Consider the following 207,966-nt stretch of genomic DNA (forward strand, 5'->3'; position numbering starts at 1 on the left):
CTCCACAAGCACCCACACGAATTGCTTGATTCAGTTGTTAAAGAGCGGTTGGTTAAGATCTTTCGTCTCAACCGAGGCGCGCATTCTACAGCAGCCTCATTTGCTGTCAAGTGATTATTTTCAGAAGTTTTCAAGGAATCCTTAACAACTTCAACCACTTGCGCTTCAGATCTCTCATCAGCGGGAGGCGAATTCTACAGCGTTACACGCTGCTGTCAACACCTCTTTTTCAACTTCCTTTTGGCTTCGATGACCTGAAGCAACCCGCTGTCGAAAACTGCGTAACTCGTTGTTTACCAAGGAGTTTTCCGTTTCGACTGCACCGGAAGTGGGGCGAATTATAGACACCTGAGATCTGCCGTCAACCACTATTTACGCCTTTTTGGCAGAAGAGCCCTTTTTACTCACTAAACGCGGGATTCGACGGGCTAACGGCGGTAGCCGCAGCGCTAATAGCAACGCGCCTATAGATGCATAGATCGCCCACTCCTTCAGATCGGCGCGCACAATCCAGAGCATATGCAGCAACCCAAGCCCGAGAACGACATAAGCCAGGCGATGGAGCTTCTTCCAGCGCACACCCAAACGACGCTGGCTGTATCGATTGGACGTCACCGCCAATGCCAACAAACACAGAAAGCCCAGCGCGCCGACAATGATGTACGGACGCTTGCGCAACTCGACACCCAACTGCGACCAATCAAAACCCAGGATGAATGCCAAGTAGGCACTCAAGTGCAGAACGACATAAGCAAAACACCAAAGACCCAATTGCCTCCGGACAGCAATCCACCCCGCCCACCCCGTGAGCTTCTGCAGCGGCGTCATGCTCAATGTAATGAGCAAAAGCACAAGCGTGCCCAACCCCAATCGATCAACCAACACCTTGCCCGGATCCGGTCCAAGAACATCCGCCCAAGCCTGACACAACCACAACAGTGGCCAGATCGACGCAGCAACGAAAACACCCACGCGCCAAAACGGATATCGCATCAGTAGTTCTTCCGCAGATCAAGCCCTGCATATAAAGAAGCGACTTCATCCGCATAGCCATTGAACATTTGCGTGTCACGCACATTCGGCTTGAACAGACCACTTGGTAGTCGTCGCTCGCGGGCCTGGGTCCAGCGAGGATGGTCAACCGTAGGGTTTACGTTCGCGTAGAAGCCGTACTCGTCCGAGGCAATACTTTGCCAAGTGGTTTTTGGCTGCTCGCTGACCAGACTTATCCGCACGATGGACTTGATGCTTTTGAACCCGTATTTCCATGGCACTACCAAACGCAGCGGCGCCCCGTTCTGATTCGGCAACTCACGCCCATACATCCCCACCGCCAGAATCGCCAAAGGATTCATCGCTTCATCCAATCGCAGCCCTTCTATGTAAGGCCAGTCGATCAAGGCAAAACCAGAGCGCTGCCCCGGCATGCTCTTGGGATCCTGCAGGGTTTCGAAGCGAATGAATTTGGCCTTTGAGGTTGGTTCGACCTGATTGAGCAAAGCCGAAATGGGGAAGCCTATCCATGGAATAGCCATCGACCACGCCTCCACACAGCGAAGACGGTAGATCCGCTCTTCCAACTGATAAGGCTTCATGAAGTCTTCCAGCGCGTATCGCCCTGGCTTCCCCACCTCCCCATCCACGACCACAGTCCATGGCTCGGTCTTCAGCGCACCAGCGTTGGCAGCCGGGTCACCTTTGTCAGTACCGAACTCATAGAAGTTGTTGTAGTGGGTCGCATCCTTGAAGGGTGTGATCGCCTCATCTTTAACGTTAACCACCCCCCATTGGGTGGAAGGAAGCTTTTCGCTGAACCAGGAAGGCGCCTTGCCAGGTACGACATCCGGATAACGCGCCGTTTCATCGGCCACCGCCCATCGAGGCAGACCGCTCACGGCCAATCCGGCAACGGCAGCACCCAATATATTGCGTCGAGAAAGATAGAAGGATTCAGGCGTGACGTCCGACTCTAGGCAGTCGGACGCTTTTGGGACTTTGATCAGCATGGCTACTCCGCAGCATTGGAGAACAGATGCACCAACAGACTGCGGAGTATGAGGGAAATTACATCACTCGACGCTTTTGCGCCGACGAAGATGTAACAAGTACTGCACCGGACCGGAAGCTGCATAAGCGAGGAACACCAACAGCAGAATACGCGGCGGATCACTGAACACCACTGCGAACACCAGGACCACCGCAAGGATCGCCACGAACGGCACGCGTCCTTTCAGGTCCAGCTCTTTGAAGCTGTTGTACTTGATGTTGCTGACCATCAGCATGCCTGCGGCGGCAACCATCAGCGCCACCAGGAAGGACATCTTGGAGCCCTGGATGCCGTAGTCGCTAAACGCCCAGACAATCCCGGCCACAACACCAGCGGCAGCCGGGCTGGCCAGACCGATGAAGTAGCGCTTGTCGGCAGTGCCGACCTGGGTGTTGAAGCGCGCCAGACGCAGCGCCGCGCCCGCAACATAAATGAAGGCAACCATCCAGCCGACCTTGCCCATGTCACCCAATGCCCAGCCAAATGCCAGCAACGCCGGCGCAACACCGAAGGCGACCATGTCCGACAGCGAGTCGTACTCGGCACCGAAGGCGCTCTGGGTATTGGTCATGCGGGCAACGCGACCGTCGAGACCGTCGAGCACCATGGCGACGAAAATCGCGATGGCGGCGAAAGCAAAATACTTGCTCGCACCAATCGAATCACCGGCACTCAAGGCACTCTGGGCGCTCATGGAGTTGATGATGGAATAGAACCCTGCGAACAGGTTCGCAGTGGTAAACAGATTCGGCAGAAGATAGATGCCACGATGCCGGACTTTACGGCCTTCAGCGTCATGCCCTTCTTCGACATGCTCATCGATGGGCAGCAGGCTTTCGGCGTCAGAGGCCTGCTTTGGCTCTTCGGGACGTTCGCTCATGGACAATACCTTGCAACGGGGTGGAAAGTTTCGACAGATGTCTGCGACGCCGGTTCGCATCGCAAACGATGCAGCTTTATACCAGAACAGACCGTCCAAACGAAAAAACGCGGCCTAAGCCGCGTTTTTCGTACAAGTGTCAGACTTAGTTTTTGGCTTTGTCGACGATCTTGTTGGCACCGATCCACGGCATCATGGAGCGCAGTTGCTCGCCGATGATTTCGATACCGTGAGCGGCGTTGTTACGACGCTTGGCGGTCATCGAAGGATAGCCGGTAGCGCCTTCGCTGATGAACATCTTGGCGTACTCGCCGTCCTGAATACGTTTCAGGGCGTTGCGCATGGCCTGACGGGATTCGGCGTTGATGACTTCCGGGCCGGTCACGTACTCGCCGTATTCGGCGTTGTTGGAGATCGAGTAGTTCATGTTGGCGATACCGCCTTCGTACATGAGGTCAACGATCAGTTTCAGTTCGTGCAGGCACTCGAAGTAGGCCATTTCCGGCGCGTAGCCAGCTTCAACCAGAGTTTCGAAACCGGCCTTAACCAGTTCAACGGTACCGCCGCACAGAACGGCTTGTTCGCCGAACAGGTCGGTTTCAGTCTCGTCCTTGAAGGTGGTTTCGATGATGCCGGTACGACCGCCACCAACGCCGGCAGCGTAGGACAGTGCAACGTTTTTGGCGTTGCCGGAAGCGTCCTGGTAGATAGCGATCAGGTCAGGGATACCGCCGCCCTTCACGAATTCGGAACGTACGGTGTGACCTGGAGCTTTCGGCGCGATCATGATCACGTCGAGGTCAGCGCGTGGCACTACCTGGTTGTAGTGGATCGCGAAGCCGTGGGAGAAGGCCAGAGTGGCGCCTTTCTTGATGTTCGGCTCGATTTCGTTCTTGTACAGGGAGGACTGGAACTCGTCCGGGGTCAGGATCATGACCAGGTCGGCAGCCGCAACAGCGGAAGCAACGTCGGTCACTTTCAGGCCGTGGGCTTCGGCTTTGGCAACAGTAGCCGAACCTTTACGCAGGCCAACGGTCACGTCAACACCGGAGTCTTTCAGGTTGCACGCTTGAGCGTGGCCCTGGGAACCGTAACCGATGATGGCAACTTTCTTGCCCTGGATGATCGACAGGTCGCAGTCTTTTTCGTAATAAACTTTCATGAAATTCCCCTATATCCAGGCCGTTCGGGCCGTTCGCTAATTTGGTTTAGATGCTGAGTACTTTGTCGCCGCGTGCAATACCGGTTACGCCGCTACGGACGGTTTCCAGAATCGAGGCGGTGCCGATGGACTGAATGAAGCTGTCGAGCTTGTCGCTGGTACCGGTCAGTTGAACGGTATACACGCTGGCGCTGACATCGACGATCTGTCCACGGTAAATATCGGTAGTGCGCTTGATCTCGGCGCGCTGGGCGCCGGTGGCCTTGACCTTGACCAGCATCAGTTCGCGCTCGATGTGAGCACTTTCCGACAGGTCGACCAGTTTTACCACTTCGATCAGCTTGTTCAGGTTCTTGGTGATCTGCTCGATGACTTCATCGTGCCCCACGGTGGTCAGCGTCAGACGCGACAGTGTAGGGTCTTCGGTTGGCGCCACGGTCAGGCTTTCGATGTTGTAGTTGCGCTGCGAGAACAGGCCAACCACACGAGACAGAGCGCCAGGTTCGTTTTCCAGAAGCAAGGAAATAATGTGCCGCATGATTAGGTACGCTCCGTCTTGCTCAGCCACATATCGCGCATGGAGCCGTCTTTGATCTGCATCGGGTAGACGTGCTCGCTGGTGTCGACCGAAATATCGATCACCACCAGGCGATCTTTCATGGCGAACGCTTCTTCCATCTTCGACTTCAAATCTTTCGAGTCGGTGATGCGCATACCAACGTGACCATAAGCCTCCGCCAGCTTGACGAAATCGGGCAGCGATTCCATGTAGGAATGAGAGTGACGGCTGCCGTAGCTCATGTCCTGCCACTGGCGAACCATGCCCAACACACCGTTGTTCAGAATGACGATTTTTACCGGCAAACCATATTGCAGGCAGGTCGAAAGTTCCTGAATGTTCATCTGGATGCTGCCCTCGCCCGTTACGCAGGCGACGTCGTCATCCGGGAAGTTCAACTTGATGCCCATGGCCGCCGGGAAACCGAAGCCCATGGTGCCCAGGCCACCGGAGTTGATCCAGCGGTTCGGCTTGTTGAACTTGTAGTACTGCGCCGCGAACATCTGGTGCTGGCCCACGTCGGAAGCAACAAAGGCATCGCCCTTGGTCACTTCGCACAGAGTTTCGATCACAGCCTGCGGCTTGATGACACTGCCGTCGCCCTTGTCGTAAGGGAACAGGCCGCGATCACCCTTCCACTCGTCGATCTGCTTCCACCAGCTCGCAACGGACTCTTTGTTCGGCGTCTCGCCGATTTCCTTGAGGATCGCGACCATTTCGGTCAGGACGCTCTCGACCGGACCCACGATAGGCACGTCGGCCTTGATGGTCTTGGAAATCGAAGCCGGGTCGATGTCGATGTGAATGATCTTGGCGTTCGGGCAGAACTTCGAGGCACCGTTGATAACACGGTCATCAAAGCGCGCACCGACGGCCAGGATCACGTCAGCATGGTGCATCGCCAGGTTGGCTGTGTAGCTGCCATGCATGCCGAGCATGCCGATGAACTGACGATCGGTACCAGGGAAACCGCCCAGGCCCATCAGGGTATTGGTCACTGGTAAGTTGAGCATTTTCGCCAACTCGGTCAGCGGCGCGGAGCCACCACCCAGAATGACGCCGCCGCCCGAATACATCACGGGACGCTTGGCCGCCAGGAGCATTTCTGCCGCTTTGCGGATTTGCCCGGAGTGACCGCGAACGGCTGGGCTGTAGGAGCGCAACTTGGCTTTTTTCGGGAAGACGTATTCGTACTTCTCGGCCGGGTTGGTCATGTCTTTCGGGATATCGACAACGACTGGACCAGGACGACCGGATTGCGCCAGGTAGAAAGCTTTCTTCATGACTTCCGGGATTTCCGACGCGTGCTTGATCATGAAGCTGTGTTTCACGATCGGCCGGGAGATACCGATCATGTCGGTTTCCTGGAATGCGTCGGTGCCGACCATGGTGCTTGGCACCTGGCCGGAAATCACCACCATCGGAATGGAGTCCATGTAGGCCGTAGCGATACCGGTAATAGCGTTTGTTGCGCCAGGACCGGAAGTCACCAGTACCACGCCGGCTTTACCGGTAGCACGGGCGTAGCCGTCAGCCATATGGGTAGCCGCTTGTTCGTGACGAACCAGAATGTGGGTCACTTCCGGTTCTTTGAACAGGGCATCGTAAACATGAAGAAGAGCACCACCCGGGTACCCGTAGATATATTTGACGCCTTCGTCACGCAAAAAGCGGACGAGCATCTCACCGCCAGATAAAAGCTCCACGTTGCTCACCTCTAAAACGCCAGAATACCGCCCACAAAAATGGGACGGGTCTTAATAGGTTTACTTCTCAGCAGAGCATGAGCGACGGTGGTCGCCGACTACGTCAGCACTGACTGAGCAAGTATTGGGATCGTCCCAAGTGTTGCGGGCCTTTCCCACCCAGCGCGAGGTAACGCGTTGCGGGTGTAACAGGTCGGCGCTGGTGTGCGCCTCATGATCTGCTGAGAGGGTCTGCTTCTGGCAGTCCCTGTACAGCGGACTTTGGATTCTTCTGTTTCGCCCCTCGCAAGTCAAGCCGTCAATGTGCTTTATTCTAGTAACCACATGAGAACGCAAGAAAAAACCCATAAATCCCATGTGTGTTAGCTTCAATTGCGCAACTTTTGACAAGGAATTGGCATGCGTACGCACTTCTTCATCGCCGGCCTGATGGTCGCCCTCAGCCCGTTGTCCATGGCCGCGCAGATTTACAAGTGGGTCGACGCCCAAGGCGTTACCCATTTCGATGCACAGCCGCCGCAAGGCCAGCAAGCCACTGTAGTGGTAACGCCCTCTTCACCTGCCAGCAAGCCACCCACAACCACCAACAGCGGTGTGATTGGCGATCAACGGGCCATCGACAACAGCGTAAAGAAGCAGGTCGCCGAGCAGCAGGCAGAATTGAAGGTGTTTTGTGATCAGGCGCGAACCAACCTGGCGCAGCTGCAGAACAATCCGCGGCTCAGGGAGGAAGTGGAAGGAGAATTGCGCCGCCTGGATGACGCACAGCGGCAAGAGCGCATAAGCGAAACGCAGAAGCAGATTGCGGATAACTGCATGTAGGAGCTGAGCTTGCTCGCGATAGCGATGTACCAGTCAATGCATCTGCTGAATGTCAAACCGCTATCGCCGGAACGCCGCCCGGACCAAGCTCGGCTCCTACAAAAGTCCGGGATTCAACGGGAAGCGGTGATCAGCAGATCAAACTCTTTGAGCAGCACTTGAAGCTGTCGATCCTTGCCTCGAACATTGCGCCCAGCGAAGACCATTTCGGCCATTTCCTGAATGCCCGAAGCGTTCGGCAACGGGAGATCCTGCTCTAGGATTGCCTTCATGCGCGGAAGGAAAATCCACTGCAGCCACTGCTCGAAGTCCAGTGTGTCGACCGCAAATGGCTCAACGCTGGAAAGCGCTTCGGCGGATGGCGGAACGTCGTCCCACCAGCCTTGCACTCGCAATTCACGCTCGATCAGCAGCAGCTGATCGACGATTTTAAGAAAACGTGCATCCATTACGACGTAACCTTGGCTTTCTGACGGGCCAATGCGGCGCCAGCGGAATCACCCTGTTTCTCACGCGCCTGGGCGATCAATTCCCACAGACTTGCCTGAAGTGCCGGACGACCATTGGCGAAAGTCAGGCCACGACGCGCAAACTGCTCGGCCTGTGGTGCATCACCCTGGGCCATGCGTACTTGCGCCAGGCGATAAAGCACTTGCGGTTCACGCGGGGCAACACGCTGGGCGCGCTCGAGACTTGAAGAGGCACCATTAAGGTCGCCACCAGCCTGTTGCTGCTGAGCGGTGGTCAACAGTGCCAGGACCGGACCGTCCAGTTGCTCATCGGCGGACAGGCCACCGGAGCTGGCCGACGGAATCCCGCTCGGCGTCGACGGCATGCTGTAGCTGCCCTGATTGATCGGCGCAGACTGAACCGGCGAAGTATCAATCGGCCCAGGCGTAATCGGACCCGGGGTAATCGGCGTGGTGCTGATCGGCGTCGACGTCGTTGCACCGCCACCCGGCACCATCACGACCACACCGGTATCGCCTTGTGGAATTTCCTGAGCCTGAGATTGCACGGGACGTTTTACCGTCGTCTGACGGTAACCACCGTTCGCAGAAACGCGCTCGCTATTGGAAACCGTGGTGCCGGAGTCCACTACCGGAATCGAGCCACGCTGTACGCTGGAACAACCGCTGAGCAAAGCTACGGCGGCAACCGCTGGAATCAACCACTTGTTCACTTGAAACCCTCTTTGCTTAATTCATCCAGCCTTTGACCCAATCCATCACCGTTTCGCCGGAAGCAGGGCCTTCGCCACCACATGCGGCGCCGGGAGGCGGTTCGCTGCCGCGAATATACGGCATCTGCACGGCACCTGGGCAACCGGCATCAGAGCCTTGTCCGGTCCGTGAATCGACCCAGGCCTGAACGACATTATCCGGTTGCGGCATGTCCAGCGGCAACGGGTCGGCCTTGCGCATGAAACTGGTCCAGACCTGCAACGCGCCGGTAGCACCGGTGAATGGTGTCTTGCCGTTGTCGTCGCGGCCGAGCCAGACCACTGCCAGCAAATCCTGGCTGAAGCCCGCGAACCAACTGTCCCGCGAATCGTTACTGGTGCCGGTCTTGCCGGCCAGGGTCAAGGTTTTCGGCAACACGTTGTAAACAGAACTACCGGTTCCTTCACGCATGACCCGCTGCATGGCGCTCTGGATCAGGTAAATGGATGCCGGATCAAAGCGCTGCTGAATCTGGAACGGATAACGCTTGAGCGGCTCGCCTTCGGCCGTCAGCACGCTACGAATCCCGCGCATCGGTGTATTGAAACCACCGTTGGCCAGGGTCTGATACATGGTCGCCACTTCGATCGGGGTCATACCGCCCGCCCCCAGCAACATCGACGGGAACGCCGGGAATTCGCGGGTCACCCCCAATCGGCCGAGGGTCTTTAGCACATTCGGCACACCCACCGCCAGGCCAAGACGCGCGGTCGACAGGTTGTAGGAATGCGCCAACCCTTGATAAAGGAAAACCGTGCCATGGGAGCGGCGATCATAGTTCTGCGGTTTCCAGACCTGACCGTCCGCACCTTTGACCGAGAAGGATTCGTCTGACAGCCAACTGGTCAATGTGTACTGGCTCGGTTTCTCGAGCGCTGTCAGATAAACCGCCGGCTTGATCAACGAGCCGATCGGTCGCACCGCATCCAGTGCACGGTTGAAACCGGCAAAACTGGCCTGGCGGCTACCGATCATGGCCTGGACTTCGCCGGTTTCCGGATTGGTCACGACCATGGCCGCTTCAACGTCATCGGAACCCTTGCGCCCGGACAGGCGCTTGAAGGTGTCGTTGACCGACGCCTCGGCTTTCATCTGCAAGATCGGGTCGAAGCTGGTGAAGATTCGCAGGCCTTCTTCGGTCAAGTCTTCGTCGCGATAGTCTTCGCGAAGCTGGCGCTTGACCAGATCGAGGAAGCCAGGGAACGAGCTGTCCGCCAATTTGCCTCGCGTTGTCACTCCCAACGGCATTTTCTTCGCGGCAGCGACCTGCTCGGCGGTGGCGACGCCCTGTTGCTCAAGCACATCGAGCACCAGATTGCGCCGCTCGAGTGCGCGCTCAGGATTGCGACGCGGATTGTAGTAAGACGGGCCTTTGACCATGCCCACCAACATCGCGACTTGATGCAGCTTCAGTTCCGACAATGGCTGCCCGAAGAAGAACTGGCTGGCCAGACCGAAACCATGCACCGCGCGCTGACCATCCTGACCGACGAATACTTCATTGAGGTAAGCCTCAAGAATTTCTCGTTTGTCGTAATGCAACTCAAGCAACATCGCCATCATGGCTTCGGTGAGCTTACGGCTCAGGCTGCGTTCACTGGTCAGGTAGAAGTTCTTGACCAGTTGCTGCGTGAGCGTACTGCCGCCCTGGGTCATCTTGCCGCCAGAGGTGTTGACGTAGACGGCTCGTGCAATCGATTTCGGCGACACGCCCCAGTGGCTATAGAAATCCCGGTCTTCCACGGCGACCAGGGTTTCCAGCAAATACGGCGGGACCTGATCGATTTTGATCAGAATGCGGTCTTCGAGGTTCTTCGGATAAATCCCGCCGATCAGCAGCGGCTCCAGGCGCACCACGGACAACTTTGAACCGTTCGTCGCCGAGAGCTCGGCGACATAGTCACCGGAGAAACGCACACGTACCGGCTGAGCACTCTCCATGCCTTCATAGAACTGGAAGCCACGGGTATTCAAGTCGACAGTGTTGCCGTTGACCGCCGCCGCGCCGGGGCCATTGCTCACGCTTTCACGGCGATAGCCCAAGGCATCTAGCTCAGTGAGAAAGTCGTCGCGGCTCAGCTTTTGTCCGACGAACAGCTCAAGCGGACGCGCGTAAACCTTGGCCGGAATCGTCCAGCGCTTGCCGGAGAACTTCTCCTGCACGATGGCATCGAGATAAACGGCGAATCCGGCCAGCACCACAAGGCCGACCAGACTGAGTTTAAGGGCCCAGCCCAGCCAAGGCCGCAGGCCTCGGGAAGGTGGTTTTTTAGGAGTGCGGGGGGATCGAGTACGAGTCATGGCGGCGGATTATACGCACTTTATTCATACTCAACAGGAGCCCTCCGAGTTTGCGTTAGGCTGGCTAGCCGCCATAATGACGACCTGAATTTTCCAGACTCTGAAGGATCACCCTGTGAGCCAGTCCCTGATCGCCGCCCTGCAAAACCCGGCCCTTTATCCGCATCCAGTTGACGGGTTCCAGGTCATCGAGACCCATATTTCCTGGGTGCTGCTCACCGGCCCCTATGCTTATAAAGTGAAGAAACCGGTGAACTTCGGTTTCCTCGATTTCACTACCCTTGAAGCTCGCGAGCATTTTTGCGGCGAAGAGCTGCGTTTGAACCAGCGCCTGACAGATGATTTGTATCTTGAAGTGTTGCCGGTCACTGGCACTGTCGAAGCTCCACAACTGGGCGGTGAAGGCCCGGCCATCGAATACCTGCTGAAAATGCGCCAGTTCCCACAAAGCGGCCTGCTCAGCACCTTGCAGGCCAATGGCGAACTGACCACCGCGCACATCGATGCGATGGCCGCGCAAATTGCCCGGTTCCACCTCAACGCACCGAAAGTACCGGGCGAACACGAAGCCGGCACCCCGGACAGCGTTATGGCACCGGTGCGCCAGAACTTCGATCAGATCCGTCCATTCCTCAGCGACAAGAATGACCTGCTGCAACTCGACGCCCTGCAAGCCTGGGCCGAGAGCAGCTTCGATCGCCTGAAGCCGGTACTCACCCAGCGCAAGGCCGACGGTTTCATCCGTGAATGCCACGGCGACATTCATTTGGGTAACGCGACGGTGATCGACGGTAACGTCGTGATTTTCGACTGCATCGAATTCAACGAACCGTTCCGCTTCACCGATGTGTATGCCGACGCCGGCTTCCTGGCCATGGACCTCGAAGATCGCGGCCTGAAGTGCCTGGCTCGTCGCTTCATCAGCCAGTATCTGGAACTGACCGGCGATTATCAGGGCCTGGAGTTGCTCAACTTCTATAAAGCCTACCGTGCATTGGTTCGCGCCAAGGTCTCGCTGTTCAGCATGCCGGCCGACGCCACCCCGGTGCAGCGCGCCACCACCCTGCGCCAATACCGTACCTATGCGAACCTGGCGGAAAGCTACAGCACCATTCCTTCGCGCTTCATGGCCATTACCCACGGTGTTTCCGCCGTTGGCAAAAGCCACGTTGCGATGCGCCTGGTGGAAGCGTTGGGCGCGATTCGCCTGCGCTCCGATGTCGAGCGCAAGCGCCTGTTCGGCGAGCAAACCGTCGCGAACGACCTGCAGGCCGGCATTTATAGTGCCGACGCCAGCACCGCGACTTACAACCGCCTGCATGAAATTGCCGCCGTCATCCTCCACGCCGGTTTCCCGGTGGTGATCGATGCCACTTACCTCAAGCATGACCAGCGCGCCAGCGCCGCAAAAGTGGCCGAGGCCACGGGCGCGCCGTTCCTGATCCTCGACTGCAATGCACCACAAGCGGTCATCGAGAGCTGGCTGGCCCTGCGCCAGGCAGATAAAGCAGATCCGTCCGACGCCACGCTGGAAGTAATCGCCGCTCAGCAAGCCAGCCGGGAAGCTCTGACGCCAGCAGAAATCCTCTGCAGCAAACGCGTTCAAACCAATGAAAGCGGGACGCTCGACACAGTCGTGGCACAGATTCGCCAACGCCTGCCAGGCCTGTAAAAAACTATTTCAGTCGTGAAGCGTTCACCCGCTTCACGGCTGTCAAATAGTGGCACTATACTGGCGTCATAAAACCATCAGGTGATGCGACATGAGCCAGCCGAAACTTCTCGACACCCCGCTTTACGCCTTGCTGCACAAAGACGACATCACAGGTTTTAACAACGAACGCCCCAAGGATGGGCCTGTCGATATGGTCGGTGGTGACTTCCGGGGTCTGGATCTGCGCGAGTTGAACGCCGACGGCGTCGATTTCACCGATGCGTATTTCCGCTCCGCCGATTTGCGCGGCATCGACTTTCGCAAAGCATCGCTTGAAGGCGCGAGCCTGGCTCATGCGCAGATTTCCGGTGCGTACTTTCCGGCAGAGCTGAGTGCGGACGAGATTCTGATGTCGATGAACTTCGGCACCCGACTGCGTTACCGCACCCGCTGACCGTTAACGCAATCTGACAAGTCCGGTGCCCCCGCTTCGCACTGGACTTCGGGCAGACTTGCCCTGAATCCAGACATCTTCAGCGTCTTTCCCGATCCTTTCGCAGATTTTCATGCATCCGCGAGCGCCTGCCTCTTAGAAGCATTTGCGTCGAAAACGACCAAACAATCACGCTTTTCCTACTGATGGCTACACTCCTCAGAAGCTTGCCCACGCACCATTCGGCCATCGCAAGGAGGCTTGATGAATGATGAACTGCAACACCTGAAAAATCTTGGCAAGACGTCGGCGCAATGGCTGCATGCCGTGGGCATCCACAGCGCCTCGGACTTGCGTCGCCTGGGGGCGGTGGACGCTTATCGGGCCGTGCGCACGCGCGGGTTTCGAGCGTCCAAGGTGTTGTTGTATGCAATCGAAGGCGCCCTGATGGACGTGCACTGGAACGACATTCCTGCCGAACGCAAAGAAGCGCTGAATAAACAACTGGAAGCCATCTCGTCGCGCCACAAGAATTGAACGAGCACCGCTTATCATCCTGGCGCACTAAAAACGACAGACCAATATTCAATGATTACAGCGACTTATCGATAGGGTGCGACACAAATCAGGCTAACGGAAAATCAGCTGTTGACTTGGTAATGAGAATCGCTATGATTATCACAACTGGTCGCGAGACTGGTCGATATTCTGAAAAGCCCTTGGTTCGGACTCTCAGATTATCTCCTCATCAGGCTAATCACGGTTATTTGACCCGGCTCTTGCCGGGTCTTTTTTTGCCTGTGGAAAACTACTGGCTTACGTCAGCGGGAAAGAAACCGTCTGACAGCTTCTTCAGGCTCTCCGGCAGCCGTGGTCCCAACCCACCCACCAGCAAAGTGGGATCAAGTTCGATGACCCGCCCATCCCTGACTGCGCGGGTAGAGGCCAGAATCGGATTTTCCTTGAACAACGCTGCCCGCGCGGCGTCACCCGTCAGCGCTCTGTCGGCAAACACCAGCACATCGGGATCCAGACTCACCAGCGACTCGTTCGAAAAGGGCTTGTACCCGGTGTGAGTTGCCAGATTGTGGCCACCGGCCCGTTGCAGCAACCAATCGGCGGCGGTGTCCTTACCGGCAATCAGCGGTTTGCCGCCAGCGTGCCCGAGCAACAACAGCACACCCGGAGACGGTTGCTTCAATTGCGCTCGGGTAACCCGGACCTTCTGCTGCTCCAGCGCCAGTTGATAAGTAGTCAGCAACTGAGTTGCCCGGTCTTCGGCGCCGAGCAACTTGCCCAAACGCTGAAGGTTACCCTGCAACGTGGACAGATCCGGTTGCGCCGAGAACAATTCGACCTGCACGCCGGCGCTACGAATTTGCGAAAGCACCGGCGGCGGCCCCATTTCTTCGGTGCCGACCAGAATCTGCGGGCGCAAACTCAATACACCTTCCGCTGAAAGCTGCCGTTGATAACCGATACTGGGTAGTGCCTTCAGCGACTCCGGATGTTGACTGGTGGTATCGACGCCCACCAGTTTCGGCTCACCGCCCAATGCACTGACCCACTCCGAAAGCGCGCCACCGGCACTGACCCAGCGCTGCGGCAAGTCTGCCGCGGCGGCGTGATGACTGGCGAGAAGTCCGACACAAAGCACGGCGACGCGGGTACTCAGGCGCATAAACAGCTTCCTTTTAGGGTTTCCCGGGCATCAGGTGGGCAGGCCAAGTATCCTGTGCATCTGGCACCCGCAACCATGGGCAAGTCAGCCATTTGATAATCGCTTGCATTTTCACGTCAAGCTCGGACATACCCGGTCACAACTGCGCGACCTGAGGATAGGCATGAAATTTCTGTGTACTGGCCCTGAGCTGGCCGACGCCAGCAGCCGTGGATTCGAACTCGACGGGCAAAAGCTATTCGCCGTGCGTCGGGCCGGCCAGGTTTATGTCTATATCAATCGTTGCCCGCACCGCGGTGTCGGGCTCGAGTGGACCCCTGACCAGTTTCTCGACCCGAGCAACAGCCTGATCCAGTGCGCCACCCACGGCGCCCTGTTTCTGATCGAGGACGGCGAATGCGTGTCCGGCCCCTGCGCGGGACAATCGCTGACCCGCGTCAATTGCCGCGAAGACGCACAGGGAATCTGGGTCAGCCTTTAACCGCAGAGCAACACTTCCAGGCGTCGATCCACCACCATTTCTTCATGGGTCAGGCGCACGCCATAGGCCAGCACCTCAACTCCGCAAGCCACCGCTTCACGCAAGGCCTGTGCGTAGACCGGATCGATTTCTTCGGCAGGACGCACAGCGTCGACCCCGGTGAGGTTCACGCAGTACAACTGCACCGCACGAATCCCGTCCCGGGCCAGATGCGCCAATTCCCGCAAGTGCTTGGCGCCGCGCTGGGTCACCGCATCGGGAAACGCTGCCACCGCGATTCCGTCAAACCCCAACGTGACACTTTTGACTTCCACGTAGGCTGGGCCGTCGGGGTATTCGAGACGAAAATCAATTCGGCTCTTTTCCTGACCGTAGGCCACTTCGCGCTTGAGTTGGGTAAAGCCGTTCAGTTCGGTGATCACCCCGGCGTGCAGCGCTTCCTCGATCAAAGCGTTGGCCCGACCGGTGTTAACGCAAAAGTGACGGCCGTGCGGGGTCTCGCCGATTTCCCAGGTGCCGGGCAACTTGCGCTTGGGGTCGTTGGAGCGGCTGAACCAGACCTGCCCGCCTTCGACCTGACAGTTGAGCATCGAACCGGTGTTGGGACAGTGAATGGTCAGCAACTCACCGGTAACGGTTTCGATATCGGCGAGAAAACGCTTGTAACGGCGGATCAGGCGACCTTCTTCGAGGGGAGGATGAAAGCGCATCAGCCTTGCCAGCTCCGCAGACCACGCGCGATACGTTCCACCGCTTCCTGCAAGCGTTCGAGGTTTTGCGTGTAGGCAAAACGCACGTGGTGCCCGGCTTGATAACGTCCGAAGTCCAGTCCTGGCGTGAACGCCACGTGCTCGGTTTCGAGGAAGTGCCGGCAAAACGCGAAGGCATCGCCGCCAAACTTGCTGATATCGGCGTACAAGTAGAACGCGCCCTCGGGTTCGACGGCGATCCCGAAGCCCAATTCACGCAGGGCCGGCAACAGGAAATCCCGACGACGACCGAACTCGGCGCGACGTTCTTCGAGAATGCTGATGGTTGCGGGTTCAAAGCAGGCCAGGGCAGCGTGTTGAGCCATGCTCGGGGCACTGATGTAGAGATTCTGCGCGAGTTTCTCCAGTTCACCGACTGCCGCCTCCGGCGCCACCAGCCAGCCGAGTCGCCAGCCGGTCATGCCGAAATACTTGGAAAAACTATTCAGCACAAAGGCGTTGTCATCGACTTCCAGCACGCTGGCCGCATCGGTGCCGTAGGTCAGGCCGTGGTAGATCTCGTCCACCACCAGATGACCGTGGCGTTCCTTGATCGCACGAGACAGCCCGGCCAACTCATCCCGGGTCAGGATCGTCCCCGTCGGATTGGCCGGCGACGCGACCAACGCACCCACGCTGTCGTGGTCCCAATACCGCTCGACCAGATCCGGAGTCAGTTGATAACGCACATCCGGACCAACAGGAACAAGCTGCGCAGCGCCTTCCACCAGCCGCAGGAAATGCCGGTTGCACGGGTAACCTGGATCCGCCAGCAGCCAGTGCTTGCCCGGATCCACCAGTAAGGCGCTGGCCAGCAGCAGCGCGCCGGAACCGCCCGGCGTGATGAGGATGCGTCGCGGGTCAATGTTCAGCCCATAACGCTGCTGATAAAAGCCCGAAATGGCCTCACGCAGCTCGGGAATTCCGCGCGCGGCGGTGTAGCGCGTCTTCCCCGCCGTCAATGCCGCCTGACCGGCACGGATGATCGGTTCGGCGGTGGTGAAGTCCGGCTCGCCGATTTCCAGATGAATCACATCGTGACCGGCGGCCTGTAATTCATTGGCCCGCGCCAGCAACGCCATGACATGAAAAGGTTCGATCGCGCGACTGCGGGCACTGTAGGACTGAGCCATTGGCCTTCCTTCAACGGGGAAAAGAACCGATTCTACCCAAGCGCAGGAACGAGCGAGAACCTAAAGCGGTCAGAGGCCATAAGACCCCGGCCACAAACGACTCGAGCGAGTGCCCAAGGTTTGACTAAAATCATTAATTGAGCAGGGCTCCACCCCCACCAGACAGCGCTTTGCCACCATCTGCGAGCGCCTCAGGCCGCAACCTCGACATCCGGGAGTAGCGCGCTCTGATTTGATCTGGTAAGTTCGCCCGCTTGCAGCCGCAGGGCCGGCAGGTGTCGGTGATGGAGCAATCCTGCGCAGATGGATTACAAGAGTAGAGGCGGTCTATTTCATGTCCACCCAAGCAAAGCAACAGGCAACCCCGTCGATCAGCGGCTTCGAACCCTACAAAGAAGTGAAGGGCGAGGAGTACATGGGCAAGCCCATGCGCGCGCACTTCACCAAGGTCCTGAACAAGTGGAAACAGGACTTGATGCAGGAAGTCGACCGTACGGTTGATCACATGAAGGACGAAGCAGCCAACTTCCCGGACCCGGCCGACCGTGCCAGCCAGGAAGAAGAGTTCGCCCTCGAACTGCGAGCCCGCGATCGTGAGCGCAAGTTGATCAAAAAGATCGACAAGACGCTGCAACTGATCGAAGACGAAGAATATGGCTGGTGCGAGTCCTGCGGCGTCGAAATCGGCGTCAAGCGTCTGGAAGCCCGCCCTACCGCCGACATGTGCGTTGACTGCAAGACCCTGGCGGAAATCAAGGAAAAGCAAGTCGGCAAATAATTGCGACTTGAACGAAGAACGGAGCGTGCGAACGCTCCGTTTTTGTTTCTGATGTTTTTTTGGCTTTAAATGCATTCATGACCGCCATCACCTCCCCCACCTACATCGGGCGCTTCGCCCCTACGCCCAGTGGCCATTTGCATTTCGGTTCGCTGGTCGCCGCATTGGCTTCGTACCTCGACGCGCGCTCGGTGGGCGGCCGCTGGCTGATGCGCATGGAAGACCTTGACCCGCCCCGTGAAGAACCCGGCGCCCAAGCCGCGATCCTCAAGGCACTGGAAAGCTATGGCTTCGAGTGGGATGGCGAAATGGTCCGCCAGAGTGACCGCCATGATGCCTACGCTGAAGTACTCAATCGCCTGTTCAATCACGGCCTGGCCTACGCCTGCACGTGCTCGCGCAAGCAACTGGAACCGTATCACGGCATTTATCCGGGACTCTGCCGCAATGCCGGGCACGGCACAGAAGACGCCGCCATCCGCGTGCGTGTCCCCGAACTGGACTACCACTTCATCGACCGGGTGCAGGGCAAATTCCATCAACACCTGGGCCGGGATGTCGGTGATTTCGTGATTCGCCGCCGCGACGGGCTCTACGCCTATCAACTGGCGGTGGTGCTGGACGATGCCTGGCAAGGCATCACCGACATCGTGCGCGGCGCCGACCTGCTCGACTCCACGCCACGCCAGCTCTACTTGCAGGAGCTGCTTGGCCTGCGGCAACCGCGTTACCTGCACATCCCGCTAATTACCCAGCCCGATGGCAACAAACTCGGCAAGTCCTACCGTTCGCCACCGCTGACCGAAGATCAGGCCACGCCGTTGCTGCTGCGGGCCTTGCGTGCGCTGGGACAAAATCCCGGCGCCGAACTGGCTTACGCCACGCCACGGGAAGTGCTGGATTGGGGGATCGCCCACTGGGACGCCCTGCTGATCCCGCGCACACTCAGCCTGCCCGAGGCGCAGCTACAGTGATCGTGCTTGCAGTGGCGCGCCCATCCGTTACCATCGCCGCACGTTTTCGGGCACGCGCATAAAAAAGAGAGGCCGGGATGTACATCTATCGCTTGGTCCTGCTCCTGGTAGTGGGGATTTATCTGTTTTCCCCGGCCATCATGGATTGGTGGATCGACGCCACTGGCGCCTGGTATCGCCCATATCTGCTCTGGCTGATCCTGATCGTCGTGACCTTCATCCTGCAGAGCCAAAAAGATGCCGATGAGCTTTAGCCTGACCCAGATGATCCTGATCAGTGCCGCGTACCTGGCGGTGCTGTTCGGTGTGGCCTGGATCAGTGAACGGGGCATGATCCCCCGGGCGATCATTCGCCACCCGCTCACCTACACCCTGTCGCTGGGCGTCTATGCCAGTGCCTGGGCGTTTTATGGCACCGTGGGCCTGGCGTATCAGTACGGTTATGGCTTCCTGTCCAGCTATCTCGGTGTGTCCGGCGCATTCCTGCTGGCACCGGTGTTGCTGTATCCGATTTTGAAGATCACTCGCACTTATCAGCTGTCGTCCCTGGCCGACCTGTTCGCGTTTCGCTTCCGCAGCACCTGGGCCGGCGCGCTCACCACAATTTTCATGCTGATCGGCGTGTTGCCGCTTCTGGCGCTGCAGATTCAGGCGGTGGCCGACTCCATCGGCATCCTCACCCGCGAGCCGGTGCAGCATCGCGTGGCCCTGAGTTTCTGCGCCCTGATTACGCTGTTCACGATTTTCTTCGGTTCCCGGCACATCGCTACCCGCGAGAAGCATGAAGGGCTGGTGTTCGCGATTGCCTTCGAATCGGTCATCAAGTTGATCGCCCTCGGCGGCGTCGGCCTCTACGCGCTATACGGCGTGTTCGACGGCCCGCAACAACTGGAACTATGGCTGCTGCAAAACCAGACCGCTCTCGCCGCCCTGCACACGCCATTGCAGGAAGGCCCGTGGCGCACGCTGCTGCTGGTGTTCTTCGCCTCGGCGATCGTGATGCCGCACATGTACCACATGACCTTCACCGAAAACCTCAACCCGCGCTCGCTGGTCAGCGCAAGTTGGGGTTTGCCGCTGTTCCTGCTGCTGATGAGCCTGGCGGTGCCGCTGATTCTCTGGGCGGGACTGAAACTCGGCGCTACCACCAACCCGGAATATTTCACGCTGGGCATCGGCATCGCGGCCAACAGCAAGGCTTTGGCGTTGCTGGCGTATGTCGGCGGATTGTCCGCTGCCAGCGGCCTGATCATCGTCACCACCCTCGCTCTGTCGGGAATGGCGCTCAACCACTTGGTGTTGCCGCTGTATCAGCCTCCGGCGGAAGGCAACATTTACCGCTGGTTGAAATGGACTCGCCGGGCGCTGATCGTCGCGATCATCATGGCGGGCTACGGTTTCTACCTGTTGCTGGGCGCCGAGCAGGACCTGGCCAACCTCGGCATCGTCGCGTTTGTCGCCACGCTGCAGTTTCTGCCGGGCGTGCTGTCGGTTCTGTACTGGCCGACCGCCAACCGCCGCGGCTTCATCGCCGGTTTGCTGGCGGGGATTCTGGTGTGGCTGGTGACCATGTTGTTGCCGCTGGTCGGCAACCTGCAAGGTTTCTACATTCCGCTGTTGAATATGATCTACGTGCTGGACGACACCAGTTGGCACATGGCCGCAATCGCCTCATTGGCCGCCAACGTGCTGATGTTCACCCTGATCTCGCTGTTCACCAATGCCAGCACCGAAGAGGCCAGCGCCGCTGAAGCCTGCGCCGTGGATAACGTGCGTCGCCCGCAGCGCCGCGAACTGCATGCCGCCTCGCCGCAGGAATTCGCCACACAACTGGCCAAACCGTTGGGCGCAAAAGCAGCGCAGAAAGAAGTCGAACAAGCCCTGCGCGACCTTTACCTGCCTTTCGACGAGCGCCGACCGTATGCCTTGCGCCGCTTGCGTGACCGCATCGAAGCCAACCTCTCCGGCCTGATGGGCCCGAGCGTGGCACAAGACATGGTCGAGACGTTCCTGCCGTATAAGGCCGGCGGCGAAAACTATGTCACCGAAGACATCCACTTCATCGAAAGCCGTCTCGAGGACTACCACTCGCGCCTGACCGGCCTGGCTGCTGAACTCGATGCGCTGCGCCGCTATCACCGCCAGACCCTGCAGGAGTTGCCGATGGGCGTTTGCTCACTGGCCAAGGATCAGGAAATCCTCATGTGGAACAAAGCCATGGAGGAGTTGACCGGGATCGCCGCGCAGCGTGTGGTCGGTTCGCGCCTGAGCACCATCGCCGATCCGTGGAAAGAACTGCTGCAAGGCTTCATCAACGTTCCGGACGAACACTTGCACAAGCAGCACCTGGCCCTCGACGGCCAGACCCGCTGGCTGAACCTGCACAAAGCGGCCATCGACGAACCGCTCGCGCCGGGCAACAGCGGCCTGGTGTTGCTGGTGGAAGACCTGACCGAAACGCAGATGCTCGAAGACAAACTGGTGCACTCCGAGCGTCTGGCCAGCATTGGTCGACTGGCCGCCGGTGTGGCCCATGAAATCGGCAACCCGATCACCGGTATCGCCTGTCTCGCGCAGAACCTGCGCGAAGAGCGCGAGGAGGACGGCGAGCTCAAGGAAATCAGCGGGCAGATCCTCGAACAGACCAAACGCGTGTCGCGCATCGTGCAATCGCTGATGAGCTTCGCCCATGCGGGTAGCCACCAACACAGCGACGAGCCCGTCTGTCTGGCTGAGGTCGCCCAGGACGCCATCGGCCTGCTGGCCCTGAACCGACGCAATTTCGAAGTGCAGTTCTACAACCTGTGCGACCCCGAGCATTGGGTCGAAGGCGACCCGCAACGGCTCGCCCAGGTATTGATCAACCTGCTCTCAAACGCCCGCGACGCCTCGCCTCCCGGCAGCGCGGTGCGGGTCAAGAGCGAAGCCGGCGAACACACGGTCGACCTGATCGTGGAAGACGAAGGCAGCGGTATTCCGAAGAACATCATGGATAGATTGTTCGAACCTTTCTTCACCACCAAGGACCCGGGTGAAGGCACCGGTCTGGGCCTTGCACTGGTCTATTCCATCGTTGAAGAGCATTATGGACAAATCACCATCGACAGCCCGGCTGATGTTCAGAGCCAACGCGGCACCCGTATCCGGGTGACATTACCGCGTCATGTCGAAGCGACGTCCGCTGTGAACTGAGACCGTCGAGAGTATCGAATCAATGCCGCACATTTTGATCGTCGAAGACGAAACAATTATCCGCTCCGCCTTGCGCCGCCTGCTGGAACGCAACCAGTACCAGGTCAGCGAAGCCGGTTCAGTGCAGGAAGCACAAGAACGCTTCACCATTCCCACGTTCGACCTGATCGTCAGTGACCTGCGTCTGCCGGGCGCTCCGGGCACCGAGCTGATCAAACTCGGCCAGGGCACTCCGGTGCTGATCATGACCAGTTACGCCAGCCTGCGCTCGGCGGTGGACTCGATGAAGATGGGCGCGGTGGATTACATCGCCAAGCCTTTCGATCACGACGAAATGCTCCAGGCCGTCGCGCGTATCCTGCGTGACCGCCAATCGGCGCAAGCCAGCGGTGAACCGATTGCCGGCAAAGCCAGCAATGGCGCGGCCAAACCGGGCATCGATAACAGCAACGGCGAGATCGGCATCATCGGCTCGTGCCCACCGATGCAGGACCTGTACGGCAAGATCCGCAAGGTTGCACCAACCGACTCCAATGTCCTGATCCAGGGCGAATCCGGCACCGGTAAAGAACTGGTGGCGCGTGCCCTGCACAACCTGTCCAAACGCGCGAAGGCGCCGATGATCTCGGTGAACTGTGCAGCCATTCCGGAAAGCCTGATCGAGTCCGAACTGTTCGGCCACGAAAAAGGGGCGTTCACTGGCGCCAGCGCCGGGCGCGCAGGTCTGGTGGAAGCCGCCGATGGCGGCACTCTGTTCCTCGACGAAATCGGCGAATTGCCGCTGGAAGCCCAGGCTCGTCTGCTGCGTGTGCTTCAGGAAGGCGAGATTCGCCGGGTGGGCTCGGTCCAGTCGCAGAAAGTCGATGTGCGCCTGATTGCCGCGACGCACCGTGACCTCAAGAGCCTGGCGAAAATCGGCCAGTTCCGCGAGGACTTGTACTACCGCCTTCACGTGATCGCCCTGAAGCTGCCGGCCCTGCGCGAGCGCGGTGCCGACGTCAATGAAATCGCCAATGCGTTCCTGGCGCGACAGAGCGCGCGGATCAACCGCACCGACCTGAAATTCGCCCCGGACGCCGAACAAGCCATTCGTCATTACTCATGGCCAGGCAACGTTCGTGAGCTGGAAAACGCCGTCGAGCGCGCCGTGATCCTGTCCGAGAGCGCGGAGATTTCCGCCGAGCTGCTGGGTATCGATATCGAGCTGGGTGATCTGGAAGACGACGAGTTCATCGGCCTGCCCCCGCAACAGGGCAACGGCAACGCCAGTAACAACAACCACGAACCGACCGAAGACCTGTCCCTGGAAGACTACTTCCAGCACTTCGTGCTCGAGCATCAGGACCACATGACCGAAACCGAGCTGGCGCGCAAACTCGGGGTCAGCCGCAAGTGCCTGTGGGAACGCCGCCAACGCCTGGGCATTCCACGGCGCAAGACCGGGGTGGCCAGCGAGAGCTGAACCGCAGCTGTCTGATGTGCGGGTAACACGTGACTTGTTGAAAAAACTGTTACCTCAGCTTTTTCACGTAACAGAAGCCGGGGCTTACGGTAACGAAGCCCCGGCTTTTTTTCGCCTGCACAAACCCCATCAGCACGCCTAACCCCTTGTTTTAATGGGGTTCGCAAAAGTTGGCACGCACCCTGCTATATGTTTGGTACAAGAACAATAACAAGCAATGCACAAGACAATAAAAATAAGACGAATCGACTCACGCACAATAAAAACAAGACGGCGAGAGGCGCAGCTAACTGATTCTTTTGGAGAGGCGTTGTATTTGGGGCTTGCCCCACGACCAGGCCGAGAACAACAAAAAACTGTCTTAAGACAGAGCCTGTACTGGTTGGATCGAAAGATCACTGCAATTCAGCGACCAAAGCAATCCGTTTGCTCTTGGCTCCCGATTGGGAGGGTCATGAAGGAAAGCTTCATGGCGAGGGCACTCAACAAAAACAAGAAGCCCGAAACCAATAACAAAAATAGAGCATGCAACTACTTCTTGGGGAGCTTCGGCTCCCCTTGTAGTTTCTGCGATTTGAGAAACCCCGCAAAAATGCCCGCTTTCAGCCGTAAGCATGCGCCTTACAGCTCATATCTGCTGCGTCCTACACCATCCCCCGACTAAATGCTAGAATCCCCGCCCATCATGCGGTCATTCTTTGTTTTGGCCGAACATTCCTTCAAACAGTGCATCCCATGCTGAAGAAGCTGTTCCAGTCATTCCGTACTCCCCTGCGTCGTACGCAACACATTCGCAGCACGCCTGAAGTGCTCAACAGCGGCCAACATTCGCTGCAAAAGGCTCAATTCAGCCGTTACGCGGTGAACATCGTCGAACGCCTGCAGGGCGCCGGCTACCAGGCCTATCTGGTCGGCGGTTGCGTGCGTGACATGCTGCTCGGCATCACGCCGAAAGACTTCGACGTCGCCACCAGTGCCACACCCGAGCAAGTCCGTGCCGAATTCCGCAACGCGCGGATCATCGGTCGCCGCTTCAAACTGGTGCACATCCACTTCGGCCGCGAAATCATCGAAGTCGCGACCTTCCGCGCCAATCACCCGCAAAACGATGAAGAGGAAGACAACAACCAATCCTCACGCAACGAAAGCGGGCGCATCCTGCGCGATAACGTCTACGGCACTCTGGAAGAAGACGCGCAACGCCGCGACTTCACCATCAACGCCCTGTATTACGATCCGGTCAGCGAGCGCATCCTCGACTACGCCAACGGCGTACACGACATCCGCAATCAACTGATCCGCCTGATCGGCGATCCGAAGCAGCGCTACCAGGAAGACCCGGTCCGGATGCTGCGCGCGGTGCGTTTCGCCGCCAAGCTGAATTTCGGCATCGAAAAGCACAGCGCCCTGCCGATCCGCGACCTGGCAAAGACGCTGCGCGATATCCCGGCGGCCCGTCTGTTCGAAGAAGTGCTCAAGCTGTTCCTCTCCGGCCATGCCGCGGACACCTTCGAGATGCTGGTCGACCTGCAATTGTTCGATCCGTTGTTCCCGGCCAGTGCCGAGGCGCTGGAATACAACCCGACCTACACCCATACCTTGATCAGCGAAGCACTGATCAACACCGATCTGCGGATCAAGCAGAACAAACCGGTGACCCCGGCGTTCCTGTTCGCGGCCCTGCTGTGGCCTGCCCTGCCGGCGCGCGTATTGCGCCTGCAAGAGCGTGGCATGCCGCCGATTCCGGCGATGCAGGAAGCGGCTCACGAGCTGATTGCCGAACAGTGCCAGCGCATTGCGATTCCAAAACGCTTCACCATGCCGATCCGCGAGATCTGGGACATGCAGGAGCGCCTGCCTCGTCGCAGCGGCAAACGTGCCGACCTGTTGCTGGACAACCCGCGATTCCGCGCCGGCTACGACTTCCTGCTGCTGCGTGAAAGCGCGGGCGAACAGACCGATGGCCTGGGCGAATGGTGGACGGATTATCAGGACGCCAACGAAAGTGAACGTCGTGACATGATCCGCGACCTCAGCAACAAGGACGAAGGCACCGGTGCACCGCGCAAACGTCGTCGTAGCGGCGGTTCCAAGCGCAAGCGCACCGCCGGCGTTTCGAGCACCACAGACGAGTAATCCATGGAACGCATCTACATCGGCATGGGCAGCAACCTCGCTGACCCTGCCGAACAATTGCGCAGCGCCGTCGAAGCGCTGGCGCAATTACCGCAATCGGAGCTGGTCGGGGTTTCCGCCTTTTATCAAAGCGACTCGCTGCTCCCCGGCCAACCGCGCTATACCAACGCGGTTGCCGCTATCGACAGCACCCTCGCCCCACTGGACCTGCTCGATGCACTGCAAGCCATCGAAAACGGTCAGGGCCGTGAGCGACTTGAGCGCTGGGGGCCACGCACGCTGGATCTCGACATCCTGCTGTTCGGCGACCGATTGATTGACGAGCCGCGGCTCAAAGTCCCGCATTACCACATGCAGGAGCGCGCCTTTGTGCTGTATCCGCTGGCCGAGCTTGCGCCTGCGGATCTGCGTTTGGCCGATGGTCGCAAGTTGACCGATTTGCTTGCCGCATGCCCGTTCGTCGGCCTCGAACGCCTGACTTCGAGCTAACACCGCCCCCTGTAGGAGCAAAGCTTGCTCGCGATGACGGACTCACATCTGACATCTACATCAGCTGGCACACCGCTTTCGCGAGCAAGCTTTGCTCCAACAGAAATTACCTACGCCGAGCAGCACCACAGCAGCCAGCCTGCTGAATCGCATCAGTCCCCTTCGGTAACACCCCACCCGTAACAATGCGGTAACACACCCGATTGACTTCCCGAGTTCTCCTCACGACTATAGGCGTCCCGCTGCCGCCAACACGGCACACAAGGGCGCAATCCAGGCCTTATAAGCACGACAGAAGACCGTGCGCCTGAGTAGATGACGAATCACGCGCGTTACTCGCAGTAGTTTCCATAGCGCCTGAACGAGGATTTTTTGACATGCCAGCCATCACCCTGACCACGCTCCAGAGCCTCAAGCAGAAAGGTGAAAAAATCACCATGCTGACCTGCTATGACGCGACCTTCGCCCACGCCTGCAACCAGGCTGGCGTCGAAGTGCTGCTGGTGGGCGACTCCCTCGGCATGGTTTTGCAAGGTCACGACAGCACCCTGCCGGTTACCACCGCTGAAATGGCTTACCACGTCGCCGCCGTCAAACGCGGTAACAGCGATGCACTGATTCTCGCCGACCTGCCTTTCATGGCCTACGCCACTACCGAACAAGCCATGGCCAACAGCGCCCTGTTGATGCAGGCCGGCGCGCACATGGTCAAGGTTGAAGGTGCCTTGTGGCTGGCGGACTCGATTCGCCTGCTCGCCGAACGTGGCATCCCGGTGTGCGCGCACATGGGCCTGACACCGCAATCGGTGAACATCCTCGGCGGTTATAAAGTCCAGGGCCGCAACGAAAACCAGGCGCGGCAGATGCGCGCCGATGCGATTTCGCTGGAACAGGCTGGTGCGGCGATGCTGCTGCTCGAATGCGTGCCAAGCGAACTGGCCGAAGAAATCACCCAGGCTGTGGGCATTCCGGTGATCGGTATCGGTGCCGGCAATCGCACCGACGGCCAGGTACTGGTGCTGCACGACATGCTGGGCCTGTCCATCACCGGCCGCGTACCGAAATTCGTGAAGAACTTCATGGCCGGCCAGGAAAGCATTCACGCGGCCCTGAGCGCATACGTCAGCGAAGTCAAAGCAGCGACTTTCCCAGGCATCGAACACGGATTCTCTGCATGAACACCGTAAAAACCGTACGCGAACTGCGCGCCGCCGTGGCCCGCGCCCGCAGCGAAGGCAAGCGCATAGGCTTCGTGCCTACCATGGGCAACCTGCACAGCGGCCATGTCGCGCTGATTACCAAGGCCACCCAACGGGTGGATTTCGTGGTCGCGAGCGTTTTCGTCAACCCGCTGCAATTCGGTGCCGGCGAAGACCTCGACAAATACCCGCGCACCCTCGCGGCCGACCAGGAAAAACTGCTCGAAGCCGGTTGCGACCTGTTGTTCGCGCCCGCCGTGGAAGAGATGTACCCCGACGGCATGGCCGGCCAGACTCGCGTCAGCGTGCCGCAATTGTCCGAAGGCCTGTGCGGCGCCAGCCGTCCGGGGCATTTCGAAGGTGTGGCGACGGTGGTCAGCAAGCTGTTCAACATGGTCCAGCCGGACCTGGCGATTTTCGGCCAGAAGGATTTCCAGCAACTGGCGGTGATCCGCGCGCTGGTCCACGACCTGAACATGCCGATCCAGATCATCGGCGAGCCGACCGTTCGCGCGGCCGATGGCCTGGCGTTGTCGTCGCGCAATGGTTTCCTCAGCGAAGAACAGCGGGCCGTGGCGCCAGTGGTGTATCGCACGCTGAGCGAGATTGCCGAGTCGATCAAGCAGGGTGAGCGGGATTTCCCGGCACTGATCAACGCGCAAATCAAACAGCTCGAAGCGGCTGGTCTGAGCCCGGATTATCTGGAAATTCGCCATGCGCTGACCTTGCGCCCGGCGACGGCGGAAGATCGCGATCTGGTAATTCTGGTCGCGGCATTCCTCGGCACGACCCGGTTGATCGACAACCTGCACCTGAATCTCGATACACCCATCTAAACCCCACCCATCCTCCTGTAGGAGCCGAGCTTGCTCGCGATAGCGGACAGACAGCCAATACAAATATTGAATGTCAGGCCCTCATCGCGAGCAAGCTCAGCTCCTACAGGGTAAAAACACGACCTTGGAAAAACACTCATGCACGCCATCATGCTCAAAGCCAAGCTGCATCGCGCCGAAGTCACCCACGCTGTACTCGATTACGAAGGTTCTTGCGCCATCGACGGTGAATGGCTGGACCTGTCCGGTATCCGTGAGTACGAACAGATCCAGATCTACAACGTCGATAATGGCGAACGCTTCACCACCTACGCCATCCGTGGCGAAGAAGGTTCCCGCATGATCTCGGTCAACGGTGCCGCCGCACACAAGGCCAAGGTCGGCGATCGCGTGATCATCTGCGCTTACGCTCATTACAGCGAAGCCGAACTGCTCAACTTCAAACCCCGCATGCTTTACATGGCGCCGGGCAACGAACTGAGCCACACCAGCAATGCCATTCCGGTCCAGGTCGCCTGATCGAAGCCTGTCTTGCTTCCGTTTGTCGGACTGTTCCTAACCTGGATGTTAAAAAAGTACCGGAAACAGGTCAGACAAAGTCAAGACAGATCATTGCGCGGGGTTTACTGTATTCGCCCTGCGCCATGAATTCGTGTCGACGCAGTTGACCGGGACGCCCATCCATAGCGCTCCGGGATTTTTAGTGTTCAAAAGGCCGTTCAAGTAAAAAGGAAACCCGCAGCGATGGCGTATTACCGCACTCCTCACGACGTGACCGCTCTGCCCGCCTGGCAGGCGTTGAATGACCACCGCCAAGCCATGCAGGATTTCAGCATGCGCGAGGCCTTCAATGCCGACCCGCAGCGCTTTACCCAATTCACCCTCAGCAGCTGCGGCCTGTTTCTCGACTATTCGAAGAACCTGATCAACGCCGAGACCCGCAATCTGCTGGTGGGCCTGGCCAACGAAGTCGACCTCCAGGGCGCGATCAAATCGCTGTTCGACGGCGAGATCGTCAACGCCTCCGAAGGTCGCCCGGCCCTGCACACGGCGTTGCGCCGCCCGGTCGGCGACAAGCTGTCGGTCAATGGCGTCAACGTGATGCCGGAAGTGCACAAGGTGCTGAACCAGATCACCGACCTCGTGGGCCGCATCCACGATGGTCTGTGGCGTGGCTACACCGAGAAGCCGATCACCGACGTGGTGAACATCGGCATCGGTGGCTCGTTCCTCGGCCCTGAGCTGGTGTCCGAAGCACTGCTGTCCTACGCCCAGAAAGGCGTGCGCTGCCATTACCTGGCAAACATCGACGGCAGTGAGTTCCACGAGCTGACCATGAAACTGCGTGCAGAAACCACGCTGTTCATCGTCTCGTCGAAATCCTTCAACACCCTCGAAACCCTGAAAAACGCCCAGGCCGCCCGTGCCTGGTATCTGGCCCAGGGTGGTTCGGAAGCCGAGCTGTATCGTCACTTCATCGCGGTATCGAGCAACAACGCCGCCGCCGTGGCCTTTGGCATCCGTGAAGAAAACATCTTCCCGATGTGGGACTGGGTCGGCGGGCGTTACTCGCTGTGGTCGGCCATCGGGTTGCCGATCGCCCTGGCCATCGGCATGTCGAACTTCAAGGAACTGCTGTCCGGTGCCTACACCATGGACCAGCACTTCCAGAGCGCACCGTTCGAACAGAACATGCCAGTGCTGTTGGCCTTGCTCGGCGTGTGGTACGGCAACTTCTGGGGCGCGCAGAGCCACGCGATCCTGCCGTACGACCACTACCTGCGAAACATCACCAAGCACTTGCAACAGCTGGACATGGAATCCAACGGCAAGAGTGTGCGTCAGGACGGCACCGCGGTGTCCACCGACACCGGCCCAGTGATCTGGGGTGGCGTCGGCTGCAACGGTCAGCACGCCTACCACCAGTTGCTGCACCAAGGCACCCAACTGATCCCGGCCGATTTCATCGTGCCGATCGTCAGCTTCAACCCGGTGTCCGACCATCACCAGTGGCTGTACGCCAACTGCCTGTCGCAGAGCCAGGCGCTGATGCTCGGCAAGACCCTTGCCGAAGCTGAAACCGAGCTGCGTGACAAAGGCATGAGCGAAGCTGAAGTGCATAAACTCGCGCCGCACAAGGTGATCCCGGGCAACCGTCCGAGCAACACCCTGGTGGTCGAGCGCATCAGCCCGCGCCGCCTCGGTGCGCTGGTGGCGATGTACGAACACAAAGTCTTCGTGCAAAGCGTGATCTGGGGCATCAACGCCTTCGATCAGTGGGGCGTGGAGCTGGGCAAGGAGCTGGGCAAAGGCGTCTACAACCGCCTGGTCGGCAGCGAAGAAACTCCGGCTGACGACGCGTCCACCCAAGGCCTGATCAACTACTTCCGTGGTCGTCACCGCGGGTGATAGGCTGAAGGGGCGGTTTGCCCGCCCCTTCAACTTGCAGCATCGACAGTTCTACGGCACCGGGCTTACTGCAAAATCGGTGGCGTGCGCTATCACTGTAGGAGCTGCCGAAGGCTGCGATCTTTTGATCTTCAAAGCAAAGTCAAAAGATCGCAGCCTTCGGCAGCTCCTACGAGGGTCGCGCAGCTCCCCTCTTGTCGCAAAACAAGAATAAGGAACCGTCATGTTCGATATCAGCACGTTCCCCAAAGCCGATGCCGTCCGCCGGGCTGCACAATTGAGTCAAGACGACTACCACCGCCTGTACCGCGAATCCATTGAACACCCCACTACATTCTGGGCCGAACAAGCCACCCGCTTCCTCGACTGGAGCAAGCCGTGGGACACCGTCCAGCGCTATGACCTGAAAACCGGTGAGGCCAGCTGGTTTGCCGGCGGCAAATTGAACGTCAGCTACAACTGCATCGACCGGCACCTGGAAAAACGCGGCGATCAGATCGCGATCATCTGGGAAGGCGACGACCCCGCCGAATCCACCCAGATCACCTACAAAAAACTCCATCACAACGTCTGCCGCCTGGCCAACGTGCTTAAAAGCCGTGGCGTGAAGAAAGGCGACCGCGTGTGCATCTACATGCCGATGATTCCCGAAGCGGCCTACGCCATGCTCGCCTGTACGCGCATCGGTGCGGTGCATTCGGTAGTGTTCGGCGGCTTCTCCCCGGACTCGCTGCGCGACCGGATACTCGACGCCGACTGCCGCACCGTGATCACCGCTGATGAAGGTGTGCGCGGCGGCAAATTCGTGCCGCTGAAACAGAACGTCGACAAAGCGCTGCAAAGCTGTCCGGACGTGAGCACCGTGGTGGTGGTCGAGCGCACCCAGAATCAGGTGAACTGGGTTGAAGGCCGGGACATCTGGTATCACCAGGCGCTGCGTGACGTCGGCGACGACTGCCCGCCCGAACAGATGGATGCTGAAGACCCGCTGTTCATCCTCTACACCTCCGGCAGCACTGGCAAACCCAAAGGGGTGCTGCACACCACCGGCGGTTATCTGCTGCAAGCGGCGATGACCTTCAAGTACGTGCTCGATTACCGCGACGGCGAAGTGTTCTGGTGCACCGCTGATGTCGGCTGGGTCACGGGGCACAGCTACATCGTTTACGGGCCGCTGGCCAACGGCGCCACGACGTTGATCTTCGAAGGCGTGCCGAGTTATCCGAGCACCTCGCGCTTCTGGCAAGTGATCGACAAGCACAAGGTCAACATCTTCTACACCGCTCCCACCGCCCTGCGTGCCTTGATGCGTGAAGGTCCGGAACCGTTGAAGGAAACTTCCCGCGCCAGCGTCAGACTGCTCGGCACCGTCGGTGAGCCGATCAACCCGGAAGCGTGGGAATGGTACTTCCATCAGGTCGGTGAGGAGCGCTGCCCAATCGTCGATACCTGGTGGCAGACCGAAACCGGCGGCATCATGCTCAGCCCGTTGGTGAGCGCACAACGGATCAAACCCGGCTGCGCCACGCAGCCGATGTTCGGCGTGCAACCGGTGCTGCTCGACGAGCAAGGCAAGGAAATCAAAGGCGCCGGCAGCGGCGTACTCGCCATAAAATCAAGCTGGCCGGCGCAGATCCGCAGCGTCTATCGCGATCCGCAACGCATGGTCGACACCTACTTCAAGCCTTACCCCGGCTATTACTTCACCGGTGACGGTGCTCGTCGCGATGAGGACGGTGATTACTGGATCACCGGGCGTATCGACGATGTGATCAACGTTTCCGGGCACCGCATCGGCACCGCCGAAGTGGAAAGCGCGCTGGTGCTGCACGACAGCATCGCCGAGGCCGCCGTGGTGGGTTACCCCCACGACGTCAAGGGTCAGGGCATCTACGCGTTCGTCACGCCCATGAACGGCGTCGAGCCCGGCGACGAACTGAAGAAAGAGCTGCTGGCGATGGTCAGCAAGGAAATCGGCAGCTTCGCCAAGCCGGACCTGATCCAGTGGGCGCCGGCCTTGCCGAAAACCCGTTCAGGCAAGATCATGCGGCGTATCCTGCGCAAGATCGCCTGCAACGAACTGGACAGTCTGGGCGACACCTCGACCCTGGCCGACCCGAGCGTGGTGCAAGGCTTGATCGACAAGCGCCTGAATCAATAATGCACTGCCGTCCGTAGGAGCAAAGCTTGCTCGCGATGAACGATAACGCGGTCTACCGATGAACCGCGTCATCGTTCATCGCGAGCAAGCTTTGCTCCTACAAAAGCATCATAAATTACCGGGACATCATGGAATTCATCCGCACCCGCATTGAAACCCAGATCATGAGCCTGACCGGTCTGTCCCTGGGCAAGCTCGACCTGGAAAACCCCAAGGGCGATCCGGGACTGTTCGGGCCCGACTCCGTGAGCTGGCAGGTGCACGGCGACTTCAGCAGCATGCTCATCGGCGGCATCAGCGCCCTGATGTTGCAGGCCTTGCATCCGTTGGCGCTGGCCGGCGTGTGGGACCATTCGAATTTTCGTGAGGACATGCTCGGCCGGTTGCGTCGCACCGGGCAATTCATCTCCGGCACGACCTTCGGATCAAGACAGGACGCCGACTGGCTGATCGAAAAAGTCCGCACCATTCACCTGCAAGTGACCGGCACCGCGCCGGACGGTCGCCCTTACGCCGCCAGCGATCCCGACCTGTTGACCTGGGTGCATGTGGCCGAAGTCAGTAACTTCCTCGCCGCACATTTGCGCTATCGCAATCCGCATTTGTCCTTGTCCGATCAGGATCGCTATTACGCAGAAATCGCCCTGGTCGCCGAACGTCTGGGCGCGCGGAATGTGCCGCGCTCGCGGCAGGAAATTTCCGATTATCTCGAAAGCATCCGTCCGCAACTGCTGTGCGACGCACGCAGCCGTGACGTGTTGCGGTTGTTGTTGAACGCTCCGTCACCCAGCCGTTTGGCCAGGCCTTTCGGCGGGCTGATGATGCAGGCCGGGATCGACCTGTTGCCGGATTGGGCCAGTGACATGCTTGGCGTCAGCCAGAACCCGCTGCAACGCAAACTGATCCGTGCCAGTGTCAATCGCAGTGCGCCGATGCTGCGCTGGGCGGTGCGCAATGGCTCGGTGCAACGGGCCAAGCGGCGGATGGGGTTGCTAACCTGACTGTCCTTGTAGGAGCAAGGCTTGCCCGCGATAGGTGCGCCTCGGTGAACCTGATGAAACGCGTTATCGTTCATCGCGGGCAAGCCTTGCTCCTACAGGTTCTTCTTCGCCTATAACTGTTAAACTCCCGCGCCAAATTCCCTCCTGCAAGGCGCCCAGCATGTCTTCCTTGAATCAGGCGCTGCGCGCCGCCCTTGAACATCGCCAGGATCTGCTCGCCGAGCTGCACAGCCAAGGCACCGATTGCTATCGCCTGTTCCACGGCAGCCAGGAAGGCGCCGGTGGCCTGACCATCGACCGCTACGGCCCGCAACTGATGGTGCAGAGTTTCCATCAGTCGCTGGAACGCGATGCCTTGCTGCAACTGCACGAAATCGTCAACCAGCACCTCGGTTTTGAAAGCCTGCTGGTCTACAACGACCGCTCCCGTGGCAATTCGCGCATCGACCGCGAAGACACTGTCTACCGCGCCGACGAAGCCGCGCTGCAAGATCTGATCGGCCATGAGTGGAGCCTGAACTATCGGGTGCGTGGACGTCATGCCGGGCAGGACCCACTGCTGTTCCTCGACCTGCGCAACACCCGCGGCTGGGTCAAGGACCACAGCAAAAACAAAAGCGTGCTGAACCTGTTTGCCTACACCTGTGGCGTCGGTCTCAGCGCTGCGGCCGGTGGCGCCAGCGAGGTGTGCAACCTGGACTTCGCCGAAGGCAATCTGGCGGTCGGTCGTGAAAACGGCTTGCTCAATCCACAATTGCCGACCATGGAATTCATCCAGTCCGATTATTTCCCGGCCATCCGCCAACTCGCCGGCCTGCCCATCAGCCAGCGTCGCGGGCAAAAGTTGCCGAGCTATCAGCGTCTGGAACAGCGCCAGTACGATCTGGTGCTGCTCGATCCACCGGCCTGGGCCAAGAGCGCGTTCGGCACCGTCGACCTGCTGCGTGACTACCAAAGCCTGCTCAAACCCGCCCTGCTGACCACCGCCGACAACGGCGTGCTGATCTGCTGCAACAACCTGGCAAAGGTCAGCATGGACGACTGGCGCGAACAGGTTTTGCGTTGCGCAGAGAAAGCCGGGCGGCCGGTACGTGAATGGACGGTGATGAAACCCGGTGCCGATTTCCCGTCGATGGATCAGCAACCACCACTGAAAACCCTGATCCTGCAGCTCTGATTCGTGTCAGATAAATCTGAAAAATCCTGAACAGGCTGTTTGCTTCGGAACCGGAATCGCGTGCCATACTCCAAGGCACTCCGATTCAGACAGATGAAGCCACGCATGTACAAAGGATTGATTCGCGCCATCGGCGCCTTGTTGACTGCTCTGGCGCTCTACAGCTTGCTGGGCTTTCTGATTTTGCCGGGCATCGCCCTGCGCATCGCCAACCAGCAATTAGCCAACTATTCCACGACGCCCGCCACGCTTCAGCGGATCGAACTCAACCCGTTCAGCCTCGAAGTGACCCTTTGGGGCCTGAGCATCGGTGAGCCTGGCAAGGAACAGGTCGGCTTCGAACGCCTGTACGCCAACCTGCAACTCGATAGCCTGTGGACCAAGGCGCTGCATCTGTCGGAAATCGAACTGGACAAGTCCAAAACCGAAATCCTCTTCAGCAAGGACGGCAAACTCAACCTGCTGGGGCTGTTCAAGATACCGGCCAGCGAACCAACTCCCGCCGATCCTGACGCCAAGCCGTTTCCTCTGCGTATAGACAGCATCAAACTTGCCGGTGGCGCCGTGCACTTCGAGGATGCGCGCCCTAGCGAGCCCATCGAATTCCTCTACGACGCCCTCGATTTCGAGCTGAAAAACCTCAGCACCCTGCCCGAAGACAGCGCCGACATGACCCTGGTGGCTGTCGGCCCCAACGGCGGGCAGATTGACTGGACCGGCAACTTCAGCCTGATCCCGATCGCCTCCGAAGGTAAGCTGAAAATCACCGATGGCAAGATGAAAGCCTTCTGGCCCTACGTGCGCGATGCCGTGCCCCTGGACCTTGAAAGCGGCGTCATGAGCATCAGTACTGACTACAAACTCAATCTGTCCAAGGAAACCGAGCTGCTGCTGAGCAATGTCTCGGCCACCATCGCGCCCTTCGCCATCAAGGCACCGGACGGTCGGCCGCTGGTGAAGCTCGAACGACTGGACGTCAGCGAAACCACTGTCGACCTGGCCAAACAGCAAGTGGTGGTCGGCAAGATCCGCAGCCACAAACTGGAAACCTGGGCCGCACTGGAAGCCGATGGCCAACTGGATTGGCAAAAGTTGTTCGCCAGTCAGCCATCCAAACCCGCCGCCAAGGCCAATGCCGAACCGGCCAGCACGCCCGCTGCCGCCGACTCCCCGAAAGCAGAAGCTACCCCAAGCAAGCCTTGGCAGGTATTGCTCAATGACGTGCAACTGCGCGATTACCAAGTGCACCTGGCGGACCGCAAGGCTCAACCCGCCGTGGCACTGGAACTCGGGCCACTGAATCTCGACCTGCAGAAATTCGACAGCCTCAACGGCTCGCCCTTCTTGCTCAAGTTCGATACCGGCGTGGGCAAGCAAGGCAAGCTCATCGCCGAAGGCGAGGTCAATCTGGCGCCGGTCAGCGCCAAGCTGAATGTGCAGAGCAAGGACATCGACCTGCGTGTCGCCCAGTCCTACATCAGCCCGTTCATTCGCCTTGAGCTGCGCAGCGGCATGCTCGGCAGCGATCTGGCGGTCAACCTGAAAAGCACCGAGCCGCTGGCCTTCAGCGTCACAGGCCGCGCCCAGGTTGATCAACTGCACACCCTCGACACCCTGAAAACCCGCGACTTCCTCAAGTGGCAGCAGGTGGTGGTCGAAGGCCTGAACTATCAACACGGCGACAGCCTGTCGATCGACAAGGTCAACCTGCTGCAACCCTATGTACGCTTCATGATCAACGATGACCGCACTACCAACATCGATGACTTGCTGATCCCGCAACCGGCCGACACTGCCTCAAAACCTGCTGTCGCCAAACCTGCCGCGAGCAAGGACAAGCCACTGGGCATCCACATTGGCGGCATCGCCATCAATGACGGCTCGGCCAACTTCGCCGACTTCAGCCTCACGCCGAACTTCGCGACGGCCATCCAGCAACTCAACGGGCAGATCGGCACCATCGACAGCCGTCAGGCGAAACCGGCCAGCGTCGACGTCAAGGGCAAGGTCGACCGCTATGCGCCGGTCACCATCAAGGGCGCGGTCAACCCGTTCGATCCGATGGCCAGCCTCGATATCGCCACCAGCTTCAAACGCGTGGAACTGACCACGCTGACGCCTTACTCCGGCAAGTTCGCCGGTTACCGCATCCGCAAGGGCCGGCTGAATCTGGACCTGCATTACCAGATCACCAAGGGCCAGCTCAAAGCCGAAAACAAAGTGGTGGTCGAGCAGCTGCAACTGGGCGAGAAAGTCGACAGCCCGGATGCCGTGAGCCTGCCGCTGAAATTGGCGATTGCCTTGCTCAAGGACGTCGACGGCAAGATTTCCATCGAGCTGCCGGTGACCGGCGACCTGAACAACCCGCAGTTCAGCGTTATGCCGATTGTCTGGCAGACCCTGCGCAACCTGATCGTCAAGGCTGCGGCCGCGCCGTTCAAACTTATTGGCGGCCTTGTATCTGGCGGCGGTTCGGAAGATTTGGGCAGCGTGTCCTTCGACCCAGGCTCAAGCGACTTGAGCAAGGACGCCGAAGGCGCTTTGGACAAGCTGAGCAAGGCGCTGAAAGAACGCCCTGCCCTGCGCCTGGAAATCGAAGGTACGGCGGCGAAGAGCAGCGACGGTCCGCTGATTGCCGAGCAACGTCTGGAACGGGAATACCAGTACAACTACTACAAGATGCTCCAGCGTCGCGGCGACAAGGTTCCCGCCCAGGCTTCGTTGCTGGACGTTCCGGACAGCGAAAAAGGTCCGCTGCTGGAAGGCATCTACCGCACACGCCTGAAGGTTCAGCCGCCTACGGAATGGAAGGACCTGGGCAAGGAAGATCGCACGGCGAAAATGCGCGAAGGCGTGATCCAGTTCTGGAGTTCCAGCGATGTGTTGCTGCGCCAGTTGGGGCAGGACCGCGCCAGCAGCATCAAGGACTATCTGGTCGACAAAGGCCAACTGGCCGATGACCGTGTGTACTTCATCGATGCGCAGTTGGGCGAAGCGGAGAAGGACGGCAAGGTCGTGACGCCGATGCATCTGGACGCCGAGTGATGGGTAATCGGCTGCTGCTCGCACTGGCGCTGGCAACCGCTGCGAGCCAGGCTTCGGCAGCGGATACCTTGCGTTGTGGCAGTCAATTGATCAGCGTCGGCGACCGGTCGAGCGAGGTGCTGCAGAAATGCGGCGAACCTGCTGGCCGTGATTTGCTGGGCTACAAGCGCAGCGCCAATCGGCGGGAAGAGTTCCAGGTCGAGGAATGGACCTACGGGCCGAATGGCGGGATGTATCAGTACCTGCGGTTCGAGGGGAATCGATTGGTGCAGATCACCAGCAAGCGCGGTAATTAAAAGTCAAAAGATCGCAGCCTTCGGCAGCTCCTACATGGGATGAGTACACCTGTAGGAGCTGCCGAAGGCTGCGATCTTTTGCGTTACAAATAGAACAGGCCCCGACACGAATGCCGGGGCCTGTAATGGCCACATCCTTATGGCCGTTCGCATGAACTCCTGAGATGCGGCAGACGTATGACTTGGCCCGTCTACCGCGCCTTCTCCCGGTCCAGGCGAGAAGCCTTGCCTTACTCGGCTTTCAGGCCGTCAGCGGAGACCGCTTTGACGCCTTTGATTTTCTTGGCAATCGCCACGGCGGTGGTTTTCTGAGCATCAGTTACCGCAGTTGTGGACGACAGAGACACGACGCCTTTGTTGGTTTCAACTTTGATATCGGTACCTGGGATACCTTTTTCGGTGACCAGGTCGGCTTTGACTTTGGTAGTGATCCAGGTATCGGAAGTAGCTTCTTTCGCTTCAGTCATTTCACCGGCGGCCAGCACCATTGGCGACTGGGTAGCCTGGGTGGTTTGGGCGAATGCGCCGTTGGCCATGGTCAGGGTCAGCGCGGTAGCAGCAGCGGCAGTGATAGCGAACTTCTTCATACGAGTAACTCCTGTTTTTCTGGAAAGTCTGCTGGGTTGTTGTCAGCAGGGTTACCAGAGATATTGCGAACGCTGTGCCAAGTTTGAGACAGATAATTAATCGTTATAAATCAATGACTTATTAAAAAGGTTATTTTGCGGATTCGTGCAAATTGCATGAGTTGAACTTTATCTACATGCAAGTTGCGGGTTTTCAACAAGGCCTAAAGCCATGAATTGTTGGAGGTTTTCTCATTTACTCGACATTCTGGACTGCGAGCAAAAAAATACCCCGCCACGGGCGGGGTATCAGGCATGAAAAGCGATGGTTCAAGCTTTCGGAGCAACCCCCGTGCAGCCCTTCGGCGCGTATTCCTGATCCACGGTTGTGGCACAAGTCCAGCCAGTCACCGTACGCGAAAGGGTAATGGTTTTATTCAATACCGGACCCGGCGCATTGAGGATCGTGCAACCAATGGTCCCGGTGCCATCAGCGGCTTTACCCGAGGCCGTGGTGGTGCAGTTGGAAGTGGCTGCCGTGCCGCCAACCTTGGTCAAATCAGGGTCGGTCCCTTGATTGATAATGTCCTCGAATGGCACCTTCAACGCCGAAATCTCCGCCAGCCCCGCCGTCACCTTGGCCCGCGCCTGATACTTGGAATAAGCCGGTATCGCGAACGTCGCGAGAATCCCGATGATCGCCACCACGATCAGCAGCTCGATCAGGGTAAAACCTTTTTGAGTGTTCATAGACAGCCTCCGTGCATGAGTCGAAATCTCATGATCTGAACCTGTCGCAGCACAGCCCATGCCAAGCCCCGTGCGCCGTATAGACGGGGGGCGTGCCGTCTGCGACGCCCTTTCCTACTCCCAGGATCCGCACTATCTGACGCTTTTTGTCACCTCTCTACCGCTGGTTTGGCTCCATTGCTTGACTAGGCTATAAGTCATGAATTGTCTGCGTCCGGTATCCCAATGAATGACATCGCCCTCAGCGGCCTGGCCAAGCAATTGGTCCTGGCCGAGCTGCTCACTGACAAAAGCGCGCAACAGGCGTCCCAGCAAGCCCAACGCAACCGCATCTCCCTGGTCAGCTACCTGGTGCAGAACAAACTGGTAAAAAGCCGCCAGGTCGCCGAGATCGCCTCGGAACACTTCGGCATGGCCTTGCTGGACCTTCATGCCCTGGACAAGGAGATTCAGCCCAAGGGCCTGGTCAGCGAGAAGCTGGTCCGCCAGCACCACGCCCTGCCACTCTGGCGCCGAGGCAACAAATTGTTCGTGGGAATTTCCGACCCGACCAATCACCAGGCCATCAACGATATCCAGTTCAGCACCGGGCTGACGACCGAAGCCATCCTCGTGGAGGACGACAAGCTCAGCGATGCCATCGAGAAGTTCTTCGACAGCCATGGCACCGGCCTGGAGGACATGGCCGACGTTGACCTCGAAGGCCTGGATATCGAGACCATCGATGACAAGCGTCAGGACGCCATCGTCGGCCAGGATGCCGATGACGCGCCGGTGGTGCGCTTCGTCCATAAAATGCTGCTCGACGCGATCAGGAGCGGTTCTTCAGACCTGCATTTCGAGCCCTACGAGAAAATCTATCGCGTGCGGATGCGCACCGACGGCATGCTGCGGGAAGTCGCCAAGCCGCCGATCCAGTTGGCCAATCGAATCGCCGCGCGGCTGAAGGTCATGGCCAGTCTCGACATCTCCGAGCGCCGCAAGCCCCAGGACGGGCGGATCAAGATGCGCTTGTCCAAGAGCAAATCCATCGACTTCCGGGTCAACACCTTGCCGACCCTGTGGGGCGAGAAAGTGGTGATCCGGATTCTTGATCCCTCCAGCGCGCAAATGGGCATCGACGCCCTCGGCTACGAGCCTGAACAGCAAGAGCTGTACATGGCCGCGCTCAGGCAGCCACAGGGCATGATTCTGGTGACCGGCCCCACCGGCTCGGGCAAAACCGTGTCGCTCTACACCGGGCTGAACATCCTCAACACCGTGGACATCAACATTTCCACCGCCGAAGACCCGGTGGAGATCAACATGGAAGGCATCAACCAGGTCAACGTCAATCCGAAGCAAGGGATGGATTTCGCCCAGGCGCTGCGCTCGTTCCTGCGCCAGGACCCGGACGTGATCATGGTCGGCGAAATCCGTGATCTGGAAACCGCCGAAATCGCCATCAAGGCTTCACAGACCGGGCACCTGGTGCTGTCGACCCTGCACACCAACAGTGCCGCACAAACCCTGACTCGCCTGCAGAACATGGGCATCCAGGGCTTCAACATCGCCACGTCCGTCAGCCTGATCATCGCCCAGCGCCTGGCGCGCAAACTGTGCAGCCATTGTCGGGTGCCTCTCGACATTCCCCGCGAAGCGCTGCTCAAGGAAGGCTTCCCCGAGGAACGCATCGGCACATTCACGATCTATGAGCCGGTTGGCTGCGAACAATGCAACGGCGGCTACAAAGGGCGAGTGGGGATTTATGAAGTGGTGAAGAACACAGCGGACTTGCAACGATTGATCATGGCCGAAGGCAACTCACTGGAAATCGACGATCAGATGCGCAAGGACGGCTTCAACGACCTGCGCACCTCGGGCCTGCTCAAAGCCATGCAGGGCATCACCAGCCTTGAAGAAATCAACCGGGTCACCAAGGACTGAACATGGCGGTCAAGGCAGCAAGAATCAGCATTTACGCCTGGGAAGGCACCGACCGCAAAGGCACGAAAGTTACCGGTGAGTTGAGCGGGCAAAACCCGGCGCTGATCAAGGCGCAACTGCGCAAGCAAGGCATCAACCCCGGCAAGGTGCGCAAGAAATCCGTCTCGCTGTTCAACGTCGGCAAGCGCATCAAGGCCCAGGACATTGCCCTGTTCACGCGCCAGATGGCGACCATGATGAAAGCCGGCGTGCCGCTGTTGCAGTCGTTCGACATCATCGGCGAAGGCTTCGATAACCCGGCCATGCGTACGCTGGTGGACGAGGTCAAACAGGAAGTCGCGGCCGGCAACAGCTTCGCCGCGGCCCTGCGCAAAAAACCGCAATACTTCGATGAGCTGTACTGCAATCTGGTGGATGCCGGCGAACAGGCCGGCGCGCTGGACACCCTGCTGGAACGGGTCGCGACCTACAAGGAAAAGAGCGAAAGCCTCAAGGCCAAGATCAAGAAAGCCATGACCTACCCGCTGGTGGTGGTGTTCGTTGCGATCGTTGTCACCGCGATTCTGCTGGTCAAGGTGGTGCCGCAGTTTCAGTCGGTATTCGAAGGGTTTGGCGCCGAGCTGCCCGCCTTCACTGTGATGGTCATTGGTCTGTCGCGGTTCATGCAAGACTGGTGGTGGATGATGCTCGGTGTGCTGATCGTCGCGATCTTCGCGCTGCGTCACGCCTTCAGGACGTCACAGGCCTTTCGCGACCGAATGGACGCTTGGCTACTGAAGCTGCCGCTGGTGGGCACCTTGATGTACAAATCCGCCGTGGCGCGTTTTGCCCGCACGTTGTCGACGACCTTCGCCGCCGGCGTGCCACTGGTGGAAGCCCTGGAATCGGTGGCCAGTGCCACCGGCAACATCGTGTTCAAACGCGCGGTGCTGCGCATCAAGCAGGACGTTTCGACGGGCATGCAGTTGAATTTTTCCATGCGCACCTCGGGCATTTTTCCGAACATGGCGGTGCAGATGACCGCCATTGGCGAAGAGTCCGGCGCACTGGACGACATGCTCGACAAGGTCGCGGGTTTCTACGAGGACGAGGTGGACAATATGGTCGATAACCTCACCAGCCTGATGGAACCGTTCATCATGGTGGTGCTGGGTGTTATTGTCGGCGGCCTGGTGGTTGCGATGTACCTGCCCATCTTCCAACTCGGCTCAGCGATCTGACATGCCCTTGAACGAAATCCTGCTCCAATACCCGCTGGCCTTTGTTGTCATCGCGGCAGTGATCGGCCTGTTGGTGGGCAGCTTCCTCAATGTGCTGGTCTGGCGCCTGCCGAAAATGCTCGAACGCGAGTGGCGCGTGCAGGCCCATGAGATCCTCGGGCTGCCCGGTGAAACGCCGCTGCCGACCTTCAATTTGTTCCTGCCCCACTCCCAGTGCCCGAATTGCGCTCACCGGATTCGTGCCTGGGAAAACATTCCGCTGCTGAGTTTTGCGTTTTTGCGCGGACGCTGCTCCGCTTGCGCCACACCGATCAGCAAACGCTATCCACTGACCGAACTGGCCTGCGGCCTGTTGTCGGCGTTCATTGCCTGGCACTTCGGCTTCGACTGGCAGGCCTGCATGGCGTTGCTGCTGACCTGGGGTCTGTTGGCCATGAGCCTGATCGACGCCGAGCATCAACTGTTGCCGGATATGCTGGTGCTGCCGTTGATGTGGCTGGGGCTGATCGTCAACAGTCTCGACCTGTTCGTGCCGCTGCATGACGCGTTGTGGGGCGCCATTGCCGGTTACATGGCGCTGTGGTCGGTGTTCTGGCTGTTCAAGCTGATGACCGGCAAGGACGGCATGGGCCATGGTGATTTCAAGTTACTGGCGCTGTTTGGCGCCTGGGGCGGCTGGCAGATTCTGCCGCTGACCATCCTCCTTTCATCCCTGGTGGGGGCCGTTATCGGCGTGATTTACCTGCGCCTGCGCAAGGCTAAAACCTCGACCCCGATTCCCTTCGGCCCCTATCTGGCAATTGCCGGCTGGATTGCCTTGCTCTGGGGTGGTCAAATAACCGACTTCTATTGGCAGTTTGTCGGTTTGAAATGAATACCCCTGTGGAAAAACCCTGGATTCTCGGCCTGACCGGCGGCATCGGCAGCGGCAAAAGCGCGGCGGCCCAACATTTCATCGACCTGGGCGTACATGTGGTCGATGCCGACCATGCGGCTCGCTGGGTAGTGGAGCCGGGCCGACCGGCGTTGGCGAAGATCGCCGAGCATTTCGGCCCCGGCGTGTTGCTGGCCGATGGGCAACTGGACCGCGCCGCCCTGCGTAAACTGATCTTCGAAGTGCCGGATGAACGCCGCTGGCTGGAAGCCTTGTTGCACCCGCTGATCGCCGAGGAAATCGCTCATCATCTGGCGCTGGCAAAATCACCTTACGCGATTCTGGTTTCGCCGCTGCTGATCGAGTCCGGCCAGTACGCCATGACTCAACGGGTGCTGGTCATCGATGCCCCGGAACAGCTACAGATCGAACGCACCCTGCAGCGCGACCAGACCAGCGAACAGCAGGTCCAGGCGATCCTCAAGGTCCAGTCCAGCCGCCAGGACCGCGTCAGCCATGCCAACGAAGTGGTGGTCAACGACCGCGACCTCGCCTGGCTGCACAGCGAGGTCGAACGCCTGCATCACTTTTATCTAACTTTGCCTGGAGGCCAGTCATGAGCCAGATTCCAACCGTCGAATGCCCGACCTGCGGCGCCCCTGTCGAATGGAGCCCCGAGAGCAAATTCCGGCCGTTCTGTTCCGACCGTTGCAAACTGATCGACCTGGGTGCGTGGGCGTCGGAAGAGCACAAAATCCCGGTGGCGCCGGATGCCGAGGATGAACTGTTCAGCGGTGATTTCGACCCGCGTCACTGAGCCATTGTGTCGGCGATTTCAGGCATTGATGTCCATCAAGACCTGGGATCGTCGTCCTTCCACGGCGCCGACAGATAGCGCGTGCGGTTGAAGGTTTCCAGCCATTCCGGGCAGAACACCACCAGCGCGCTGACCACCATGCCGTTGATGAACGCCTCGGGAAAAATGATCAGCCACAGGTAACCGATAAAGTCTTCGAGCCAGTACGGCAGGGCGAACAGTTCGTCGTACCACAGCACCGTCAGCGCCAGCACCAGGCACAACAACGCCGAAAGCGCTGCGGCAAAGAACCCGGAAACGAAGATGTAGACGAAGAGATTTCGTGGTTGCGCGCGTTCCACCAGAATCGCACAGCACTCGGTGACCAATACCGGCAACAAAATGAACAGCGCGCCGTTGACCCCCATTGCCACCAGGTCCTGACGCCCCAGCAGCACCAGCCCGGTTTGCGCCACCACACCGCCGACGATCGCCAGCGGCCAGTCCAGCAACAGCGTCACCGCCGTCATGCCGATGAAATGGTAAGACACGCCGGTATCGAAATCCCGTCGCACCAGCCACAGCATGAACAACGCGAACACTGTGCCGAACAGTAGATGCTGACGACGGCTGTCGGTGAACAGCTCGACCCACGGTGCGCGCGCAGCGGCCCAGATCAAAACCGCTCCGTAGATCAGCCACCCCACCGTGAGGGTTTGAGATGACAGCAACTCGGCACCGATCATGGCTGGGCGCGCTCCCTTGTCTTGCCGTAAGCGAACAGGGCTCCAGTCTACCCGCCCCTTTTGATCTCGTGCCAAATGGGCGCTGATTGTTACGTTTTACGCAAGACTGCATCTGGCGTTCGCCCCTTTATCGGACGGTGGCAAAGACTAAAATTCACACATCGAAACCGATCCGGAGTACGCCAGCATGAAAACGTTGATCAGCCTGTTGCTGACCGTCATCGCTACCTCGGCGATGGCCGCTGAAATCGAGCCACCCGCTGTCCAGTACAACCCCGCGCAGCCACTGGACATCGCCAAGGTGGTTTCCGTATCGGACACCGCGACCGCGTGCGGGGTTGTGCCGGCGACGATGGTGTACGTCGATCATCAGGGCCAGACTCGCCGCGTGACGTACGAAGTCATCGGCAATTGCACCAGCAACCTCTGATCAAAGGCTCATAGCAACGTCCACGTGTAGCTGAGGATCAGACGGTTTTCGTCGATGTCGCTGCGGTAATTGGAACGCGCCATCGCATTGCGCACGCGGATACCCAGGCCTTTGAGGCTGCCGCTTTGCAGCACATAGCCGATGTCCAGGTCACGCTCGCGATCCTTGCCTTCATAGCCCTTGCCGGTGTCGACATTGTTGCCGCTGATATAGCGCACGGTACTGGTCAGCCCCGGTACACCGAGTGCCGCGAAATCGTAGTCGTAGCGCGCTTGCCACGAGCGCTCATCGGTGTAGGCGAACTCATAGGTCGGTACTTCGTTGCCCAGTGGCGAGATGTTGGCAAACACCCGTGGAAACGCGCTGTCGCCGAACATGCCCTGATAGCCGATGTAAAACGTATGGCCACCGCGCTTGGCCGACAGCAGCGAAAAGAACGCCTGGTTATCGATGTTGCCCAGCAGCTTTTTGCCATCCTCGCGCGAATCGTAATAACCGAGATTGGCGCCGAGAACCCAGTCGCCCACCGGCTCACTGTGCTTGAGGCCAAGGAAGCGCTGGTTGTAGATATCTTCCAGTTGCCCGTACCACGCGCTGACCGAAGTGCGCTTGTCGTTGAAGGCGTAATCAGCGCCGGCAAAATTGAAGCCGTCACTGCTGACCTGGCGCTGCGGCACGTGGCCGAGCATGGCTTGCATCTTTTCGTCACCGGCCTCGTTGCGCAGACTGGTTGAACTCAAGTGACCGCCCTGCAGCGTCAGGCCGTTGATCTCGTTGGAGCTGATGCTCGCACCCTGGTAACTCGGCGGCAGCAGGCGAATGTCACTGAACGCCAACACCGGCAGATTGGGTTGCAGCTCGCCGACCTTTAGCTCGGTTTTGGAGTAGCGAATCTTCAACGCGCCTTCCAGGCGGCTGTAGTTGTCCGGAGCACGGCCGTCGTCCTGCACCGGCAACAAGCCCGTATTGGTCCGGTCCGGGGCGCTGTCGAGCTTGAGGCCGAGCAGGCCGATGACGTCCACACCAAACCCGACGGTGCCCTGGGTGTAGCCGGATTTCACGTTGAAGATGAAGCCCTGAGCCCACTCTTCAGCCTTCGACTGTTGGTTGGCGCCGACGATGTCGGAAAAGTCGCGGCTGAAGTAGTAATTGCGCGCCTGCAAGGTCGCGGTGGTGTCTTCGATGAAGCCTTTTTCAGCGGCCATGGCACCTGTGGAAAAACTCGAGGCGACAGCCAGGGACAACGCAGAACCGGTTGTTGGGAAAATCTGTTTCATTGTCTTTCTCTTATTGTTATTGATCGACAGGTTGAACAACTTCAGTTGCAGTGGATTCGCGACGGGGAACAGGACGACGGGCGCTTAACAGCACATGGGTGACCATGCCGAAAATCAGCCCCCAAAATGCGGCGGACAATCCAAACAGCGACATGCCCGACGCGCTGACCAGAAAGGTCACCAACGCGGCTTCACGATCGCTCGGCACAGCCATCGCCCCCGCCAAAGCCCCGGCAATCGCGGCGAACAGCGCCAATCCAGCCAGTGCGGCGATCAGCTCTTTGGGGAACGCGGAAAACAGCGAGACCAGCGTGGCGCCGAAGATCCCGAACAGCAGATAACACAGGCCGCCGACAACGCCGGCCACGTAGCGCTTACGCGGATCTTCGTGGGATTCGCGACCGGTACAGATGGCTGCGGTGATCGCCGCCAGGTTCAACCCATGGCAACCGAACGGCGCCAGCAACGCCGTACCCAGCGCGCTGCTGGCGATGATCGGACTCGCCGGCGTCGAGTAACCACTGGCGCGCAGCACCGCCATGCCGGGCACGAACTGCCCGGTTAGCGCCACCATCACCAACGGCAATGCGATGTTGAGGATCGCGCCCAGGCTGAACTCGGGCGTGATCCATACCGGCGTGGCTAGGCCGATCACCAGCGCTTCACGATGCAAATCACCGGTGAACGCCGCAATCGAACAACCCACCAACAGCACCATCAACACCGCATAACGCGGCATCACCCGCTTGCAGATCAGGTACGTGGCAAACATCGCCAGCACCAGCAGCGGCTTGCGTTGCATCGACACGAACAACCCGGTGCCGAAACTGAACAGGATGCCCGCCAGCATCGCCGCCGCAATCGCTGCGGGCAGCTTGCTGATGATCCGGTCAAACGCCCCCGAAATCCCGACCACGAAAATGATCAGGCTGCTGACCAGATAAGCGCCCACCGCCTCTGCCATGGAGATGTCCGGCAGCAGCGCCACCAGCAACGCCGAGCCCGGCGCCGACCAGGCGATGATCACCGGAACGCGGTAGCGCAGGCTCAAACCGATACCCAGCACCGCGCTGCCGATGGAGATCGCCCAGACCCAGGACGACAACACTTCCCGCGAGAGATGGGCCGCTTCGGCCGCCTGAAAAATGATCACCAACGGACCGGCGTAGGAAATTACCGTGGCGATGAATCCAGCCACGGCGGCGGACAACGAAAAGTCCTGAAAGAACGCTTTCATGACTCAGGCACCGGTCGCGGAGAGCGCTGGGCTGACACTGGAGGCGCTGCGTCGGCTGCTGATGGCGAACACGGTCATGGCGAGGGCCGCCACCGCACCGGGCAAGGCAAACGCCATGAAGTTCAGTTGCAGCGGCAGGCTGATCCCGAGCAAGGCACCGCCCAGCAGCGGACCGACGATGGCCCCGTTGCGCCCGATACCCGAAGCCCAGCCCAGCCCGGTGGAACGGATGGTCATGGAATAGAACTGAGCAGCGCAGGCGTACAGCAGAATCTGCGAGCCAATGGTGGTGGCGCCGGCAATGGCGATCAGCAAGTACAACACCGGCATCGGGCTGTTGAAACCCAACAGCGTGATCGACACCGCTGCCATGGCGAAAAACACCGCCAGCACTTTCGGCAGATTGAGTTTGTCGCCCAACACCCCACCGCCGACCGCGCCGAAAATCGCCCCGAAGTTCAACACCAGCAGGAACGACAGGCTCGAACCGAGGCTGTAACCGGCGTTGGCCATCAGTTTCGGCAACCAGGAACTCAGCGCGTACACCATCAACAGACAGCAGAAAAACGCCAGCCACAACATCAGCGTGCGCAGCGCACGGCCCTCACGGAACAACTGCAATACTGGCGTGCCCGTGCCCTTCACTTCGGACATATGCAACTGATCGGAGGTTTGCGCGACGTAGGCCGGATCGATGCGTTGAAGAATGTCGCGTGCTTCTTCATTGCGCCCCTGACGCAACATGAAACCCACTGATTCGGGCAGGAAGTACATGATCAGCGGCAAAAGCAGCAACGGCAGGACCGCCACGTAAAACACCGACTGCCAGCCGAAACTCGGGATCAGCACAATGCCCAGCCCGGCGGACAACATGCCGCCGACCGAATAGCCGCTAAACATGATCGCCACCAGCGTGCTGCGGATTTTCTTCGGTGCGTACTCGTTCATCAGTGCCACCACGTTAGGCATCACACCGCCAATGCCGAGCCCGGCAATGAAACGACACAGACCAAACTCGGTGGGGTTGCGGGCAAAACCGTTGAGCACGGTAAAGCCACTGAACAGCATCACGCAGATCGTGATGGCTTTTTTACGACCGATCTTGTCCGACAGCGGCCCGAAGAACAGTGCGCCGAACATCATGCCGAACAGTGCATAACTGCCCAGTGCGCCGGCTTGCAGAGGGCTGAGCCCCCACTCTTTCATCAGCATCGGCAAAACCACGCCGTAGATCACCAGATCGTAACCGTCGAAAATGATGATCAGGGCACACCAGAACAGCACCATCCAGTGAAAGCGGTTGAAACGAGCGTTGTCGATAACCTCATGTACGTCGATCTTGCGCATGGCATTTTTCTCTTGTTGTTGTTTTTTTAGAGCGTGGGTATCACGGCTTACGTCCGTACAGCCGAGGGTAAAGTCATCAGGCGCGGGTCAATATCCGCATTGCGCAGACCACTATCCGTTTTGTGCAGGGCCCTGAAACGGGCATGGGAACAGAGGGAATTGCCCCTCTCCGATAAACTGTCTTCTTTGCGATCGCATTTGGACGCTAAGCTTGGCCTATGGATGACTCAGATTACTTACGCCTGCTGACCATCGCGGCCGAGCAAGCCAACGCGTTCCTGTCCAATGCCCGCAAATGGGAGCGTGAGCGTTGGGTGTGCCAACGCCTGCTGCAAGGGCTGAACATTCCCTATCGCGCCGACGAATTCGCCCCGGCCGGAGAGCCGCCGGACGTGTTGTTTCGCGACGCCAGTTTCGAGGTGTTCTTCGTGCTCGATGAGGGCCGGCGCCTCAATGATGAATGGCGAGATGAGCTGCAACGTCGACGTAGTGCATTCTCCTTGAGCCAATTGGTACGCCGCGAAGCCAAGCCGCGACGCATCCCCGCCAACGAGTTCTTGCTGCGACTGGCACCGACCTTGCGCAAAAAAGCGCACAACTACAAAGAACGCGGCATGGACCTGGGTGAGCTGGACATCATCGCCTTCGCCAGCCTCAAGCGCGAAGTGCTGGACCTCAACAGCCATTTCCCGCCGCCTACGGAATACCTGCGCCAAGGCTGGCGCTCGCTGTCGCTGGTGGGTCCGACCTTCGCCCGTGTGCTGTTCGCCCATCCTGATGCACCGGACTTCCTGCGCAGCAACCTCGGACGCAGCATCGTTTTCGATGTCGGGATCAGCCTGTGAGTCCGTTGCAGGAATTGATTGCCCATGTCCCGCAAACCGGCCGCGTACGCTGGATCGGCGTGCGCCCGCAGCGTCACGCGCCGATGATCGAACTGGACGCCGTGGAAGCGCGGCTTGAAGCCGGTTTGACCGGTGACCGCGCCCGCCCCGGCGTACGCAACGCGCGGCAGGTAACGCTGATTCAATGGGAACACTTGCCAGTCATCAGTTCGCTGATGGGCCGCCCGGGGGATCAACCGATCCGGCCTGAAGATCTGCGGCGCAATCTCGTTATCAGTGGGATCAACCTGTTCAGCCTCAAGGGTCGGCGCTTCCGGATTGGCCAGGCGATTTTCGAAACCACCGGCTGGTGCCAGCCCTGCGCACGCCTGGAAAACAACCTTGGCAGCGGAACGTTCCAGGCCGTGCGCGGGCATGGCGGAATCACCGCCCGAGTGTTACAAAGTGGCATCATTCGCCTGGAAGATACGGTGAGCGTCGAGCCCTTGCCAGAGAGCGGCTATGCTCCGTTCATCGCGGGATAACGCCCGTTGTAGCTTCATCACATTTAGCAACGTCTACCCCTGACGAGGCCCGATATGACCAGCCGCTTGAACCCTGACGACCAGAAGCATGTCGAAGCGTATCTGCAACTGTCCCAACACCGAGTCGAGCGCCGGCCATTCCGGCCGTGGATGCTCCTGGTGATGGTGCTGGCAGTGACCATTGGTTTGGGCCTGTTGAGCCGACTTATCAGTTACCTGACGCTATGAGCTGCCTTGCGCTCGCTCGGGTAACTGCACCGATTTCTTTTAGCCTTGCGAGTTATCCCCATGTCCCATCGTATTGTCATTGTCGGCGGCGGCGCCGGCGGTCTGGAGTTGGCTACCCGTCTGGGTAAGACTCTGGGCAAGCGCGGCACGGCCAACGTCATGTTGGTCGACGCGAACCTGACCCACATCTGGAAACCGTTGTTGCACGAAGTGGCGGCCGGTTCCCTGAACTCTTCCGAAGATGAACTCAACTATGTTGCCCAGGCGAAATGGAACCACTTCGAGTTCCAGCTGGGGCGCATGAGCGGGCTCGATCGCGCGAACAAGAAAATCCAGCTGGCCGCCACCTATGACGAAGCCGGGCTGGAACTTGTGCCGGCGCGGGAAGTGTCTTACGACTCGCTGGTGATTTCCGTCGGCAGTACCACCAACGACTTCGGCACCCAGGGCGCGGCGCAGCATTGCCTGTTCCTCGACACCCGCAAACAGGCCGAGCGTTTCCATCAGCAATTGCTCAACCACTACCTGCGCGCCCATGCCGGGCAAACCGACGCGGTCGAGCAAATCAGCGTGGCCATCGTCGGCGCCGGTGCCACCGGGGTCGAGTTGGCGGCCGAACTGCACAACGCCGCCCATGAACTGGCGGCCTATGGCCTGGACCGGATCAAACCGGAAAACATGCACATCACCCTGATCGAAGCCGGGCCACGGGTGCTGCCGGCGCTGCCTGAGCGGATCGGCGGACCTGTGCATAAAACCCTGGAGAAACTCGGGGTCAACGTGATGACCAACGCGGCGGTCAGCGAAGTGACGGCCGACAGCCTGATCACCGCCGATGGCAAAGTGATCAACGCCAGCCTGAAAGTCTGGGCGGCGGGGATTCGCGCACCAGGTTTCCTCAAGGACATCGATGGCCTGGAAACCAATCGCATCAACCAGCTGCAAGTGCTGCCGACCCTGCAAACCACCCGCGACGAGAACATTTTCGCCTTCGGTGACTGCGCCGCCTGCCCGCAACCGGGCACCGACCGCAACGTGCCGCCGCGCGCCCAGGCAGCGCATCAACAGGCGTCGTTGCTGGCCAAATCACTGAAGCTGCGCATCGAAGGCAAGGCATTGCCGGAGTACAAGTACACCGACTACGGCTCGCTGATTTCGCTGTCGCGTTTCTCGGCTGTGGGTAACTTGATGGGCAACCTCACCGGCAGCGTGATGCTGGAAGGCTGGCTGGCGCGGATGTTCTACGTGTCGCTGTACCGCATGCACCAGATGGCGCTGTACGGACCGTTCCGCACGGCGATGTTGATGCTGGGGAGCAAGATCGGACGTGGAACCGAGCCACGTCTCAAACTGCACTAACACCCCTATCCCCTGTGGGAGCGAGCTTGCTCGCGATAGTGGTCTGACATTCATTGCATTTGTTGAATGTTCCGCCGTCATCGCGAGCAAGCTCGCTCCCACAGTTTTTTGGGCTTGTCGGAGTTACACCCGAAAACGCCGCACCATCCCCTGCAGCGCATTGGCCAGTCGCGACAACTCATGGCTCGATGCGCTGGTCTGATCGGCCCCAGTGGCGGACCGCACCGACAGGTCGCGAATGTTCACCAGATTACGGTCGACTTCACGCGCCACTTGCGCCTGCTCTTCCGCCGCGCTGGCGATCACCAGGTTTCGCTCGTGGATCTCATGCACGGAAGCCGTGATGGTTTGCAACGCCTCGCCTGCGCGCTCGGCCAGGACCAGCGTGCTGGCAGCACGTGAAGCGCTGGTGTTCATCGCCTCAAGCGCCTGGCTCGACCCATCGCGCATGCCTTGCACCATTTGCTCGATTTCCTGGGTCGATTGCTGTGTGCGATGGGCCAAGGCACGCACTTCATCGGCCACCACAGCAAAACCTCGACCACTCTCCCCCGCCCGCGCCGCTTCAATGGCCGCGTTCAGTGCCAGCAAGTTGGTTTGCTCGGCAATGGCGCGAATCACATCCAGCACCTTGCCGATATCCTGCGACTGATTGGCCAGGGAGCGCACCAGCTCCCCGGTACTTTGCACGTCATGGGCCAGCGAACTGATCGCGCTGGCCGTCTCGCTGACCCGCTCCTGCCCCAGATGCGCCGACTCACTGGACTGGCGAGTGGCATCGGAGGTGGACACGGCGTTGCGTGCAACCTCTTCCACAGCGGAGGTCATTTCATTGACCGCCGTGGCCGCCTGCTCAATTTCGTTGTTCTGTTGTTGCAGGCTCTGATTGCTGTCGAGGGTAACGGCGTTCAATTCATCGGCAGCAGTGGCCAACTGCGTCGCGGAGCCGCTGATGCCTTGCAGGGTTTCCCGCAAATTCTGCTGCATGGTCGCCAATGCCTTGAGCAAGCGGCTGACTTCGTCATTGCCATGGGTTTCGATCGGGCGAGTCAGGTCGCCCTGCGCCACATGTTCCGCTGCGCTCACGGCTTCACTCAGCGGACGCACGATGCTGCGGGTCAGCAACATGGCCAGGGCAACAGTCGCCAACGCCGCGAGGGCGATAAACAGGCTGACGATCGTGCGTGATGTTTCGTAGTGTTCTTTGGACTTCTCGCTCTCTGCCGCGACTTGTCGGCTAAACAGTTCCGCCAGGTCACTGAGTTGCTTGCCGGAGCCGTCGACCACGGTCTTCATATCCACCAGCAGCAGCTTGGTCAGCTCGTCGCGACGGCCTTGTTCGGCCAGGGTGAACGATTGGGCAATACCGGCGCGATAGGCCGTGAAGGTGTTTTTGAATTGGTCGTACAACGCCTTGCCTTCAGCCGTGGTGACCAGTTTGTCGTAGGCAGCGATTTTTTCGCTCAGCTCCTTGTCCCGGGTATCCATCTGGCTGCGGTATTGGGCGATGTTCTTCGGATCCGGGTCCAACGCCATGCGCAAGGAGATGGTGCGAATGCGCAACATGATTTCGCGTATTTCATCACCGCCGCGAATGCTCGGCAGCCATTGTTTCTCCACCGCCACTTCACTCTCGCGAATGCTCGACATCTGCCCCAGCGCAAAAATCCCGAGCAGCGCCACGAGCACCGCGATCAAGGCAAAACCCAGTGCGGCACGGGGGGCAATATTCAACTGACGCAGAAACATAAGGAGTGCCTTTGTTTTTGTTGGCTTGAGTGGAGACGCTGTTGGCGCTCCGGTAGCTCGTTATCGGCAAGTTGTACGATGACTAAAGAGATGGATGCACTTTTTCGAAGGCAAAAAAAATCCCCGTATCTTTCGATACGAGGATTTTTAATATGGTCGGGGTAAGGGGATTCGAACTCCTGACATCCTGCTCCCAAAGCAGGCGCGCTACCGGACTGCGCTATACCCCGGTAAAAAAAAGGCACCTTTGAAAGGCGCCTTCTTCGATCAGTGCTTTTGGCCTCTGATCTTAAGATTCGATTCCAGCGCTAACTGGTTTCAAAAATGGTGGGTCGTGTGGGATTCGAACCTACGACCAATTGGTTAAAAGCCAACTGCTCTACCAACTGAGCTAACGACCCAAAAATGGTCGGGGTAAGGGGATTCGAACTCCTGACATCCTGCTCCCAAAGCAGGCGCGCTACCGGACTGCGCTATACCCCGGTTTGAAATTGGCTCCGTGACCAGGACTCGAACCTGGGACCCAATGATTAACAGTCATTTGCTCTACCGACTGAGCTATCACGGAACTACATATTTCAATTTACAACGGTGAAGCTTTACTGCGTTCTCTTCGACCCGTTCGCATCGCTGCGTTCGTGTGTCTGAGGCGCGCTATTCTACAATCTTAAGCACCTCTGTCAACCCCCTAAATTGCTTTCAAGTTAATGATTTGCAACTTATTTCAGATTCCTGCTTGGGGAGCAGAAACCCTACCGGGTGACTTACTGCGGGGCGCACTTTACAAGCCTTTTCCTTTAAGTTCAACAGCCTGGCGAAAAAAAGGCCTCGCAATGCGAGGCCTCCTTTTTTGTGCTGCCGTTTGGACTCAGTTGAAAACGATTTCGTCGTTTTCCACTGTACCCACAGCAGTGTCTCCCGGCATGAAGCGACCGGACAGAATCAGCTGTGCCAGCGGGTTTTCGATCCAGCGCTGGATCGCCCGTTTCAGTGGCCGCGCGCCGTACACCGGGTCGTAACCGACCGCGATCAGCTTATCCATGGCCTCTGGGCTCAACTCCAGCTTCAACTCGCGTTCAGTCAGACGACTGCGCAGACGACTCAACTGGATCTCGGTAATGCCAGCGATCTGATCCCGCGCCAACGGCTCGAAGATCACCACTTCGTCGACCCGGTTGATGAACTCCGGCCGGAAGTGGCTGGAGATCGCATCCATCACCGCCGCACGCTGCGCTTCACGATCACCGACCAGTTCCTGGATCTGTACCGAGCCCAGGTTGGAGGTCATGACAATCACGGTGTTCTTGAAATCCACCGTGCGGCCATGGCTGTCGGTCAGGCGACCGTCTTCGAGCACTTGCAGCAAGATGTTGAACACATCCGGGTGCGCCTTCTCGACCTCGTCCAGCAGGATCACCGAATAAGGCTTGCGACGCACCGCCTCGGTCAGGTAACCGCCCTCTTCATAGCCTACATAGCCTGGTGGCGCGCCAATCAAGCGAGCCACGGAATGCTTCTCCATGAACTCGGACATATCGATCCGCACCATCGCCTCTTCGGTATCAAAGAGGAATTCGGCCAGCGCCTTGCACAGCTCGGTTTTACCGACACCGGTCGGGCCGAGGAACATGAACGAACCACTCGGACGATTCGGGTCGGACAACCCGGCACGGGAACGCCGCACCGCGTTGGAAACCGCGACCACCGCTTCGTCCTGGCCGATCACACGCTGGTGCAACAGGCTTTCCATCTTCATCAGTTTGTCGCGCTCGCCTTCGAGCATCTTCGACACCGGAATACCGGTCCACTTCGAGACGACTTCGGCGATCTCTTCTTCAGTCACCTTGCTGCGCAGCAACTGGTTTTCGGCTTTGCCGTGCTGATCGACCATTTGCAGGCTGCGCTCCAGGTCCGGGATCACCCCGTACTGCAATTCGGCCATGCGGTTCAGGTCGCCTTTGCGGCGCGCGGCTTCCAGTTCCTGACGGGACTGTTCAATCTTCTGCTGAATCTGCGCAGAACCCTGAACCTCGGCCTTTTCCGAGTTCCAGATTTCTTCGAGATCCGAGTACTCACGCTCAAGACGAACGATTTCCTCCTGGAGTTTCTCCAGACGCTTGATCGCCGCTTCGTCGCTTTCTTTCTTCAGTGCCTGGGATTCCACCTTCAACTGAATCAGGCGACGTTCCAGACGATCCAGCACTTCCGGCTTGGAGTCGATCTCCATGCGGATGCGGCTGGCGGCTTCGTCGATCAGGTCGATGGCCTTGTCCGGCAACTGACGGTCAGTGATGTAGCGATGGCTGAGCTTGGCCGCCGCGATGATCGCACCGTCGGTGATCGCCACCTTGTGGTGAACTTCGTAGCGTTCTTTCAGGCCACGCAGGATCGCGATGGTGTCTTCTTCGCTCGGCTCGTCCACCAGCACTTTCTGGAAGCGTCGCTCAAGCGCCGCATCCTTCTCTATATATTGGCGGTACTCGTTGAGCGTGGTCGCACCGACGCAATGCAGCTCACCGCGAGCCAAGGCAGGCTTGAGCATGTTGCCCGCATCCATCGAGCCTTCGCCTTTACCGGCGCCGACCATGGTGTGCAGTTCGTCGATGAACAGAATGATCTGCCCTTCCTGCTTCGACAGCTCGTTGAGCAGGGATTTCAGGCGCTCTTCGAACTCACCGCGATACTTGGCACCGGCAATCAACGCCCCCATGTCCAGGGACAGCAGGCGCTTGCCCTTGAGGCCGTCCGGCACTTCACCGTTGATGATGCGCTGGGCCAGGCCTTCGGCGATGGCGGTTTTACCGACGCCAGGCTCACCGATCAGCACCGGATTGTTCTTGGTGCGGCGTTGCAGGACCTGGATGGTCCGGCGAATTTCGTCGTCACGGCCGATCACCGGATCGAGCTTGCCGTCTTCGGCGCGCTTGGTCAGGTCGACGGTGTACTTATCCAGCGCCTGGCGTGCTTCCTCGTGGTTCGGGTCGTTGACGGCCTCGCCACCACGCAGGTTGTTGATCGCGTTTTCCAGAGCTTTCTTGCTCACGCCCTGACCGAGCAACAGCTTGCCGAGCTTGCTGTTCTCGTCCATGGCGGCGAGCAGCACCAGTTCGCTGGAAATGAACTGGTCGCCCTTCTGCTGGGCCAGGCGATCAGCCTGATTGAGCAGACGTGCCAGATCCTGCGACATGTTGACGTCGCCGGTGGGATTCTGGATTTTCGGCAGCTGGTCGAGCTCTTTGGTCAGCTCTTTACGCAAGCTGTTGACGTCGAAGCCCACCTGCATCAACAGGGGCTTGATCGAGCCGCCCTGCTGTTCGAGCAAAGCCTGCATCAAGTGCGCCGGCTCGATGGCCGGATGATCGAGACCGACAGCCAGGGATTGGGCATCGGACAACGCTAACTGCAATTTGCTGGTTAAACGGTCTATACGCATGGGTCACCTTCCTTTTGAGCAGGCCGGACCTATAAAACATCCTGAATGAAGAAACCTGCCAGATACCACAATAGATGTGGTCAATTCTGGGAGTTTCAAGCGTCGTGACGTTGATGCAGGTCAGACAAGTCTAGCGTTCGAGCCAGATAAGGGAGGCGAAGCGACCGGTGCGCGGGGCACGGCGATAAGAAAAGAAGCGAGGATCGGTCACGGTGCAGAAACCACCGCCATAGACAGCAGTCACACCGCGAGCCGCCAGACGCAGACGCGCCAGCTTATAGATGTCGGCCATGAACTTGCCGGCATTGACGCTTGGCACAAAGGCTTCAGCCGCTTGCGGCAACTGTTGCACGAAGGTTTCGCGCACTTCCGGGCCGACTTCAAAGGCTTGCGGGCCAATGGCCGGACCAAGCCAGACCAGCACGTCGGCAGGTGGCACAGCCAGACTGTCGAGCGTGGCTTCCAGCACACCGGCCGCCAATCCGCGCCAACCGGCATGGGCCGCCGCAACGCGAGTGCCGGCACGGTCGCAAAACAATGCTGGCAGGCAATCGGCGGTCATTGCTGCGCAAGCGATGCCGGGGGTCGAGGTCCAACTGGCATCAGCGGTGACTACCCGACTCGGGTCGGCATCGGCCACGACAATGCCGTGGACCTGCTGTAGCCAGGCCGGTTGAATAGAGAAGTGATCGGTAAGACGACAGCGGTTCTCGGCGACAGCTTCAGGGCTGTCGTCGACATGATCGCCGAGGTTGAGGCTGTCGAACGGCGCCAGACTGACGCCGCCCGCACGGGTGGTCACACAGGCTTTGACCCCGGCCGGCGCGGGCCAGTCAGGAATCAGCCAGTCACTCATCCGATGAACGCCTCGCGGTCTTGCTTGAGCAGAGTCAGCAACCAGACGAAATCTTCTGGCAACGGCGATTCCCAGCTCATGCGTTGACCGGTGGTCGGGTGATCCAGCTCCAGGAAACGCGCATGCAGCGCCTGACGCGGGAAATTTTTCAGCGACTCGACCATGGTCGGGTTGGCTGCCGGTGGAATTCGGAAACGACCGCCATAGGCAGGATCTCCGACCAACGGGAAGTTGATGTGCGCCATGTGCACGCGAATCTGGTGCGTACGACCGGTTTCCAGCTTCACCCGCACGTGAGTGTGGGAGCGGAAACGCTCGAGCACGCGGTAATGGCTGACGGCTTGCTTGCCACCTTCCATTACAGCCATGCGCTGGCGCTGCTGGCCGTGACGACCGATCGGCGCGTTGATCTTGCCGCCGGCGGTTACCACACCAATCACGATGCATTCATAGATGCGGCTGACACTGCGGCTCTGCAACTGTGTAACCAGCTGCGTCTGCGCCTGAATGGTCTTGGCCACCACCATCAGACCGGTGGTGTCCTTGTCCAGACGATGCACGATACCGGCGCGGGGCACATTGACGATGTCCGGCACGTGGTGCAGCAAGGCGTTGAGCAAGGTGCCGTCGGCGTGACCGGCAGCCGGGTGCACCACCAGGCCCGCAGGCTTGTTGATCACCAGGATTTCGTCGTCTTCGTAGACGATGTCCAGGGCAATGTCTTGAGCGACCCATTCGCCCTGAGCTTCCTGCTCGGCAGTGAGTTCAAGAATGGCGCCACCATGAACGATGTCTCGCGGGCGGATAACCGCCCCATCCACAGTCAGGCGGCCGTCTTTGATCCAGGCGGAAAGGCGCGAGCGCGAGTGCTCAGCGAATAATTGTGCGGCGACTTGATCGAGGCGTTGGCCGCCCAATTCGGACGGCACCTCTGCGCGAAGTTCAATTTTATCGGACATGCTCAGACTAGGCGTCGGCACAGCCTTTGGTTTCGGCTGCGCGCTTGTGGTTAAATACGGCGTCTTTTGCCCCGAGGCTATTCAACGGGGCGCTCATCATAACAGGACGGCCACGCCCAAGACAGCGGCCGTCATAGGGACGCAAGCCGCCATGCAAGTGAAACACCTGCTGCTGATCGCCATCCTCGCATTGACCGCTGCTTGCTCATCGAAGGAAGTCGTAGACGAAAACCTGAGTGAAGTCGAGTTGTACCAACAGGCCCAGGCCGATCTGGACAACAACAGCTACACCAGCGCCACCGCCAAGCTGAAGGCTCTGGAGTCGCGTTATCCGTTCGGTCGTTATGCTGACCAGGCTCAACTCGAACTGATCTACGCCAACTACAAGAACGCCGAACCTGAAGCTGCCAAAGCCGCTGCCGAGCGTTTCATTCGTCTGCACCCACAGCACCCGAACGTCGATTACGCCTACTACCTCAAGGGCCTGACTTCGTTCGACCAGGACGTTGGCCTGCTGTCGCGCTTCCTGCCGCTGGACATGACCAAGCGTGACCCGGGCGCCGCGCGTGACTCCTACAACGAGTTCGCCCAGCTGACCAGCCGCTTCCCGAACAGCCGTTACGCGCCTGACGCCAAGCAGCGCATGATCTACCTGCGCAACCTGCTGGCAGCCTACGAGATCCACGTTGCCGACTATTACCTGACCCGTCAGGCTTATGTCGCTGCCGCGAACCGTGGCCGCTACGTGGTGGAAAACTTCCAGGAAACCCCTTCGGTCGGCGACGGCCTGGCGGTGATGACCGAGGCTTACCAGCGTCTGCACCTGGACGAACTGGCAGCCACCAGTCTCGAAACCCTGAAGCTCAACTACCCGAACCACCCAAGCCTGGTTGACGGTCAGTTCGTGCCGTCGGTTGCCGAAGCCGACAACCGTTCGTGGCTGAGCAAGGCCACTCTGGGCCTGATCGAATCCCGTCCGCCGCTGCCGCCGGGAGAAACCCGCGCCAACCAGGACGTGCAGAAGCAGTTCCAGGACGCGAAAGACGCAATTCCGAGCGATCTCAAGCCTAAAGACGAAAACGGCGATGTGATCGAAGAAGAAGATCACGAAGCGGAAGGCAACAACGATGACCGCTCGTGGTTCAGCTACATGACTTTCGGCGTGTTCGACTGACACGACCGGCGGTACGCAAAGGGAGACTCTTGAGTCTCCCTTTTTTGTTGCCGTTTTTTTGTGTTGAGCAATTGCACTGTGCGCCTGTCATGTCCCCGGCTAAACTGCCGGTTCATCAGCCAATAAAGCAGCTCATCATGCTTCGTTTATTATTCTGGATCGCCGTGATTGCCGCCGCCGTGTGGTTCTGGCGCAAGTACAAAAGCGCGGCTGCCGTACCCAAGTCCCCTGCCGAACTGGAAGCGGCACCGATGGTTCGCTGCGCCCATTGCGGCGTGCACCTGCCCCGCGATCGCGCGCTGAACCTTCAAAAACAGTGGTATTGCAGCCAGGCTCATCTGGAGCAAGGCCCCGGTTCCAGTGATCGCTGAGGCGTCCAGTCACAGCGACAAACAGGCCCAGCGACTGCTGCGCCTTTATCATCTCTACCGTTTAAGCGTCGGCATCATTCTGGTGCTGCTGATCTCCAGCAACATGGACAACCGGTTGCTGACCTCGGCCAATGACGACCTGCTGCGCTCCGGCAGTTGGTTGTACCTGGTGCTGAACATTTTGCTGGTGGTGTTCTTCGAGAACACCCGCCATCCGGCGCAACTGTTCAGCCTGGCGCTACTCGACGTACTGCTGCTGTGCGGTCTGTTCTTCGCTGGCGGCGGCGTGGCCAGCGCCATTGGCAACTTGCTGATCGTTTCGGTGGCCATCAGCAATACGTTGCTGCGAAGGCGCATCGGCCTGTTGATTGCCGCCGTCGGGGCGATCGGCATTGTCGGTTCGAGCTTCCTGTTGAGCGTCAGCCATCAAGCCAATCCCAATGACTATTTACAGGTCGGCACCCTCGGCGCCCTGTGTTTTGCCGCAGCCCTGCTGGTGCAAGGCCTGGCCCGACGGCTGGAAGTCAGCGAAACGCTGGTGGAGCAAAAGGCCAGTGAAGTCGTCGGCCTGGAAACGCTCAATGCGCTGATCCTGCAACGCATGCGCACCGGCATCCTGGTGCTCGACGAGCAGCGGCGCGTGCAATTGGCCAATCACAGTGCCCTGACGCTGCTCGGCTGTGACCGCCTCGAAGGCCAACTGATCGACGACCACCTCCCGGCACTTGTCGATCGCCTGAACCTGTGGCTCAGCAACCCGACCCTGCGCCCTCAAGGCCTGAAAATCGCCAGCAGCGGCGTTGAGCTACAACCCAGCTTCATCGCACTGGACCCCAGCCCGCAACATCAGACGCTGATCTTTCTCGAGGATCTCGCCCACATCGCGCAACAGGCCCAACAACTGAAACTCGCAGCCCTCGGGCGCCTGACCGCCGGCATCGCCCATGAAATCCGCAATCCACTGGGCGCCATCAGTCATGCCGCACAGCTATTGCGCGAATCTGAGGAACTCAACAGCGCGGATCAACGTCTGACCCAGATCATTCAAGATCACTCCCAGCGCATGAATCGAGTCATCGAAAACGTCCTGCAACTGTCCCGCCGCCAGCAAACCGTGCCGCAACGGTTGGATTTGAAGCCGTGGCTGCAACAGTTCGTCACTGAAACCCGCGAGGGCGCGACCGAGCGCCAGCAGATTCATCTGCACATCGCTGCGGGAGACTTCAAGACCTTGATGGACCCGAACCAGTTGAACCAGATTCTCGACAACCTGATTCGCAACGGCTGGCGCCACAGCGCCCAGAACCACGACCAGGCACAGGTATGGCTTGAGTTGTTCATCGACCCCGACAGCCAGTTGCCAATCCTTGAAATCCTCGACGACGGCCCCGGTGTGGCCGGGGACCATCAGGCGCAACTGTTCGAACCTTTCTTCACCACCAGTCACCAAGGCACAGGCCTTGGGCTGTATCTGTCCCGTGAGCTGTGCGAAAGCAACCAGGCCCGCCTAGACTTCAAACCACGCCAAGGCGGCGGCTGCTTTCGCATCACTTTTGCTCACGGACGGAAACAAAGTTGAACATGGGCCCACGGCAAAAAGTCTTGATCGTCGACGACGAACCGGACATCCGCGAACTCCTGGAAATCACCCTGGGACGGATGAAACTCGATACCTACAGTGCGCGCAACGCCGGCGAGGCCCTGGCCCTGCTCAAGCGCGAAACGTTCGATCTGTGCCTGACCGACATGCGCCTGCCGGATGGCACCGGCCTTGAACTGGTGCAACACATCCAGCAACGTTACCCACAAGTTCCGGTGGCGATGATCACTGCTTACGGCAATGTCGACACGGCGATCAACGCGCTCAAGGCCGGCGCCTTCGACTTCCTGAGCAAACCGGTGGACCTCACCCGCTTGCGGGAACTTGTCACCAGCGCCCTGCTCCTGCCCGTCCCCGGCGGCTCCCTTGATCGGCGCTTGCTCGGCGATTCATTGCCCATGCGCAATTTGCGCAAGCAGATCGACAAACTGGCGCGCAGCCAGGCGCCGGTGTACATCAGCGGCGAATCCGGCAGCGGCAAGGAACTGGTGGCGCGGCTGATCCACGATCGGGGGCCTCGCGCCCATCAACCCTTTGTTCCAGTCAACTGCGGAGCAATCCCGTCGGAACTGATGGAAAGCGAGTTTTTCGGCCATCGCAAAGGCAGCTTCAGCGGCGCCATCGAAGACAAACCCGGGCTGTTCCAGGCTGCCCATGGCGGCACGCTGTTCCTCGACGAAGTGGCTGACTTGCCGTTGCCGATGCAGGTCAAACTGCTCCGGGCCATTCAGGAGAAAGCCGTACGCAGCGTCGGCGGGCAACAGGAAGAGGTGGTCGACGTACGTATTCTTTGCGCGACTCACAAAGACCTCGGCGCCGAAGTCGCTGCCGAACGTTTTCGCCAGGATTTGTACTATCGCTTGAACGTGATCGAGTTGCGGGTTCCGCCGCTGCGCGAACGTCGAGACGATATCGAACCGTTGGCCGGCCATGTGCTCAAGCGCCTGGCGGCCGACACCGGCCAGCCGGAAGCAAAGCTTCACCCGCAAGCACTCGATGCGCTGAAAAGTTACCGCTTCCCCGGAAACGTCCGGGAACTGGAGAACATGCTCGAACGCGCACACACGCTTTGCGAAAATAAACAGATTGAAGCGGGCGACCTGCGACTGGCCGAAGGCAACTGTCATCCGGAAGGAGGCGTGCCGGATCTGACGCAGATCGACAATCTGGAAGCATACCTGGAAAACGTCGAACGCCAGCTTCTTCTGCAAGCCCTGGAAGAAACCCGCTGGAACCGCACGGCGGCGGCTCAGCGGTTGAATCTTTCATTCAGGTCGATGCGGTATCGGCTGAAGAAATTCGGGCTGGATTGAAGGCCTTGAATCTGGCTTAGATCCGCCCTGTCGGCGCATACGGTGCCGGATCAATGATCGGTGCCCTGCCCAACATCACATCGGCAAACAACTGACACGACGCCGGCGCCAGCACCAGGCCATTGCGGAAATGCCCGCAGTTCAGCCACAACCCGTCAAACCCTGGCACCCGGCCAATATAGGGAATGCCTTCTGGCGAACCCGGCCGCAGACCGGCCCAATGCCCGACCACTTCGGCGTCGGCCAGTGCCGGAATCAACTCCACTGCCGAGGCCTTGAGGCTTTCAAGAGCCGACTCGGTAGTGGTCTTGTCGTAGCCCTCATACTCCAGCGTACTGCCAATCAGAATGTGCCCGTCGCGTCGGGGAATCGCATAACGCCCCTTCGCCAGCACCATGCTCGGCAAAAAATCCGCCGCACACTTGTAGAGAATCATCTGCCCCTTCACCGGTTCGACCGGCAATTCCAGGTCCAGGCTTTTGAGCAGATCGCCGCTCCAGGCACCAGCCGTCAGCACCACTTGATCGCCATGGATCGCACCTGTGGGGGTCTGCACACCGACCACTTTTTCGCCTTCGCGAATAAATCCGCTGACTTCGCACTGCTCATGAATCGTCACGTTCGGCAGCGCCTGCAACGCAGCCTTGAGCGACTTCACCAAGCGCGGATTGCGAACATTGGCTACATCAGCCATGTAGATGGCGCGGGAAAAACCACCGCCCAGCACCGGCACCGCGTCGTGAGCCGCCGAAATATCCACAGCCCGCAACGGCCGGTTCTCACGTGCGGCCCATGCCAACGCTTCGGCTTCGTCGTCCAGATCCAGCCAGTACAGGCCGGTGGTGTGCACCTCGGGGTCGACTCCGGTGGCGGCAAACAAACGCTCGCCCAGTTGTGGATAAAAATCCTGGGACCAATGGGCCAGTGCAGTGACTGCCGGGTTATAGCGCCACGGGTAGAGCGGCGAAACGATGCCACCGCCTGCCCAGGACGATTCCTGACCGAGGTTCGAACGGTCCAGCAGCACGACGCTCTGCACTTCGGACGCGAGATTGAAAGCCGTCAGCAGACCGATTACCCCACCGCCGACAATCACCACTTGCTGTTGCCTGGTCATATTCTGATCCAACCGATAAATAGACAGAGGACGCAAAAGGCGCCCGAAAAGAAAACTCAGCGACCCCAACAATCCTTGGTGGTCAGGCCGGCCGTGGCGTTGACCATGCTGCGCACGCCGGTATTGGTAATCGTGAAATCACCGCACTTGTCCGTCGCCATGGATGTACCGGCTTTGCGCACCGCCGTCAGCAGAAAAGTCTGATCGGTCAGCGTCGATGTGATGGTGTAGTAGTCATTGCCGGCGCTCAGGCCGGCAGCACCGGTGTAGACATTCTTTTGCGAATAGAAACGCTCGAGAATCTGTGCCTGCTCGGAGAGCAGACCGGCCACTTCGGTACGACGACCCTTCTTTAGGTATTCGGTGAAGCTCGGGGCAGCGATGGTCATGACAATCCCGATGATCGCAATCACGATCATGATTTCGATCAGGGTAAAACCGCGGTTGGATCTGTGCATGCCTCAACTCTCACTTACTGTATTTGTCGCCACATGATGCGACGGCTGCCGCCGCCGGATTTTTCCACCAGCGTGGTGATGCCGCCACTGGAATCGTTCACGACCTTGCGGGTTGCGCCATTGACGACGGCATTCAGGGTCGGGATGCCGCCAGTGAAGATCACGCCGCTGGACACCGTGTCGGTGCTGTCGACCACGCCGTCTCCATTGGTGTCGAGCACCGCGTAGTTGAGCATCTTACCGCTGAACGCATCGAGTTCGACCAGTTTGCCTGTGCCAAAACTTGCGCAAGGGTCCGTGGTGTCGACGCTGGCCGTGGTAAAGATGATCCGCCCGAGTACCAGGTTGGCCTGATTGATCACCCGTTCGCCGGTCAGCGCGTTGTTGTACACCAACGGCAAGTACCAGCCCTTTTCCGCCGGATAGGTCACTTCGTTCTGGCTGGTGGTGATGAACTGGCCGGAGCTCCCCGAGAACACACCCGTCACAGCCTGAGCCTGCAAACTCGACGTGGTGATTTGCCCGGAACCGCCGTCCGCGTCCCACACCGCATAGAACGCCTGCAAATCCTTGTTGGTCTTGTCCGCCGTTTCGTTGAATTTCCCGGTGCCAAAAAATACCACTTTGCCGCCCAGGGAATTGTCCGCAAGCAAGGGCTGCGCGGTGATCGGCTGGGTCGCGCCTCCCGCAGCGGTAAACAACGGCTTGCCGGAAAACGCCACGCCCCAGGTATCCGTGCTCGTAGCGCTCAAATCAAACTTCCACAGCCGTCCCTTCAAGTCGCCGCCATACGCGGCCTGCACCACGTTCTGCGAGTTGACCTTGAGCTTTACCGAAGACAAACCGTTAGTGGTTTCAGTGCTGTCGACGACGATTTTCTTGATCAGCGAGCCATCGCGAATATCCACCACATACAACGCCGCCACGCCGGAGTTGCTGCCGTAGCCATTGGAAATGAACGCGGCCCATCGACCATCGGCCAAGCGTGCCACTTCCGGACGCGCATAAGCATAACCCAGATCATTGAAAGCATTTGCCGTGCTGGCGGTGGCAGGTGCACTGATTTCCCACAACGCCTTGGTCACGTTACCGGCCGAGGCGTCGAACAGTTGCAACGCATAGAAGGTTCGCCCGCCCGCACCGGTTCCGCCGAGCGCGAGGGTTTTCCAGGCACTGTTGAGTTGGGCATCGAACACGCCGACCTGTCCGTCCACCAGAAACTTGTGGCTGACGCCGTTGATGTACGTGGTATCGGCGATGTAGCGCAAGGATGGTAAGACACTGGATGGCATGTAGGCATAGCGCCGGGCGCCGTTTGCCGAATTGATGACGTTTACGAAACCGTCGTTGGCGTTGACCACCAGACTGGCGTTCATGTTGACCGACTTGGTGGCAAGGTAAGTGCTGTAGGTGGTGTCGCCCGCCAAATCGGAAGCGGTTTTGTCTGTCGGGGATGCCAGGGCAAGCGGTGAATTGATGATGTCGCCCAGCAACACGCTACGTACTTTCAGCCCGATCTTGTTGGTGCCCTTGCTCCATTCCACCAGATCGCTGCCGTTGATGCCTGTAGGCAGTCCCTGATTGAGAATGGTTTGCTGGGCAGTGGAAAAGTTGGCGTAGGCCAAGTTTACTGCCATGTTGGTTTGGTTGTTCCAGGACTGATAGGTCGGTGCAGTGGCTGCGGGCACTATGGCCGTGTCAGTGGTCCACAGCACTGCACTGGTATTAACCGCGCCGCTCGCGGTGAAGCCATAGGACTTGATCGTGCCGCGCCAGTCCTTGGGGTCGTAGCTGGTCTGGAAGTAACTGGTGCCGCTGGCGAGAGTCGTTCCGCTGGTGGTGCCGCTACCGCCGGAACCTGCCTTGGACGTGATGTCACTCAGAGCCGAAGACAACGCGGCATTCAATCCGGCGCTGTCAGTGGCCTGGTAGTACTTGCCCTGACCGTAACTGGCGGCGTCCGACAGCATCTGGTTCGCCGCGGTAAAACCCACGGTGTAGGTGTTCATGTTCTGCTTGGGGAAGTCGGTAGCGTTCCAGCTTTTCCCAGCAAGATCCGTCCCGGTGGAACGCATGTCGATGTCAAAGGCGAATTTGGCGATGTCGTCCAGATAGAGGGTGTCACCCTCCCCATCACCGTTGAGGTTGTCACCGTCATTGGCGCTGTTGCCGTCCCAGTTCGGCAAACGAGTACCACCGAGCGGGTCGTTGGTGGGAAAGGTTCGGTCGTAGGTGGGCAAACCGTCGGTGATCACCACACCGTAGTTTTTCTGGCAGCGATACTGGATCGGACTGGTGTAGGTGGCGGGTGTCGAGTTGTAGTACGGCGCCATGCCACGCATGTATCGAGTCACTTCGTAATAGGTTTCGGCAAGCGGGGTGTTGGCCACGGCGCTGAGGCCATTGATCGACGCGATCAACGCGTTGTAGTTGGCATCCACCGACAGATCACTAACCGCGCGGGCAATGTATCCACCGTTGCCCGGGTTGTTATTGACGGGGGGATTGAACGTCGCCAGACCGATACGCAACGAGCGATTGCTGGTGACCAGATTTTTCGAGACATCCTGCGCGACACTGATGCGATAGTCATCGGGGATTGCATTGGCGCCCGTGGTGAAATCGCGGCTGGAACCGTTCGCCAAACCCAGCAGGTACGCCAGATAGTTCGCGGTATAACGCGTGCTTTCGTTGCCGACCGGGTCGGGCAATTTCAGGCAAATCGGAGTCAGCCCGAGAAAGCCTCGATAGAAACCGTACCAATTGCCGTTGGTCGAACACCCGCCCCGATTCAGACTCGACAGGGAAATGTTGGTGTCACTCATGTCCAGGTTCTGCCCGCTGAGACATGAGGTGTTGGAACTGCACATCGCAATCTGCGCGCGGTTGACCGTCGGATCGAAACCCGGCGCCCAGATGATGTTATTCATGCTCCCTGAATCGTCGATCATCAACATCACATTCGGCGCGACTGCGGCAGCACTCAACAACGGCGAGTCCGAAGGCGTAAAGGCATAGGCCGGAGCCCCCAGATACAACGCCAAAACAGCACCACAAAACATCTCCCAAAACCGCGCGCGTGTTTCAGTACTTCGCATAAATACTCTCCACCACACTGCGCGAGTTACCCGCGATGCCCACTGCGGTCACCCGGTACAACGTGGCCGAGGTGTTGCTCGGTACGTTCACGGCTGTGAGGGTGGTGCCAATGTTTTGCACGCCATAAAAACCGCTGCCGGAAGCGATCCAGGTCACTCCAGAAGTGGAATTGAACCCGGCGACCTTGATGGTCGAGGACTCCGCTGGCGGCGCGCACTGGCTGGTGCCGTTGCACACTGCCAATGAATAGCTGTCGAGTTGCACCGCACTTTCACCGACGCGCAACGCCGCTTCGGCGCCCTGGAACGACTGATTGCGCAAGCTCACACTGCCGGCCATTTTTTCCTGCAGGGTGGCGTTCTGCATCGATGAAAGGCCAATCAGCGTCAGCAGCAACAGGAACACCAGGCTGACCAGCAACGCCATGCCACGCTGGCCATGATCAGTGACGGGAGAAAAATTCATCGGCCCTCCCCTCATGGCAGGCGGTTGCGCAGAGCGGCAACCACGTTGAAGGTTTGATTGCTCACTCGATTGTTCGGATCGGTGAGAGTCAGGCTCAAACGCACGCTGCGGATGCGTGCCGGGTCAGAGGGATTACTGCTGTAACTGGAGGCGGCCGAATCGGCGGCGGTGCTGGCAAGGCCGAAGCTGACATTGAAGGCACTGACGTTATCCACCAGCACTTGCTGGGCCGGCGTGCCTCTGCCGATACCCATCGTCAACTGGCCGTTCTTCAGGCTGTAAATCAAACGCCGGATCGGAAACGCCAGTTGTCCTGATGCAGGCGTACGCGAGTCGGAGTAAGCCGTCGCACTGTTTCGACAGTCTGAAATCACTGTCCACGTCGGCGTGCCGCCGCTGCTTCCCACATCCGCAGTCACCAGCGTCAGCTTGAGGTTGGCGTTATCCCAACTGATCGGCGTGACTTGAGCTGCATTGAAATCGCCCGCCGTACTGGCATCGGTGATCGTCCCCAGGCAACCGAACATGCCAACCATGCGAATTTCCTGAATCATTTTGCTCAGCACAAATCGCGCGTCTTCCTGCATGACCGCAGCGGAGTTCTGGCTGACATAGGTGTTTTTCGCTGAAATGAAAACCTGCACCACGCCCAGCACCACGATCAGGCTCAAGGCTAGGGCGATCAGCAGCTCGATCAGGCCGAACCCTCTATGCAAGCGGTTCATGGCGTCGATACCGGGTCGACGGTCGCGCGACTGGTGAGGACGAAGCTGCGACGGGAATTGGCGCTGTTGGCAGCCCGGGAGTCATCCCACGTGATGGTGATGGTGTACACCCGTTGGTTGAGCGCGATGCTGCCGGTGGCGGTGGGGCCACCGAAATTGACGATATTGCTGGTGAAGTCGTAGAGGTCCTGGTCCCGGGCAATGTTCAGATTGCCCGAGGTCGGCGGCGTCACGGTGTAGTCGGAGGCTGAGTTGGCGCGGATGCGGTCCATCATGTCGTAGGCAATGAAACTGGCCTGGCTGGTCATGCGCGCACTGTCGGTGTACTTCAGCGCATTGAGCTGAAACGCCGCCGCACCCAGCAACCCTACGCTCAGAATCAACAACGCCACCAACACTTCGATCAACGTCATGCCATCCTGTGCATGCTTGCTCCATGACCTCATCCGCAACTTCCACCCAATTGAATTCGTCCGTTCAAACACACATTCAGCGTCCTGCTTTGCGTGCCCAGCACATAGTTGATTGCCACCGCTGTGGACGGTGACGACAGCCCGCCCAGATTATTGAAATCGATGGCGGTCACTCCTGAGGTTAGCGTCAGAGTCGCACCGCTGCTCATCGCTGGAACAACCCGCAATACATTGGCCGGAGTGCCAGTACTGTCATAGACCGTCAACTCCCCGGTCCAGACGCTGCCGCCCACCGTGGGTCGAAGCCGGGTCGTCACGCCACGATCGATAGCCTCAAGACGGGCGAAATTCAAACCACGTTGCAGGTCGCCGATTTCGGTATCGGCCCTTGTCGTTTGCGCCGAACGGGTAAACGCCGGAACAGCCAGAGTGATCAGCACCAGAAAGATCCCGAGCGCGATCAGCAACTCGACCAGCGTGAAACCTTTTGAACGATGTTCCATCGGTGCCCTCCGTTGCCGTCGGCTATACCTGCTTACACGCTAGAACATTCGACCGCCAAGACCCGGTTGAATGGCCATTACCCGTGCATGGATCGCACGGCCCGCATCACTCCAGGGAGGGAAACGACATGGATCAGCGAGGCTTCAGCCTGATCGAACTGCTTATGGGACTGACGATTGTCGGGATTGTTCTGCATTTGGTCAGTCCGGCATTCGCGGCCGTCACTGAATCGAACCATCGCGAGCAGGCGGCACAGTCGCTCTACAGTGGCATCCGCATGGCCAGGGCTGAGGCCATCGCCCGTCATCAGAACGTGATGATCCACGCCATCAATGGCGACTGGGGCCAGGGTTGGCGGATCATTCTGGATATCAGCGGCAAGGGGCAGTACGACGCCAGCAACCCGCTGCTGGTCGAACGCCAGAGCGGCACTCGGGTGCCAATCGTGGGAAATAGGCCAGTGAGCAAATTCGTGCGTTTCAACGATCTGGGTGAACCACAGTTCGCCAGGGGAGAGTTTCAGGCAGGGACATTACATATTTGCGCCACTCGCGAACCGGCGAGCCAGTACCAGGTGGTGCTGGCCCCGACCGGTCGCGTCAGCCTGCGCAGCGCAAAGGCTGAGCAGGCATTGTGCGCAGAAGGGAAAAAACTTAAAGCAGGGAACGCACGCGCAGTTCTTTAGGCATGGAGAACGTGATGTTCTCCTCGCGACCGGCCAATTCATCGGCACCGGTAGCGCCCCAGGCCTGCAACTGCTGGATCACCCCACGCACCAGAACTTCCGGTGCAGAAGCGCCAGCGGTAATGCCGATGCGCTCGACACCGTCGAACCAGCTCTTTTGCAGGTCTTCGGCACCGTCGATCAGGTACGCCGGAGTAGCCATGCGTTCGGCGAGTTCACGCAGGCGATTGGAGTTGGAGCTGTTCGGACTGCCAACCACCAGCACCACATCGCATTCATCGGCCAGTTGCTTGACTGCATCCTGACGGTTTTGCGTGGCGTAACAGATGTCGTCCTTGCGTGGACCGCCGATGGCCGGAAAACGCGTACGCAGGGCGTCGATGACGCGACTGGTATCGTCCATGGACAAAGTGGTCTGGGTCACGAACGCCAGTTTTTCAGGGTTGTTCACTTGCAGTTCGGCGACGTCTTTCTCGTCTTCGACGAGGTAGATCGCGCCACCGTTGCTGGCATCGTACTGGCCCATGGTGCCTTCGACTTCCGGGTGCCCGGCGTGGCCGATGAGGATGCACTCACGACCGTCGCGGCTGTAGCGTGCGACTTCGATGTGCACCTTGGTCACCAGCGGGCAAGTGGCATCGAACACTTTCAGGCCACGGCCGGCAGCTTCGGTGCGCACAGCCTGGGAAACACCGTGGGCGCTGAAGATCACGATCACGTCGTCCGGCACTTGATCCAGTTCCTCGACGAAGATTGCGCCACGATTGCGCAGGTCTTCGACGACGAACTTGTTGTGGACCACTTCATGGCGCACATAGATCGGCGGCCCGAAGACTTCCAGGGCGCGGTTGACGATTTCGATCGCCCGGTCCACACCGGCGCAGAAGCCACGGGGGTTGGCGAGTTTGATTTGCATGCTGTGCCTCGTGTCTTGCGCCAGAAATTAGATCGTTACAACCCTGTAGGAGCAAAGCTTGCTCGCGATAGCGGGGGGTCAGTCAACATTGATGTCAACTGAGATTACGCCATCGCGAGCAAGCTATGCTCCTACAGTTGACTGTGTACAGTCAGTTACAGCGCTTTGACGGAAATGATTTCCACGTCAAAGGTCAGTGTCTTGCCTGCCAGCGGATGGTTGAAGTCGATGGTCACTTGCGCGTCATCGAACTCTTTGACCACGCCCGGCAATTCAGTATTGGCCGCATCGTTGAAGATCACCAGCAAACCTGGCGACAGGTCCATGTCCTGGAACTGCGAGCGCGGGATGATCTGCACGTTTTGCGGGTTGGGCTGGCCGAAAGCGTTTTCCGGATCGATGCTCAGCGTACGCTTGTCACCAGCCTTGAAACCGAACAGCGCCGCTTCGAAACCTGGCAACAGGTTGCCGTCACCGACCTTGAAGGTCGCCGGGGCTTTGTCGAAAGTGCTGTCCACTGTGTCGCCGTTCTCCAGGCGCAATGCGAAATGCAAGGTGACTTCCGTGTTCTGGCCGATGCGTTGCTCAGCCAATACCTGTTCAGTCATGAACGGCTTCTCCGGTCTTTTTACTTTTGAACATATCCAGTGCCAGCATCACCGCACCGACAGTGATCGCACTGTCGGCAAAGTTGAACGCCGGGAAGTACCAGCGGTTCTGCCAGTGCACCAGGATGAAATCGATCACATGGCCCAGGGCAATGCGGTCATACAGATTGCCCAGCGCGCCGCCGAGTACCAGTGCCAGCGCAACCGCCAGCCAGGTCTCATTGCGCCCCAGACGCTTGAGCCACACCACCAGCACCGCACTGACCACGATAGCGATCAATGCGAACAACCAGCGCTGCCAACCGGAGCTGTCAGCCAGGAAGCTGAACGCCGCGCCAGTGTTGTAGGCCAGGGTCCAGCTGAAGTAATCGGGGATGATCACAATCTGCTGGTACATCTCGAGCCTGCCTTCGAAGTAGAACTTGCTGGCCTGGTCGATGACCAGAACCAGCAAACTCAACCAGAGCCAGCTCAGTCGCCCAAAGCGACCAACGGCATTAGGCATAGTGACGAACCTCGCCGGCGCCGCTGATGTTGTCGACGCAACGACCGCAGATTTCCGGATGCTCCGGGTTCACGCCGACGTCTTCACGGCAGTGCCAGCAACGGGCGCACTTGGCGAAGGCCGACTTGACGATCTTCAGCTTCAGGCCGCTGACTTCAGTGACCACGGCATCGGCCGGAGCCTGTACGAACGGCGCAACGCTGGCGGTCGAAGTGATCAGTACAAAGCGCAATTCGTTGCTCAGCTTGGCCAGATCGGCGCTCAGGGCGTCTTCGGCGAACAGCGTCACTTCGGCTTGCAGGTTGCCACCGACGGCCTTGGCCGCGCGCTGGATTTCCATTTCCTTGTTGACCGCAACCTTCACGGCCATGATCCGGTCCCAGTACGCACGATCCAGCTCGAAGCCTTCCGGCAGTGCGGTCAGGCCTCCGTACCAGGTGTTGAGCATGACGGACTCGTTACGCTCGCCCGGCAGGTACTGCCACAGTTCGTCGGCGGTAAAGGCCAGGATCGGGGCAATCCAGCGCACCAGCGCTTCGGAGATGTGGAACAGCGCGGTCTGGCACGAACGGCGGGCCTTGCTGTCGGCGCCGGTGGTGTACTGGCGGTCCTTGATGATGTCGAGATAGAAACCACCCAGTTCCTGCACGCAGAAGTTATGGATCTTCGAGTACACGTTCCAGAAGCGGTATTCGCCGTAGTGTTCTTGCAACTCGCGCTGCAGTAACAGAGTGCGATCCACGGCCCAGCGGTCCAGCGCGAGCATTTCTTCGGCCGGCAGCAGGTCGGTGGCCGGGTTGAAACCGGTCAGGTTGGAAAGCAGGAAGCGCGCGGTGTTACGGATACGACGGTAGGCGTCCGCACTGCGTTGCAGGATCTGCTCGGAAACCGCCATTTCACCGGAGTAGTCGGTCGAAGCGACCCACAGACGCATGATGTCGGCGCCCAGGGTGTCGTTGACTTTCTGTGGCGCGATCACGTTGCCCAGGGACTTGGACATTTTGCGGCCGGACTCGTCGACGGTGAAGCCGTGGGTCAGCAGCTCGCGGTACGGCGCGTGGTTGTCGATGGCGCAACCGGTCAACAGCGACGAGTGGAACCAGCCGCGGTGTTGGTCCGAGCCTTCCAGGTACAGGTCGGCGCGTGGACCGGTTTCGTGGCCCATCGGGTGCGAACCGCGCAGCACGTGCCAGTGCGTGGTGCCCGAATCGAACCAGACGTCGAGGGTGTCGCTGATCTTGTCGTACAGCGGGGCCTCATCGCCCAGCAGCTCGGCGGCGTCCAGCTTGAACCAGGCTTCGATGCCCTCGCCTTCAACGCGCTTGGCCACTTCTTCCATCAGTTCGACGGTGCGTGGGTGCAGTTCGCCGCTTTCCTTGTTCAGGAAGAACGGGATCGGCACGCCCCAGTTGCGCTGACGGGAAATGCACCAGTCCGGACGGTTGGCGATCATCGAGTGCAGGCGCGCCTGGCCCCAGGCCGGGACGAACTTGGTGTCTTCGATGGCTTTGAGCGAGCGCACCCGCAGGGTGTCGCCGCTGGTTGGCTCTTTGTCCATGCCGATGAACCACTGCGCGGTGGCGCGGTAGATCAGCGGGGTCTTGTGGCGCCAGCAGTGCATGTAGCTGTGTTCGATGATGGTGGTGTGCAGCAGCGCACCGACTTCGGTCAACTTGTCGACGATGGCCGGGTTGGCCTTCCAGATGAACTGGCCGCCGAAGAATTCCAGCGACGGCACGTACACGCCGTTGCTTTGTACCGGATTGAGGATGTCGTCGTTGACCATGCCGTACTTCTTGCAGGTCACGAAGTCGTCCACGCCGTAGGCCGGAGCGGAGTGAACCACACCGGTGCCAGCGCCCAGTTCAACGTAGTCGGCCAGGTAAACCGGCGACAGACGGTCGTAGAACGGGTGACGGAAGTTGATCAGCTCCAGCTCTTTACCGGTGGTGGTCGCGATGACCGAACCTTCCAGGTTGTAACGAGCCAGGCAGGCTTCGACCAGTTCTTCAGCCAACACCAACAGCTTGTCGCCGACATCGACCAGTGCGTAGTTGAATTCCGGGTGAACGTTCAGCGCCTGGTTCGCCGGGATGGTCCACGGGGTGGTGGTCCAGATCACGATCGACGCAGGCTTGGCCAGCGACGGCAGACCGAAAGCGGCAGCCAGTTTGGCTTCATCGGCAATCGGGAACGCCACGTCGATGGTCGAGGACTTCTTGTTCTCGTACTCGACTTCCGCTTCAGCCAGGGCCGAACCGCAGTCGAAGCACCAGTTCACAGGCTTCAGGCCCTTGAACACGAAACCGCCCTTGACGATTTCAGCCAAGGCGCGGATTTCGCCGGCCTCGTTCTTGAAATCCATGGTCTTGTACGGGTTGGCGAAGTCGCCCAACACACCCAGGCGGATGAACTCGGACTTCTGGCCTTCGATCTGCTCGGTGGCGTAGGCCCGGCACAGTTCGCGGGTCTTGTCGGCGCCCAGGTTCTTGCCGTGAGTCACTTCGACTTTGTGCTCGATCGGCAGACCGTGGCAATCCCAGCCCGGAATATAAGGCGCGTCGAAGCCCGAAAGGGTCTTCGAACGGATGATCATGTCCTTGAGAATCTTGTTCAGTGCGTGACCGATGTGGATCGTGCCGTTGGCGTACGGAGGGCCGTCGTGCAGGACGAACTTCGGACGATCCTTGCCAATCTCGCGCAACTTTCCGTACAGGCCAATACTGTCCCAGCGCTGCAGAATCTGCGGTTCGCGCTGTGGCAGGCCGGCCTTCATTGGGAAGGCGGTGTCCGGAAGGTTTAGCGTGGCTTTATAGTCGGTCATTTAAGGCTCTTCATTAGCGATTGGCGCTAGGTGCGACAGGGCACGGGCGGCGGCGACATCCGCATTGATCGCCGTCTTAAGCGCCTCCAGAGAGGCGAAACGCTGCTCTTCACGCAGCTTTTGGTGGAAAACCACCGTCATACGCCGGTCATACAGATCGCCGGCAAAATCTAAAAGATGGACTTCGAGGTGGGCTTTGCCATCCCCTTGGACCGTAGGCCGCACGCCGATATTGGCGACACCCGGCCAGGTCTTGCCGTCGAGGTCGACGCTGACCAGGTAAACCCCGGTGAACGGCACGCGACGGCGCTTGAGTTGAATGTTGGCAGTGGGCGTACCCAACTGACGCGCCAGTTTCTGACCGTGCAGTACGCGACCCGCGATCCGGTATGGGCGACCGAGCAGGCGTTCGGCCAGTGCAAAATCGGCAGCCGCCAAGGCATTACGCACCTGGGTGCTGCTGACGCGAATGCCATCGAGCTCGACGGTCTGCGCCGCTTCGACGGTAAAGCCCTGCATCACGCCGGCCTGTTGCAGGAAATCGAAATCCCCTACGCGATCACAGCCGAAACGGAAGTCGTCACCTACTTCAAGGTGCTGCACGCCGAGGCCGTCGACCAGAATGGTATCGACGAATTCGCTGGCGCTGAGCTTGCTCAGACGCTGGTTGAATGCCAGGCACAAGACCCGGTCGACGCCTTCGGCAGCCAATAGCTGCAGTTTATCCCGCAGGCGGGCCAGACGGGCAGGCGCCGTGTCCGGAGCGAAAAACTCCCGGGGCTGCGGTTCGAAAATCACCACGCAGCTGGGCACGCCCAACTCCAGCGCACGCTCACGCAGCCGCGCCAGGATAGCCTGGTGGCCACGGTGTACACCGTCAAAGTTGCCAATAGTGGCGACACAGCCCCGATGCTGGGGGCGCAGATTGTGGAGGCCTCGAACCAGCTGCATAACGCGCTTCTTGCTCATAAAGTGGTCGATTATAACCACACCCGGCGGCCGACGACAGGCAACACCGTAACCCAAAGTGATCGAGCCGACAAAAATGCCGGCTCGCCCGTATTTATGGAGGTTTTATCCTCAGCCGAACGCTTTGCGATTGAAGTCGCGCAGGCGGAAGCCCATCAACATTAACATGCCGAAATACGCCACCACACCGGCAACCACCAAGGCACCCAGGCGCAGGAAACGCTCAAGCATCTGCCCCTCGCCCCAGGCCGGCATGAAATGCATGCCGGCCAGCAACACGCCGGACATTACCGTCACCGCGATTACCAGTTTGAAGCCGAACTTCGCCCAACCCGGTTGCGGCTGGTACATCTGCTGTTTGCGCAGCTGATAAAAGAGCAGGCCCGCATTGAGGCAGGCACCGGCACTGATGGCGAGCGCGAGGCCGGCGTGGGCCAGCGGACCGATCAGCAACAGGTTGAACAACTGAGTAACGACCAAGGTGAATATTGCGATTTTTACCGGCGTGCGGATGTTTTGTTGCGCATAAAAGCCAGGCGCCAACACTTTAATCACGATAATCCCGAGCAGACCGACCGAGTACGCGATCAACGCGCGCTGGGTCATGGCCGCATCATGCGCATCGAACTGACCGTACTGGAACAGCGAAACCGTCAGCGGCTCGGCCAGAATCCCCAGCGCCAAGGCGCAAGGCAGTACCAGCACGAAGCACAGGCGCAGACCCCAATCGAGGATGCGCGAGTACTCCTGGCGATCCTTGCTGGCGTAAGTCTTGGCCAGGGTCGGGAGCAGAATCGTGCCCAACGCCACGCCCAGCACGCCGGACGGCAACTCCATCAAGCGGTCGGCGTAGTACATCCATGAAACAGAACCGGCGACCAGGAACGAGGCAAAAATGGTGTTGATGATCAGCGAAATCTGACTCACCGAGACCCCGAGGATCGCCGGCAGCATCTGCTTCACTACGCGCCAGACGCCGGTGTCGCGCAAATTGAGGCGCGGCAGTACCAGCATGCCGATCTTTTTCAGGTGCGGCAGCTGATAAAGCAATTGCGCCAGGCCACCTACCAGAACCGCCCAGCCCAACGCCATTACCGGTGGATCGAAGTACGGTGTCAGGAACAACGCAAAGATGATCATGCTGACGTTGAGCAGCGTCGGCACGAACGCCGGCACCGAGAAACGGTTCCAGGTATTGAGGATCGCCCCCGCCAGCGACGAAAGGGAAATCAGCAATATGTAGGGAAACGTCACTCTCAATAGATCGGACGTGAGCTCGAATTTTTCCGGGGTATCGGTGAAACCCGGCGCCGTCACCCAGATCACCCATGGTGCGGCGAGCATGCCCAGCGCCGTGACCAACGCCAGCACCAACGTCAACAAACCCGAGACGTAGGCAATGAACGTGCGTGTCGCTTCTTCGCCCTGCTGGCTTTTGTATTCCGCAAGAATCGGCACGAAGGCTTGGGAAAAAGCCCCTTCAGCGAAGATCCGGCGCAGCAGATTGGGCAATTTAAAGGCGATAAAGAAGGCGTCGGTCGCCATTCCCGCGCCAAATGTACGCGCAATGAGGGTGTCACGAACAAACCCCAGAATCCGGGAAAGCATCGTGATAGAGCTGACGGCGGCCAACGATTTAAGCAGATTCATTGAAAGAGTTTATGCCTGTCGATAAACAGCAGGCGAACAATGCGCCCACTTGTGCGATACTCCGCGCCGCAACAGCACAGAGCCAAAGCTCGCGAGTTTACAGGTCACACGCCGGAAAGAAATATCCCGTCGCACCACGCCTACCACTTAGCGGAACGTTTCAAGCGCCCTTGACAAGACTTCAACTCATCGGCATGATTCGCGGCCTATTTTGTTTGCTATTTCCTAAAAAGTCTTTCGAGGAGCTCGACGGTGGCCAACTCACCTTCCGCCAAAAAACGTGCAAAACAGGCTGAGAAGCGTCGCAGCCACAACGCCAGCCTGCGTTCCATGGTCCGTACCTACATCAAAAACGTAGTTAAGGCCATCGACGCAAAAGACGCTGCTAAAGCACAAGCTGCTTACGTTCTGGCTGTGCCAGTTATCGACCGTATGGCCGATAAAGGCATCATCCACAAGAACAAGGCTGCTCGCCATAAGAGCCGCCTGAATGGCCACGTAAAGGCCCTGAACGTTGCCGCTGCTGCCTAAGCGACTCGTTCATTAAAAAACCGACCTCAGGGTCGGTTTTTTATTGCCTGCGATTTGATGGACACACAAAAAACTGTAGGAGCGAGCCTGCTCGCGATGGACGTCAAAGATAACACGGGGCACCAGACAGCCCGCGTCGCCCATGCGTCCATCGCGAGCAAGCTCGCTCCTACAGAGTTCGACTTACATCAGCTTATTGAGCGTGCGCCCACGGCAAAATCGGAATCGCCGTCACCGCATTCTGCGGGCTGCCTTCGATCAAGCGATCGCTGTACACCAGATACACCAGCGTATTGCGCTTCTTGTCGAGGAAGCGCACCACCTGCATGGTCTTGAACACCAGCGAGGTGCGCTCCTTAAACACCTCATCGCCATCGTTCAGTTCACCCTTGAAGCTGATGGGGCCGACCTGGCGGCAAGCGATGGAAGCTTCGGCACGATCCTCGGCCAGACCCAGCCCACCCTTCACACCACCGGTCTTGGCGCGCGACAGGTAGCAGGTCACGCCTTCGACCTTCGGATCATCAAATGCCTCGACCACGATCCGGTCATTCGGCCCGACGAACTTGAACACCGTCGAGACCTGACCGATTTCTTCGGCCGAGGCCAGCAGCGGCATCGCCAACAGCAATCCCAACAATCCCAACAATCCTTTTGCCACGCGCATTCAGGTATTCCTTCAGACCAGGATCAGGTTATCGCTGTGAACCAACTGCAACTCAAAAACCATGCCCTCCTCCTCCAAAATACAGAATAGCCATCAAAAAGTTTAGACTACAAACAACTCCTACAAACAATCAAAAAGGATAGACAAACCTCAAAGCCAATAAAAACAAGAAAACCTGAAATACCCCTAAGATATCAGCTAGTTATCAAAAGCAAAGATTGCCCGTCAGATTTACCTGACATACAAAAACCTCAAAAATCCAAACACTCACTAAACACGTCCTACAAAAATTCGGACCACCCTAACATTTAGAAATATTTTCAAACTTGTCGAATCACACAATCAAAAACAAGATAATTCCACCACCCACCTCACGAAGGAAACAGCAACCATGAGCAAGCTAGTAGGTATTGCAGCTATTTTGTTGGGCTCCAGCAATATTGCGCAGGCAGCTATAGTTCAAGCACCAGAGCAGTACCAAGTCACAGCCTCAAATTTCACCGACACCCCCTCCACAAAAAACCCTTTCAGCACCAAATTCGAAGAAACAAAATCAGGACCACTGATTTCCACACTAAAAGACTACTCACCAAATGACAAAGGGCAAAAAAAACTAAACGCCACGTGCAATTAATTTTAGCGGCGGTATATATGCCGCCGCATCTCCGACCTTAAAAAGCGTGGTGAACAATGAACACCTACAACAGCGCAGAAGGATTAATTTTTACTGCCCCCTCAGAAAACACAACTGGAGTAGTCACCCCCTCTACTCTATTCTATTTTTCAGAAGGAAAAACGCATTTAAACGGGCCAAAAAAATGCGTAAAACTCAACGAACAAAGCCTTGAAGCACTGACCATAGGATTAACCGAGTCTGGCAGCTTAATAAAAGGAAGCAGGGACGAAGTATTACAAGTAATAAAACTATTAAATGAGCCAGAATCAAGCAGAACAACGGCTCACTTCCTCACTAATTCACAAAACTGCTCATCCATTATCAACAAAATAGCCGCACTAAAAAATGCGAATATCCTCGTAGTTGGATGCGGAGGAATTGGAAGCACTGCAACTCTCTTACTAGCTGGCGCAGGGGTAAAAAAAATCACCCTAGTAGATCATGACACAATCGAAAGAAGCAACTTAAATAGACAATTGTTTTGGCGACTACAGGATATCGGAAAAGAAAAAACGACCACTCTTAAGATAGCTATTAAAGAACGCTTTGAAAACACCGAAACAACCTGCATCAAACGGCAATTAGATTACGAAGAAATTAAAGCGCTAATGGTTAGCAGCAATTACACATTAGCTATAATAACCGCCGATGCGCCAATCAATCTGGCTTCACAGTGTGGAGAACTAGCTCGAATTACGGGCACCTCCATTATGAGCGGCGGATATCTACATAGTCATTGCTGTGCAAATTTCTTTTCCGCAACCGATCTTCAAAGCGACTATGAAATAGCACCAAATTCGCATAATTGGACCAGACTCCCAGAATCAATTATGCCGAGCTTCGGCCCAACTAACTTCAGTATTGCAGCACTCTTATCTCACGGCGCAATCGAACACATAACAACTAAAGACAAGGGAGAAAGGCATAGCAGTTGCACCCAATGGGACTCATCTGAATTTCCAGTGAGTTTTTTTAACTACTTATGGAAACAATAATGAGCTGCATATTTTGCGATATCTCACAACACAATCAAAAAGCCCACGTGATATGGGAAGACAAGGATCATATATCATTTCTTTCTATATTCCCAAACACTGTAGGCGTAACAGTCGTAATCCCTAAAAAACATTATTCAAGCTATGCATTTGACCAACCAGAAGAAGTCCTCTTCGGCTTGATAGGTGCTACAAAAAAAACGGCTCTACTGTTAGACAAGGCGTTGCCAGGAGTAGCTCGAACAGGGATGGTATTCGAAGGGTATGGAGTTGACCATTTGCATGCAAAACTTTTCCCAATGCACTGTACTGGGAACACTAGCGAATTCAAAAAAATAAATTCAAACAACAAATATTTTTTTGAAAAATATGAAGGATATCTTTCCTCCCATGATGGCAGCCGCGAAAAAGAAGAAACACTTGAGAAACAAGCAAATTTAATAAGGTTATACAATACAGAACTTTAATACAAACCAACACCAAAATATAAAAATGGAAAAAAGATGCCAAAGTTAAAAAATATAGTCATAACCTCAACATTATTCTTTACATGCCTCACCGCCAGTGCAACTGAGCCTGCAAATTCAAACACACCTAAAACGACTCAAGCTAAATCTCTGATGATAATATTTTACCCTCCTCCAGGTCGAGAACTGGAGTTCTTGAATGTCTTTGTAAAAAACCAATCCGAACACATGCAAAAATACACAAACACCAATCCAAGCCCAACAAAGGTAGAAAGCATTAATATTGCCCCAACAAAAAACGGGGAACCACTAATACACCTAATGATTTATCGGGACCAAGATGCATATAACAAAGCAGTAAAAACCTTCTCATCAAGGGAGCAGCTTTTTAGCTACATGAGTAATCACGCCACATTATATGGAGGAGAGAAAATCGAAGCGGACTTCCTGAAGCATTCCAAGATTCATTTCGGAGAAGTAATCAGCGACCCCGTACAGGCCAATTAAAAAAATAAAGTACGCCATGCACTACACAAAGCATGCGACTCGCCTCGCTGTCATGATGATGACACTAATATCATCGCAAGCTAGCGCCGACCAAGAGACTGATTTAATGCTAATAAACTCATGTATTAACTGTCACAACTCCCATGTCACGGCTGGCCACATTCCAAATATAGCCGGGCTTCAACGAGAGCGGATACTGTTCATGCTCACAAATTTCAAAAATCAAACAAGCGCCAGCACGATAATGAACCGAATAATGTCAAGATACGAAAAAAATGAGATAGAACAACTCTCTAATTACTATAGCTCCTTACCACTCTCCAACGAGCCTCTCTCATCTCAACTGACACCTTCAACCGAAAACTAAATAAAAACCCGGAAAAACGACAAAATGAACAGCCGAAGGGACGTACTGAAAGGTTTGATCTTAGGACCAGTTTTTTTTGGAGGTTTATCACACTCAAACGCCAAGGAGAATTATAGATACAACATCGTTATTATTGGGGGTGGATTCGCAGGAGCCACCTTCGCCAAATCAATGCGATTGCTGCAACCATTTATCACTATAAGCCTACTCGAGCCAAATGAGCATTACTATTCATGCCCAATGGGTGCCGAATACTTGGTGGGCAAAAGATCACTAAACTCTCTTAGATTTTCCTATGAGGCCCTAGCAAAACTCTACAACATATCAATATTAAAAGACGAGGCGCTAGCGATAGACTCAATATCAAAAACAATTCACACCCAGCAAAACAATGTAATCCGCTACGACCGCTGTATCGTTGCTTGTGGTGTAGGATTCAAATACAACACTATTTCTGGCTACAGTAGAGTCGACTCAATAAAAAGCCCGCATGCCTGGACTGGTGGCAAGCAACAGAAATTACTTAGAGATAAAATTCTAGGAATCCCAGATGGGGGGGTTTTACTCATGTCTGTACCAGTAGACGACTACAAATGCCCTCCTGGTCCGTATGAAAGAGCAAGCTTGATTGCGGAGTACTTCAAAGCACACAAGCCGAAGTCAAGAATAGTCATCCTCGATGCCAAAAATCGCTTTCCGAAACAGGCTCAGTTCGAATTAGCGTGGAGAAAACTATATCGCTATGAAACAAAAAACCCCATTATCGAATGGATTAGTGAGGCAGATGGCGGCGCAGTAGTTGGATACAATAGCAAAAACATGGAGTTAATGACTACCAAGTACCGATTTGAAGGAAGTGTTATTAATATTATTCCGCCGCAGCAAGCCGCAAGCTTCGCAAGATCTAACAATTTAACTGGCACACAGGATTGGTGCCCAGTCAACACGCAAACCATGGAATCACTTCTTATACCCAACATCCATGTGATTGGAGATTGTGCGTACGCCGAAATGCTTCCAAAGTCCGCTTTCGCTGCGGCGTGCCAAGCACGAGTTTGTGCTATAGCAATTAGTCGGATCATTCAGGATCTGCCGCCCCTAGATCCTGAGTTTGCAAACGTCTGCTACAGCCTCTGTGCCAATGACTATGCGATATCTGTATATATAAAATACCTAAGAAATAGCCACAACAATATTCTTGAAATATCCGACCTGCAAAACACTCCAATTTCATCCAATGACGAGCAATATGTAAAGGAGTTCTCTTCGGCCCATCAGATGTTCTCATCACTGACTCGCGAAGCATTCCTTTAATATCTGAACTGAAGAGTGCTTGATGAAAAACCTACAAAAAACTAGTTACTGATGCGCCCACGGCAAAATCGGAATCGCCGTCACCGCATTCTGCGGGCTGCCTTCGATCAAGCGATCGCTGTACACCAGATACACCAGCGTATTGCGCTTCTTGTCGAGGAAGCGCACCACCTGCATGGTCTTGAAGACCAGGGACGTACGCTCCTTGAACACCTCGTCGCCATCCTTAAGCTCACCCTTGAAGCTGATCGGCCCGACCTGGCGGCAAGCGATGGACGCTTCAGCACGATCCTCGGCCAGACCCAAGCCACCCTTCACGCCACCGGTTTTGGCGCGCGACAGGTAGCAGGTCACGCCGTCGACCTTGGGATCATCAAACGCCTCGACCACGATCCGGTCATTCGGGCCGACGAATTTGAACACCGTCGACACCTGGCCAATCTCCTCGGCCGAAGCTAAAAGCGGCATCGCCAGCACTAACCCCAACAATCCTTTTGCCAAACGCATTCAGGTATTCCTTCAGACCAGAATCAGGTTATCGCGGTGAACCAGTTCCGGTTCCGCCATATACCCCAACAATCCGACAATCGCCTCAGACGACTGACCGATGATTTTTTGTGCTTCCAGCGCGCTGTAGTTGGCCAGGCCACGGGCAATCTCGCGACCGTCCGGCGCCACGCACACCACCATTTCGCCGCGACGGAAGCTGCCCTGCACCAGCTTGACCCCGACCGGCAGCAAACTCTTGTTGCCCTGGGACAGCGCCGTCACCGCGCCCGCGTCCAGCACCAGCGTGCCACGGGTTTGCAGATGACCCGCCAGCCACTGCTTGCGCGCCGCCAGCATGCCGCGTTCGGGCGAAAGCAAGGTGCCGATGCGCTCGCCCGCCTTCAGGCGATCCAGCACACGCTCAATGCGACCGCCAACGATGATGGTATGCGCACCGGAACGCGCCGCCAGCCGCGCAGCGCGCAACTTGGTCTGCATACCGCCACGCCCAAGCGCCCCACCGGTACCACCCGCCACCGCATCGAGCGCCGGATCATCAGCGCGTGCTTCGTAAATCAGCTGGGCATCAGGATTGTTGCGCGGATCGGCATCGAACATGCCGTCGCGATCCGTGAGGATCACCAGCAAGTCAGCCTCGACCAGGTTGGCCACCAGCGCCGCCAACGTATCGTTGTCGCCGAAACGAATTTCATCGGTGACCACAGTGTCGTTCTCGTTGATCACCGGGATGACTTTCAGCTCGACCAACGCGCGCAAGGTACTGCGGGCGTTCAGGTAGCGCTTGCGATCGGACAGGTCGTCGTGGGTCAGGAGAATCTGCGCCGTGTGCCGGCCATGCTCGGCGAAGCTCGATTCCCAGGCTTGCACCAAGCCCATCTGACCGATTGCAGCGGCAGCCTGAAGCTCGTGCATCGCACTGGGTCGAGAGGTCCAGCCCAGACGGCTCATGCCGGCAGCCACCGCCCCGGAGGACACCAGCACCAGCTCAACGCCCGCCTCATGCAGGGCCACCATCTGTTCAACCCAGACACCCATTGCCGCGCGATCCAGGCCTTTGCCGTCCGCCGTCAGCAAAGCGCTGCCGATTTTCACGACCCAACGCTGCGCACCTGTCACCTTGCTCCGCATCATCTTCAACCTTAGCTTGAGGGCAGCGCGACTTGGCACTGCCCGTGACATTATTCGTGGTTATTCGTGACCAACGATCGATTTCCAGATACTAAAACGCCGCTCGATTGAGCGGCGCTTAAGTTTATCGCAACGAATCAGTCACGCACGTAAATGATTTCCGGACCGTCTTCGTCATCCACATCTTCTTCGTCCCAATCGTCGTCACCGATGTCATGGACCGACTTCACGCCGCTGCGACGCAGGGCACGCTGATCATCCAGCGCCTGCAACTGGGCGCGAGCTTCGTCTTCGATGCGCTGATCGAGATCGGCCAGCTCTTCCTTGTAGGCCGGGTCGTTGGCCAGGCGATCGGCACGATCTTCCAGGTAACGCATGATGTCGTGGCACAAGCGCTCGGTGTTCTGCTTGGCAATCGCCGAGATCACATAGACCGGACCAGTCCACTCCAAGCGCTCAACGATCTCTTTGACGCGAGCATCGTGCTCTTCGTCGAGGATCTGGTCGCACTTGTTCAGGATCAACCAGCGATCACGCTCAGCCAGGGACGGGCTGAACTTGGTCAGCTCGTTGACGATGACTTCGGCAGCGTCCGGAGCACTGGTGTCGTCCAGCGGCGCCATGTCGACGAGGTGCAGCAGCAGACGGGTGCGCGACAAGTGCTTGAGGAAACGAATCCCCAGGCCCGCGCCGTCGGAAGCACCTTCAATCAGACCCGGAATGTCCGCGACCACGAAGCTCTTCCAGCGATCGACGCTGACCACACCCAGGTTTGGCACCAGGGTGGTGAACGGGTAGTCGGCGACTTTCGGCTTGGCAGCCGAAACCGAACGGATAAAGGTACTTTTACCGGCGTTCGGCAAGCCCAGCAGACCGACGTCCGCCAGCACTTTCATTTCCAGCTTGAGGTCACGCTGCTCGCCAGGCTTGCCCGGCGTGGTCTGGCGTGGCGCACGGTTGGTACTGGATTTGAAACGGGTGTTGCCCAGACCGTGCCAGCCGCCGTGAGCGACCAGCAACTTCTGGCCAGCTTTGGTCAGGTCGCCGATCACTTCCTGAGTGGCGGAGTCGATCACCGTGGTGCCGACCGGAACGCGCAGCACAAGCTCTTCACCCTTCTTGCCGGTGCAGTCAGTGCTGCCGCCGTTGGCGCCACGCTCGGCATCGAAGTGCCGGGTGTAACGATAGTCGACCAGGGTGTTGAGGTTTTCGTCGGCGATCATGTAGACCGAGCCGCCATCACCACCATCACCGCCGTTCGGGCCACCGTTCTCGATAAATTTTTCCCGACGGAAACTCATGGCGCCATTGCCACCGTCGCCAGCCTTTACTCGGATCGATACTTCATCAACAAACTTCATAACAACACGCCTCTCGCCATACGGACGAGCCGAAAAACACTAAGACATAAGACTCTTGCAAAAATGAGCGCAGCGACCTCAATCAACGACCGCACAGTCCAGCGCGCCGACAGCCCATACAAACAGTTTTGCAAGAGACTCACCCCACAAACGAAAAAGCCCCGTCGCGAGACAGGGCTTTTCCAGCGATCGCGCAATTAAGCGGCGATTACGCTCACGTAACGACGACCGAAGGCGCCTTTTACTTCGAACTTGATCACGCCTTCGACTTTAGCGAAGAGGGTGTGATCTTTACCCATACCAACGCCGTAGCCAGCGTGGAATTGGGTGCCGCGCTGACGCACGATGATGTTGCCCGCTTTGATAGCCTGGCCGCCATACATCTTCACGCCAAGGCGTTTGGCTTCTGAGTCGCGACCGTTACGGGTACTACCACCAGCTTTTTTGTGTGCCATGAGTTCAATTCTCCTAGTGAGGAATTAGGCTGAAATTAAGCCTGAATACCGGTGATTTTGATCTCGGTGTACCACTGGCGGTGGCCCATACGCTTCATGTGGTGCTTACGGCGACGGAACTTGATGATGCGGACTTTATCGTGACGACCTTGGGAGATCACTTCAGCCACAACGGTAGCGCCAGCAACAACTGGAGCGCCGATATTCACGTCGTCGCCATTGGCAACCAACAGAACGCGATCAAAGGTAACGGATTCGCCGGTAGCGATTTCCAGTTTTTCGATCTTCAGGTATTCACCTGGGGCGACTTTGTACTGCTTGCCGCCAGTAACGATTACTGCATAAGACATGGTATTTCTCCGATAATCCTGCTCACCCAGCTCTTTATAAGAAGAGGTATTGGCTGGCATGGCTGCATGGGGCTGGAAGGCCCGCTTGCAATTGCGTAAGGCAGGTGCTGCCCAGGAAGTTCAGGGTGCGCGATTGTACGCAAGGCACGAGCGCCTTGCAAGGGGCCGTCCATCGCGCCTTGACAGGCCCGGACGTGGGTCCTAGCATGCCGCGCAACCCTTCTGGAGCGACTGTCGCTGATGCAACCCCAAGCTTTCTACCGCGCGGTCGCGGACGATTTTAGCGCCGTCGACGGCATCATCAAGAAGCAGCTGACTTCCCGAGTGCCGCTGGTATCTAAAATCGGCGACTACATTACCTCGGCCGGCGGTAAACGCCTGCGTCCTTTATTGGTGCTGCTGTCCGGCAAAGCACTGGGGCGTGAAGGCGATGACCTGCGACTTTTGGCTGCGACCATCGAATTCCTGCACACCGCGACCCTGCTGCATGACGACGTAGTCGACATGTCCGGCATGCGCCGTGGCCGCTCGACCGCCAACGCCATGTGGGGCAATGCACCGAGCGTGCTGGTGGGCGACTTCCTGTATTCGCGCTCCTTCGAAATGATGGTCGAACTGGGCTCCATGCCGGTGATGAAAATCCTTTCGCAAGCGACGCGCATTATCGCCGAAGGTGAAGTGTTGCAGCTGTCGAAGGTCCGTGACGCCAGCACCACCGAAGAAACCTACATGGAAGTCATCCGCGGCAAGACCGCGATGCTCTTCGAAGCCTCGACCCACAGCGCCGCGGCGCTGGCCGGCGCAACACCTGAACAGAGCGAAGCACTGCGCATGTTCGGCGATCACCTGGGCGTGGCATTCCAACTGGTCGACGACCTGCTGGATTACAAAGGCGACGCGGAAACCCTGGGCAAGAACGTCGGTGACGATCTGGCCGAAGGCAAGCCGACCCTGCCGCTGATCTACACCATGCGCGAAGGTACGCCGGAACAGGCTGCCCTGGTGCGCAAGGCTATCCAGAAAGGCGGCATCGAAGACCTGGAGAGCATCCGCGAAGCCGTGGAAGCCTCGGGCTCGCTGGAATACACCGCGCAACTGGCCCGCGATTACGTCGCCCGTGCGATCAAATGCCTCGACGCGCTGCCGCCGAGCGAGTATCGCGATGCACTGGTTGAGCTGAGCGAGTTTTCGGTCGCCCGTACGCACTGATCGTCAAAGCAAGATCAAAAGATCGCAGCCTTCGGCAGCTCCTACACCCACTCTGTAGGAGCTGCCGAAGGCTGCGATCTTTTGCTTTCAACTCCCCGCACCTGGAAAACCCTATACAATGTGCGCTTTTTAATGATCCTGAATCCAAGGAGCCTTAGTGAGCACGTTGCCACCCTGCCCGAAATGCAATTCCGAATACACCTACGAGGACGGCGCCCAGCTGATCTGTCCCGAGTGCGCTCACGAGTGGTCCGCCAGCGGCGAAGCCGACGCGGTGTCCGATGACGCGGTGAAAAAGGATTCGGTCGGTAACGTCCTGCAGGACGGTGACACCATCACCGTGATCAAGGACCTCAAGGTCAAGGGTACGTCGCTGGTGGTCAAGGTCGGCACCAAGGTGAAGAACATCCGCCTGTGCGATGGCGATCACGACATCGACTGCAAGATCGACGGTATCGGCCCGATGAAACTCAAATCCGAGTTCGTCAGAAAAGTCTGAACCTGCTGTATTCCATCCCGCGCCAAGCGTGGGATGGTGCTTCGCCCTCCCCCGCCTCACCCAGCAAATCCTCGCAATAGCTAAAGGCCAGCCGATTTGACCTTACGCAATCTTTACCCAGAAATAGCCGCAATCCGCCAATAGCCTCTTGCTATTTGATGAATAAGAATTATTCTCATTGAACCCAAATCAATGGAGATGAGACATGACTTATTTGATCGATGCCTGGTTGGACCGCCCACACCCTTACCTCAGGATTCTGCATCGGGAAACCGGGGAAGTCTGTGCGGTGCTTGAAGAAGAAGCCTTGAGTGAACTGCAGGATCAAGGTGACCTAGACCTCAATGGCCTGAATTCCAGCGAGCCGGTGGTGCTCAAGGAAGTAGTGCGCAACCTGTTCCTGTTCTGCTATGCCCGGGCATTGCGCCCGTCGCATGAACTGAATCACAAGATTGAAATATGAGCAGCGTCGCAAACCCTGTAGGAGCAGAGCTTGCTCGCGATGCAGGCAACTCGGTTCAGTTTTGAAACCGAAGTGATGCTATCGCGGGCAAGCCTTGCTCCTACAAGATCAAAAGCTTACAGAACGTCGAGCAGCTCGACGTCGAACACCAGTACGCTGTGCGGCGGAATGCTGCCAACGCCTTGAGCGCCGTAAGCCAGTTCGCTCGGCACGTACAGACGCCATTTGCTGCCGGCATTCATCAGTTGCAGGGCTTCGGTCCAGCCAGCGATCACGCCGCCAACCGGGAATTCTGCAGGCTGGCCACGCTCGTAAGAGCTGTCGAACACGGTGCCGTCGATCAGAGTGCCGTGGTAGTGAGTACGCACGGTGTCTTCACGGGATGGCTTGGCGCCTTCACCGGCAGTCAGAACTTCGAACTGCAGGCCGGAAGCCAGGGTGGTGATGCCGTCACGCTTGGCGTTTTCAGCCAGGAAGGCCAGGCCTTCGCCAGCGGCCGCTTCAGCCTTGGCTGCAGCTTCGGCTTGCATGATTTCGCGGATCACTTTGAAGCTGGCGGACATTTCTTCCTGGCCGACGCGGCTTGGCAGACCGGCGAATGCGTCGGTCAGACCTGCCAGGATCGCGTCCAGGTTAACGCCCGGTGGCGGGTTGTCGCGCAGTTGGTCGCCCAGCTGACGGCCAATGCCGTAGCTGACGCGGGTTTCGTCGGTGGACAGATTTACTTCGGACATGACACTGCTCCGCTGTGCGGACGGACCAGGAACTTGCCGTGCATGCACAGCGCGTCCCGGAGCGCCCGAAACCAAAAGGGCCAGCAGACTAGCACAGTTGCCACCGCGTTGATGAGGGGTGTCAGCCCTGTCGTGGAGATCGCTGGTCGATCGGCACCTTCAGGCTTTCGTCAATGCCACCGAGCCCGCACATCTCGTCATGCACCAGGTTGTGCACGAGGTTGAAGTTCAGCTTGGGAAAGGAGTGAAGCACTTCGCGGGCGTGCTCGACCGAACGCAAATGCATCATTTCGCCACGTTTATCACTCAGGGGATACGCCGCGCCATGCATCCGCGCTTCCAGCAGATAAATCCCCCCTTCCATCGAGATCAGGTTCAGCTCGTCGACCTTCCCGGCGACGGCATAGGCATTCAGCTCTTGCAGGTTCATGAACGCACCTCACACAGTGGCGAGCCATTACCTCTACAGGGATAGGCCTCGGCGCCTCAAAGTACAAGCCACAAACGACGCCGCCCGTCTGTTTTGCAACAGACGGGCGGCGGGTACAGCGATGAATGTCGATCAGTGCTTGGTCACTTTATCCAGGTAACCCATGGCAAAGGCCGACACCACGAAGGTCATGTGAATGATCACGTACCACTGCAAATGCTCGGGATCGACGTTCTTGGCGTCCATGAAAATCCGCAGCAAATGGATGGAGGAAATCGCCACGATGGAAGCGGCCACTTTCATCTTCAGGGAAGACGAGTCCATGGTACCCAGCCAGTTGAGCTTTTCCTTGCTGTCGTCGATGTCGAGTTGGGAAACGAAGTTTTCGTAACCGGAAATCATCACCATCACCAGCAAACCGCCCACCAGCGCCATGTCGATCAACGACAGCAGCACGAGAATCAGGTCCGACTCGGCCATCGAAAAAACGTTGGGGATGACGTGGAAGACTTCCTGGAAGAATTTCAGCGCCAGGGCCAGCAACCCGAGGGACAGGCCGAAGTAGATCGGCGCCAGCAACCAGCGGGAGGCGTACATTGCATTTTCGATAAAGCGTTCCATTGAATCTCACAGGTGGTCTGAAAATGGACGCGAGTATAACAGCCGGCTGTTACACCCAGAAACCATCGGGAAATCCGCCACCTGCGCGTGTATATCAAAGTTTTTCTGCTAGTGTCCAAGCCATTGACAGCTCAGTGATATCGGACAGGAAGACTGGAAATGGATGCGCGCTTGCCTTTAACCGGTGCTGGAATCTGCCTGGCGTTGCTGATGAGCGCCTGCTCGCCGAGCGATGAAAAGCGCCAGGTCAGCCTGGAGGAGAAGACTGCGCAGTTCGAAAAGTCGCTGGATGCGATCCAGGACCCGAAACTCAAGGACGCCGTGGCGGAACTCGGTGGCTCGCTATTGCTGCTCGAACGGGCGCAACTCAAGCTCGACAGTAAACCGGTGGAAACCGAGTACGGTGAAGACGCCCTCGCTGTCCTCAAGCACTACCCCTCGCCTCAGACACTGGTCGACACCTACATCAACGGCCTGTTCGTGTTGCATAAAGACTCCAGCTCCGACTACCTCACCGACCTGCAACCCGTGTTTCCTTTCAATTTCAGCATTCCGGCAGCGTTTCTGTTTCCCCATGGCCTGGAATGGCAATCGGTCACGCTGAGCAACAAACGCGTCATCGCCTTCCAGCCGGAATGGTCGGAAACCGATCCCGGCATTCAGTTGAGTCCGTCGAGCTCCAACCTGACCAATTCCGATGACCTGACCGTGGCGTATCCGTTCATCGAAGGCCTGGATGCCGACATCAAGAACCAGCCGCAACCGGTCAGCCTGCAAGGCAAGATCGAAGTCATCGCCCCCCACCGGCTCTACAGCTTCGACCTGACAAAAAAGGATGTCGGCCAGACGCGCACCAACGACAACGTCAGCGTCACCCTGCTGAAGCTGGCCAATAACTACGCAGAATTCGAATTCAGCAATACTGCACCACAAGCCCCGGAGATCGGAGAAACACCGCTCAACCCGCTGATCGTCCAGGCCAAGGATGCCAGCGGGCAATTTCTCTCGCGCTCCGGCTCGATCAATGAAACCGCTGCGCAAATCGCTTTCTACCAGAAGCAGTTGGCGAAAATGCAACAACAGAAATCCTGGAGCGAAGCGTTCGAAAAGCAGCTCGATGAAGAGCACCGCACCTTCGAGAAGCAACAAACCCATCGGTATTCGAAAGTGTATTTCAACGGCCCGATCGAAACCCTCGAAGTGAGCCTGCTGGACTTTTCAGCCGTCACGGTGACCCGCAAGGATCTGGATCTGCCGGTGCGCCGCTTTGACCGCCACACCACGCAGAAAACCATCCAGCCCTTGAACTTGCCGGTGGTGGTGTATGACGACCAGGCGCCGAGCTGGCTCAAGGGCGCGACATTGACCGAGGAACAACTGAAAAAGGGCGTCAAAATCAGTCAGTCGGTGGATGACCCGAGCGCTGCCCGAGTCGAGTTCAGCCACCTCAGAAGTTTCAATGACGAACTGCTCGGCACCTCCTTCAGTCCTGGCGAAAACCCGGTCAGCTTCTTCACCGAGGACAGCCGGGGCAAACGCGATGAACCGATCGAACTGCCGCCGGAGGCGTATGAGGTCGATCCCCTTCGCGGCACCATCACCTATGACCTGAACCTGTTTCCGGAAACGCCCGCTTACGTGGTGGGCTCCGTGCCGCTGTTTCTGGCAACGGTCGGCAAACAGAGCATCGACGCCCATCAACTGCCCAAAGGCCTGGAGCTCAAAGGCAATGCGTTGGTGGTGGACCTGAAAGTGTTTCCTGAGCAGGACTGGCGGTTTTTCGCCAAGGACGACAGCGGCAATTACCTCAAGGAAATTCTTGCGGTCACCCACGATGCGGGCACAGAAGGCCCCGCGCTGTTTGCCGTGCATTACTTCTACGGCCAACCCACGCGCCTGGAAACCTATCAGCGAACTGACCTCACCACCGTGCAATATGGCTACGAGGTCAAACTCGACAAGGCTGATGCATCCAAGCTGGCCCAATAGAACGGATCAATGATCGGGCCGAAACTCAAAGCCACCGACGTTACGGCAACGGCCGCCATTGATCTCGCGCAGCTGTGCTTGCAGATGCAGGCACCAGATTTGCGGATCATCGGCGAGTTCGTAGCCGTGCAGGGTCAGGCTTTCAACAATGGTGTCGAGGATGGATTCAGCCGCGAACGGGCCAGGAAACGGGCCCTGTGCTTTGATGGCTGAAGGTTGTTCGCCGGCCATTCCGGCGGCGAAGAGCAAGGTCCACATACCCGTATCACCCGCCAACGGCTTGATGGCGCATTCGATACGGGTCACAAGACCCAGGCATTGACGAGTGAGGCAGAGGTTGCGCGACATGGCGGCGACCCTCGGTAGATCCGGTATTCAGCCTCCACGGGAAGACTGTTTCGATCCAGTGATTACTGTCCCTGTCCTTGAGCAGAGAATAGAAGAAAAGTGCGGGATGCAGGCCATTCGATACCAGAAGGCGCCGAATGGTCATTGTGTGAATATTGACGCCAGAGTGATGGCGTTTTCGGACTGTATAGATCACCTGTAGGAGCCGAGCTTGTTCGCGATAACGGACGTTCGGTCACCACAGGCGTTGAATGTCAGTCCGTCATCGCGAGCAAGCTCGGCTCCTGCAGGTTATGCATCAAGCAGGCTTGGCCTCGACCAGCGCCTCGACCGCCATCTCCTTCTCAGCCTCTTTCAGATCTTCCTCACTGATCATTTCCGCAATGACCCGCAAGCGCTCCACCACCCGCGCGTTGACGCTGCCTTCAGGGAACTCGCCGTTCTCGTCCGGCTCGCCCGCCGGCTCGCCGACCAGCAGACTCAAGGCCTCATCAGCCTGGCGTACCGCGTAGACATGGAACTGCCCTGCACGCACCGCCGCCAGCACTTTCTCGTCGAGCATCAACGTAGCGACGTTGGCCTGCGGAATGATCGCGCCCTGCTCGCCGGTCAGCCCGCGCGCTTCACAGAGGCGGAAGAAGCCTTCGATCTTCTCGTTGACCCCACCCACGGCCTGCACTTCACCGAACTGGTTGATCGAGCCGGTAATCGCAAAGCACTGCTTGAGCGGGGTTTTCGACAAGGCCGAAATCAGCGTGCACGCCTCGCCCAGAGAGGCGCTGTCGCCATCCACATAACCGTAGGACTGCTCCAGGGCGATACTCGCGGAAATCGCCAACGGGAATTCCTGGGCGTAACGGCTGCCCAGATACCCGGTGAGGATCATCACGCCTTTGGAGTGGATCGGCTGACCGAGGTTGACCTCACGCTCGATGTCGACGATGCCGCTGCCACCCGGGTACACCGTGGCGGAAATCCGCGCCGGTACACCGAAGGCCGAATCGCCGACTTCCAGCACCGTCAAACCGTTGCACTTACCGACCGCCGCACCATCGGTGTCGATCAGGATGATCCCGGCCAGCATGTCATCGAGAATCCGCGCCGACACGCGCCCAGTACGGGTGGCCTTGGCCTTCAGCGCACGTTCGATGTGCCCGGCATCGGTCATCTCGTCACCCGCCAGATGGCGAATGAAGTCCGCCTCGCTGACCAGTTGGAACAGGTCGCCAATCCGCGCCGACAACCGCCCCTGATGCTCGGCCAGACGCGCGCTGTACGTTGCCAGACGTGCCACCGCATCGGCGGTCAACGGCGCCATGCCTTCTTCGGACGTACGGGTTTTGAGCAACTGGGCGAACTGCTCCAGGCTCTCGTCGACCATCGGGATGTCTTCGTCGAAATCCACCAGGACGCGGAACATCTCCTGGAAGTCCGGATCGAGGTCTTGTAGCGTGTAATAGAGCTGACGGGCGCCGATGATCACGACTTTGACCTGCAGCGGAATGTGCTGCGGGTTCAGCGTGACGGTGGCGAAACGACCCATTTCACCGAGCGGCGATTCCATTTTCAGCTTGCGCGATTGCAGGGCGCGTTTCAGCGCGTCCCACACGAACGGCTCGCTGAGCATTTTTTCCGCTTCGAGGATCAGGAAACCGCCGTTGGCGCGGTGCAGCGCACCCGGTCGCAATTGTCGATACGTGGTGTACAGCGCGCCCTGATCGGTGCTGTATTCGATACGGCCGAACAGGTTTTCGTAGGTCGGGTGCGGTTCGAACACCACCGGCGCACCGCCGCTGGCCGAATGACCGACCACCAGGCTCGGCGCGTATTGCTCTTCCAGCAATTTGCGGGCGACGGCGTCGGTCTTGCTGTCGTCCACCAGTTGCTCGACCACGGTCTTGAGCAGATACACCTGCATCGCTTGCAGGTAACCGCACACCGCCGCGTTCTCGGCGTACTTCTCCGACAACGGCGAGAGCAATGGCTGCAAGGCCAGGGTGATGGTTTCTTCGTTGAGGTGGCGCAGTTGATTGCTCGACTCACGCTTCCATTGCGGCAGGCTGGCGAGTTCTTCGTTCAAGCGCTCTTCGAGGGACGAGATGTCCTCATGGAAACGCTCGCGCTCGGCTTCCGGCAACTGGGCGAATTCCGCTTCGTCGAGAGCCTTGCCTTCAAGCATCGGGGTGAACGCGATGTTGCTCGCATCGCGGTACAACGCAACGTCCTTTTCCAGGGCCAGACGCTCGATGATATCCAGAGCCTTGTCGTAGCGCTGGTTGAAGGCGCGGTCGATGGCGCTCTTTTTCTGCTGATAGGACGGGTGCTCGAAAACGGCTGGGAAAGTTGCCAGCAGGTTGTCGATCAAACCGTTGATATCACCAATGAAATTACCGGCGGTACCCGACGGCAGCTCCAGTGCGCGTGGTTCGCGCGGCTCATCGAAATTATTGACGTAGACCCAGTCCGCCGGGGTCTGCAGGCGTTTGCCTTCGGCTTTAAGGTAGCGCTTGACGAACGAAAACCGGCCGGTGCCGGGCTCGCCCATGACGAACACGTTGTAACCGGGGCGTGGCATGGCCACACCGAACTGCAAGGCTTCGACAGCACGTTCCTGGCCAAGCACACCGCGAAAGGGCTCCAGATCATTGGTGGTAGAGAAGCTGAACTGTTCAGCGGAAAACGGACGGGTCAGCGCTTCGGGCGCTAGACGCAAGCTGGCAGCAACAGGATCAGGCATCGGGCTTCCTTAGATCAGGCGGGGCAGATAGCGGCATTCTGGCGCTGCCTGTACCTGACTGGCAAGGAGCGCCTCAGGCCAAAGCATAGACAAGTCATGCCGCCGCTGCGGGCGTGCGCCAAATCACTGTTTCCAGCAAATGTTTTGCAAAAAATCACGGAACCGCGCGATCGTGCCTAAACTCCAAACTGCGCGGCTGGACTAATAACCGGCCCACTGGCACCGGAACGGGCCAGATCCCTTGTCCATTGGTACGCACATAAAGAGAACAAAGCTATGAAACGGATTCTTCTCGGTACTCTCTTCACCGCTGTATCCATCAACGCCATGGCTCAGGCGCCAGGCGGCCCGGATTGCGGTTGGGGCAACATGCTGTTCGAAGGTCAGCGTGGCACCCCGGCTCACTTCCTGGCATCCACCACCAACGGCACTTCCGGCAACGCAACCTTCGGTATGACCTCCGGTACCAACGGTTGCTCGACCAACGCGTCGCTGACCTATGGCGGCAAATCCTGGTTTGCCATGAATGGCATGATGAACGAGCTGTCCGAAGATATGGCCAAAGGTCAGGGCGAAGCGCTGACCACTTACGCCGTGGTACTGGGCGTGGCGCCGGAAGACCGTGCGCACTTCGCCGCCGTCACTCACGAGCACTTCCAGCAGATCTTCAGCAAGGCTGACGTGACTGCCGAAGATGTGCATACCAACACCCTGGCCGTTCTGAAGAACGATCCTCGTCTGGCCAAGTACGCCACTCAGGCATAAGCTCGACCCGCCCCGCTTCTTTCGGGAAGCGGGTTTTGTTTTTTGGACCTGCCCTCGTCGGGAAATGCCAATCAGGCATTAACCGCGCCGGGTCTTTATCTTTTTCCTGTTTAAGTTGCCACTATGCTCAAACGCCTTGCCTGGCTGGCGCTCTGTGTCTGCGCCCCGCTGTCCGCCGCGCCTCACATCGACCCTCAACGTTTGCAGCAACTGGCCAACGACCCTTTCTGGATCTCCCTGGGCCATTACGAAACCGCCAAGCTCGGCGGCTGGCGCAGCTATGTCAGCGACCCGAAATTCTTCCTAGCTACCGATGGCAACGAACATCCCGACCATGAGCTGGCCGCTACCGTGCAGGCCTTGTACGCGCCGGCGAGTGCCGGTGAGCAGCACGCCCAATGCGTTTACCCCGCCCGCACGCGTTGGCTCAAGGCACAATTGAATCTGACCGATTTGCCGACACTGGACTGCGCCGAGTTCAAGCAGTGGTTCAAGGACGTCTCGCCCCACAGCGCGGTGATGATCTTCCCGGCCGCCTATTTGAACAGTCCATCGTCGATGTTCGGCCACACCCTTTTGCGCATCGATCAGGCGGACGTGCAGAGCGACAAGACTTCGCTGCTCAGTTACGCGATCAACTTTGGCGCCTACATCGAAGGCTCGGACAACAGCATCCTTTACGCCTGGAAAGGCTTGATGGGCGGCTATCCGGGGCTGTTCGCGCTGGTGCCGTACCAGGAAAAGCTCTCGGAATACCGCAGCCTGGAAAACCGCGACCTGTGGGAGTACCGGCTGAACCTGACACAAGCAGAAACCGCGCGCATGGTCGAGCACGTCTGGGAGTTGAAGCAGATCAAGTTCGATTACTTCTTCTTCGACGAAAACTGCTCCTATCGCCTGCTGGAACTGCTGCAAGTGGCCCGCCCGAGCCTGCGCCTGACCGAACAATTCCCGCTGACCGCCATCCCGACCGATACCGTCAAAGCCGTGAAAGAGGCCGGGCTGGTGGAATCGATCCAGTACCGCCCTTCCCGTGAGCGGGAATTACTCAGCCGCGCTGAGCCATTGAACCCGGAAGAGCAGCAATGGGTGCTGAAAGTCAGCGCTGACCAAAAGCAATTGCAAACACCGGAATTCAAGGCACTGCCTCGCGACCGTCAGGCGCTGATCATCGATGCGGCCTATCGCCTGGAACGCTACCGCGCCAACGGTCAGGAGCGTGATCCGGCGCGAGCGCAACGCAGCTTCGAACTGCTGCGGGCGATCAACCAGAACCCGGCGCCGGAACTGGATATCCCGCAACCAGGCCTGCCTGAAGATGGTCACGAATCCCGCACGTGGCAGGTCGGTGTCGGCACCCGCGGCGACCGTGCGTTCGGCGAATACGGCCTGCGCATGGCCTATCACGACCTCAACGACAATTCGGAAAGCTTCCCCCTCGGCGCACAGATCGAAATCCTGCAACTGAAGCTGCGCCAATACGAAGGCAATGATTGGCAGGTGCAGCAACTGGACCTGGCAACCATTCGCTCCCTGACCCCGCGCAATGAGTTGCTGCAACCGCTGTCGTGGCAGGTCACCGGTGGCCTGGAGCGAGTGCCGGGCAAGCACGACGACGAAACCCTGGTCAGCCACGTCAACGGCGGCGGCGGTGGAACCTGGCAACTGGCTGACGACATGCTCGGTTTTGCCTTGGGCACTGTGCGTGTGGAGCACAACAATGACTTCGCCGAATTCATTTCACCGGCGGCGGGTTTCAACACAGGTCTGCTGTGGAAAAACCCGCTGGGCAACTTGAGCCTGGAAACCAAAGGCGATTTTTTCACCAATGGCGAAGTGCGCCGGTCGATCAGTTTGAATCAGCAATGGGAGCTGTCACGCAACCTGGGCTTGCGCTTGAGTGCGCAGCGCGAATTCAGCCATTTGGCGACGCCCGAGAACGAAGTGATGCTTGAGGTGAAGTGGTATCACTATTGACCCAAATACACCGCAACCCCTGTAGGAGTGAGCCTGCTCGCGATAGCGCAACTTCAGTCGATATCGCAGTTGGCTGATAAACCGCCATCGCGAGCAGGCTCGCTCCTACAGTAGTTTTGTGGTGTTGAATGGGGACAGACATCCGCCGAAACTAAAAGCCTGCAACCATGGCCCAATTCCTATAACGGGAGAAATCCATGAGTCGGGCATTCGTCAACGAAGATAACGCCGCCGCGCAAGCCGATCAGCCGGTCGAACGGCAGGTCAGTGCGCAACCCAACTACGTCACCCCGCAAGGCCTGAGCCTGTTGCAGGAAAAGGTGGCTGAGCTGCAAGCCTTGCATGCCGAGCAAACAGCCAAGGGCGAACAGGCGGACAAACAACGCCTGGCCGATCTCGAACGGGATCTGCGCTACTTCAAGCAGCGGCTGGGCAGCGCGCAAGTGGTGCCGGTTGCGACGTCTACCGAAAAAGTGCAGATCGGTAGCTGGGTGACTTATGCCGATGAGCACGACAGCGAACGCCGCGTGCAACTGGTAGGTGAAGATCAGGCCGATGCGGCCCATGGCCTGATCAATTGGGGCTCGCCTCTCGGTCGGGCGTTACTCGGCGCACAACTCAATGATGAAGTGCTGTGGCAACGCCCGGCCGGCGATCAGCTGATCGAGATCATCCGCATCGAACCGGCTTAAACCACGCCTTGGGCCAGCATCGCATCGGCGACTTTGACGAAGCCGGCGATGTTCGCGCCTTTGACGTAATTGACTTGACCGTTCTCCTCACCGTAGTGCACACAGGCGTGGTGGATCGACTGCATGATCGCGTGCAGCTTGCTGTCCACTTCACCGCCGGTCCACAGCAAGCGCATGGCGTTCTGCGACATCTCCAGACCGCTTACGGCAACGCCACCGGCGTTGGACGCCTTGCCCGGTGCGAACAAGGTGCCCGCTTCGATGAACAGGTCCACGGCTTCCAGCGTGGTCGGCATGTTCGCGCCCTCGGCCACACAGATGCAGCCGTTGCGCAGCAACGCACGCGCCGCCTCGGCATCCAGTTCGTTTTGCGTGGCACATGGCAGTGCGATATCGCAGCTCAGCCCCCACGGATGTTGACCGGCGCAGAACTCCAGGCCGAAACGCCCGGCCAGTTCACTGATGCGCCCGCGCTGGACGTTTTTCAATTCCAGCACCGCTTGCCATTGCGCTTCGGTCAAACCGCTTTCGCAGTACAGCGTGCCTTCGGAATCCGACAGCGAAATCACTTTGCCACCCAGGTCCATGACCTTACGTGCAGCATATTGCGCGACATTGCCGGAGCCGGAGATCGCTACGCGCTTGCCCTCGACCGTCAGGCCACGACGCTTGAGCATTTCTTCAGCGAAGTACACGCAGCCGAAACCGGTGGCCTCCGGACGAATCAGGCTGCCGCCGTAGCTCGGGCCTTTGCCGGTCAATACGCTGGTGAACTGGTTGCTCAGGCGCTTGTATTGTCCGAACAGGAAACCGATTTCGCGCGCACCGACGCCGATGTCACCGGCGGGCACGTCAACGTCGGCGCCGATGTGACGGTACAACTCACTCATGAAGGCCTGGCAGAAGCGCATGACTTCCGCATCGCTTTTACCTTTCGGATCGAAGTCCGAACCGCCCTTGCCGCCGCCCATTGGCAGCGAAGTCAGCGAGTTTTTGAAAGTCTGCTCGAACGCGAGGAATTTCAATACGCCGAGGTTCACCGAAGGATGGAAGCGCAACCCGCCCTTGTACGGGCCGATGGCGCTGTTCATCTGGATGCGGAAACCGCGATTGACCTGCACCTTGCCGTGATCATCGACCCAGGAAACCCGAAACACGACCGCCCGCTCCGGCTCGCAGATGCGCTCAAGAATGCCCGAGGCCAGGTAGTGCGGATTGGCTTCGAGAAACGGCCATAGGCTGCGCAAGACCTCTTCGACGGCCTGGTGGAATTCAGGTTGATCCGGGTCGCGTTTTTTCAGGCGGGCAAGGAAGGATTCGACGGATTCGATCATGGAAAAGTCTCGGCAAATTTATTGTCGTTGGGAGAGATTGGGCCGGACTTTAACAAACGGGTCGCGCACAAGAACAGAGCAGAATGTCGCATTTGTGAAATTAAATGGTGCACAGGATATAAATTAACCCGGAGTTTTGGACTTTTTGCACCTGAATAGGGAGCGCAGATCCAAGTTATGCACCAACAGTTACACCGTCATCGCTGGCAAGCCAGCTCCCACAGTGTCTGCGGTGATTAAGGGTTCAGGGCATGACACAAATCCTGTGGGAGCTGGCTTGCCAGCGATGAATTCAACTCGGTACTCCTGAAAAAACCGGGCAAAAAAAAACGGAGCCCGAAGGCTCCGCGCTTTATGCAACCAACCCGAAATCAGGCCAGTTTTTTATGCCGTACACGATGCGGCTGGGCAGCTGCTTCGCCGAGACGCTTTTTGCGATCGGCTTCGTATTCGGTGTAGTTGCCTTCGAAGAACACCGCTTGCGAGTCGTCTTCGTACGCCAGGATGTGCGTCGCGACGCGGTCCAGGAACCACCTATCGTGAGAGATCACAATGGCGGCGCCCGGGAAGTCCAGCAGGGCTTCTTCCAGGGAACGCAGGGTTTCAACGTCGAGGTCGTTGGACGGTTCGTCGAGCAGCAAGACGTTACCGCCCTCCTTCAGGGTCAGGGCCAGGTGCAAGCGACCGCGCTCACCACCGGACAGGTCCTTGACGAACTTCTGCTGATCGCCACCCTTGAAGTTGAAGCGACCGACGTAGGTACGCGACGGGATCTCGTAGTTGCCGATGCGGATCTGGTCGGAGCCATCGGAGATCTGCTGGAACACGGTCTTGCTGCCGTCCAGGTCTTCGCGGCTCTGGTCGACGCAGGCCAGTTGCACGGTTTCGCCGACTTCGATGCTGCCCGAATCCGGAGTTTCCTTGCCCATCAGCATGCGGAACAGGGTCGACTTACCGGCACCGTTACCGCCGATCACGCCAACGATGGCGCCTTTCGGCATGGAGAACGACAGGTTGTCGATCAGCACGCGATCGCCATAGCCCTTGGTGACGTTCTTGAATTCGATGACCTTGTCGCCCAGGCGTGGACCGGCCGGGATGTAGATCTCGTTGGTTTCGCTGCGCTTCTGGAATTCCTGCGATTGCATTTCTTCGAAGCGTTGCAGACGAGCCTTGGATTTCGACTGGCGGGCCTTGGCGCCTTTGCGCACCCACTCCAGTTCTTCCTTCATGGCTTTTTCGTGGGCCGACTGCTGCTTGGATTCGGCAGCCAGACGATCGGACTTGGCTTCCAGCCAACCCGAATAGTTGCCCTCGTAAGGAATGCCCGCGCCGCGGTCGAGTTCCAGAATCCAGCCAGCAACGTTGTCCAGGAAATAACGGTCGTGCGTGATCGCTACCACGGTGCCCGGGAAGTCGTGCAGGAAGTGCTCCAGCCAGGCGACGGAATCGGCGTCCAGGTGGTTGGTCGGTTCGTCGAGCAGCAGCATGTCCGGTGCGGACAGCAGCAGACGGCACAGGGCCACACGGCGTTTTTCACCACCGGACAGGACTTCGATCTTGGCATCCCAGGCCGGCAGACGCAGCGCATCGGCGGCGACTTCCAGTTGACGATCGAGGTTGTGACCGTCGCTGGCTTGCAGGATCGCTTCGAGCTTGGCCTGTTCGGCGGCCAGTTTGTCGAAGTCAGCGTCTTCTTCAGCGTAAGCCGCGTAGACCTCGTCCAGGCGCGCTTGGGCGTTCTTGATGACGCTGACCGCTTCCTCGACCACTTCACGCACGGTCTTGGTCGGGTCAAGTTGTGGCTCTTGCGGCAGATAACCGATGTTCAGCTCAGGCATCGGACGGGCTTCGCCTTCGAACTCGGTGTCGACGCCGGCCATGATTTTCAGCAGCGTGGATTTACCCGAACCGTTGAGGCCGAGCACGCCGATCTTGGCGCCCGGGAAGAACGACAAGGAGATGTTTTTCAGGATTTCCCGCTTCGGCGGAACAACTTTGCCCAGCCGATGCATGGTGAATACGTATTGAGCCATGGAGAACCTTGGGTCAGTGACTGATGAATGAATAGAGCGCAGGCGAAGCCCGGGCCAGACCATGCGCGTTGACCGCTTAGTTGGAGACCAAAGCGTGCGCGCTGAAAAAGTCTGAGTTTAGGAGCTGGAACGCTCCCGCGTAACCGGCAAAGCTACCTTAATGACAGAAGGCCGTCCAGCCGAGCGGGGCTGGCACTTTGCCACAACTCAAGGCATGCTAGCCGCCCTTCGGGCGTCCGGCTTATAGTGCACGTCGCGCCAGTCCAGCCAAACCGCAGGATTACAGCTTGTCCAATGTCCCTTCGCCCTTGACCACCCGTGCACCGACAGCGGCGTCCGGTTCGCCCCTGCGCGGAACACTCAAAGGTGCGCTGGCGACCCTGGTGCTGATGCTGCTCGCACTGCTGTTCTGGCAACTGCTGGATCAGCTACGCGAAACCCAGAAAAACCAGCGTCAGCACACCATCGACTACACCGCCAACCTGGCCGCGCAAGTCAGCCAGAACATGGCGCTGAATGCGCAGATCGCCATGAACCTGCTACCGATCGTCGAACAGCCGCAAAGTACCGACGAACAGCAGGAGCTGCTGCGCAAGCTGCAAAAGTCCTTGCCTGACCTGACCAGCCTGGCCCTGCTCAGCCCTTCCGGCACGATCATCACGGACAGCGCGGCGAATAGCGAAGACGCCGACTACCTGAGCGAACTGGTCCGGCGCAGCCGTGCCCAGCCTCACTATTTCAGCAATGCCATCGATGGTTCGATGGTGCATCTGTTGCTGCATCAAGCCAGCGGCAGCACCCGTGGCTATTGGGCTTTGCGTTTCAAACCGACATTTTTTTCGTCCCTGACCAAACTGAACGAAGCCGATGGCCGTCCACAGTGGCTGGTGGAAAACCGCTTCAACCACCAGATCATCAGCCGCGATGAAGCGCTGCCATTGGTCAACCCCGGCACGCTGACCCAGGATGACCTGAGTAACAGCGTGCTGACCGTTCCGCTGAGCGGCAGCGACTGGCAACTGCGCGGGCTGTTCGATCGCCAGCGCGTACTCGAAGAACTGCTGCCGGCCTTCATCGGCAAATGCCTGCTGGGCCTGGCCTTTTCCATGTTGCCGTTCATCGTATTGCTGAACATGCGCCGGCGTCAGCGTCAGTTGCATGAAGGTCGTCGGCGCTATCAGGAGATTTTCGAAGGCACCGGCGTTGCGCTGTGCGTGCTCGACATGTCCGGCCTCAAGAGTGTGTTCGGCAAGGGCCAGATGCAGAGCAACAATCAACTGCAAACGTGGCTGGCAGTTCCGGAGCAGCGCCAACAGTTGTTGCAGGCGCTGCGCATTACCGAGGTCAATCAGGTCGCGTTGCAACTGCTCAACGTCAACACCTCCGATCACGCCTGGAAACTGCTGATCGACGGCAACCCGCTGGACGGCAGCGCTATCGGCAATCAAGTGCTCGAAGCGCTGCTCAACCAGCAGAAAAAGCTTGAACTGGAAATCCGGCTCCAGGACGCCGCCGGCGATGACCAGCACCTGTGGCTGGTGCTGCGCCTGCCGGAAAGCCCTGAAGACTATAAGGCGGTGATCCTGAGCATCACAGACATCACCAGCCGCAAGCTCATCGAGTTGTCGCTGCAAGAGCGTGAAGGATTCTGGTCCGATGTGGTGCGCACCGTGCCCGATCACCTGTATGTGCAGGACGTGATCAGCCAGCGCATGATCTTCAGCAACCACCATCTGGGCCAGACACTCGGTTACAGCCGTACCGAGCTGCACCAGATGGGCGAGTATTTCTGGGAAATCCTGCTGCATCCCGACGATGCCGACTACTACCACCGCTCGCGCCAGAGCCAGCGACAAGGTGGCTACAGCCAATTGATGCAATGCCAGTTGCGCTTCCGTCACCGCGATGGTGAATGGCGCCGTTTCGATATTCGCGAACAGGCCCTGGCGCGGGACAAGAACGATCAGGTGACCCGCATCATCGGCGTGGCCAAGGACGTCACCGAACAGATCGAAGCCAGTGAGTCCCTGCGCGACAGCGAGCAGCGCTACCGGATGCTCGCCGAAAGCATCAGCGACGTGATTTTTTCCACCGACAACCGCATGACGCTCAATTACGTCAGCCCGTCGGTGCAAGCCGTGCTGGGTTACGACGCCGAGTGGATTTTCCAGAACGGCTGGCAATCGACCATCGCCAACCCGCAGCAACTGGCCGGTATCTACACGCTGATGGAGCGGGTCAGCAAAGCGCTGGATCACCCCGAGCAACTGGCACTGTTGCGCAATCAGGTGCAGACCCAGTTGTTCCTGTTCGATTGCTTGCGGGCCGATGGGCGCAAGATTCCGATCGAGCTGCGGCTGGTACTGGTCTGGGACGAGCACGGCGCATTCGAAGGCGTACTCGGGGTCGGTCGCGACATCAGCCAGCAGCGTCGCGCCGAAAAAGATCTGCGCATGGCCGCCACGGTATTCGAACACTCGACCTCGGCGATCCTGATTACTGACCCCGCCGGCTACATCGTCCAGGCCAACGAAGCTTTCAGCCGCGTCAGCGGTTATGCGGTGGAACAGGTGCTCGACCAGTTGCCGAACATGCTGACCGTTGACGAGCAGCAGGAAGCCCATCTGCGCTACGTGCTCAAGCAACTGAACCAGAACAGCACCTGGGAAGGTGAAGTCTGGCTCAAGCGCCGCAATGGCGAACATTACCCGGCCTGGGTCGGCATCACCGCCGTACTGGACGACGAAGGCGATCTGGCCAGTTACGTGTGCTTCTTCAGCGACATCAGCGAGCGCAAGGCCAGTGAGCAACGCATTCACCGCCTCGCCTATTACGACGCGCTGACGCACCTGCCCAACCGCACGCTGTTCCAGGATCGCCTGCACACCGCGTTGCAAGCGGCCGAACGGCAGAAGTCGTGGGTGGTGCTGATGTTCCTCGACCTCGACCGTTTCAAACCGATCAACGACTCCCTGGGCCACGCCGCCGGCGACCGCATGCTCAAGGAAATGGCCACGCGCCTGCTCGGTTGCGTCGACGATGACGACACCGTGGCGCGCATGGGCGGCGACGAATTCACCTTGCTCCTGCAACCACGGGCCAACCGTGAAATTGCCTTGAACCGGGCGATTCACGTGGCCGAACAGATTCTCGCCAGTCTGGTGAAACCGTTCGTGCTCGAAGGCCGCGAGTTCTTTGTCACGGCCAGTATCGGCATCGCCCTGAGCCCCCAGGACGGCAACGAACTCAGCCAGTTGATGAAAAACGCCGACACCGCGATGTACCACGCCAAGGAGCGCGGCAAGAACAACTTCCAGTTCTATCAGGCGGACATGAACGCCAGCGCCCTGGAGCGTCTGGAGCTGGAAAGCGACTTGCGTCACGCGCTGGAGCAGAACGAGTTCGTCCTGTATTACCAGCCGCAATTCAGCGGCGATGGCAAACGTTTGACTGGCGCCGAAGCGCTACTGCGCTGGCGCCACCCGCGTCGCGGCCTGGTGCCGCCGGGGGATTTCATTCCGGTGCTCGAAGAGCTCGGGCTGGTGGTGGATGTCGGTGACTGGGTGATCAGCGAAGCCTGCCGTCAGCTCAAGACCTGGCATCAGGCCAAGGTGCGCGTGCCGAAGGTGTCGGTGAACATTTCCGCGCGGCAGTTCTCCGACGGCCAGCTCGGTACGCGGATCGCCACCATCCTCAAGGAAACCGGTCTGCCGCCGGCGTGCCTGGAGCTGGAACTGACCGAAAGTATCCTGATGCGCGAAGTCAGCGAGGCGATGCAGATTCTCGACGGTTTGAAAAACCTCGGCCTGAGCATTGCGGTCGACGACTTCGGCACAGGCTACTCATCGCTCAACTACCTCAAGCAGTTCCCGATCGACGTGCTGAAAATCGACCGCACCTTCGTCGATGGCCTGCCGTCGGGTGAACAGGATGCGCAAATTGCCCGGGCGATCATTGCCATGGCCCACAGCCTCAACCTGGCGGTGATCGCCGAGGGCGTGGAAACTCAAGAGCAGCTGGATTTCCTCAGGGAACACGGTTGCGATGAGGTTCAGGGGTATCTGTTCGGGCGGCCGATGCCGGCGGACAAGTTCGAAGTGCAGTTCAGCGATGATGCGCTGTTCATGTTTGACTGAAGTATTTCAGCGAGGCAGCTGGCCTCATCGCTGGCAAGCCAGCTCCCACAGTGACTTGCTGTGGACCAATATTTTTGGGGCGAAGCACGGACATTGTGGGAGCTGGCTTGCCAGCGATGGGGCCGGCACAGACACCGCATGTCAGTCATGAAGCCCACTTGTCTGCGACATGATGTCCTTTCATATGCCTTCCAAAACCCGTTGGGGTAGAATGCCCCCCTTTTCTGCCCCCGATCCTTGAGGACCGCCATGTTCAGCCGTGATTTGACTATTGCCAAGTACGACGCCGATCTCTTTGCCGCCATGGAGCAAGAAGCTCAGCGCCAGGAAGAGCACATTGAGCTGATCGCTTCGGAAAACTACACCAGCCCTGCGGTGATGGAAGCTCAAGGCTCGGTACTGACCAACAAGTACGCCGAAGGCTACCCGGGCAAGCGCTACTACGGTGGTTGCGAGTACGTCGACATCGTCGAGCAACTGGCCATCGACCGTGCAAAACAACTGTTCGGCGCTGATTACGCCAACGTTCAGCCGCACGCCGGCTCGCAAGCCAACAGTGCCGTTTACCTGGCCCTGCTGTCGGCAGGCGACACCATCCTGGGCATGAGCCTGGCCCACGGCGGTCACCTGACCCACGGTGCCAGCGTTTCGTCCTCCGGCAAGCTGTACAACGCCGTCCAGTACGGCATCGACGCCAACGGCCTGATCGACTACGACGAAGTCGAGCGCCTGGCGGTCGAGCACAAACCGAAAATGATCGTGGCCGGTTTCTCTGCTTACTCGCAGATTCTGGACTTCCCGCGCTTCCGCGAAATCGCCGACAAGGTTGGCGCTTATCTGTTCGTCGACATGGCCCACGTGGCCGGTCTGGTCGCCGCTGGCGTCTACCCGAACCCGGTTCCATTCGCTGACGTCGTGACCACCACCACCCACAAGACCCTGCGCGGTCCACGTGGCGGCCTGATCCTGGCTCGCGCCAACGCCGACATCGAGAAGAAGCTGAACTCCGCCGTATTCCCGGGCGCCCAGGGTGGCCCGCTGGAGCACGTGATCGCTGCCAAGGCGATCTGCTTCAAGGAAGCACTGCAGCCTGAGTTCAAGACTTACCAGCAACAAGTGGTGAAAAACGCCCAGGCCATGGCCAGCGTATTCATCGAGCGCGGTTTCGACGTGGTTTCCGGCGGTACTGAAAACCACCTGTTCCTGCTGTCGCTGATCAAGCAGGAAATCTCCGGTAAAGATGCCGACGCCGCTCTGGGCAAAGCGTTCATCACCGTGAACAAGAACTCCGTGCCAAACGACCCACGCTCCCCGTTCGTCACCTCCGGCCTGCGCTTCGGCACCCCGGCTGTGACCACTCGCGGCTTCAAGGAAGCAGAGTGCAAGGAACTGGCTGGCTGGATCTGCGACATCCTGGCTGACCTGAACAACGATGCGGTGATCGACGCCGTTCGTGAGAAGGTCAAGGCTATCTGCAAGAAGCTGCCGGTGTACGGCGCTTAATAAGCCCGCTAAACCGTCGTTAAAAAACCGGCACTTGTGCCGGTTTTTTTATGCCCGCTAGTTACACTCACCAAAAACTGAAACTTACTTACAGACAACAATACCTCTAAAGTCTTGCAACACACCAGAAGTTCAACCTTTAAACTTTAATGATAGCCTCACCCCTACAAACAACGAATAACCCGACCCACTAACAATCAATTTTCGGGGTTATTTCAACATCACGGAAGAGACAGACATCATGCAAACCACGGATGAAAACCAATCATTCACCGCTCAACTTTTTGTCAATAACAAGCCAGTTGCCCTAGCCGGCAAGGTCATTCGAAAAATGCTGGAATCCCCTGATTTTTCTGAGAAAGAGAAGGATGTCCTGAAGAAGCAACTCGACCTGTACGCAGATATTCTTCTGAGTTACGCAGAGGACATAACCCCAGAAACGTTCCTCTTCGCTTATCAGGACGATGTCTACACAATCAAGATTGAGGATCGTGACGGCAACTTCAAAAACACTGTAAGTATGGAAGGCGAATTACGTAACCTGTCGGTCTTTGACGGTAATGATCCCACTTACTTTCGCATCATTAACAGCTTGGGCGAGAGTGCGAAACTGGATGACCTGCAAGACGAAGTCAACAAAGTCCGCCTGCATACCGGCCCGCAGCGCCGGGAAGTACTGACCTATGGCCAGTCCCCAAACTTTCCAATTCTCACCGACAAGGAACGACGCGGCAAACTCGTCTTCTTCGATCTAAAAATCATCAATCGCGATGTTTCCCTGTAAGACCATCGATTGAATGCTCTGCGAGAGCATGATCTGAAAAAACCGACCAGCGATGGCCGGTTTTTTTCTGCCCGGGAAAAATTTCCAGCCACCCAAACGCTCAAGGTCGGGGCATTCAACCCAACTGGTAAGACCGGTCATGCCAATCGTGCAATTTTTGCTTGCGATCCTCCGAAAACAGGGCCTAGACTTTGCCTGCACTGGACATACCGGTAAGACCATAATAATTAAGTCCTGAAGCTGATGCACTCTGCGCACGGCAGCCAGGACACCGACCAGGATTCCTCTCATGCTCAGATGGTGCTCGCGTTCAATCTTCCTCCAAGTGGTTCTCGGACTGGTGCTCGGCATCGTCTGCGGGCTGACCCTTCCCGAATACTCCGCTCAGCTCAAACCGCTCGGTGACGGTTTTATCAAGCTGATCAAAATGCTCATCGGCCTGATTGTGTTCTGCGTCGTGGTCAGCGGCATCAGCGGTGCCGGCGACCTGAAGAAGGTTGGCCGCATCGGCCTCAAATCGGTGATCTACTTTGAAATCCTCACCACCATTGCGCTGGTGATCGGTCTGGTGTTCGCCTTCAGCACCGGGATCGGCAGCGGCGCGAACATTCATCTGGAGCAGCTTTCCGCCGCCGACATGGGCGATATCGCCCAGCGCGGCCAGCACATGCACACCACCACGCAGTTCCTGATGGACCTGATTCCGACCTCGGTCATTGGCGCCTTCGCCGACAACAACATCCTGCAAGTCCTGCTGTTTTCGGTGCTGTTCGGCAGTGCGCTGAATCTGGTGGGCGAAGCGGCGTCGGGCATTTCACGGTTGATCAATGAGCTGAGCCACGTGATCTTCCGCATCATGGGCATGATCGTGCGTCTGGCACCGATCGGCGTGTTCGGTGCGATCGCTTTCACCACCAGCAAATATGGCCTGGACTCGCTGCAGCACCTGGGCAGCCTGGTCGGTCTGTTTTACCTGACCTGCATAGCCTTCGTGACGCTGATTCTCGGCCTAGTCATGCGCCTCTCCGGTTTGAAGATGTGGCCGTTGCTCAAGTACCTGCGTGAAGAACTGCTGATCGTCATGGGCACTGCTTCGTCCGACGCCGTGTTGCCACAAATCATGCGCAAGCTTGAGCATCTGGGCATCGGCAGTTCGACGGTCGGGCTGGTGATTCCTACCGGTTACTCGTTCAACCTCGACGGTTTCTCGATCTACCTGACCCTGGCCATCGTGTTTATTGCCAATGCCACCGGCACGCCGCTGGCAATGACGGACCTGCTGACGATTCTGTTGGTGTCGCTGATCACCTCTAAAGGCGCGCACGGTATTCCCGGCTCGGCGCTGGTGATTCTGGCCGCGACACTGACCGCGATCCCGGCGATTCCGGTGGTGGGTCTGGTGTTGGTGCTGGCCGTGGACTGGTTCATGGGCATCGGCCGGGCGCTGACCAACCTGATCGGCAACTGTGTGGCGACCGTGGCCATTGCCCGCTGGGAAAAAGACATCGATGTGCAGCGGGCGAACAAGGTACTTTCCGGCCAGGTGGGTTATACCTTCCAGCCGCGTAAACCGGTGGCCCCGGCGCATCAGCAGGAATTTTGAACAAACGCCGTGCCTGCTCCCGGCAGGCACGGCCAACAAACGTGATGGATGCTCATGGAGCGAACAGTGATTACCTCGTCGACCGTTGTAAATTCAGTCGTGGAAAAACTTCGGGCCGCGCTGGCCCGTGGTCAGTGGCGTTCCGGCGAAATGCTGCCGGGGCAACGTGAGCTGGCCGAACAACTGGGCATCAGCCGCCCGAGCCTGCGTGAAGCGGTCACCGTGCTGGAAACCCTCGGTCTGGTGCGCTCGATGCCGGGCAAAGGCGTGGTGGTGCTCGAAGCCAATCTCGCCGACAGCCAGGCGCATGAAAGCGCAGTGGCCGCGGCGAGCCTGGAAGACGTGCTGCAACTGCGCTACACCCTCGAACCGTTCATCGTTGGCCTGGTGGCGCAATCCATCAGCAGCAAGGAAGTCGGGCAACTGCGCCTGACCCTGATGGACATGCGCGAAGCCCTGGAAGCCAACGACAGTGAAGCCGGCGTGAATGCCTACATCGCCTTCCACGAAGAGCTGTTCACGCTGACGTCGAATCCGATCTTCCAGAGTGTGGTCCAGCAAACCAGCAATGCCCTCAAGCAGAGCGCCGAGGTGTTGCGCAACTCCCCGGAACATCTGGCTGAGCGTCTCGAAGAGAACGAAGCGGTGGTGCGGGCGATCCGCAGCAAGAACAGCGCCCTGGCCAGTGCCGAGATGCGCCGGCACATTCTTCGGGAAGGCCAGCGGATGGGCATCGAGTTGAACATCCCGGAAGACCATTTCGGCAGTTGAACACTTGCAAAGCGGAGACAGGCCATGAATAGCTTAGCCTTGGCGCAATACAGTCGTGAAACACCGGCGGCCCTGCCCTTTTGCCGTGCTCGTCACGACAAGTCCCTGGTGGACGACCTCTATCCACAGGTATTCGATGCGATTCTTGAACAGCGCATTTCAGCGTCCAGTCGCTTCACCGAAGAAAGCCTGGGACAAATGTTCAGCGCTAGCCGCAGCCATGTACGCCGGGTGCTGACACGCCTGTCCCATGAGCAGATCGTTATTTTGCGCCCGAATCATCGTCCACAAATCGCAGCACCGGCCCCCGAACAAACTCGCCAAATACTCCACGCGCGCCGCCTCACTGAAACCACGCTCATCCAGCTCGCCTGCCAGCAACCACGCCCGGCTGCAGTCAAAGCGCTGTATTCCCTGATCGGCAATTACCGGCAAAAGCAGGCTTGCGGCCAGCACGGAGCGGCGATCCGCCTGTCTGGTGAGTTTCACCTGCAACTGGCCGACATGGCGGGAAACGCACCGTTGGCGCACTTCCTTGGCAGCCTGGTGCCGATGACGTCATTGGCGATCGCCCAATGTGATCAACGGATTGTCTGTGACCTCGCCGGGCAAGCGCACATCGCCATTGTCGAAGCCATGGAGCGGGCCGACATCAACGCAGCAGTTCGGCTGGTGACACAGCACCTGGCTGATCTTGAGCAACAGTTACTGGGTTCGACTGCATGAAGGTCAACGCCAGGACATCAGGCACTGTTGGATTGAGCGCACACAACAGTGCCTGACCAACACCTGCCAATCCCAGCATCATTCCGAGTACCGGTACGCTGTCTTGCCCCATGAAATCTTCGTTGAAGAAACTCTCGGCCACTCCAGACAATGCCTGCAAGCTCCGCTCAATACCCAGGCTGTTTCCATCACGACGGTAGAGCGACAGCATGCACAGCAGATTGCCGAAATCACCGTGGCACAGGCTGTAACCGCAACCGAGGCCATGCCGCCAGAGATTGCTTTCGCAGGTGCGAATGTCCTCTTCCACCAACTCCACATGCCCGGCACTCAAAACCCCTTCAAGCGCGTGCTTGAGTTGCAACCTGGAAATCAGGATTCCGGCGTCACCGTGGCACCACTTGGTCATATGCGCGAGCTCCGATGGCTCACGTAAATCCCGCCAGAAACCATGTGCCGTCTGGCGGTTTTCGTCTTCCAGCAGGTCAACCATCAATACAACCAGCGTCGCGTCTTTTGTCACCTCGTATACCTTGGCCAGCGCCTGGAGAACGCCGGAAATCCCATGGGAGAATCCAGTGAGTAGCGGTGTTACGCAGGCCTTGCGCAAAAACCGCCCGTCTTCTTTCACCAGTTCCGCCCGAATGGCTGCGGAGTACCTTTCGATCAATGGGATCAGCCGTTGTCGCGGCTGAAGCTGATAGAGGTTCACCAACAACGTGACGGTCCCGCACCAGCCGTTGAGGAAGTCGAACTCGTCTCCTTGTTGTGGAAAGCCCTCAAGTTTGAGTAGCAACTCATCAATCGTCGTCGCGTGAATATCCCGACCCGTCACCTGCTGGTGATTAACCAGCACATAGAGATACGACGCCAGACCGAAATACGCACTGACCGCCATGTCACTGTCAAAATGCTCGCGGGATCTGGCCATCGAGTCGACAATTTGATCCGCCCTGAGCAGGTGCTCAGTCTGGCCGCTGACTCGGTACAGACTCATGTAAAAAACCGCCAGTCCGCCCATCCCGCTGTACAGACTATTGGTCATCGGCGAGAGATAACTGCGCCGGGTGGTCGGATGGGTGTTGAGGAAAGTCCACGCCACATCCCCTTCTTCGCCATCGATTCTCAACCGCTCGATGGCGTCTGCCACTTTCAAAGCGCCTGCCAGATACGGCGTCGCCTGCATGCCTGGCACGTCTCGACTGACATGCCGTCTATTCATGGGCGAGGCTCCATTGCCCGAAGGAAACAGACACTCCTTCAAGATGAGCAACTGGAATGTTTTGTTGCCTGGGGAAAGCGAGCTCAACTTTCGCCGGCAACTCTCCAAGGGACTCTCGATCTCGAGTGAGGCGACAAAAGCACCATGAGCATTGAACAGGTCGCTCGACGCGATCGGCATGGTGAAACTGGGGATATTGGCGCGCTCCAGATCGATCAACTCATGGCTGGCCACATTTTTTTTAGTGATTCGTTGGGTTCAGACCACAACGTCGCCAGCAGCAGTTGCCGCTGAAGCATGCACTGCGTGAAACGTGGGTGCAGCGTCAGTTCGATGAAATCGATATAGCGCTGGGTATTCTTGATCAACACACGTGTTTTCAACAGCGCGGCGTGCTGATGAATCAGCTCCAGTATCGCCGCCTGATGTTTCATGACCTCATCGTAGGCAAATCCAAAACCCTCAAGAAATTCGCCTTGATAGTTATCCAGTGAATATTGCGCGCCCTCGAAAATCGGCAGGTGTTTGACGAGCGGCGTTTTGTCGACCTTGATCCGTTTCAAATGAAAGAAACCTTGCTCGCGGATCAACTGCCTTGCCGTGGTGGTGAACTGTTTCTGAGCCGTCAGGCCACTGAAATCATTTTCAGAATCGGGAGAGTAGGGAACAAAGCCCGTCGAAAACACTGACTGGCTGTTGAACTTCAGGGTTTTGAACAACGCACCGGTGTTGGGCAAATCGCCCTGCAGATCGATCATCGAGGCGGTCAACAGACACTCAAGGTCGATTAGAACCGGGCTACTCCCACAGGCGATGATATTTTCGTAGTGAAAGTCGATTCCGTTCAGCGCGTGAACAAGCGCGATCTGCGCCCCCATCCGTCGATAGAACAAGGCCAGTTCGGCGTTTTTTTCGCAGGCGTGATTGTCGACTTTTTCGATCCAGCAGTGATCGTCGTGGCTCACCATTGACGGGGTTTTGGCAGAGAAACACTCGTCCGCGGTTTTCCGGTGCAACAGCATCAGTAGCGAACTATAGAGCTGCGCTTCCCGATTACTTCTCGGCTTATAGACCAGCGATGTACCTGCGACCCGGACGGCGCAAACCGTTTCGCCGTCAGCGTGAGGATCGCCCAACCCGAGTTCGATCGAGTCGATTCGACGGTCGGGCAGATCGAACACCTGCATGAGCACATCAGCATCGTCAGCAAAATGGAAGATGATTTTGTACAGGTAAGCCGTTGTGCCTTCCAAATGTCGAATGAGCAAGTCGGCCAGTACCGGATAAGCCTCCAGGATCGGACCTGTTGCGCCGGCATTCAAGTAATGCTCGAAGCTTTCCAGGTCTGTTTCCACGCCCTCTGATATTCGTGTATTGAGACAATGTACAAGTGACTTTTCGGACAGACGTTTGATACTGGTTAAAACATAGGGCCTGAGACTTGAAAGCAACGATCCGGCATCAAAATGATTGCTAGCCTCTACATATCTAGCGTCACTTTTAAACACACACTCAAAGTAACCAAGCAAGGCCTCATAAAAACCTTCAAAGGTTTCACGGCTTGCGCTGCTATTGTTACCAGCCTTAGCCAGTGAACCAATAAGATGAATCTTTCTTTCAAACTCTTCCAGTGTCGAGTATTTACTTTCTCGCTTGGACTGCTTTCCAAACCAATGAATCAAGTCGGATTTACCCAACCCGAAATAGCGCGTAACGGCAAGATCATCCTTATGCAACATATGCAGGGTACTGCACAGAGCATCGACATCGACGTCACGACCTGCACCCGATGCCTCACGCTCTTGAAACGTCAGAATATCAGCCAGCATGCTTTGCCACCTTAACCAGCGTGGCGGGTCGAGAGACCCGCCACATGTTACGAGAGGCTTAGCAGCCGAACGTGCAGCCCAGGCTTTCGCAAGTGATTGCAGTAGTCGCCATCACCTCAAGGCCAGCCATCTTGTTGACACCTGCCTTGATGTAGGCTTCGAACTCGCTGGCGAAATCACCCGACATGTCCATAACTTGATTTTTCATAGATGTCTCCAGATATAAAATTGAGAGGCGCCTTAAGTGGCACCCGACAAAACTAACACCAGAAAACAGAAAGCGACGCACCTGAAAAGCAAACTTAATGTAACGCCACTTAACCCCGCCCCTACAGCACCAACAACCAAAGTCAATCAAACAAAAACATACTGCAATCGTTAAGCACAGATACCAATTCGAGCACCCACTAAATGCTCACTACTAAAAAGTAACAAAACCCTTCCAACTATCGCCCGACATCCATCCACACCTATTTGATGAATGCCGTGCGTCTCAATATTTAACATCTCACTCGGCCGCAACTCGGGCGAACCCTTCACGGATTTTCTCTTCCGGCAAATCATCGGCAATGAACACGATCACGCTCTCGCGTGTTTCACCCTCTGCCCACTCCGTGTCCCAGTCGAAACCGTAAAGCTTCAACACACCCTGAAACACCATGCGCCGTGGCTCGCCGAGGATGTTCAACACACCTTTGTAGCGCAGCAATTGTTTGCCGTGCTCTTCCAGAAGCTCGTTCATGAACTCACTGAGCTTGTCGATATCCAGCGGCTTGTCGGTGCGCAGCACCAGGCTGGAAATGCGGTCAATTGAAGGGGCCTGGCTCACCGGACGCAAACTCACGCCACCACCGAGGTCGGCGTTGAGATTGAAACCACGCACGTCGAGCAGCTCGGCCAGATCAATCTGACCATGGTCGACCACTCGGATTGGTGCGCGACGATTGATTCGGGTCAAGCGCTCGCTCAACGCCGTGAAAGTCGGCTCGTCTACCAGGTCGCGTTTGCTCACCAGCAAGCGGTCGGCGAAACCGATCTGCGCCTGAGCGATGGTTTGGATCAGGTGAGTCTCGGCGTGCGCCGCGTCGACCAAGGTGATGATGCCGTCGAGGATATAGCGCTCGCGCAACTCTTCATCGATGAAGAAGGTTTGCGCCACCGGTGCCGGATCGGCCAAGCCGGTGCATTCGATCACCAGACGGTCGAAGGCGATGTCGCCTTTGTCCAGGCGTTCCAGCAGCAGGTACAAGGCTTTGGTCAGGTCGGTGTGGATGGTGCAGCAGACGCAGCCGTTGGACAGCGTCATCACTTGTACCGGTTCGTCGCCCAACAGTTGGGTGTCGATGCCGGCGTCGCTGAATTCGTTTTCGATCACGGCGATTTTCAGGCCGTGTTCGGCTTTGAGCAGGTGGCGCAGCAGAGTGGTTTTGCCGGCGCCGAGGAAGCCGCTGAGGATTGTGACGGGTATTGGAGTGAGCAAAACAAAATCTCCCAAACGCTAAAAAACTGTAGGAGCACGGCTTGCCGGCGATGGCGTACTAAACATCGCCATCGCCGGAAGCCGTGCTCCTACAGTGGTGTGTCGCCTAGCCAGCGTGCATCAACAGCACTTCGGCCCACCCTTGCCACCGTAACGGGCTTCCTGACGTTCGCGGAAGAACATCTCGTAGCTCATCACCGGTTTGTCCGGGTGCTTGGTTTGCATATGCTCGACGTAGTTGTCGTAGTCGGGCATGCCGACCATCAGGCGTGCGGCCTGACCGAGGTATTTACCGAGGCGACTCAGGTCATTGAACATGCTGCATTCCTCAGGTTACGCATCCGGCAGTGCCTGGAATGGCGATTCTTTATCCGTACGTTCTTTTTTACCCCAGGAGGCAATGCCGACCTTGAGTGCATAGAACAGGATGCTGAACACCACGAACAGGAACAGCGCGGTCAGCGTTGCGTTGGTGTAGGCGTTGAAGATCACGTGTTGCATCTGCGTGATGTCCTTGGCCGGGGCGAGGATCTGACCGTTGGCCAGGGCATCGCTGTACTTCTTGGCCAGCGACAGGAAGCCGATCGCCGGGTTGGCGTCGAACAGCTTGATGAAGCCGGCAGTGGTGGTGCAGATCAGCAGCCACACGGCAGGCAACAGGGTCACCCAGATGTAGCGTTGACGTTTCATTTTGATCAGCACAACGGTGCCGAGCATCAGCGCGATACCGGCCAGCATCTGGTTGGAGATACCGAACAGCGGCCACAAGGTGTTGATGCCACCCAGCGGATCAATCACACCCTGATACAGCAACCAGCCCCACATCGCCACACAACCGGCAGTGGCGATCAGGTTGGCGGTCCAGGATTCGGTGCGTTTCAGCGCCGGAACGAAAGACCCCAGCAGGTCTTGCAACATGAATCGACCGGCACGGGTACCGGCGTCCACAGCGGTCAGGATGAACAGCGCCTCGAACAGAATCGCGAAGTGGTACCAGAACGCCATGGTGTTTTCACCCGGCAGCACACTGTGCAGGATCTGCGCGATACCGACCGCGAGGGTCGGCGCACCGCCGGCACGGGCCAGGATGGTGGTTTCACCGATGTCATGGGCAACCGCTTGCAGCGCTTCCGGGGTAATCGCAAAGCCCCAGCTGCTGACCGCTGTTGCCACCGCCACCACGTCACCGCCGACTACCGCTGCCGGACTGTTCATGGCGAAGTACACCCCAGGCTCGATCACCGAAGCGGCGACCATGGCCATGATCGCCACGAAGGACTCCATCAGCATGCCGCCGTAGCCGATGTAACGGGCGTTGACCTCGTTATCCAGCAACTTCGGCGTGGTGCCGGAAGAAATCAGCGCATGGAAGCCCGATACCGCGCCACAGGCGATGGTGATGAACAGAAACGGGAACAGACCGCCCTTCCATACCGGACCGGTGCCGTCGATGAACTGAGTCAGTGCCGGCATTTTCAGCTCGGGCATGGTGATCAGAATACCGATCGCCAGGGCAACGATGGTGCCGATTTTCAGGAAGGTCGACAGGTAGTCACGCGGCGCCAGGATCAGCCACACCGGCAGTACCGCCGCGACGAAACCGTAACCGATCAGCATCCAGGTGATCTGGATACCGGTGAAGCTGAACGCCTTGGCCCACACCGGATCAGCGGCGATCTGCCCGCCCAGCCAGATCGAACCGAGCAGCAACAGCACGCCGATCACCGAGATCTCACCGATGCGGCCCGGGCGGATGTAGCGCATGTAGATGCCCATGAACATCGCGATCGGGATGGTCGCCATCACCGTGAAAATACCCCACGGACTTTCGGCCAGGGCTTTCACCACGATCAGCGCCAGCACCGCGAGGATGATGATCATGATCAGGAAGCAGCCGAACAGCGCGATGGTGCCGGGGATGCGGCCCATTTCTTCACGGACCATGTCACCCAGGGAGCGACCGTTGCGGCGGGTGGACATGAACAGGACCATGAAGTCCTGAACGGCACCCGCCAGCACCACGCCAGCGATCAGCCAGAGCGTGCCGGGCAGATACCCCATCTGCGCCGCCAATACCGGACCGACCAGCGGCCCCGCGCCGGCGATGGCCGCGAAGTGGTGACCGAAGAGGATATGTTTGTTGGTCGGCACGTAGTCCAGACCATCGTTGTTGAGTACGGCGGGGGTGGCCCGTCGCGGGTCAAGCTGCATCACATTGTTGGCGATGAACAGACTGTAGTAACGGTACGCGACCAGATAAATGGCCACGGCAGCGACCACAATCCACAAGGCATTGATTGCCTCACCTCGGCGCAGTGCCACTACACCCAGGGCGCACGCCCCTACGATTGCCAGCACCAGCCAGGGTAGATGGCGTAGCGGGCTATTATTATTTTTCATTTTATTATTCCAGCCAGAGTGGACAAGAAAGACAGCCACACCGAGTTTAGCTCTCCTGACGGTAAAGGCCATACCCCAACGTTGGTCTAGAGCCGTCCTGGCTGGCAGGTTTTGACAATGCCGGTCTATAGTCAGCGAACATCCAGAGGATAGCGCCATGAGCGAGCACCCCGCCGATCGCCGCCGCTTCAAACGTATTGCGTTCGATGCCAGAACCGAGCTGAGCCAGGGGCAGTTCATCTGGCCGGTGAAGCTGATCGACCTGTCGCTCAAAGGGCTATTGATCGAACGCCCCGAGCCTTGGTTGGGTGATGGCAAGCAGGATTTTTTCGTCGACATTCATCTGAGCGAAGACGCCGATATCGAGATGGATGTGCAGTTGACCCACGAGGATCACGGACAGCTCGGGTTTGTTTGCCGGCATATCAGCCTGGAATCGATCCAGCGGCTACGGCGGTTGATTGAGCTGAACCTCGGAGATCAAGCAGAGTTGGAGCGGGAGCTGGGTGCGCTGATCGAGGTTTGATGCCACACCATCAATCAAATGTGGGAGCGAGCTTGCTCGCGATGAGGGCATGCCATTCTACATAAATGTTGATTGATAGACCGCTATCGCGAGCAAGCTCGCTCCCACAGGGTTTGTGTTTTGCGCGAAATTATTCGAACAAAGCGTCGAGCGCCTGCTCCAGACGCGTTACCGCAATGATCTGCAACCCCGGCGGCGACTCTTTCGGCGCATTGCCCTTGGGCACGATCGCCCGCTTGAAGCCGTGCTTGGCCGCTTCCTTCAGGCGCTCTTGACCACTGGGCACCGGACGCACTTCGCCGGACAAACCGACTTCACCGAACACCAGCAAATCGTGGGGCAACGGCCGGTTGCGCAAACTGGACATCACCGCCGCCATCAACGCCAGGTCGGAAGCCGTTTCCAGTACCTTCACGCCGCCGACCACGTTGAGGAACACGTCCTGATCGTGGGTCGGAATTCCGCCATGGCGGTGCAGCACCGCCAGCAACATCGCCAGACGATTCTGATCCAGCCCCAGCGTTACCCGCCGCGGGTTGGCGAGATGGCTGTCATCCACCAGCGCCTGGACTTCCACCAGCATTGGCCGGGTGCCTTCCCACGTCGCCATGACCACACTGCCCGGGACTTCTTCCTGCGCGCGGGTGAGAAAAATCGCCGACGGGTTGGAAACTTCCTTCAGGCCCTTGTCGGTCATGCCGAACACACCCAACTCGTTGACTGCACCGAAACGGTTCTTCACCGCACGCAGCAAACGCAGTCGGCCATCGGACTCGCCTTCGAAATACAGAACCGTATCGACCATGTGCTCCAGCACGCGTGGACCGGCCAGTGCGCCTTCCTTGGTGACGTGACCGACCAGGAAAATCGCCGTGCCGCTCTGCTTGGCATAGCGCACCAGCAATGCCGCGCTTTCACGCACTTGGGACACGCCACCCGGCGCCGATTGCAACTGCTCGGTGAAAATCGTCTGGATCGAATCGATCACCATGACCTTGGGCTTTTCCTGGCGGGCCGTGGCGATGATGGTTTCGATGCAGGTTTCGGTCATGACCCGCAGCTGGTCCTGCGGCAAGCCCAAACGGCGGGCACGCATAGCCACTTGTTGCTGGGATTCTTCGCCGGTGACGTACAGCGCCGGCATGCTTTTGGCGAGGTTGCACAAGGTTTGCAACAGAATGGTCGACTTGCCGATGCCCGGATCACCGCCGATCAGCACTACCGAACCGTCGACAAGGCCACCGCCCAGAACCCGGTCCAGCTCACTGGAGGCCGTGGAGAAGCGCGGGATCTCTTCGACACTGACTTCGGCCAGGGTCTTGATCTGCGCCTGTTGGCCGGTCCAACCGGTACGCCCGCTGGGCGCCGCCGCCCCGCCGCTTTCCACCATGGTCTCAGTCAGCGTGTTCCAGGCACCGCATTCGCCGCACTGGCCGGCCCACTTCGGGAAGGTTGAACCGCACTCGGTGCAGCCGTACATGCGCTTGGCCTTGGCCATCTGAACTCCCGGCAAAAATCGCGATGATAGCTCAGCTGGGGCGGATCAGTACGTCACGGTTGTCAGGTTGAGTGTCCTCGATCAATTAAAAATTTAAGACAATAAAGGGCGTTGGAACTTCATAGTTCGTCGAGAGCACATATTTCAAATTACTGAAATATACTAACCATGTAAAAACCACTTAAATTTGTCCAAGATTTTTCTGCCATCCCGCTTATCAAGCCCAACAAATCCGAATGAAAAGCTGTACAAGAACTAAAAACAAAAAGTCACACCGTACAAGATACCCACTGCCATAAAAATGACATCAGACCAATTTCCTTAGCGCTCAACTAGCCATACAACAAAAGACACGACTCGAATTTTCAAACGGAAACGGGAACCGCAATACAGGACATCAACAAACCGAGTGTGCCCATTTGCCATCACCCACTCAGGCGAGTGAAAAAGACATGTCGCTTCCGCTTCAAGGTCATCGAAACGGCGATTCCAGAGCGGTTACACCGCGTGGGAGAAAGGACGTTATCTAAACTTTTCAACGCCGTTCCGGTCGATTGCAGGCAAGCAACGTAAGCAGTTGTTTCGGGCAGGATGCACCTTGCTGATTTACACTGCGTTCACCAACCTCATCTGTAACAAGGAAATAACCTATGGGCGTGCTAAACGAGTTCAAGGCCTTCGCGGTCAAAGGCAATGTGATCGACATGGCCGTCGGTATCATCATCGGCGCCGCGTTCGGCAAGATCGTTTCGTCTTTTGTCGGCGATTTGATCATGCCCCCTATCGGGCTGCTGATCGGCGGGGTGGACTTCAGTGACCTGGCCATTACCCTCAAGGCCGCTCAAGGCGACGTTCCGGCGGTGGTCCTGGCGTACGGTAAATTCATCCAGACCCTGATCGACTTCGTCATCGTTGCCTTCGCGATCTTCATGGGCGTCAAGGCCATCAACCGCCTGAAGCGCGAAGAAGCCGTAGCCCCGACCCTGCCGCCGGTTCCGACCAAGGAAGAAGAGTTGCTCGGTGAGATTCGTGATTTGCTGAAGGCCCAGAACAATCGGCCTTGAGCGTTTCAGCGATAAAAGAACGGCGCCTGCAGGGCGCCGTTTTTTTACCAGAAATTCTCCACAGCCACCTGCCCGGGTCGCCGGCTGAGGCTCAAGTGCATGTCGCGCTGTTTGAGCAACTTGCGTGTGTCATCGATCATCTGCGGGTTTCCGCACAACATCACCCGCGAATGTTCAGGCGTCAGCGCCACTCCGGCCGCGCGCTCCAGTTCGCCGTTTTCGATCAGCGTGGTGATCCGCCCGTTCAGGGCGCCGGGATGCTGCTCGCGCGTCACCGTGTTGATCAGTTGCAGCTTGTGTGCGTATTCCGCCAGATATTCACGCTGCGCCAACCCTGCAATCAGTTCCTGATACGCCAGCTCCCGCGATTCGCGCACGCTGTAGACCAGGATAATCCGTTCGAATTTCTCCCACACTTCGAAGTCCTGCAGGATCGACAGAAACGGCGCAATGCCGGTGCCAGTTGATAGCAGCCACAGATCGCGCCCGTCGACAAAACGGTCCAGCGTCAGGTAACCAAAGGCCTGGCGGTCCACCAGCAGCGTATCGCCGACATCCAGCCGACTCAGTTCGCTGGTGAACTCGCCTCCAGGCACCACGATGGAAAAGAACTCGAGAAACTCGTCAAAGGGTGACGACACCATGGAATAGGCGCGCCAAACCGTACTGCCGTCAGCTTTTGTCACGCCCAGCCGGGCAAATTGACCTGCGCGAAAGCGAAAACCGGGATCCCTCGACGCCCGCAGAGTGAACAGGTTCGGGGTCAACGGCCGGACTTCGAGCAAGGTCTGGCGAGTAAATTTCTCTTCACTGGCACTCATGGGGCGCTCCATTCAACAGATGGCCTCAGTGTCTCGCAAAGCGAGCAGCAGAAACACCGGTGATTTGTAGTGTCATTAAGCACGCGCTCTTATTCTCATTTGTATTTGGCATATCTCCCCCATTAACCGCCTGGTTAAAAAATAATGATATTAATACCAACATACAAACTAACTACTACCACATGGCAAAGTTTTAGAACCATAGACCTGTTTAAAAACACTTTAGCAAAGCAAAAAAATCTCAACGGAATATCAGAATCATCCTACACTCCAATTCGCGCCAGTCTTTGGATCCAAGTGCGCCTATTACGTTAGAAACTTAAAACCGGAGCCGATAATGGAAAGGTGGAAGGAACTACAACTCATACAACTATCCAGTACAACGGAAATTGAGAGCGCCTACCGGATCTCGCTCAGTTTTGCGAAAAATATCGGATTTAAATTTTTTGCATTTTCAACAAGTTGCCCAACAAAAAATGAGAATTTTCACACGGTTCGCTTCAACAATTATCCAAAAGACTGGAACGCCGAGTACGAACAAAAGAAGTTTTGCGCAATAGATCCAGTAGTGGCGCACTGCAATCAATCCATGCTGCCTGTTCTATGGAGTGCAGAGCTCTTCAGCAACGCACCATGGTTATGGGATGCACTGGAACACCAGGGGTTGCAGCATGGTTGGTCACAAGCCGTTCATGACGAGGAAAGTGGTCTGTGCAGCATTTTGAGTCTCGCCAGAACCCATTGCCCGGTCAGTGCGTGGGAGCTGTATGAAAACCTCGGTTTCTCTGTGTTTATTGGGCGTCACCTGCATAAATTGATTGCCCAGACAATGCCCATGGCATCTGCACAACCGTCCACACCGCATTTAACACCGCGGGAAATCGATGTGCTGAAACTGGCAGCGGATGGCAAGACCGCCTATGAAAGCGCCAGAATTCTCAATCTTAGCGCACGCACCATCAACTTCCATGTTCAGGAAGCCATCCGCAAACTCGGGGTCAATAACAAGATTTCGGCCGTCATCGCCGCCGTCAAGGCAGGCTATCTGAACAGCAATGCGCTGCGCTGAAGCGAAAACCCGCGGGCAATCCGACACAAAAAAACGTACCATTCGCGGTCCCATCCTGAGTGATGACGTGTGAAATTCTCACGACGCAGTCCACTCGGACGGCCCCGCCCGCCAAGCCCCTGGGCGCGGGATACCCGATGATTACCCAGAGCCCCGCCCCATGCCTTTGCTCGAAACGCCTTTCGCCAGCCTCGACCTGATCCGCCAGCCCGAACAGCAGAACGAACCGCTGCAAGCCTTCGATGCTGCGGACGAGTACCTGCTCAACCATCTGGCTGAACAGCAACTCTCGTCCGAGAAACGGGTTCTGGTGCTGAACGACAGTTTTGGTGCATTGGCCGCCAGTCTGGCCGGTAAGGTCAACGTGACCAGCAGTGGCGATTCGTTCCTGGCGTTACAAGGCCTGGAAAAGAACCTTGCCCGCAATGGCCAGGCGTTTGATGCGCTGCCGTACGTGCCGGCCAGCGAAGCGATCACCGGCCCGTTCGACCGGGTGCTGATCCGGGTACCGAAGACCCTGGCGTTGTTGGAAGAACAACTGATCCGCCTGCAAGGCCAATTGAGTCCCGGCGCCCAAGTGATTGCTGGCGCGATGATCAAACATCTGCCGCGTGCCGCCGGTGACTTGCTGGAACGCTACATCGGCCCGGTGCAAGCGTCGCTAGCGGTGAAGAAAGCCCGTTTGTTGATCGCCACGTTTGAGGCCAAAGCGCCGGTCACGTCGCCCTACCCGACGCGCTATCGTCTCGATGAACCGGCCATCGAATTGCTCAACCACGCCAACGTGTTCTGCCGCGAAGGCCTGGACATCGGTACCCGCGCGTTCCTCCCGCACCTGCCGAAGAACCTTGGCACTGCGCGGGTTGCCGACCTCGGCTGTGGCAACGGCGTGCTGGCCATCGCCAGCGCCCTGCAAAACCCCGAGGCCCATTACACGCTGGTAGACGAGTCGTTCATGGCGGTGCAATCGGCCGCCGAGAACTGGCGCGCAGCGCTGCGCGAGCGCGATGTCATCGTGCGTGCCGGTGACGGCCTGGCCGGACAGGAGCCCCAATCGCTGGACGTGGTGCTGTGCAATCCACCGTTTCACCAGCAACAGGTCGTCGGTGACTTCCTGGCCTGGCGGATGTTCCAGCAAGCCCGGGAGGCGCTGGTGGTGGGTGGTGCGCTGTACATCGTCGGTAACCGTCACCTTGGCTATCACAGCAAACTGGCGCGGTTGTTCCGCGGAGTCGAGCAAGTAGCGGCCACGCCGAAGTTTGTAATTCTCAAGGCACGCAAATAACGAAGCGAAAAAAAACCCTCCGGTCGGAGGGTTATGAATCCGCGCCCGAAGACACGGCACGGGATGTCAGTGAGTGGTCAGGCCGGCGGCGTTCATGAACATCCGCATCAGGCTGGCCGCGATAAACAGGACACCAACGCTGCCGGCCCAGATCAGGGCCAACCAGCCAAGCCGCTGCCAGAGCGGCTTTTTTTCGGCTTCTTCGATGTCGTGCAGGGAATGTTTGTTGTTCATTGCTTCTACCTCTCGTATAGATCGATGGCGCCTGTGACAACGCCATCGCGAGCAAGCTCGGCTCCTACAGGTTCTATGCGACGCCTTAGTGGTAACCGTCTTCGTGGGTGACCTTGCCGCGGAACACGTAGTAGCTCCAGAAGGTGTAGCCCAGGATGAACGGGATGATGAACAGCGTGCCCACCAGCATGAAGCCCTGGCTCTGCGGCGGTGCGGCGGCGTCCCAGATCGAGATCGACGGCGGCACGATGTTCGGCCACAGGCTGATCCCCAAGCCGCTGTAGCCGAGGAAAATCAGCACCAGCGTCAGCAGGAACGGCGTGTAGTGCGCATTGCGCGCCACCGCGCGGATCAGGCCGTAAAGGGTGACCAGCACCAGAATCGGCACCGGCAGGAACCAGAACAGGTTCGGCAAGGTGAACCAGCGCGCAGCGATTTCGGCATGGGCCAGCGGAGTCCAGATGCTGACAACGCCGATCACCGCCAGCAACACGAACGCCAAGGGCCGCGCCAGATCATGCATCTGTTCCTGCAACTTGCCCTCGGTCTTCATGATCAGCCAAGTGCAACCGAGCAACGCATAAGCCACCACCAGCGCCGCACCACAGAACATCGTGAACGGCGTCAGCCAGTCCAGTGAGCCTCCGGCGAACTGCCGATTGACCACCGGCAAGCCATCGATGAATGCGCCTAACGCCACGCCCTGGAAGAACGTAGCGACAATCGAACCGCCGATGAATGCCTTGTCCCACAAGTGGCGCTTGTCGTCCCTGGCCTTGAAGCGGAACTCGAACGCCACGCCACGAAAGATCAGCCCGATCAACATGAAGATCAGCGGCAAGTACAACGCCGAGAGCACCACCGAATAGGCCAGCGGGAAAGCGCCGAATAACGCCGCGCCGCCCAATACCAACCAGGTTTCGTTGCCGTCCCAAACCGGGGCGACGGTGTTCATCATCACGTCACGGTCGGTTTTGCCGGGAATAAACGGAAAGAGAATGCCGATCCCCAGATCGAAACCATCCATGACCACATACATCATGATGCCGAAGATGATGATCACGGCCCAGATCAGCGGAAGATCAATACCCATGATTCAAATCTCCTTGGTCACGGTGTGGTCTGCATCGGCGTGCTCGTCGTCGGCAGCAGACAACGGCCGGGCCGGCGTGCGTTTCTGGCCGGGGCCACCGTCGTTGGTTTCCTTGCCTTCGTCGATCTTCGGCCCTTTGCGCACCAGGCGCATCATGTACCCGAGCCCGGCACCGAACAGCGCGAAATACACCACGACGAACAGGATCAAGGTGATGCTCATCTGCATGAAACTGTGGTTGGAGGACGCATCCGCCGTGCGCATCAGGCCGTAGACCACCCATGGCTGACGACCGATTTCCGTAGTGAACCAGCCGGCGAGAATCGCGATCAGGCCAGAGGGCCCCATCCACAACGCCAGGTACAGGAATGGCCGCGAGGTATACAGCTTGTCGCGCTTGCGCAACCACAGGCTCCACAAACCGGTAAAGATCATCAGGAAGCCCAGGCCAACCATGATCCGGAACGACCAGAACACGATGGTCGAATTCGGCCGGTCTTCGGGCGGAAACTCCTTGAGCGCCGGCACCTGTTTGTCCAGCGAGTGAGTCAGGATCAGGCTGCCCAGATACGGGATCTCGACAGCGTATTTGGTCCTCTCTTCCTTCATGTCCGGCCATCCGAACAGGATCAGCGGCGTCGCTTCGTCACCTTTGTTTTCCCAGTGACCCTCGATCGCGGCGATTTTCGCCGGTTGATGTTCCAGCGTGTTGAGGCCATGGAAGTCACCGATGACCGCCTGTATCGGCGCGACAATCAGCGCCATCCACATCGCCATCGACAACATCTTGCGGATCGCCGGGTTGTCCTTGCCGCGCAGCAAGTGCCAGGCCGCCGAGGAGCCGACGAAGAACGCCGTCGCGACGAATGCCGCCGTGGCCATGTGCATCAGGCGATACGGGAACGACGGGTTGAAAATCACCGCCAGCCAGTCGGTCGGGATCACCTGGCCATTGATGATTTCAAAGCCCTGCGGTGTCTGCATCCAGCTGTTGGACGCGAGAATCCAGAAAGTCGAGATCAACGTGCCGATGGCGACCATGACCGTGGCAAAGAAGTGCAGGCCACGTCCGACCTTGTTCCAGCCAAACAGCATGACGCCGAGGAACCCGGCCTCGAGGAAGAACGCGGTCAGTACTTCATACGTCAGTAACGGCCCGGTCACGGATCCGGCGAAGTCCGAGAATCGGCTCCAGTTGGTGCCGAACTGATAGGCCATCACCAGCCCGGAAACCACGCCCATGCCGAAGTTGACGGCAAAGATCTTCGACCAGAAATGGTAGAGGTCACGATAGGTGTCGTTGTGGGTTTTCAGCCACAAACCTTCGAGGACGGCCAGGTAACTGGCCAGGCCAATGGTGATGGCGGGGAACAGGATGTGGAACGAGATGGTGAACGCGAACTGAATTCGGGCGAGATCAAGTGCCTCTAAACCGAACATAAGTCTTCCTCTGTCAGGTAGTACGGCTGCGGGCTGTAAGCCTGCACCCACGGCCCCCACGGATATGGAGTGTGGCGAATCTCTGTTGTTCTTTTTTTCTACGCATCACAACGCAGGGAGTCTGGCCTTGCGGCCGCCGGATCAAATTCCTTGTGAGGGCTTTGATCTGGATCAAGCAACGATGAAAGAGTAGTCCCATTTTTGGGGATGAACCGCGTGGTCTTTTGCCGCGTGACAAGTTGCCTCATGCACGTCGCCCGGGAGATTCGTTCCAGATCGGTATCTAGCTAACTAAATTTTTCGTCATGGCAACTTCCTGATACAGGTTGGTGATAGTCTCGCCATTCATTCCCTCCAGATTTGCCCGCAGATGCCCAGCCAAGAGCCCTTGCTGTTACGCCATCACCGTCCTTTCCTTGCGTTCTGGCTGGCCCGGGTTTTTACCGCCAGCGGCTTTCAGATGCTCACCGTGGCCATTGGCTGGAACCTCTACCAACTGACCGGCAACGTGCTCGACCTGGGCCTGGTCGGTTTGGTTGAGTTCGCGCCGCGCGTGCTGTTCATGCTGCACACCGGGCATGTCGCCGACCGCTACGACCGGCGCAAGGTCGCGGCCATCTGCCAGTCCCTGCAAGCGCTGATCGCCCTGTCGCTGGCCATTGGCAGCGCTACCGACCATGTCACTCGGGAGATGATCTTCATCCTCGCCTTCCTGCTCGGTGCCGCCCGCTCCTTCGAGATGCCGACCACCCAGGCCTTGCTGCCGAGCATCGTGCCCAGCGCGCTGTTCCCCCGCGCCGTGGCCGCCGCGCAGTCGGCCCAACAATCGGCAACCATCGTCGCCCCGGCCCTTGGCGGTTTGCTCTACGCCTTCGGCAGTGTCTGGGTCTACGGCCCGACGGTGATCCTGTACATCATCGCCTGCTCGCTGATGCTCAACCTGCCCGCGCGGCAAACACCGCTGAACAAAGGCAAGGCCACTCTGGATTCGCTACTGGCGGGCATTCGTTTCATTCGCAGTCGGCCGGACATTCTCGGGGCGATTTCTCTGGACCTGTTCGCCGTCCTGCTGGGTGGTGCAACGGCGCTGTTGCCGGTGTTCGCCAAGGACATTCTGCTGACCGGCCCGTGGGGCCTCGGCCTGTTGCGCTCGGCACCGGCGGTAGGTGCGTTGCTGATGTCGCTGTACCTTGCGCGGTTTGCCGTGGAGCGCAATGTAGGGCGAGTGATGTTCACCGCAGTGGGTATATTCGGCGTGGCGACCATCGCCTTCGGCCTGTCGACCTCCTTCTGGTTCTCGCTGGCCGTGCTGGTGGTTTTGGGCGCAGCCGACATGATCAGCATGGTGATCCGCGCGTCCTTCGTTCAGCTGGAAACCCCGGACGAAATGCGTGGCCGGGTCAGTGCCGTGAACGGCCTGTTCATCGGCGCTTCAAACCAGTTGGGCGAATTCGAATCCGGCCTGACGGCGCATTGGTTCGGCACCGTGCCGGCGGTGGTCATGGGCGGCATCGGCACGCTGGTGGTGACGGGAACCTGGATCAAACTGTTCCCGACCCTGGCCCAACGCGACCGGATGCATGTGCCAAAGGAAGAAGTGAAGGCATGAACCGCTAAACCACCAACTCCGCAGCCACCGCTGTCCACGTGGGTTTGCCACACAATTGCTCCACCAGCGTCAGGGCAAATGCCAATGCGGCACCGGAGCCTTGGGCGGTGATGCAGTTGCCGTCGACCACCACCGGTTGATCGACGAAGTTACAACCCGACAGTTGATGGCTGACCGAAGGCAGGCAAGTCATGCGCCGCTGACGCAATACGCCAAACGTTTGTAGCGCCACGGCAGGGGCTTCGGCGATACCGGCGAACAGCCGACCGGCCGCAGCCTGGTCCTTGATCAATTGCTGAAGGGGTTGGTGTGCGGCCAGATGCTGAGTCCCCACAGCGCCGCCAGGCAGGACGATCAGATCGAAGGGCTGGGCCAGCAAGTCCACCAGCATTGCATCGGAGGTCAGGCGTGTACCGCGTGCACACGTCAGCATGCGTCGCCCTTCGATGCTGGCCACCACCACTTCAACCTTGGCGCGGCGCAGGACATCGATCAGGGTCACTGTTTGCAGGTCGTCAGTGCCCTCGGCGAGGGTAATCAAAGCTCGAAAGGTCATGGGAACAATCCACAGGAGGGTTCTTCAAGCGTAGTCAGCTTTCCTTACCCTTGTTCGTGGCCTGCCGTTACCTGATGTAAAAGCTACTTGATGTAAAGCTGCGTCGACATCGTGTTGCCCGGCGCGTTGATCGAGGTGTTGCTGAAGGTGAACGTACCTTCCTGTTTGCCCGCCAGACTGAAGATGTACAGGTTGCCGACAACCTTGGTCCTCTGGGAACAATCAGTCAGGTTACCGTTTTCGTAAGCACAGACCTGCGTGCGGGTTCCGTTGACCTCGAAACCATCCAGCGTGACATGGGGCTGGCTGCGACCGTAACCCACTTCCAGCACGTAGACCCTGATGTTCGGGCCGCTGTGATTGCAGCGCGTTTGTGTCTGGCCTTCATCAATGGTTTCAAAACCACATTCAGGCGACTCGACCTTGAGCACTTTTACCTGGGTCAACGGCGGTGCCGAGGCTGCCGAGACAGTTTGTGTGCCCAAGACCAGGGCCAGCAAGATCAACAGACGCTTTTTCATGCAAACACCACCCCAAAAAACCAGCGCGCAGTATGGCTGGTTTGGGCCAAACGCAAAACATCGACGACGATCACCGCCATAAGCAGCCATAACCCTGTGCGGCTGGTATGATGCGCGGCTTTTTCCGACCCACAGAAAAATCCCAGGCGCCTGCAGCGGTCTGTGCTTTGCTGTTGAGGTCGATACATTCACGGCGCCGGGCGCGCCACGGGGAGCAGACATGCTGGAAAGGCTGTTTCAACTCAAGGCACACAACACCAACGTACGCACCGAGATTCTGGCGGGCGTTACGACCTTTTTGGCCATGGCCTACATTCTGTTCGTCAACCCGAGCATCCTCGGCGAGACCGGCATGGACAAGGGTGCGGTGTTCGTCGCCACCTGTCTGGCAGCCGCCATCGGCTCGACGGTCATGGGCCTGATCGCCAACTACCCGATCGCCCTCGCACCGGGCATGGGCCTGAACGCCTTCTTCACCTACACCGTGGTCCTGCACATGGGCCACACCTGGCAAGTGGCGCTGGGTGCAGTGTTCATCTCGGCCGTGTGCTTCTTCCTGCTGTCGATCTTCCGCATCCGGGAATGGATCATCAACAGCATCCCGCTGCCGCTGCGTTCGGCGATTGCCGCCGGTATCGGCCTGTTCCTGGCGCTGATCGCCCTGCACAACGCCGGCATCGTGGTCAGCAACCCGGCGACCATGGTTGGCCTTGGTGATTTGAAACAACCGGCGCCGATCCTCGCCACCCTCGGTTTTGCCCTGATCGTCGCCCTTGAAGCCCTCGCCGTGCGCGGTGCGGTGCTGATCGGCATTCTGGTAGTCACCATCATTTCCATCGTGATGGGCTTCACCCCGTTCGGCGGCGTGATGTCGATGCCACCGTCGCTGGCGCCGACCTTCCTGCAACTGGACATCAAAGGCGCACTGGACATCGGTCTGGTCAGCGTGATCTTCGCCTTCCTGTTCGTCGACCTGTTCGACAACTCCGGCACGCTGATTGGCGTGGCCAAGCGTGCTGGTTTGATGGGCAAGGACGGCCACATGCCGAAAATGGGCCGCGCCCTGATCGCCGACAGTACTGCTGCGATGGCCGGTTCCCTGCTGGGCACCTCGACCACCACCAGCTACATCGAATCCGCAGCTGGCGTGAGTGCCGGTGGCCGTACGGGCCTGACCGCCGTCGTCGTGGCGATCCTGTTCCTGCTGGCGCTGTTTTTCTCGCCACTGGCCGCCAGCGTTCCAGCCTTCGCCACCGCGCCGGCCCTGCTGTTCGTCGCCGTGCTGATGACTTCCGGCCTGGCTGAAATAGACTGGGACGACATTACTGTCGCCGCGCCGGTGGTGATCACCGCGCTGGCCATGCCGTTCACTTATTCCATCGCCAACGGCATTGCTTTCGGCTTCATTGCCTGGACCGCCATCAAGCTGATGTCCGGTCGCGGCCGTGAGCTGAACCCGGCGCTGGTGATCCTGTCGATTCTGTTCGTGATCAAGCTGGGTTGGTTTAACGCATGACTTTTGATTCCCAGGACTACGCCGTTCAGCTCGAAGACAAGGTCACGCGCCTGCGTAACCTGCTGGCCCCGTTCGATGCACCGGAGCCGGTCGTTTTCGACTCGCCGTTGCAGAACTTCCGCCTGCGCGCCGAATTCCGCCTGTGGCGCGAAGCCGGCGAGCGTCACTACGCAATGTTTTCCCAGGAAGACAAACGCACGCCGATCCTGATCGAAGAATTCCCGATCGCCAGCCAGCGCATCAATCAACTGATGCCGCAGCTCAAGGCCGCATGGCAAGCCAGTGCGCCCCTGAGCCACAAGCTGTTCCAGGTGGAGTTCCTGACCACTTTGGCCGGCGATGCGATGATCACCCTGTGCTACCACCGTCCGCTGGACGAGCATTGGCACGCGGCGGCCACGAAACTGGCAGCCGACCTGAACGTCAGCATCATCGGCCGCTCCAAGGGCAAGCGCGAAGTCATCGGTCACGATTACGTGGTCGAGAAACTGGAAGTTGGCGGGCGCACCTTCAGCTATCGCCAGCCAGAAGGCGCGTTCACCCAGCCCAACGGCACCGTGAACCAGAAAATGCTCAACTGGGCTTACGACGCTCTCGGCGATCGTTCCGATGATTTGCTGGAGTTGTATTGCGGCAACGGCAACTTCACCCTGCCGCTCGCTACTCGGGTGCGCAAAGTGCTGGCCACCGAAATCAGCAAGACCTCGGTCAACGCAGCGCTGAGCAACCTCAGCGAAAACGCTGTGGATAACGTCACCCTGGTGCGTTTGTCCGCTGAAGAACTGACCGAAGCCCTGAACGAAGTGCGCCCGTTCCGTCGCCTGCACGGCATCGACCTGAAAAGCTACGAATTCGGCAGCGTCTTCGTCGACCCGCCCCGCGCCGGCATGGACCCGGACACCTGCGAGCTGACCCGGCGCTTCGACAACATCCTCTACATCTCCTGCAACCCGGAAACCCTGGCGGCCAACATCGCCCAGTTGCACGACACGCACCGCATTACCCAATGCGCGATGTTCGACCAGTTCCCGTGGACGCATCACATGGAATCCGGGGTGTTGTTGACCCGGCGGTGAGAGCAGATGCCGTAAACAAATCAGCCGTCATCACGACGGCTTTTTTGCGGGTGCTCAAATCACGACATCGACCTTGCGCGGGCGCCCACCTTTCTTGCCATTGGCTCGAGCTGCCTCAGCTTTGGCAGCGCTGCTCTGACGACCATTGCGCGAAGCAATCACCGAAGCCGCCATCGCCATCAATGGCTCGCTGGCCGAGATCAATCCGGCGATAGACAGGTGCAGGTCCTTGCCTTCATGGCAGATCGCAGTGCCGGTGAAACCTACCTCTAAACCGGCAAAGTCTTCGATTTCGAACCCATCGAACTCAGGGTAGTTTCCAACTGGCAGCAGTATCCCGCTGCCATCTTCAAAGCTGACCGCCAGACACGGAGCCTGAAAAGTTACCGCGGTCGCCCGTAACCCGCTGTTTGGGCGCAACTTGCCCCGTTCGATAGCCCGATCAAGGCGAGCCTCTGTCACCGGCCTGTCTACCGGGGCCTTGGCTTTTACCGTCTTCATAGTTCGATCTCCACACACTCCTGCGTACCTATCAGAGATAGCCGCGTCTTGTTCGTTTCAGGCTCATAACAAGCCGAAACGATCATGTTGGTGGTACTGACAATCCTTTTCACCACTACGACCTCGCTGGTTTGCCAATCCCACAATTGATTATCAAGGCAGACCGTTTGCAGTTTTCGCCACCAGATACAGCGAGCCCGCAATAAATGGGCAGGTAGCTTTAGCGATTGGCGCAACCCCTCTAGCACCGAAATCGGTGGCCGACGCGAGAGCGGAACAACCTCCCAGAGCTCGACGCCGTTTTGCCAGAAACTGAATTTGAACCGCGCACTCCACGAACCCGCCTCCACATGTGCATGGGGCGGACAGTGCTCATCGCGCAACATGATGACCACCGAGAGCCCTTTGTAGCTGCATACTTTCATGCTAACCCATCCGTTAGGTTAATGAATCCGGAGACTCGACATTCCCTGAAAAAACCGACCACTGGTGCCCAACACCAAATGGAATTTGCGTGACTGAGACTAGCGCTCAGCCGCGCTTCGGACCGTTGGATAACGCCAAAGAATCGTAAGCAATCCTTTCCCTGCGCCCACAAAAAAGCCGTCACGAGGACGGCTGTTTTGCCTTGCAGCAGAATCACTCCGACGGATTTTTCCGGAACTCAGTCGTGGTAATGCCCTTGTATCCCCAGTTATCGGTGTCGATTTCTTCGATCACGATATGGGTCAGCTCAGGCGGCTTGCCGAGCACGCGTTGCAGGGTCTCGGTGATTTCGGCGATGACCTGGGCTTTTTGCTCACGGGTAACGCCGTCACGGGTGATGCGTACGCTGACGAAAGGCATGCTGCTTCTCCTGCTCGCTGATTAAGAAAGGCTGACTAAAAACAAGCCACTGTATCCCCGTGAAGCCATCTGATAAATACTGGTTCAGACACTTCATTTGATCCTTGGTGTAATCAATCATGCAGCGACAATTCGACGATCTTCAGTTGGGCAGCATCGAGCTGTTTTGCCTGGCCGCCGAGGCCGGCAGTTTCACCGCAGCGGCGTTGGTGGCGGGGGTTACGCCGGCTGCGGTGAGTCGCTCGGTATCGCGCATGGAAGAACGTCTGGGCGTGCGGCTGTTCGCGCGCACCACTCGCAGCGTCAAGCTGACCGACAGCGGCCGACGCTACTACGAAGAATGCCGCCAGGCGTTGGCGCAGTTGGTGGAGGCCCAGCGCGAAGTCATGGGCCAGCAGCAGGTGCCGTCCGGGACTCTGCGCATCAGTATCCCGACCACCTACGCCCATCACCGGATCCTGCCGTTGATGCCGGCCTTCCGTGCGCGGTTTCCGGATGTGAAGGTCGAGTCGCACATCAGCAATCGCAATATCGATTTCGTCGGCGAGGGCTACGACCTGGCCATTCGCGTGCGCGCCATTCCTGATTCAGGCCTGATCGCCCGGCCGCTGGAAGATGCCGAACTGGTGATGATTGCCAGCCCCGATTACCTCAACCGCTGCGGCACACCACAAACCCTCGATGATTTGCAGCAGCACGACTGCATTCAATACGAACTGCCCAGCAGCGGTCGGCGCATCGCTTGGTTGTTCAATGACAGCGGTGCGCAGCGGGAGATTCTGGCCGAGGGCAATTATGTTTGTTCCGATGATGTCCTGGGCGGTGTGACCCTGGCGAAACACAGCGCCGGTCTGTTCCAGACCTATCGCTTTATCGTCGAAAAAGAACTGGCCGATGGCTCACTGGTGGAAGTGCTCAAGCCCTGTGGCGGGCGTTCACGGCCGTTTACCTTGCTCTATCCGCAAAGCCGCCATATGCCTCTGCGATTGCGGGCGTTCATTGATTTTCTGGTGGAACATTTGCCGCGCTGAAAACAAAACCGTCCGATCACCGCACACAAAACGCTGGAGAACCAGCGCTTCAATTGACCAAATTAACCAGCTAGTACAATTTATCTCCACAGGCCGAAACCTCAGGCCAATGCCAAAAATAATAAGTGGAGAAACATCGATGTCCCCGATCATTCTGGTACTCAACGGCCCGAATCTGAACCTGCTCGGCACCCGTGAACCGGCGACCTATGGCCACGAAACCCTCGCTGACATTTCCGCCCTGTGCGGCCGCGCCGCTGAAGAGTTCGGCCTGGCAGTGGAATTTCGCCAGACCAACCATGAAGGCGAATTGCTCGACTGGATTCACGCCGCACGCGGCCGTTGCGCCGGGATCGTGATCAACCCGGCTGCCTGGACCCACACCTCGGTGGCCATTCGCGATGCGTTGGTCGCCAGTGAGCTGCCAGTGATCGAAGTGCACTTGTCGAACGTCCACGCCCGCGAACCCTTTCGTCATCACTCCTTCGTTTCAGCCATCGCCACCGCCGTGATGGCCGGGTTCGGCAGCCACGGCTATCGCCTGGCGCTGGAGCATTTCAGTCAACGTCTGAAAGGGTGAACATCGTGAGCCACAACCAAGCGGTATTGGCCGGACTGATCGGTGCCGGCATCCAGGCTTCGCGCACCCCGGCATTGCATGAACACGAAGGCGATGCCCAGGGTTTGCGTTACCTTTATCGACTGATCGACCTCGATCAACTGCAACTCGACAGCAATGCTTTGCCCGACCTGCTGATGGCCGCCGAACGCATGAGCTTCACCGGGCTGAACATCACCTTCCCGTGCAAGCAGGCGATCATCCCGTTGCTCGACGAGTTGTCGCCAGAAGCACGCGGTATTGGCGCAGTGAATACCGTGGTGTTGAAGGACGGCAAACGCATCGGCCACAACACCGATTGCCTGGGCTTTGCCGAGGGATTTCGCCGGGGCTTGAAGGGCGTTGCAGTTGAGCGTGTCGTACAAATGGGTGCCGGTGGCGCCGGTGCGGCGGTGGCCCACGCGTTGTTGAGCGAAGGCGTACAGCAACTGAGCATTTTCGATGTGGAACTCAGCCGCGCTCAAAGCCTTGCAGACAATCTCAATCAACATTTCGGCAGCGGTCGCGCGGTGGCCGGCCATGATTTGGCGCTGACCCTGGCCGAGGCGGATGGCCTGGTGAACACCACGCCAATGGGCATGAAAAAACTACCGGGTACGCCGGTGCCGGTCGAGTTGCTTCGGGCCGAATTGTGGGTGGCGGAGATTGTTTATTTCCCGCTGGAAACCGAACTGCTGCGCCATGCCCGCGCACTGGGTTGCCGGACGCTGGATGGCGGCAACATGGCGGTGTTTCAGGCAGTAAAGGCATTTGAATTGTTCAGCGGTGTGGCGCCGGATGCCCAGCGGATGCTGGCGCATTTTCAGAGCATGAATGGTTGAGGAGCAAAAGATCGCAGCCTTCGGCAGCTCCTACAGGTTTCGTGCATGCCGGAATTTCCGCATAGACACCGACCTTTGTAGGAACTGCCGCAGACCGCGATCTTTTCAGGCCTGCAAATAACGCAAAACCGACTCGCAAATCATCTCCCGATGACGCTGCTTGATGCTTTCGTCCGGCAGATCAATCTGAAAAATCTCACCAAAGGTATGGCGGTTCGAGACGCGATAGAAGCAGAACGAACTGATCAGCAAATGCACATCCAACGGATCAAGCCCGGTGCGGAACAGCCCTTGCTCGGCGCCGCGACGCAGAATCTCGCCCAGTGAATCGAGGATGGTGTTGTTCATCGCCTTGATCGCATCGGAGCGCTTCACATACTCGGCGTTGTGAATGTTCTCGATGCTGACGATGCGCACGAAATCGACGTTGCGATCATGGTGATCGAAGGTGAATTCCACCAGCCGTCGAATCGCCTCCACCGGCGCCAGCTCCGTCAGGTGCAGGCGATTCTCAGTGTTGCGAATATCGCCGTAGAGCTTTTCCAGAACCTCGACGTAGAGCTGTTCCTTACTGCCGAAGTAGTAATAGATCATGCGCTTTGAGGTGTGGATACGCTCGGCGATGGCATCGACGCGCGCCCCGGAAAGGCCTTGTTGAACGAACTCGACAATCGCCTCTTGGAGGATATTCTCGCGGGTTTTTTCCGGGTTGTTCTTGCGACTCTTGCGCGGCTCGGCAATCGGTTCGTCGGGCGCTGCGGAGAGTTCTGAAGTCATTGTCATTGCGGGCTCACGGCCATCACTGCACAGGCTGGCGATTATGAGCCGCGCCGCACAGTGAAGGAAGCCGTGCGGCAGCGGTTTGTCGGCGTGTTTACGATTTTCCTACAACTTTGCCTGACGTACGGCACCACTTCGGGATTTGGCCATGGCCGCCAGACGAACTGCCACGTTGGCCGCGCCATAACCGGCATAGCCGTTCTTGCGCTGGATGATCTCGAAAAAGAAGCGCCCTTCGAATGGCTCCGTGTACACGTGAAACAGCTCGCCGCCCTGGGCATCACGGTCGTACAGCACGTTGTAATAGGCCAGTTCGCTGAGGAATTCGTCGTCGAAATCGAAGCGCGCCGCCAGGTCATCGTAGTAGTTGAGCGGAATATCCAACAGCGGAACGCCCGCCTCTTTCGCGCGGCTGACCTGGGCAAAGATGTCATCGCAATCAAACGCGATGTGATGCACGCCGGAACCGCGATAACTCGACAGCGCGTGTGAGATCGCGGTGTTGCGGTTCTCGGAAATGTTCAGCGGCAGGCGAATCGAACTGTCTCGACTGCGAAGCGCACGACTCTTCACCAAGCCATAAGGATCGGGCAGGACCACTTCGTCGTCGGCTTCGAAATCCAGCAGGCTCTTGTAGAACAGCACCCAACTGTCGAGGCTGTCGGCGGGCAGCGCGATGGCCATGTGATCGATGCGCTTGAGACCGCCGCTGGCTACCGCGTCGGGCAGCATATTGAAGTCGGTGCCGTAGACGTCGGCGTGCTGGTCCACCAGATAAATCAGGCTGCCGTCCGGCGCACGCACCGCGGCAAGTTCCAGTTCATTGGGGCCGACCAGCCCGCGATAGGGCTGACCTTTATAGGCCACGGCCCGGGCCAGCGCGCTGGCGCTGTCCTTGACCCGCACGGCGGTGGCGCACAGCGACGGCCCGTGGGCTTCGAAAAAACTGTGGCCGAACGAGTACGGTTCCGAGTTGAGGATCAGGTTGATATCGCCCTGGCGCAGCAGGCTGACGCTCTTTGAGCGATGCTGGCCGGCCTTGACGAAACCCAGTCGCTCCAGCCAATGGGAGAGCTTGGCGCCAAGACTTTCGTCGACGGCGAATTCGAGAAACTCGATGCCGTTGTACTCACTGGCCTTGGGCGTTTCGAACAGAATCTCGGTATTGGCGATCGGCTGGGCTTCCTGGGCCAGACGCTCGCGGGTTTTCTCTTCCAGATACAGCAACGAGCGCAAACCGTCTGCGGCGTTGGCCCGTGGCGGCGCGGCGCGGAAACCGTCGTTGAAGATCTCCAGCGACAGCGGCCCGGTGTAGCCACTCTTGATGATCGGCGCGAGGAAGCCCGGCAAATCGAATTCGCCCTGGCCCGGGAAGCAGCGGAAATGCCGGCTCCACTCCAGCACATCCATGGCAAGGATTGGCGCATCGGCCATTTGCACGAAGAAAATCTTGTCGCCGGGGATCTCGGCGATAGCGCTCGGATCGCCCTTGAGCGACAGCGTGTGGAAGCTGTCGAGCAACACACCGAGGCTCGGATGATCGGCCTGTCGGACGATGTTCCACACCTGTTGGTATGTGTTCACGTGCCGGCCCCAGGCCAGCGCTTCATAACCAATGCGCAGTCCGCGCGCACCGGCGTGTTCCGCCAGCAGGCGCAAGTCATCGACTAAAATCTGTTCATCACCGACGGAGTCGACCGAAGCGTTGCTGCACACCAGCACCAGGCCGGTGCCCAGCTCCTGCATCAGGTCGAACTTGCGCTCGGCCCGCTCCAGATTGCGCGCCAGGCGATCGCGGCGGCAGCCTTCGAAGTCGCGGAACGGTTGAAACAGCGTGATGGCGATCCCGAGATCAGCACACATCTGTTTAATTTCCCGGGGGCTGCCGTCGTAGTAGAGAAGGTCGTTCTCGAAAATCTCGACACCGTCAAAACCGGCGGCGGCAATGGCTTCGAGTTTTTCCGGCAGGGTACCGCTCAAGGACACGGTGGCAATGGAACGCTGCATGTTTCGACTCCCGGTGGTGGAGGCAATCTTGTTAGGGACATCGCACGCTGGCTCTGTGTAGGAGCTGCCGCAGGCTGCGATCTTTTGATTTCGCTTTTCCAGATCAAAGGATCGCAGCCTTCGGCAGCTCCTACGGAGATTGCGTTTAGCTTTGAATGAATTATTGGCCGCGAAATTCCACACAGCAATTCAAAGTGTACTACCCAGTTAGTTTTGCGTGCGATTATCGAACACAATGGCTGTTGGCGAATTGACGATTTTTTGTTCACTGCGCAACATCGTCATCACATTGCGTCCTGCCAAGAACCACCGGTCGTAGTGATTAACAAACCGTTCGAAGACCCAGAACACCACATAACAAATTCAAAAACGGGTGGTACACATGATTCCTACTCAAAGCTCTCGCATGGCTCCGGCCATGAGCGCTGCCACTGGTGGCATCGGCGACAAAATCCGCGGCGCCATGGCTGTCGGCAAGACCCGCTGGGGCATGCTGGCGCTGGTGTTCTTCGCCACCACCCTGAACTACATCGACCGCGCCGCCCTCGGCGTCATGCAGCCCATCCTCGCCAAGGAAATGAGCTGGACGGCGATGGACTACGCCAACATCAACTTCTGGTTCCAGGTTGGCTACGCCATCGGCTTCGTGCTGCAAGGCCGCTTGATCGACCGGGTCGGCGTCAAACGCGTGTTCTTCTGCGCCGTGCTGCTCTGGAGCCTGGCGACCGGTGCCCACGGCCTGGCCACTTCGGCGGTCGGCTTCATGGTCTGCCGGTTCATTCTGGGCCTGACCGAAGCCGCCAACTACCCGGCCTGCGTGAAGACCACGCGCCTTTGGTTCCCGGCCGGTGAACGCGCCGTAGCCACCGGCATTTTCAACGCCGGGACCAACGTCGGTGCGATGTTCACGCCGATGCTGCTGCCGCTGATCCTGCACGTATGGGGCTGGCAAGCCGCGTTCCTGTGCATGTCGGCACTGGGCGGGATCTGGCTATTGTTCTGGGGCCTGAAATACTTCAACCCGGAAGATCACCCGAGCGTTAAACAGTCGGAACTGGACTACATCCAGAACGAAGTCGAACCGGAGCAAACCCGCGTACCGTTCTCGAAAATCCTGCGCATGCGTGGCACCTGGGCCTTCGCCCTCGCCTACTCGATCACTGCGCCGGTGTTCTGGTTCTACCTGTACTGGCTGCCGCCGTTTCTCAATCAGCAATACAATCTGGGCATCAACGTCACCCAGATGGGCATTCCGCTGATCATCATCTACCTGACCGCCGACTTCGGCAGTGTCGGCGGCGGGATCCTGTCCTCGTTCCTGATCGGTCGCGGCGTCAACCCGATCAAGGCGCGGCTGATGTCCATGTTCCTGTTCGCCTGCTGCATCATCGGCGTGATCATGGCGGCCGGCTCCAGCAACCTGTGGGTCGCAGTGTTCGCCATCTCCCTGGCCATCGGCGCGCACCAGGCCTGGACCGCCAACATCTGGAGCCTGGTGATGGACTACACGCCCAAGCACATGATGAGTACGGTGTTCGGTTTCGGCGGCATGTGTGCGGCGATCGGCGGGATGTTCATGACTCAGTTGGTCGGCCATATCCTGACCGTCACCAACAACAACTACACCGTGCTGTTCACCCTGATCCCGGCGATGTACTTCATCGCGCTGATCTGGATGTACTTCATGGCACCGCGCAAGATTCCGACCGTCACCGACTAAACTTCGACGCATTACCCCCTGTAGGAGCGAGCATGCTCGCGAAAAACCTGAGGGCGACGCGGGTATCCAGACAACCCGCGTCATCGTTAACGACCATCGCGAGCAGGCTCGCTCCTACAGGTCATTTATCTTTGGGCCTTTACCGACGGCTTTGCTGCCATGCGGCCGCCAACCCACTGCAGCAAATCACGGCAATACCGATCACCGTGGTCACCGTCGGCGTGTGGGAAAACAGCAGCCAACCCAGCAGGCCGGCAAAGATAATCTGGCAATAGCTGAACGGTGCCAGCAGTGCCGGTGCCGCGAGACGGAAAGCCTGGGTCAGGAACAGGTGCGCGGTCATCCCGCAAGCCCCCAACGCCAGCATCATCGCGCCGTGCGCAAGGCTCGGCGTCTGCCAGAAGAACGGCACCAGCGCACTCATCACCAACGTGTTGCACAGCCCGGCGAAAAAGTTGCTGGTGGTCGGGCTGTCGATCTCGGCGAGCTTGCGCGTGAGCAATTGGTAGAAGCAGAAAAACAGCGCAGAACAGAACGGCAGCAACACCGCCGGAGTGAACAAATCACCCCCAGGGTGAACGATGATCAGCACCCCGATGAAACCGAAAATCACCGCCAGCCATTGCCCGCGTGTGACTCGCTCACCCAGCAACGGCACCGACAACGCGGTCACCAGCACCGGTGCGAGAAAGTTGACCGAGGTGGCCTCGGCCAGCGGGATGTACATCAACCCGGTGGTAAAAAACAGGCTGGTGCCCAGCAGGCAAAGCGCCCGGATCAATTGTAGCAACGGCCGCTTCGTGCGCAGAACCCGCAGCCCGGATTGCGGCAGGAAAATCCCGGCCATCAGCAACGTGTGAACCACGTAACGCGCCCAGACCACCATGACGATCGGATAGAAACCGGAGAGGTATTTGGAAAAGGCGTCGTGACTGGAAAACAGGAAGGTTGCGACAACGATCAGCAGGATCCCCTTGAAGGGCTGATTGACGCCGGAGAGCGGGGTGCTGACGGTCATTGGGTTTCCTTACTTAAAGTCAAAAACATCACCGGTAAGCCACGCTCCGCCAAGTCAGCATAGAACCTGTGGGAGCGGGCTTGCCCGCGATAGGTGCGCAGCACCGCTTACATCCGCGCCAACAACTCCCGGGTTTTATCCAAAGCCATCTGCGCCCGGTCCAACCCGCTCACACCCTGCTCCAGCAAATGCACGGTGGGAATCTCCAGGCTCAAGGGAATGTTAGCCGGCAAACACCGCAACAACCCCGGCAGATCGCAGTCGCCGTCGCCGGGAAAACGCCGTTCGTTACGGGCCTGACGCAAGATCTCGGCCATGTCTGCCGGTCGCGGCCCGGCAACGTCGCACAACTGCGCATACCGTAACCGCGAAGGGGCGACGCTGACCAGATCTTCCAGTTGCGACCCGGAACGATCGAAGTGAAACGCGTCCACCAGCACCCCGCCATTTTCCCGCCCGGCGTTCTCGACGATACGCACCGCCTGTTGCAAATTGCTCGCATCGGTCCAGGGCATGAACTCCAGATGCGGATGCAGGTCGTAAGGCGCCGCCAGATCACACAGTCGGGCGAAATTTTCCGTCAGACGTTGCTCGTCGGAATCGTTACCGGCCACCAGCAATTCACTGGCACCAAATTCGGCGCCGACCGCCAGAATTTTCTCGAAGTCGGCGACAACGGTGTCCGGTTTCAGACGGAGGATTTCAACATCCAGCACACGAATGCCGGTGTCGCGCAGACGGGCCAGGGTCTGACGGCGCAAATCGCCATCGGCGACCAAGGCAAAATGGTGTTCCTCGGGGGTTGCCGGCACCAGCCGCAAACCAACATGGCTGTAACCGGCCCACGCCGCGACCTCGACCATCTCGGGCGGCGACAGCTCCAGCACGGTCAGACTGGCGAGAGAAAAGATTCGTTCGCTCATGGTCAGTCCTCGATCAACGACGGTGCGTACGCGCGACCGGTTTCGGCGGCTTCACGGATGGCTTCGATCAGCGCCAACGTTCGGGCAGCATCCGCAGCGCTCACCAGCGGCTCGACCTCCCGACGCGCAACGCGCACGAAGTGCTGTAACTGCAAACGCAGGGCTTCATCGGCGCTGAATGTTTCCTCAGTCGCCTGCAATGGTTGGTGCCAGCCGCCATCGACCTCGTTGTAGTGCCAGCGTTTGAGTTGCGGGATGCTCAGCGCCCCACCGGTCCCGGCCAGCAAATAACACGGCTGATCGGCCTGGCGCGGATACACCGGGTTCTCCCCGGAATCCAGCTCCCAACTCCAGGGCGCCGCCACCGCATCGGAGCCGGTCAAGCTGCCCAGCGCACCGTTGTCGAATTGCAGCAGCACCGCCGCGCAATCCTCGTTGGCAAACCCGCGTATCGCGTTGCTGGTAATGGCCTGCACCTGACGCACTTCACCGCACAAATGCCGCAGCAGGTCGAGGTCGTGGATCAGGTTGGTCAACAACATCCCCGCGCCGGGCTCACGGCGCCACGGCGTCTCGAAATAACTGTCGGGTTTGCGTAATTGCCAGAGCGCCGTGACCGTGGTTAACCGCCCCAGCGCGCCGCTGCGGACAAGTTCATGGGCGCGAACGATCAACGGATTATGACGACGATGATGGCCGACCAGCACCGGAACGCCGCTCGCCTTCGAGGCAGCTACCAGCTCACGGGCTTCATCGAGGTGCACGCCCACCGGTTTTTCCAGCAACACCGGCACGCCGGCAGCCAAGCAATCGAGCGCAGTGCTGACGTGCAAGGTATTGGGGTTGGCGACGATGACCGCGTCTGGCTTCACCTGCTCCAGCATCTGACGGTGATCAGAGAAATACCTCACGCCCCATTCCGCCGCCAGACCGGCGGCTTGCGGCCCGGGATCGGCCACCGCACAGAGGGTCGCTTCCGTGAGGGTTTTCAGATGGTGGTAATGCTGCTGGCCCATGTTGCCAGCGCCGATCAGCGCGATTCGAAGGGGTGAATTCAAGATGCGGTCCTCTTGTGGTTCTTGTTGGAAGAATGACTTCCATTAATTTAGAACCGAGTTCCACAATCTTACACAGACCGATACTGAAAGTGTTCGAATAGCGCACAGCTTCTGAGACACACCACAATTAAAACTGTAGGAGCGAGCCTGCTCGCGATAGCGGTGTGTCATGCAATTCAATGGCGACTGACACACCCTCATCGCGAGCAGGCTCGCTCCTACAGGGAGATTGCGCTGGCCTTAGCTGAACAACTCCGACGCCAGACTCGCCGCACTCAACTCCTCGGTAAACGCCAACAACAACGGCGCCAACTCGTGCAACCGCGCGCCAGGCATCCGTGCACTCGGCCCGGCAATGCTGAGCACGCCAATCACCCGACCATCCCCCGGATGACGCACCACCGCTGCAATCGCCGAGGTGCCCACCGCCGAGCTTTCCTCGACATAGGCGTAACCCTGCTCCCGCGCCAGACGCAGGCGTTCAAGCAGTTCGATGTTGGAACGCGGCGCATTCGGCCCCAGTTCCAGCGGCCGGTCCGCCGCCTGGCGCTCCACCAGCGACAACGCCTCGGCATCGCTCATGCACGCCAGCCAGGCATGGCCCGAAGCGGTGTAGAACAGTGGCGCATCGCGGCCCATGTCCGGGTCGTAACGCAGGCCGGAACGGGCGCCCTGAGACTTGGCGATCCAGGTCTGCCGCTCGCCCTCGATGACGCCCAACCGGACCAACTCGCCGGTTTCCTGAGCCAGTCGATCAAGCACCGGCTGCACGATATCGGCGCCGCTGCTCGACAGATAACGGAACCCCATCGCCACCAGTTTGGTCGACAAGTGATAACGCAGGTTCTCCGGATTCTGCCGCACGTAGCCCAACCGGATCAGCTCGGCGAGCAGTCGGTGTGTGGCACTTTTGGGGATGTCCAATTGCTCCGCCAGCGTCTGCATCGGCAGCCCTCGAGGGTCGCTGGTGAGGCTTTCGAGCACACTGAAAACACGTTCGATCTGACTGCCGGCCATGGGAGTTTCCACGCTAAATTTGCTCGATTCTAGAAGACAACCTGGCAAATGCGAAATCTGGAACTGAGCGTCCGATAACCGCCCGTTTTAAGCGACGCTCGCTTGCCTGCTCCGATGTGCCTCTTATATTTTCTGGAATCAGATTCCACAACAACTAAAACACCGGAGCCCAAACAATGCCTGCCGAAGCGCATTTTCTTCCCGACATTGACTGCGATGTGCTGGTCGTCGGCTCCGGTGCGGCCGGGTTGTCGGCAGCCGTGACCGCCGCGTGGCATGGCCTCAAAGTTATCGTGGTGGAAAAAGACCCGGTATTCGGTGGCGCCACCGCGTGGTCCGGTGGCTGGGCCTGGGTGCCGTGCAATCCTCTGGCACGACGCGCCGGCATCGTCGAAGACGTGGAGCAGCCGCGCACCTACCTCAAACACGAATTGGGCGAACATTACGATCCGGCGATGATCGATGCCTTCCTCGAAGCCGCTCCACGAATGGTCGCGTTTTTCGAACAGCACACCTCGCTGCAATTCGCCGACGGCAATGCGATTGCCGACATTCATGGCGACACGCCAGGCGCCGGCACCGGTGGGCGCTCGGTGATCGCCGCGCCATACAACGCACGAAAAGTCGGCAAACTGCTCAAGCGTCTTCGCAAAACCATGCGCGAAACTTCCTTCATGGGCATGCCGATCATGGCGGGCGCGGACCTCACGGCGTTTCTCAACCTGACCCGTTCACTGTCGGCGGCCTGGCATGTCACTTGGCGATTTACCCGCCATTTATTCGACCTCGTCGTGCATGGCCGGGCGATGCAACTGGTCAACGGCGTGGCATTGGTGGCACGCCTGGCGAAATCCGCCGACGACCTCGGCGTGTTGCTCTGGGACTCGGCGCCCGTTGCGGAACTGTTGCGCGAAAACAATCAGGTTCGCGGTGCCGTGGTCAGCACCGCCAAAGGCTCGGTGCGCATCCATGCACGCAAGGCCGTAGTGCTGGCGGCCGGTGGTTTCGCCAATGACATCGAACGGCGCAAAGCGCTGTTCCCGCGTACGCCCACCGGACATGAGCATTTGGCCCTGCCGCCAGTCGGCGTATCCGGTGACGGCTTGCGACTAGGTGAAAGCGTCGGCGCCCAAATGAGTACGGACATGCAGTCCCCCGTCGCCTGGGCCCCGGTTTCTCAGGTGCCGCACAGCGACGGCAGCATAGGTCATTTCCCGCACATCATCGAACGCGGCAAACCGGGAATCATCGGCGTGCTAAGCAACGGTCAGCGCTTCGTCAACGAAGCGAACGGCTACTACGACTACGTGACGGCCATGGTTGCCGCCGCCCCGCCGGGTGAAGACGTCGCTTCCTGGCTGATTTGCAGCCACCGTTTTCAACGACGTTATGGTTTAGGGATCTCTCGGCCATTTCCCCTATCGGTGTCATCCGTTATCCGCAGCGGCTATCTGAAAACCGGTAATACCCTTGAGGAATTGGCATCGGTCTGCGGCATCGATCCGCTCGGCTTGCGCAGTACCGTATCGGACTACAACCGCCATGCACGCAACGGCGAAGATCCGCAATTCGGACGCGGCTCGACACCCTACAACCGCAAACAGGGTGATGCGCTGCAACAACCCAACCCCTGCGTCGCGCCGATCGAACAAGGCCCGTTTTATGCGGTGAAGGTCCAGCCCGGTTGCTTCGGCACCTTCGCCGGGCTCAAGGTCAACCAACACGCCCAGGTTCTCGACGACTCGGGCCACGCCATCGCCGGGTTGTATGCGGCGGGCGGCGACATGGCCAGCATCATGGGCGGCCATTACCCCGCCGGCGGCATCAATATCGGCCCGGCGCTGACCTTCGGCTACATCGCCGCACGCCACATCGCAGGCGTCACTGCTTATGAAAAGGAGATCGACCATGCAGCACATCGTTAACGCACAGGGTTTGAACATGCCGAAACTCGGCCTCGGCACCTGGCCGATGCTCGGTGAGGAATGCACCCGCGCGGTGGAACAGGCGCTTGCGCTGGGCTATCGGCACATCGACACGGCGGCGGCCTACAACAACGAGGACGCAGTCGGTCAGGCCTTGGTGAACAGTCCGACACCCCGCGAGCAGATCCACGTCACCACCAAGGTCTGGTGGGATCAACTGCAACCCGATGCGATGCGCCATTCCATGGATCGCAGCCTTGAAGCCTTGCGCAGCGATTACGTCGACTTGTTCATGATCCACTGGCCCAGCACCGATTGGGATCTGCCGCGCACGATTGAAACGTTGGTGTCGTTCAAGGAACAAGGCCTGGCACGCAACATCGGCGTGGCGAATTTTCCACTGCCCCTGCTGCGCAAAGTCGTCGAAGAACTGGGTGCGCCGCTGTCAGCAATTCAGGTCGAATACCACGTGCTGCTCGGACAAAACGCACTGCTCGCTTACGCCCGTCAACACGATCTGGCGTTGACGGCCTACACGCCGCTGGCAAGGAACAAGGTTTCGGATATCCCGCAGATCCAGCAGATCGCCGCCAAACACGGGGTATTGCCAACCCAGGTCGCGCTGAAATGGTTGCTCGATCAACCGAACGTAGCAGCGATCCCCAAAGCCAGCAGCGAGGCCAATCAACTCGCGAACCTGGCGGCACTCAAGGTCAATCTCGATGACCAGGATCGCGCCTTGATCGCCAGCCTGTCCAAACGCGAGCGTCAAGTCAGCCCGGACTTTGCGCCGGTGTGGGATGCGTTCGACGCATAACCCGCAGGACCGGCGATCGCCCTCTGGAGAAAAACCCGGGGCCGGACGGAATTCGATGGGTTATCCGCGTTCAATACAAGCCTGAATCGTTCTCGGCAGCCGTCACGGGTTGCCGGGAATAATTGCGTGCGTGGCAAAAGCCGGACGACCGGACTGGCGCCGCTCCCACTTGGCAGCAACACTCATCGCACGGACAACCAGAGGATTCCCACATGCTATGGAAAAAAGGCCGACGCAGCGACAACGTGGTCGATGCCCGTGGCGATGATGTCGGCGGCGGTGGCGGCGGGATGCGCTTTGGTGGCGGCAAGGGTCTGAGCCTGACAGCGATCCTGCTGATCGTCGGGATCGGCTGGATCACTGGCCAGGACCCAATGCAAATCCTCGGGCAACTGACCGGCCAGATGGACCAATCCGCACCCACCACAACCCAGACCCGCAAGGCACCACCGGCCAATGACGAAGGTGCCGAATTCGTCCGCTCGATCCTTGGCGACACCGAAGACACCTGGCGGCAGATTTTCCAGCAGGGCGGCCGCGAGTACAAAGATCCGACGCTGGTGCTGTTCAGCAATCGCGTGAACTCGGCCTGCGGTCTGGCGACCTCGGCGACCGGTCCGTTCTATTGCCCGGCAGACCAGAAGGTTTATCTGGACATGGCGTTCTTCCAGGAGATGTCACAGCGCTTTTCCGCCGCTGGCGACTTCGCCCAGGCCTACGTGATCGCTCACGAAGTCGGACACCATGTGCAGACCTTGCTCGGCGTCTCCGCGAAAATTCAGACAGCCCGCCAGCAAGGCCGGCAGATGGAAGGCGACGGCGGCTTGCTGGTGCGTCAGGAATTGCAGGCCGATTGCCTGGCCGGGGTCTGGGCCAACAATGCGCAGCAGCGATTGAACTGGCTGGAACCGGGGGACATCGAAGAAGCATTGAACGCGGCAAATGCCATCGGCGACGATCGTTTGCAGCAACAGGGTCAGGGCCGCGTGGTGCCGGACTCGTTTACCCATGGTACGTCAGCGCAACGGGTGCGCTGGTTCAAAACCGGATTCGCCCAGGGCCAGGTTGGCCAGTGCGATACCTTTGCGGCGAAAAATCTGTAAATGAAGAAGTGGTTGTTGGTTTTGCTGTTCACTTGCGCAACGTCCCAGGCCCAAGAGCATGGGGTCAAAGAGCTCAGTCCCGGACGCCTGTTGTTGAAATCAGGTGAAATAGCGGTGGGCATCAGCCCCGCTCCGGCAAAAATCGAGCGCGTGTTGATCATCGTCCATGGTCGGTTACGCAATGCGCAAACCTATCTCCACAGCGGCTTACAGGCAGCGCAACTGGCCGGGCAAAGCGACACGACCCTGGTGATCGCCCCGCAATTCCTCAATGAAAACGACGTCGCGCTGCACCCGGTAGCCGACACTGTATTGCGCTGGCAAGGCAACGAGTGGATGGCCGGTGGCGAATCTACCGCGCCGTTTCGCCTGAGTTCCTACGAGGCACTGGACGAAATCATCGCGCGGTTGGGTGATCGTCAGCAGTTTCCGGATGTGAAGCAAATCGTCATCGCCGGGCACTCCGGTGGTGCTCAAGTGGTGCAGCGCTACGCTTTGCTGGGCCACGATCAATCGGCCCTGGAAGCCGCAGGCGTAAAGCTGCGCTACGTGATTGCCAATCCTTCTTCCTATGCGTACTTCGATGAACGCCGGCCGGTGGCTTTCAATCATGCTGCGTGTCCGGACTTCAATCGCTGGAAGTACGGGCTGACAGATTTGCCCGCCTACGCCGAAGGACAAAGCGCCGCGCAGTTGCAGGAAAAGTACCTCAAGCGCGACGTCGTTTATCTACTCGGGCAGCAGGACATCGACCCGAACCATCCGGCGCTGGATAAAAATTGTGAAGCAAAAGCTCAAGGCCCGTATCGATTGGCCCGTGGGCGGTTTTACTTCGATTATCTGAAGCGGCTGCAACCGCCAGGGTTGAATCAGCAACTGATTGAAGTGCCTGGGGTTGGGCATAACGGGGATGGGATGTTTACTTCGCCGGAGGGGCAGAAGGCGTTGTTTCAGTAACCGCAGAAAGATTCGCAGCCTTCGGCAGATCCTACAGGGTGTACTCGATTCCCCTGTAGAAGCTGCCGAAGGCTGCGATCTTTTGACCTTAATAAATCAAGCCGAGAGCATCCGCTGCAACTCGACACAATCCGCCGCATGCCAATCCGTCAGCTCCGGCCACGGATTATCCGGCAGGTTCACCAGCACCGTCCGCGCCCCTGCCGCCCGACCGCAATCCAGATCGAAGCGGTAATCCCCGACCATCACCATCTCGCTCGTCGGCACATTCCAGGCTTCGGCCAGTTTCAACAACCCACCGGGATGCGGCTTTGGCGGTGCTTCATCACGACCGAGCACATCCTCCACGGCGAAGCAGTCCGCCAGGCCGATTGCCTCCAGCGTGACATGCGCCAGTTCACGGGCATTGCGGGTAAGAATGCCCAGGCGATAACCACGCCCAGCCAATTCGCGCACCAGTTCGACGGCGCCCACAGCCGGTTTCGAACCCAGCGCCAGATCCCGCTCATGCTCCAGCAACCACGCATGTTTAGCCGCCGCCTCATCGGCCGGCAGCGCAGCAAGGTGGGTGAGAATGTCGTCTTCAGCCGGGATCGCCAACGCCACGCGAATGGCCGCGAAGTCATGCACGGCGACGGTCAGGGTGCCGTCCATGTCGAACACCCAGTGGCGCACATCGCTCAGGCTCATGCCCAATCCTTGCGGTGACGGATCAGGCCTTCCTGCGTGACCGAAGCCACCAGTTGCCCGGCGCGGTTGAACACGCTGCCACGGTTGAACCCGCGCGAATTGCCGGCCCACGGGCTGTCCATCGCGTACAGCAACCAGTCATCGGCACGCAGGTTGGCGTGGAACCACAGCGCGTGGTCGAGGCTGGCGACCTGCATATCCTTGTGCCAGACCGATTTACCGTGAGGTTGCATCGAGGTCACGAGCAAGCCGAAATCCGAGGCGTACGCCAGCAAGTATTTATGCAGTGCCGGGGAGTCGATCAAGGCACCATCGGCGCGAAACCAGACGTACTTGATCGGGTCGGACGGCAGCGGGTTGTAGGGGTCTTTCTCGGTAATCGGGCGAAACTCGATCGGCTTCGGGCACAGCAGTTTTTCACGCATGTGCTCGGGGATCAGGTGCGCACGCTGCTGGGTGATTTCCAGCTCTGACGGCAGGTTTTCCGGCCCGACCACTTGTGGCATTTCGGTCTGGTGCTCGAAACCTTGTTCGTCGTACTGGAACGAGGCACTGCACGTGAAGATCGGGTGGCCCTTCTGGATCGCGGTCACCCGGCGCGTGCTGAAACTGCCGCCGTCGCGCACGCGGTCAACGGAATACACCACGGGCAACTTGGCGTCGCCGGGACGCAAAAAGTAGCCGTGCATCGAATGCACATGGCGCGCCTCTTCCACTGTCTGACTGGCCGCCGACAACGACTGACCGAGCACCTGGCCACCGAACAGCTGGCGAAATCCCAAGTCCTGGCTGCGGCCACGGAACAGGTTTTCTTCGATAGGTTCCAGGCTCAGCAGGTCGACCAGATCATCCAACACTTGGCTCATTCAGACTCTCCTCACACAACGCAATGCCGCGCAGTCTCGGCTGCGTCGGTCGATTCAATTTCTGGCCCGTGCCATCATGAGGGCCATTGTAAACGTCCGTGCCAGGTTATCCATGCAAGGTTTGCAGCCATTGTTCACGGCTGATGCGGTACAGCACGTGATGACGCAGGGGATGGCCGACGGCGAGCTTCGGGTGCTCGAAGTCATCGGCCGGATCGTGATGCATGCCAATCGCCTGCATGACTTTCTGCGACGGCAAGTTGCTGTCGGCCGTGAATGACACGACTTCGTTCACCGCCAAACGGTCAAACCCGCAGCGCAGAGCGGTCCACGCGGCTTCACTGGCGTAACCCAGGCCCCAGTGCTCACGCGCCAGGCGCCAGCCGATCTCGATGGCCGGCGTGAACGGCGCATCGAAACCGACCACGCCGAGCCCGGTAAAACCGATGAACTGACCGGTGTCCTTGCGCTCCAGCGCCCAGAGACCATAACCGTGCTCGGCAAAATGGCCACGGACTCGCCCGATCAATGAAGCACTCTCCAGTCGGCTCAAGGGCGCCGGAAAATAGCGCATGACCTGCGGATCGGCGCACATCGCGGCAAATTCCGGCAAATCCTCATCGCGCCATTGCCGCAACAGCAGTCGCGCGCTTGCCAGTTCCAGTATCGGCTCCATCGTGCCCCTCCCCCATTTCCATGCCGCAAGTCTACAACGCTGGTAGGATCCGTCTCTCATTCCTGTCCGAAATCATCATGCCGCTCCCGCTGATTTATCACGAAGACTACAGTCCCGACTTCCCGGCGGATCACCGCTTTCCGATGGACAAGTTTCGCCTGTTGCGTGATCACCTGGTGGACAGCGGACTGACCAGTGACGCTGATTTGCTGCGCCCGGAACTGTGCCCCGCAGAGATTCTCGCCCTCGCCCATGACCCTTCGTATATCGAACGCTACATGAGCGGCGAGTTGTCCCGTGAGGATCAACGACGCCTCGGCCTGCCCTGGAGCGAAGCTCTGGCCCGGCGGACGGTGCGGGCGGTCGGCGGCTCGCTGCTGGCGGCCGAGCAGGCACTGGAACATGGGCTGGCCTGCCACCTGGCAGGCGGTACTCACCATGCGCATTACGACTACCCGGCCGGGTTCTGCATCTTCAATGACCTGGCAGTGATCAGCCAGTTCATGCTGCAAAGCGGTCGGGTGAATCGGGTGCTGATCTTCGATTGCGATGTGCACCAGGGCGACGGGACAGCACGGATTCTGCACAACACCCCAGAGGCCATCACCGTTTCCCTGCACTGCGAAAAGAATTTTCCTGCACGCAAGGCGGAAAGCGACTGGGACATTCCGCTGCCCAATGGCATGGGCGATGCTGACTACCTGAAGGTGGTAGACGATGCGCTCAACTATCTGTTGCCGCTCTACCAGCCGGACCTGGTGCTGTACGACGCCGGGGTCGATGTGCACAAGGACGACGCCCTCGGTTACCTGAAGCTGACAGACGAAGGCGTCGCCGCCCGCGATGAAAGCGTGATGCGCCATTGCCTGGGTCGGGATATTCCGGTGGTCGGAGTGATTGGCGGCGGCTACAGCAAGGACCGCCAGGCCCTGGCCCGGCGTCACGGCATCCTCCATCACAGCGCGCAACGCGTCTGGCAGTCATCAGGTTGTCACTGACCTGTGGATGCCTTACCCACAATGCCTGTGGAACCGCCTGTGGATAACCTGAGTGAAAGGGACTACAGACCACGCGGCGTATGGGCTACAGACCACTGATTGTTTTTTAACCAGCATTGGCAAACACCACTGAACCCTGTGGGAGCGGGCTTGCCCGCGATGAGGCCGGCACATCTACATCTTTGTTGACTGACAGTCCGCTATCGCGGGCAAGCCCGCTCCCACAGTAATCGTGTACTGCTAGAATGCGCGCCAAATCCGCCACACCGCAGCTTCTACCATGACTCAGCCGAGCACCTCCCTCCCCCCTCAAGTCGCCATCATCGGCGGCGGCCCCGCCGGCCTGATGGCCGCGGAAGTGTTGAGCCAGGCCGGGATCAAGGTCGACCTCTACGACGGCATGCCTTCGGTAGGCAGGAAATTTCTGCTCGCCGGTGTCGGCGGCATGAACATCACCCACTCCGAAGCCTATCCGGCGTTTCTCTCGCGCTACGCCGAACGGGCGCCGCAAATCGCCCCGCTGCTGCGCAGTTTCGGTGCCGATGCGTTGTGCCAGTGGATTCATGAACTGGGTATCGAAACCTTCGTCGGCAGCTCCGGCCGTGTATTCCCGACCGACATGAAAGCCGCGCCGCTGTTACGCGCCTGGCTCAAACGCCTGCGCGACAGCGGCGTAGTTATCCACACCCGGCACCGCTGGCTTGGCTGGGATGAACAAGGTGACTTGCGCATCGCCAGCCCCGAAGGCGAAAAAACCGTACACGCCGACGCCACCCTGCTCGCCCTCGGCGGCGGCAGTTGGTCGCGCCTGGGCTCGGACGGCGCGTGGATGCTGCCACTGGAGCAACACGGCGTAGGACTGGCGCCATTGCAGCCGAGCAATTGCGGCTTCGAGGTGCAGGCATGGAGCGATTTGATGGTCAGCAAATTCGCTGGCGCCCCGCTGAAAAATATCGCCATTGGCCTGAACGACGACGTGCCACGACTCGGCGAGTGCGTAATCACTGCGACCGGGATTGAAGGCAGTTTGATCTATGCGCTATCAGCGCCGATTCGCGAAGCGATCAATCTGCACGGTTCGGCCACGATTCATATCGATCTCCTGCCCGGCAGGCCTGTGGATAAAGTTAAGGCTGCATTGAGCAAACCTCGGGGTTCGCGCTCCATGGCCAAGCACCTGCACAGTCAGTTGGGCATCGATGGCGTGAAAGCGGCGTTGTTGCGGGAATTGACCACTGCCGACACCTTCACCGATCCGGCCCTGCTGGCCAAAGCGATCAAGGCGTTGCCTCTGACACTGGTGAAATCCCGTCCACTGGACGAAGCCATTAGCAGCGCGGGTGGTGTGTTGTTCGAGGCGATGGATGAGCGTTTGATGCTTAAGCAATTGCCGGGGGTGTTTTGCGCGGGAGAGATGCTGGACTGGGAAGCGCCGACGGGCGGCTATCTGCTGACCGCGTGTTTCGCCAGTGGGCGGGCGGCGGGGTTGGGGATGTTGGATTGGCTTAGGGGCTGCCGCAAGTTATAAGCGGCAAGCTGCAAGCCAGCGGCTCTAACTTGCCGCTTGTAGCTTGCCGCTTGCCGCTGCTTCTTCAAGGCTTACGCTTACGCGGCCCAGTATTGAACACCGGCACTTTTCGCACAGGCTTGATCGAAGGTTCCACCGGCGCAGCTTCCCCGCTATCCACCCACTTACCCAGATTGCGCTTACCGCCGCCGCCCCCAGACGCCTTCGGCTTCTTCGGTTTTTTCGGCTTCTTGACGACCTGGCCACTGGCATCGGTGTCCGGCACGCGGTGCTCGGGTTCGAAGTCCGGCTCGCTCTGACGCTTCAACGTCTGGCGGGTCAGCATCTCGATGGCCGACAGCAGATTCACCTCATCGGCGCACACCAGGGAAATCGCCTCACCGGTCGAGCCCGCGCGGCCGGTACGACCGATGCGGTGGATGTAATCCTCAGCCACGATCGGCAGATCGAAGTTGACCACCAACGGCAAGTCTTCGATGTCCAGGCCACGGGCCGCGACGTCGGTGGCGACCAGGATCTGCACTTCACTGGCCTTGAAACGGTCCAGTGCGCGTTGACGGGTTGCCTGGGGTTTATCGCCGTGGATACCGTCGGCGTTGATGCCCAGGCCCTGGAGTTTTTCCACCAGCGCGTCCACGCCGTTGCGGGTCTTGGCGAACACCAGCACTTGCTTCCACTTGCCCTTGCGCATCAGGTGCACGAACAGTTCCGGCTTGCGCTTCTTGTCCACCGTGACGATCCATTGCTTGACCGTATTGGCCGCCACGTTGCGCGGGCTCACTTCAACCGTCAGCGGATCGTTGAGCATCTGCCCGGCCAGCAGGCGGATGTCGTCGGAGAAGGTCGCGGAGAACAACAGCGTCTGACGTTTCTTCGGCAGCGCGCGGTAAATGTTCGCCAGCTCTTCGGAAAAGCCCAGGTCGAGCATGCGATCGGCTTCGTCCAGCACCAGGGTTTGCAACTGATTGAACTTCAGCGCGTTCTGGCGGAACAGGTCGAGCAAGCGGCCCGGGGTCGCCACCAACAGATCGACGCCGCTGCGCAGCTTCATCATTTGCGGGTTGATGCTGACGCCGCCGTACACCGCGTAGGTGCGCAACGGCAGGTTTTCGGCGTACTGGCGCACGGCTTCGTGAACCTGCTCGGCCAGTTCGCGGGTCGGCACCAGAATCAGCGCACGCACCGAGTTGGCGGTGACTTTCGGCCCTTCCATGGCCAGCAGTTGCAGCAGCGGCAAGGCGAAACCGGCAGTCTTGCCAGTACCGGTCTGGGCAGCGGCCATCAGGTCACGACCGGCCAGCACCGCCGGAATGGCTTGCGCCTGAACCGGCGTCGGAGTCTGGTAGCCGAGCGTCTCGAGGGAGCGCAGCAAGGGTTCGATCAGGCCAAGGGTGGCGAAAGTCATGGGAATACCGTAGGAAAATTCAGCGCGGGTTGTTCGAAACGAACGTGCAATGCCGCGCAGTTTACCCTAATTCACACGGGATTCTGTCGGCACGACCTTCACCGTCGGCAGCGTCGGTGCACGGCGCCACTGCGGCAGGCCAATCAGCACCACGGCGCTGATGATCACCGCCATCGCCAATGCTTCTTCAATGCCAATGGTCTCGCCAACAAACACGATCCCCAGCAACACCGCCACCGCCGGGTTGACGTAGGCATAACTGGTCGCCGCCGCCGGACGCACGTGTTTCAACAGGTACATGTAGGCGTTGAAGGCAATGATCGAACCGAACACGGTGAGGTACGCCAGTGCGGCCCAGCCTTCGATTGGCGGGATTTTTTCCAGGTGTTCACCGCTCACGGCGCTGGCGATCAGCAACACCACGCCACCCACCAACATTTCCACGGCACTGGCCATCGCGCCTTGCGGTAACGGCAAGTGTTTGCTCCACACCGAACCGAACGCCCAAGTGGCCGCCGCAAAAATCAGCAACGCGGCCCCCAACGGACTCGATTGCAGGTTGGAGCCGAGGTTGAGCATGGCGATGCCGATCAACCCAAGCACAATCCCCGCCCATTCGAGACGGGTATTACGCGCGCCCCAGAAATATCCACAGAGCAAAGTAAACAACGGCACCGTCGCCACCGCCAACGCAGCCACTCCGGAAGCCACACCCGTGTGTTCGGCCACGCTGACCGCGCCGTTGCCGCACGCCAGCAGCAAAATCCCGATGATCCCCGCGGCTTTCCATTGCGCCCAGGTCGGCGCCGGCGCCCCGCGCCAGCGCAGGAAGGCGTACATCAGCGTCCCGGCAATCACGAAGCGAATGCCCGCCAGCAGCAACGGCGGCCAGTACTCCACGCCGATGCGGATCACCAGATAGGTCGACCCCCAAATCACGTACAACGCAAAAAAGGCAGCGATCAAGGGTAAGGGAAAGCGACGAAGGCCAGACATGAGGGCAGCTCACAGGCAAGGACAAGTGAACGGCTATTCTAAAAAGGCTGGCGCCGGAAAATAAGTTACAAAACCTGTTTAAAGCGCCGGTACACTTTTCAAACCACGGAGTTCAGCGCTATAAACCGTGCTTTCGAAAGTTGGTTATTTTTCAGGAGGCATCCGATGGATAAGTACGACCGCATGCTGCTCAGCGCGCTGCTGGAAAACGGTCGCGCGTCCTACGCGGACCTCGCGCGCAAGGTCAACCTGTCTGCCCCGGCCGTGGCCGAGCGCGTGGCCAAACTCGAAACCAGCGGCGTGATCACCGGCTACCAGGCGAAAGTCGACATGGCCAAGCTCGGTTTGCCGATCCAGTGCGTCATCGAACTGCGCCTGAACCAGCACGGCAACCAAAAGGCCTACGACGACCTGATCAAAATCCCGCAATTGACTGAATGCCATCGGGTGACCGGCGATCCGTGCGTGATCATGCAAGCGGCGGTGGGTTCGATGCCGGAGCTGGAGGAGTTGATTAACCGGATTGCGACGTTCGGGTTCAGCAAGACGTCGATCGTGTTGTCGAGCGCCATCGAAAAACGCGTGCCGTTGGGCCACATAGAAAGCAACGGCAAATAGCACTGATGTCGGACTGTAGGAGCTGTCGAGTGCAACGAGGCTGCGATCTTTTGATCTTGATCTTAAAAAATCAAAGTCAAAAGATCGCAGCCTCGTTTCACTCGACAGCTCCTACAAGGGATTTGTGGGGTGCTTGAAATCAGCGGTAGCGCTGGAGGTGCTCGGTTACTTTGGCGGCCGGCACTTTCTGCAACTTGCACAGCAAATCATGAGATAGCTCGCGCAAGCCGTGCTTTTGGCGTAGTTCTTCAGCCAAATGCGCAGTCAGGTTGGCCGCCATCTCGGCATCGGCCATCGCCCGGTGAGCCTTGCCGGTGTGCGGCAGGTTGGCGAAGGTGGTGAGGGTGCCGAGTTTGTGGTTCGGTGCGGCGGGCATCAGGCGTCGGGCCAGCAGCAGCGAACAGGCGAAATTCTGCAAACGGGTGCGTTTGATCCGCCCCAATTCAAAGTCCCAGAACTTCTGGTCGAACGCGGCGTTGTGCGCCAGCAATGGTGTGATGCCGACGAATTCGTTGACCTCGTTCATCACCTGCTCGGCCGACGGCGCGGTGCGCAGCATGGCGTTGCTGATGCCGGTGAGTTGTTCGATGAAGGCCGGGACGCGCACGCCGGCGTTCATCAGGCTCTGGTAACGCTCGACGATGCGCCCCTGTTCGAGAATCACCACGGCGATTTCCGTGGCCCGGCAGCTGCTGCTCGGGGAGATTCCGGTGGTTTCAAAGTCGATGACTGCTATGCGTTCCAAACCTGTTTCAACTCCGTAAAAATCAATTCTTGAGCAGCAACGCGCCTTCGATCGGCACGTAGCGGCTGGCGGCGCGGATCAGCGAGTTGGCGGTCAGGCCCGGCACGCCGTAGGCGACTGCTTGCACGCCATGTTTGCTGATGATGCGTTCGAGCAGCATGTCGAAATCGCCGTCACCGGAGGCCAGCACGATTTCGTCGACGTGATCGGCGGCGTCCATGATGTCGAGGGTGATGCCCACGTCCCAGTCGCCCTTGGCCGAGCCATCGCTGCGCTGGATGTAGGGTTTGAGCTTCACGGTAAAACCGAGGTTGCGCAGGATCTGCTGGAACTGCTGCTGTTTGCTGTCGCCGCGATCGATGGCGTAGGCATAGGCTTCGACGATTTCGCCCTGTTTACTGATGTCAGCCCACAGCGCGGCGTAGTTGAAGTGACAACCATAGGCCTGACGCACGGTGTAGTAGAGGTTTTGGACGTCGGCGAACACTGCGATTTTTTTCACCGGTTTTCCTCAAGGCTGAATCAGGCCCCAGGCCCGAAAAGTCGCCCAGTATGCCAGCCTCAAGGAATGTTCCGCGAATAATCGGCCCGGAGCGCAGGCGCGCTCCGGACGAATGGCGGGTCAGACGAAGGAGTCGTCGTCGCCACCGAAGAACGATGAACTGTCATCGCTGTAGTCGGCGTCGGTGAAACCGCCCTGGTCATTGCCGTAGGAATCGTTGCCGGCCACACGCTGGTCATCGCCCCAGTCGTTGTTGCCCTGGTCGTTGACCTGGGCCGGTTGCTCCTTGATGACTTCGACGATTTCTTCCGGTTGCTGATTGTGATGGAACAGGCTGCTGATGCCTTGCGCCAGCATCACGCCACCTGCCACACCGGCCGCGGTTTTCAACGCGCCACCGAGAAAACCGCTGCCCGCCGCTGCCGGAGCCTGTTGCTGGGGTGCATAACCCTGCTGCGGGAAGTTTGGCTGCGGTGCCCCGAAGTTCTGTTGTGGTGGCTGCGAATTGAACGAAGTCCGCCCCGGTTCACGCCAGCCGCCGCTCGATGGCGGCGCGCTTTGGGTCGGTGCAGGCTGCGGATCACGACTGCCACCAAAGATGCTCGATAGAAAGCCTCCGCTGCTCGGCGCCGGAGCCGCCGTTTGCGCCTTGGCCTGTTGCAGTTCGGCCTGCAATTGCTGGACTTGCGCCGTCAGTTGTTTGTTCTGCTCGTCGAGGCTCTTGATCGCCGCCTCTTGCACCAGAATCGCCTGGGTCATGAAATAACCTGCCGCCGGCTGGCGTGTCAGGTGTTCCTTGATCCGCGCCTCAGCCTGGGCGTCGCGCGGGGCTGAGTCCGTTTCGGCCTGTTGCAGCCGGGAAAACAGTCCATCGATCAGGGTTTGTTCTTCGCTGTTCATGGCGACCTCGTAGATTGCCGGGGAAATCGTTGCCCTTCTCCAAGGAGGATAAGGTGCCCGACCTTAATGGAGGCTGAAACAATCTGTTTCAATGACATTTACCCAACGTTTACGTTTGCTTCAGGCGGTACATCATCGGTTACAGTGAGCCACTGTTTATGACCTGCGATACCGACTGATGAACCCGTTAGATGTGCTGCGTGACTCCCTGTATTTCTTCAAGCGCAATCTGAGCCAGATCGTGCAACTGTGCCTGCCGCTGGTGATCATCGAGGCCCTGTTGCAGCAAGTGGTCGACCACTCCACCGAGCCGGACAGCTTTCCTGGTGTCAGCGTGATTGTCGGCCTGCTGATCTATCCGCTGTACACCGCCGCGCTGATCCTGTTTCTCGACGCCCGCAGCCGAGGCGAATCACCACGCAACCGCGACTTGCTGTCGAGGTCTGCCTACCTGTGGCCACGCTTCGCGCTGCTGACGGCGCTCAATACGTTGTTGATCCTGCTCGGCCTGTCGTTGTATTTCCTGCCGGGCATCTGGCTGATGGTGACCTTGGCGTTCGGCGAGTATCTGCTGGTGTTGCGAGGCCTGGCCCCGCTGCAAGCAATGAAAGAAAGCCTGCGCCTGACCCGTGGCCATTTCCTGCGCATCCTGGCGTGCATCCTGTGTGTGATGGGGCCGTTGTGGCTGCTCAAGGGCGCGACGCTGGCGGTCTATCCCGACCCGCAGAACCCGGTCATCTCGCTGCTGATCGACAGCGCCCACAGCTTCCTGCAACTGTTCACCAGCGTGGTGCTGTTCCGCCTGTTCATGCTGATCAGCGATGTGCCGGAAAAAATCGACGGGCCACTCTGACCTTGGGCGACCGCCCGTCACTCGGGTATGCTCGGGACCAACTTCCGTAACGCTATAAGCCGAGCCATGACCCGACTGCTGCGCTACACCTTGCTGGGATTGTTGATGGTCATCGGCCTGACCGGCGTGATGATCTACAGCCTGACCTGGCGCCCCGAAGCCCGCGAAGTGCTGCCGGTCAATTGCAGCACCAAGGCGCCGACCCTGGCGCCCGGCCAGGCGCTGAAGGTGATGACCTGGAACGTCCAGTACCTGGCGGGCAAGCGCTACGTGTTCTGGAATGACCTGGCCAACGGCACCGATGAAAAACCCACGCCGGAAGACATGGCCTTCAGCCTCGATGAAGTGGCGCGGGTGATTCGCGACGAGCAACCGGACGTGGTGCTGTTGCAGGAACTCGATGACGGCGCCAAGGCCAGCGCTTACCAGCACCAGCTCAAACTGCTGCAGGAACGGCTCGCCGACCTGTATCCATGCAGTGTCAGCGCCTTCGACTGGAAGGCCGACTTCGTCCCTGATCCGCACATCTTTGGCAGCGTCGGCCGACAATTGGCAACGCTGAGCCGCTACCAGATCGATCATGCCCAGCGCCTGCAACTGCCGGTGGCGCCGGTCAATCTGGTCAGCCGCCAGTTCCAGCCGAAAAACGCCTTGCTGGTCGCCTACCTGCCAGTGAGTGATGGCAGTCAGGCCGCAATCCTCAACACCCATCTCGACCGAGTGCGGCAACCTGACGGGACGCTGCAAGCGCAGGTCGCGGCCATTGGCAAAGTGCTCGACAAGTTCGAAAGCCGCGGTACGCCCTGGTTGATCGGCGGCGACTTCAATCTGTTGCCGCTTGGGCAGTTCCAGCGCCTGCCCAGCGAGCAACGCATGCCCTACTCTGCCGACAGCGCCCTGCACGTGCTGTGGGACAAGTACCCGATGATCCCCAACAACAACGAAGCCAGCGGTATCGACCGCGCACGCTGGCTGACACACTACCCGAACGATCCGAACCTGAACGGCCCGGACCGAACCGTCGACTACCTGTTTTACAGCTCACGTATCAAGCGGGTCGAGGCCACGGTCAGACAGGACGATACGTTGCGTATCTCCGATCACTTGCCGGTGATTGCGCGGTTCCTGCTCCCCGCTGCGCCTTGATCTTGTAGGAGCAAAGCTTGCTCGCGATAACGGTGTGTCAGCCGCCAATGAGGCTGGATGTGCCGGCCGCATCGCGAGCAAGCTCGGCTCCTACAGGTTTGGCGTTGCCTGCCAATCATCCGGTATGACTGCAATCACATCGATCTCCATCAACCACTGCGGTTGACCCAGCCCGGAAATCACCAGCCCGGTCGAGATCGGGAACACGCCTTTGAGCCACTTGCCCACGACCTGATAAACCGGCTCACGGTAACGCGGGTCGATGATGTACGTGGTGGTTTTGACGATATGGGAAAGATCGCTCCCCGCCTCTTCCAGCAGCTGCTTGACGTTTTTCATCGCCTGTTCGGCTTGGGCACCCGGGTCGCCAAGGCCTACCAGGTTGCCATCAAAATCGGTGCCGATCTGCCCGCGCACATAAACCGTGTTGCCGGCCCGTACGGCCTGGCACAGATCATTGTCCAGTGACTGGTTAGGGTACGTGTCCTTGGTATTGAACATGCGAATGCGCGTGTGAGTAGGCATCAACTGACTCCCTGAAACATGAGTGAAGGTGTGGATCGGGAATGGCCACAGGACCATTCCCTCAATCGATTGTTAACGCTGCGACGGGTCGCGGTATTCGAGGTACTGGCGCTGGGTGGCGATGTGGCCAGCGACATGCTTGGCGTCGTGCCAGACGCCCCAGATGAAGCTCGATCCGCGACGCGACAACCACGGCAGGCCCACGAAGTAGATACCCGGTTCGTTCGAGACCCCGCGCTGATGACGCGGCTTGCCCTTCTCGTCAAAGGTGTCGACCTGCAACCAGCTGTAATCGACGGCGTAACCGGTGGCCCAAATGATCGAGGTGATGCCCGCCTCGGCCAGATCCAGTTCGAGAATCGGGTGGGTGACGCACTCTGGATCGTGCAGCATGAACCGCGCTTCGGGCTCTTCCGGCAGGTCGAGTCCGTTGCGCGCGATGTAGGCATCCGCCGCGTCCAGCAACGACAGGTAATTCGCGTCACCGGCAGCGATGTTGCGCGCCAGATCCTGTTGGAACGTCACCACGCCGTCGTTGAACGATTGGGTCAGCCCCACCAGCGTCACGCCTTGCTGGGCCAGTGCCCGGAAATCGACGGTCTGCCCGCCACGCGCACCGCTCACGGCGATGGTGACGTGCTCGCGCCCAGGCTCCATGGTTTCCAGATCCCAAAGCCCCAGCACCCCCAGCCACCAGCAGAAATCACGGTTGCGATAGGCGCGAGGCGGACGATCGTGCTGGCCGACCGACAGGTAGACTTGCTTGCCGGCACGCTGCAATTCATCGGCGATCTGCACCCCGGACGAACCTGCGCCGACCACCAGCACACCGCCCTCGGGCAACTGCTGCGGGTTGAAATATTGAGCCGAGTGAATCTGCGTGATGGTGCTGTCTTTCGGCGCAATCGGCGGGATGACCGGGCGCTGGAAAGGACCGGTCGCCGCCACCACGCGATTGGCCTGAATCACACCTTCGGAGGTTTCGATGGTGAAGCCTGGACGATCACTGTTGCGTACGACTTTTTTGACTTCCACACCGGTACGAATCGGCGCTTCGAATTTCTCGGCGTAGGCTTCGAAGTAAGCCGCTACGCGATCTTTTGAGGCGAAGGCATCGGGCTCCAGGTCTTCGAAATCCAGTCCGGGGAAGCGGTCGTGCCAGACCGGACCGTTCGCCACCAGCGAATCCCAACGCCCGGTGCGCCACGCTTCAGCGATGCGGTTACGCTCCAGGACGAGGTGCGGCACACCGAGTTTGCTCAAGTGCTCGCTCATGGCGACGCCAGCCTGGCCGGCACCGACAACAAGCGTATCTATTTCTATCTTTTTATCATTCATGCTTGTGTCCTTCAGAGAGGCGACTATGGCGCGGCAAGTCGCGACAGATCAGCTGTTTTAATAATTGAATACCGCGTGGATAACTTTGCTGGCGGGGTAGGTTTATTGTGCTTAGCGAATGCCAATAGCGAAAATATGATTTTTGTCGTTGTTGCCCATGAAAAAACTAACCAACAACTAACTTCTGTATTCACTGAATAAATAAAAAACCTGTAGGAGCGAGCTTGCTCGCGATGGTCGTGAACGATAACGCGCAAAACCAGATACCCAGTGGCGTCCTCCGGTTTTTCGCGAGCAAGCTCGCTCCTACAGGTTTAAGGCGTGAATTAATAGTTGTTTACAGCACGCCAATTTCTTTAGCCGTTCTATCAACCGCAATCTTGGTCTTGCCAACCAGTTCATCAATTTCAGCACGCGTGGCAATCAATGCCGGCGCCATGATCATGCGGCCCAGCGTCGAGCGAATAATTACGCCTTCATCAAAACCGATAGTGCGGCAGCGCCAGGCGATGTCGCCTTCGTTGGCGAAGCGCTTGCGGGTCGCCTTGTCCTCGGCGAACTGCAACGCGGCCACCAGGCCGACACCCTGAATCTCACCCACCAATGGGTGATTGCCAAACACTTCACGCAGGCACTGTTGGAAGTACGGGCCGGTGTCGCTTTTCACTTGGGTGACCACACCCTCATCGCGCAACGCCGTGAGGTTGGCAATCGCCACCGCAGCCGCGACCGGGTGACCGGAATAGGTCAGGCCGTGGGCAAATACGCCGCCCTGCTCGACCAACACCTCGGCCATGCGCCGGCTCAAAATCAGGCCGCCCATCGGGATATAACCCGAGGTCAGGCCCTTTGCGATCGACAAGGTGTCCGGCTCGAAATCAAAGTGCTGGTGGGCAAACCATTCACCGGTCCGACCGAAACCACCGATCACCTCGTCCGCACACAGCAGCACGTCGTACTTGCGGCAGATACGCTGGATTTCCGGCCAGTAGCTCTCTGGCGGGAAGATCATGCCGCCCGCGCCCTGGAACGGTTCGGCGATGAACGCAGCAACGTTTTCCGCGCCCAGTTCGAGAATCTTGGTTTCCAGTTGCTGAGCCGCGCGCAGGCCGAATTCGGCTGGCGTCAGATCACCTTCATGACCAAACCAGTACGGTTCATCGATGTGCGCGACGTCCGGAATCACACCGCCCATTTCGTGCATGAACTTCATCCCGCCCATGGCGCTGGCGGCCAGGGTGGAGCCGTGATAACCGTTCCAGCGACCGATCATGATCTTCTTCTGCGGCTTGCCGAGCACCTGCCAGTAGCGGCGCACCGTACGGATCAACACCTCGTTGGCCTCCGAACCGGAGTTGGTGTAAATCGCGTGGCTGTAGTGCTTGGGCAGCAGGCTGAACAGCAGCTCGGACAGCTCGACCACCGCCGGGTGAGTGGTGTGGAAGAACATGTTGTAGTACGGCAATTGCTCCAGCTGACGGGTCGCCGCCGCAGCGAGATCCTTGCGCCCGTAACCGAGGTTGGTGCACCACAAACCGGACATGCCATCGAGGTAACGATTGCCGTCGTTGTCCCACAGGTGCAGGCGGTCGCCACCGACGATCACGCGCGGCCCTTCTTCGTTCAACGCCTTCTGATCGAGGAACGCGTGAATGTGGTGGGCAGCATCGGACGCTTGATAGTCCTTGGTTTCGCGCTGGGGTTTGTAATCGGTTGTCATTTTTTATTCTCCTGAATTGAATAAAGGTTCAGTTCCCGGACACGGTAGTCAGCGGTGCCACGGCAGGCACACCGTTGTCCTGCGATTCGTTTTGGATCAGGGGTTCTGGCGTAAACAGCGGTTTGCGCATCACGAACTTGACCCACACCACGGCAATGATCGATATCACGCCAAGCACCACGCCGGCACAAGCAAAAATACTGGCGGTCATCTCCGGTGTTGGCGACACGTGATAGATCGCAAACAGCATGCCGGCGATACCGACGACCTGAGGCCATGGGTAAAACGGTGAGCGGAATGGACGGGCCAGATGGGGATAGCGGCGGCGCAAGGCGATCACGTCGATGTGCACGATGATGTAGGCCAGCAGCCACGCCAGTGCGGCAGCCAGCAGCAACAAGCTGATCGCCGCCGCGTCGTGGCCCAGAATGAGGATCGGCAGACCGGTGATCGCGGCAACAAACAGCACCGCCACCCAAGGCGTACGGCCACGTGCAGTGAGCTTCTTGAATTGCGGGAACGCCTGGCCGTTTTGCGCCATGCCGTAGAGCATGCGCGGCAGCGCTGCCAAGGATGAGTTCACCGTGCTGCACGTTGCGGTGATGGCTGCGACGACGAGGAACAGCTTGCCTGCCTCACCGAAAACCGTGGTGGCCAGCACGTAGTGAGGCAGCGCATCGCTTGCCAGTTGTTCACGTGGAATGCACAGCAGCGCGCCAAAGCAGTACAGCGCGATCACACCAAAAATCACCGTCAAACCAATGGTCATCGAGCGTGGAATATTGCGCTCGGGATTGCGGGTTTCTTCCACCAGCGGGCAGACGAATTCAGCTCCGACAAAACCCCACACCGCCATCGCAGCCAAGGTGATTGCGCCGAACTCCAACGGGTTCCAGCCCTGATCCAGTGGCAGTTGCAAACTGGCCTGACCGTTAGTCAGCGAAGCCAGACCCATGGCGATGAGGATCACCACCATCACCAGCGCCAGCACGTTTTGCAGCTTGGCGAACACATCAATGCCGAACAGGTTCAGCACAGTGAAAAGGCCCAGCACGCCGTAGGCCACCACCATGTGCGGAATGACATCGGGATAGACCTTACTGATCACCAGGTCCAGCAACAGCAGCTCGGCGGAGAGCGCAAACATCGCCACCACCATGTAACCGGAGAAGGTCGCCAGAATCGCCGGGAAATGCCCGATCGCCACTTCCGTGTAACTGCTGAGGCTACCCGCCTTCGGGATCATCAAGGCCAGTTCGGAAAACGACCAGGCATAGGTGATTGCCAACACATAAGCGATGGCCAGCGGAATGATGAAACCGAAACCGGCGATGCCCGCGCCTTGCAGCATCAGCACCATCACGCCTTGCGATACCACGACGCCCACCGCAACGGCCAGCAACGAACCCAGCCCCAGGACCCGGCGCAAGCCGCCGGACTGCGCCTGGATGGACGCGGTTGTACTTGAACTCATGACAAACTCCCCGTGTTTTCTTGTTGTTGATCGCCTTCACGTGGAAGGCAGGGATAAACATCGCCGCTCATCCTTGAGTGGCGATTGACGACAGCAGCGGCTTAGCGAGCCGCCCAGGCGTTGAACCGTTCCTCAAGCTCTTCGCCGTGATCGACCCAGAACGTGGCATCGACCAACTGGCCTTCAGAAAGATTGGCCTGAGCGGTAGGCAACTGGGCAAGCGTGTCGGCCGGAAGCTGCGCCAGCACATCCTTGCGAATCGGGCCGTAAGGGATCTGCGTGGAGAAGGATTTCTGCCCGCTCGCCTGGCTGGCGAACACGATGAATCGCTCGGCCAACGCCTTGTTCGGACTGCCGCGAACAATCGCCCAGTGATCAGGATCGTAGAGGTGGCCGTTCCACGAGATGGCCAGTTTCGAGCCTTCCTTTTGCGCGACAGCAATCCGGCCGTTGTAGGCCGCCGACATCACTACGTCGCCTGCCGCGAGCCATTGCGGAGGCTGCGCACCGGCTTCCCACCACTGGATCGAAGGCTTGATCTGGTCGAGTTTGTGAAACGCCCGGTCCACGCCTTCCTTGGTGCCCAGCACTTTGTACAGGTCATCCTGCTTGACGCCGTCGGCGAGCAGCGCCACTTCCAGCGTGTACTTGGCGCCTTTGCGCAGGCCGCGCTTGCCGGGGAATTGCTGCAGGTTCCACATATCCGCCCACGACGTTGGCGCCGCAGCCACCTTGTTCGAGTTGTAGGCGAGCACCATCGACCAGACATAACTGGCCACGCCGCACTCACTGACCGCGCCAGCCAGATAGTTTTTTGAATCGCCGATCAACGCCGGGTCCAACCGCTCGAACAGCCCTTCTTCACAGCCGCGCAGCAGCTCAGGGCTTTCGACTTCGACGACGTCCCAACTGACCTGGCCCACATCGACCATGGCTTTGACTTTCGAAAGTTCTCCGCTGTACTCGCCAACCACAACTTTGCCCGCGCCACTTTGTTCAAAGGGTTTGAAATAAGCCCCCTCTTGCGCTGCCTTGGTGGCACCGCCGAACGAAATAACCGTAAGACTTTCGGAGTGCGCAACAACCGGCACCGTAAATACCAACAACGCTGTTACAACCCTCGAAGACGAATATCTGAACATGAAAGCTCCCTCACTTTTTAATTGTGGTTAGTTACTGAGGCAGTCACGGCCACGCAGCCGCAAGTTCACGGAAGACTCTCCGTGTGGTGACATATTTTTATTCTTCAAACCGCACACCATCAGCGTGCGGTTAATTGTTCAGGAAACGCTTAACGTAATTGAAACCACGTGGTTTTCAACTGGGTGTATTTATCGAAAGAGTGCAACGACAAGTCCCGGCCGAAACCCGATTGCTTGCCACCGCCGAATGGCACGCTGACATCGAGGGCGTCCACGGTATTCACCGAAACGGTGCCCGCCTTCAATGCCCGCGCGACCCGATGCGCGCGATTCAGGTCGTCGCTCCACACCGAGGCGGCCAGCCCATAGATGCTGTCGTTGGCCAGCCGCACCGCTTGCTCTTCGGTGTCGAACGTGGAGATCGCCAACACTGGCCCGAACACCTCTTCGCGCGACAGGTGCGAGTCGTGATCGACCTCGGCAAAAATGGTCGGCTCGATAAAGTTGTCGGAACCGTTGTAGCTCAAGCGACGGCCGCCGGTGAGCAGTCGGGCGCCGTCTTCGTGGGCGCGTTCGATAAAATTCATCACCCGCGATGCCTGCGCCGAATCGACAATGGCGCCAGCAGCGCTCGCAGGATTCAGCGGATCGCCGGGCATCCAGGCTTTGGCTTTTTCCAGCAGGCGCTCGATAAACTCATCTTTGACCGAGTTCTGGACATACAGCCGCGAGTTGGCCGAGCAGACTTCGCCCTGATTGAAGAAGATGCCGAACGCCGCTTTCTCCGCCGCCAGATCCAGATCACGGCAATCGTCGAACACTAGACTCGGGCTTTTGCCGCCGCACTCAAGCCAGACTTGCTTGAGGTTCGATTGCGCGGCGTACTGCATGAAGTATTTGCCCACCTGAGTCGAGCCGGTGAACACCAGGCAATCGACATCCGGATGCAAACCCAGCGCCTTGCCGGCAGACTCGCCCAGCCCCAGCAACACGTTCAGCACGCCCGGCGGCAAGCCGGCTTCCAGGGCCAACTCGGCTAGACGCAGGGCCGAGAACGGTGATTGCTCGGCGGGCTTGAGCACCACGCTATTGCCAGCCGCCAGGGCCGGGGCCAGTTTCCAGGCTGCCATGTCGAGCGGGAAATTCCACGGCACCACGGCCGCCACCACGCCCAACGCTTCACGGGTGATGGTCGCAAGCGCCGAGGACGCGGTCGGCGCGACCTGATCGTAAAGCTTGTCCAGCGACTCGCCGTACCAGGCAAACACATGGGCGGCGCCGGGAACGTCGATGTTGTAGGCATCCATCACCGGTTTGCCCATGTTCAACGAATCCAGCAACGCCAGCTCTTCGCGGTGCGCCAGAACGAGTTCGGACAAACGCAGCATCACCCGCTTGCGCTCGACCGGCGCCATCCGCGCCCAAGGGCCTTCGTTGAAAGCGCGACGCGCACTGCGCACGGCCAGTTCCACTTCCACTTCGCCACACGCGGCGACACGGGCAAGCAACTGATTGGTCGCCGGGTTGATCGAATCGAATGTGGCGCCCGAAGACGCAGTCACCTGCCGGCCATCGATCAAGGCTTTGTCAGAGAAGGTTTGCCGGGCAGCTCGTTGCTGCCAATAGTCGAGGTCGAACACGCTACGCTCCCTTTACGACCGCCAGGGTGGTCGGGGTTGTTATCAGAGGTTGTAGAGATAGTGCGGCAACCGTGCGAAGAGGAAAATTATTAAAAATGTGCTCGGGGTATAAGAAAAAACTGGGTAAGCGCTGACCCAGTCCACAACCCGCATAGGGTAAGGTTCAGTCAACAATCTGTGCGGCGACCATCCGGTCTTTCAGCGCAAAACAAAGCAGAACGAGGTGCGTGTGGCTTCCTATACATTGCGGCAACTCAAGTATTTCGTCACAACGGTAGAAGCCGGCAGCGTCGCTGAAGCCTCGCGGCAGCTGTACATCGCGCAGCCCTCGGTTTCCACGGCGATCAAGAGCCTGGAAGAGTCGTTCAACGTCCAGCTGTTCATCCGCCACCACGCCCAGGGCGTTTCCCTGACGCCCACCGGCACGCGCTTCTATCACAAGGCGCAAGAGCTGCTGCGCATGGCCAGGGAGTTTGAACAGAATGCGCTGGCCGATAACGACACGGTGTCCGGGCAGATCGACATCGGCTGCTTCGAGACCGTCGCTCCGTTGTACTTGCCGCAACTGATCGCAGGCTTTCGCAAGCTTTATCCGGGCGTGGACATTCGTATTCGCGATGGCGAGCAGCAAGAGCTGGTGCAAGGTTTGACCGCGGGCACCTTCGACGTGGCCTTCCTCTACGACCACGGACTGGACGGCACCATCCAGACCACGCCGCTGATGCCACCGCAAAAGCCTTACGTGCTGTTGCCTGAAGGGCATCGCTTCGCTGACCAGAAGGAGGTATCGCTGCGGGACTTGTGCAGCGAACCGATGATTCTTCTCGATGTGCAGCCGAGCCGGACTTACTTTGTGAGCCTGTTCCATGAACTGGAACTGACACCCAACATCGTCTTCAGCTCGCCTTCGATTGAGATGGTGCGCGGCATGGTTGGTCAGGGCTTCGGCTTCTCGATCCTGGTCACCCGCCCGCACTCGGAATGCACTTACGACGGCAAGAAGGTGATCTCGGTGAACATCAAAGAGCCGGTCACCCTGTCCGGGCTGGCGTCGGCCCATTTGAAACGCAGCCAATTGACCAAGCCTGCGCAATTGTTCGTGGATTTCTGCCGTGAACAATTGAGCCAGAAAGTCGCGCCCTGAATCAAAATCAAAAGATCGTCCGATCGCGGCCCGAGCCTCCGGCAGCTCCTACAGGGGAACGCATTCCAATGTAGGAGCTGCCGAAGGCTGCGATCTTTTTATCCAGCACCACACAAATAATCAGCCAAGCGCACCAGCATCGCGTCGCAACCACTCAACTGCTCCAACGAAACAAACTCGTCAGGCTTATGCCCCTGATCCATGCTGCCCGGCCCACACACCACCGTGGGAATCCCGGCCTGATCAAACAACCCACCCTCGGTGCCAAACGCGACCGTGCCAAACTCTGAAGAATTGCTCAACAGCGCCAGCAGCCGCGCCGCTTCACTCTCGGGCGGTGTCGCCAATCCGGGATAAGCGCTCAGCGGCCGCAGGCGAATGTCGGTGTCCGCCTGCACCGCGCGCATCTTCGGCAAAAGGTTTTCCTGAGCGTAGGCCTGCAACTGATCCGCCACGTCCTGTGCATCGAAGTCCGGCAGTGCCCTGACCTCGAAATCGAACTCGCATTCAGCGGGAACAATGTTCAGCGCCCGGCCACCCTTGATCACACCCGTTTGCACCGTTGAAAACGGCGGATCAAAACGCGAGTCATGGTGATCGGGATGCGCGAGTTGTTCACCGATCACGCCGAGCCGGCCAATCAGCTGTGCCGCATATTCAATCGCGTTCACCCCGTAAGGCGCGTACGCCGAATGGCACGCCGCACCACGCACCTCACAACGCATCGCCAGCTTGCCTTTGTGGCCGAGCACAGGCTTGAGTTCTGTCGGTTCGCCAATCAGGCACAGTCGGGGCTTGAATGGCCGCTTCTCCAGCTCGGCCAGCATCGGCCTGACACCCAGGCAGCCGATTTCTTCATCGTAGGAAAAGGCCAGGTGCACCGGGGTCAAAAGCGGACGCTGCACGAAGGTCGGCACCGCTGCGAGAACAGAGGCGATAAAACCCTTCATGTCCGCAGTGCCACGACCGTACAGGCGCCCATCCTTTTCCGTCATCTGGAACGGATCCACCGTCCACGCCTGCCCGTCTACCGGGACAACATCAGTGTGACCGGAAAGCACCACGCCACCGGACGTGAGCGGGCCGATGGTCGCAAACAGATTCGCCTTGGTCCCTTCTTCGTTGAAGAAGAGTTCACTCTGAACGCCATGCCCGGCCAGATACGCCTCGATGAAGCGAATCAGTTCAAGGTTGGAATCGCGGCTGACAGTAGCAAAACCAATCAGCCGCTCCAGCAGCTCGCGACTGGACGCCTCACTCATCCCCCGGCACTCCGTAGCTCGGCGCCGTCGTCGGGTTGAGCGCGCGAGTCAGGTAGTCCTGCATTTGTGGTCGATAGGCTTGCCAGAGACCATCCAGCTGCCCGATGGGATCTTCCTCGGCCCAGTCGACACGCAAGTCGATGATCGGCCAGGTGTGATCACCCACCACTTTCAGCGCAGCGGAATGCACCGGCCCCGCTTCGCCACCGGCCGCCATCGCCGCGTGCATGGCCGCCAGCAAACGGTCCGCCAACTGACCCGGCTCAGCCTCGAACGCTGCGACCATGGCCTCGATGACCCGCACGTCGCTGAGCAAATTACCCGCCGCGACACACTGCTCGCCCTTCACCGCGTTATGCACGCCCAACGACTCTTTGCCGCTGAACAGCGCAATCCGCCCTGACGCATCGATCACCGTGACCTGTCGATATTGGCTCCAGCCGTTGGACGTGAGCGCCTTGTCCAGCGCCGCATCGGGCTCCAGATGCTGATGCTCCAACAGGTCCAGAATCTGCGGCCCTAACGCCGGCAGCGTAATGTTCTGCGTAGACACCGCACCCACACCCGCCCGCGCCCAAGGGCAACGTGCACCGACCGCAATGCTTGAAGAACTGATGGCAATACCGAGCTGCCCGGTTTCAGGGCAGCGTCCGATAATCGAGAACGTCATGACTCACTCCTTAAAATTCCAATGCACGCGCAACTGCATTCTGTGCATGCACTGGAAAGGGAGAAAGCAGGTTTTTTGTGGCTACTGATGAGGAAAAAACTGGTCAGCCCCGCAGGCTTACTCAGGCGGGTCGATCTGATCCAGCACGCGATTGGCCGTGATCTCCGCCAGCATCACGCTGTTGGAAATACCGAGCAGGGCATTGCGGGATTCGCCGTCCAGGTGATCGACCAATTGATGGACCATCACATCGACCGAAGCCAGCGTCTCGACCAGATACACCACAAGGGTTTCGGTCGTGACCTCTGGGTCGACGGTAAATAGGGTGCTGACGGTGCGCGGCGTGGCTTTGATGTCAGCGGTCGAGGGGAAGTGGAAGTTGAGGGCGCGTTCGGCGGCCTCGTTGAGCTTTTTGGAATCGGGTTCGTATGGGGATGCCGGATCGGTTTCCGGCGGGTTCGGCGTAGGTTTGAACATGGGCAGTTAACCTCTAGTGAGGCCGTGACCATCTCGCGACTAAACGAAAGGGAGGCGGCTGTGCGCAAGTTAGTCGACCGGTAAGCCACCCAAACCCGGCGCGCCCGAGGGCGCCATGCGCACAGCCACCATCAAGTGCAGGCGAATGCCTGACTGGATGACACTTATGCAACCGTTGGATGGATAGCCGGGCGACTAAACCCGATCACTGGGAATCAGTGACGCGAACCAAGTTACCGATGGCCTCCAAAGCGCACAAGCCGGCGGATTCTGGCGTACCTGTAGGCAACGGCGCAAGGTCTTGTAGCTTGCAGGAAGTATCCTTAAACGCCTTTAAACACGGGCTCTCCGCCGATGCTTAATCAACTGATGCTCGCGTTTAATTGAAGGTGAAAGCCTATCGGCGACACAGGTTTGTTAGGCCGCGTTGGCTGGTTTTACGACTGCTGCGCAGCCGGACGCAGGCTTCGCCAGCTGCTACAGATTTCGGTGGGTTTACTTGCGCGGTTTGATCCGTGCCGTGGCTTCAGCCACCATTGGATCATCCGGCCAATAGTGTTTCGGATACCGCCCCTTCAAATCCTTCTTCACCTCGGCGTAGGTACTGCGCCAGAAGTTCGCCAAATCCTGAGTCACTTGCACCGGCCGCCGCGCCGGGGACAGCAGGTGCAACTTGACCACTTGCCGGCCACCGGCGATGCGCGGGGTTTCGGCCAGGCCGAACAACTCCTGCAAGCGCACCGCGAGGATCGGTGGCTGCTCGCTGTAATCCAGACGAATCGAAGAGCCCGACGGCACGCTCAAATGATGCGGCGCCAACTCGTCGAGCCGTTGCGGCAGTGGCCACGGCAGCAGGTTGTGGACGATGCTCGACAGGTCGAGGTTGGCGAAGTGACTAAGTCGCGAGACCTTTCCCAGATACGGCATCAGCCAGTGTTCAAGGCTTTTGAGCAGCGCAGCGTCGCTGACGTCCGGCCATTCGCTTTCGCCCTTGCCGGCCAAATCCAGCTGACGCAACAATGCGACCCGCGCCTGCCACTGACGCAACTCCGGCGTCCACGGCAACAGCTCCAGACCTTTGCGTCGCACCAGATTGACCAACGCCTGGCTTCGAGCGCTTTCGTCGAGGCCGGTCAGCGGTTCGCGGCTGAGGATCAGCTCACCAACCTTGCGCTGGCGCTCGGCACGCAACACGCCTTCGCGCTCATCCCAATCCAGTTGATCGACGCAGCGCACCTGCTCGGCCAGCACCGAATCGAACAGCGCCGGATCGAAATCCGCCGCCAGATAAATCCGCTCTTCGCGTTGCCCCTGACGACTGCCGAGATCGGCGATCACCAGCCACGACTGCTTCATCAAACTGTCCGCTTCGGCGAACAACGCAGCACGACCGTTGGCCAAGCGATATTCGGCGCCACCGGCACGACGTTGCTGGGCGACGCGATCCGGATAAGCCAACGCCAGCAACGCGCCGAGCCAGCGCGGATGATCAGGATCGCTGACCGGCTCCAACGCTTTGCCCCGCAGATAACCGCGATACTGCCGCGCCAGTTGCCGTGCTCGTTGCACCCCGCCTTGCGCGCCGCGCGCGGCTCGTTCTTCGCCGGACAACAATACCAATCGACTGTGCAAGTCCGCGCCGGCTCCGCGCAAGATATCGCGCTCGCCAAGCAACGCAGCGACATCGCAAGCCATGTCCGCCAACCCCAGCGCCTGACCGCGCAACAACAAATGGCCGATGCGCGGATGTGCCGGCAACTCGGCCATGGCTTGACCATGGCGGGTCAGCGCTTCGCCTTCCAGCGCGCCCAAGCGTTCGAGCAAATCCTGCGCCTGTGCATACGCGGCGGCGGGCGGTACATCGAGCCACACCAGTTGCACAGGCGTCACGCCCCAACGACCGAGTTGTAAGGCAAGACCCGCCAAGTCCGCCGAGAGAATTTCCGCACAGCCGTACGCCGCCAGTTGTTCGTGCTGATCCTGCGACCACAAGCGATAACACACGCCCGGTTCCAGTCGACCAGCCCGGCCTGCGCGCTGCGTGGCGCTGGCCTTGGAAATGCGCTGCGTGTCGAGACGGGTCATGCCGCTGCCAGGGTCGAAACGCGGCACCCGCGCCAACCCGGCATCAATCACCACGCGCACGCCGTCGATGGTCAAGCTGGTCTCGGCGATGTTGGTGGCCAGCACCACTTTGCGTTTGCCCGCCGGTGCGGGATCGATTGCCGCACGTTGCGCAGCGAGGTCCAGTTCACCGTGCAACGGGCAGAGCAAAACCTGTGAGCTATCGCCCAGTGCATCGGCGAGTTGTTGATGCACGCGCCGAATTTCCGCTTGCCCCGGCAGGAACACCAGCACGCTGCCGGTTTCGTCGTTCAGGGCTTCAAGGATGGTTTGCACCAAGCGTGGCTCGATGAACTCACCGGACTGGAACGGCCGACCCCAGCGCATCGCCACCGGGTACATGCGCCCTTCGCTGCGCAGGATCGGCGCGTCGTCGAGCAACCCCGCCAAGCGTTCGCCTTCAAGGGTTGCCGACATCAACAGGATTTTCAGCGGCTGATCGTCGCGGAACAGTTCCCGGCCATTGAGGCTCAGGGCCAGCGCCAGATCAGCGTCGAGACTGCGTTCATGGAATTCATCGAAAATCAGCAAACCCACGCCTTCCAGCGCCGGGTCATCCTGCAAGCGCCGGGTGAGAATGCCTTCGGTGACCACTTCGATACGGGTGTTGGGGCCAACCTTGCTGTCGAGCCGAATGCGATAACCCACGGTTTCGCCAACCTTCTCGCCCAACTCACTGGCCAACCGCTCCGCCGCCGCCCGCGCCGCCAACCGCCGTGGCTCCAGCATCAGAATGGTCTGCCCGGCCAGCCACGGCTCATTGAGCAAGGCCAACGGCACACGGGTGGTTTTACCGGCACCGGGCGGCGCTTCGAGCACGGCTTCGTGACGTGTAGAGAGGGCTTCACGCAGGGCGGGTAAAACTTCATCGATCGGCAAAGAAATCATGCTGGCTCCCAAACAAGCCGCGCAGTATAGCGACGAACAGCCCTATACCTTGAATGCTGAACGTATGCGCTCTGCGACTTCAGCGATAGTGACACCACGCAGCCCCACGGCTTTCATGTCGACGTCCAGAGAGGGCATAACGTCGAGAAAGCTTCGCAAGTCGTTCGCGATGCCTTCAGGCAGATCAATGTCTGATTCAGCCGAAAGAAGACGAGACAGAAGCACAACGTCCTTCAAGTGTTTATTGCTTTTACGGCCCGCCCCTTCCTCCACGCAATCCGGATGACTGAGATTCGTCCATGCCTGCGCCTTAAGCGGAATGAGCCGGTCAACGCCGATGTAGGCGAGATCGTTCGTATGATTGCGGCCTGCGACGATGAAGCTGTAGTAAGCATCGTCGAGCAGAATTGCCGATAAGTCGGAAATCTCTCCATCGACAGGGACTGGGGTCAGATCAGCATTTTCCGGCAGCGTTAAACCGTCGGGAGCCCTTGAGAACAACTCAAGAAGAACCGGGTAACGTTCATCTGAAGGCTTGCCGAACCTGTACCGCTTTGATGGGCCATCAAGCTCCTGTCGTTCGGTATAACCTCCTCGTTTGATGAACTCCCAGAACTCGGCGCAGAACACTTCATCCAACGCTTCGATGATCAGCACGATGTCCAGATCTCGCGTTGATCGGAACTCAATGCCCACCTCTTGAAGGGTCAGACTGGCTGCAACACCACCGATGAGCACATATCGATCCGCATGGCCGGCAAAGGCTTCACGAAAGGTATCCAATCCTTTTACCATTCAATCTTCTCCATCATTTCTTCAAGGCTCAATTGAACCCGGTCGTCAACGTTGTCCCTCAGGCTCAGATAGAGGGACAGAGGATCGACGCTTTCTGGTGACATCGGAATCCGGGTTTGCCCTGGAATGTGTTCAGGGGAATAGCTCCAGATCTCGACCTCAACGACCGGTTCGTCGAATGGGTCAACTTCCGCGCGACCGGAGCGAGCGACTTCCAAATCCCAACTTTCTTTGGTGAATGCAATAACGGGCATTGATGGCTCACTCAGCAAGGACAATTTGCTGAGCGCAGACAACCCTGCAACTCTTTGCGCCACTGGTTGCCAATCTGCATACACAACCCGCTTCACCGGGTTTTGCAGAACCGGCAGGGATTTTTCCCATAGGGTTTTAGGAGCTGCAACGAAACGCCAGAGTATTGATTTGCCACTGGATACTGGCTCTATCAATCCGAACGACTGAAGCTCTTTCATCGCCCTGGATATCGTCATTTTGGAGTAGAGGTCTGCGTCTACCAGATCGGTCCCCCGGAAGGTTTCATTCTCCTCCCAGCCCCGATTGATGGTTGCGATGAGCACAGCCTGGCTAGCCGGGCTCAAAACGGTTTTTTCTGCCGGCCTGCTGCGATAGAACTCACGCAGATCAAGCCCAAGCTGCGGTGCGAACAATTGGTTGCCAGGAACAACGAACTGAACGCCGGACTCGATGAGACGTTTGCGCTCAAATGATTGGAGTGCACCGGTCGCGTAGAGAATCGGGTTATCGACGATTTTTTTCAGGACGTTGATGTGCTTGCGAATCTTCGCTGCATTTTCGAAGGGCTCATGAGCGAGTAACACCAAGCATTGACACCCATGCAGTGTCACGACGTCGAAGGCGTATTCATCCAGGAGATAAAAAGGCAAACCCTTGGATTTCGTCCACCGTTTGATCTCCGGTTTTGCCCCGAAAATCAACTCGAAATAGTTTTGAATCTCTTGCCGGCTGGTTTTCATCTCAGCACCACGTAACACGTTTTACGCACAGTAACATCACAAATGTTACCGTACAATAATCATGTTACAACTCAAAACAGTTTGCCCGATCGCGCATGAGCACGGCTTCGTTCGCAAGGGCTTCACGCAGGGCGGGTAAAACTTCATCGATCGGCAAAGAAATCATGCTGGCTCCAAAACAGAGGGCCGAGTATAACGGCGAACTGCCGGGCGTTCGTCAGGGTCTTAATTAGTACCGACGACGTTTCGTTTCCAGATGATCCAGGAGATTTCATATGCGTGTTCCCTTTCGCCTGATTGGCGGTGTTCTGGTTGCAACCTTGCTGACTCAAGTGACCGCGTGCGGCTCGATTTTCTATCCGGACCGTCGTGGCCAGATCGACGGCAAGATCGACCCGGCGATTGCCGTGCTCGATGCCGTGGGCCTGCTGTTCTACATCGTTCCCGGCCTGATTGCGTTTGCCGTGGACTTCGCCACGGGCGCGATTTACTTCGCACCGGGCGAGACAGCCCAGGTCGCCCCGGAAAAACTGCAGGAAGCCATCGGTGCCGACGGCAAGGTCGATAACCTCAAGTTGCAGACTATTCTGGAACGTGAAACAGGCCGCAGCCTGCCGCTGGACGATCCACGCTTGATCCAGCACAAGGGCAGCACTCAGCAATTGGCCCTGCTCGGCCTGCAACCTGCCGCGTAATTGGTGCACATAAAGGAATAGCCGCACTCATGATTTCCAGCTCCGAACACGCCCGCCTGCTGCGGATGGCGACCCGTGCCTCGGTGGCGGTGGCCTGCACGCTGATCGTCGCCAAAGCCATCGCCTGGTGGTTGAGCGGTTCGGTGAGCATGCTCGCCGGGTTGACTGACTCGGCGCTCGACGGCGTCACTTCGTTGCTCAATTTGCTGGCGGTGCACTACGCCTTGCGCCCGGCTGATGACGATCATCGCTACGGACATGGCAAGGCCGAGTCGCTGGCCGGCATGGCGCAGGCGTTGTTCATTGGTGGCAGTGCGGTGCTGATTGCGTTGCAGGCGTTCGACCGGCTGAAGCATCCGGAACCGGTGGGCGCGCCGTGGATCAGCATTGGCGTGATTGTCTTCTCGCTAGCCCTGACCTTGGCCCTGCTGATGTTGCAGCATCGGGTGGTCAAGGCCACCGGCTCCAACGCCGTGCGCGCCGACTCGCTGCACTACCGCTCGGACATGTTGCTCAACGGAAGCATTCTGGTGGCGCTGGTCCTGGCCGGATTTGGCTGGCATCAGGTCGATGCGTGGTTCGGTTTGGGAATTGCCGCGTACATCCTCTGGAGCGCAGTAACGATCGCCCGGGAAAGTTTTGCGGTGTTGATGGACGAAGAACTGCCGCCGGATGTCAGCCAGCACATGCTGGAACTGGCTTGCAGCGTGCCGGGGGTTTTGGGCGCACATGACCTGCGCACGCGGATTTCCGGTAACCAGTGGTTTGTGCAACTGCATCTGGAATTGCCGGGGGAGCTAACCCTGTCAGTCGCCCATGGCATTAGCGATCAAGCCGCCGATGCCATTCACGCCGCCTACCCGCGAGCCGAAGTGCTGGTGCACGCCGACCCGCAGGAAGTGGTGAAAGCTGCCAGGGCTCAGAAACTGACCTGATAACCGCGACTGCTCAGGCAGTTGCCCTGGGCCTGCCGATAGTTTTGCACCACCGAAGGGTCCGGTTGATAGGTCGCGGTTCGCGGGTCGAAACCACTTTGCTGCACCGCGTATTGATAGCACTCGTAACCGTCCTGATTGACCTGTTCCTGAGACTGGCCGTTGGCGGGGTACGCCTCCACGTCATAACCGCCGCTGGCGGATTGCGGCGGCTGTTGCGGTTGCAGGTTGCCTACCGGCGGCTCGACCACGACGTAATCCTGAGTGTTTTCCTGATAGGCGTAATACGAGCCCGCCGCCAGGAACAACACCGACCCGCCGATCAAGACTTGCTCGGCGTAATCCGGCAAGTAGCGAACCCGAATCCCGCGCGGTGGTTCGACCACCACATAACGCGGGCCCAACGGGCGATACCAGTAACCGCCGGAATAGAAATAATCCATGCCACGGTAAGGCACGCGGTACTCACGATCCGGGAAGCGGTCAATCACATGCCCCGGCCGATATTGCGGGCCTGGCCCCCAGCCGTTGCCGTGGCCACTCGGGCGACCTTGCCACTGGTTGTTGCCATTGGACGACGGTGCGCCGATGTAGCCATTCCAGTGCTGATTGGGGTCGTTGCGCCGCGGTTGGTCCTGATAGTAACCACGCCGCGGCTCCTGAGTTTGCTGCACAGCGTCGGGCCGAGGTTGAATCGGCAGGTCATTGGCCGGCAGTTGCGGTGGCGGAGGGGGTGAACGCACCCGGCTGTTGTAGTCTGGCGGTGGACGGTTCTGCGATTGGCCGTTGTTCTGGTTTTGGTTCTGGCCGTTGTGCTCGAACTGGCGGCTGTTGTCGCCACGAATGACGTCGTTGTTCTGTGGGCGCGGCTGATTCTGTTGCTGGCCGTTCTGCGGGCGCGGCTGATTGTTACCGCCATGCCCCTGATTATTGCCCTGATGACCACCGTCCCCGTGCTGCCCACCATCGGGGCCACGGTTCTGCGGCTCATCGGCCAGCGATTGCGCAGTGACACTGACACACAGCAAACCAACACCGGCTAAACGCCAGATGCGCGACTTCATGCTTTTCCTCACTGCGGGTTAGGGCCTGTACGTAAGACTGGAAATGCACAGGCCGGTTCTGCCACAGGTTATCAGTCGCGAAACTTATTTATTGAGGGGCGGCAGTAAATTACAGGCAAGAAAAAGGGGAGACCCGTCGGCCTCCCCTTGAGAACTTCGTCCGTGCTCGATGCTTGTGGCATCGGCTCACCTCACGCCGTCTTCTGGACAGTGTGCAGCTCGGGGGCCTGCGCATCCCCGGTGGGGAGTGGCGGCCGCGGCTGGCCTGATTGGGCGAGCCGCACTGGACTGTTTGTCCGAGCAGTGATTCTGGTGATAAGAATAGGCTCGACGCGCCGGCAGAGGATTGCGAAGATTGCTGAAATAAACATCACTTGCGCAATTTTTAACCCTGGATAGATAATCTGCCGCAATAGATATGACAAGGGACCGTTTGATGAGCAAACTCGACCGTTACGACCTGAGTATTTTGGCTGAATTGCAGCGCGATGCGCGGATCTCCAATCAGGAGCTGGCCGAACGCATCGGCCTGTCACCCTCGCCCTGCTCCCGTCGGGTCAAGCAACTGGAAGACGACGGCTACATCTCCCGCCAGGTCGCCCTGCTCGACCGCAAGATGCTCGGCCTGAGCCTGACGGCGTATGTGCTGATCGGCATGGACCGGCACACCCCGGAGCGTTTCGAGAATTTCGAACAGGCCATCCGTACCTTGCCGCAGGTGCTCGAATGCAGCCTGGTGACCGGGATGGACGCCGACTATCAGCTCAAGGTCGTGGTGCCGGACATGGACCACTACCAGAAACTGCTGCTGGGGCATTTGACCCGGATTGAAGGCGTGACCAGTGTGCGGTCGAGTTTTGTGCTGAATCAGGTTTTGAACAGCACTGAGCTGCCGTTGACTCATCTGCGCAGCTGAACTGCTGATGCTTCTGTAGGAGCTGTCGAGTGAAACGAGGCTGCGATCTTTTGATTTTGCTTTTAAGAACAAGATCAAAAGATCGCAGCCTCGTTTCACTCGACAGCTCCTACAACAGCTCCGACAAGAGCAGGTGGGTTGTCAGACCGGGCGACGAATAGCTGCGACACACCGCCGCAGGTCAATACTGCACGCAGCCTGCCGGGCGTATAATCGCCGCGCCCTTTTAGCCTCGCCCGCGCTGGAGAAGTTCGATGGATCCTGCAGTATTCGAAGAGTGGATGATGACCGGACTGGTCAGCATCCTGATCATTTTCATGGGTTTCATCGTCTGGGATCTGGCGAAGAAGTCCAAGGCCGGGCGCTTCGGCTCGTTCATTCTGTTTTTCGTGCTGGGCCTTGGCGTGGCGGCGTTCGTGATCAAGAGCGTGGTGATCGGCCTGATCGAATCAGGCTCTTTATAAGCGCGCGGGCACTTCTTTCCACTGGCCCTGATCGAGCCCTTCGATCGTCCAGTCACCGATCCGCACCCGCACCAGTCGCAACGTTGGCAAGCCAACCGCCGCTGTCATGCGCCGCACCTGACGGTTGCGCCCTTCGCGAATGATCAATTCCAGCCAACTGGTCGGCACGCTTTTGCGAAAGCGTACCGGCGGGTTGCGTGGCCACAGTTCAGGCTCATCCAGTTGCCGCGCCTCGGCGGGCAGGGTCATGCCGTCGTTCAACTCCACGCCATCACGCAAACGCTGAAGCTGCTCGGCGCTCGGCTCGCCTTCCACCTGCACCCAATAAGTCTTGGCCAGTTTGTGCTTGGGGTCGGCAATGCGTGCCTGAAGCTGACCGTCGTTGGTCAACAGCAGCAAACCTTCGCTATCGCGGTCCAATCGCCCGGCCGGATAGATCCCCGGAATCTCGATGTAATCCTTGAGTGTCGCGCGCCCTTCGCCGTCGCTGAATTGCGTCAGCACATCGAACGGTTTGTTGAACAGGATCAGCTTCGGCTCTGCTGGCGGCGCCTTGGCGACACGACGCGTGGCTGAAGGAGAAGGCTTCGCGCCAGGACGGCGGAAAACGGGACGCTGGGGACGGGACATGGCGAAAGGAACATCTAGCGGTCAGGGCTGCTAATGCTAGTGCCCCAACCGCCAAATGACCATGACAACCGTTAGCGGAACGGCGGCTCGTCGAAGCTGCGCAGTTTGCGCGAGTGCAGCGAGTTGAGCTCGGTGCGCAGCAGATCCACCGCTTCGATACCGATCTTCAAGTGCTGGCTGACCGCACGCTCATAGAACGCGTTGGCCGAGCCCGGCAACTTGATTTCACTGTGCAACGGTTTGTCCGAGACGCAGAGCAACGTGCCATACGGCACCCGCAAGCGATAACCCTGAGCGGCGATGGTGCCGCTTTCCATGTCCACCGCCACGGCGCGGGACAGGTTGATCAACGGTCGTTCCTGGGCCCAGCGCAACTCCCAGTTACGGTCGTCGTAGGTCAGCACGGTGCCGGTACGCAGGCGTTTCTTCAGTTCATCACCCTTCTCGCCGGTGATGTTCGCGGCCGCTTGCTGCAGAGCCATCTGCACTTCGGCCAGCGCCGGGATCGGAATGTTTGGCGGCACCACGCGATCAAGAATACCGTCGCGACGCATGTAAGCGTGGGCCAGCACGTAATCGCCAATCGTCTGCGACTGGCGCAAGCCGCCGCAGTGGCCAATCATCAGCCAGCAATGTGGGCGCAGCACGGCAAGGTGGTCAGTGATGTTCTTGGCATTGGACGGGCCAACGCCGATGTTCACCAGCGTCACGCCATGGCCGTCGGTGGCGATCAAGTGATAGGCCGGCATCTGGTAACGGTGCCAGACCACGCCAGCCGCGATGGCCGAGGCTTCGCCGTGATCCATGCTCTTTTCGATGATCACGTTGCCCGGCAACACCATGCGCACGAAACGCGGATCACTGCGCAGTTGCTCCAGGCCATGGACGATGAACTGATCGACGTAACGGTGGTAGTTGGTCAGCAAGATCCACGGCTGCACATGGCGCCAGTCGCTGCCGGTGTAATGGACCAGTCGGCGCAGGGAGAAATCCACCCGCGCCGCGTCGAACAAGGCCAGCGGCAGCGGATCGGTGTTTTCCCAATCGTACAAACCGTCAGCGATGCCGTCGGTGGCAGCCGACAGGTCGGTACTCGGGAACACCCGCGCCAGCACGGCAGCGGTGACGCCGGAGCCAGCCAGCTCATCGCCCTGCTCGACCACGTATGGATAAGGAATGTTCTGCACGCTGACACCGACTTCGACGGTCACGGTGAAGTCGTGCATCAACGGAACCAGCTGTTCCAGCAAGTATTTACGGAAAGCCGACGGATGGGTGACGGTGACGCTGTAGGTGCCCGGCAACTGCACTTTGGCGTAGGCGCGGGTGGTCTGCGGGACTTCGCCCTGGCAATGGTAGGTCAGGCGCAATTCGGGATAACGGAACAATGCCCGCTGCTCGGCATCCGGCTCGACGCGATCCTTGAGGTAACGCTTGAGCGCCTGATTCAGCGCGGTGGTTGCACGATTGTGCAAGAGCGCAAGCCGATCCACGGCTTGCTCGGCGGTTTGAACGACAATAAAAGCTTCGGTCACGATCAGCATCCTGTGTTCTGACTTGCAGACCTTCATCTTGCCTGCATCAAAGCTTCACGGGAACAGTGGTGTGTTGGTTACGCTTCATTTCCGGAATACTGGAAACCCTGTGGGAGCGGGCTTGCCCGCGATAGCGGTGTGTCAGGCAACATTGATGTTGAATGTTAGATCGCAATCGCGGGCAAGCCCGCTCCCACAGGGTGTTGTGTCGCTCACAGCAACGGGGTAGAACGAGCGACAATGGCTTCCACATCCAACCCTCGCGGCAAAGCACCGTAAACCCGACCACCGCCATTCAGACGGCTGGCGATAAACGCATCACTGACCACCGAATTCCCCGCCTCCAGCAACAGCTTGGCCTGCAATCCAAGCGCAATGTCTTCAGTCAATTGCCGCGCGCGATACTGAATGTCGCTGGTGTCCTTGAACGCCGCCTGCAATTGATGGATATGCGCAGCCAGGCGCTTGTCACCATGCCCATCACCCAACTCGCTGAACAACGCATCCAGCACACCCGGCTCTTTCGACAAGGCCCGCAGTACGTCGAGGCATTGCACGTTGCCGGAACCTTCCCACGTCGAATTGACCGGCGCTTCGCGGTACAGACGCGGCAGGATGCTGTCCTCGACATAACCCGCGCCGCCCATGCATTCGGCGGCTTCGTTGATCATGGCCGGCGCGCGTTTGCAGATCCAGTATTTGCCCACCGCCGTCACCAGCCGGGCGAATTTCGCTTCCTGCGAATCGTCCAGATGATCCAGCGCCCGGCCCATGCGCAGGCTCAACGCCAGCGCGGCTTCGCTTTCCAGCGCCAGATCCGCCAGCACGTTTTGCATCAATGGCTGTTCACTGAGCAACTTGCCGCCGACCGAGCGGTGAGCGCAGTGATGGCTGGCCTGGGTCAGCGCCTGACGCATCAGGGAACTGGAACCGACCATACAATCGAAGCGAGTCATGGCGACCATTTCGATGATGGTCGGAACGCCACGCCCCTCCTCGCCGACCATCCACGCCAGCGCGCCCCGGAACTCCACTTCGCTGGACGCGTTGGAGCAGTTGCCGAGTTTGTTCTTCAAACGCTGGATGTAGAACTGATTGCGCGTGTCATCCGGGCGATGGCGCGGCAGCAGGAAACAAGTCAGACCCTTGTCGGTCTGCGCCAGGGTCAGGAAGGCATCGCACATCGGCGCCGAACAGAACCACTTGTGCCCGATCAGTTCGTAAGCCTGACCCGGACCGCTGGCGCCCACCGGATACGCCTTGGTGGTGTTGGCGCGAACATCGGTGCCGCCCTGTTTCTCGGTCATGGCCATGCCAATGGTGACCCCGGCCTTGTGGGCCATGCCGACATTGCGCGGGTCGTATTCAGTGGCGAGGATTTTCGGCAGCCATTTTTCCGCCAGGTCCGGTTGCAGGCGCATCGCAGGGACACTGGCAAAGGTCATGGTCAGCGGGCAACCGCTGCCGGCTTCAGCCTGGCTGTGCAGGTAAGTCATGGAGGCGCGGGCGACGTGGGCGCCGTCCTGCGGATGAGCCCATGGCAATGAAGTCAGGCCATGCTCGACCGCCGTACGCATCAGTTCGTGATAAGCCGGATGAAATTCCACCAGGTCGATGCGATGGCCGTAGCGGTCATGGCTGCTGAACACCGGTTTGTTCTGGTTGGCCAGGAACCCCGCTTCCATCAACGGCCCGCCGGCCAGTGCGCCGTACGCGTCGATCCGCGATTCGGCCCACCCCGCCCCGAAGCGCCGCGACCACTCCTGCAAAGGCAAGTCGATGCGATACAGGTTGGCGCCGTCCAGTGACGGCGGCTGGTTGGTGACTTCGTGGGTTTCGGCGAACTGATGCAGGTTCATGACAGGGCTCCTTTGGTCAGCCAAGGGAGTTCAGTTAAGCACCGCCCCATGACCGATCAAAGTGTCATACACGCCTAAATGTCGGCGCTTTCGCCCTGCTTTGGGCAGAGCACTCGGCGATAGAGTGCCGCCTGCAAGTCTTCGAATTTCACTGGTTTACTCAGATGATCGATCAGCGCGCCGGTCGGGCAACGCTCCCGATCCACGCCCAACGCGATCACGAACACCGGCAATTCGGCGCAGCCCGGCAAGGCGCGGATCTGGCAGCAAACCGACACGCCGTCCAACGGCTGCAGATCGCAATCGAGCAATACCGCGTCAAAGCTTTCATGCTGCAGGAAACCCAGCGCGGCGCTGCCGGTGTCAGCGGTACGCACCCGGAACCCGAGCTTGAGCAACATGCCGCGCATCACCAGTTGATTGATGTTGTTGTCATCCACCAGCAGCACGGTGCAATCCTGCGGCAGTCGCAGGCGCGGAAAGTCCCGGGTCATGAAAGGCGCTGACGGAACCTCGACGGCCGGGACTTCGAACTCGACGTCGAGCTGGAAGCGACTGCCACGCCCAGGCTCGGAGCGGTGCGTTAGGCGGCCACCGAGCAATTCCACCAGTTGCCGGCAGATCGCCAGGCCGACACCCAGTCCGCCGTATTCGCGGGTCATTGAACTGTCGAGCTGGAAAAACCGCTGATACATCGTCGCCTCGCCCAGATCGGTAAAACCGATTCCGGTGTCGATCACCGCAAAGGACAACGCCAGGCGATCGGGATTGACCGTTTTGCCCGTCACCCGCAGCGCCAAGCCACCGACCCGGGTGAACTTGATGGCGTTATCCAACAGGCATTCCAGACACTGCGCCAACTTGGCGCTGTCGCCGTGCAGGCGATCCGGCACGCCCGGCGCCACGTCGACCTTGAAGTCCAGCGACTTGCTCGACGCATTGCCGTCGAACTGCACGCGCAACGCCTCGACCACGCCGCGCAGACTGAAAGTAGACGGCGAAGCCTTGAGTTTGCCTGCCTGCAACTCGGTCAGCGTGAGAATGCCGTTAACCATACGCATCATGTCCCGCGCCGAGCCGGCGGCCGTTTGCTGGTACTGCTCAAGCTCCGGGTCCATTTCAACGGTTTGCATCAGCTCCAGCGAACCGATCACGCCGTTCATCGGCGTGCGCAATTCATGGGTCAGGGTCGCGAGGAATTCGTCCTTGAGCTGGTTACTGCGCGCCAGTTGCTGGTTGAGGACTTCGAGTTTTTGCCCGGCGTCGAGCAGGGTTTGCGCCTGCTGCTCGCGCATGGCGTTGATGCGGTCGGCCAGCGCCAGCGACAGCAGCGCCACTTCGATGGCCGAGCCGATCTGGCTGGAGTACATGGTCAGGAACACGTTCGGCAGATAACCCAGCACCATCAGGGTATTGACGATGCCGCCAAGCAAGAACGCCGACCAGGCAATGATGAAATAACGCGCAACCCGCAGCCCGCGCAGCCAGGCGAATATCCCCGCGGCAAAAATCACCACGGTGAAGGTCAGCGCCAGGGCCGTTGCCAGACGCAAGGCCAAGGCATAGCTGGTCATCAGCGACAGGCCGACCACCAATGCACTGAACGCCACCAACGCCAGCAACAAGCGATCAAGCCAGCGGCTGTGGGTAGCCGTCTGCAAAAAGCTGCGGGCGAACTGGCTGCCGAACAGCCCGGCACAGCCGATGAAAAACGGCGTCGCCGCATTGGCCCACCAGGGATTGTTCGGCCAGAAGTACTGCACGGCCGCGCCGTTCACCGACAACTGATACAGACCGAACGAGGCGATGTAGAAGATGTAATAGAGGTAACTGGTGTCGCGCACGCTCAGATAAATGAACAGGTTGTAGACCAGCATCCCCAGCAACACACCGTAGATCAGGCCCAGTACATACAGCCGAATGGGTTGTTCTTCGAGGTACGCGGTGCTCGACCATAACGTCACCGGCGCCTGGATCGAGCCTTGGCTTTGCAGGCGCAGGTACACGGTTTGCGCTTGGCCGGGGGTGAAATCGAGGCTGAACAGATAGTTGTTCTGGCGGATCTCGCGAGTGGCGAACGGCAAGGCATCGCCGGTCTGGCGAACCGATTGATAGTTGCCGGCCGAATCAGGCAAGTACAGGTCGAGGTGATCCAGGGGCGGATAGGCCAGTTCCAGCAACCAGGTCCGTTGCGCAGCCGGGTTGGTCGGGCGGTATTGCAGGTCGATCTTCAGCCAGAACACTGAACGCGAGTAACCGGCATTGAGGGTGGCTTTATCGTGACGCTTGAAGTTACCGGTTGCTGCTTGCGCACGCACATCCGCGATGGTCGCCTGGCCACCGGCGTCTTCGAACACTTGCAGGGATCGGCCCAAGGGGAGGCTTTGAGTGAACTCATCGAATTCGACGGCGCTCGCCAACAAGGGCAAACACAATAGCAACATCAGCAAATAGCGCATTTATGCCCCAGCATGGCCTGTCCGGTCCTGTCAGGAAGCCCCCCATTCCTTTTGAGTAGACGTAAAACCGGTGTTACCTGTTATTGGTTTGGATCCACTCTAGCATAGCCGTTGATGGCCATTGAGCACTACAGAAATTTTTCTTACAAAGGCTCTAGAACGGGCGTTCCAGCGAAGATATTTGAGATAGAGCTGTTGAGTCGGTCAGATCGCGAAAACTCCGAAAAAACGCGGCTGTTTTCCTGTTCCGAGTTTATGGGTCGCCCCCCGAAAAAAGATGTTTGGTGGTAAGCTCGCGCACCATGAATATCTACAGCTCTCGCCCCGTTGTCCTCTGTCTCTCCGGCCACGACCCAAGTGGTGGCGCCGGCTTGCAGGCAGATATCGAAGCCCTGCTCGCTCAGGGTTGCCATGCGGCTCCGGCCGTCACCGCCCTGACCGTGCAAGACACCGTCAATGTCACTGACTTTCGCGTCCTCGACCGTGAGTGGGTGTTGGCCCAGGCCAATGCCGTGCTCAACGACTCCGAAGTCGCTGCCGTCAAACTGGGCATGCTCGGTTCCCTGGAAATGGTCGACACTGTAGTCGAACTGCTCTCGGCGCACCCGCATTTGCCAGTGGTCTGCGACCCGGTGCTGCGCGCCGGCGGTGGCGGACGATTAGGCAAGGACGAAGTCGGCTACGCCATGCGCGAACGCCTGCTGCCCCTGTCGATCATTGCGACCCCTAACCTTCCCGAAGCCCGGATCCTCGCCGAACTGCCTGAAGGCACCGCGGACGAGTGCGCTGAAAAACTCCTGCCGTTCGTCAAACACCTGCTGATCACCGGCGGCCATGGCAGTGAAACCGAAATCCACAATCGCCTGTACAGCCGCGATGGCCTGCGCGAAACCTACACCTGCCAGCGTCTTCCAGGTAGCTACCACGGTTCCGGCTGCACCCTGGCCAGCGCGCTGGCCGGTCGTCTGGCTCAGGGCGAAAACCTCGCCAGCGCCGTACAGACTGCACTTAACTACACGTGGCGCACCCTGCGTGATGCCGAGCAATTGGGCAAAGGTCAGTTCGTGCCGCGCCGCCTGCCACTGGACTTCTGTTCGTAACTTTCAATTCGTGACGCGGTGAGGCTTGCCTGATGAAACTACGTGGCCTGTACGCCATTACCGACAGCCAGCTACTGGCCGGTAGATTTCTTTCGTACGTGGAGGCGGCGCTGGAAGGCGGCGTCACCCTGCTGCAATACCGCGACAAGAGCAGCGACGAGGCCCGTCGTCTGCGCGAGGCCGAAGCCCTGCGCGATTTGTGCGAACGCTACAAGACCCAGCTGATCATCAATGACGACGCCGAGCTGGCGGCACGCCTGAACGTCGGCGTGCACCTGGGTCAGACCGATGGCCCGCTGTCGCCGACCCGCGCCCTGCTCGGTTCCAAAGCGATTATCGGCTCGACCTGCCACGCGCAAATCGAACTGGCTGAACAAGCCACAAAAGAAGGCGCCAGTTACGTCGCCTTCGGCCGCTTCTTCAATTCCAGCACCAAGCCCGGCGCGCCGACCTGCACCCTCGAACTGCTCGACCAGGCCCGCCGGCAATTGCATCTGCCGATCTGCGCGATTGGCGGCATCACCCTGGAGAACGCCGCCCCGCTGGTGGCCCATGGGGTCGATCTGCTGGCCGTGGTGCATGGCCTGTTTGGCGCAGAGAGCACGGCCGAAGTGACCCGCCGCGCCCGCGCCTTTAACGAATTGCTTTCCATTTAAGCTGCATAAAATCTGAGAACCCGATCATGTCTCGTTCCGAAACCCTGTTTGCCAATGCCCAGAAACACATCCCCGGTGGTGTGAACTCCCCAGTCCGCGCGTTCAAGAGCGTGGGCGGCACGCCGTTGTTCTTCAAGCACGCCGAAGGCGCCTACGTCACTGACGAAGACGACAAGCGTTATGTGGATTACGTCGGTTCCTGGGGCCCGATGATTCTCGGCCACAGCCATCCGGACGTCTTGGACGCAGTGCGTAAGCAACTGGAACACGGCCTGTCCTACGGCGCGCCGACCGAGATGGAAACCCAGATGGCTGATCTGGTCTGCTCGCTCGTGCCGTCGATGGAAATGGTGCGCATGGTCAGCTCCGGCACCGAAGCGACCATGAGCGCGATCCGTCTGGCCCGTGGTTTCACCGGTCGCGACAGCATCATCAAGTTCGAAGGCTGCTACCACGGCCACTCCGACAGCCTGCTGGTCAAGGCCGGTTCCGGCGCCCTGACCCAAGGCGTGCCGAGCTCGGCCGGTGTGCCGGCGGCGTTTGCCAAACACACTTTGACTTTGCCGTTCAACGACATCGATGCCGTTGAAGTGATGCTCGCCGAAGTCGGCCAGGACGTGGCCTGCATCATCGTCGAGCCGGTCGCCGGCAACATGAACTGCGTGCCTCCGGCACCGGGTTTCCTCGAAGGCCTGCGCACCCTGTGCGACAAGCACGGCGTGGTGTTGATTTTCGACGAAGTGATGACCGGTTTCCGCGTCGCCCTCGGTGGTGCCCAGGCTCACTACGGCGTGACGCCGGACCTGACCACTTTCGGCAAGATCATCGGCGGCGGCATGCCGGTCGGCTGCTTCGGCGGCAAACGCGACATCATGCAGCGCATCGCACCGCTGGGCCCGGTCTACCAGGCCGGTACGCTGTCGGGTAACCCGCTGGCGATGGCGGCCGGCCTGACCACCCTGCGCCTGATCAGCCGTCCGGGCTTCCACGCCGAACTGACCGACTACACCACGCGCCTGCTCGATGGCCTGCAAGTGCGCGCCGATGCGGCGGGCATCCCGTTTGTAACGACTCAGGCAGGTGGTATGTTCGGTCTGTACTTCAGCGGTGCCGATGACATCGTGACTTTCGAAGATGTCATGGCCAGCGACGCCGCTCTGTTCGGCCGCTTCTTCCACTTGATGCTGGAAGGCGGTGTGTACCTGGCACCGAGCGCGTTCGAAGCCGGATTCACCTCGATCGCCCATGGCGAAGCCGAGCTGAAACTGACCCTGAATGCCGCCGAGCGCGCATTCGCTGCATTGAAATAACGCTGTACCGCTGACGTTGGCCATTGCCAGCGTCAGCTTTCACCTACACTCCCGCGTTTTTTCCGACTCACCTGCCAACAATTGCCCGCAAAGTGAGCGATATATTTCCCGCGCAGCAGAAAAACGAGTAAAGACTTTGTAAGGTTGGCCCTGCTTATTTCATAATGCGCGCTTATTGGATCCCCTCGATGGGTCCGCGCGCCCTTCAGAGGTAAGTCGATTCCCATGAACCGCACCGGCCGCGCCCTTTCACTGGGCTGCCTGTTGCTCCTTCAGCCCCTGCTCGCGCTCGCACAAGCAGGCGGTAACTCGTTGTTAATCCCAGCGATGGGTCGCTGCACCCTCAATACCCAGCCGCAAGACCTGGCACAGGCACTCGCCGCCTGCCAGAAAGCGTCGGATGAAGGGGATGCCCAAGCGCAATACGAGTTGGGTGAGTTCTACTACGAAGGCAAAAATGCGCCGCGCGATCTCAATCAAGCCCTGAGCTACTTCGAAAAAGCCTCGTTGCAAGGCCACGCCCAGGCGCAATTCAAACTCGGCACCATGTTCTTCCACGGCGAAGGCGTTCCGGCCAATAACGTTCAGGCTTACATTCTGCTGAAGATGGCGGCGGTCAACGGCGCTGAAGATGCACTGGATACCGCCGACGAAGTCACCGAGAAAATGCCCCGCCAGGAGCTGGAAGTCGCCACTCAGGTGCTCGGGCAGATCTTTCGCAAGTATCTGATGGAATTGCAGAGCGCCGATGGGCGTACGCCGTTCTCGCCGCTTCCCTGATTTCTGCTCTGAATTGACTGTCCCCATCGCGAGCAAGCTCGCTCCCACAGTTGAGCTCCAGTATTTGGAAGATCCAATGTGGGAGCGAGCTTGCTCGCGATTGGGACAACTTGGTCTTGAGCCTTACTTCTCAGGCATCGGCACCGGAAACGGCATCACATTGCCGACCGCGCCGCGGGCTTCGCTGATTTTCGGCGTGCCCAGGCGCTCGACTTCATCGATGCGCACGATCGAATGCATCGGCACGAAACTGCGCACAACGCCTTCGAACTGAGCCTTGAGCTTCTCTTCGCTCGGGTCGACGACCACTTGCGTGCGCTCGCCAAAGACGAACTCTTCCACTTCCAGAAAGCCCCACAGATCACTTTGATAGATCTGCTTGGCGTACATTTCGAACACCTGGCCCTGGTTGAGGAAAATCACCTTGTAGATTGGAGCTTCACGTTTGGTCATGGTGGGCGAGCAACACATCGGGGGATAAAAATGAGGGCGCGAACTATAGCATAGCCATCGGACGCGCAGCGGTAGGAACCTGGGTACATGTTCCCTATAATGCGCGGTTCTTTGAATCACGTGATGACTCTATTCCATGGCCAAGAAGCTTTACATCGAAACCCACGGTTGCCAGATGAACGAGTACGACAGCTCGCGCATGGTCGATCTGCTGGGCGAACACCAGGCCCTGGAAGTCACCGCACGCGCTGAAGACGCGGACGTGATCCTGCTCAACACCTGCTCGATCCGCGAACGTGCCCAGGACCGTGTCTATTCGCAGCTCGGCCGCTGGCGCGAACTGAAACTGGCCAACCCGGACATGGTAATCGCCGTCGGCGGTTGCGTGGCCAGCCAGGAAGGCGCGGCCATCCGCGACCGCGCGCCGTACGTCGACGTGGTGTTCGGTCCGCAGACTTTGCACCGTCTCCCGGAAATGATCGACGCCGCACGTATCACCAAGTTGCCGCAAGTCGACGTCTCGTTCCCGGAAATCGAAAAATTCGATCACCTGCCCGAGCCACGCATCGACGGGCCGAGCGCCTATGTGTCGGTGATGGAGGGTTGCAGCAAGTACTGCACGTTCTGCGTGGTGCCCTACACCCGTGGTGAAGAAGTCAGCCGCCCGTTCGACGACGTGATTGCCGAGATCATTCATCTGGCCGAAAACGGCGTGCGCGAAGTGACGCTGCTGGGGCAGAACGTCAACGGTTATCGCGGCACGACCCATGACGGACGCCTGGCCGATCTGGCCGAGTTGATCCGCGTGGTCGCCGCGGTCGACGGCATCGACCGCATCCGCTACACCACTTCGCACCCACTGGAATTCTCCGACAGCCTGATCCAGGCCCATGCCGACGTGCCTGAGCTGGTGAAGCACCTGCACTTGCCGGTGCAATCGGGTTCGGACCGCATCCTCGCCGCGATGAAGCGCAACCACACGGCGCTGGAATACAAATCCAAACTGCGCAAGTTGCGGGCCGCCGTGCCGGGCATCTGCATCAGTTCGGATTTCATCGTCGGCTTCCCCGGCGAGACCGAGAAAGACTTCGAGCAGACCATGAAGCTGATCGAGGATGTAGGCTTCGACTTCTCCTATTCGTTCGTCTACAGCCAGCGTCCGGGCACACCAGCCGCCGATCTGGCCGACGAAACGCCGGAAGCGCTGAAAAAAGAACGCCTGAATGCCCTGCAACATCGCCTGAACCAGCAAGGTTTCGAGATCAGCCGACAAATGGTCGGCTCGATCCAGCGGATTTTGGTAACCGATTATTCGAAAAAGGACCCCGGCGAGCTGCAAGGCCGGACCGAGAATAACCGTATCGTCAACTTCCGCTGCGACAATCCGACCTTGATCGGGCAGTTCGCCGACGTGCACATCGATGCGGCTCAACCGCACTCGCTGCGGGGCTCGTTGATCCCATAACAACGAAGATCCCTGTGGGAGCTGGCTTGCCAGCGATAGGGCCAGCAAGTCCGACAAAGATGTCGTCAGTTACGTCGCCATCGCTGGCAAGCCAGCTCCCACAGTGAACTGCATTGTTCTTGAGAATGGATTGATCCATTTAAGAGCTTTCGCACCCAGCCCACTGGCGCTATCCTTGATTCATCACTATTGCCCCAGGGCGGCTAAATACGACCTTGAACGCACCCATCGAACCACATCGTTTCATCCTCGAGCCTTTTGAGGCTCGCCGCTTCGCCAATCTGTGCGGGCAATTCGACGAGCATCTGCGCTTGATCGAACAGCGCCTGACCATCGAGATCCGCAACCGCGGAAACCAGTTCGAACTGATCGGCGAGCCCAAACACACCACCTCCGCGGAAAATCTCCTGCGCCGCCTGTACCGGGAAACCAAGGGTACCGAGCTGTCGCCGGACACGGTTCACCTGTTCCTGCAGGAATCCGCTGTCGAAGAGCTGGACAACCACTCGCCCGCCGAAGCCTCCGTCGCCCTGCGCACCAAGAAAGGCATGATTCGCCCTCGCGGCTTGAATCAGCTGCGCTACGTGAAGGAAATCCTCGGTAACGACATCAATTTCGGCATCGGCCCGGCCGGTACCGGCAAGACCTATCTGGCCGTTGCGTGCGCGGTAGACGCGCTGGAACGCGAGCAAATCCGCCGCATCCTGCTGGTGCGTCCGGCGGTCGAAGCGGGTGAAAAACTCGGCTTCCTGCCCGGCGACCTGTCGCAGAAAATCGACCCGTACCTGCGCCCGCTCTACGACGCCCTGTACGAAATGCTCGGCTTCGAATACGTCGCCAAGCTGATCGAACGCCAGGTCATTGAAGTTGCGCCACTGGCCTACATGCGCGGCCGTACGCTGAACAACAGCTTCATCATTCTCGACGAAAGCCAGAACACCACCGTCGAGCAAATGAAAATGTTCCTGACCCGGATCGGCTTCGGCTCCACAGCGGTCATCACCGGTGACATCACCCAGGTCGACCTACCCAAAGGTACCAAGTCCGGGTTGCACCACGTGATCGAAGTACTGAAAGACGTACCGGGAATCAGCTTTACCCATTTCGCGCCCAAGGACGTTGTGCGTCATCCGTTGGTGCAGCGCATTGTCGAGGCCTATGAGCGCTTCGAGAATCGTGTGGCTGATGAAGCACCCAAGGACACCCGCCGCGATGCTTGAGCTTGACCTGCAAATCGCGACCGAAGCGCCCGCCCCCAGCGAAGCCGAGTTCCGCCAATGGTGCGAACTGGCCCTGCGCCAGCGCACCGCCGACTCCGAAATGACCATTCGCCTGGTCGACGAAGCCGAAGGCCGCGAGCTCAATCACACCTGGCGGCAAAAGGATTACGCCACTAACGTCTTGTCGTTCCCCGCCGATGTGCCGGACGAATTTCTCGACATCCCGCTGCTGGGCGATCTGGTGATCTGCGTGGCCGTGGTCGAGCGCGAGGCCGCCGAACAAGGCAAGGAACTCAAGGCCCATTGGGCGCATCTGGTGATTCATGGCTGCTTGCATCTGCTGGGTTACGACCATATAGATGACGACGAAGCCGAAGAGATGGAAGCGCTGGAACGAACGTTGCTTGCAGAGCTGGGCTATCCCGATCCGTACGCGGACGACGAAACCGAAACATCCCTTACCGAAACAACAAAGGATTCAGAGTAATCGCTATGAGCGAAGATCGATCGAGCAACGGGCAAAAGTCATGGCTGGGTAAGCTCACCCAGGCTTTTGCCCACGAGCCGAAAAACCGCCAGGAGCTGCTGGAGCTGCTGCGCGATGCACATCAGAACAAACTGCTGGACAGCGAAGCGCTGGCCATCGTCGAAGGCGCCATCCAGGTGGCTGACCTGCAAGTGCGGGACATCATGGTCCCGCGTTCGCAGATGATCAGCATCAAGGCGACCCAGACACCTCGCGAGTTCCTGCCCGCCGTGGTCGACTCGGCCCACTCCCGCTACCCGGTGATCGGCGAAAGCCACGATGACGTGATGGGCGTGTTGCTGGCCAAGGACTTGCTGCCGTTGATCCTCAAGGAGAACGGCGACAACTTCAACATCAAGGATTTGCTGCGTCCGGCCACCTTCGTGCCGGAATCCAAGCGCCTGAATGTGTTGCTGCGCGAGTTCCGCGCCAACCACAACCACATGGCCATCGTCATTGACGAGTACGGCGGCGTGGCGGGCCTGGTGACCATTGAAGACGTGCTGGAGCAAATCGTCGGCGACATCGAAGACGAGCACGACGTCGAAGAAGACAGCTATATCAAGCCGCTGCCCAGCGGTGACTTCCTGATCAAGGCCCTGACGCCGATCGAGAACTTCAACGAGTTCTTCGACAGCGAATTCTCCGACGACGAGTTCGACACCGTCGGCGGTCTGGTGATGAGCGCATTCGGGCACTTGCCAAAACGCAACGAAATCACTGAAATCGGCGCCTATCGCTTCCGCATCCTGAATGCCGACAGCCGTCGCATTCATTTGCTACGTTTGACGCCTATCGCCCGGTAAAAATTTAAGGATTGAAATGCGCTGGACAACCCGCCCCGGCTGGCCCGGTAACCTGCTGGCCGTGGCGGCCGGTGCAATCACCACACTGGCCCTGGCGCCGTTCGATATCTGGCCGCTGGCCTTGCTGGCGGTCGGGCTGTTTTATGCCGGGCTGCGTGAGCTGAATCCTCGCCAGGCGCTGGGCCGTGGCTGGTGCTTCGGTTTCGGCCTGTTTGGCGCCGGCACCAGCTGGATCTACTACAGCATTCACCACTTCGGTGGCGCATCGGTGTTGCTGGCCGGTTTCCTGATGCTGATTTTCACGGCAGCGATTGCCTGGTTCTTCGCCCTACCCGCCTGGATCTGGGCGCGCTGGCTACGGCGCAACGAAGCACCGCTGGCCGATGCCTTGGCATTCGCCGCGTTGTGGGTTGGCCAGGAAGCGTTCCGGGGCTGGTTTCTCACCGGTTTCCCGTGGCTTTATTCCGGCTACAGCCAACTCGACGGCCCATTGACCGGGCTTGCCCCCGTCGGTGGCATGTGGCTGATTTCCTTTACCCTGGCCCTGACCGCAGCGTTGATCTACAACGGCATGCGCCTGGTTCGTACCGGCCGTAAAGCTTTCATCGCGGTCGGCGCCCTGCTGCTGGTCGGCCCGTGGGTATCCGGTATGGCACTCAAGCATCACGCCTGGACCAGCCCGTCGGGTGCGCCACTGAGTGTCGCGGCGATTCAGGGCAATATCGAACAAAGCATGAAATGGGACCCGGCGCAGCTCAACGCCCAACTGGCGCTGTATCGCGACATGAGTCTCAGCTCCAGGCGCGCCGACCTGCTGATCTGGCCGGAAACCGCGGTACCGGTGCTAAAGGAGTCCGCACAGGGCTACCTGGACATGATGGGCAAATTCGCCGCTGAACGGGGCTCGGCACTGATTACCGGCGTGCCGATTCGCGAAGTCGTCCGTCATGAGAAACGCTTCTTCAACGGCATTACCGTGGTCGGCGAAGGCGATGGCACCTATCTCAAGCAGAAACTCGTGCCGTTCGGTGAATACGTGCCGCTGCAGGATGTGCTGCGCGGGCTGATCGCATTCTTTGACTTGCCGATGTCGGACTTCGCCCGCGGCCCGGCCGACCAGGCCATGTTGCAGGCGAAGGGTTACCAGATCGCGCCGTTCATCTGCTACGAAGTGGTGTATCCGGAGTTCGCCGCCGGCCTGGCCGCGCAAAGCGATCTGTTGCTGACCATCAGCAATGACACCTGGTTCGGTACTTCAATCGGTCCGCTGCAACATTTGCAGATGGCACAGATGCGCGCATTGGAAGCGGGTCGCTGGATGATCCGTGCCACCAACAATGGCGTGACCGGCCTGATCAACCCGTTTGGCCAGATCACCGAACAGATTCCGCAATTCGAGCGGGGCATCCTGTACGGCGAAGTCGTGCCGATGCACAACCTGACGCCGTATCTGCAATGGCGCTCGTGGCCGCTGATCATTGTTTGCGTGCTGTTGTTTGGCTGGGCGCTGGTTGCGAGCCGGATGGCGAAAACCGTTTGAACATCGCGGTGATTGCATAAAAGATCGCAGCCTCGTTTCACTCGACAGCTCCTACAGGGAATTACGTGCTCTGTAGGAGCTGTCGAGTGAAACGAGGCTGCGATCTTGTCGATTTCAGCGGTAGAAAAGCGAATACCCGATCTGCCCCACCACCTCGTTCATCAGCTGCCCGCTGCGCCAGATCGCCTTGAACTCCGGCATCCATCCGCCCAGTGGCTCGGCATTGGCAACACCCAGGAAGCCCACCGGTGCCGACACCACCTCAAATCCGGCCTTTCTGAAACTCCAGACCGCTCGCGGCATGTTCGCGGCTTGCGTGACGACCACAACACGCTTGATGCCTTCGGGCAGCAATACCTTGGCCGTCAATTGCGCGTTTTCCCAGGTCGTACGACTCTGATCCTCCTGCCAACGCACTGTCACGCCGAAATCGTCGCGCAAGGAATCCGCCATGATCTGCGCTTCACTTGGTGGGGCGCCGTAATGCAGCCCGCCGCTGGTCAGCACCGGCAAGCCGGAAGCCTTGGCCAGGCGCGCCGCGTAGCGTTGGCGCTCCAATCCGACACCCGTGGGCTGGTCGACATTCCAGGCCACATCACCCTGCTCACGCCCCGATCCCAGCACCACGATTGCATCGGCACGCTGCCCCAGGGTTGACCATTCCTCGCGGGCCAGCGGCGGTTCACGCTCGACCAAACCGGCGCTCCATTGCACCACGACCGGCAGGCTCATCAGCCACAATCCGCCCAGCCCCAAGGCAAAGCACAGACCGGCAAGCCGCGGTCTTGAGCGGCGCCACCACCACGCAAGTATCAGCAACAGGATAAGAATGCCAGGCGGCATCAAAAGGTGTTTTACGAAATAACGAAAAGGCATCGAGCATCTCCCTGAGATGCCCGAAGCCTAAGTGGTTTGACGCAGTGCGACAATAAATACGGAAGGACTATGCTTCAAAAAATCATGGAGCATGGCTCTGTGCCCTTACTTGAACTGCATAGACCGGACCTTTACCGCGTCTCTGCCGGGGACCTTGTCCTTGAGCCAGATAATCTTGGCTGAACGTGGTGCGTCGAGTTGCTTCACTGCTTCGGACAAGCATCCGTGTGTCTCACGTTCACTGCGATCCAGATACGCCTTGACCAGGGCAAACTCTGCGGGGCTCAGGCCACGCAATTCCAGCTCCAGCGGACGTTCATCGCGCAGCCGGCCAGCGGTTTTTGCCGCTTCCAGGGCCATGCCCAGACGATCGATCAGTCTTTCGTACAGCTCCGGTTTTGTAGCTTTTTGCTGTGAATCAACCATCCCTCACCTCATTGGAAGATAAGACCTACTCCCCAGTTAGAGCTTAGCTTCCATGAACAAACCGGCTGGACGCCGCGACCAACGGCCCTCGCAGCGGTTTTCGCGAGACGCGCGGCAGTAATCAGGGTTTCCCTCGGTAGAGTGCGGTCATGTATGCTACGGCGCTTCCTGTAACTCCACTTCCAGCTCGACTGGGCACCGAAACGCCGAATTGGCGCATTCATCGTCCAGCGTTGCATTGAAGAGGATTAGGCCACCCCTATTCAGTTCAAAAGTAGCCATGCACGAACAATATCAGCCCCGTGAAATCGAAGCCGCCGCCCAGTCGTTCTGGGACGAGCAAAAGTCCTTTGAAGTCAGTGAACAGCCAGGCAAGGAGACTTACTACTGCCTGTCGATGTTCCCTTACCCCAGCGGCAAGCTACACATGGGGCACGTGCGCAACTACACCATCGGCGACGTGATCTCCCGCTACCAGCGCATGCAAGGCAAGAACGTCCTGCAACCCATGGGTTGGGACGCCTTCGGCATGCCGGCGGAAAATGCCGCGATGAAGAACAACGTAGCGCCCGCCAAATGGACCTACGAAAACATCGCCTACATGAAAACCCAGCTGCGCAGCCTGGGCCTGGCGGTGGACTGGTCGCGCGAAGTGACCACCTGCAAGCCTGATTACTACCGCTGGGAACAATGGCTGTTCACTCGCCTGTTCGAAAAAGGTGTGATCTACAAGAAAAGCGGCACCGTGAACTGGGACCCGATCGACCAGACCGTTCTGGCCAACGAACAGGTGATCGACGGTCGCGGCTGGCGTTCCGGCGCGCTGATCGAAAAGCGCGAAATCCCGATGTACTACTTCAAGATCACCGCCTACGCGGATGAGCTGCTGGAGAGTCTCGACGAATTGCCGGGCTGGCCTGAACAGGTCAAGACCATGCAGCGCAACTGGATCGGCAAATCCCGCGGCATGGAAGTGCAGTTCCCGTACAACGTCGACTCCATCGGCGAAACCGGCACACTGAAAGTCTTCACCACCCGTCCGGACACCCTGATGGGCGCGACTTACGTCGCCGTAGCCGCTGAACACCATCTGGCTACCCTGGCCGCGCAGAACAACCCTGAGCTGCAAGCGTTCATCGCTGAATGCAAAGGTGGCAGCGTGGCTGAAGCCGACGTCGCCACTCAAGAGAAAAAAGGTGTGCCGACCGGCCTGTTCGTCGAGCACCCGCTGACGGGCGAAAAACTGCCGGTCTGGGTCGCCAACTATGTGCTGATGCACTACGGCGACGGCGCGGTGATGGCGGTGCCGGCTCACGACGAGCGCGATTTCGAATTCGCCCACAAGTACAACCTGCCGATCAAATCCGTGGTGCGCACCAGCTCCGGTGACACTAACCCGTCGCCATGGCAAGACGCCTACGGCGAGCACGGCACGCTGATCAATTCCGGCGAGTTCGACGGTCTCGACTTTGCCGGCGCCTTCGACGCCATCGAAGTCGCACTGATCAAGAAAGAACTGGGCGCCTCGCGTACCCAGTTCCGTCTGCGTGACTGGGGCATCAGCCGCCAGCGTTACTGGGGCTGCCCGATCCCGATCATCCACTGCACCACCTGCGGTGACGTGCCGGTGCCGGAAGATCAACTGCCGGTCGTGCTGCCGGAAGACGTGGTGCCGGACGGCGCCGGTTCGCCACTGGCGCGCATGCCCGAGTTCTACGAGTGCAGCTGCCCGAAATGCGGCCAGCCTGCCAAGCGTGAAACCGACACCATGGACACCTTCGTCGAGTCTTCCTGGTATTACGCCCGTTACGCCTCCCCTCAGTATGAAGGCGGCCTGGTGGAAAAATCGGCGGCCGACCACTGGTTGCCGGTGGATCAGTACATCGGCGGTATCGAACACGCGATTCTTCACCTGCTCTACGCGCGCTTCTTCCACAAGCTGATGCGCGACGAAGGCCTGGTGAGTTCCAACGAGCCGTTCAAGAACCTGCTGACCCAAGGCATGGTGATCGCCGAAACTTACTATCGTCGCGAAGCCAATGGCGCCTACACCTGGTTCAACCCGGCGGACGTCGAGCTTGAGCGTGACAGCAAAGCCAAGGTCATCAGCGCCAAACTGAAATCCGACGGTTTGCCGGTGGAAATCGGCGGCACCGAGAAGATGGCCAAGTCCAAGAATAACGGCGTCGACCCACAGTCGATGATTGACCAGTTCGGCGCAGACACCTGCCGCCTGTTCATGATGTTCGCCTCGCCACCTGACATGAGCGCGGAATGGTCCGACTCCGGCGTTGAAGGTTCGCACCGCTTCCTCAAGCGAGTCTGGCGCCTGGCTCAGGCCCATGTCACTCAAGGCCTGCCGGGCAAACTGGACGTCGCCAGCCTGAATGACGAACAAAAAGCTGTTCGTCGCTCGATCCACCTGGCCATCAAGCAGGCCAGCCAGGACGTCGGCCAGAACCACAAATTCAACACCGCCATCGCCCAGGTGATGACGCTGATGAACGTGCTGGAAAAAGCCGCGCAAGCCACCGAACAGGATCGCGCACTGATTCACGAAGGTCTGGAAACCGTGACCCTGCTGCTGGCTCCGATCACGCCGCACATCAGCCATGAGCTGTGGAACCAACTGGGCCACGCTGATGCGGTGATCGACGCCGGTTGGCCGGTGCAAGACGACAGCGCGCTGGTGCAGGACAGCCTGACGCTGGTCATCCAGGTCAACGGCAAGCTGCGCGGCCAGATCGAAATGCCGGCCAGCGCGACACGCGAAGAAGTCGAAGCCGCCGCACGTGCCAACGAAAACGTGTTGCGCTTCGTCGATGGCCTGACTATTCGTAAAGTGATCGTGGTGCCTGGGAAACTGGTCAACATCGTCGCCAGCTAATTGGATCGGGCGTCAGGTTCGCCTGGCGCCAAGTAAAACCTTTCGGGCCGCATGATCGGCCCACATGGTTTCAAGGGGAGCAACACAATGATCAAACGCAATTTGCTGGTAATGGGCCTCGCGGTTCTACTGAGCGCCTGCGGTTTCCAGCTGCGCGGCACCGGCACCAATGAACTGGCGATCAAGGAACTGGACCTCAGTGCACGCAACGCCTATGGCGAAACCGTGACCCAACTGCGTCAGGTGCTCGATAGCAGCGGCGTCAAGATCTACACCGGTGCACCCTACAAACTGGTGCTGACCGATGAGCAGGAAAGCCAGCGCATCCTCAGCTACGCGGGCGCGGGTCGGACCGGTGAGTATCAGTTGAACACAGTGCTCAGCTACAACATCCTCAGCCAGGGCAACCTGTCGCTGATCGACGACAAGCTCGAAGTACAAAAAGTCTTCATCCACGATGGCAACAACCTCGCGGGCTCCGACCAGGAAGCCAACGATGCACGCAAGGACATGCGTCGCGAACTGGTGCAACGCATGATGCTGCGCCTGCAGCAACTCACGCCGACCCAGCTTGCCCAGCTGCAACAGACTGCCGAAGCGAAGGCCAAGGCAGAGGCAGCAGCTCTTGAAGCTGCACAGAAGGCTGAAGCGGAAACCCCGCGTCAGTCGCCTATCGAACTGCCGCAGCAGTAAGACTTACGGGGCGCTCAGGCGCCCCGTTCGCCCTCTCCTATGAAGCTCGCTCCCGCCCAACTCGCCAAACACCTGCAAGGTGCCCTCGCGCCGGTCTATGTGATCAGCGGCGATGACCCTTTGCTGTGTCAGGAAGCCGCTGACGCAATCCGCACCGCCGCTCGTCAGCAGGGTTTCGACGAACGCCAGGTCTTCGCCGCCGATGCCAGTTTCGACTGGGGCACGTTGCTGCAAGCCGGTGCCAGCATGTCGCTGTTCGCCGAAAAGCGTCTTCTGGAACTGCGCCTGCCCTCCGGCAAGCCGGGTGACAAAGGTGCTGCAGCCCTCATCGAATACTGCTCGCGACCGGCCGAAGACACCCTATTGCTGATCAGCCTGCCGAAGCTCGATGGCAGTGCGCAGAAAACCAAATGGGGCAAGGCGCTGGTCGAAGGCCAACAGACTCAGTTCGTGCAGATCTGGCCGGTGGATGCCAACCAACTGCCGAGCTGGATCCGCCAGCGTCTGTCCCAGGCCGGGCTTTCTGCAAGTCAGGACGCCGTCGAGCTGATCGCTGCGCGAGTCGAAGGCAACCTGCTGGCCGCCGCCCAGGAAATCGAAAAGCTCAAACTGATGGCCGAGGGCGGTCAGATCACCGTCGAAACCGTGCAGGCTGCGGTGGCCGACAGTGCGCGCTTCGATGTCTTCGGGTTGACCGATGCAATTCTCAACGGCGAAGCCGCCCACGCACTACGCATGCTCGAAGGGCTGCGCGGTGAAGGCGTCGAGCCACCGGTGATACTCTGGGCGTTGGCCCGGGAGCTGCGTCTGTTGGCCAATATTTCCCTGCAATACAGTCAGGGCACGCCGCTGGACAAGGCCTTCAGCCAGGCCAAACCACCGGTTTGGGACAAGCGCAAACCACTGATGAGCAAGGCCCTGCAACGCTACTCGGCGCAACGCTGGGCGCAGTTGCTGCTCGAAGCACAACGTATCGACGCGCAGATCAAAGGCCAGTCTGCCGGTTCGCCGTGGATGAGCTTGAGTCGATTGACGTTGTTGATGGCTGGCCAGAGATTGTCGTTGCCTGCCGAATAAATCAAAGATCGCAGCCTGCGGCAGCTCCTACAAGAGATCGCTTTCTTATGTAGGAGTTGCCGCAGGCTGCGATCTTTTGATCTTCCTTCCTACAAAACCCGCATCCATCCGCCCTATAGACAGAACCCCGACTTCGGCAGATTATTGCCCCCGCAAAACCCACTCAATCGAGAGATATCACCATGAGCAAAAAGCCGTCCAAACACGGCCCCAACAAGGCCAAATCCATCATCGCCCAGCCACTGTTCCGCAGCCGTCAGGAACGAGCCGGCAAGGGCAAAGGCAGCTACCGCCGCGAAGCCTTCCAGTCTGATAGCTGGGAGGCTTCTTACTTTCTGGCGGCCTGAAAGGCAAGCATCCGCTCAACATGTTAAGGTCTGTACCTGATCCGTATTTCCTGGACCCGTGCATGCCCTTTTGTCTTTCCCGTCGTTGGCACCTGCGCCAATTGATTGCTGCCTCCAGCCTCGTTTTGCTAGTCGCCTGCGCGGAAAAACCCACCGCCGCCGACGCCCAGCCGCTTCAATCCTTCCCCGTCGCCACCGCCCCAGCGGTCATTCCGCCTGTGGTTCCAAACGGTGAAAATCTCGATATCCAGCCAACCCAGACCTTCGCCGAATGGCAGGCGGGTTTCCGCAAGGATGCCCTTGCCGCTGGTATCCGCGCCGATCTGTTCGATCGCGCTTTCGCCAATGTCAGCTTCGACCCCAGTGTGATTCGTGCCGATCGCAGCCAGCCGGAATTCGCAAAACCGGTGTGGGAATACCTCGATGGCGCCCTGTCACCGCTGCGGGTTCGCAAAGGCCAGGCACTGGTCGAGCAATATGCCGGCGTTCTGCAAAGCATCGAACAGCGTTATGGCGTCGATCGTCAGGCGCTGGTTGCCGTGTGGGGCATGGAGAGTAACTTCGGTCAGTTCCAGGGCAGCAAGTCGGTGATCAATTCTCTGGCAACCCTGGCCTACGAAGGCCGCCGCCCAGGATTTGCCCACGCGCAATTGATCGCCGCACTGCAAATCCTGCAACAGGGGGATATCGAACCCGAGAAAATGCTCGGTTCGTGGGCCGGCGCCATGGGCCAGACCCAGTTCATACCGACCACCTACAACACCCACGCCGTGGATTTCGATGGCGACGGCCGTCGCGATATCTGGGGCAGTTCGGCTGACGCGCTGGCCTCGACCGCGCATTACCTGCAGAGCTCTGGCTGGCAGAGAGGTCAACCATGGGGCTTTGAAGTCCAGCTTCCGAGCGGCTTCAATTACGTGCTGGCCGATGGCACGATTCGCAAGAGTGTCGCCGAGTGGCGGCAACTGGGAGTTACGCTGCCAAACGGTGGCCAGGTTCCGGCAGGCTCAGAGCAATTGTCCGCGGCGCTGCTGTTGCCGGCAGGCTATCGAGGCCCGGCCTTCCTGGTCCTCGATAACTTCCGTGCGATTCTCAAGTACAACAACTCGTCGTCCTATGCCTTGGGAGTGAGCCTGTTGTCCGAGCGCTTCAATGGCGCGGGGCTGATCAGTGGCACGTGGCCAAAAGATGACCTGCCGCTGAGCCGCACCGAGCGGATCGAACTGCAAAACCTGCTGAGCGCCCAGAACTACGACGCGGGCACTGCGGACGGCATCATCGGTGCAAATACGCGCAAGGCGATCCGTAGTGCACAGCAGTCGTTTGGCTGGCCGGCGGATGGTTATCCGACGCACAAGTTGCTGGAAGGTTTGCGTAACCGCTAAAAGCAAAAGATCGCAGCCTTCGGCAGCTCCTACAAGGTTTGTGTACACCTGTAGATACCGTCTTGAACCTCACCGGGCAAGCGCAAGTTTCGGGTCGTAGGGCTGGCCCGACTTGAGTACGCCGTAAACGAAGTGCAGCAGCTTTCGCATCGCCGCACAAATGATCTGCTTGGG

The 207,966-nt window shown here is 58.8% G+C and carries 192 protein-coding genes, 4 tRNA genes and 3 pseudogenes; 94 read left to right on the top strand and 105 right to left on the bottom strand.

The window, feature by feature from the left end:
* Window positions 1–372 precede the first annotated feature (372 nt).
* The 6 genes from msrQ to ACM110_RS18965 form a co-directional block, all read right to left on the bottom strand.
* On the bottom strand, window positions 373–993 hold the full coding sequence (gene msrQ / locus ACM110_RS18940) for a protein-methionine-sulfoxide reductase heme-binding subunit MsrQ (protein ID WP_416128972.1): 621 nt from the start codon (window positions 991–993) through the stop codon (window positions 373–375).
* Window positions 993–2,006, bottom strand: coding sequence for a protein-methionine-sulfoxide reductase catalytic subunit MsrP (gene msrP / locus ACM110_RS18945; RefSeq protein ID WP_416128973.1), 1,014 nt, complete (start codon window positions 2,004–2,006; stop codon window positions 993–995). The genes msrQ and msrP overlap by 1 nt, the downstream gene beginning before the upstream one ends.
* Before the next feature lie 63 nt (window positions 2,007–2,069).
* Window positions 2,070–2,927 carry a CDP-diacylglycerol--serine O-phosphatidyltransferase gene (gene pssA, locus ACM110_RS18950; RefSeq protein WP_338583059.1) on the bottom strand — a complete coding sequence of 286 codons (858 nt, stop codon included), beginning with the start codon at window positions 2,925–2,927 and terminating at the stop codon, window positions 2,070–2,072.
* 145 nt (window positions 2,928–3,072) lie between these two features.
* A complete protein-coding gene (gene ilvC / locus ACM110_RS18955) occupies window positions 3,073–4,089 on the bottom strand; it encodes a ketol-acid reductoisomerase (protein WP_053123857.1) in 1,017 nt (338 codons plus the stop codon).
* 46 nt (window positions 4,090–4,135) lie between these two features.
* Window positions 4,136–4,627: an acetolactate synthase small subunit gene (gene ilvN / locus ACM110_RS18960; RefSeq protein ID WP_003176102.1), complete on the bottom strand. Its 492-nt coding sequence runs from the start codon at window positions 4,625–4,627 to the stop codon at window positions 4,136–4,138.
* 2 nt (window positions 4,628–4,629) lie between these two features.
* Window positions 4,630–6,354, bottom strand: a complete 1,725-nt coding sequence (locus ACM110_RS18965; RefSeq protein WP_338583060.1) for an acetolactate synthase 3 large subunit — start codon at window positions 6,352–6,354, stop codon at window positions 4,630–4,632.
* A gap of 399 nt (window positions 6,355–6,753) precedes the next feature.
* Here ACM110_RS18965 and ACM110_RS18970 point away from each other — a divergent pair, with 399 nt between their 5' ends.
* Entirely contained in the window at window positions 6,754–7,176 is a 423-nt protein-coding gene (locus tag ACM110_RS18970) for a DUF4124 domain-containing protein (RefSeq protein WP_416128974.1), read from the top strand.
* Between the two features lie 113 nt (window positions 7,177–7,289).
* Here ACM110_RS18970 and ACM110_RS18975 read toward each other — a convergent pair whose 3' ends face one another.
* The 3 genes from ACM110_RS18975 to mrcB are packed head-to-tail and all read right to left on the bottom strand — an operon-like array spanning window position 7,290 to window position 10,700.
* Complete coding sequence (locus ACM110_RS18975) at window positions 7,290–7,625, bottom strand: YqcC family protein (RefSeq protein ID WP_416128975.1); 336 nt, start codon at window positions 7,623–7,625, stop codon at window positions 7,290–7,292.
* Entirely contained in the window at window positions 7,625–8,359 is a 735-nt protein-coding gene (locus tag ACM110_RS18980; RefSeq protein ID WP_338583064.1) for a hypothetical protein, read from the bottom strand. The genes ACM110_RS18975 and ACM110_RS18980 overlap by 1 nt, the downstream gene beginning before the upstream one ends.
* A gap of 16 nt (window positions 8,360–8,375) precedes the next feature.
* A complete protein-coding gene (gene mrcB, locus ACM110_RS18985; protein WP_416128976.1) occupies window positions 8,376–10,700 on the bottom strand; it encodes a penicillin-binding protein 1B in 2,325 nt (774 codons plus the stop codon).
* Between the two features lie 115 nt (window positions 10,701–10,815).
* Here mrcB and ACM110_RS18990 point away from each other — a divergent pair, with 115 nt between their 5' ends.
* The 3 genes from ACM110_RS18990 to ACM110_RS19000 all read left to right on the top strand — a co-directional run bounded on the left by ACM110_RS18990 (window position 10,816) and on the right by ACM110_RS19000 (window position 13,324).
* Window positions 10,816–12,372: an AAA family ATPase gene (locus ACM110_RS18990; RefSeq protein WP_416128977.1), complete on the top strand. Its 1,557-nt coding sequence runs from the start codon at window positions 10,816–10,818 to the stop codon at window positions 12,370–12,372.
* Window positions 12,373–12,463: 91 nt separating this feature from the next.
* Complete coding sequence (locus ACM110_RS18995; protein WP_416128978.1) at window positions 12,464–12,808, top strand: pentapeptide repeat-containing protein; 345 nt, start codon at window positions 12,464–12,466, stop codon at window positions 12,806–12,808.
* Between the two features lie 243 nt (window positions 12,809–13,051).
* On the top strand, window positions 13,052–13,324 hold the full coding sequence (locus ACM110_RS19000; protein ID WP_007971093.1) for a TfoX/Sxy family protein: 273 nt from the start codon (window positions 13,052–13,054) through the stop codon (window positions 13,322–13,324).
* A gap of 271 nt (window positions 13,325–13,595) precedes the next feature.
* Here the strand turns inward: ACM110_RS19000 and ACM110_RS19005 are convergent, their stop codons facing one another.
* On the bottom strand, window positions 13,596–14,468 hold the full coding sequence (locus ACM110_RS19005) for a heme/hemin ABC transporter substrate-binding protein (protein ID WP_416128979.1): 873 nt from the start codon (window positions 14,466–14,468) through the stop codon (window positions 13,596–13,598).
* Between the two features lie 163 nt (window positions 14,469–14,631).
* On the opposite strand from ACM110_RS19005, the gene ACM110_RS19010 reads away from it, so the two are divergent.
* The gene (locus ACM110_RS19010; protein WP_416128980.1) at window positions 14,632–14,949 is read left to right on the top strand and encodes a Rieske (2Fe-2S) protein; all 318 of its coding nucleotides are present in this window, start codon (window positions 14,632–14,634) and stop codon (window positions 14,947–14,949) included.
* Here the strand turns inward: ACM110_RS19010 and sfsA are convergent.
* A complete protein-coding gene (sfsA, locus tag ACM110_RS19015; RefSeq protein ID WP_416128981.1) occupies window positions 14,946–15,659 on the bottom strand; it encodes a DNA/RNA nuclease SfsA in 714 nt (237 codons plus the stop codon). The genes ACM110_RS19010 and sfsA overlap by 4 nt on opposite strands.
* Window positions 15,659–16,831: a pyridoxal phosphate-dependent aminotransferase gene (locus ACM110_RS19020; RefSeq protein WP_416128982.1), complete on the bottom strand. Its 1,173-nt coding sequence runs from the start codon at window positions 16,829–16,831 to the stop codon at window positions 15,659–15,661. Before ACM110_RS19020 ends, sfsA begins: the two co-directional genes overlap by 1 nt.
* A 334-nt stretch (window positions 16,832–17,165) precedes the next feature.
* Here ACM110_RS19020 and dksA point away from each other — a divergent pair, with 334 nt between their 5' ends.
* From dksA to ACM110_RS19100, 16 genes are all read left to right on the top strand, one after another.
* Entirely contained in the window at window positions 17,166–17,609 is a 444-nt protein-coding gene (gene dksA / locus ACM110_RS19025) for an RNA polymerase-binding protein DksA (protein ID WP_338583075.1), read from the top strand.
* A gap of 77 nt (window positions 17,610–17,686) precedes the next feature.
* Window positions 17,687–18,583, top strand: coding sequence for a tRNA glutamyl-Q(34) synthetase GluQRS (gene gluQRS, locus ACM110_RS19030; protein WP_416128983.1), 897 nt, complete (start codon window positions 17,687–17,689; stop codon window positions 18,581–18,583).
* 77 nt (window positions 18,584–18,660) lie between these two features.
* The gene (locus ACM110_RS19035; RefSeq protein ID WP_003176118.1) at window positions 18,661–18,837 is read left to right on the top strand and encodes a hypothetical protein; all 177 of its coding nucleotides are present in this window, start codon (window positions 18,661–18,663) and stop codon (window positions 18,835–18,837) included.
* The gene (locus ACM110_RS19040) at window positions 18,821–21,775 is read left to right on the top strand and encodes a sensor histidine kinase (RefSeq protein ID WP_338583077.1); all 2,955 of its coding nucleotides are present in this window, start codon (window positions 18,821–18,823) and stop codon (window positions 21,773–21,775) included. Before ACM110_RS19035 ends, ACM110_RS19040 begins: the two co-directional genes overlap by 17 nt.
* 22 nt (window positions 21,776–21,797) lie before the next feature.
* Window positions 21,798–23,237, top strand: coding sequence for a sigma-54-dependent transcriptional regulator (locus ACM110_RS19045; protein WP_416128984.1), 1,440 nt, complete (start codon window positions 21,798–21,800; stop codon window positions 23,235–23,237).
* 735 nt (window positions 23,238–23,972) lie between these two features.
* Window positions 23,973–25,373, top strand: a complete 1,401-nt coding sequence (locus ACM110_RS19050; RefSeq protein ID WP_416128985.1) for a polynucleotide adenylyltransferase PcnB — start codon at window positions 23,973–23,975, stop codon at window positions 25,371–25,373.
* 3 nt (window positions 25,374–25,376) lie between these two features.
* Window positions 25,377–25,862 carry a 2-amino-4-hydroxy-6-hydroxymethyldihydropteridine diphosphokinase gene (folK, locus tag ACM110_RS19055; protein WP_416128986.1) on the top strand — a complete coding sequence of 162 codons (486 nt, stop codon included), beginning with the start codon at window positions 25,377–25,379 and terminating at the stop codon, window positions 25,860–25,862.
* Between the two features lie 377 nt (window positions 25,863–26,239).
* Window positions 26,240–27,040 carry a 3-methyl-2-oxobutanoate hydroxymethyltransferase gene (gene panB, locus ACM110_RS19060; RefSeq protein WP_416128987.1) on the top strand — a complete coding sequence of 267 codons (801 nt, stop codon included), beginning with the start codon at window positions 26,240–26,242 and terminating at the stop codon, window positions 27,038–27,040.
* Window positions 27,037–27,897 (top strand): pantoate--beta-alanine ligase, encoded by an 861-nt coding sequence (gene panC, locus ACM110_RS19065; protein WP_416128988.1) that lies wholly within the window; start codon window positions 27,037–27,039, stop codon window positions 27,895–27,897. Before panB ends, panC begins: the two co-directional genes overlap by 4 nt.
* A gap of 138 nt (window positions 27,898–28,035) precedes the next feature.
* Window positions 28,036–28,416, top strand: coding sequence for an aspartate 1-decarboxylase (panD, locus tag ACM110_RS19070; protein WP_003228271.1), 381 nt, complete (start codon window positions 28,036–28,038; stop codon window positions 28,414–28,416).
* A gap of 225 nt (window positions 28,417–28,641) precedes the next feature.
* Window positions 28,642–30,306, top strand: coding sequence for a glucose-6-phosphate isomerase (pgi, locus tag ACM110_RS19075; RefSeq protein ID WP_338583086.1), 1,665 nt, complete (start codon window positions 28,642–28,644; stop codon window positions 30,304–30,306).
* Between the two features lie 223 nt (window positions 30,307–30,529).
* Window positions 30,530–32,467 carry an acetate--CoA ligase gene (gene acs, locus ACM110_RS19080; RefSeq protein WP_416128989.1) on the top strand — a complete coding sequence of 646 codons (1,938 nt, stop codon included), beginning with the start codon at window positions 30,530–30,532 and terminating at the stop codon, window positions 32,465–32,467.
* A 128-nt stretch (window positions 32,468–32,595) separates the two neighbouring features.
* Window positions 32,596–33,468: an oxygenase MpaB family protein gene (locus tag ACM110_RS19085; RefSeq protein WP_416128990.1), complete on the top strand. Its 873-nt coding sequence runs from the start codon at window positions 32,596–32,598 to the stop codon at window positions 33,466–33,468.
* 160 nt (window positions 33,469–33,628) lie between these two features.
* Window positions 33,629–34,645, top strand: a complete 1,017-nt coding sequence (locus ACM110_RS19090) for a class I SAM-dependent rRNA methyltransferase (protein ID WP_416128991.1) — start codon at window positions 33,629–33,631, stop codon at window positions 34,643–34,645.
* Window positions 34,646–34,738: 93 nt separating this feature from the next.
* On the top strand, window positions 34,739–37,690 hold the full coding sequence (locus ACM110_RS19095; RefSeq protein WP_416128992.1) for a DUF748 domain-containing protein: 2,952 nt from the start codon (window positions 34,739–34,741) through the stop codon (window positions 37,688–37,690).
* Entirely contained in the window at window positions 37,690–37,986 is a 297-nt protein-coding gene (locus ACM110_RS19100) for a DUF2845 domain-containing protein (protein WP_416128993.1), read from the top strand. Before ACM110_RS19095 ends, ACM110_RS19100 begins: the two co-directional genes overlap by 1 nt.
* Window positions 37,987–38,216: 230 nt before the next feature.
* On the opposite strand, the gene ACM110_RS19105 is transcribed toward ACM110_RS19100, so the two are convergent.
* Together ACM110_RS19105 and ACM110_RS19110 are read right to left on the bottom strand one after the other, a co-directional pair.
* A complete protein-coding gene (locus ACM110_RS19105) occupies window positions 38,217–38,573 on the bottom strand; it encodes a BON domain-containing protein (RefSeq protein WP_416128994.1) in 357 nt (118 codons plus the stop codon).
* A gap of 309 nt (window positions 38,574–38,882) precedes the next feature.
* A complete protein-coding gene (locus ACM110_RS19110; protein WP_416128995.1) occupies window positions 38,883–39,302 on the bottom strand; it encodes a pilin in 420 nt (139 codons plus the stop codon).
* Window positions 39,303–39,527: 225 nt separating this feature from the next.
* On the opposite strand from ACM110_RS19110, the gene pilB reads away from it, so the two are divergent.
* Genes pilB through yacG form a run of 5 tightly spaced genes read left to right on the top strand, consistent with a single transcriptional unit; the run spans window position 39,528 to window position 44,139 of the window.
* The gene (pilB, locus tag ACM110_RS19115; protein WP_416128996.1) at window positions 39,528–41,228 is read left to right on the top strand and encodes a type IV-A pilus assembly ATPase PilB; all 1,701 of its coding nucleotides are present in this window, start codon (window positions 39,528–39,530) and stop codon (window positions 41,226–41,228) included.
* Between the two features lie 2 nt (window positions 41,229–41,230).
* On the top strand, window positions 41,231–42,448 hold the full coding sequence (locus ACM110_RS19120) for a type II secretion system F family protein (RefSeq protein WP_416128997.1): 1,218 nt from the start codon (window positions 41,231–41,233) through the stop codon (window positions 42,446–42,448).
* 1 nt (window position 42,449) lies between these two features.
* Window positions 42,450–43,322 carry a prepilin peptidase gene (locus tag ACM110_RS19125; RefSeq protein ID WP_416128998.1) on the top strand — a complete coding sequence of 291 codons (873 nt, stop codon included), beginning with the start codon at window positions 42,450–42,452 and terminating at the stop codon, window positions 43,320–43,322.
* Window positions 43,319–43,942, top strand: a complete 624-nt coding sequence (coaE, locus tag ACM110_RS19130; RefSeq protein WP_338583103.1) for a dephospho-CoA kinase — start codon at window positions 43,319–43,321, stop codon at window positions 43,940–43,942. Before ACM110_RS19125 ends, coaE begins: the two co-directional genes overlap by 4 nt.
* Window positions 43,939–44,139: a DNA gyrase inhibitor YacG gene (gene yacG, locus ACM110_RS19135; RefSeq protein WP_060543361.1), complete on the top strand. Its 201-nt coding sequence runs from the start codon at window positions 43,939–43,941 to the stop codon at window positions 44,137–44,139. Before coaE ends, yacG begins: the two co-directional genes overlap by 4 nt.
* Window positions 44,140–44,174: 35 nt before the next feature.
* Here the strand turns inward: yacG and ACM110_RS19140 are convergent, their stop codons facing one another.
* Entirely contained in the window at window positions 44,175–44,864 is a 690-nt protein-coding gene (locus tag ACM110_RS19140; RefSeq protein ID WP_416128999.1) for an energy-coupling factor ABC transporter permease, read from the bottom strand.
* Window positions 44,865–45,051: 187 nt separating this feature from the next.
* Here ACM110_RS19140 and ACM110_RS19145 point away from each other — a divergent pair, with 187 nt between their 5' ends.
* Entirely contained in the window at window positions 45,052–45,294 is a 243-nt protein-coding gene (locus ACM110_RS19145; protein ID WP_416129000.1) for a DUF2790 domain-containing protein, read from the top strand.
* Window positions 45,295–45,302: 8 nt separating this feature from the next.
* Here ACM110_RS19145 and ACM110_RS19150 read toward each other — a convergent pair whose 3' ends face one another.
* From ACM110_RS19150 to ACM110_RS19160, 3 genes are read right to left on the bottom strand one after another with little or no spacing between them, the layout of a single operon-like run.
* Window positions 45,303–46,571 carry an OprD family porin gene (locus ACM110_RS19150; RefSeq protein WP_416129001.1) on the bottom strand — a complete coding sequence of 423 codons (1,269 nt, stop codon included), beginning with the start codon at window positions 46,569–46,571 and terminating at the stop codon, window positions 45,303–45,305.
* 16 nt (window positions 46,572–46,587) lie between these two features.
* The gene (locus ACM110_RS19155; RefSeq protein WP_416129002.1) at window positions 46,588–47,808 is read right to left on the bottom strand and encodes a benzoate/H(+) symporter BenE family transporter; all 1,221 of its coding nucleotides are present in this window, start codon (window positions 47,806–47,808) and stop codon (window positions 46,588–46,590) included.
* A 3-nt stretch (window positions 47,809–47,811) separates the two neighbouring features.
* On the bottom strand, window positions 47,812–49,155 hold the full coding sequence (locus ACM110_RS19160; RefSeq protein ID WP_416129003.1) for an aromatic acid/H+ symport family MFS transporter: 1,344 nt from the start codon (window positions 49,153–49,155) through the stop codon (window positions 47,812–47,814).
* Window positions 49,156–49,373: 218 nt separating this feature from the next.
* Between ACM110_RS19160 and ACM110_RS19165 the strand changes: the two genes are divergently transcribed.
* Genes ACM110_RS19165 through ACM110_RS19180 form a run of 4 tightly spaced genes read left to right on the top strand, consistent with a single transcriptional unit; the run spans window position 49,374 to window position 52,111 of the window.
* Window positions 49,374–50,000 carry a DUF1780 domain-containing protein gene (locus ACM110_RS19165; protein WP_007970534.1) on the top strand — a complete coding sequence of 209 codons (627 nt, stop codon included), beginning with the start codon at window positions 49,374–49,376 and terminating at the stop codon, window positions 49,998–50,000.
* Window positions 49,997–50,524, top strand: a complete 528-nt coding sequence (locus ACM110_RS19170; protein WP_416129004.1) for an MOSC domain-containing protein — start codon at window positions 49,997–49,999, stop codon at window positions 50,522–50,524. The genes ACM110_RS19165 and ACM110_RS19170 overlap by 4 nt, the downstream gene beginning before the upstream one ends.
* A gap of 54 nt (window positions 50,525–50,578) precedes the next feature.
* Window positions 50,579–50,752 carry a DUF3094 family protein gene (locus ACM110_RS19175; RefSeq protein ID WP_338583115.1) on the top strand — a complete coding sequence of 58 codons (174 nt, stop codon included), beginning with the start codon at window positions 50,579–50,581 and terminating at the stop codon, window positions 50,750–50,752.
* A gap of 60 nt (window positions 50,753–50,812) precedes the next feature.
* The gene (locus ACM110_RS19180) at window positions 50,813–52,111 is read left to right on the top strand and encodes an NAD(P)/FAD-dependent oxidoreductase (RefSeq protein WP_416129005.1); all 1,299 of its coding nucleotides are present in this window, start codon (window positions 50,813–50,815) and stop codon (window positions 52,109–52,111) included.
* 123 nt (window positions 52,112–52,234) lie between these two features.
* Here the strand turns inward: ACM110_RS19180 and ACM110_RS19185 are convergent, their stop codons facing one another.
* The 9 genes and pseudogenes from ACM110_RS19185 to rluD form a co-directional block, all read right to left on the bottom strand.
* Window positions 52,235–53,098: a methyl-accepting chemotaxis protein gene (locus ACM110_RS19185; protein WP_416129108.1), complete on the bottom strand. Its 864-nt coding sequence runs from the start codon at window positions 53,096–53,098 to the stop codon at window positions 52,235–52,237.
* Window positions 53,090–53,860: pseudogene (locus tag ACM110_RS19190) on the bottom strand (MCP four helix bundle domain-containing protein); the annotation flags it as partial. The gene ACM110_RS19185 and the pseudogene ACM110_RS19190, both read right to left, overlap by 9 nt.
* 153 nt (window positions 53,861–54,013) lie before the next feature.
* Window positions 54,014–54,090 (bottom strand) — tRNA-Pro (locus tag ACM110_RS19195).
* A 95-nt stretch (window positions 54,091–54,185) separates the two neighbouring features.
* Window positions 54,186–54,261, bottom strand: a tRNA-Lys gene (locus ACM110_RS19200).
* A gap of 5 nt (window positions 54,262–54,266) precedes the next feature.
* Window positions 54,267–54,343, bottom strand: a tRNA-Pro gene (locus ACM110_RS19205).
* A gap of 9 nt (window positions 54,344–54,352) precedes the next feature.
* A tRNA-Asn gene (locus tag ACM110_RS19210) sits at window positions 54,353–54,428 on the bottom strand.
* A gap of 300 nt (window positions 54,429–54,728) precedes the next feature.
* Window positions 54,729–57,293 carry an ATP-dependent chaperone ClpB gene (gene clpB / locus ACM110_RS19215; protein WP_416129006.1) on the bottom strand — a complete coding sequence of 855 codons (2,565 nt, stop codon included), beginning with the start codon at window positions 57,291–57,293 and terminating at the stop codon, window positions 54,729–54,731.
* 130 nt (window positions 57,294–57,423) lie between these two features.
* Window positions 57,424–58,149 (bottom strand): peptidoglycan editing factor PgeF, encoded by a 726-nt coding sequence (gene pgeF / locus ACM110_RS19220; RefSeq protein ID WP_416129007.1) that lies wholly within the window; start codon window positions 58,147–58,149, stop codon window positions 57,424–57,426.
* A complete protein-coding gene (gene rluD / locus ACM110_RS19225) occupies window positions 58,146–59,108 on the bottom strand; it encodes a 23S rRNA pseudouridine(1911/1915/1917) synthase RluD (protein WP_416129008.1) in 963 nt (320 codons plus the stop codon). Before rluD ends, pgeF begins: the two co-directional genes overlap by 4 nt.
* 151 nt (window positions 59,109–59,259) lie before the next feature.
* Here rluD and ACM110_RS19230 point away from each other — a divergent pair, with 151 nt between their 5' ends.
* The 4 genes from ACM110_RS19230 to ACM110_RS19245 all read left to right on the top strand — a co-directional run bounded on the left by ACM110_RS19230 (window position 59,260) and on the right by ACM110_RS19245 (window position 63,566).
* The gene (locus ACM110_RS19230) at window positions 59,260–60,282 is read left to right on the top strand and encodes an outer membrane protein assembly factor BamD (RefSeq protein ID WP_416129009.1); all 1,023 of its coding nucleotides are present in this window, start codon (window positions 59,260–59,262) and stop codon (window positions 60,280–60,282) included.
* 137 nt (window positions 60,283–60,419) lie between these two features.
* On the top strand, window positions 60,420–60,653 hold the full coding sequence (locus ACM110_RS19235; RefSeq protein WP_338583125.1) for a PP0621 family protein: 234 nt from the start codon (window positions 60,420–60,422) through the stop codon (window positions 60,651–60,653).
* Window positions 60,643–62,232 carry a sensor histidine kinase gene (locus ACM110_RS19240; protein ID WP_416129010.1) on the top strand — a complete coding sequence of 530 codons (1,590 nt, stop codon included), beginning with the start codon at window positions 60,643–60,645 and terminating at the stop codon, window positions 62,230–62,232. The genes ACM110_RS19235 and ACM110_RS19240 overlap by 11 nt, the downstream gene beginning before the upstream one ends.
* A gap of 2 nt (window positions 62,233–62,234) precedes the next feature.
* On the top strand, window positions 62,235–63,566 hold the full coding sequence (locus tag ACM110_RS19245; RefSeq protein WP_416129011.1) for a sigma-54-dependent transcriptional regulator: 1,332 nt from the start codon (window positions 62,235–62,237) through the stop codon (window positions 63,564–63,566).
* Between the two features lie 16 nt (window positions 63,567–63,582).
* On the opposite strand, the gene thiO is transcribed toward ACM110_RS19245, so the two are convergent.
* From thiO to ACM110_RS19280, 7 genes are read right to left on the bottom strand one after another with little or no spacing between them, the layout of a single operon-like run.
* On the bottom strand, window positions 63,583–64,683 hold the full coding sequence (thiO, locus tag ACM110_RS19250; protein WP_416129012.1) for a glycine oxidase ThiO: 1,101 nt from the start codon (window positions 64,681–64,683) through the stop codon (window positions 63,583–63,585).
* Between the two features lie 56 nt (window positions 64,684–64,739).
* Window positions 64,740–65,141 carry a type IV pilin protein gene (locus ACM110_RS19255; RefSeq protein ID WP_416129013.1) on the bottom strand — a complete coding sequence of 134 codons (402 nt, stop codon included), beginning with the start codon at window positions 65,139–65,141 and terminating at the stop codon, window positions 64,740–64,742.
* Window positions 65,142–65,155: 14 nt separating this feature from the next.
* The gene (locus ACM110_RS19260) at window positions 65,156–68,239 is read right to left on the bottom strand and encodes a pilus assembly protein (RefSeq protein WP_416129014.1); all 3,084 of its coding nucleotides are present in this window, start codon (window positions 68,237–68,239) and stop codon (window positions 65,156–65,158) included.
* Window positions 68,226–68,705, bottom strand: coding sequence for a PilX N-terminal domain-containing pilus assembly protein (locus tag ACM110_RS19265; RefSeq protein ID WP_416129015.1), 480 nt, complete (start codon window positions 68,703–68,705; stop codon window positions 68,226–68,228). Before ACM110_RS19265 ends, ACM110_RS19260 begins: the two co-directional genes overlap by 14 nt.
* A gap of 11 nt (window positions 68,706–68,716) precedes the next feature.
* Window positions 68,717–69,430 (bottom strand): PilW family protein, encoded by a 714-nt coding sequence (locus tag ACM110_RS19270; RefSeq protein WP_416129016.1) that lies wholly within the window; start codon window positions 69,428–69,430, stop codon window positions 68,717–68,719.
* Window positions 69,427–69,876, bottom strand: coding sequence for a type IV pilus modification protein PilV (gene pilV / locus ACM110_RS19275; protein ID WP_416129017.1), 450 nt, complete (start codon window positions 69,874–69,876; stop codon window positions 69,427–69,429). Before pilV ends, ACM110_RS19270 begins: the two co-directional genes overlap by 4 nt.
* Entirely contained in the window at window positions 69,873–70,346 is a 474-nt protein-coding gene (locus tag ACM110_RS19280; protein WP_416129018.1) for a GspH/FimT family pseudopilin, read from the bottom strand. The genes pilV and ACM110_RS19280 overlap by 4 nt, the downstream gene beginning before the upstream one ends.
* Before the next feature lie 128 nt (window positions 70,347–70,474).
* On the opposite strand from ACM110_RS19280, the gene ACM110_RS19285 reads away from it, so the two are divergent.
* Window positions 70,475–71,032 carry a GspH/FimT family pseudopilin gene (locus tag ACM110_RS19285; RefSeq protein ID WP_416129019.1) on the top strand — a complete coding sequence of 186 codons (558 nt, stop codon included), beginning with the start codon at window positions 70,475–70,477 and terminating at the stop codon, window positions 71,030–71,032.
* Here the strand turns inward: ACM110_RS19285 and ispH are convergent.
* The 6 genes from ispH to murJ form a co-directional block, all read right to left on the bottom strand.
* Window positions 71,001–71,948 (bottom strand): 4-hydroxy-3-methylbut-2-enyl diphosphate reductase, encoded by a 948-nt coding sequence (ispH, locus tag ACM110_RS19290; RefSeq protein ID WP_095196614.1) that lies wholly within the window; start codon window positions 71,946–71,948, stop codon window positions 71,001–71,003. The two genes, ACM110_RS19285 and ispH, sit on opposite strands and share 32 nt — an antisense overlap.
* Window positions 71,949–72,103: 155 nt before the next feature.
* Window positions 72,104–72,541 (bottom strand): FKBP-type peptidyl-prolyl cis-trans isomerase, encoded by a 438-nt coding sequence (gene fkpB, locus ACM110_RS19295; protein WP_416129109.1) that lies wholly within the window; start codon window positions 72,539–72,541, stop codon window positions 72,104–72,106.
* Window positions 72,542–72,548: 7 nt separating this feature from the next.
* Window positions 72,549–73,061, bottom strand: coding sequence for a signal peptidase II (gene lspA, locus ACM110_RS19300; protein WP_416129020.1), 513 nt, complete (start codon window positions 73,059–73,061; stop codon window positions 72,549–72,551).
* A complete protein-coding gene (gene ileS / locus ACM110_RS19305) occupies window positions 73,054–75,885 on the bottom strand; it encodes an isoleucine--tRNA ligase (protein ID WP_416129021.1) in 2,832 nt (943 codons plus the stop codon). The genes lspA and ileS overlap by 8 nt, the downstream gene beginning before the upstream one ends.
* Window positions 75,886–76,836, bottom strand: coding sequence for a bifunctional riboflavin kinase/FAD synthetase (ribF, locus tag ACM110_RS19310; RefSeq protein ID WP_008058292.1), 951 nt, complete (start codon window positions 76,834–76,836; stop codon window positions 75,886–75,888).
* 129 nt (window positions 76,837–76,965) lie between these two features.
* Complete coding sequence (gene murJ, locus ACM110_RS19315; RefSeq protein WP_416129022.1) at window positions 76,966–78,504, bottom strand: murein biosynthesis integral membrane protein MurJ; 1,539 nt, start codon at window positions 78,502–78,504, stop codon at window positions 76,966–76,968.
* Window positions 78,505–78,756: 252 nt separating this feature from the next.
* Here murJ and rpsT point away from each other — a divergent pair, with 252 nt between their 5' ends.
* Window positions 78,757–79,035 carry a 30S ribosomal protein S20 gene (rpsT, locus tag ACM110_RS19320; RefSeq protein ID WP_007970922.1) on the top strand — a complete coding sequence of 93 codons (279 nt, stop codon included), beginning with the start codon at window positions 78,757–78,759 and terminating at the stop codon, window positions 79,033–79,035.
* 193 nt (window positions 79,036–79,228) lie between these two features.
* On the opposite strand, the gene ACM110_RS19325 is transcribed toward rpsT, so the two are convergent.
* Complete coding sequence (locus ACM110_RS19325; protein ID WP_416129023.1) at window positions 79,229–79,702, bottom strand: CreA family protein; 474 nt, start codon at window positions 79,700–79,702, stop codon at window positions 79,229–79,231.
* A 391-nt stretch (window positions 79,703–80,093) separates the two neighbouring features.
* Here ACM110_RS19325 and ACM110_RS19330 point away from each other — a divergent pair, with 391 nt between their 5' ends.
* The 5 genes from ACM110_RS19330 (at window position 80,094) to ACM110_RS19350 (ending at window position 84,028) form a co-directional block, all read left to right on the top strand.
* Entirely contained in the window at window positions 80,094–80,336 is a 243-nt protein-coding gene (locus tag ACM110_RS19330) for a hypothetical protein (RefSeq protein ID WP_416129024.1), read from the top strand.
* Between the two features lie 56 nt (window positions 80,337–80,392).
* Window positions 80,393–81,373, top strand: coding sequence for a ThiF family adenylyltransferase (locus ACM110_RS19335; protein WP_416129025.1), 981 nt, complete (start codon window positions 80,393–80,395; stop codon window positions 81,371–81,373).
* Entirely contained in the window at window positions 81,373–81,840 is a 468-nt protein-coding gene (locus tag ACM110_RS19340) for an HIT family protein (protein ID WP_416129026.1), read from the top strand. Before ACM110_RS19335 ends, ACM110_RS19340 begins: the two co-directional genes overlap by 1 nt.
* Before the next feature lie 36 nt (window positions 81,841–81,876).
* On the top strand, window positions 81,877–82,347 hold the full coding sequence (locus tag ACM110_RS19345) for a hypothetical protein (RefSeq protein WP_416129027.1): 471 nt from the start codon (window positions 81,877–81,879) through the stop codon (window positions 82,345–82,347).
* A 391-nt stretch (window positions 82,348–82,738) separates the two neighbouring features.
* The gene (locus ACM110_RS19350) at window positions 82,739–84,028 is read left to right on the top strand and encodes an FAD-dependent oxidoreductase (protein ID WP_416129028.1); all 1,290 of its coding nucleotides are present in this window, start codon (window positions 82,739–82,741) and stop codon (window positions 84,026–84,028) included.
* A 45-nt stretch (window positions 84,029–84,073) separates the two neighbouring features.
* On the opposite strand, the gene ACM110_RS19355 is transcribed toward ACM110_RS19350, so the two are convergent.
* The 5 genes from ACM110_RS19355 to rplU form a co-directional block, all read right to left on the bottom strand.
* Window positions 84,074–84,535, bottom strand: a complete 462-nt coding sequence (locus tag ACM110_RS19355) for a CreA family protein (protein WP_416129029.1) — start codon at window positions 84,533–84,535, stop codon at window positions 84,074–84,076.
* A gap of 12 nt (window positions 84,536–84,547) precedes the next feature.
* Window positions 84,548–85,666, bottom strand: a complete 1,119-nt coding sequence (gene proB, locus ACM110_RS19360) for a glutamate 5-kinase (RefSeq protein ID WP_150716775.1) — start codon at window positions 85,664–85,666, stop codon at window positions 84,548–84,550.
* 137 nt (window positions 85,667–85,803) lie between these two features.
* Entirely contained in the window at window positions 85,804–87,027 is a 1,224-nt protein-coding gene (gene cgtA / locus ACM110_RS19365) for an Obg family GTPase CgtA (protein WP_416129030.1), read from the bottom strand.
* A 197-nt stretch (window positions 87,028–87,224) separates the two neighbouring features.
* Window positions 87,225–87,482, bottom strand: a complete 258-nt coding sequence (gene rpmA, locus ACM110_RS19370) for a 50S ribosomal protein L27 (RefSeq protein WP_003205738.1) — start codon at window positions 87,480–87,482, stop codon at window positions 87,225–87,227.
* Window positions 87,483–87,517: 35 nt separating this feature from the next.
* Window positions 87,518–87,832, bottom strand: a complete 315-nt coding sequence (gene rplU, locus ACM110_RS19375) for a 50S ribosomal protein L21 (protein ID WP_003176051.1) — start codon at window positions 87,830–87,832, stop codon at window positions 87,518–87,520.
* Between the two features lie 240 nt (window positions 87,833–88,072).
* Between rplU and ACM110_RS19380 the strand changes: the two genes are divergently transcribed.
* The 3 genes from ACM110_RS19380 (at window position 88,073) to ACM110_RS19390 (ending at window position 90,003) form a co-directional block, all read left to right on the top strand.
* Window positions 88,073–89,041 (top strand): polyprenyl synthetase family protein, encoded by a 969-nt coding sequence (locus ACM110_RS19380; RefSeq protein WP_150701501.1) that lies wholly within the window; start codon window positions 88,073–88,075, stop codon window positions 89,039–89,041.
* 157 nt (window positions 89,042–89,198) lie between these two features.
* The gene (locus ACM110_RS19385; RefSeq protein WP_218438833.1) at window positions 89,199–89,540 is read left to right on the top strand and encodes a zinc ribbon domain-containing protein YjdM; all 342 of its coding nucleotides are present in this window, start codon (window positions 89,199–89,201) and stop codon (window positions 89,538–89,540) included.
* A gap of 205 nt (window positions 89,541–89,745) precedes the next feature.
* Window positions 89,746–90,003, top strand: a complete 258-nt coding sequence (locus tag ACM110_RS19390; RefSeq protein WP_416129031.1) for a hypothetical protein — start codon at window positions 89,746–89,748, stop codon at window positions 90,001–90,003.
* Between the two features lie 116 nt (window positions 90,004–90,119).
* Here the strand turns inward: ACM110_RS19390 and ACM110_RS19395 are convergent, their stop codons facing one another.
* From ACM110_RS19395 to ACM110_RS19405, 3 genes are all read right to left on the bottom strand, one after another.
* A complete protein-coding gene (locus ACM110_RS19395) occupies window positions 90,120–90,737 on the bottom strand; it encodes an FKBP-type peptidyl-prolyl cis-trans isomerase (protein ID WP_338583160.1) in 618 nt (205 codons plus the stop codon).
* Between the two features lie 121 nt (window positions 90,738–90,858).
* The gene (locus ACM110_RS19400; protein WP_338583162.1) at window positions 90,859–91,167 is read right to left on the bottom strand and encodes a DUF6482 family protein; all 309 of its coding nucleotides are present in this window, start codon (window positions 91,165–91,167) and stop codon (window positions 90,859–90,861) included.
* A 132-nt stretch (window positions 91,168–91,299) separates the two neighbouring features.
* Complete coding sequence (locus ACM110_RS19405) at window positions 91,300–91,788, bottom strand: TIGR00645 family protein (protein WP_007970904.1); 489 nt, start codon at window positions 91,786–91,788, stop codon at window positions 91,300–91,302.
* A 159-nt stretch (window positions 91,789–91,947) separates the two neighbouring features.
* Here ACM110_RS19405 and ACM110_RS19410 point away from each other — a divergent pair, with 159 nt between their 5' ends.
* Window positions 91,948–93,777, top strand: a complete 1,830-nt coding sequence (locus ACM110_RS19410; RefSeq protein ID WP_416129032.1) for a hypothetical protein — start codon at window positions 91,948–91,950, stop codon at window positions 93,775–93,777.
* Window positions 93,778–93,783: 6 nt separating this feature from the next.
* Here ACM110_RS19410 and ACM110_RS19415 read toward each other — a convergent pair whose 3' ends face one another.
* Both ACM110_RS19415 and ACM110_RS19420 read right to left on the bottom strand, forming a co-directional pair.
* Entirely contained in the window at window positions 93,784–94,125 is a 342-nt protein-coding gene (locus ACM110_RS19415; protein ID WP_338583165.1) for a hypothetical protein, read from the bottom strand.
* Window positions 94,126–94,423: 298 nt separating this feature from the next.
* Window positions 94,424–96,862 carry a Lon protease family protein gene (locus ACM110_RS19420; RefSeq protein WP_416129033.1) on the bottom strand — a complete coding sequence of 813 codons (2,439 nt, stop codon included), beginning with the start codon at window positions 96,860–96,862 and terminating at the stop codon, window positions 94,424–94,426.
* 276 nt (window positions 96,863–97,138) lie between these two features.
* Here ACM110_RS19420 and ACM110_RS19425 point away from each other — a divergent pair, with 276 nt between their 5' ends.
* The 3 genes from ACM110_RS19425 (at window position 97,139) to ACM110_RS19435 (ending at window position 100,296) form a co-directional block, all read left to right on the top strand.
* Window positions 97,139–97,627, top strand: a complete 489-nt coding sequence (locus tag ACM110_RS19425; protein WP_008058249.1) for a DUF3015 domain-containing protein — start codon at window positions 97,139–97,141, stop codon at window positions 97,625–97,627.
* 123 nt (window positions 97,628–97,750) lie between these two features.
* The gene (locus tag ACM110_RS19430; protein WP_416129034.1) at window positions 97,751–99,604 is read left to right on the top strand and encodes a DUF4105 domain-containing protein; all 1,854 of its coding nucleotides are present in this window, start codon (window positions 97,751–97,753) and stop codon (window positions 99,602–99,604) included.
* Between the two features lie 197 nt (window positions 99,605–99,801).
* Window positions 99,802–100,296 (top strand): GreA/GreB family elongation factor, encoded by a 495-nt coding sequence (locus ACM110_RS19435; protein ID WP_416129035.1) that lies wholly within the window; start codon window positions 99,802–99,804, stop codon window positions 100,294–100,296.
* On the opposite strand, the gene gdhA is transcribed toward ACM110_RS19435, so the two are convergent.
* Window positions 100,293–101,630 carry an NADP-specific glutamate dehydrogenase gene (gene gdhA / locus ACM110_RS19440; protein ID WP_416129036.1) on the bottom strand — a complete coding sequence of 446 codons (1,338 nt, stop codon included), beginning with the start codon at window positions 101,628–101,630 and terminating at the stop codon, window positions 100,293–100,295. The genes ACM110_RS19435 and gdhA overlap by 4 nt on opposite strands.
* Before the next feature lie 371 nt (window positions 101,631–102,001).
* Complete coding sequence (gene ettA, locus ACM110_RS19445) at window positions 102,002–103,666, bottom strand: energy-dependent translational throttle protein EttA (protein ID WP_338583173.1); 1,665 nt, start codon at window positions 103,664–103,666, stop codon at window positions 102,002–102,004.
* Window positions 103,667–104,055: 389 nt separating this feature from the next.
* Between ettA and ACM110_RS19450 the strand changes: the two genes are divergently transcribed.
* From ACM110_RS19450 to ACM110_RS19475, 6 genes are all read left to right on the top strand, one after another.
* Window positions 104,056–107,802, top strand: a complete 3,747-nt coding sequence (locus ACM110_RS19450) for an EAL and GGDEF domain-containing protein (RefSeq protein WP_416129110.1) — start codon at window positions 104,056–104,058, stop codon at window positions 107,800–107,802.
* Between the two features lie 249 nt (window positions 107,803–108,051).
* On the top strand, window positions 108,052–109,305 hold the full coding sequence (gene glyA / locus ACM110_RS19455; RefSeq protein ID WP_416129037.1) for a serine hydroxymethyltransferase: 1,254 nt from the start codon (window positions 108,052–108,054) through the stop codon (window positions 109,303–109,305).
* A 241-nt stretch (window positions 109,306–109,546) separates the two neighbouring features.
* On the top strand, window positions 109,547–110,089 hold the full coding sequence (locus ACM110_RS19460) for a hypothetical protein (protein ID WP_416129038.1): 543 nt from the start codon (window positions 109,547–109,549) through the stop codon (window positions 110,087–110,089).
* Between the two features lie 289 nt (window positions 110,090–110,378).
* Window positions 110,379–111,692 (top strand): C4-dicarboxylate transporter DctA, encoded by a 1,314-nt coding sequence (locus ACM110_RS19465; protein ID WP_217873180.1) that lies wholly within the window; start codon window positions 110,379–110,381, stop codon window positions 111,690–111,692.
* A 66-nt stretch (window positions 111,693–111,758) separates the two neighbouring features.
* The gene (locus ACM110_RS19470; protein ID WP_416129039.1) at window positions 111,759–112,463 is read left to right on the top strand and encodes a FadR/GntR family transcriptional regulator; all 705 of its coding nucleotides are present in this window, start codon (window positions 111,759–111,761) and stop codon (window positions 112,461–112,463) included.
* Window positions 112,464–112,487: 24 nt separating this feature from the next.
* On the top strand, window positions 112,488–113,189 hold the full coding sequence (locus ACM110_RS19475; RefSeq protein WP_416129040.1) for a GntR family transcriptional regulator: 702 nt from the start codon (window positions 112,488–112,490) through the stop codon (window positions 113,187–113,189).
* On the opposite strand, the gene ACM110_RS19480 is transcribed toward ACM110_RS19475, so the two are convergent.
* The 6 genes from ACM110_RS19480 to ACM110_RS19505 form a co-directional block, all read right to left on the bottom strand.
* Complete coding sequence (locus ACM110_RS19480) at window positions 113,116–114,645, bottom strand: lanthionine synthetase LanC family protein (protein WP_416129041.1); 1,530 nt, start codon at window positions 114,643–114,645, stop codon at window positions 113,116–113,118. The two genes, ACM110_RS19475 and ACM110_RS19480, sit on opposite strands and share 74 nt — an antisense overlap.
* Entirely contained in the window at window positions 114,627–116,240 is a 1,614-nt protein-coding gene (locus tag ACM110_RS19485) for a DUF4135 domain-containing protein (RefSeq protein WP_416129042.1), read from the bottom strand. The genes ACM110_RS19480 and ACM110_RS19485 overlap by 19 nt, the downstream gene beginning before the upstream one ends.
* Before the next feature lie 58 nt (window positions 116,241–116,298).
* Window positions 116,299–116,448: a hypothetical protein gene (locus tag ACM110_RS19490; RefSeq protein ID WP_416129043.1), complete on the bottom strand. Its 150-nt coding sequence runs from the start codon at window positions 116,446–116,448 to the stop codon at window positions 116,299–116,301.
* 300 nt (window positions 116,449–116,748) lie between these two features.
* Window positions 116,749–117,720: a GTPase gene (gene yjiA / locus ACM110_RS19495; RefSeq protein WP_416129044.1), complete on the bottom strand. Its 972-nt coding sequence runs from the start codon at window positions 117,718–117,720 to the stop codon at window positions 116,749–116,751.
* 120 nt (window positions 117,721–117,840) lie between these two features.
* Window positions 117,841–118,038: a YbdD/YjiX family protein gene (locus tag ACM110_RS19500; protein ID WP_007895266.1), complete on the bottom strand. Its 198-nt coding sequence runs from the start codon at window positions 118,036–118,038 to the stop codon at window positions 117,841–117,843.
* A gap of 15 nt (window positions 118,039–118,053) precedes the next feature.
* Window positions 118,054–120,120 carry a carbon starvation CstA family protein gene (locus ACM110_RS19505; protein WP_416129045.1) on the bottom strand — a complete coding sequence of 689 codons (2,067 nt, stop codon included), beginning with the start codon at window positions 120,118–120,120 and terminating at the stop codon, window positions 118,054–118,056.
* A 157-nt stretch (window positions 120,121–120,277) separates the two neighbouring features.
* Between ACM110_RS19505 and ACM110_RS19510 the strand changes: the two genes are divergently transcribed.
* Entirely contained in the window at window positions 120,278–120,646 is a 369-nt protein-coding gene (locus ACM110_RS19510; protein ID WP_416129046.1) for a PilZ domain-containing protein, read from the top strand.
* A 130-nt stretch (window positions 120,647–120,776) separates the two neighbouring features.
* Here the strand turns inward: ACM110_RS19510 and radA are convergent, their stop codons facing one another.
* On the bottom strand, window positions 120,777–122,144 hold the full coding sequence (gene radA, locus ACM110_RS19515; RefSeq protein WP_338583190.1) for a DNA repair protein RadA: 1,368 nt from the start codon (window positions 122,142–122,144) through the stop codon (window positions 120,777–120,779).
* A 650-nt stretch (window positions 122,145–122,794) separates the two neighbouring features.
* On the opposite strand from radA, the gene mscL reads away from it, so the two are divergent.
* On the top strand, window positions 122,795–123,208 hold the full coding sequence (mscL, locus tag ACM110_RS19520) for a large-conductance mechanosensitive channel protein MscL (RefSeq protein WP_338583191.1): 414 nt from the start codon (window positions 122,795–122,797) through the stop codon (window positions 123,206–123,208).
* A 44-nt stretch (window positions 123,209–123,252) separates the two neighbouring features.
* Here the strand turns inward: mscL and ACM110_RS19525 are convergent, their stop codons facing one another.
* The gene (locus tag ACM110_RS19525; protein WP_416129047.1) at window positions 123,253–124,029 is read right to left on the bottom strand and encodes a ferredoxin--NADP reductase; all 777 of its coding nucleotides are present in this window, start codon (window positions 124,027–124,029) and stop codon (window positions 123,253–123,255) included.
* 337 nt (window positions 124,030–124,366) lie between these two features.
* Here ACM110_RS19525 and ACM110_RS19530 point away from each other — a divergent pair, with 337 nt between their 5' ends.
* Together ACM110_RS19530 and ACM110_RS19535 are read left to right on the top strand one after the other, a co-directional pair.
* A complete protein-coding gene (locus ACM110_RS19530) occupies window positions 124,367–125,098 on the top strand; it encodes a helix-turn-helix transcriptional regulator (RefSeq protein ID WP_416129048.1) in 732 nt (243 codons plus the stop codon).
* 160 nt (window positions 125,099–125,258) lie between these two features.
* Complete coding sequence (locus ACM110_RS19535; RefSeq protein ID WP_416129049.1) at window positions 125,259–126,383, top strand: methyltransferase; 1,125 nt, start codon at window positions 125,259–125,261, stop codon at window positions 126,381–126,383.
* 66 nt (window positions 126,384–126,449) lie between these two features.
* Here the strand turns inward: ACM110_RS19535 and ACM110_RS19540 are convergent, their stop codons facing one another.
* The 3 genes from ACM110_RS19540 to ACM110_RS19550 all read right to left on the bottom strand — a co-directional run bounded on the left by ACM110_RS19540 (window position 126,450) and on the right by ACM110_RS19550 (window position 129,150).
* Window positions 126,450–126,617 (bottom strand): DUF2474 domain-containing protein, encoded by a 168-nt coding sequence (locus tag ACM110_RS19540; protein WP_338583199.1) that lies wholly within the window; start codon window positions 126,615–126,617, stop codon window positions 126,450–126,452.
* A gap of 85 nt (window positions 126,618–126,702) precedes the next feature.
* A complete protein-coding gene (gene cydB / locus ACM110_RS19545; RefSeq protein ID WP_416129050.1) occupies window positions 126,703–127,710 on the bottom strand; it encodes a cytochrome d ubiquinol oxidase subunit II in 1,008 nt (335 codons plus the stop codon).
* A gap of 3 nt (window positions 127,711–127,713) precedes the next feature.
* On the bottom strand, window positions 127,714–129,150 hold the full coding sequence (locus tag ACM110_RS19550) for a cytochrome ubiquinol oxidase subunit I (RefSeq protein WP_416129051.1): 1,437 nt from the start codon (window positions 129,148–129,150) through the stop codon (window positions 127,714–127,716).
* A gap of 370 nt (window positions 129,151–129,520) precedes the next feature.
* Between ACM110_RS19550 and ACM110_RS19555 the strand changes: the two genes are divergently transcribed.
* Window positions 129,521–130,759, top strand: a complete 1,239-nt coding sequence (locus ACM110_RS19555; protein WP_416129052.1) for an MFS transporter — start codon at window positions 129,521–129,523, stop codon at window positions 130,757–130,759.
* Window positions 130,760–130,763: 4 nt separating this feature from the next.
* Here the strand turns inward: ACM110_RS19555 and ACM110_RS19560 are convergent, their stop codons facing one another.
* On the bottom strand, window positions 130,764–131,315 hold the full coding sequence (locus tag ACM110_RS19560; protein ID WP_416129053.1) for a DJ-1 family glyoxalase III: 552 nt from the start codon (window positions 131,313–131,315) through the stop codon (window positions 130,764–130,766).
* An 83-nt stretch (window positions 131,316–131,398) separates the two neighbouring features.
* Window positions 131,399–131,836: a DUF4879 domain-containing protein gene (locus ACM110_RS19565; RefSeq protein ID WP_416129054.1), complete on the bottom strand. Its 438-nt coding sequence runs from the start codon at window positions 131,834–131,836 to the stop codon at window positions 131,399–131,401.
* Between the two features lie 220 nt (window positions 131,837–132,056).
* Here ACM110_RS19565 and ACM110_RS19570 point away from each other — a divergent pair, with 220 nt between their 5' ends.
* Both ACM110_RS19570 and trmA read left to right on the top strand, forming a co-directional pair.
* Window positions 132,057–133,352, top strand: coding sequence for an NCS2 family permease (locus tag ACM110_RS19570; RefSeq protein ID WP_338583209.1), 1,296 nt, complete (start codon window positions 132,057–132,059; stop codon window positions 133,350–133,352).
* Window positions 133,349–134,428: a tRNA (uridine(54)-C5)-methyltransferase TrmA gene (gene trmA, locus ACM110_RS19575; protein ID WP_416129055.1), complete on the top strand. Its 1,080-nt coding sequence runs from the start codon at window positions 133,349–133,351 to the stop codon at window positions 134,426–134,428. The genes ACM110_RS19570 and trmA overlap by 4 nt, the downstream gene beginning before the upstream one ends.
* A 54-nt stretch (window positions 134,429–134,482) precedes the next feature.
* Here the strand turns inward: trmA and ACM110_RS19580 are convergent, their stop codons facing one another.
* The 3 genes from ACM110_RS19580 to ACM110_RS19590 all read right to left on the bottom strand — a co-directional run bounded on the left by ACM110_RS19580 (window position 134,483) and on the right by ACM110_RS19590 (window position 135,775).
* Window positions 134,483–134,929 (bottom strand): DUF2442 domain-containing protein, encoded by a 447-nt coding sequence (locus tag ACM110_RS19580; RefSeq protein ID WP_416129056.1) that lies wholly within the window; start codon window positions 134,927–134,929, stop codon window positions 134,483–134,485.
* Entirely contained in the window at window positions 134,926–135,354 is a 429-nt protein-coding gene (locus ACM110_RS19585) for a DUF4160 domain-containing protein (protein ID WP_416129057.1), read from the bottom strand. The genes ACM110_RS19580 and ACM110_RS19585 overlap by 4 nt, the downstream gene beginning before the upstream one ends.
* Window positions 135,355–135,568: 214 nt before the next feature.
* On the bottom strand, window positions 135,569–135,775 hold the full coding sequence (locus tag ACM110_RS19590; protein WP_338583214.1) for a 4-oxalocrotonate tautomerase family protein: 207 nt from the start codon (window positions 135,773–135,775) through the stop codon (window positions 135,569–135,571).
* Between the two features lie 119 nt (window positions 135,776–135,894).
* Between ACM110_RS19590 and ACM110_RS19595 the strand changes: the two genes are divergently transcribed.
* The 3 genes from ACM110_RS19595 to ACM110_RS19605 all read left to right on the top strand — a co-directional run bounded on the left by ACM110_RS19595 (window position 135,895) and on the right by ACM110_RS19605 (window position 138,246).
* Window positions 135,895–136,806, top strand: coding sequence for a LysR substrate-binding domain-containing protein (locus tag ACM110_RS19595; protein WP_416129058.1), 912 nt, complete (start codon window positions 135,895–135,897; stop codon window positions 136,804–136,806).
* A 139-nt stretch (window positions 136,807–136,945) separates the two neighbouring features.
* Window positions 136,946–137,386 carry a type II 3-dehydroquinate dehydratase gene (gene aroQ, locus ACM110_RS19600; RefSeq protein ID WP_416129059.1) on the top strand — a complete coding sequence of 147 codons (441 nt, stop codon included), beginning with the start codon at window positions 136,946–136,948 and terminating at the stop codon, window positions 137,384–137,386.
* Between the two features lie 5 nt (window positions 137,387–137,391).
* On the top strand, window positions 137,392–138,246 hold the full coding sequence (locus tag ACM110_RS19605) for a shikimate dehydrogenase (RefSeq protein ID WP_416129060.1): 855 nt from the start codon (window positions 137,392–137,394) through the stop codon (window positions 138,244–138,246).
* 105 nt (window positions 138,247–138,351) lie between these two features.
* Here ACM110_RS19605 and ACM110_RS19610 read toward each other — a convergent pair whose 3' ends face one another.
* Complete coding sequence (locus tag ACM110_RS19610; RefSeq protein WP_416129061.1) at window positions 138,352–139,029, bottom strand: TetR/AcrR family transcriptional regulator; 678 nt, start codon at window positions 139,027–139,029, stop codon at window positions 138,352–138,354.
* A gap of 102 nt (window positions 139,030–139,131) precedes the next feature.
* Window positions 139,132–141,033: a 3-dehydroshikimate dehydratase QuiC gene (gene quiC / locus ACM110_RS19615; protein ID WP_416129062.1), complete on the bottom strand. Its 1,902-nt coding sequence runs from the start codon at window positions 141,031–141,033 to the stop codon at window positions 139,132–139,134.
* A 382-nt stretch (window positions 141,034–141,415) separates the two neighbouring features.
* Between quiC and ACM110_RS19620 the strand changes: the two genes are divergently transcribed.
* A complete protein-coding gene (locus ACM110_RS19620; protein WP_338583223.1) occupies window positions 141,416–142,753 on the top strand; it encodes an MFS transporter in 1,338 nt (445 codons plus the stop codon).
* 139 nt (window positions 142,754–142,892) lie between these two features.
* On the opposite strand, the gene ACM110_RS19625 is transcribed toward ACM110_RS19620, so the two are convergent.
* The 4 genes from ACM110_RS19625 to ACM110_RS19640 all read right to left on the bottom strand — a co-directional run bounded on the left by ACM110_RS19625 (window position 142,893) and on the right by ACM110_RS19640 (window position 146,769).
* Window positions 142,893–143,771, bottom strand: coding sequence for a DMT family transporter (locus tag ACM110_RS19625; protein WP_416129063.1), 879 nt, complete (start codon window positions 143,769–143,771; stop codon window positions 142,893–142,895).
* A 107-nt stretch (window positions 143,772–143,878) separates the two neighbouring features.
* Complete coding sequence (locus tag ACM110_RS19630; RefSeq protein ID WP_416129064.1) at window positions 143,879–144,694, bottom strand: sugar phosphate isomerase/epimerase family protein; 816 nt, start codon at window positions 144,692–144,694, stop codon at window positions 143,879–143,881.
* A gap of 2 nt (window positions 144,695–144,696) precedes the next feature.
* On the bottom strand, window positions 144,697–145,752 hold the full coding sequence (locus ACM110_RS19635; protein WP_416129065.1) for a Gfo/Idh/MocA family protein: 1,056 nt from the start codon (window positions 145,750–145,752) through the stop codon (window positions 144,697–144,699).
* A gap of 240 nt (window positions 145,753–145,992) precedes the next feature.
* The gene (locus ACM110_RS19640) at window positions 145,993–146,769 is read right to left on the bottom strand and encodes an IclR family transcriptional regulator (RefSeq protein ID WP_416129066.1); all 777 of its coding nucleotides are present in this window, start codon (window positions 146,767–146,769) and stop codon (window positions 145,993–145,995) included.
* 176 nt (window positions 146,770–146,945) lie between these two features.
* Here ACM110_RS19640 and ACM110_RS19645 point away from each other — a divergent pair, with 176 nt between their 5' ends.
* From ACM110_RS19645 to ACM110_RS19660, 4 genes are all read left to right on the top strand, one after another.
* The gene (locus tag ACM110_RS19645; RefSeq protein ID WP_416129067.1) at window positions 146,946–148,694 is read left to right on the top strand and encodes an FAD-dependent oxidoreductase; all 1,749 of its coding nucleotides are present in this window, start codon (window positions 146,946–146,948) and stop codon (window positions 148,692–148,694) included.
* On the top strand, window positions 148,678–149,511 hold the full coding sequence (locus ACM110_RS19650) for an aldo/keto reductase (protein WP_416129068.1): 834 nt from the start codon (window positions 148,678–148,680) through the stop codon (window positions 149,509–149,511). Before ACM110_RS19645 ends, ACM110_RS19650 begins: the two co-directional genes overlap by 17 nt.
* Before the next feature lie 212 nt (window positions 149,512–149,723).
* Window positions 149,724–150,614 carry a neutral zinc metallopeptidase gene (locus ACM110_RS19655; RefSeq protein ID WP_338583231.1) on the top strand — a complete coding sequence of 297 codons (891 nt, stop codon included), beginning with the start codon at window positions 149,724–149,726 and terminating at the stop codon, window positions 150,612–150,614.
* Window positions 150,615–151,571: an alpha/beta fold hydrolase gene (locus ACM110_RS19660; RefSeq protein WP_416129069.1), complete on the top strand. Its 957-nt coding sequence runs from the start codon at window positions 150,615–150,617 to the stop codon at window positions 151,569–151,571.
* Window positions 151,572–151,667: 96 nt separating this feature from the next.
* Here ACM110_RS19660 and ACM110_RS19665 read toward each other — a convergent pair whose 3' ends face one another.
* The 3 genes from ACM110_RS19665 to ACM110_RS19675 form a co-directional block, all read right to left on the bottom strand.
* Entirely contained in the window at window positions 151,668–152,261 is a 594-nt protein-coding gene (locus ACM110_RS19665; RefSeq protein ID WP_416129070.1) for an HAD family hydrolase, read from the bottom strand.
* On the bottom strand, window positions 152,258–153,127 hold the full coding sequence (tesB, locus tag ACM110_RS19670) for an acyl-CoA thioesterase II (RefSeq protein WP_338583234.1): 870 nt from the start codon (window positions 153,125–153,127) through the stop codon (window positions 152,258–152,260). The genes ACM110_RS19665 and tesB overlap by 4 nt, the downstream gene beginning before the upstream one ends.
* Window positions 153,128–153,233: 106 nt before the next feature.
* Window positions 153,234–153,803, bottom strand: coding sequence for a GNAT family N-acetyltransferase (locus ACM110_RS19675; protein WP_338586590.1), 570 nt, complete (start codon window positions 153,801–153,803; stop codon window positions 153,234–153,236).
* A 77-nt stretch (window positions 153,804–153,880) separates the two neighbouring features.
* Here ACM110_RS19675 and ACM110_RS19680 point away from each other — a divergent pair, with 77 nt between their 5' ends.
* Both ACM110_RS19680 and ACM110_RS19685 read left to right on the top strand, forming a co-directional pair.
* Window positions 153,881–154,801 (top strand): histone deacetylase, encoded by a 921-nt coding sequence (locus tag ACM110_RS19680; protein ID WP_416129071.1) that lies wholly within the window; start codon window positions 153,881–153,883, stop codon window positions 154,799–154,801.
* Window positions 154,802–155,081: 280 nt separating this feature from the next.
* Window positions 155,082–156,329, top strand: coding sequence for a TIGR03862 family flavoprotein (locus ACM110_RS19685; protein WP_416129072.1), 1,248 nt, complete (start codon window positions 155,082–155,084; stop codon window positions 156,327–156,329).
* A 64-nt stretch (window positions 156,330–156,393) separates the two neighbouring features.
* Here ACM110_RS19685 and ACM110_RS19690 read toward each other — a convergent pair whose 3' ends face one another.
* Together ACM110_RS19690 and yedA are read right to left on the bottom strand one after the other, a co-directional pair.
* Window positions 156,394–157,734, bottom strand: coding sequence for a DEAD/DEAH box helicase (locus ACM110_RS19690; protein ID WP_150701556.1), 1,341 nt, complete (start codon window positions 157,732–157,734; stop codon window positions 156,394–156,396).
* 66 nt (window positions 157,735–157,800) lie between these two features.
* Window positions 157,801–158,730: a drug/metabolite exporter YedA gene (gene yedA, locus ACM110_RS19695; RefSeq protein WP_416129073.1), complete on the bottom strand. Its 930-nt coding sequence runs from the start codon at window positions 158,728–158,730 to the stop codon at window positions 157,801–157,803.
* A 165-nt stretch (window positions 158,731–158,895) separates the two neighbouring features.
* Here yedA and ACM110_RS19700 point away from each other — a divergent pair, with 165 nt between their 5' ends.
* Window positions 158,896–159,348 carry an Lrp/AsnC family transcriptional regulator gene (locus ACM110_RS19700; protein WP_416129074.1) on the top strand — a complete coding sequence of 151 codons (453 nt, stop codon included), beginning with the start codon at window positions 158,896–158,898 and terminating at the stop codon, window positions 159,346–159,348.
* A 139-nt stretch (window positions 159,349–159,487) separates the two neighbouring features.
* Here the strand turns inward: ACM110_RS19700 and ACM110_RS19705 are convergent, their stop codons facing one another.
* From ACM110_RS19705 to ACM110_RS19715, 3 genes are all read right to left on the bottom strand, one after another.
* The gene (locus ACM110_RS19705; protein ID WP_273921981.1) at window positions 159,488–160,093 is read right to left on the bottom strand and encodes a PolC-type DNA polymerase III; all 606 of its coding nucleotides are present in this window, start codon (window positions 160,091–160,093) and stop codon (window positions 159,488–159,490) included.
* 22 nt (window positions 160,094–160,115) lie between these two features.
* On the bottom strand, window positions 160,116–160,595 hold the full coding sequence (locus ACM110_RS19710) for an NYN domain-containing protein (RefSeq protein WP_007990686.1): 480 nt from the start codon (window positions 160,593–160,595) through the stop codon (window positions 160,116–160,118).
* A gap of 120 nt (window positions 160,596–160,715) precedes the next feature.
* Complete coding sequence (locus tag ACM110_RS19715; protein WP_416129075.1) at window positions 160,716–161,495, bottom strand: DUF2076 domain-containing protein; 780 nt, start codon at window positions 161,493–161,495, stop codon at window positions 160,716–160,718.
* Window positions 161,496–161,673: 178 nt separating this feature from the next.
* Between ACM110_RS19715 and ACM110_RS19720 the strand changes: the two genes are divergently transcribed.
* Window positions 161,674–162,348 (top strand): YciC family protein, encoded by a 675-nt coding sequence (locus ACM110_RS19720; protein WP_416129076.1) that lies wholly within the window; start codon window positions 161,674–161,676, stop codon window positions 162,346–162,348.
* A 66-nt stretch (window positions 162,349–162,414) separates the two neighbouring features.
* On the top strand, window positions 162,415–163,494 hold the full coding sequence (locus ACM110_RS19725) for an endonuclease/exonuclease/phosphatase family protein (protein WP_416129077.1): 1,080 nt from the start codon (window positions 162,415–162,417) through the stop codon (window positions 163,492–163,494).
* A gap of 90 nt (window positions 163,495–163,584) precedes the next feature.
* Here ACM110_RS19725 and ACM110_RS19730 read toward each other — a convergent pair whose 3' ends face one another.
* The 6 genes from ACM110_RS19730 to ACM110_RS19755 form a co-directional block, all read right to left on the bottom strand.
* Window positions 163,585–164,019, bottom strand: coding sequence for a RidA family protein (locus tag ACM110_RS19730; RefSeq protein ID WP_338583247.1), 435 nt, complete (start codon window positions 164,017–164,019; stop codon window positions 163,585–163,587).
* A gap of 72 nt (window positions 164,020–164,091) precedes the next feature.
* A complete protein-coding gene (locus tag ACM110_RS19735) occupies window positions 164,092–165,357 on the bottom strand; it encodes a flavin-containing monooxygenase (RefSeq protein ID WP_416129078.1) in 1,266 nt (421 codons plus the stop codon).
* Between the two features lie 337 nt (window positions 165,358–165,694).
* Window positions 165,695–167,077, bottom strand: coding sequence for an aspartate aminotransferase family protein (locus ACM110_RS19740; RefSeq protein WP_416129079.1), 1,383 nt, complete (start codon window positions 167,075–167,077; stop codon window positions 165,695–165,697).
* Between the two features lie 28 nt (window positions 167,078–167,105).
* The gene (locus tag ACM110_RS19745) at window positions 167,106–168,551 is read right to left on the bottom strand and encodes an amino acid permease (protein ID WP_416129080.1); all 1,446 of its coding nucleotides are present in this window, start codon (window positions 168,549–168,551) and stop codon (window positions 167,106–167,108) included.
* 101 nt (window positions 168,552–168,652) lie between these two features.
* Entirely contained in the window at window positions 168,653–169,693 is a 1,041-nt protein-coding gene (locus tag ACM110_RS19750) for an ABC transporter substrate-binding protein (RefSeq protein ID WP_416129081.1), read from the bottom strand.
* 149 nt (window positions 169,694–169,842) lie between these two features.
* Window positions 169,843–171,333, bottom strand: a complete 1,491-nt coding sequence (locus tag ACM110_RS19755) for an aldehyde dehydrogenase (protein ID WP_416129082.1) — start codon at window positions 171,331–171,333, stop codon at window positions 169,843–169,845.
* Window positions 171,334–171,562: 229 nt separating this feature from the next.
* Here ACM110_RS19755 and ACM110_RS19760 point away from each other — a divergent pair, with 229 nt between their 5' ends.
* Entirely contained in the window at window positions 171,563–172,477 is a 915-nt protein-coding gene (locus ACM110_RS19760; protein ID WP_338583256.1) for a LysR family transcriptional regulator, read from the top strand.
* 98 nt (window positions 172,478–172,575) lie between these two features.
* On the opposite strand, the gene argE is transcribed toward ACM110_RS19760, so the two are convergent.
* From argE to ACM110_RS19795, 7 genes and pseudogenes are all read right to left on the bottom strand, one after another.
* Complete coding sequence (gene argE / locus ACM110_RS19765) at window positions 172,576–173,739, bottom strand: acetylornithine deacetylase (protein WP_416129083.1); 1,164 nt, start codon at window positions 173,737–173,739, stop codon at window positions 172,576–172,578.
* A complete protein-coding gene (locus ACM110_RS19770; protein WP_150787112.1) occupies window positions 173,732–174,409 on the bottom strand; it encodes a DUF1028 domain-containing protein in 678 nt (225 codons plus the stop codon). Before ACM110_RS19770 ends, argE begins: the two co-directional genes overlap by 8 nt.
* 117 nt (window positions 174,410–174,526) lie before the next feature.
* Entirely contained in the window at window positions 174,527–174,886 is a 360-nt protein-coding gene (locus ACM110_RS19775) for a DUF6124 family protein (RefSeq protein ID WP_416129084.1), read from the bottom strand.
* Between the two features lie 495 nt (window positions 174,887–175,381).
* Window positions 175,382–177,898, bottom strand: a complete 2,517-nt coding sequence (gene hrpB / locus ACM110_RS19780; RefSeq protein ID WP_416129085.1) for an ATP-dependent helicase HrpB — start codon at window positions 177,896–177,898, stop codon at window positions 175,382–175,384.
* Window positions 177,899–177,940: 42 nt separating this feature from the next.
* A complete protein-coding gene (locus ACM110_RS19785; RefSeq protein ID WP_416129086.1) occupies window positions 177,941–178,693 on the bottom strand; it encodes a hypothetical protein in 753 nt (250 codons plus the stop codon).
* A complete protein-coding gene (locus tag ACM110_RS19790; RefSeq protein ID WP_416129087.1) occupies window positions 178,687–179,688 on the bottom strand; it encodes a hypothetical protein in 1,002 nt (333 codons plus the stop codon). Before ACM110_RS19790 ends, ACM110_RS19785 begins: the two co-directional genes overlap by 7 nt.
* A 97-nt stretch (window positions 179,689–179,785) precedes the next feature.
* Window positions 179,786–179,854 (bottom strand): annotated as a pseudogene (locus tag ACM110_RS19795) (ATP-dependent helicase); the annotation flags it as partial.
* Window positions 179,855–179,963: 109 nt separating this feature from the next.
* On the opposite strand from ACM110_RS19795, the gene ACM110_RS19800 reads away from it, so the two are divergent.
* Window positions 179,964–180,383: a polyribonucleotide nucleotidyltransferase gene (locus ACM110_RS19800; RefSeq protein WP_416129088.1), complete on the top strand. Its 420-nt coding sequence runs from the start codon at window positions 179,964–179,966 to the stop codon at window positions 180,381–180,383.
* A gap of 29 nt (window positions 180,384–180,412) precedes the next feature.
* Window positions 180,413–181,318 carry a cation diffusion facilitator family transporter gene (locus ACM110_RS19805; protein ID WP_416129089.1) on the top strand — a complete coding sequence of 302 codons (906 nt, stop codon included), beginning with the start codon at window positions 180,413–180,415 and terminating at the stop codon, window positions 181,316–181,318.
* Here the strand turns inward: ACM110_RS19805 and ACM110_RS19810 are convergent.
* On the bottom strand, window positions 181,303–182,382 hold the full coding sequence (locus ACM110_RS19810) for a DUF6515 family protein (protein ID WP_416129090.1): 1,080 nt from the start codon (window positions 182,380–182,382) through the stop codon (window positions 181,303–181,305). The two genes, ACM110_RS19805 and ACM110_RS19810, sit on opposite strands and share 16 nt — an antisense overlap.
* Window positions 182,383–182,818: 436 nt before the next feature.
* Here ACM110_RS19810 and ACM110_RS19815 point away from each other — a divergent pair, with 436 nt between their 5' ends.
* Window positions 182,819–183,298 (top strand): Lrp/AsnC family transcriptional regulator, encoded by a 480-nt coding sequence (locus ACM110_RS19815; protein WP_056855781.1) that lies wholly within the window; start codon window positions 182,819–182,821, stop codon window positions 183,296–183,298.
* Window positions 183,299–183,552: 254 nt separating this feature from the next.
* Entirely contained in the window at window positions 183,553–183,762 is a 210-nt protein-coding gene (locus tag ACM110_RS19820) for a DUF2788 domain-containing protein (protein WP_093229943.1), read from the top strand.
* Here the strand turns inward: ACM110_RS19820 and ACM110_RS19825 are convergent.
* From ACM110_RS19825 to ACM110_RS19840, 4 genes are all read right to left on the bottom strand, one after another.
* Complete coding sequence (locus tag ACM110_RS19825) at window positions 183,757–184,392, bottom strand: pseudouridine synthase (protein WP_416129091.1); 636 nt, start codon at window positions 184,390–184,392, stop codon at window positions 183,757–183,759. The two genes, ACM110_RS19820 and ACM110_RS19825, sit on opposite strands and share 6 nt — an antisense overlap.
* Before the next feature lie 71 nt (window positions 184,393–184,463).
* The gene (amn, locus tag ACM110_RS19830) at window positions 184,464–185,963 is read right to left on the bottom strand and encodes an AMP nucleosidase (protein ID WP_416129092.1); all 1,500 of its coding nucleotides are present in this window, start codon (window positions 185,961–185,963) and stop codon (window positions 184,464–184,466) included.
* Window positions 185,964–186,139: 176 nt separating this feature from the next.
* Window positions 186,140–187,786 (bottom strand): acyl-CoA dehydrogenase family protein, encoded by a 1,647-nt coding sequence (locus ACM110_RS19835; RefSeq protein WP_416129093.1) that lies wholly within the window; start codon window positions 187,784–187,786, stop codon window positions 186,140–186,142.
* A 74-nt stretch (window positions 187,787–187,860) separates the two neighbouring features.
* Window positions 187,861–190,245 carry a 7TM diverse intracellular signaling domain-containing protein gene (locus ACM110_RS19840; RefSeq protein WP_416129094.1) on the bottom strand — a complete coding sequence of 795 codons (2,385 nt, stop codon included), beginning with the start codon at window positions 190,243–190,245 and terminating at the stop codon, window positions 187,861–187,863.
* Window positions 190,246–190,547: 302 nt separating this feature from the next.
* Here ACM110_RS19840 and ACM110_RS19845 point away from each other — a divergent pair, with 302 nt between their 5' ends.
* From ACM110_RS19845 to ACM110_RS19860, 4 genes are all read left to right on the top strand, one after another.
* Window positions 190,548–191,345, top strand: a complete 798-nt coding sequence (locus ACM110_RS19845; RefSeq protein WP_416129095.1) for a hydroxymethylpyrimidine/phosphomethylpyrimidine kinase — start codon at window positions 190,548–190,550, stop codon at window positions 191,343–191,345.
* A gap of 32 nt (window positions 191,346–191,377) precedes the next feature.
* Window positions 191,378–192,001 carry a thiamine phosphate synthase gene (thiE, locus tag ACM110_RS19850; RefSeq protein ID WP_416129096.1) on the top strand — a complete coding sequence of 208 codons (624 nt, stop codon included), beginning with the start codon at window positions 191,378–191,380 and terminating at the stop codon, window positions 191,999–192,001.
* A 26-nt stretch (window positions 192,002–192,027) separates the two neighbouring features.
* Window positions 192,028–193,311 (top strand): glutamate-1-semialdehyde 2,1-aminomutase, encoded by a 1,284-nt coding sequence (hemL, locus tag ACM110_RS19855; RefSeq protein ID WP_416129097.1) that lies wholly within the window; start codon window positions 192,028–192,030, stop codon window positions 193,309–193,311.
* Window positions 193,312–193,536: 225 nt separating this feature from the next.
* Window positions 193,537–194,091, top strand: a complete 555-nt coding sequence (locus tag ACM110_RS19860; RefSeq protein WP_338583276.1) for a tetratricopeptide repeat protein — start codon at window positions 193,537–193,539, stop codon at window positions 194,089–194,091.
* Window positions 194,092–194,214: 123 nt separating this feature from the next.
* Here the strand turns inward: ACM110_RS19860 and ACM110_RS19865 are convergent, their stop codons facing one another.
* The gene (locus ACM110_RS19865) at window positions 194,215–194,544 is read right to left on the bottom strand and encodes a DUF1820 family protein (protein ID WP_077045543.1); all 330 of its coding nucleotides are present in this window, start codon (window positions 194,542–194,544) and stop codon (window positions 194,215–194,217) included.
* A 136-nt stretch (window positions 194,545–194,680) separates the two neighbouring features.
* Between ACM110_RS19865 and miaB the strand changes: the two genes are divergently transcribed.
* From miaB to lnt, 5 genes are all read left to right on the top strand, one after another.
* Entirely contained in the window at window positions 194,681–196,009 is a 1,329-nt protein-coding gene (gene miaB / locus ACM110_RS19870) for a tRNA (N6-isopentenyl adenosine(37)-C2)-methylthiotransferase MiaB (RefSeq protein ID WP_416129098.1), read from the top strand.
* A gap of 215 nt (window positions 196,010–196,224) precedes the next feature.
* Window positions 196,225–197,229 (top strand): PhoH family protein, encoded by a 1,005-nt coding sequence (locus tag ACM110_RS19875; RefSeq protein WP_416129099.1) that lies wholly within the window; start codon window positions 196,225–196,227, stop codon window positions 197,227–197,229.
* Window positions 197,222–197,716, top strand: a complete 495-nt coding sequence (gene ybeY / locus ACM110_RS19880) for an rRNA maturation RNase YbeY (RefSeq protein ID WP_416129100.1) — start codon at window positions 197,222–197,224, stop codon at window positions 197,714–197,716. The genes ACM110_RS19875 and ybeY overlap by 8 nt, the downstream gene beginning before the upstream one ends.
* Before the next feature lie 5 nt (window positions 197,717–197,721).
* The gene (locus ACM110_RS19885) at window positions 197,722–198,561 is read left to right on the top strand and encodes an HlyC/CorC family transporter (RefSeq protein WP_338583281.1); all 840 of its coding nucleotides are present in this window, start codon (window positions 197,722–197,724) and stop codon (window positions 198,559–198,561) included.
* 16 nt (window positions 198,562–198,577) lie between these two features.
* Complete coding sequence (gene lnt, locus ACM110_RS19890) at window positions 198,578–200,101, top strand: apolipoprotein N-acyltransferase (RefSeq protein ID WP_416129101.1); 1,524 nt, start codon at window positions 198,578–198,580, stop codon at window positions 200,099–200,101.
* 114 nt (window positions 200,102–200,215) lie between these two features.
* On the opposite strand, the gene ACM110_RS19895 is transcribed toward lnt, so the two are convergent.
* Both ACM110_RS19895 and ACM110_RS19900 read right to left on the bottom strand, forming a co-directional pair.
* The gene (locus tag ACM110_RS19895; protein WP_416129102.1) at window positions 200,216–200,977 is read right to left on the bottom strand and encodes a YdcF family protein; all 762 of its coding nucleotides are present in this window, start codon (window positions 200,975–200,977) and stop codon (window positions 200,216–200,218) included.
* A gap of 105 nt (window positions 200,978–201,082) precedes the next feature.
* On the bottom strand, window positions 201,083–201,403 hold the full coding sequence (locus ACM110_RS19900; RefSeq protein WP_416129103.1) for a hypothetical protein: 321 nt from the start codon (window positions 201,401–201,403) through the stop codon (window positions 201,083–201,085).
* A gap of 280 nt (window positions 201,404–201,683) precedes the next feature.
* On the opposite strand from ACM110_RS19900, the gene leuS reads away from it, so the two are divergent.
* The 5 genes from leuS (at window position 201,684) to ACM110_RS19925 (ending at window position 207,792) form a co-directional block, all read left to right on the top strand.
* Complete coding sequence (gene leuS, locus ACM110_RS19905) at window positions 201,684–204,290, top strand: leucine--tRNA ligase (RefSeq protein ID WP_416129104.1); 2,607 nt, start codon at window positions 201,684–201,686, stop codon at window positions 204,288–204,290.
* 87 nt (window positions 204,291–204,377) lie between these two features.
* Window positions 204,378–204,983, top strand: a complete 606-nt coding sequence (gene lptE / locus ACM110_RS19910; protein WP_416129105.1) for an LPS assembly lipoprotein LptE — start codon at window positions 204,378–204,380, stop codon at window positions 204,981–204,983.
* A 39-nt stretch (window positions 204,984–205,022) separates the two neighbouring features.
* On the top strand, window positions 205,023–206,060 hold the full coding sequence (gene holA, locus ACM110_RS19915) for a DNA polymerase III subunit delta (RefSeq protein ID WP_416129106.1): 1,038 nt from the start codon (window positions 205,023–205,025) through the stop codon (window positions 206,058–206,060).
* Between the two features lie 182 nt (window positions 206,061–206,242).
* On the top strand, window positions 206,243–206,407 hold the full coding sequence (gene arfA, locus ACM110_RS19920) for an alternative ribosome rescue factor ArfA (RefSeq protein ID WP_003237016.1): 165 nt from the start codon (window positions 206,243–206,245) through the stop codon (window positions 206,405–206,407).
* Window positions 206,408–206,469: 62 nt separating this feature from the next.
* Complete coding sequence (locus ACM110_RS19925; RefSeq protein ID WP_416129107.1) at window positions 206,470–207,792, top strand: lytic murein transglycosylase; 1,323 nt, start codon at window positions 206,470–206,472, stop codon at window positions 207,790–207,792.
* A 69-nt stretch (window positions 207,793–207,861) separates the two neighbouring features.
* Here the strand turns inward: ACM110_RS19925 and ACM110_RS19930 are convergent.
* Window positions 207,862–207,966, bottom strand: a pseudogene (locus ACM110_RS19930) (IS110 family transposase); the annotation flags it as partial.

Source organism: Pseudomonas sp. NFX98 (assembly GCF_047784845.1).
Classification (GTDB): Bacteria; Pseudomonadota; Gammaproteobacteria; order Pseudomonadales; family Pseudomonadaceae; genus Aquipseudomonas.

Bases quoted from the DNA above. Each gene is read 5' to 3' on its own strand.
- ACM110_RS19390 (WP_416129031.1), top strand. From the start codon at position 89,746: ATGACTTATTTGATCGATGCCTGGTTGGACCGCCCACACCCTTACCTC.
- yacG (WP_060543361.1), top strand. From the start codon at position 43,939: ATGAGCCAGATTCCAACCGTCGAATGCCCGACCTGCGGCGCCCCTGTC.
- ACM110_RS19550 (WP_416129051.1), bottom strand. From the start codon at position 129,150: ATGTTCGGTTTAGAGGCACTTGATCTCGCCCGAATTCAGTTCGCGTTC.
- ACM110_RS19340 (WP_416129026.1), top strand. From the start codon at position 81,373: ATGAGCTGCATATTTTGCGATATCTCACAACACAATCAAAAAGCCCAC.
- ACM110_RS19590 (WP_338583214.1), bottom strand. From the start codon at position 135,775: ATGCCTTTCGTCAGCGTACGCATCACCCGTGACGGCGTTACCCGTGAG.
- ACM110_RS19180 (WP_416129005.1), top strand. From the start codon at position 50,813: ATGTCCCATCGTATTGTCATTGTCGGCGGCGGCGCCGGCGGTCTGGAG.
- ACM110_RS19730 (WP_338583247.1), bottom strand. From the start codon at position 164,019: ATGCCTACTCACACGCGCATTCGCATGTTCAATACCAAGGACACGTAC.
- ACM110_RS19330 (WP_416129024.1), top strand. From the start codon at position 80,094: ATGAGCAAGCTAGTAGGTATTGCAGCTATTTTGTTGGGCTCCAGCAAT.
- thiE (WP_416129096.1), top strand. From the start codon at position 191,378: ATGAAACTACGTGGCCTGTACGCCATTACCGACAGCCAGCTACTGGCC.
- acs (WP_416128989.1), top strand. From the start codon at position 30,530: ATGTTCGATATCAGCACGTTCCCCAAAGCCGATGCCGTCCGCCGGGCT.
- ACM110_RS19410 (WP_416129032.1), top strand. From the start codon at position 91,948: ATGGATGCGCGCTTGCCTTTAACCGGTGCTGGAATCTGCCTGGCGTTG.
- ACM110_RS19145 (WP_416129000.1), top strand. From the start codon at position 45,052: ATGAAAACGTTGATCAGCCTGTTGCTGACCGTCATCGCTACCTCGGCG.
- ACM110_RS19005 (WP_416128979.1), bottom strand. From the start codon at position 14,468: ATGCGCCTGAGTACCCGCGTCGCCGTGCTTTGTGTCGGACTTCTCGCC.
- ACM110_RS19485 (WP_416129042.1), bottom strand. From the start codon at position 116,240: ATGCTGGCTGATATTCTGACGTTTCAAGAGCGTGAGGCATCGGGTGCA.
- pgi (WP_338583086.1), top strand. From the start codon at position 28,642: ATGGCGTATTACCGCACTCCTCACGACGTGACCGCTCTGCCCGCCTGG.
- ACM110_RS19840 (WP_416129094.1), bottom strand. From the start codon at position 190,245: ATGCGCTATTTGCTGATGTTGCTATTGTGTTTGCCCTTGTTGGCGAGC.
- thiO (WP_416129012.1), bottom strand. From the start codon at position 64,683: ATGACCAGGCAACAGCAAGTGGTGATTGTCGGCGGTGGGGTAATCGGT.
- ACM110_RS19800 (WP_416129088.1), top strand. From the start codon at position 179,964: ATGCGTGTTCCCTTTCGCCTGATTGGCGGTGTTCTGGTTGCAACCTTG.
- coaE (WP_338583103.1), top strand. From the start codon at position 43,319: ATGAATACCCCTGTGGAAAAACCCTGGATTCTCGGCCTGACCGGCGGC.
- ACM110_RS19825 (WP_416129091.1), bottom strand. From the start codon at position 184,392: ATGTCCCGTCCCCAGCGTCCCGTTTTCCGCCGTCCTGGCGCGAAGCCT.
- arfA (WP_003237016.1), top strand. From the start codon at position 206,243: ATGAGCAAAAAGCCGTCCAAACACGGCCCCAACAAGGCCAAATCCATC.
- ACM110_RS19185 (WP_416129108.1), bottom strand. From the start codon at position 53,098: ATGCAGCAGAATTTGCGGGAAACCCTGCAAGGCATCAGCGGCTCCGCG.
- ACM110_RS19100 (WP_416128993.1), top strand. From the start codon at position 37,690: ATGGGTAATCGGCTGCTGCTCGCACTGGCGCTGGCAACCGCTGCGAGC.
- ACM110_RS19085 (WP_416128990.1), top strand. From the start codon at position 32,596: ATGGAATTCATCCGCACCCGCATTGAAACCCAGATCATGAGCCTGACC.
- ACM110_RS19640 (WP_416129066.1), bottom strand. From the start codon at position 146,769: ATGGCCGGCAGTCAGATCGAACGTGTTTTCAGTGTGCTCGAAAGCCTC.
- ACM110_RS19805 (WP_416129089.1), top strand. From the start codon at position 180,413: ATGATTTCCAGCTCCGAACACGCCCGCCTGCTGCGGATGGCGACCCGT.
- ACM110_RS19020 (WP_416128982.1), bottom strand. From the start codon at position 16,831: ATGGCTCAGTCCTACAGTGCCCGCAGTCGCGCGATCGAACCTTTTCAT.
- pssA (WP_338583059.1), bottom strand. From the start codon at position 2,927: ATGAGCGAACGTCCCGAAGAGCCAAAGCAGGCCTCTGACGCCGAAAGC.
- ACM110_RS19345 (WP_416129027.1), top strand. From the start codon at position 81,877: ATGCCAAAGTTAAAAAATATAGTCATAACCTCAACATTATTCTTTACA.
- ACM110_RS19270 (WP_416129016.1), bottom strand. From the start codon at position 69,430: ATGAACCGCTTGCATAGAGGGTTCGGCCTGATCGAGCTGCTGATCGCC.
- ACM110_RS19355 (WP_416129029.1), bottom strand. From the start codon at position 84,535: ATGCGTTTGGCAAAAGGATTGTTGGGGTTAGTGCTGGCGATGCCGCTT.
- ACM110_RS19395 (WP_338583160.1), bottom strand. From the start codon at position 90,737: ATGTCCGAAGTAAATCTGTCCACCGACGAAACCCGCGTCAGCTACGGC.
- ACM110_RS19690 (WP_150701556.1), bottom strand. From the start codon at position 157,734: ATGACTTTCGCCACCCTTGGCCTGATCGAACCCTTGCTGCGCTCCCTC.
- yedA (WP_416129073.1), bottom strand. From the start codon at position 158,730: ATGTCTGGCCTTCGTCGCTTTCCCTTACCCTTGATCGCTGCCTTTTTT.
- argE (WP_416129083.1), bottom strand. From the start codon at position 173,739: ATGAGTGAGGCGTCCAGTCGCGAGCTGCTGGAGCGGCTGATTGGTTTT.
- ACM110_RS19350 (WP_416129028.1), top strand. From the start codon at position 82,739: ATGAACAGCCGAAGGGACGTACTGAAAGGTTTGATCTTAGGACCAGTT.
- ispH (WP_095196614.1), bottom strand. From the start codon at position 71,948: ATGCAAATCAAACTCGCCAACCCCCGTGGCTTCTGCGCCGGTGTGGAC.
- trmA (WP_416129055.1), top strand. From the start codon at position 133,349: ATGACTTTTGATTCCCAGGACTACGCCGTTCAGCTCGAAGACAAGGTC.
- ACM110_RS19715 (WP_416129075.1), bottom strand. From the start codon at position 161,495: ATGAACAGCGAAGAACAAACCCTGATCGATGGACTGTTTTCCCGGCTG.
- aroQ (WP_416129059.1), top strand. From the start codon at position 136,946: ATGTCCCCGATCATTCTGGTACTCAACGGCCCGAATCTGAACCTGCTC.
- lnt (WP_416129101.1), top strand. From the start codon at position 198,578: ATGCGCTGGACAACCCGCCCCGGCTGGCCCGGTAACCTGCTGGCCGTG.
- holA (WP_416129106.1), top strand. From the start codon at position 205,023: ATGAAGCTCGCTCCCGCCCAACTCGCCAAACACCTGCAAGGTGCCCTC.
- ACM110_RS19560 (WP_416129053.1), bottom strand. From the start codon at position 131,315: ATGACCTTTCGAGCTTTGATTACCCTCGCCGAGGGCACTGACGACCTG.
- ACM110_RS19435 (WP_416129035.1), top strand. From the start codon at position 99,802: ATGAGTCGGGCATTCGTCAACGAAGATAACGCCGCCGCGCAAGCCGAT.
- ACM110_RS19685 (WP_416129072.1), top strand. From the start codon at position 155,082: ATGACTCAGCCGAGCACCTCCCTCCCCCCTCAAGTCGCCATCATCGGC.
- ACM110_RS19120 (WP_416128997.1), top strand. From the start codon at position 41,231: ATGGCGGTCAAGGCAGCAAGAATCAGCATTTACGCCTGGGAAGGCACC.
- ACM110_RS19510 (WP_416129046.1), top strand. From the start codon at position 120,278: ATGAGCGAGCACCCCGCCGATCGCCGCCGCTTCAAACGTATTGCGTTC.
- ACM110_RS19090 (WP_416128991.1), top strand. From the start codon at position 33,629: ATGTCTTCCTTGAATCAGGCGCTGCGCGCCGCCCTTGAACATCGCCAG.
- mrcB (WP_416128976.1), bottom strand. From the start codon at position 10,700: ATGACTCGTACTCGATCCCCCCGCACTCCTAAAAAACCACCTTCCCGA.
- ACM110_RS19165 (WP_007970534.1), top strand. From the start codon at position 49,374: ATGGATGACTCAGATTACTTACGCCTGCTGACCATCGCGGCCGAGCAA.
- rpmA (WP_003205738.1), bottom strand. From the start codon at position 87,482: ATGGCACACAAAAAAGCTGGTGGTAGTACCCGTAACGGTCGCGACTCA.
- ACM110_RS19420 (WP_416129033.1), bottom strand. From the start codon at position 96,862: ATGCCTGATCCTGTTGCTGCCAGCTTGCGTCTAGCGCCCGAAGCGCTG.
- ACM110_RS19255 (WP_416129013.1), bottom strand. From the start codon at position 65,141: ATGCACAGATCCAACCGCGGTTTTACCCTGATCGAAATCATGATCGTG.
- ACM110_RS19835 (WP_416129093.1), bottom strand. From the start codon at position 187,786: ATGAACCTGCATCAGTTCGCCGAAACCCACGAAGTCACCAACCAGCCG.
- ACM110_RS19175 (WP_338583115.1), top strand. From the start codon at position 50,579: ATGACCAGCCGCTTGAACCCTGACGACCAGAAGCATGTCGAAGCGTAT.
- ACM110_RS19720 (WP_416129076.1), top strand. From the start codon at position 161,674: ATGAACCCGTTAGATGTGCTGCGTGACTCCCTGTATTTCTTCAAGCGC.
- ACM110_RS19865 (WP_077045543.1), bottom strand. From the start codon at position 194,544: ATGACCAAACGTGAAGCTCCAATCTACAAGGTGATTTTCCTCAACCAG.
- clpB (WP_416129006.1), bottom strand. From the start codon at position 57,293: ATGCGTATAGACCGTTTAACCAGCAAATTGCAGTTAGCGTTGTCCGAT.
- ACM110_RS19810 (WP_416129090.1), bottom strand. From the start codon at position 182,382: ATGAAGTCGCGCATCTGGCGTTTAGCCGGTGTTGGTTTGCTGTGTGTC.
- ACM110_RS19045 (WP_416128984.1), top strand. From the start codon at position 21,798: ATGCCGCACATTTTGATCGTCGAAGACGAAACAATTATCCGCTCCGCC.
- ACM110_RS19660 (WP_416129069.1), top strand. From the start codon at position 150,615: ATGAAGAAGTGGTTGTTGGTTTTGCTGTTCACTTGCGCAACGTCCCAG.
- ACM110_RS19425 (WP_008058249.1), top strand. From the start codon at position 97,139: ATGAAACGGATTCTTCTCGGTACTCTCTTCACCGCTGTATCCATCAAC.
- ACM110_RS18995 (WP_416128978.1), top strand. From the start codon at position 12,464: ATGAGCCAGCCGAAACTTCTCGACACCCCGCTTTACGCCTTGCTGCAC.
- ACM110_RS19475 (WP_416129040.1), top strand. From the start codon at position 112,488: ATGAATAGCTTAGCCTTGGCGCAATACAGTCGTGAAACACCGGCGGCC.
- ybeY (WP_416129100.1), top strand. From the start codon at position 197,222: ATGCTTGAGCTTGACCTGCAAATCGCGACCGAAGCGCCCGCCCCCAGC.
- ACM110_RS19380 (WP_150701501.1), top strand. From the start codon at position 88,073: ATGCAACCCCAAGCTTTCTACCGCGCGGTCGCGGACGATTTTAGCGCC.
- dksA (WP_338583075.1), top strand. From the start codon at position 17,166: ATGTCCACCCAAGCAAAGCAACAGGCAACCCCGTCGATCAGCGGCTTC.
- ACM110_RS19900 (WP_416129103.1), bottom strand. From the start codon at position 201,403: ATGGTTGATTCACAGCAAAAAGCTACAAAACCGGAGCTGTACGAAAGA.
- ACM110_RS19645 (WP_416129067.1), top strand. From the start codon at position 146,946: ATGCCTGCCGAAGCGCATTTTCTTCCCGACATTGACTGCGATGTGCTG.
- ACM110_RS19110 (WP_416128995.1), bottom strand. From the start codon at position 39,302: ATGAACACTCAAAAAGGTTTTACCCTGATCGAGCTGCTGATCGTGGTG.
- ACM110_RS19050 (WP_416128985.1), top strand. From the start codon at position 23,973: ATGCTGAAGAAGCTGTTCCAGTCATTCCGTACTCCCCTGCGTCGTACG.
- ACM110_RS18975 (WP_416128975.1), bottom strand. From the start codon at position 7,625: ATGGATGCACGTTTTCTTAAAATCGTCGATCAGCTGCTGCTGATCGAG.
- ACM110_RS19770 (WP_150787112.1), bottom strand. From the start codon at position 174,409: ATGACGTTCTCGATTATCGGACGCTGCCCTGAAACCGGGCAGCTCGGT.
- ACM110_RS19775 (WP_416129084.1), bottom strand. From the start codon at position 174,886: ATGTTCAAACCTACGCCGAACCCGCCGGAAACCGATCCGGCATCCCCA.
- ACM110_RS19885 (WP_338583281.1), top strand. From the start codon at position 197,722: ATGAGCGAAGATCGATCGAGCAACGGGCAAAAGTCATGGCTGGGTAAG.
- panC (WP_416128988.1), top strand. From the start codon at position 27,037: ATGAACACCGTAAAAACCGTACGCGAACTGCGCGCCGCCGTGGCCCGC.
- pilB (WP_416128996.1), top strand. From the start codon at position 39,528: ATGAATGACATCGCCCTCAGCGGCCTGGCCAAGCAATTGGTCCTGGCC.
- glyA (WP_416129037.1), top strand. From the start codon at position 108,052: ATGTTCAGCCGTGATTTGACTATTGCCAAGTACGACGCCGATCTCTTT.
- ACM110_RS19785 (WP_416129086.1), bottom strand. From the start codon at position 178,693: ATGGTAAAAGGATTGGATACCTTTCGTGAAGCCTTTGCCGGCCATGCG.
- ACM110_RS18970 (WP_416128974.1), top strand. From the start codon at position 6,754: ATGCGTACGCACTTCTTCATCGCCGGCCTGATGGTCGCCCTCAGCCCG.
- ACM110_RS19565 (WP_416129054.1), bottom strand. From the start codon at position 131,836: ATGAAAAAGCGTCTGTTGATCTTGCTGGCCCTGGTCTTGGGCACACAA.
- ACM110_RS19745 (WP_416129080.1), bottom strand. From the start codon at position 168,551: ATGAGTTCAAGTACAACCGCGTCCATCCAGGCGCAGTCCGGCGGCTTG.
- ACM110_RS19035 (WP_003176118.1), top strand. From the start codon at position 18,661: ATGTACATCTATCGCTTGGTCCTGCTCCTGGTAGTGGGGATTTATCTG.
- ACM110_RS19260 (WP_416129014.1), bottom strand. From the start codon at position 68,239: ATGCGAAGTACTGAAACACGCGCGCGGTTTTGGGAGATGTTTTGTGGT.
- radA (WP_338583190.1), bottom strand. From the start codon at position 122,144: ATGGCCAAGGCCAAGCGCATGTACGGCTGCACCGAGTGCGGTTCAACC.
- ACM110_RS19625 (WP_416129063.1), bottom strand. From the start codon at position 143,771: ATGACCGTCAGCACCCCGCTCTCCGGCGTCAATCAGCCCTTCAAGGGG.
- ACM110_RS19790 (WP_416129087.1), bottom strand. From the start codon at position 179,688: ATGAAAACCAGCCGGCAAGAGATTCAAAACTATTTCGAGTTGATTTTC.
- ACM110_RS19580 (WP_416129056.1), bottom strand. From the start codon at position 134,929: ATGAAGACGGTAAAAGCCAAGGCCCCGGTAGACAGGCCGGTGACAGAG.
- ACM110_RS19505 (WP_416129045.1), bottom strand. From the start codon at position 120,120: ATGAAAAATAATAATAGCCCGCTACGCCATCTACCCTGGCTGGTGCTG.
- ilvN (WP_003176102.1), bottom strand. From the start codon at position 4,627: ATGCGGCACATTATTTCCTTGCTTCTGGAAAACGAACCTGGCGCTCTG.
- ACM110_RS19820 (WP_093229943.1), top strand. From the start codon at position 183,553: ATGGATCCTGCAGTATTCGAAGAGTGGATGATGACCGGACTGGTCAGC.
- ACM110_RS19465 (WP_217873180.1), top strand. From the start codon at position 110,379: ATGCTCAGATGGTGCTCGCGTTCAATCTTCCTCCAAGTGGTTCTCGGA.
- ACM110_RS19125 (WP_416128998.1), top strand. From the start codon at position 42,450: ATGCCCTTGAACGAAATCCTGCTCCAATACCCGCTGGCCTTTGTTGTC.
- ACM110_RS19460 (WP_416129038.1), top strand. From the start codon at position 109,547: ATGCAAACCACGGATGAAAACCAATCATTCACCGCTCAACTTTTTGTC.
- ACM110_RS19415 (WP_338583165.1), bottom strand. From the start codon at position 94,125: ATGTCGCGCAACCTCTGCCTCACTCGTCAATGCCTGGGTCTTGTGACC.
- tesB (WP_338583234.1), bottom strand. From the start codon at position 153,127: ATGAGCCAAGTGTTGGATGATCTGGTCGACCTGCTGAGCCTGGAACCT.
- ACM110_RS19040 (WP_338583077.1), top strand. From the start codon at position 18,821: ATGCCGATGAGCTTTAGCCTGACCCAGATGATCCTGATCAGTGCCGCG.
- ACM110_RS19595 (WP_416129058.1), top strand. From the start codon at position 135,895: ATGCAGCGACAATTCGACGATCTTCAGTTGGGCAGCATCGAGCTGTTT.
- ACM110_RS19750 (WP_416129081.1), bottom strand. From the start codon at position 169,693: ATGTTCAGATATTCGTCTTCGAGGGTTGTAACAGCGTTGTTGGTATTT.
- rplU (WP_003176051.1), bottom strand. From the start codon at position 87,832: ATGTCTTATGCAGTAATCGTTACTGGCGGCAAGCAGTACAAAGTCGCC.
- ACM110_RS19555 (WP_416129052.1), top strand. From the start codon at position 129,521: ATGCCCAGCCAAGAGCCCTTGCTGTTACGCCATCACCGTCCTTTCCTT.
- ACM110_RS19230 (WP_416129009.1), top strand. From the start codon at position 59,260: ATGCAAGTGAAACACCTGCTGCTGATCGCCATCCTCGCATTGACCGCT.
- ACM110_RS19400 (WP_338583162.1), bottom strand. From the start codon at position 91,167: ATGAACCTGCAAGAGCTGAATGCCTATGCCGTCGCCGGGAAGGTCGAC.
- ACM110_RS19725 (WP_416129077.1), top strand. From the start codon at position 162,415: ATGACCCGACTGCTGCGCTACACCTTGCTGGGATTGTTGATGGTCATC.
- ACM110_RS19500 (WP_007895266.1), bottom strand. From the start codon at position 118,038: ATGTTCAATGACCTGAGTCGCCTCGGTAAATACCTCGGTCAGGCCGCA.
- ACM110_RS19735 (WP_416129078.1), bottom strand. From the start codon at position 165,357: ATGAATGATAAAAAGATAGAAATAGATACGCTTGTTGTCGGTGCCGGC.
- ACM110_RS19150 (WP_416129001.1), bottom strand. From the start codon at position 46,571: ATGAAACAGATTTTCCCAACAACCGGTTCTGCGTTGTCCCTGGCTGTC.
- ACM110_RS19925 (WP_416129107.1), top strand. From the start codon at position 206,470: ATGCCCTTTTGTCTTTCCCGTCGTTGGCACCTGCGCCAATTGATTGCT.
- gluQRS (WP_416128983.1), top strand. From the start codon at position 17,687: ATGACCGCCATCACCTCCCCCACCTACATCGGGCGCTTCGCCCCTACG.
- ACM110_RS19160 (WP_416129003.1), bottom strand. From the start codon at position 49,155: ATGCGCAAGATCGACGTACATGAGGTTATCGACAACGCTCGTTTCAAC.
- quiC (WP_416129062.1), bottom strand. From the start codon at position 141,033: ATGCAGCGTTCCATTGCCACCGTGTCCTTGAGCGGTACCCTGCCGGAA.
- msrP (WP_416128973.1), bottom strand. From the start codon at position 2,006: ATGCTGATCAAAGTCCCAAAAGCGTCCGACTGCCTAGAGTCGGACGTC.
- leuS (WP_416129104.1), top strand. From the start codon at position 201,684: ATGCACGAACAATATCAGCCCCGTGAAATCGAAGCCGCCGCCCAGTCG.
- ACM110_RS19700 (WP_416129074.1), top strand. From the start codon at position 158,896: ATGGATAAGTACGACCGCATGCTGCTCAGCGCGCTGCTGGAAAACGGT.
- rluD (WP_416129008.1), bottom strand. From the start codon at position 59,108: ATGTCCGATAAAATTGAACTTCGCGCAGAGGTGCCGTCCGAATTGGGC.
- ACM110_RS19405 (WP_007970904.1), bottom strand. From the start codon at position 91,788: ATGGAACGCTTTATCGAAAATGCAATGTACGCCTCCCGCTGGTTGCTG.
- proB (WP_150716775.1), bottom strand. From the start codon at position 85,666: ATGCGGAGCAAGGTGACAGGTGCGCAGCGTTGGGTCGTGAAAATCGGC.
- ACM110_RS19620 (WP_338583223.1), top strand. From the start codon at position 141,416: ATGATTCCTACTCAAAGCTCTCGCATGGCTCCGGCCATGAGCGCTGCC.
- ribF (WP_008058292.1), bottom strand. From the start codon at position 76,836: ATGCAGCTGGTTCGAGGCCTCCACAATCTGCGCCCCCAGCATCGGGGC.
- gdhA (WP_416129036.1), bottom strand. From the start codon at position 101,630: ATGATCGAATCCGTCGAATCCTTCCTTGCCCGCCTGAAAAAACGCGAC.
- ilvC (WP_053123857.1), bottom strand. From the start codon at position 4,089: ATGAAAGTTTATTACGAAAAAGACTGCGACCTGTCGATCATCCAGGGC.
- ACM110_RS19235 (WP_338583125.1), top strand. From the start codon at position 60,420: ATGCTTCGTTTATTATTCTGGATCGCCGTGATTGCCGCCGCCGTGTGG.
- ACM110_RS19010 (WP_416128980.1), top strand. From the start codon at position 14,632: ATGAAATTTCTGTGTACTGGCCCTGAGCTGGCCGACGCCAGCAGCCGT.
- amn (WP_416129092.1), bottom strand. From the start codon at position 185,963: ATGAAGGTCTGCAAGTCAGAACACAGGATGCTGATCGTGACCGAAGCT.
- ACM110_RS19000 (WP_007971093.1), top strand. From the start codon at position 13,052: ATGAATGATGAACTGCAACACCTGAAAAATCTTGGCAAGACGTCGGCG.
- ACM110_RS19860 (WP_338583276.1), top strand. From the start codon at position 193,537: ATGAACCGCACCGGCCGCGCCCTTTCACTGGGCTGCCTGTTGCTCCTT.
- ACM110_RS19430 (WP_416129034.1), top strand. From the start codon at position 97,751: ATGCTCAAACGCCTTGCCTGGCTGGCGCTCTGTGTCTGCGCCCCGCTG.
- mscL (WP_338583191.1), top strand. From the start codon at position 122,795: ATGGGCGTGCTAAACGAGTTCAAGGCCTTCGCGGTCAAAGGCAATGTG.
- ACM110_RS19280 (WP_416129018.1), bottom strand. From the start codon at position 70,346: ATGGAACATCGTTCAAAAGGTTTCACGCTGGTCGAGTTGCTGATCGCG.
- panB (WP_416128987.1), top strand. From the start codon at position 26,240: ATGCCAGCCATCACCCTGACCACGCTCCAGAGCCTCAAGCAGAAAGGT.
- ACM110_RS19570 (WP_338583209.1), top strand. From the start codon at position 132,057: ATGCTGGAAAGGCTGTTTCAACTCAAGGCACACAACACCAACGTACGC.
- lspA (WP_416129020.1), bottom strand. From the start codon at position 73,061: ATGCCTAATGCCGTTGGTCGCTTTGGGCGACTGAGCTGGCTCTGGTTG.
- ettA (WP_338583173.1), bottom strand. From the start codon at position 103,666: ATGGCTCAATACGTATTCACCATGCATCGGCTGGGCAAAGTTGTTCCG.
- folK (WP_416128986.1), top strand. From the start codon at position 25,377: ATGGAACGCATCTACATCGGCATGGGCAGCAACCTCGCTGACCCTGCC.
- panD (WP_003228271.1), top strand. From the start codon at position 28,036: ATGCACGCCATCATGCTCAAAGCCAAGCTGCATCGCGCCGAAGTCACC.
- ACM110_RS19610 (WP_416129061.1), bottom strand. From the start codon at position 139,029: ATGACAATGACTTCAGAACTCTCCGCAGCGCCCGACGAACCGATTGCC.
- ACM110_RS19655 (WP_338583231.1), top strand. From the start codon at position 149,724: ATGCTATGGAAAAAAGGCCGACGCAGCGACAACGTGGTCGATGCCCGT.
- ACM110_RS19665 (WP_416129070.1), bottom strand. From the start codon at position 152,261: ATGAGCCTGAGCGATGTGCGCCACTGGGTGTTCGACATGGACGGCACC.
- ACM110_RS19540 (WP_338583199.1), bottom strand. From the start codon at position 126,617: ATGAACAACAAACATTCCCTGCACGACATCGAAGAAGCCGAAAAAAAG.
- ACM110_RS19895 (WP_416129102.1), bottom strand. From the start codon at position 200,977: ATGCCTTTTCGTTATTTCGTAAAACACCTTTTGATGCCGCCTGGCATT.
- ACM110_RS19325 (WP_416129023.1), bottom strand. From the start codon at position 79,702: ATGCGCGTGGCAAAAGGATTGTTGGGATTGTTGGGATTGCTGTTGGCG.
- ACM110_RS19285 (WP_416129019.1), top strand. From the start codon at position 70,475: ATGGATCAGCGAGGCTTCAGCCTGATCGAACTGCTTATGGGACTGACG.
- sfsA (WP_416128981.1), bottom strand. From the start codon at position 15,659: ATGCGCTTTCATCCTCCCCTCGAAGAAGGTCGCCTGATCCGCCGTTAC.
- ileS (WP_416129021.1), bottom strand. From the start codon at position 75,885: ATGACCGACTATAAAGCCACGCTAAACCTTCCGGACACCGCCTTCCCA.
- ACM110_RS19845 (WP_416129095.1), top strand. From the start codon at position 190,548: ATGAATATCTACAGCTCTCGCCCCGTTGTCCTCTGTCTCTCCGGCCAC.
- ACM110_RS19105 (WP_416128994.1), bottom strand. From the start codon at position 38,573: ATGAAGAAGTTCGCTATCACTGCCGCTGCTGCTACCGCGCTGACCCTG.
- ACM110_RS19525 (WP_416129047.1), bottom strand. From the start codon at position 124,029: ATGAGTGCCAGTGAAGAGAAATTTACTCGCCAGACCTTGCTCGAAGTC.
- ACM110_RS19535 (WP_416129049.1), top strand. From the start codon at position 125,259: ATGCCTTTGCTCGAAACGCCTTTCGCCAGCCTCGACCTGATCCGCCAG.
- ACM110_RS19740 (WP_416129079.1), bottom strand. From the start codon at position 167,077: ATGACAACCGATTACAAACCCCAGCGCGAAACCAAGGACTATCAAGCG.
- ACM110_RS19095 (WP_416128992.1), top strand. From the start codon at position 34,739: ATGAAGCCACGCATGTACAAAGGATTGATTCGCGCCATCGGCGCCTTG.
- ACM110_RS19530 (WP_416129048.1), top strand. From the start codon at position 124,367: ATGGAAAGGTGGAAGGAACTACAACTCATACAACTATCCAGTACAACG.
- ACM110_RS19675 (WP_338586590.1), bottom strand. From the start codon at position 153,803: ATGGAGCCGATACTGGAACTGGCAAGCGCGCGACTGCTGTTGCGGCAA.
- ACM110_RS19585 (WP_416129057.1), bottom strand. From the start codon at position 135,354: ATGAAAGTATGCAGCTACAAAGGGCTCTCGGTGGTCATCATGTTGCGC.
- msrQ (WP_416128972.1), bottom strand. From the start codon at position 993: ATGCGATATCCGTTTTGGCGCGTGGGTGTTTTCGTTGCTGCGTCGATC.
- ACM110_RS19490 (WP_416129043.1), bottom strand. From the start codon at position 116,448: ATGAAAAATCAAGTTATGGACATGTCGGGTGATTTCGCCAGCGAGTTC.
- ACM110_RS19630 (WP_416129064.1), bottom strand. From the start codon at position 144,694: ATGAGCGAACGAATCTTTTCTCTCGCCAGTCTGACCGTGCTGGAGCTG.
- ACM110_RS19680 (WP_416129071.1), top strand. From the start codon at position 153,881: ATGCCGCTCCCGCTGATTTATCACGAAGACTACAGTCCCGACTTCCCG.
- hrpB (WP_416129085.1), bottom strand. From the start codon at position 177,898: ATGATTTCTTTGCCGATCGATGAAGTTTTACCCGCCCTGCGTGAAGCC.
- ACM110_RS19335 (WP_416129025.1), top strand. From the start codon at position 80,393: ATGAACACCTACAACAGCGCAGAAGGATTAATTTTTACTGCCCCCTCA.
- hemL (WP_416129097.1), top strand. From the start codon at position 192,028: ATGTCTCGTTCCGAAACCCTGTTTGCCAATGCCCAGAAACACATCCCC.
- ACM110_RS19155 (WP_416129002.1), bottom strand. From the start codon at position 47,808: ATGAAAGCGTTCTTTCAGGACTTTTCGTTGTCCGCCGCCGTGGCTGGA.
- ACM110_RS19245 (WP_416129011.1), top strand. From the start codon at position 62,235: ATGGGCCCACGGCAAAAAGTCTTGATCGTCGACGACGAACCGGACATC.
- ACM110_RS19265 (WP_416129015.1), bottom strand. From the start codon at position 68,705: ATGAATTTTTCTCCCGTCACTGATCATGGCCAGCGTGGCATGGCGTTG.
- cydB (WP_416129050.1), bottom strand. From the start codon at position 127,710: ATGGGTATTGATCTTCCGCTGATCTGGGCCGTGATCATCATCTTCGGC.
- ACM110_RS19450 (WP_416129110.1), top strand. From the start codon at position 104,056: ATGCTGCTCGCACTGCTGTTCTGGCAACTGCTGGATCAGCTACGCGAA.
- ACM110_RS19650 (WP_416129068.1), top strand. From the start codon at position 148,678: ATGCAGCACATCGTTAACGCACAGGGTTTGAACATGCCGAAACTCGGC.
- ACM110_RS19815 (WP_056855781.1), top strand. From the start codon at position 182,819: ATGAGCAAACTCGACCGTTACGACCTGAGTATTTTGGCTGAATTGCAG.
- pgeF (WP_416129007.1), bottom strand. From the start codon at position 58,149: ATGAGTGACTGGCTGATTCCTGACTGGCCCGCGCCGGCCGGGGTCAAA.
- murJ (WP_416129022.1), bottom strand. From the start codon at position 78,504: ATGAATCTGCTTAAATCGTTGGCCGCCGTCAGCTCTATCACGATGCTT.
- cgtA (WP_416129030.1), bottom strand. From the start codon at position 87,027: ATGAAGTTTGTTGATGAAGTATCGATCCGAGTAAAGGCTGGCGACGGT.
- ACM110_RS19140 (WP_416128999.1), bottom strand. From the start codon at position 44,864: ATGATCGGTGCCGAGTTGCTGTCATCTCAAACCCTCACGGTGGGGTGG.
- miaB (WP_416129098.1), top strand. From the start codon at position 194,681: ATGGCCAAGAAGCTTTACATCGAAACCCACGGTTGCCAGATGAACGAG.
- lptE (WP_416129105.1), top strand. From the start codon at position 204,378: ATGATCAAACGCAATTTGCTGGTAATGGGCCTCGCGGTTCTACTGAGC.
- pilV (WP_416129017.1), bottom strand. From the start codon at position 69,876: ATGAGGTCATGGAGCAAGCATGCACAGGATGGCATGACGTTGATCGAA.